The sequence below is a fragment of the Pseudomonas sp. SK3(2021) genome (assembly GCF_016772375.1).
In the GTDB taxonomy this organism is placed as follows: domain Bacteria; phylum Pseudomonadota; class Gammaproteobacteria; order Pseudomonadales; family Pseudomonadaceae; genus Aquipseudomonas; species Aquipseudomonas chlororaphis_I.
Genome location: NZ_CP061943.1, coordinates 365,001 through 595,686, shown reverse-complemented (window position 1 = coordinate 595,686; position 230,686 = coordinate 365,001). Strand labels below are relative to the sequence as shown.

Annotated in this window: 183 protein-coding genes, 1 tRNA gene, 3 rRNA genes and 2 pseudogenes (2 of these 189 only partly in view); 88 read left to right on the top strand and 101 right to left on the bottom strand. The window is 63.2% G+C overall.

Features of this window, described 5'->3' with window-relative positions; translation table 11 throughout:
* A protein-coding gene (locus tag IF690_RS02650) for a TonB-dependent receptor (RefSeq protein ID WP_202698738.1) crosses the window boundary here: on the top strand, positions 1-1,816 show its 3' portion. Its footprint begins 278 nt before the window's first position; only the last 1,816 of its 2,094 coding nucleotides appear in the window; the start codon falls outside the window, past its left edge; its stop codon occupies positions 1,814-1,816.
* A gap of 478 nt (positions 1,817-2,294) precedes the next feature.
* Here the strand turns inward: IF690_RS02650 and IF690_RS02645 are convergent, their stop codons facing one another.
* The 4 genes from IF690_RS02645 to IF690_RS02630 all read right to left on the bottom strand — a co-directional run bounded on the left by IF690_RS02645 (position 2,295) and on the right by IF690_RS02630 (position 7,962).
* Positions 2,295-2,495, bottom strand: a complete 201-nt coding sequence (locus tag IF690_RS02645; protein ID WP_023970043.1) for a hypothetical protein — start codon at positions 2,493-2,495, stop codon at positions 2,295-2,297.
* Between the two features lie 246 nt (positions 2,496-2,741).
* Complete coding sequence (gene aguA / locus IF690_RS02640) at positions 2,742-3,848, bottom strand: agmatine deiminase (RefSeq protein ID WP_202698737.1); 1,107 nt, start codon at positions 3,846-3,848, stop codon at positions 2,742-2,744.
* 4 nt (positions 3,849-3,852) lie between these two features.
* The gene (gene aguB, locus IF690_RS02635) at positions 3,853-4,731 is read right to left on the bottom strand and encodes an N-carbamoylputrescine amidase (RefSeq protein WP_202698736.1); all 879 of its coding nucleotides are present in this window, start codon (positions 4,729-4,731) and stop codon (positions 3,853-3,855) included.
* Between the two features lie 318 nt (positions 4,732-5,049).
* Entirely contained in the window at positions 5,050-7,962 is a 2,913-nt protein-coding gene (locus IF690_RS02630; protein ID WP_202698735.1) for an aminotransferase, read from the bottom strand.
* Positions 7,963-8,185: 223 nt separating this feature from the next.
* Here IF690_RS02630 and rfbB point away from each other — a divergent pair, with 223 nt between their 5' ends.
* Genes rfbB through IF690_RS02595 form a run of 7 tightly spaced genes read left to right on the top strand, consistent with a single transcriptional unit; the run spans position 8,186 to position 15,308 of the window.
* Entirely contained in the window at positions 8,186-9,268 is a 1,083-nt protein-coding gene (rfbB, locus tag IF690_RS02625; protein ID WP_202698734.1) for a dTDP-glucose 4,6-dehydratase, read from the top strand.
* Positions 9,265-10,140, top strand: coding sequence for a glucose-1-phosphate thymidylyltransferase RfbA (gene rfbA / locus IF690_RS02620; protein WP_202698733.1), 876 nt, complete (start codon positions 9,265-9,267; stop codon positions 10,138-10,140). Before rfbB ends, rfbA begins: the two co-directional genes overlap by 4 nt.
* On the top strand, positions 10,137-10,682 hold the full coding sequence (rfbC, locus tag IF690_RS02615; RefSeq protein ID WP_202698732.1) for a dTDP-4-dehydrorhamnose 3,5-epimerase: 546 nt from the start codon (positions 10,137-10,139) through the stop codon (positions 10,680-10,682). Before rfbA ends, rfbC begins: the two co-directional genes overlap by 4 nt.
* The gene (rfbD, locus tag IF690_RS02610) at positions 10,679-11,560 is read left to right on the top strand and encodes a dTDP-4-dehydrorhamnose reductase (protein WP_202698731.1); all 882 of its coding nucleotides are present in this window, start codon (positions 10,679-10,681) and stop codon (positions 11,558-11,560) included. The genes rfbC and rfbD overlap by 4 nt, the downstream gene beginning before the upstream one ends.
* Positions 11,561-11,596: 36 nt before the next feature.
* The gene (locus IF690_RS02605; RefSeq protein ID WP_202698730.1) at positions 11,597-13,405 is read left to right on the top strand and encodes a sensor histidine kinase; all 1,809 of its coding nucleotides are present in this window, start codon (positions 11,597-11,599) and stop codon (positions 13,403-13,405) included.
* Positions 13,402-14,802: a sigma-54-dependent transcriptional regulator gene (locus IF690_RS02600; protein ID WP_202698729.1), complete on the top strand. Its 1,401-nt coding sequence runs from the start codon at positions 13,402-13,404 to the stop codon at positions 14,800-14,802. Before IF690_RS02605 ends, IF690_RS02600 begins: the two co-directional genes overlap by 4 nt.
* A gap of 50 nt (positions 14,803-14,852) precedes the next feature.
* The gene (locus IF690_RS02595; RefSeq protein WP_202698728.1) at positions 14,853-15,308 is read left to right on the top strand and encodes a YiiD C-terminal domain-containing protein; all 456 of its coding nucleotides are present in this window, start codon (positions 14,853-14,855) and stop codon (positions 15,306-15,308) included.
* 153 nt (positions 15,309-15,461) lie between these two features.
* Here the strand turns inward: IF690_RS02595 and cysQ are convergent, their stop codons facing one another.
* Both cysQ and nudE read right to left on the bottom strand, forming a co-directional pair.
* On the bottom strand, positions 15,462-16,289 hold the full coding sequence (cysQ, locus tag IF690_RS02590; RefSeq protein ID WP_202698727.1) for a 3'(2'),5'-bisphosphate nucleotidase CysQ: 828 nt from the start codon (positions 16,287-16,289) through the stop codon (positions 15,462-15,464).
* A gap of 11 nt (positions 16,290-16,300) precedes the next feature.
* Complete coding sequence (gene nudE, locus IF690_RS02585) at positions 16,301-16,867, bottom strand: ADP compounds hydrolase NudE (protein ID WP_202698726.1); 567 nt, start codon at positions 16,865-16,867, stop codon at positions 16,301-16,303.
* 89 nt (positions 16,868-16,956) lie between these two features.
* Between nudE and yrfG the strand changes: the two genes are divergently transcribed.
* Complete coding sequence (gene yrfG, locus IF690_RS02580) at positions 16,957-17,619, top strand: GMP/IMP nucleotidase (RefSeq protein WP_202698725.1); 663 nt, start codon at positions 16,957-16,959, stop codon at positions 17,617-17,619.
* A 119-nt stretch (positions 17,620-17,738) separates the two neighbouring features.
* Here the strand turns inward: yrfG and lysM are convergent, their stop codons facing one another.
* The gene (gene lysM, locus IF690_RS02575; protein ID WP_202698724.1) at positions 17,739-18,179 is read right to left on the bottom strand and encodes a peptidoglycan-binding protein LysM; all 441 of its coding nucleotides are present in this window, start codon (positions 18,177-18,179) and stop codon (positions 17,739-17,741) included.
* Positions 18,180-18,317: 138 nt separating this feature from the next.
* Between lysM and IF690_RS02570 the strand changes: the two genes are divergently transcribed.
* From IF690_RS02570 to IF690_RS02555, 4 genes are all read left to right on the top strand, one after another.
* Complete coding sequence (locus tag IF690_RS02570; protein WP_202698723.1) at positions 18,318-19,205, top strand: LysR family transcriptional regulator; 888 nt, start codon at positions 18,318-18,320, stop codon at positions 19,203-19,205.
* Between the two features lie 94 nt (positions 19,206-19,299).
* Positions 19,300-20,139 (top strand): formate dehydrogenase accessory sulfurtransferase FdhD, encoded by an 840-nt coding sequence (gene fdhD / locus IF690_RS02565; RefSeq protein ID WP_202698722.1) that lies wholly within the window; start codon positions 19,300-19,302, stop codon positions 20,137-20,139.
* Positions 20,136-22,484 carry an FdhF/YdeP family oxidoreductase gene (locus IF690_RS02560; RefSeq protein WP_202698721.1) on the top strand — a complete coding sequence of 783 codons (2,349 nt, stop codon included), beginning with the start codon at positions 20,136-20,138 and terminating at the stop codon, positions 22,482-22,484. Before fdhD ends, IF690_RS02560 begins: the two co-directional genes overlap by 4 nt.
* A gap of 207 nt (positions 22,485-22,691) precedes the next feature.
* Positions 22,692-23,168, top strand: a complete 477-nt coding sequence (locus tag IF690_RS02555) for a glycine zipper domain-containing protein (RefSeq protein ID WP_202698720.1) — start codon at positions 22,692-22,694, stop codon at positions 23,166-23,168.
* A 126-nt stretch (positions 23,169-23,294) separates the two neighbouring features.
* Here IF690_RS02555 and IF690_RS02550 read toward each other — a convergent pair whose 3' ends face one another.
* From IF690_RS02550 to hslO, 10 genes are all read right to left on the bottom strand, one after another.
* Positions 23,295-23,726 carry an acyl-CoA thioesterase gene (locus tag IF690_RS02550; protein ID WP_202701280.1) on the bottom strand — a complete coding sequence of 144 codons (432 nt, stop codon included), beginning with the start codon at positions 23,724-23,726 and terminating at the stop codon, positions 23,295-23,297.
* Positions 23,727-23,792: 66 nt separating this feature from the next.
* On the bottom strand, positions 23,793-25,025 hold the full coding sequence (locus IF690_RS02545; RefSeq protein ID WP_202698719.1) for a 3-hydroxyacyl-CoA dehydrogenase: 1,233 nt from the start codon (positions 25,023-25,025) through the stop codon (positions 23,793-23,795).
* Between the two features lie 253 nt (positions 25,026-25,278).
* On the bottom strand, positions 25,279-27,213 hold the full coding sequence (locus IF690_RS02540) for a RecQ family ATP-dependent DNA helicase (RefSeq protein WP_202698718.1): 1,935 nt from the start codon (positions 27,211-27,213) through the stop codon (positions 25,279-25,281).
* Positions 27,214-27,401: 188 nt separating this feature from the next.
* Positions 27,402-28,526 carry a polysaccharide deacetylase family protein gene (locus tag IF690_RS02535; protein ID WP_202698717.1) on the bottom strand — a complete coding sequence of 375 codons (1,125 nt, stop codon included), beginning with the start codon at positions 28,524-28,526 and terminating at the stop codon, positions 27,402-27,404.
* 69 nt (positions 28,527-28,595) lie between these two features.
* Positions 28,596-29,771: a tetratricopeptide repeat protein gene (locus IF690_RS02530; RefSeq protein WP_009046468.1), complete on the bottom strand. Its 1,176-nt coding sequence runs from the start codon at positions 29,769-29,771 to the stop codon at positions 28,596-28,598.
* Between the two features lie 165 nt (positions 29,772-29,936).
* A complete protein-coding gene (locus tag IF690_RS02525) occupies positions 29,937-30,113 on the bottom strand; it encodes a bacteriocin immunity protein (protein ID WP_353844195.1) in 177 nt (58 codons plus the stop codon).
* Between the two features lie 120 nt (positions 30,114-30,233).
* Positions 30,234-30,464 carry a DUF7683 domain-containing protein gene (locus IF690_RS02520; RefSeq protein WP_202698716.1) on the bottom strand — a complete coding sequence of 77 codons (231 nt, stop codon included), beginning with the start codon at positions 30,462-30,464 and terminating at the stop codon, positions 30,234-30,236.
* Complete coding sequence (locus IF690_RS02515) at positions 30,461-31,663, bottom strand: colicin E3/pyocin S6 family cytotoxin (RefSeq protein ID WP_202698715.1); 1,203 nt, start codon at positions 31,661-31,663, stop codon at positions 30,461-30,463. Before IF690_RS02515 ends, IF690_RS02520 begins: the two co-directional genes overlap by 4 nt.
* 300 nt (positions 31,664-31,963) lie before the next feature.
* On the bottom strand, positions 31,964-33,505 hold the full coding sequence (locus IF690_RS02510; protein ID WP_023970021.1) for a phosphoenolpyruvate carboxykinase: 1,542 nt from the start codon (positions 33,503-33,505) through the stop codon (positions 31,964-31,966).
* Between the two features lie 179 nt (positions 33,506-33,684).
* A complete protein-coding gene (gene hslO, locus IF690_RS02505) occupies positions 33,685-34,587 on the bottom strand; it encodes an Hsp33 family molecular chaperone HslO (RefSeq protein ID WP_007931739.1) in 903 nt (300 codons plus the stop codon).
* Between the two features lie 101 nt (positions 34,588-34,688).
* On the opposite strand from hslO, the gene IF690_RS02500 reads away from it, so the two are divergent.
* Positions 34,689-35,489, top strand: a complete 801-nt coding sequence (locus IF690_RS02500) for a phosphatase PAP2 family protein (protein ID WP_202698714.1) — start codon at positions 34,689-34,691, stop codon at positions 35,487-35,489.
* Positions 35,490-35,661: 172 nt separating this feature from the next.
* Here IF690_RS02500 and IF690_RS02495 read toward each other — a convergent pair whose 3' ends face one another.
* A complete protein-coding gene (locus tag IF690_RS02495) occupies positions 35,662-36,060 on the bottom strand; it encodes an RNA-binding S4 domain-containing protein (RefSeq protein WP_023970018.1) in 399 nt (132 codons plus the stop codon).
* 219 nt (positions 36,061-36,279) lie between these two features.
* Here IF690_RS02495 and rimB point away from each other — a divergent pair, with 219 nt between their 5' ends.
* Complete coding sequence (gene rimB / locus IF690_RS02490; protein ID WP_007931742.1) at positions 36,280-36,762, top strand: retropepsin-like aspartic endopeptidase RimB; 483 nt, start codon at positions 36,280-36,282, stop codon at positions 36,760-36,762.
* A complete protein-coding gene (gene rimK, locus IF690_RS02485) occupies positions 36,759-37,664 on the top strand; it encodes a 30S ribosomal protein S6--L-glutamate ligase (protein WP_007931744.1) in 906 nt (301 codons plus the stop codon). Before rimB ends, rimK begins: the two co-directional genes overlap by 4 nt.
* 113 nt (positions 37,665-37,777) lie before the next feature.
* Here rimK and IF690_RS02480 read toward each other — a convergent pair whose 3' ends face one another.
* Positions 37,778-39,091: an ATP-binding protein gene (locus tag IF690_RS02480; RefSeq protein WP_202698713.1), complete on the bottom strand. Its 1,314-nt coding sequence runs from the start codon at positions 39,089-39,091 to the stop codon at positions 37,778-37,780.
* Between the two features lie 107 nt (positions 39,092-39,198).
* Positions 39,199-39,939: an osmolarity response regulator transcription factor OmpR gene (ompR, locus tag IF690_RS02475; RefSeq protein ID WP_007925257.1), complete on the bottom strand. Its 741-nt coding sequence runs from the start codon at positions 39,937-39,939 to the stop codon at positions 39,199-39,201.
* A 361-nt stretch (positions 39,940-40,300) separates the two neighbouring features.
* Between ompR and IF690_RS02470 the strand changes: the two genes are divergently transcribed.
* From IF690_RS02470 to IF690_RS02430, 9 genes are all read left to right on the top strand, one after another.
* On the top strand, positions 40,301-42,625 hold the full coding sequence (locus IF690_RS02470; RefSeq protein WP_202698712.1) for a Tex family protein: 2,325 nt from the start codon (positions 40,301-40,303) through the stop codon (positions 42,623-42,625).
* On the top strand, positions 42,625-43,008 hold the full coding sequence (locus IF690_RS02465) for a PaaI family thioesterase (protein ID WP_202698711.1): 384 nt from the start codon (positions 42,625-42,627) through the stop codon (positions 43,006-43,008). The genes IF690_RS02470 and IF690_RS02465 overlap by 1 nt, the downstream gene beginning before the upstream one ends.
* A gap of 215 nt (positions 43,009-43,223) precedes the next feature.
* Complete coding sequence (gene gshA / locus IF690_RS02460) at positions 43,224-44,807, top strand: glutamate--cysteine ligase (protein WP_202698710.1); 1,584 nt, start codon at positions 43,224-43,226, stop codon at positions 44,805-44,807.
* A gap of 220 nt (positions 44,808-45,027) precedes the next feature.
* The gene (gene tauA, locus IF690_RS02455) at positions 45,028-46,005 is read left to right on the top strand and encodes a taurine ABC transporter substrate-binding protein (protein WP_202698709.1); all 978 of its coding nucleotides are present in this window, start codon (positions 45,028-45,030) and stop codon (positions 46,003-46,005) included.
* Positions 46,006-46,113: 108 nt separating this feature from the next.
* Complete coding sequence (tauB, locus tag IF690_RS02450; RefSeq protein ID WP_202698708.1) at positions 46,114-46,908, top strand: taurine ABC transporter ATP-binding subunit; 795 nt, start codon at positions 46,114-46,116, stop codon at positions 46,906-46,908.
* Positions 46,905-47,744: a taurine ABC transporter permease TauC gene (tauC, locus tag IF690_RS02445; protein WP_202698707.1), complete on the top strand. Its 840-nt coding sequence runs from the start codon at positions 46,905-46,907 to the stop codon at positions 47,742-47,744. Before tauB ends, tauC begins: the two co-directional genes overlap by 4 nt.
* A 237-nt stretch (positions 47,745-47,981) precedes the next feature.
* The gene (tauD, locus tag IF690_RS02440; protein ID WP_202698706.1) at positions 47,982-48,821 is read left to right on the top strand and encodes a taurine dioxygenase; all 840 of its coding nucleotides are present in this window, start codon (positions 47,982-47,984) and stop codon (positions 48,819-48,821) included.
* Between the two features lie 139 nt (positions 48,822-48,960).
* Entirely contained in the window at positions 48,961-49,206 is a 246-nt protein-coding gene (locus tag IF690_RS02435; protein ID WP_028683845.1) for a FitA-like ribbon-helix-helix domain-containing protein, read from the top strand.
* Entirely contained in the window at positions 49,203-49,631 is a 429-nt protein-coding gene (locus tag IF690_RS02430) for a type II toxin-antitoxin system VapC family toxin (RefSeq protein WP_202698705.1), read from the top strand. Before IF690_RS02435 ends, IF690_RS02430 begins: the two co-directional genes overlap by 4 nt.
* A gap of 129 nt (positions 49,632-49,760) precedes the next feature.
* Here IF690_RS02430 and mgrA read toward each other — a convergent pair whose 3' ends face one another.
* The 4 genes from mgrA to IF690_RS02410 all read right to left on the bottom strand — a co-directional run bounded on the left by mgrA (position 49,761) and on the right by IF690_RS02410 (position 53,011).
* Positions 49,761-50,798: an L-glyceraldehyde 3-phosphate reductase gene (gene mgrA / locus IF690_RS02425; RefSeq protein WP_202698704.1), complete on the bottom strand. Its 1,038-nt coding sequence runs from the start codon at positions 50,796-50,798 to the stop codon at positions 49,761-49,763.
* Between the two features lie 584 nt (positions 50,799-51,382).
* Positions 51,383-51,784 (bottom strand): type II toxin-antitoxin system HicB family antitoxin, encoded by a 402-nt coding sequence (locus tag IF690_RS02420; protein ID WP_202701279.1) that lies wholly within the window; start codon positions 51,782-51,784, stop codon positions 51,383-51,385.
* Between the two features lie 29 nt (positions 51,785-51,813).
* A complete protein-coding gene (locus IF690_RS02415; RefSeq protein WP_009041685.1) occupies positions 51,814-51,996 on the bottom strand; it encodes a type II toxin-antitoxin system HicA family toxin in 183 nt (60 codons plus the stop codon).
* Positions 51,997-52,120: 124 nt separating this feature from the next.
* Positions 52,121-53,011, bottom strand: a complete 891-nt coding sequence (locus tag IF690_RS02410) for a LysR family transcriptional regulator (RefSeq protein WP_202698703.1) — start codon at positions 53,009-53,011, stop codon at positions 52,121-52,123.
* Between the two features lie 140 nt (positions 53,012-53,151).
* On the opposite strand from IF690_RS02410, the gene IF690_RS02405 reads away from it, so the two are divergent.
* The 3 genes from IF690_RS02405 to IF690_RS02395 are packed head-to-tail and all read left to right on the top strand — an operon-like array spanning position 53,152 to position 54,722.
* Positions 53,152-53,892, top strand: coding sequence for an SDR family oxidoreductase (locus IF690_RS02405; protein ID WP_202698702.1), 741 nt, complete (start codon positions 53,152-53,154; stop codon positions 53,890-53,892).
* A gap of 40 nt (positions 53,893-53,932) precedes the next feature.
* The gene (locus IF690_RS02400; protein WP_202698701.1) at positions 53,933-54,412 is read left to right on the top strand and encodes a DoxX family protein; all 480 of its coding nucleotides are present in this window, start codon (positions 53,933-53,935) and stop codon (positions 54,410-54,412) included.
* Positions 54,413-54,464: 52 nt separating this feature from the next.
* Positions 54,465-54,722 (top strand): hypothetical protein, encoded by a 258-nt coding sequence (locus tag IF690_RS02395; protein ID WP_151263404.1) that lies wholly within the window; start codon positions 54,465-54,467, stop codon positions 54,720-54,722.
* Between the two features lie 121 nt (positions 54,723-54,843).
* Here IF690_RS02395 and betT read toward each other — a convergent pair whose 3' ends face one another.
* Positions 54,844-56,808 carry a choline transporter BetT gene (gene betT / locus IF690_RS02390; protein WP_202701277.1) on the bottom strand — a complete coding sequence of 655 codons (1,965 nt, stop codon included), beginning with the start codon at positions 56,806-56,808 and terminating at the stop codon, positions 54,844-54,846.
* A 393-nt stretch (positions 56,809-57,201) separates the two neighbouring features.
* The gene (gene epsC / locus IF690_RS02385; protein WP_202698700.1) at positions 57,202-58,128 is read right to left on the bottom strand and encodes a serine O-acetyltransferase EpsC; all 927 of its coding nucleotides are present in this window, start codon (positions 58,126-58,128) and stop codon (positions 57,202-57,204) included.
* Between the two features lie 191 nt (positions 58,129-58,319).
* Between epsC and IF690_RS02380 the strand changes: the two genes are divergently transcribed.
* The 11 genes from IF690_RS02380 to IF690_RS02330 all read left to right on the top strand — a co-directional run bounded on the left by IF690_RS02380 (position 58,320) and on the right by IF690_RS02330 (position 70,708).
* A complete protein-coding gene (locus IF690_RS02380; protein WP_202698699.1) occupies positions 58,320-59,315 on the top strand; it encodes a D-cysteine desulfhydrase in 996 nt (331 codons plus the stop codon).
* Positions 59,316-59,669: 354 nt separating this feature from the next.
* Positions 59,670-60,467 (top strand): cystine ABC transporter substrate-binding protein, encoded by a 798-nt coding sequence (gene tcyJ, locus IF690_RS02375; protein WP_202698698.1) that lies wholly within the window; start codon positions 59,670-59,672, stop codon positions 60,465-60,467.
* A 50-nt stretch (positions 60,468-60,517) separates the two neighbouring features.
* Entirely contained in the window at positions 60,518-61,183 is a 666-nt protein-coding gene (gene tcyL / locus IF690_RS02370) for a cystine ABC transporter permease (RefSeq protein ID WP_202701263.1), read from the top strand.
* 4 nt (positions 61,184-61,187) lie between these two features.
* Positions 61,188-61,949 (top strand): L-cystine ABC transporter ATP-binding protein TcyN, encoded by a 762-nt coding sequence (tcyN, locus tag IF690_RS02365; protein ID WP_124335930.1) that lies wholly within the window; start codon positions 61,188-61,190, stop codon positions 61,947-61,949.
* A gap of 1,427 nt (positions 61,950-63,376) precedes the next feature.
* On the top strand, positions 63,377-64,618 hold the full coding sequence (locus tag IF690_RS02360) for an SfnB family sulfur acquisition oxidoreductase (RefSeq protein ID WP_202698697.1): 1,242 nt from the start codon (positions 63,377-63,379) through the stop codon (positions 64,616-64,618).
* 24 nt (positions 64,619-64,642) lie between these two features.
* The gene (locus tag IF690_RS02355; protein ID WP_202698696.1) at positions 64,643-65,848 is read left to right on the top strand and encodes an SfnB family sulfur acquisition oxidoreductase; all 1,206 of its coding nucleotides are present in this window, start codon (positions 64,643-64,645) and stop codon (positions 65,846-65,848) included.
* Positions 65,848-67,230, top strand: a complete 1,383-nt coding sequence (locus IF690_RS02350) for an LLM class flavin-dependent oxidoreductase (protein WP_202698695.1) — start codon at positions 65,848-65,850, stop codon at positions 67,228-67,230. Before IF690_RS02355 ends, IF690_RS02350 begins: the two co-directional genes overlap by 1 nt.
* Before the next feature lie 84 nt (positions 67,231-67,314).
* Positions 67,315-68,124 carry a MetQ/NlpA family ABC transporter substrate-binding protein gene (locus tag IF690_RS02345; RefSeq protein ID WP_202698694.1) on the top strand — a complete coding sequence of 270 codons (810 nt, stop codon included), beginning with the start codon at positions 67,315-67,317 and terminating at the stop codon, positions 68,122-68,124.
* A gap of 1 nt (position 68,125) precedes the next feature.
* Positions 68,126-69,274: a methionine ABC transporter ATP-binding protein gene (locus IF690_RS02340; RefSeq protein ID WP_202698693.1), complete on the top strand. Its 1,149-nt coding sequence runs from the start codon at positions 68,126-68,128 to the stop codon at positions 69,272-69,274.
* Positions 69,264-69,908: a methionine ABC transporter permease gene (locus tag IF690_RS02335; RefSeq protein ID WP_202698692.1), complete on the top strand. Its 645-nt coding sequence runs from the start codon at positions 69,264-69,266 to the stop codon at positions 69,906-69,908. The genes IF690_RS02340 and IF690_RS02335 overlap by 11 nt, the downstream gene beginning before the upstream one ends.
* A 173-nt stretch (positions 69,909-70,081) precedes the next feature.
* Positions 70,082-70,708, top strand: a complete 627-nt coding sequence (locus IF690_RS02330; RefSeq protein ID WP_202698691.1) for a class I SAM-dependent methyltransferase — start codon at positions 70,082-70,084, stop codon at positions 70,706-70,708.
* Positions 70,709-70,821: 113 nt separating this feature from the next.
* On the opposite strand, the gene IF690_RS02325 is transcribed toward IF690_RS02330, so the two are convergent.
* From IF690_RS02325 to IF690_RS02315, 3 genes are read right to left on the bottom strand one after another with little or no spacing between them, the layout of a single operon-like run.
* Entirely contained in the window at positions 70,822-73,887 is a 3,066-nt protein-coding gene (locus IF690_RS02325) for an efflux RND transporter permease subunit (RefSeq protein WP_202698690.1), read from the bottom strand.
* Complete coding sequence (locus IF690_RS02320) at positions 73,884-74,954, bottom strand: efflux RND transporter periplasmic adaptor subunit (protein ID WP_202698689.1); 1,071 nt, start codon at positions 74,952-74,954, stop codon at positions 73,884-73,886. The genes IF690_RS02325 and IF690_RS02320 overlap by 4 nt, the downstream gene beginning before the upstream one ends.
* Positions 74,951-76,045, bottom strand: coding sequence for an efflux RND transporter periplasmic adaptor subunit (locus tag IF690_RS02315; protein ID WP_202698688.1), 1,095 nt, complete (start codon positions 76,043-76,045; stop codon positions 74,951-74,953). The genes IF690_RS02320 and IF690_RS02315 overlap by 4 nt, the downstream gene beginning before the upstream one ends.
* A gap of 259 nt (positions 76,046-76,304) precedes the next feature.
* Between IF690_RS02315 and IF690_RS02310 the strand changes: the two genes are divergently transcribed.
* Positions 76,305-77,501 (top strand): AAA family ATPase, encoded by a 1,197-nt coding sequence (locus IF690_RS02310; RefSeq protein ID WP_202698687.1) that lies wholly within the window; start codon positions 76,305-76,307, stop codon positions 77,499-77,501.
* A gap of 199 nt (positions 77,502-77,700) precedes the next feature.
* Here IF690_RS02310 and IF690_RS02305 read toward each other — a convergent pair whose 3' ends face one another.
* The 12 genes from IF690_RS02305 to IF690_RS02250 form a co-directional block, all read right to left on the bottom strand.
* Positions 77,701-78,582 (bottom strand): transporter substrate-binding domain-containing protein, encoded by an 882-nt coding sequence (locus tag IF690_RS02305; RefSeq protein ID WP_202698686.1) that lies wholly within the window; start codon positions 78,580-78,582, stop codon positions 77,701-77,703.
* On the bottom strand, positions 78,579-79,361 hold the full coding sequence (locus IF690_RS02300) for an amino acid ABC transporter ATP-binding protein (RefSeq protein ID WP_202698685.1): 783 nt from the start codon (positions 79,359-79,361) through the stop codon (positions 78,579-78,581). Before IF690_RS02300 ends, IF690_RS02305 begins: the two co-directional genes overlap by 4 nt.
* The gene (locus IF690_RS02295) at positions 79,358-80,017 is read right to left on the bottom strand and encodes an amino acid ABC transporter permease (RefSeq protein ID WP_202698684.1); all 660 of its coding nucleotides are present in this window, start codon (positions 80,015-80,017) and stop codon (positions 79,358-79,360) included. Before IF690_RS02295 ends, IF690_RS02300 begins: the two co-directional genes overlap by 4 nt.
* The gene (locus IF690_RS02290) at positions 79,998-80,663 is read right to left on the bottom strand and encodes an amino acid ABC transporter permease (protein WP_202698683.1); all 666 of its coding nucleotides are present in this window, start codon (positions 80,661-80,663) and stop codon (positions 79,998-80,000) included. The genes IF690_RS02295 and IF690_RS02290 overlap by 20 nt, the downstream gene beginning before the upstream one ends.
* Positions 80,664-81,259: 596 nt before the next feature.
* Entirely contained in the window at positions 81,260-82,042 is a 783-nt protein-coding gene (locus IF690_RS02285; RefSeq protein ID WP_202698682.1) for a MetQ/NlpA family ABC transporter substrate-binding protein, read from the bottom strand.
* Between the two features lie 310 nt (positions 82,043-82,352).
* On the bottom strand, positions 82,353-83,285 hold the full coding sequence (locus tag IF690_RS02280; RefSeq protein WP_202698681.1) for a sigma 54-interacting transcriptional regulator: 933 nt from the start codon (positions 83,283-83,285) through the stop codon (positions 82,353-82,355).
* 56 nt (positions 83,286-83,341) lie between these two features.
* Positions 83,342-83,923 carry an alpha/beta hydrolase gene (locus IF690_RS02275; RefSeq protein WP_025808481.1) on the bottom strand — a complete coding sequence of 194 codons (582 nt, stop codon included), beginning with the start codon at positions 83,921-83,923 and terminating at the stop codon, positions 83,342-83,344.
* 328 nt (positions 83,924-84,251) lie between these two features.
* Entirely contained in the window at positions 84,252-84,653 is a 402-nt protein-coding gene (locus IF690_RS02270) for an ExbD/TolR family protein (protein WP_202698680.1), read from the bottom strand.
* A gap of 1 nt (position 84,654) precedes the next feature.
* Positions 84,655-85,380, bottom strand: a complete 726-nt coding sequence (locus IF690_RS02265) for a MotA/TolQ/ExbB proton channel family protein (RefSeq protein ID WP_202698679.1) — start codon at positions 85,378-85,380, stop codon at positions 84,655-84,657.
* 64 nt (positions 85,381-85,444) lie between these two features.
* Positions 85,445-86,254 (bottom strand): energy transducer TonB, encoded by an 810-nt coding sequence (locus tag IF690_RS02260; protein WP_202698678.1) that lies wholly within the window; start codon positions 86,252-86,254, stop codon positions 85,445-85,447.
* 462 nt (positions 86,255-86,716) lie between these two features.
* The gene (locus IF690_RS02255; RefSeq protein ID WP_023969973.1) at positions 86,717-87,040 is read right to left on the bottom strand and encodes a hypothetical protein; all 324 of its coding nucleotides are present in this window, start codon (positions 87,038-87,040) and stop codon (positions 86,717-86,719) included.
* Positions 87,041-87,248: 208 nt separating this feature from the next.
* A complete protein-coding gene (locus IF690_RS02250) occupies positions 87,249-88,106 on the bottom strand; it encodes a LysR family transcriptional regulator (RefSeq protein WP_202698677.1) in 858 nt (285 codons plus the stop codon).
* A 109-nt stretch (positions 88,107-88,215) separates the two neighbouring features.
* Here IF690_RS02250 and IF690_RS02245 point away from each other — a divergent pair, with 109 nt between their 5' ends.
* The 15 genes from IF690_RS02245 to IF690_RS02175 all read left to right on the top strand — a co-directional run bounded on the left by IF690_RS02245 (position 88,216) and on the right by IF690_RS02175 (position 104,233).
* On the top strand, positions 88,216-88,875 hold the full coding sequence (locus IF690_RS02245) for an ankyrin repeat domain-containing protein (protein WP_202698676.1): 660 nt from the start codon (positions 88,216-88,218) through the stop codon (positions 88,873-88,875).
* Positions 88,876-88,896: 21 nt separating this feature from the next.
* The gene (locus IF690_RS02240) at positions 88,897-89,358 is read left to right on the top strand and encodes a nucleoside deaminase (protein WP_202698675.1); all 462 of its coding nucleotides are present in this window, start codon (positions 88,897-88,899) and stop codon (positions 89,356-89,358) included.
* Positions 89,345-90,574: a CynX/NimT family MFS transporter gene (locus tag IF690_RS02235; RefSeq protein ID WP_202698674.1), complete on the top strand. Its 1,230-nt coding sequence runs from the start codon at positions 89,345-89,347 to the stop codon at positions 90,572-90,574. The genes IF690_RS02240 and IF690_RS02235 overlap by 14 nt, the downstream gene beginning before the upstream one ends.
* Before the next feature lie 312 nt (positions 90,575-90,886).
* Complete coding sequence (locus IF690_RS02230) at positions 90,887-91,405, top strand: Hcp family type VI secretion system effector (RefSeq protein ID WP_007925756.1); 519 nt, start codon at positions 90,887-90,889, stop codon at positions 91,403-91,405.
* Between the two features lie 134 nt (positions 91,406-91,539).
* Positions 91,540-93,582 (top strand): type VI secretion system Vgr family protein, encoded by a 2,043-nt coding sequence (locus tag IF690_RS02225; RefSeq protein ID WP_202698673.1) that lies wholly within the window; start codon positions 91,540-91,542, stop codon positions 93,580-93,582.
* A complete protein-coding gene (locus tag IF690_RS02220; RefSeq protein WP_202698672.1) occupies positions 93,572-94,315 on the top strand; it encodes a DUF4123 domain-containing protein in 744 nt (247 codons plus the stop codon). Before IF690_RS02225 ends, IF690_RS02220 begins: the two co-directional genes overlap by 11 nt.
* Entirely contained in the window at positions 94,312-99,267 is a 4,956-nt protein-coding gene (locus IF690_RS02215; protein ID WP_202698671.1) for an RHS repeat-associated core domain-containing protein, read from the top strand. The genes IF690_RS02220 and IF690_RS02215 overlap by 4 nt, the downstream gene beginning before the upstream one ends.
* A 1-nt stretch (position 99,268) precedes the next feature.
* Complete coding sequence (locus IF690_RS02210) at positions 99,269-99,685, top strand: hypothetical protein (RefSeq protein WP_202698670.1); 417 nt, start codon at positions 99,269-99,271, stop codon at positions 99,683-99,685.
* A 111-nt stretch (positions 99,686-99,796) separates the two neighbouring features.
* Positions 99,797-100,213 (top strand): hypothetical protein, encoded by a 417-nt coding sequence (locus tag IF690_RS02205; protein WP_202698669.1) that lies wholly within the window; start codon positions 99,797-99,799, stop codon positions 100,211-100,213.
* 470 nt (positions 100,214-100,683) lie between these two features.
* Positions 100,684-100,959 carry a hypothetical protein gene (locus IF690_RS02200; protein ID WP_202698668.1) on the top strand — a complete coding sequence of 92 codons (276 nt, stop codon included), beginning with the start codon at positions 100,684-100,686 and terminating at the stop codon, positions 100,957-100,959.
* Positions 100,960-101,167: 208 nt separating this feature from the next.
* On the top strand, positions 101,168-101,590 hold the full coding sequence (locus tag IF690_RS02195; protein WP_124298241.1) for a hypothetical protein: 423 nt from the start codon (positions 101,168-101,170) through the stop codon (positions 101,588-101,590).
* A 346-nt stretch (positions 101,591-101,936) separates the two neighbouring features.
* A complete protein-coding gene (locus tag IF690_RS02190; RefSeq protein WP_202698667.1) occupies positions 101,937-102,212 on the top strand; it encodes a hypothetical protein in 276 nt (91 codons plus the stop codon).
* 141 nt (positions 102,213-102,353) lie between these two features.
* Positions 102,354-102,776, top strand: coding sequence for a hypothetical protein (locus IF690_RS02185; RefSeq protein ID WP_202698666.1), 423 nt, complete (start codon positions 102,354-102,356; stop codon positions 102,774-102,776).
* An 83-nt stretch (positions 102,777-102,859) separates the two neighbouring features.
* Positions 102,860-103,213, top strand: a complete 354-nt coding sequence (locus IF690_RS02180; protein WP_202698665.1) for a hypothetical protein — start codon at positions 102,860-102,862, stop codon at positions 103,211-103,213.
* Between the two features lie 351 nt (positions 103,214-103,564).
* Complete coding sequence (locus tag IF690_RS02175) at positions 103,565-104,233, top strand: hypothetical protein (RefSeq protein ID WP_202698664.1); 669 nt, start codon at positions 103,565-103,567, stop codon at positions 104,231-104,233.
* Positions 104,234-104,343: 110 nt separating this feature from the next.
* On the opposite strand, the gene IF690_RS02170 is transcribed toward IF690_RS02175, so the two are convergent.
* On the bottom strand, positions 104,344-106,707 hold the full coding sequence (locus tag IF690_RS02170; RefSeq protein ID WP_202698663.1) for a TonB-dependent receptor: 2,364 nt from the start codon (positions 106,705-106,707) through the stop codon (positions 104,344-104,346).
* Between the two features lie 154 nt (positions 106,708-106,861).
* Between IF690_RS02170 and IF690_RS02165 the strand changes: the two genes are divergently transcribed.
* On the top strand, positions 106,862-107,806 hold the full coding sequence (locus IF690_RS02165; protein ID WP_202698662.1) for a LysR family transcriptional regulator: 945 nt from the start codon (positions 106,862-106,864) through the stop codon (positions 107,804-107,806).
* A gap of 223 nt (positions 107,807-108,029) precedes the next feature.
* A pseudogene (locus IF690_RS02160) lies at positions 108,030-109,647 on the top strand (alkaline phosphatase family protein).
* 267 nt (positions 109,648-109,914) lie between these two features.
* Here IF690_RS02160 and IF690_RS02155 read toward each other — a convergent pair.
* Entirely contained in the window at positions 109,915-110,820 is a 906-nt protein-coding gene (locus IF690_RS02155) for a TauD/TfdA dioxygenase family protein (RefSeq protein WP_202698661.1), read from the bottom strand.
* Positions 110,821-111,003: 183 nt separating this feature from the next.
* On the opposite strand from IF690_RS02155, the gene IF690_RS02150 reads away from it, so the two are divergent.
* Positions 111,004-111,924, top strand: a complete 921-nt coding sequence (locus tag IF690_RS02150) for a LysR family transcriptional regulator (protein WP_202698660.1) — start codon at positions 111,004-111,006, stop codon at positions 111,922-111,924.
* Between the two features lie 416 nt (positions 111,925-112,340).
* On the opposite strand, the gene IF690_RS02145 is transcribed toward IF690_RS02150, so the two are convergent.
* Positions 112,341-113,363 (bottom strand): ABC transporter substrate-binding protein, encoded by a 1,023-nt coding sequence (locus IF690_RS02145; RefSeq protein WP_202698659.1) that lies wholly within the window; start codon positions 113,361-113,363, stop codon positions 112,341-112,343.
* Positions 113,364-113,768: 405 nt separating this feature from the next.
* Between IF690_RS02145 and IF690_RS02140 the strand changes: the two genes are divergently transcribed.
* The 3 genes from IF690_RS02140 to IF690_RS02130 are packed head-to-tail and all read left to right on the top strand — an operon-like array spanning position 113,769 to position 117,813.
* Positions 113,769-115,364, top strand: a complete 1,596-nt coding sequence (locus IF690_RS02140) for an ABC transporter permease (RefSeq protein ID WP_202698658.1) — start codon at positions 113,769-113,771, stop codon at positions 115,362-115,364.
* On the top strand, positions 115,361-116,188 hold the full coding sequence (locus IF690_RS02135; RefSeq protein ID WP_202698657.1) for an ABC transporter ATP-binding protein: 828 nt from the start codon (positions 115,361-115,363) through the stop codon (positions 116,186-116,188). Before IF690_RS02140 ends, IF690_RS02135 begins: the two co-directional genes overlap by 4 nt.
* Before the next feature lie 14 nt (positions 116,189-116,202).
* Positions 116,203-117,813: an arylsulfatase gene (locus IF690_RS02130; protein ID WP_202698656.1), complete on the top strand. Its 1,611-nt coding sequence runs from the start codon at positions 116,203-116,205 to the stop codon at positions 117,811-117,813.
* A 104-nt stretch (positions 117,814-117,917) separates the two neighbouring features.
* Here IF690_RS02130 and IF690_RS02125 read toward each other — a convergent pair whose 3' ends face one another.
* A complete protein-coding gene (locus IF690_RS02125; RefSeq protein ID WP_202698655.1) occupies positions 117,918-118,982 on the bottom strand; it encodes a fatty acid desaturase in 1,065 nt (354 codons plus the stop codon).
* Positions 118,983-119,082: 100 nt separating this feature from the next.
* On the opposite strand from IF690_RS02125, the gene IF690_RS02120 reads away from it, so the two are divergent.
* Positions 119,083-120,087, top strand: coding sequence for an AraC family transcriptional regulator (locus tag IF690_RS02120; RefSeq protein WP_202698654.1), 1,005 nt, complete (start codon positions 119,083-119,085; stop codon positions 120,085-120,087).
* Between the two features lie 109 nt (positions 120,088-120,196).
* On the opposite strand, the gene IF690_RS02115 is transcribed toward IF690_RS02120, so the two are convergent.
* The gene (locus tag IF690_RS02115) at positions 120,197-120,883 is read right to left on the bottom strand and encodes a Crp/Fnr family transcriptional regulator (protein WP_202698653.1); all 687 of its coding nucleotides are present in this window, start codon (positions 120,881-120,883) and stop codon (positions 120,197-120,199) included.
* A gap of 103 nt (positions 120,884-120,986) precedes the next feature.
* Between IF690_RS02115 and IF690_RS02110 the strand changes: the two genes are divergently transcribed.
* The gene (locus IF690_RS02110) at positions 120,987-121,511 is read left to right on the top strand and encodes an Mpo1 family 2-hydroxy fatty acid dioxygenase (RefSeq protein WP_202698652.1); all 525 of its coding nucleotides are present in this window, start codon (positions 120,987-120,989) and stop codon (positions 121,509-121,511) included.
* 112 nt (positions 121,512-121,623) lie between these two features.
* Here IF690_RS02110 and IF690_RS02105 read toward each other — a convergent pair whose 3' ends face one another.
* The 6 genes from IF690_RS02105 to dibA all read right to left on the bottom strand — a co-directional run bounded on the left by IF690_RS02105 (position 121,624) and on the right by dibA (position 128,043).
* Entirely contained in the window at positions 121,624-122,613 is a 990-nt protein-coding gene (locus tag IF690_RS02105) for a sulfate/molybdate ABC transporter ATP-binding protein (RefSeq protein WP_202698651.1), read from the bottom strand.
* A gap of 3 nt (positions 122,614-122,616) precedes the next feature.
* Positions 122,617-123,489: a sulfate ABC transporter permease subunit CysW gene (cysW, locus tag IF690_RS02100; RefSeq protein ID WP_023969946.1), complete on the bottom strand. Its 873-nt coding sequence runs from the start codon at positions 123,487-123,489 to the stop codon at positions 122,617-122,619.
* 12 nt (positions 123,490-123,501) lie between these two features.
* Complete coding sequence (cysT, locus tag IF690_RS02095; protein WP_202698650.1) at positions 123,502-124,320, bottom strand: sulfate ABC transporter permease subunit CysT; 819 nt, start codon at positions 124,318-124,320, stop codon at positions 123,502-123,504.
* 141 nt (positions 124,321-124,461) lie between these two features.
* Positions 124,462-125,472, bottom strand: a complete 1,011-nt coding sequence (locus tag IF690_RS02090) for a sulfate ABC transporter substrate-binding protein (RefSeq protein WP_202698649.1) — start codon at positions 125,470-125,472, stop codon at positions 124,462-124,464.
* A 153-nt stretch (positions 125,473-125,625) separates the two neighbouring features.
* Positions 125,626-125,808 (bottom strand): sulfur starvation response protein OscA, encoded by a 183-nt coding sequence (gene oscA, locus IF690_RS02085; RefSeq protein ID WP_009041629.1) that lies wholly within the window; start codon positions 125,806-125,808, stop codon positions 125,626-125,628.
* Positions 125,809-126,123: 315 nt separating this feature from the next.
* On the bottom strand, positions 126,124-128,043 hold the full coding sequence (gene dibA / locus IF690_RS02080) for a phosphodiesterase DibA (protein WP_202698648.1): 1,920 nt from the start codon (positions 128,041-128,043) through the stop codon (positions 126,124-126,126).
* A gap of 145 nt (positions 128,044-128,188) precedes the next feature.
* On the opposite strand from dibA, the gene desA reads away from it, so the two are divergent.
* Both desA and IF690_RS02070 read left to right on the top strand, forming a co-directional pair.
* On the top strand, positions 128,189-129,373 hold the full coding sequence (gene desA / locus IF690_RS02075; RefSeq protein ID WP_009046387.1) for a delta-9 fatty acid desaturase DesA: 1,185 nt from the start codon (positions 128,189-128,191) through the stop codon (positions 129,371-129,373).
* Between the two features lie 249 nt (positions 129,374-129,622).
* Positions 129,623-130,615, top strand: coding sequence for a GGDEF domain-containing protein (locus IF690_RS02070; protein ID WP_202698647.1), 993 nt, complete (start codon positions 129,623-129,625; stop codon positions 130,613-130,615).
* Positions 130,616-130,801: 186 nt separating this feature from the next.
* Here IF690_RS02070 and IF690_RS02065 read toward each other — a convergent pair whose 3' ends face one another.
* The 12 genes from IF690_RS02065 to IF690_RS02010 all read right to left on the bottom strand — a co-directional run bounded on the left by IF690_RS02065 (position 130,802) and on the right by IF690_RS02010 (position 141,047).
* The gene (locus IF690_RS02065; protein WP_202698646.1) at positions 130,802-132,016 is read right to left on the bottom strand and encodes a response regulator; all 1,215 of its coding nucleotides are present in this window, start codon (positions 132,014-132,016) and stop codon (positions 130,802-130,804) included.
* Positions 132,017-132,155: 139 nt separating this feature from the next.
* The gene (gabT, locus tag IF690_RS02060; protein WP_202698645.1) at positions 132,156-133,433 is read right to left on the bottom strand and encodes a 4-aminobutyrate--2-oxoglutarate transaminase; all 1,278 of its coding nucleotides are present in this window, start codon (positions 133,431-133,433) and stop codon (positions 132,156-132,158) included.
* Positions 133,434-133,619: 186 nt separating this feature from the next.
* Complete coding sequence (gabD, locus tag IF690_RS02055; protein ID WP_007930336.1) at positions 133,620-135,062, bottom strand: NADP-dependent succinate-semialdehyde dehydrogenase; 1,443 nt, start codon at positions 135,060-135,062, stop codon at positions 133,620-133,622.
* Between the two features lie 311 nt (positions 135,063-135,373).
* Positions 135,374-136,300, bottom strand: a complete 927-nt coding sequence (locus IF690_RS02050; RefSeq protein WP_202698644.1) for an IS110 family RNA-guided transposase — start codon at positions 136,298-136,300, stop codon at positions 135,374-135,376.
* Between the two features lie 368 nt (positions 136,301-136,668).
* Positions 136,669-136,980: a RebB family R body protein gene (locus IF690_RS02045; protein ID WP_009046382.1), complete on the bottom strand. Its 312-nt coding sequence runs from the start codon at positions 136,978-136,980 to the stop codon at positions 136,669-136,671.
* A gap of 52 nt (positions 136,981-137,032) precedes the next feature.
* Positions 137,033-137,347, bottom strand: a complete 315-nt coding sequence (locus tag IF690_RS02040) for a RebB family R body protein (RefSeq protein WP_009046381.1) — start codon at positions 137,345-137,347, stop codon at positions 137,033-137,035.
* 84 nt (positions 137,348-137,431) lie between these two features.
* Positions 137,432-137,896, bottom strand: coding sequence for a hypothetical protein (locus IF690_RS02035; RefSeq protein WP_202698643.1), 465 nt, complete (start codon positions 137,894-137,896; stop codon positions 137,432-137,434).
* 34 nt (positions 137,897-137,930) lie between these two features.
* Positions 137,931-138,569, bottom strand: coding sequence for a C40 family peptidase (locus tag IF690_RS02030; RefSeq protein ID WP_023969935.1), 639 nt, complete (start codon positions 138,567-138,569; stop codon positions 137,931-137,933).
* Between the two features lie 101 nt (positions 138,570-138,670).
* Positions 138,671-139,348: a hypothetical protein gene (locus IF690_RS02025; protein ID WP_202698642.1), complete on the bottom strand. Its 678-nt coding sequence runs from the start codon at positions 139,346-139,348 to the stop codon at positions 138,671-138,673.
* 18 nt (positions 139,349-139,366) lie between these two features.
* A complete protein-coding gene (locus tag IF690_RS02020; RefSeq protein WP_023969933.1) occupies positions 139,367-139,594 on the bottom strand; it encodes a RebB family R body protein in 228 nt (75 codons plus the stop codon).
* A gap of 119 nt (positions 139,595-139,713) precedes the next feature.
* The gene (locus tag IF690_RS02015) at positions 139,714-140,244 is read right to left on the bottom strand and encodes an RNA polymerase sigma factor (protein ID WP_252189526.1); all 531 of its coding nucleotides are present in this window, start codon (positions 140,242-140,244) and stop codon (positions 139,714-139,716) included.
* Positions 140,245-140,333: 89 nt separating this feature from the next.
* Complete coding sequence (locus IF690_RS02010) at positions 140,334-141,047, bottom strand: Crp/Fnr family transcriptional regulator (RefSeq protein WP_202698640.1); 714 nt, start codon at positions 141,045-141,047, stop codon at positions 140,334-140,336.
* Between the two features lie 234 nt (positions 141,048-141,281).
* Between IF690_RS02010 and IF690_RS02005 the strand changes: the two genes are divergently transcribed.
* Positions 141,282-141,358 (top strand) — tRNA-Arg (locus IF690_RS02005).
* Between the two features lie 89 nt (positions 141,359-141,447).
* Here IF690_RS02005 and IF690_RS02000 read toward each other — a convergent pair.
* The 5 genes from IF690_RS02000 to IF690_RS01980 all read right to left on the bottom strand — a co-directional run bounded on the left by IF690_RS02000 (position 141,448) and on the right by IF690_RS01980 (position 145,443).
* On the bottom strand, positions 141,448-141,621 hold the full coding sequence (locus IF690_RS02000; protein ID WP_202698639.1) for a hypothetical protein: 174 nt from the start codon (positions 141,619-141,621) through the stop codon (positions 141,448-141,450).
* Between the two features lie 82 nt (positions 141,622-141,703).
* Positions 141,704-142,423: a hypothetical protein gene (locus IF690_RS01995; protein ID WP_202698638.1), complete on the bottom strand. Its 720-nt coding sequence runs from the start codon at positions 142,421-142,423 to the stop codon at positions 141,704-141,706.
* Positions 142,420-143,001, bottom strand: coding sequence for an RNA polymerase sigma factor (locus IF690_RS01990; RefSeq protein ID WP_202701260.1), 582 nt, complete (start codon positions 142,999-143,001; stop codon positions 142,420-142,422). Before IF690_RS01990 ends, IF690_RS01995 begins: the two co-directional genes overlap by 4 nt.
* A gap of 37 nt (positions 143,002-143,038) precedes the next feature.
* The gene (locus IF690_RS01985) at positions 143,039-144,793 is read right to left on the bottom strand and encodes a vWA domain-containing protein (protein WP_202698637.1); all 1,755 of its coding nucleotides are present in this window, start codon (positions 144,791-144,793) and stop codon (positions 143,039-143,041) included.
* A gap of 89 nt (positions 144,794-144,882) precedes the next feature.
* Positions 144,883-145,443, bottom strand: coding sequence for a YbhB/YbcL family Raf kinase inhibitor-like protein (locus IF690_RS01980; protein WP_202698636.1), 561 nt, complete (start codon positions 145,441-145,443; stop codon positions 144,883-144,885).
* A 576-nt stretch (positions 145,444-146,019) separates the two neighbouring features.
* Here IF690_RS01980 and IF690_RS01975 point away from each other — a divergent pair.
* Positions 146,020-146,292, top strand: coding sequence for a hypothetical protein (locus tag IF690_RS01975; protein WP_202698635.1), 273 nt, complete (start codon positions 146,020-146,022; stop codon positions 146,290-146,292).
* Positions 146,293-146,828: 536 nt separating this feature from the next.
* Here the strand turns inward: IF690_RS01975 and IF690_RS01970 are convergent.
* On the bottom strand, positions 146,829-147,338 hold the full coding sequence (locus tag IF690_RS01970) for a hypothetical protein (protein ID WP_202698634.1): 510 nt from the start codon (positions 147,336-147,338) through the stop codon (positions 146,829-146,831).
* A 45-nt stretch (positions 147,339-147,383) separates the two neighbouring features.
* On the opposite strand from IF690_RS01970, the gene IF690_RS01965 reads away from it, so the two are divergent.
* Together IF690_RS01965 and IF690_RS01960 are read left to right on the top strand one after the other, a co-directional pair.
* Positions 147,384-147,719 carry a hypothetical protein gene (locus tag IF690_RS01965; RefSeq protein ID WP_202698633.1) on the top strand — a complete coding sequence of 112 codons (336 nt, stop codon included), beginning with the start codon at positions 147,384-147,386 and terminating at the stop codon, positions 147,717-147,719.
* A gap of 97 nt (positions 147,720-147,816) precedes the next feature.
* Complete coding sequence (locus tag IF690_RS01960; RefSeq protein WP_202698632.1) at positions 147,817-148,038, top strand: SymE family type I addiction module toxin; 222 nt, start codon at positions 147,817-147,819, stop codon at positions 148,036-148,038.
* 58 nt (positions 148,039-148,096) lie between these two features.
* Here the strand turns inward: IF690_RS01960 and IF690_RS01955 are convergent, their stop codons facing one another.
* From IF690_RS01955 to IF690_RS01905, 11 genes are all read right to left on the bottom strand, one after another.
* Positions 148,097-148,576 (bottom strand): pentapeptide repeat-containing protein, encoded by a 480-nt coding sequence (locus IF690_RS01955; protein ID WP_202698631.1) that lies wholly within the window; start codon positions 148,574-148,576, stop codon positions 148,097-148,099.
* The gene (locus tag IF690_RS01950; RefSeq protein ID WP_202698630.1) at positions 148,573-158,343 is read right to left on the bottom strand and encodes a two-partner secretion domain-containing protein; all 9,771 of its coding nucleotides are present in this window, start codon (positions 158,341-158,343) and stop codon (positions 148,573-148,575) included. Before IF690_RS01950 ends, IF690_RS01955 begins: the two co-directional genes overlap by 4 nt.
* A 25-nt stretch (positions 158,344-158,368) precedes the next feature.
* The gene (locus IF690_RS01945) at positions 158,369-160,066 is read right to left on the bottom strand and encodes a ShlB/FhaC/HecB family hemolysin secretion/activation protein (RefSeq protein ID WP_202701259.1); all 1,698 of its coding nucleotides are present in this window, start codon (positions 160,064-160,066) and stop codon (positions 158,369-158,371) included.
* Positions 160,067-160,433: 367 nt separating this feature from the next.
* Positions 160,434-160,910, bottom strand: a complete 477-nt coding sequence (pgaD, locus tag IF690_RS01940) for a poly-beta-1,6-N-acetyl-D-glucosamine biosynthesis protein PgaD (protein WP_202698629.1) — start codon at positions 160,908-160,910, stop codon at positions 160,434-160,436.
* Positions 160,910-162,259: a poly-beta-1,6-N-acetyl-D-glucosamine synthase gene (gene pgaC / locus IF690_RS01935; protein ID WP_101281626.1), complete on the bottom strand. Its 1,350-nt coding sequence runs from the start codon at positions 162,257-162,259 to the stop codon at positions 160,910-160,912. Before pgaC ends, pgaD begins: the two co-directional genes overlap by 1 nt.
* Before the next feature lie 3 nt (positions 162,260-162,262).
* Positions 162,263-164,260 carry a poly-beta-1,6-N-acetyl-D-glucosamine N-deacetylase PgaB gene (pgaB, locus tag IF690_RS01930; protein ID WP_202698628.1) on the bottom strand — a complete coding sequence of 666 codons (1,998 nt, stop codon included), beginning with the start codon at positions 164,258-164,260 and terminating at the stop codon, positions 162,263-162,265.
* A 12-nt stretch (positions 164,261-164,272) separates the two neighbouring features.
* Complete coding sequence (pgaA, locus tag IF690_RS01925; protein WP_202698627.1) at positions 164,273-166,750, bottom strand: poly-beta-1,6 N-acetyl-D-glucosamine export porin PgaA; 2,478 nt, start codon at positions 166,748-166,750, stop codon at positions 164,273-164,275.
* A gap of 312 nt (positions 166,751-167,062) precedes the next feature.
* Positions 167,063-168,571: a YdgA family protein gene (locus IF690_RS01920; RefSeq protein ID WP_202698626.1), complete on the bottom strand. Its 1,509-nt coding sequence runs from the start codon at positions 168,569-168,571 to the stop codon at positions 167,063-167,065.
* 198 nt (positions 168,572-168,769) lie between these two features.
* Entirely contained in the window at positions 168,770-169,411 is a 642-nt protein-coding gene (locus tag IF690_RS01915) for an NADH:ubiquinone oxidoreductase subunit N (protein ID WP_202698625.1), read from the bottom strand.
* A 92-nt stretch (positions 169,412-169,503) separates the two neighbouring features.
* A complete protein-coding gene (locus IF690_RS01910) occupies positions 169,504-169,731 on the bottom strand; it encodes a hypothetical protein (RefSeq protein ID WP_202701778.1) in 228 nt (75 codons plus the stop codon).
* An 82-nt stretch (positions 169,732-169,813) separates the two neighbouring features.
* Positions 169,814-170,242, bottom strand: coding sequence for a MarR family winged helix-turn-helix transcriptional regulator (locus IF690_RS01905; protein ID WP_202698624.1), 429 nt, complete (start codon positions 170,240-170,242; stop codon positions 169,814-169,816).
* Positions 170,243-170,432: 190 nt separating this feature from the next.
* Between IF690_RS01905 and IF690_RS01900 the strand changes: the two genes are divergently transcribed.
* Both IF690_RS01900 and IF690_RS01895 read left to right on the top strand, forming a co-directional pair.
* Positions 170,433-170,711, top strand: a complete 279-nt coding sequence (locus IF690_RS01900; RefSeq protein ID WP_202698623.1) for an antitoxin of toxin-antitoxin stability system — start codon at positions 170,433-170,435, stop codon at positions 170,709-170,711.
* Positions 170,708-170,992, top strand: coding sequence for a type II toxin-antitoxin system RelE/ParE family toxin (locus tag IF690_RS01895; protein WP_202698622.1), 285 nt, complete (start codon positions 170,708-170,710; stop codon positions 170,990-170,992). The genes IF690_RS01900 and IF690_RS01895 overlap by 4 nt, the downstream gene beginning before the upstream one ends.
* 4 nt (positions 170,993-170,996) lie before the next feature.
* Here IF690_RS01895 and IF690_RS01890 read toward each other — a convergent pair whose 3' ends face one another.
* Together IF690_RS01890 and IF690_RS01885 are read right to left on the bottom strand one after the other, a co-directional pair.
* A complete protein-coding gene (locus tag IF690_RS01890) occupies positions 170,997-171,242 on the bottom strand; it encodes a DUF2789 domain-containing protein (protein ID WP_202698621.1) in 246 nt (81 codons plus the stop codon).
* A gap of 135 nt (positions 171,243-171,377) precedes the next feature.
* Positions 171,378-171,839 (bottom strand): aminoacyl-tRNA deacylase, encoded by a 462-nt coding sequence (locus IF690_RS01885; RefSeq protein ID WP_202698620.1) that lies wholly within the window; start codon positions 171,837-171,839, stop codon positions 171,378-171,380.
* Between the two features lie 223 nt (positions 171,840-172,062).
* Here IF690_RS01885 and IF690_RS01880 point away from each other — a divergent pair, with 223 nt between their 5' ends.
* From IF690_RS01880 to IF690_RS01860, 5 genes are all read left to right on the top strand, one after another.
* Positions 172,063-173,451, top strand: a complete 1,389-nt coding sequence (locus IF690_RS01880; RefSeq protein ID WP_202698619.1) for an NfeD family protein — start codon at positions 172,063-172,065, stop codon at positions 173,449-173,451.
* Between the two features lies 1 nt (position 173,452).
* Positions 173,453-174,232 (top strand): slipin family protein, encoded by a 780-nt coding sequence (locus IF690_RS01875; protein WP_202698618.1) that lies wholly within the window; start codon positions 173,453-173,455, stop codon positions 174,230-174,232.
* Positions 174,233-174,422: 190 nt separating this feature from the next.
* Positions 174,423-176,594 (top strand): PA5441 family protein, encoded by a 2,172-nt coding sequence (locus tag IF690_RS01870; RefSeq protein ID WP_202698617.1) that lies wholly within the window; start codon positions 174,423-174,425, stop codon positions 176,592-176,594.
* 2 nt (positions 176,595-176,596) lie between these two features.
* Positions 176,597-177,343, top strand: coding sequence for a DUF3142 domain-containing protein (locus IF690_RS01865; protein ID WP_202698616.1), 747 nt, complete (start codon positions 176,597-176,599; stop codon positions 177,341-177,343).
* A 236-nt stretch (positions 177,344-177,579) separates the two neighbouring features.
* Positions 177,580-178,269, top strand: coding sequence for an NYN domain-containing protein (locus IF690_RS01860; protein ID WP_202698615.1), 690 nt, complete (start codon positions 177,580-177,582; stop codon positions 178,267-178,269).
* A 6-nt stretch (positions 178,270-178,275) separates the two neighbouring features.
* Here the strand turns inward: IF690_RS01860 and IF690_RS01855 are convergent, their stop codons facing one another.
* The 11 genes from IF690_RS01855 to IF690_RS01805 all read right to left on the bottom strand — a co-directional run bounded on the left by IF690_RS01855 (position 178,276) and on the right by IF690_RS01805 (position 193,921).
* Positions 178,276-179,724 carry an efflux transporter outer membrane subunit gene (locus tag IF690_RS01855; protein WP_202698614.1) on the bottom strand — a complete coding sequence of 483 codons (1,449 nt, stop codon included), beginning with the start codon at positions 179,722-179,724 and terminating at the stop codon, positions 178,276-178,278.
* Complete coding sequence (locus tag IF690_RS01850) at positions 179,721-180,779, bottom strand: HlyD family secretion protein (RefSeq protein ID WP_202698613.1); 1,059 nt, start codon at positions 180,777-180,779, stop codon at positions 179,721-179,723. Before IF690_RS01850 ends, IF690_RS01855 begins: the two co-directional genes overlap by 4 nt.
* 25 nt (positions 180,780-180,804) lie before the next feature.
* Positions 180,805-182,349 carry an MFS transporter gene (locus tag IF690_RS01845; RefSeq protein WP_202698612.1) on the bottom strand — a complete coding sequence of 515 codons (1,545 nt, stop codon included), beginning with the start codon at positions 182,347-182,349 and terminating at the stop codon, positions 180,805-180,807.
* Between the two features lie 233 nt (positions 182,350-182,582).
* The gene (locus tag IF690_RS01840; RefSeq protein ID WP_202698611.1) at positions 182,583-183,500 is read right to left on the bottom strand and encodes a LysR family transcriptional regulator; all 918 of its coding nucleotides are present in this window, start codon (positions 183,498-183,500) and stop codon (positions 182,583-182,585) included.
* A 1,480-nt stretch (positions 183,501-184,980) separates the two neighbouring features.
* A complete protein-coding gene (locus IF690_RS01835; RefSeq protein ID WP_202698610.1) occupies positions 184,981-185,847 on the bottom strand; it encodes an ABC transporter permease in 867 nt (288 codons plus the stop codon).
* Positions 185,848-185,880: 33 nt separating this feature from the next.
* On the bottom strand, positions 185,881-186,741 hold the full coding sequence (locus IF690_RS01830; protein ID WP_202698609.1) for an ABC transporter ATP-binding protein: 861 nt from the start codon (positions 186,739-186,741) through the stop codon (positions 185,881-185,883).
* Positions 186,742-186,746: 5 nt separating this feature from the next.
* Positions 186,747-187,784: an ABC transporter substrate-binding protein gene (locus tag IF690_RS01825; protein WP_202698608.1), complete on the bottom strand. Its 1,038-nt coding sequence runs from the start codon at positions 187,782-187,784 to the stop codon at positions 186,747-186,749.
* A gap of 27 nt (positions 187,785-187,811) precedes the next feature.
* Entirely contained in the window at positions 187,812-188,702 is an 891-nt protein-coding gene (locus tag IF690_RS01820; RefSeq protein WP_202698607.1) for a TauD/TfdA dioxygenase family protein, read from the bottom strand.
* A gap of 322 nt (positions 188,703-189,024) precedes the next feature.
* Positions 189,025-190,392: an HlyD family type I secretion periplasmic adaptor subunit gene (locus tag IF690_RS01815; protein WP_202698606.1), complete on the bottom strand. Its 1,368-nt coding sequence runs from the start codon at positions 190,390-190,392 to the stop codon at positions 189,025-189,027.
* The gene (locus IF690_RS01810) at positions 190,382-192,538 is read right to left on the bottom strand and encodes a type I secretion system permease/ATPase (RefSeq protein ID WP_025808572.1); all 2,157 of its coding nucleotides are present in this window, start codon (positions 192,536-192,538) and stop codon (positions 190,382-190,384) included. Before IF690_RS01810 ends, IF690_RS01815 begins: the two co-directional genes overlap by 11 nt.
* Before the next feature lie 33 nt (positions 192,539-192,571).
* Positions 192,572-193,921, bottom strand: a complete 1,350-nt coding sequence (locus IF690_RS01805) for a TolC family outer membrane protein (protein WP_202698605.1) — start codon at positions 193,919-193,921, stop codon at positions 192,572-192,574.
* A 357-nt stretch (positions 193,922-194,278) separates the two neighbouring features.
* On the opposite strand from IF690_RS01805, the gene IF690_RS01800 reads away from it, so the two are divergent.
* Complete coding sequence (locus IF690_RS01800) at positions 194,279-210,529, top strand: LapA family giant adhesin (RefSeq protein WP_202698604.1); 16,251 nt, start codon at positions 194,279-194,281, stop codon at positions 210,527-210,529.
* A 147-nt stretch (positions 210,530-210,676) separates the two neighbouring features.
* A complete protein-coding gene (locus tag IF690_RS01795) occupies positions 210,677-211,015 on the top strand; it encodes a tryptophan synthase subunit beta (protein WP_202698603.1) in 339 nt (112 codons plus the stop codon).
* A gap of 40 nt (positions 211,016-211,055) precedes the next feature.
* On the opposite strand, the gene lapD is transcribed toward IF690_RS01795, so the two are convergent.
* A complete protein-coding gene (lapD, locus tag IF690_RS01790) occupies positions 211,056-213,002 on the bottom strand; it encodes a cyclic di-GMP receptor LapD (protein ID WP_202698602.1) in 1,947 nt (648 codons plus the stop codon).
* Between the two features lie 14 nt (positions 213,003-213,016).
* The gene (gene lapG, locus IF690_RS01785) at positions 213,017-213,706 is read right to left on the bottom strand and encodes a cysteine protease LapG (RefSeq protein WP_202698601.1); all 690 of its coding nucleotides are present in this window, start codon (positions 213,704-213,706) and stop codon (positions 213,017-213,019) included.
* A 279-nt stretch (positions 213,707-213,985) separates the two neighbouring features.
* Here lapG and IF690_RS01780 point away from each other — a divergent pair, with 279 nt between their 5' ends.
* From IF690_RS01780 to IF690_RS01755, 6 genes are all read left to right on the top strand, one after another.
* Complete coding sequence (locus tag IF690_RS01780) at positions 213,986-214,678, top strand: GntR family transcriptional regulator (RefSeq protein ID WP_202698600.1); 693 nt, start codon at positions 213,986-213,988, stop codon at positions 214,676-214,678.
* A 72-nt stretch (positions 214,679-214,750) separates the two neighbouring features.
* Positions 214,751-215,506, top strand: coding sequence for a thioesterase II family protein (locus tag IF690_RS01775; RefSeq protein ID WP_202698599.1), 756 nt, complete (start codon positions 214,751-214,753; stop codon positions 215,504-215,506).
* 688 nt (positions 215,507-216,194) lie between these two features.
* Positions 216,195-216,971, top strand: coding sequence for a DUF3050 domain-containing protein (locus tag IF690_RS01770; protein WP_202698598.1), 777 nt, complete (start codon positions 216,195-216,197; stop codon positions 216,969-216,971).
* The gene (locus tag IF690_RS01765; RefSeq protein ID WP_202698597.1) at positions 216,968-217,897 is read left to right on the top strand and encodes a diiron oxygenase; all 930 of its coding nucleotides are present in this window, start codon (positions 216,968-216,970) and stop codon (positions 217,895-217,897) included. The genes IF690_RS01770 and IF690_RS01765 overlap by 4 nt, the downstream gene beginning before the upstream one ends.
* A gap of 15 nt (positions 217,898-217,912) precedes the next feature.
* Complete coding sequence (locus tag IF690_RS01760; protein WP_202698596.1) at positions 217,913-221,347, top strand: non-ribosomal peptide synthetase; 3,435 nt, start codon at positions 217,913-217,915, stop codon at positions 221,345-221,347.
* A gap of 23 nt (positions 221,348-221,370) precedes the next feature.
* A complete protein-coding gene (locus IF690_RS01755; RefSeq protein ID WP_023967546.1) occupies positions 221,371-221,835 on the top strand; it encodes an SRPBCC family protein in 465 nt (154 codons plus the stop codon).
* Between the two features lie 154 nt (positions 221,836-221,989).
* Here the strand turns inward: IF690_RS01755 and IF690_RS29220 are convergent, their stop codons facing one another.
* Both IF690_RS29220 and IF690_RS29215 read right to left on the bottom strand, forming a co-directional pair.
* On the bottom strand, positions 221,990-222,775 hold the full coding sequence (locus tag IF690_RS29220; protein ID WP_370686837.1) for a methyl-accepting chemotaxis protein: 786 nt from the start codon (positions 222,773-222,775) through the stop codon (positions 221,990-221,992).
* Between the two features lie 69 nt (positions 222,776-222,844).
* Positions 222,845-223,870 (bottom strand): annotated as a pseudogene (locus tag IF690_RS29215) (HAMP domain-containing protein); the annotation flags it as partial.
* A 313-nt stretch (positions 223,871-224,183) separates the two neighbouring features.
* Between IF690_RS29215 and IF690_RS01745 the strand changes: the two are divergent.
* The 4 genes from IF690_RS01745 to IF690_RS01730 all read left to right on the top strand — a co-directional run bounded on the left by IF690_RS01745 (position 224,184) and on the right by IF690_RS01730 (position 229,541).
* A complete protein-coding gene (locus IF690_RS01745; RefSeq protein ID WP_202698594.1) occupies positions 224,184-224,684 on the top strand; it encodes a sigma-70 family RNA polymerase sigma factor in 501 nt (166 codons plus the stop codon).
* Positions 224,681-225,700, top strand: a complete 1,020-nt coding sequence (locus IF690_RS01740) for a FecR domain-containing protein (protein WP_202698593.1) — start codon at positions 224,681-224,683, stop codon at positions 225,698-225,700. The genes IF690_RS01745 and IF690_RS01740 overlap by 4 nt, the downstream gene beginning before the upstream one ends.
* A 102-nt stretch (positions 225,701-225,802) precedes the next feature.
* Positions 225,803-228,298, top strand: a complete 2,496-nt coding sequence (locus tag IF690_RS01735; protein WP_202698592.1) for a TonB-dependent siderophore receptor — start codon at positions 225,803-225,805, stop codon at positions 228,296-228,298.
* Between the two features lie 64 nt (positions 228,299-228,362).
* Positions 228,363-229,541: a PepSY-associated TM helix domain-containing protein gene (locus IF690_RS01730; RefSeq protein WP_202698591.1), complete on the top strand. Its 1,179-nt coding sequence runs from the start codon at positions 228,363-228,365 to the stop codon at positions 229,539-229,541.
* A 188-nt stretch (positions 229,542-229,729) separates the two neighbouring features.
* Here the strand turns inward: IF690_RS01730 and rrf (IF690_RS01725) are convergent.
* The 3 genes from rrf (IF690_RS01725) to IF690_RS01715 form a co-directional block, all read right to left on the bottom strand.
* Positions 229,730-229,845: ribosomal RNA gene (gene rrf, locus IF690_RS01725) — 5S ribosomal RNA — on the bottom strand.
* A 110-nt stretch (positions 229,846-229,955) separates the two neighbouring features.
* Positions 229,956-230,071 (bottom strand): 5S ribosomal RNA (gene rrf, locus IF690_RS01720).
* Between the two features lie 148 nt (positions 230,072-230,219).
* Positions 230,220-230,686, bottom strand: a 23S ribosomal RNA gene (locus IF690_RS01715) (it continues 2,425 nt past the right edge of the window).

The window sequence follows — 230,686 nt, the reverse complement described above, 5'->3', positions numbered from 1 at the left end:
CAGCGGCGCCGATACCCGCTTCGACAGCCTGCGCATTCGCGGTTTCGACGCCAGTAACGACTTCTACCTCGACGGCGTCCGTGACGACAGCCAGTACGTGCGCGACCTGCACAACATCGAGCGCATCGAGGTGCTCAAGGGCCCGGCGGCAGTGCTCTACGGTCGTGGCAGTCAGGGCGGGATCGTCAACCGGGTGAGCAAGCTGCCGCAGTTCGGCCGCCACTCCAGCGTCGAAGTCAGAGGCGGCAGCGAAGACCTGCGCAGCCTGTATGCCGACCTCAGCGCCGACCCCAGCGAGAACATCAGCCTGCGCCTGAACATGGGTAACCAGGACAACAACAGCTTTCGCGATGGCGTCAGTGGCAGTCGCCAGCTGTTCGCACCGTCCATGAGCTGGCAGTTGACGCCAGACCTGAACTGGCTGGTGCAGTACGAATACAGCCGCTACAACCGCACGCCGGACCGCGGCATCCCGGGGATCGACGGGCGCCCGGCGGACGTGAGCCGCGACACCACCTACGGCGACAAGCGCGACTACATCGACGACAAGTCCCAGTCCCTGCGCTCCAGGCTCAGCTACGAGCTGAACGACAACTGGCAACTGCGCCATACCCTGAGCCTGTTCAAGCTCGACAGCGATTTCGACAACACCTACCAGACCGGCTACGACAGCCGCACCCAGCGGGTGAACCGCCAGCGCTGGCAGCAGGACCTGAACACCCGCAACCTCTACAACAACCTCGAAGTCGAAGGCACCTTCGATACCTTCGGCCTCGAGCACCGGGTGCTGACGGGTGTCGAGCTGGGCAGCCAGCGACGCGACCCGAAGCTCTACACCGCGGCGGCGGTCAAGGCCGGTGGCCAGGCCGTGCCGTCCCTGGACCCGTTCAACCCGGATAAAAACCTGCGCCATACCGGGAAAATGGTGGCGTCCAGCTACAACCACAGCGAGGTGGAAAGCCGCGCCGTCTATGTCCAGGACCAGCTGCGCCTGAACGATCAGTGGCAAATCCTCGCCGGCCTGCGCTACGACAATTTCAATGTCGAGACCCACAACAAGATCCTCGATCGCAAGGACGACCGCGACAGCCACAGCACCAGCCCGCGCCTGGGCGTGGTCTGGACCCCGCTGGAGAACCACTCCATCTACGCCTCCTGGAGCAAGAGCTTCTCCCCCGTCGGCGGCGGCCTGATCGGCATCACCCCGAACGCCAACGGCAACACCAACGACCTGAGCCCCGAACGCACCCGGCAAAAGGAAATCGGGGTCAAGAGCGATTGGCTCGACGACCGTTTCAGCACCACCCTGGCGGTCTATGAGCTGGAGCTCTACAACCGCCGCAGCCGCAGCGTGGAAGACCCGAACGTGATCCTGCTGACCGGCCTGCAGCGCTCACGCGGCGTGGAACTGACCGCGGCCGGCAAGATCGTCGGCAACTGGTCGATACGCGGTGGCATCGGCCTGCAGGACGCGACTGTGGTCAAGAGCAATAACGGTAACGAAGGTAACCGGGTGAACAACGTGGCCAAGCGCAACGGCAGCCTGTTCGTGACCTGGAAACCGGAAATGGGCTGGTACGCCGAGACCGGCCTGACCCTGGTGGGTGACCGTTATGCCGACAACGCCAATACCGTGGTGCTTCCGGGCTACGGCCGCTGGGACGCCCTGGCCGGCTTCCGGCAGAAGGACTGGGACCTGCGGGCCGCACTGAACAACATCAGCGACCGCACTTACTACTCCTCGGCCACCAGCGCCGGGCAGATCCAGTTCGGCGACCCGCGCAGCCTGGTGGTGACCGGTACCTACAGCTTCTAAAACGCAGCCATGGATACGGCCAGCCATCGCCTGAGCGCGATGGCGGCCTGGCGTCCGCTGCGCGGCCGATCGCAGCCTGCGGCAGCGGCTACAAAAACCCTCGACCTGATGCCCTGCGCGCACTCTGTAGCCGCTGGCGCAGCCTGCGATCGACGGCGCAGCCGGCGCAAAACCTGAGCATGCCATCGACCTGACAGACCGCGTTGGCAGATCCACATCCGCTGCGCGGCCGATCGCAACCTTCGGCAGCGGCTACAAAAGCTCTCGACCTATGCCCTGCGCGCACTCTGTAGCCGCTGGCGCAGCCTGCGATCGACGGCGCAGCCGGCGCAAAACCTGAGCATGCCATCGACCTGACAGACCGCGTTGGTAGATCCACGTCCGCTGCGCGGCCGATCGCAACCTTCGGCTGCGGCTACATTCGCGCAAAAAAAAAGCGCTGCCATCCGGGCAGCGCTTTTACCAATCCGTTGTTTGCTTATCCTTCCAACACATCCCACAACGCTTCGAGTTCCGCCTCGCTGAATAAACCAGCAGGGTAACGATCGAGGATCATCCGGCGCGAGTCGGTTTCCCGGACCTGTCGCGTTCCATTGGACTTCAACCATTGCGCCAGAACCTGAAGCGATTCGCTACTCATTGCCAAGGGATGTGAAGTCCGCTCGCTGACCCTATTCATCTCCAGCGCTCTCTCCCGGTTTGTGAGCGGCTAACTTATCCAAGGTTTATGACAGAACATCGGAGTTCCACCGGCCTCAGAGTGACCTCGCGAGAGATACAAGAGCTATGCCAAGGTCCCGCGATTGCTGGCTTTCGAATACAAAAAAACCCGCAGTCCATAAGGGCTGCGGGCTTGCCGGGCGACACCGGATTGGATCCATGCAACAGCCCGTCAATCAGGCGTTGCAGGCTGTTACAACACCACTCAAACCTTGTGTGGCGCCGGTTGCTGTTGAGTAAGGCAATGGATATTCCCGCCCCCCAGTAACAACTCGCGACCTGGCACCATCACCACTTCATGTTGCGGGAACAGGTTCTGCAGGATTTCCTTGGCCTGGGCATCCAGGGGGTCGTCGAAACTCGGGGCGATGATGCCGCCGTTGACGATCAGGAAGTTCACATAGGAACCGGCCAGGCGCACCGACGGATTACGCTCCTGGGTGCCGTCCACCGGGTCGACGCCCGCGCACTCTTCTTCGGTCGCATACAGCGGCCCCGGAATCGGCATCTTGTGCACCGTGAACGGGCGCCCCTTGGCATCGGTGCTGTCTTGCAGCACGTTCAGCGCCGCCCGGCAGCGCGGGTAGTTCGGGTCCTGCGGGTCGTCGGTCCAGGCCAGCAGCACTTCGCCTGGGCGCACGTAGCAGCAGAAGTTATCCACATGGCCGTCGGTTTCGTCGTTGTACAGGCCATCCGGCAGCCAGATGACCTTATCCACCGCCAGGTTGGCGCTGAGCACCGCTTCGATCTCGGCACGGTTCAGGTGCGGGTTGCGATTGCGGTTGAGCAGGCACTCTTCGGTGGTGATCACCGTGCCTTCGCCGTCGACGTGAATCGAGCCGCCTTCGAGCACGAAGCCCTCGGTGCGGTAACGCGGGCTGCGCTCGATCTCGAGGATCTTGCCGCCCACCTGCGAGTCGCGGTTCCACGGCGAATACAGGCCGCCGTCGAAACCGCCCCAGGCGTTGAAGTCCCAGTTCACGCCACGGACTTCACCCTTGTCGTTGATGACGAAGGTCGGGCCGGTATCCCGGACCCAGGCATCGTCGCTGGACATCTCCACCAGGCGGATATTCGGCACGTCCAGGCGCGCCCGGGCGTTTTCATATTGGCCCGCGGACACCGCCACGGTCACCGGTTCGAAACGGGCGATGGCCTTGGCCACCGCTACGTGCGCGGCTTGCGCCGGCTTGCCGCCCAGGCGCCAGTTGTCCGGGCGCTCGGGCCAGATCATCCAGGTCTGGGTCTGCGTCGCCCACTCGGCTGGCATGTAGAAGCCGTCGGCGCGAGGGGTGCTGTGCAAAGTGGTCATGGGTTCAGGACTCCAGGGAACCGTCGAGGGTTTTGATCGCGCTGTACAGGTTCGGCCGACGGTCGCGGAACGAACCCCAGGCGCTGCGAATGTGTTCCAGCTCGTCGAGGTCGAAACTGTGGACAAGAATACCTTCTTCAGTCTCGTTCAGTTCTTCAACCTTCTCGCCGAACGGGTTGGCGATGAACGACGAGCCATAGAAGGTGATGTCGTAGCCGTCCTGCTCTTCGTTGCCGATGCGGTTGCTGGCGATCAGCGGCATCAGGTTGGCGCCGGCGTGGCCTTGTTGCACGCGCTGCCAGTGGTCGCGGGACGAGATGCTCTTGTCGTGGGGCTCGCTGCCGATGGCGGTCGGGTAGAACAGGATCTCTGCGCCTTGCAGCGCCATGCTGCGGGCGCACTCGGGGAACCACTGGTCCCAGCAGATGCCCACGCCGATTTTCGCGTAACGGGTGTCCCACACCTTGAAGCCGGTGTCGCCCGGATTGAAGTAGTACTTTTCGTGGTAGCCCGGGCCGTCCGGGATGTGGCTTTTACGATAAATCCCGAGGTTGCTGCCGTCGGCGTCGATGATCGCGATGCTGTTGAAACGCGCACGCCCGGCCAGCTCGAAGAAGCTGATCGGCAGCACCACCTGCAACTCACGGGCGACCTTCTGGAAGTGGGCGATGGCCGCGTTGCCTTCCACCGGGGTGGCCAGCTGCAGGTAGTCCGGGTTCGGCTTCTGGCAGAAGTACGGGGTCTCGAACAGCTCCTGGATCAGGATGATCTGCGCGCCTTTGGCGGCGGCCTCGCGGACCAGTTTTTCCGCGGTCTCGATATTGGCTTCGAGGTCCCAGGAACAGGCCATCTGGGTTGCGGCGACGGTAACGATACGGCTCATGAATCATCTCCTGGGCAGCAGCAAGGGACCGATGGTGGCATCGGCCGATGACAGAAAGGGGCAAGGCCGGACGCGACATGGCCGAGCCTTGGTTGGGAGGAGTTTATAACCGATAAAAATCCGACTTAAAAGCCATAAAAATATAAATTTTAAAATAAACACATATTAATACCGATTTTTATCGATATTTATTGAACCATTTTCGGGATTGAGACGGTCTGTTCTGGCGCTATCGCGAGTAAGCTCGCTCCTGCAGGGACGCCGCCAACCTGTAGGAGCGAGCTTGCTCGCGATCCGGTTACGCCCGGATCAAGGGCTTCAGAGCCCCTCGTCCAGCACCTTGGCCAACATGTCGACAAAGAAGTCGACGCTCTGGCGCGTGGTGACCATCGGCGGCTTGATCTTGAGGATGTTCAGGTAGTCGCCGGTGGGCTGCATGAAGATCCCCAGCTCGCGCAGGCGATCGCACAGCAGGGCGGTCTCCTCCGTGGCCGGCTCCAGGGTCTGGCGATTGCGGATCAGCTCCAGCCCCAGGTAGAACCCCGAGCCATGCACCGCACCCACCAGCGGATAACGCTCGATCAAGGCTTCGAGGCGCTGCTTGAAGTGGTCGCCGACCCGCTGGGCGTTTTCCCAGAGTTTTTCTTCCTGCATCACGTCCAGCACTGCCATGCCGATCCGGCAACTCACCGGGCTGCCGCCGGCCGAGGAGAAGAAATAACCCTCGGCCTCCAGCGCTTCGGCGATCTCCCGGCGGGTGATCACCGCCCCCAGCGGCTGGCCGTTGCCCATGCCTTTGGCCATGGTGATGATGTCCGGCACCACGCCCTGCTCTTCGAAGCCCCAGAAGAACTTGCCCATGCGTCCGTAACCGACCTGCACCTCGTCGGCGATGCACACCCCGCCCCGGGCCCGGACCAGGGCGTAGACCTGCTTCAGGTACCCCGGCGGCAGGGCGATGCCGCCGGCGTTGCCATACACCGGCTCGCAGATGAAACCGGCCAGCTGGCGATTCTGCTCCGCCAGCTTGGCCAGGTTGTGTTCGACACTGCGCACGTAATCCGGGGTGCTGTTCTGGCCGCGGAACTCGCCGCGATAGGTATTGGGCGCGGTCACCGGATGCACCCAGTCCGGGCGGCTGCTCAGGGCCTGGGGGTTATCGGCGATCGAGGTGGACACCGCGTCCGCGCCCACCGTCCAGCCGTGGTAGGCCTCCAGCACACTGAGCATGTCGCGCCCGCCGCTGTAGGCCCAGGCCAGGCGGATCGCCAGGTCGTTGGCCTCGCTGCCGCTGTTGACCAGGAACACCCGGTCCATGGAATCCGGCGCCAGCGCCAGCAGGCGTTCGGAGAATTCGGCAATCGCCGCGTAGTGGAAGCGCGAGTTGGTGTTGAGCAGCGACCACTGGCGCGCGGCCTCGGCGGCCATGCGTGGATGACCGTGACCCAGCACCGCGACGTTGTTGAGCATGTCCAGGTAGGAACGGCCCTGCATGTCGATCAGGTGGTTGCGCCAACCACGCTCGATGCGTGGCGGGTCGACGTAATAGTGCTTCTGCGAGCGGGCGAAACTGGCATCGCGCCGCGCCAGCAAGGCTTGCGGGTCGAGCTCCGGTTCGGCGTCGCAGGCCAGGCCCAGCAGCGCCGCCGGCGACGGGCACAGCGCCTGCCATGCCGCGGCTCGCGATGGAGTACAGAACAGCGGCGGATCAAGCTGCGCGCCACGGCACAGCTGGACCTTGAGCCCGCCGTCCACCGCCCCCAGCACCTGGCCTTTGACCAGGGCCGCGCCGGCATGCACCGAGGGTGTGACGCCCCATAGCCGTACACTCAATTGCGGGCCGTCGAGGCGCAACACTCCGTCGGCGGCGCGGTGCAGCACGCCGGCAAAAGGTGCTTCGACCGCCGTGCCCGACGGCACCTGCAACTGCACGTGCAAGGGGAAGGTATCCGGCTCGACGGCACTGTCCGCACAGGTCCGGGACAGGCGGTACTGCCCGTAGCGACTGGCCGCCAGCCCATGGGCCGCGGCGGCCTGCTGCAACAGCCGGGTATCGATCTGCGGCTGCTCCCAGTTGCCGGCCTCGAAGTGCGGGCTGAGCACGCCCAGGTCGATCAGGGCGAACTCGCGCCCCACCAGGCCCGGCAACAAGGGCGCGAAACCTTCGCTGGCAATGGCCGGCAGCGACTGGCCGACCACCCCGAGGATCGCTGCTTCCATCAACTCGAACGGCACCGAGGTGGCGACGCGGAAGATCTCCCATTCGTGGTTCAGGTTGTCGCGGCTGTACTGGTTGTTCGGGTCGATGCTCACCTGCTGTTCGCCACTGAGTACCAGTACCGCGGCGCGGGCCACAATCAGCGGCCACAGCGCCAGCAGCTCGGCCTGCTGCAGAGGGTTGACCGCGTGGTAGGCGCGGACCGCCGGCAGGATGCAGAACGGATCGCCCTCGGCATGGTGCAGCAACGCCGCGCAGGTCACCGACAGGTCGGTGACGCGCCAGGTACGGACCAGGTCGCCGAAATCGATCACCCCCTGCACCTGCCAGTGACGCTGGGCGTCACGCTGCCAGACCACGTTGTCGTCGGTGATGTCCAGGTGGATCGCCTGCACCGGCAACTGCTCGGCCAGATGCTGCACACGGCGCTCGGCCTGCTCGGCCACTTCGGCGATCAGGCTGCGCTGCTGCTCGTCGGCGATCACCGGCAACAGGTGATGGATCAGGCTATGGGCGTGACGCGCGTCCCATTGCAGGGTGCGCGTAAGTCCTGGGTGCTGGAAATCCGCCAGGGCCAGGTCCATCTGCCCGCACAAGCGACCGAAACCGGCCGTCAGCTCGGGGCCCAGGTGCTTGAGGTGGGTCAGCGGCTGGCCTTCGATGTAGTCGAGCAGCCGCACATGCACCGCCTGGCCATCGACTTCCAGGGACAGCAGGTCGGCGCCATTCTTCGCCGGGATCACCCGGGGTACGTGCAGTTCGGGGTGGGTGCCAAGGTGCTTGAGCGCCGCGTGCTGGGCCTGCAGTTCCAGGGCGGCGTAGTCGCCACGGCAGATCTTCAGGACAAAACGCCCCTGGGGGCTGTCGAGCCGGTAGTTGAGATCCTGCTGGCTGCCCAACGATTGCAGCGTGCCGCCAAGGCCGTAGTGCACTTCGAGCAGGTCCAGCGCCTGCTGTGGGGCGACCTGCGGACCGGGCAGGCTGGCGCGGTGAATCAACGTGGCGAGCAACATGGAACGACCCCTGGAATTATTGTCAGATGCGTATATCGCCACTGCGCCAGGCGTTACGCAACCCCCAGGCCCGGGCAGCCGACAAGGACGTCACTGCCCCAGGGAAGGTAAACAGGATGCCAATACCCGGGCCAGACGTCGGCGCCCCTTGCAGCGGCCGCTGGCTGCCGACAAGCTATGCTCCATTCGCGACTCCACGTCTTAGGGAAGAAGGCCTACCCATATGCGCATTCTCGTTACCGGCGGTGCCGGTTTTATTGGATCGGCGCTGATTCGCCACCTGATCCGCAACACCGAACACGAAGTGCTCAACCTCGACAAGCTGACCTACGCCGGCAACCTGGAGTCGCTGTCGAGTATCGCCAGCGACACCCGCTACGAATTCGTCCAGGCCGATATCGTCGACCAGGCCACCGTCAGCACTCTGCTCGAGCGCTTCCAGCCCCAGGCGATCATGCACCTGGCCGCCGAGTCCCATGTCGACCGTTCCATCGACGGCCCGTCGGAGTTCATCCAGACCAACATCGTCGGCACCTACAGCCTGCTGGAAGCCACGCGCGCCTACTGGCAAAACCTGCCGGCGGCAGAGAAAAGCGCCTTCCGCTTCCATCACATTTCCACCGACGAGGTGTACGGCGACCTGCACGGCGTCGACGACCTGTTCACCGAAACCACGCCCTACGCCCCCAGCTCGCCCTACTCCGCCAGCAAGGCCGCGTCCGACCACCTGGTCCGCGCCTGGCAGCGCACCTACGGCCTGCCAGTTCTGGTCACCAACTGTTCGAACAACTACGGGCCGTTCCACTTCCCGGAAAAACTCATCCCGCTGATGATCCTCAACGCCCTGGCCGGGAAGCCACTGCCGGTGTACGGCAACGGCCTGCAAGTGCGCGACTGGCTGTTCGTCGAAGACCACGCCCGCGCCCTGCTCAAGGTCGTGACCGAAGGCGTGGTCGGCGAGACCTACAACATCGGCGGCCACAACGAACAGACAAACATCGACGTGGTGCGCGGCATCTGCCAACTGCTGGAAGAACTGGCGCCACGCAAGCCCGAAGGCGTGCAGCACTACGCCGACCTGATCACCTTCGTCCAGGACCGCCCCGGCCACGACCTGCGCTACGCCATCGACGCCAGCAAGATCGAACGCGAACTGGGCTGGGTGCCGCAAGAAACCTTCGCCAGCGGCCTGCGCAAGACCGTGCAGTGGTACCTGGACAACCAGGAATGGTGCCAGCACGTGCAGGACGGCAGCTATCAAGGGCAACGGCTGGGTTTCACTGACTTCAAGGATCTGATCGCATGATGAAAGGTATCGTTCTGGCGGGTGGCTCAGGCACCCGCCTGCACCCGATCACCCTGGGTGTGTCCAAGCAATTGCTGCCGGTCTACGACAAACCGATGATCTATTACCCGATCTCGGTCCTGATGCTGGCCGGCATCAAGGACATCCTGCTGATTTCCACGCCCCAGGACCTGCCGCAGTACCGCAACCTGCTGGGTGACGGCAGCCAGTTCGGGGTGCGTTTCAGCTACGCCGAACAACCGTCGCCGGACGGCCTGGCACAAGCATTCCTGATCGGCGAGGAATTCATTGGCGACGATCCCGTGTGCCTGATCCTCGGCGACAACATCTTCCACGGTCAGCATTTCACCGAAAAGCTGCAGAACGCCGCGTCGAAACCCTCCGGAGCGACGGTCTTCGGCTACTGGGTCAAGGACCCGCAGCGCTTTGGCGTGATCGACTTCGACGAACAGGGCAATGCCCTTTCGATCGAAGAGAAACCCCTGCACCCCAAGTCCAGCTATGCCGTGACCGGGCTATATTTCTACGACAACTCGGTGGTCAGCATCGCCAAGGCGGTCAAACCTTCGGCACGCGGCGAACTGGAAATCACCGACGTCAACAATGCCTACCTGCAACGCGGCGACCTCAGCGTCGAACGTTTCGGCCGTGGCTTCGCCTGGCTCGACACCGGCACCCACGACAGCCTGCTGGAAGCCTCGCAGTATGTGCAGACCATCGAGCACCGCCAGGGCCTGAAAGTCGCCTGCCTCGAGGAAATCGCCTACAACCAGGGCTGGATTGATCGCGATCATCTGCTCGAACACGCCAAATACTTCGGCAAGACCGGTTACGGCCAATACCTCTACAGCCTGGCGGGAGAAACCCAGTGAAGGTCCTGGCCACCGAACTGCCCGGCGTGCTGATCATCGAGCCCAAGGTCTTTGGCGACGAGCGTGGTTTTTTCTATGAGAGCTTCAATGCCAAGGCGTTCGAAGCCACAACCGGCGTGCGCACCCAGTTCGTCCAGGACAACCATTCGCGCTCGCAAAAAGGCGTGCTGCGCGGCCTGCACTACCAGATCGAAAACACCCAGGGAAAGCTGGTGCGGGTCGTCGCCGGCGAAGTGCTCGATGTGGCGGTGGACATCCGCCGCAGCTCGCCACACTTCGGCAAATGGGTCGGGGTGCGGCTGTCCGCGGACAACCATCGCCAGCTGTGGGTACCGGAAGGCTTCGCCCACGGTTTCGTGGTGCTGAGCGAGTATGCCGAGTTCCTCTACAAGACCACCGACTACTACACCCCGGCATCCGAACGCTGCATTCGCTGGGACGATCCGACCCTGGCCATCGACTGGCAGCTCACAGGCCCGGCGCAGCTCTCGGTCAAGGATCAGGCCGGCAAGTTGCTCAGCGAAGCAGAGCTGTTCCCATGAGCGGCCGGTTGAAGATCCTGATCAGCGGCCAGCACGGCCAGGTCTCCCAGGCCCTGCAACAGCGCTTGGGCAACCAGCACGAATTGATCGTGCCCGGGCGCGGCCTGCTCGACCTGACAAACCCGGACGCGATTCGCCAGCAGGTGCGCAACCTGCGTCCGCAACTGATCATCAACGCGGCCGCCCATACCGCCGTCGATCAGGCCCAGAACGAGCCGGAGCTGGCCTTTGCGATCAATGCCAGCGCTCCCGGTGTGTTCGCCGAGGAAGCGCGGGAACTGGGAATCCCGCTGATTCACTACTCCACCGATTACGTCTTCGACGGCAACAAGCAGGCCCCCTACACCGAAGACGATGAACCCAACCCACTGAGCGTCTACGGCCAGAGCAAACTGGCCGGCGAACGGGCCATCAGCGCAGTCGGTGGCGAACACCTGATCCTGCGCACCAGTTGGGTGTATTCGAACACCGGCAAGAACTTCCTGCTGACCATGCAACGCCTGCTGCAGGAAAAACCGCACTTGCGCGTGGTGGCCGACCAGATCGGTGCCCCCACCTGGGCCAGCACCATCGCCGCCAGCACCGCCGCCCTGATCGAGCGCTGGCAGGCCGGCCAGCCAGGAAAATGGGGGATCTACCACCTGACCGCTGGCGGTGAAACCTCCTGGTTCGGCTTCGCCCAGGCCATCGGCGAACACCTGCTGGCCCAGGGCAAGGCCTGTGCGACCCTGGAGGCAATCCCCTCCAGCGCCTATCCGACACCCGCGCCGCGCCCCCTGAACTCCCGCCTCGACTGCGGCCGCCTGGCGCGCGAGTGGGGCGTGGTCCAGCCGGAGTGGCGCAGCGCATTGCACGAGTGTCTTGCCGGGCAGGGCTAGGCATAATGCGCTTGTATCCACAGGCGCATCGTCCCCATGACCCCACCCCTTCCCCGACGCCCCCGCTGGCGTAGCCTGGCGTTGCTGGCCCTGTGCCTGGCGCCGCTGCTGTGGCCGCTGGAGCACCTGGCCGAGCGTTATTACCGCAGCGAACTGGCGGGACAGAACCGCCAGACCCTCGACCTCTACGTCGCCAACCTGCTGGGCACCCTGCATCGCTACGAAGTGCTGCCGCAGATTCTTGGCGAGCTGCCGGCGTTGCGCGCGGTCCTCGGAGCGCCGGACGACGGCGTGACCCAGGGCAACGCCAACCGCCTGTTGAAAAACATCAGCGCCCAGACCGGGGCCGAAGTGATGTACCTGATGGACACCTCCGGCAACACCCTGGCGGCGTCCAACTGGGACAAGCACGACAGTTTTGTCGGTCGTAACTTTTCCTTCCGCCCGTATTTCAGCGAGGCCATGGCCGGGCGCCTGGGGCGTTTCTTCGGCCTGGGCACCACCTCGGCCAAGCGTGGTTATTTCTTCGCCGCCGCCGTGCGCAAGGGCGAGAAAATCATCGGCGTGCTGGTGGTCAAGGTCGACCTGGACCATACCGAAAGCCTCTGGGGCAAGACCCCCGAGCAACTGGTGGTGACCGACCACAATGGCGTGGTGATTCTCACCTCCCGAGCGGAATGGCGCTTCCGTTCGACCCGCCCACTGAGCGAAGAAGAAAGCAAGGCCATAGTCGCCATCCAGCCCTACCCGACCCGCGATCCGCGGCCGCTGAACCTCGACTCCAGCGCCTGGCTGACCCAGACCCGACAGATCGACGAAACCGGCTGGAGCGTGAGCATCCTCGCCCCACGCACCCTGATCGACCGCCCGGTACGTACCGTGGTGGCGGTGGGCGGCGCCACGCTGCTGGTGCTGATGCTGCTGCTCGGGCTGATGATGCAGCGCCGTCGCCACTACCTGGAACGCATCGCCTTCGAAGCCAAGACCCGGCGCGAGCTGGAAATGCGCGTGGCCGAACGTACCAGCGACCTGGAAGGCCTGAACCGCCGCCTCAGGCAGGAAGTGCTGGAGCGCGAACACGCCCAGCAGGAACTGGTGCGCGCCCAGGACGACCTGGTGCAGGCCGGCAAGCTCTCGGCCCTGGGCACCATGTCGGCGAGCATCAGCCATGAACTCAACCAGCCGCTGGCGGCGATCCGCAGCTACGCGGAAAACGCCGAGGTGCTGCTGGACCATCAGCGCACCGAGGACGCCCGCGGCAACCTCAAGCTGATCAGCGAATTGACCGGGCGCATGGCCTCGATCATCGCCCACCTGCGCGCCTTTGCCCGCCGCGACCGCCACGCGCCGGAAAGCGTTGCCCTGCAACCAGCGCTGGACGATGCCCTGGCGTTGCTGGCCAAGCGCCGACGGGCGATGGAGGTGGAGCTGATCCGCGACCTGCCAGCGGCCACCCTGTGGGTCGAGGCCGGGGAGACGCGCCTGCGCCAGGTGCTCGGCAACCTGCTGGCCAACGCCCTGGATGCGCTGACCGAAAAAGGCCCGCCGCGCAAACTCTGGCTGAGTGCCGAATCCACCGCCACGGGCGTCAATCTGTACATTCGCGACAACGGTCCGGGCTTTTGCATGGAGGCCCTGGGCCGCGCCGGCGAGCCCTTCTACACCACCAAGACCCGCACCCAGGGCCTTGGCCTGGGCCTGGCGATCTGCGACACCCTGATGCGCGCCTTTGGCGGTGAACTGTCGTTCTCCAACCATCGCGAAGGCGGCGCCCTGATTACCCTGCGGCTGCGCGCCGGCGCGCCGGGAGTGAGCCTGCAACCGTCCGAGGACCGCAGCGTATGAGTACACCGATCACCAGCGATGTGCAGGTAGTGTTGATCGACGACGATCCGCACCTGCGCCAGGCCCTGAGCCAGACCCTGGACCTGGCGGGGTTGAAGATCCTGCCGCTGGGCGAAGCCCAGGGCCTGGCCGCGCGGCTGGAGCGCGACTGGCCGGGGGTGGTGGTCAGCGACATCCGCATGCCCGGCATGGACGGCCTCGAGCTGCTCAGCGAACTGCATGGCCAGGACCCTGAGCTGCCGGTGCTGCTGATCACCGGCCACGGCGATGTACCGCTGGCGGTGCAGGCGATGCGCGCCGGGGCCTATGACTTCCTGGAGAAACCCTTCGCCAGCGATGCCCTGCTCGACAGCGTGCGCCGGGCCCTGGCGCTGCGCCGCCTGGTCCTGGACAACCGCAGCCTGCGCCTGGCCCTGAGCGACCGCCAGGAGCTCAGCGCGCGGCTGGTCGGGCTGTCCGCGCCGATGCTGCGCCTGCGCGAGCAGATCGGTGCCCTGGCGGCGACCAAGGCCGACGTGCTGATCCTCGGCGAAACCGGAGCCGGCAAGGAAGTGGTGGCGCGAGCGCTGCACGACCTGTCGAGCCGACGCAACGGTCCGTTCGTGGCGATCAACGCCGGCGCCCTGGCCGAATCGGTGGTCGAAAGCGAACTGTTCGGCCACGAGCCAGGGGCCTTTACCGGCGCGCAGAAACGCCGCATCGGCAAGTTCGAATTCGCCAACGGCGGTACGCTGTTCCTCGATGAAATCGAAAGCATGAGCCTGGATGTACAGGTCAAGCTGCTGCGCATGCTGCAGGAACGGGTGGTGGAGCGCCTGGGCGGCAATCAACTGATCCCGCTGGACATCCGCATCATCGCCGCGACCAAGGAAGACCTGCGCCAGGCGGCCGACCAGGGACGCTTTCGCGCCGACCTCTACTACCGCCTGAATGTCGCGCCGCTGCGTATTCCACCGTTGCGCGAACGCGGCGAGGATGCCCTGCTGCTGTTCCAGCATTTCGCCGACGAGGCCAGCGCCCGCCACGGCCTGCCACCCCACGAACTGCAACCGGGGCAGCGCGCCCTGCTGCTGCGCCACAACTGGCCGGGCAATGTGCGCGAACTGCAGAACGCCGCCGAACGCTTCGCCCTCGGCCTGGAGCTGGCCCTGGACAACAGCGCGCCGGATGGCGCCCCGCAACCGGCACCGACGCTGGTCGAGGGCGGCCTGAGCGAACAGGTGGAACACTTCGAAAAGAGCCTGATCGCCGCCGAACTGGCCCGCTCCCACAACTCCCTGCGCAGTCTCGCCGAAGCCCTGGGTATTCCACGCAAGACCCTGCATGACAAACTGCGCAAACACGGCCTGAGCTTCGGCGACAGCGGCGCCAGTTCTGGTGGCGACGATATCGATTGAGCGATGCCGACTAACCTTGTTAAAGCACCCTTTTACAACCGAGGCCCTGCATGAACCGCGACAGTCGTCACCTGGAATCCATCCTCCATCATGACATTCCCCTGACGCGGGACATGGGCCTGAAAGTGCTCGACTGGCACGCACATGAACTGCGCCTGCAGCTGCCGCTGGAAGCCAACGTCAACCACAAGAGCACCATGTTCGGCGGCAGCCTGTATTGCGGCGCGGTACTGGCCGGCTGGGGCTGGCTGCACCTGCGGCTGAAAGAAGCGGGGATCGACGACGGGCACATCGTGATTCAGGAAGGGCAAATCAACTACCCGCTGCCGGTGACCGGCGACGCCACGGCCATCTGCGCCGCGCCGAGCGAAGAGGTCTGGCACAGGTTCATCAGCATGTATGAGCGCTACGGTCGCGCGCGGCTGATCCTGCACACCCGGGTAGTGAATGCCGGCAGCGATGAAGATGCGGTGCGCTTTACCGGGCAATACGTGTTGCACCGGTGAACCTGTAGCCGCTGGCGCAGCCTGCGATTGGGCTAGGCGGCACTCCGACGAAGCAGCCGTGGATCGACTGACGATATTCTGTCTGACACACCGCGCGGACCGGTTTACGACTGCTGCGCAGCCGATCGCAGGCTGCGCCAGCGGCTACAAAGATCAGCCTCGCGCCAACTCCAGCAAGCGCCCGCGCCAGGCGGCCTTGGCCGGCAGCGCCAGGAAGAAGCCATTGAGCAGCGACTCCCGCGCCGGGTAGCAGAACGGCGCGCCGCTCAGATCCAGCACCTCGCCTCCGGCCCCCTCCAGCACGCCTTGGGCCGCCGCGGTGTCCCACTGCGACGTCGGTGCCAGTCGCGGGTAACAATCCGCCGCGCCTTCGGCCAGCAGGCAGAACTTCAATGAGCTGCCGATGTTCGCCAGTTGCAACTCGCCCAGGGCCGCGCTCAGCCCGGCCAACAGACGTTCCTGCTCAGGGCTGCTATGTCGACGGCTGGCGACCACGGTGAAGGCTTCGCCCGCCGCCAGGCGGTCACGCACGCGGATCGCCACCGGCGCCTCGCCCTTGTCGGCACGCCAGGCCCCGAGACCGGCGCCGCCGAAATAGCAGCGACCGCTGGTCGGCATCGACACCACGCCAAACACCACCCGCCCCTCTTCGATCAGGGCGATATTGACGGTGAACTCTTCACTGCCGGAGATGAATTCCTTGGTGCCATCCAGCGGATCCACCAGCCACCAGCGCTGCCAGCCGGCGCGCACGTCCCGAGGGATATCGGCGTCTTCTTCGGAGAGCACCGGGATGCTCGGGTCCAGCGCGACCAGGCCTTGTACGATCAGGTGGTGGGCCGCCAGGTCGGCCGCGGTCACCGGCGACTCGTCGGCCTTGCTGGTGACGGCGACGTCGGCGCGCCAGAACGGCAGGATCGCCTCGCCGGCCTTCAAGGCCAGGTCGATCACCGGCGCCAGCAATGGGTGGGGAAAATTCATCGATTGTTCGCTCATGCTTGAAAGGCGCCACGCTGGGTCAGCAGGTCGCGGGCCAGGTACAGCGCAGCCAGGGCGCGCCCCTCGGTAAATTGTGGGTTCTGCGCCAGGCTCGACAGCTCGCGCAGGTTGATCTTGTCCACGCGCATCGGCTCGGGCTCGTCGCCCTCCAGCCGTTCTTCGTAGAGGTCGGTGGCCAGCACCACCTGGATCTTCTGGCTCATGTAGCCAGGGGACAACGACAGCTCGGTCAGGTGTTCCAGCTGCCGCGCGCCAAAACCGGCCTCCTCCTTGAGCTCACGCTCGGCCGCCGCCAGCACATCCTCGCCGGGCTCGACCAGGCCCTTGGGCAGCGACAACTCGTAGGCGTCGGTGCCGCCGCAATATTCCTCGACCAGCACCGCGTGATCGGCATCGAGCATCGCCACGATCATCACCGCACCGTAGCCCGCGCCCTTGCCCACCAGGCGCTCGTAGGTGCGCTCCACACCGTTGGAAAAGCGCAGTTGCACCGCTTCGACGCAAAACAGACGGCTGGTGGCGACGATCTCGCGAGCGAGTACGGTGGGTTTCTGGCGCATAAAGGGCTCCTTGGCGTGAACGCGCTACTATAACGCGGCTTTCCCGATTGTTTGTGTCGGATATCTTTCTACCGTTCGAGACGTTTTCCATGCCCTTACTGCCCTGGCGCGACATCGATACCGTTCTGCTGGATATGGACGGGACCTTGCTGGACCTGCACTACGACAACCACTTCTGGATGGAGCACCTGCCCCAGCGCTATGCCGAGCTGCATGGCGTCAGCCGCGCCATGGCGGAAATGGAACTGCAGCCGCTGTTCGAGCGCAACGCCGGGCAATTGCAGTGGTATTGCCTGGACTTCTGGAGCGCCGAACTGAAATTGCCGGTGCGCGAACTGAAGCTGGAGACCGCCCACCTGATCGCCCTGCGCCCGGACGCCGACACCTTTCTCGCAGCGATCAAGCAGGCCGGCAAACGCGTGGTGCTGATCACCAATGCGCACCGCGATTCGTTGTCATTGAAGTTGGAAAAAGTCGAGCTGGCGCCCTATTTCGAACGTTTGATCAGTTCCCACGATTACGGCTTCGCCAAGGAGAACCCGCAGTTCTGGGACGCGCTGCACGCGGATATCGGCTTCGATCCGGCGCGCAGCCTGTTTATCGACGACACCCTGCCGATCCTGCGCAGCGCGCGGGATTTCGGTGTGGCCCATCTGTTGGCGGTGAGTGAACCGGATAGCCGCAAGGGGCCGAAAGACACGGCGGAGTTTGCCGCGCTGGAGGATTATCGAGCATTGATCGAGGGGCTGTAGAGCAATCCTGTAGCCGTTGCCGCAGGCTGCGATAAGGTCCGAAGGACCTTCAGCGATCGACATCGCCACGACTGTTTCACAGTCGATCGCAGCCTGCGGCAGCGGCTACAGGCCGAGCATTACTCGGGAATGCGCAATACCTGGCCCGGATAGATCTTGTCCGGGTGCGACAGCAACGGCTTGTTGGCCTCGAAGATCTTGTTGTACTTGTTGGCGTCGCCATACACGGCCTTGGAAATGGCGCTGAGGGTGTCGCCTTTTTTCACGGTGACAAAACGCGCGGCGGCGGCCACAGGACCGGTGACGGTGATCTGGTCGTCGACGCTACCAACGCCGGCAATGTTGCCCACCGCCAGCAGAATCTTTTCCTTCTCTTCCTGACTGGCCACTTCGCCGGTCACGATGACCTTGTCGCCTTCCACGGTAGCCTGGACGTTGGGGTTACCCAGGCCGACCTTGGCGATGTGCTCTTTCAACTGTTCGCTCGCATTGGCGTTACCCGGCGTCAACAGATCAATAAGCTTTTCGCCCGCTTCTTTCACAAAGCTAAAAATACTCATGGTGCACACTCCTTGGGTTTAATAGGTCCAGACGCGAAAGACTAGACCAGCCTTCAGAGGCGAGGTTCAAAATCGACCAATGACTCTGTGCATGGCAAGCACGCTAGAATCGCCTCCCCCCGCGCCCAGGAAGCGAAGATGGACATCAAACAGCTGAAATTCCTCATCGCTCTCGACGAAACCCGCCACTTCGGCCAGGCCGCCGCGCGCTGCCACATCACCCAGCCGACCCTGTCCATGCGCCTGCGCAACCTCGAGGAAGAACTCGAGCTGCCACTGGTCAACCGCGGCCAGCGTTTCGAGGGCTTCACCGCCCCCGGGGAACGGGTGCTGGCCTGGGCCCGCAGCGTGCTGGCCGCCTATGACGGGCTGCAGGCGGAGGCCGCCGCCTGTCGCGGCAATCTGGTCGGTACCCTGCGCCTGGGGGTGGTACCGCTGTCGAGTTTCGACCCGCTGCCGCTGATGCAGCGCCTGCACCAGGCGCACCCGAATGTGCGCTTCGAGTTGTCGGCGCTGAGTTCCGAGCAGATCCTCGAACAACTGGCGAGCAATCGCCTGGATATCGGCGTTTCCTACCTGGAGCGCCTGGACAGCGAACGCTTCGAATCCCTGGCCCTCGGCGAAACCCGCATGGGCCTGCTCTACGACCTACGCTTCTTCAGCTTCGGCGAGCAGCCCCTGAGTTGGGAGGCTGTGATCGAACTACCGCTGGGCATGCTGACCAGCGGCATGCATTTTCGCCAGTCCATCGACCATAACTTCCACAGTCGCGGCCTCACCCCACAACCGCTGCTGCAGACCGATGCCGTGCATCAACTGTTGCAAGCCGTACATGGCGGCCTGTGCTGCGCGATCATGCCGCTGGACGGCGGCCTGGAAACCCTCACCGAACACTTGCGCCTGCAGCCCATAGAAGACGCCAACACCCTGGCGCACCTGGGCCTGATCATGCGCCGCAGTGCACCGCGCTCGGCCCTGGCCGAGGCGTGCTTCGCCCTGCAGCAGAAATCACCGAGCGAGTCTTGATCGACGGCATCTATCGGCACATCAGTACTAGCAATTAGACGCGACACTTTGACGCGCTTAGTCTTAGGGCTGGATATTCCGCCGGTGATGCCCCATGAAACCCCAGCGCCCGGCTTGCGCGACGCCCACTGCGAAAACGCCCGCGCCCGCCGCCAGTCAGAACTACCGCTACAGCAACCTCGACCACACGGAATCGGCCAGCACCGCGCTCGCCGAGGAAGTCGCGCTGGCGATCGCCTATAACGGCATCAGCCAGGCCGTGATGCTGGTCACCCCCAGCGACCTGGAAGACTTCATCGTCGGCTTCAGCCTCGGCAGCGGCATCATCGGCGACGCGTCGGACATCTACGACCTGCAACTGAGCGGCAGCGGTTCGGCCCAGTACGCCCAGGTACAGATCTCCAGCCGTGCCTTCTGGAACCTCAAGCAACAACGCCGGCAACTGGCCGGTACCAGCGGTTGCGGCCTGTGCGGCGTGGAAGCCGTGGAGCAGGCCCTGCCGGACCTCAAGGTGCTGCCCGGCGCCCCGCTGCCGCCAGCCCAATGGCTCGATGGCCTGCGCCAGCGCATCAGCGCCTTCCAGCCCCTGGGCCAGCACTCCGGCGCGGTGCATGCGGCGGTGTTCATGAACGCCCAGGGCGAGTTGCTGCTGGGCCGTGAAGATATCGGCCGGCACAACGCGCTGGACAAGCTGATCGGTGCGTTGATCCGCCAGAACATCGCTACTGCCGGCGGCGTGGCCATCGTCACCAGCCGCTGCAGCCTGGAACTGATCCAGAAAGTCCTGCGGGCTGGCATCCAGACCCTGGTCAGCCTGTCGGCGCCCACCGGCCTGGCCCTGCAATGGGCACGCCGACACAACCTCAACCTCATCCACCTGCCGCAGAAAAGTGCGCCGCGGGTCTACAGCCCTGCAATGGAAAATCAAGCGTGAGCACCCATCATCAAGCCGACCAGACACCTACCCCGCGCTACAAACCCTACAAGGGCCCGGCCGGCGGCTGGGGCGCACTCATCAGCGTCGCCCAGGCCTGGCTGACCAGCGACAACGCCCTGAAAAATATCCGCATGATGCTCAAGACCAACCAGAACGGCGGCTTCGATTGCCCGGGCTGTGCCTGGGGCGATTCGCCGGAAAGCGGCATGGTCAAGTTCTGCGAGAACGGCGCCAAGGCGGTGAACTGGGAAGCCACCAAACGCCGCGTGGATGGCAAGTTCTTCGCCAAGCACAGCGTCAGCTCGCTGCTGGAGCAGAGCGACTACTGGCTCGAATACCAGGGCCGCTTGACCGAGCCCCTGAGCTACGACGCCGAGACCGATCGCTATCAGCCCATCAGTTGGGACGCGGCTTTCGCGCTGATCGGCAAGCACCTGCGGGCACTGCCCAGCCCGGACATGGCCGAGTTCTATACCTCGGGCCGCGCCAGCAACGAAGCCGCGTACCTGTACCAGTTGTTCGTGCGCGCCTACGGCACCAACAATTTCCCCGACTGCTCGAACATGTGCCACGAGGCCAGCGGCGTGGCCCTGGCGCAAAGCGTCGGCGTCGGCAAAGGCACCGTGACCTTCGACGACTTCGAGCATGCCGATGCGATTTTCGTCTGGGGCCAGAACCCCGGCACCAACCACCCACGGATGCTCGAGCCGCTGCGCGAAGCGGTGAAACGCGGTGCCCAGGTGGTCTGCGTCAACCCGCTGAAAGAGCGCGGCCTGGAGCGTTTCCAACATCCGCAGCACCCGATCGAAATGCTCACCAACGGCAACAAGCCGACCAATACCGCTTACTTCCGCCCGGCCCTGGGCGGCGACATGGCGGTGGTACGCGGCATGGCCAAGTTCCTCCTGCAATGGGAACGCGACGCCCAGAAGACTGGCGCGCCAGCGGTGTTCGATCACGATTTCCTCAACGAACACACCGCCGCCGTGCTGGATTACCTGAGCGTCATCGACGACACCCCATGGGACGACATCGTCGAGCAGTCCGGCCTGACCCTGGTGGAGATCGAGCGCGCGGCGCGCATGTACGCCAAGGGCAAGAACGTGATCATGTGCTGGGCCATGGGCATCACCCAGCATCGCCACTCGGTGCCGACCATCCAGGAAATCGCCAACCTGATGCTGCTGCGCGGCAATATCGGCCGGCCGGGCGCCGGCCTGTGCCCGGTGCGCGGCCACAGCAACGTGCAGGGCGACCGCACCATGGGCATCAATGAACAGCCGCCGGTGGCCTTCCTCGACGCCCTGGAGCGACGCTTCCAGTTCAAGGTGCCACGCGAGAACGGCCATAACGTGGTCGAGGCGATCCACGCCATGCTCGAAGGCCGTTCGAAAGTCTTCATCGGCCTGGGCGGCAACTTCGCCCAGGCCACCCCGGACAGTCCGCGGACCTTCCAGGCCCTGCGCAACTGCGACCTGACCGTACAGATCAGCACCAAGCTCAACCGCAGCCACCTGGCCCACGGTAAGGACGCACTGATCCTGCCGTGCCTGGGCCGCACCGACATCGACCTGCAGAGCGAAGGCGCGCAAGCGGTGACCGTGGAAGACTCCTTCAGCATGGTCCACGCCTCCAACGGCCAGTTGCAGCCACTGTCGCCGCAGATGCGTTCGGAGCCGTCGATCCTCGCCGGTATCGCCGCCGCTACCCTGGGCAACCATCCGGTGGACTGGAACTGGCTGGTGGCCGACTACAGCCGTATCCGCGACCTGATCGCCGACACCATTCCCGGCTTCAAGGACTTCAACGAGCGGGTGAAAAACCCTGGCGGCTTCTACCTCGGCAACTCGGCCGGCGCGCGGCGCTGGAACACCCCGTCGGGCCGCGCCAATTTCCGCCCGAACCTGCTGCCCAAGGATCTGCTGCATGAGCGCACCCGCGCCACCGGGCAGCTGCCGGACCTGATCATGCAGTCGATGCGCTCCCACGATCAGTACAACACCACCATCTATGGCCTGGACGACCGCTATCGTGGCGTGAAGGGCCAGCGCGATGTGCTGTTCGTCAACGAAGCCGACATCATCCGCCTGGGCTTCAAGCCAGGGCAGAAAGCCGACATCGTTTCGTTGTGGGATGACGGCCGCGAACGTCGGGTCAAGGGTTTCACCCTGCTGGCCTTCGATATTCCGGCTGGGCAGGCCGCGGCCTATTACCCGGAAGTGAACCCGCTGGTGCCGCTGGAAAGCATCGGGGACGGCAGTTGCACCCCGACCTCGAAGTTCGTCGCGATCCGCCTGGAAGCGGCCAGCGACAGCGGCTTGATCATGGCCCGGTCGGCCTGATCGACTGAATCGCAGGTACAAAAAAGGCCGCTTTCATCCAAAAGCGGCCTTTTCCAAGTAGCTACAGACCCGCAGAAACGGGATAAGTTCCCTACTAAAAACAATAAGTTACGAGATTGTGTACAACTCGTGCTATTCGTCGGATTTCGATTGTAAGCGCCTCAACACAGCCTCAGGATCGCGCCGTCATCCCTTTGAGGCTCCTCTATGAAGTTCTCCTCGATTCTCTTGTTGTCCCTTGGCCTGGTCAGCGGCATCGCCTCTGCCGGCGGCACCACAGAAGCAGGTGTGGGCGGCGCATTGGGCGGGGTTCTAGGCTCGGTCGTCGGTCAGTCGATTGGTGGTAGCACCGGTTCGACCATCGGTGCGGCCCTGGGCGGCGCGGGCGGCAGTGCCGTGGGTGCCGACAGACGCAGCCGTGGCGAAGCCGCTATCGGTGGCGCGCTGGGCGCAGCCGGCGGTAACGTGGTCGGTCGCAGCATGGGGGGCACCACGGGCAGCCTGATCGGCGCAGCCGCAGGCGGTGGCGTCGGCGGCGCGCTGGGTAACCACATGGGCAACTCCAGCGATCGTGACGATCGCCGCTACCGCGACTACGACGACCGTCGCTACTACCGCGACGGCCACCCAGGCCGTGGCCATGCCTACGGGCATCGCAAGCACAAACGTCACTGGCGCGACTAAGACCTGAAACGGTCGCAACCCGCTGACACAAAGACCGCAGCCTGACGGCAGCTCCTGCCAGACAGGGTTCATCACCCCCGGGATGAACCCCAAGGAGCCGCCTGAAGCTGCGGTCTTTTTTGCGCCTCACATCAGCAAGCGCTCCAGCGCTCCACGCAGCCCGGCGGGAATCCCGACCGGCTGGTTCGACGCCCGATCGACGAACACATGCACGAAGCGCCCCGCCGCGCAGGCATCGCTTTCCCCCGCCTTGAACACCGCTAGCTCGTACTGCACCGAACTGTTGCCCAGCTTGCCGACACGCAGAGCGATCTCGATGCGCTCGGGAAAAGCGATCGAGGCAAAGTAATCACAGGCCGAACTCACCACGAAACCCACCACCTCACCGCCATGGATATCCAGGCCACCCTCTTCGATCAGGTAAGCGTTCACTGCCGTGTCGAAGAAGCTGTAGTAGGTGACGTTATTCACATGACCGTACACATCGTTGTCGTGCCAGCGCGTGATGATTGGCTGGAAGTGGCGGTAGTCGGTACGTTGCGGCATGCGGTCGGTCATTGGCTGGATCTCGGAGGCAGGTGTCTGAAAGGCGACCATGGCATGGTCGATCAGGCGACGCCTATTTCAACCGATGGCCCGGTGATCGGCAAACCCTTTACCGGCCCGCGCCAGCTCGCCAATCAACCGCGCCGGCATCCAGTGCGCGCCCAGTTCCGCTTGCAGCCGTCGTAACCCTTGTTGAATGGACACCAGCCCCTGCCGGTCCGCCCAGCTCATCGGCCCGCCCTTGTCCGCCGGGAAGCCATAACCGTTGAGGTACACCAGGTCGATGTCGTGCGCCGAGCCGGCGATGCCTTCCTCGAGGATCTTCGCGCCTTCGTTGACCAGCGCCAGCAGGCAGCGTTCGAGGATTTCCTCGGGGCCGACATCGCGACGACGGTAGCCCAGGCCTTCGCTGACCTCCTGAACCAGGGCATCGACCTGCACATCGTGCTCGGCCTGGCGACTGCCGGGCTCGTAGTGGTAATAGCCGTTGCCGCTCTTCTGGCCGAACCGGCCAGCCTCGCACAGGCGATTATCCACCTGTACTTCGTGCGCCTCCTGGCCCTTGCCGGCCAGCTGCCGGGCGCGCCACTCCAGGTCGATGCCAACCACGTCGTACATGCGGAACGGGCCCATGGCAAAACCAAAGCCCTGCAATGCGGCATCTACCTGATAAGGGAAAGCGCCTTCCAGCAGCATCTTGCGCGCCTCCAGCACATAGGTGCGCAACATGCGGTTGCCGATGAATCCAGGGCAGTTGCCGGACACCACACTGACCTTGCCCATGCGCTCGCCCAGCGCCAACGCGGCCTCGAGCACCACGGGCGCAGTCGCGGCGCCCCGCACGATTTCCAGCAGTTTCATGATGTGCGCCGGGCTGAAGAAGTGCAGGCCCAGCACCTGCCGTGGCCGCCGGGTGACTGCGGCGATGGCATCGATATCCAGCGCCGAAGTATTACTGGCGAGGATCGCCCGCGGCTGGAGCAGGCCATCGAGTTCGCGGAAGATCTTCTGCTTCAGCTCAAGGTTTTCGTAGACCGCCTCGATCACCAGATCCACCTCGCGGATCGCCGGATAATCCGCCGCCGCGCTTACCCGGGCCCGGCGCGCATCGGCCTCTGCCTGATCGATCCGACCCTGACGCACATTGTGTGCATAAGTCTCGGCCACCGCTGTCAGCGCCTGTTCGAGCATCTGCGGATTGTTATCCACCCATTGCACCGCAACCCCGGCATTGGCCAGGCACATCACAATCCCGCGGCCCATGGTCCCGGCACCGATTACCGCGGCGCGCTGAATGTCGATCTGGCTCATAGTGGCTCCCTTGTTGGTGGCTCGAAGACGCAAACCACCATAATCAGGCCCAGGGTATTTTTGAAATTTATTCCTGTGATGAGTAGCATTCAGCGGATGGATCGGGCAGGTATTCTGTAGCCGCTGGCGCAGCCTGCGATCGAGCGCGAAGCGGTCGCAAACCCTGAATGCTCATTCCTCCAGACATACCGAAATGCCTGGATTTGCGGCTGCTACCGATCGCAGGCTGCGCCTGGGGCTATATGGACAAGTATCAATCCTGAAGGTGATGTTCGGCCCAATCGCGTACTTCGGCGTAGGGGTAATCCTCAAGTACCGCAAAACCCTGGATCGACCGCGCCTTGAGCTTGGTGAACAGCGGCACGCTGATCCCGCACAGGAAACGCGTCAGCCGTTCCGCCCCTGGAACCGTGCCGCTGTGCTGTTGGTGCCTGTGGATAAATTCACCGCACAGCGCTTCGAAGTTTTTATCCACAAGCGCGGGCAAGGCTGGCGGCTCCGGCAAGCGGGCCACCCGACCATGACACACCGAGCAATGCCCGCACCGCTGCGGTGCCTGGTCATCGCCGAAATACTGCGCCAGGCGATAGCCCAGGCACTGCTCGGTGGCGAACAGCGCGAGCATCGCGTGGATCCGCGCGATCTCGCTGCTTTCGTGCTGCTTGAAACAGGCGTGCAACTGCTGGCTCAAGGTCGCGGCATCGAAGCCCGTCTCCAGCAGGTTGTAGACCTCGGTCATCTGCTTGCTTTCCAGCTCGACCCAACCCTTTTCCTGGAAGTAATCCAGGGCCTTCACCACCCGGTTACGCTCGGCCTGATGTTGCTGATACAACGCGTCGAAATTCACCGTGGCCCAGGTCCGGGCACGGCTGGAGGTCTCGATGATCGCCGCCACGAACTCTCGGCGCTCACCCTCGAAACGCGCCAGCAGCACTTGCGGCTCCTCGAGGAACTTGAAGCGGTATTCGGCGAAGTAGGCGTAACGCGGCGCGATCAGGCCACGCAATTCCAGTTGTACCAGCAAGGTCTTGAGCGGCAGCTGGCGGATATTGCTCTGGTCCGCCAGCGGCCCCAGCAGGAACTCCCACTGCCCGTCGGGCGCCGCGCCCTGCAACTCGTCCAGCACACAACGAATGCCTTCCAGCTCCGGCGTGTCGCCGTAGACGAAGTTCTCCAGCACGTTGAGGCTGTCGCGGTTGGCCAGCACCAGGCAGTCCGAAGGTTGGCCATCACGCCCGGCGCGGCCGATTTCCTGGCTGTAGTTCTCGATGGATTTGGGCAGGTCGAAATGCACCACATTGCGAATGTCGCTCTTGTCGATGCCCATGCCGAAAGCGATGGTGGCAACGATACAGTTGGACTGGCCAATCATGAACTGGCGCTGGATGGCCTCGCGCTGCTCATGGGGCAGGCCGGCGTGATAGGCCTGGGCCTGGATGCCGTTGCGACTCAGATGCTCGGCGATGTGCTCGGCGGTTTTCTGCAAGGTGACATAGACAATGCTCGGCTGCCCGGGACGCTCGCTCAGCCACTGCACCAGGCGCCGGCGCTTGTCCTGGCCACGCACCGGCTCCACCAGCAGGTTGAGGTTGGGCCGGTAGAAACCGGTGGTCACCACATCCTGCCCGGCGATGGCGAATTTCGCCTGCATGTCGGCGATCACCTTGGGCGTGGCGGTAGCGGTCAGCAGCAGTGCCTGGGGAATGTCGAACTGGCGCTGGTAGTCCGGCAGCTTGAGGTAGTCGGGACGAAAGTTATGGCCCCATTCGGAGATGCAGTGCGCCTCGTCCACCACCAGCAGGGAGATCCGCACCTGCTGCAGGAAGTTGCGAAAGCGCTCGTTCTTCAGGCGCTCCACCGAGATCATCAGGATCTTCAGCTCACCGGAGCGCGCCCGCGCCATGACCTCGTTGGCGTCGTCGCGGCTCTGCGCCGAATCGATGCTCGCCGCAGCGATGCCGTGGCGCTGGAGGAAGGCCAGCTGATCCTGCATCAGCGCCAGCAGCGGCGAGACCACCAGGGTCAGGTGCGGCAGCAGCAAGGCCGGTAGCTGGTAGCACAGGGACTTGCCGGAGCCCGTGGGAAAGATCGCCGCCGCCGAGCGCCCGGCCAGGACCGCGCTGACCGCCGCCTCCTGGCCGGGACGAAACTGTGGATAACCGAAGACCTGTTCGAGGGTGTCGTGCATGAGCTGTCACTCCTTTGACCGCTGACGTGCCTTGCAGACTGGCACAGGGTCGGGAAAAGGTCGGGGAAGAAAGGATACGGGATGATACAGGGAGGCGGAGAATGCTGTCCGGCTGGGGTCATGCGGAGTTTTTCAGGGTGTATCGCGAACCACCAAGCAGCCGATGGCTCGCGATAAAAGTCGCGCTCTTAGCGCATCGCGCGGCAATCCACCCACTTCACGCCATTGCTCTTGTTCGCGGCGATCAGCACCGGTACCGCCAGGGGCGCCTTGTTGTGAATGTCGTGGAACAAAATGATCCCCCGGCGCCACAGCAGCATCAGGGTCTGCACCCGCTGGCTCGCCGCGCTGGCGCTGAGGCTCTTGCTCCAGTCCTGGGAGTCGATACCCCAGAGCATCACCTTGATGCCCTGGGCCTTGAAGAACGCCGCACTGTCACTCGAACGCTGGCCATAAGGCGGGCGGAACAGCGCTTGGTAGTCATCCGGCAACGTGCCGCGTACCAGGGTCGCGGAGCGGGTGATGGACTGCTGCCATTCGCTCCAGGCGCTGTGGGACTTGTGTTCCCAGCCATGCAGGGCAACGCACTGGCCGCTGTACAACTCACGCATTTGTGCCGGCGACGACTTGCGCAGACGCGCCTGGAACGGCTCGCCCAGCACGAAGAACAGGCTATGCAGGTCGTTGGCCCGCAGCACGCTGGCCAGCGTATCAGTGTGGCCGCCCGCGGCCGTCGGGCCGTCGTCGAAGGTCAGCAGAAACTGCCGGTCCGCCAACTCGTCGCCCATCAGCTCGGCGCTGTCGAAACGTTCGATCTCACTGCTGATCTTCGGGAACAAGGCCGCCAGGCGCAGCTGTTCGTTCAGGTACTGCTCATGAAACTGGCGGCTCGCCTGGGCCCACGCGTCATAGGCCGGGCTGACCGTCCCGGTGAAGCCCTGGGCCAGTTGCCGCAAATCATCCAGGTTACGCACCAGCGGGCAGAAGGCCGCGCCTTCACAGTCCTGGCTGGCGCTGTGGTAACTGCCGAGCAGGCGTATCCAGAAACGCTCGCGCACTTGCTCGACCGAATGATGGTCCAGCGCCTTGACGCCCAGGCGCTGCTTGAGGCTGACATCGTCCAGCGCCTCGCTGGCCAGCAGGGCCTTGCCGAACATCAGGATTTCCGCGCGCGAGGCGGTATCGAAGCCCGCTGGCGTGGCCAGCGAACCCGGCCAGGTGCCACGGTCGATGGTGGCGAACACCATCGGGCCGGCAGCCTGGGCAACGGCCGTCCACAGGGACAACATCAACGCAACAACCAGAACCCGCATAACAACCTCCATGAATGCATAACGCGCCGTGGGACGGCGCGTTATGGGGGTCAGATCAATACCCGTGAATCAGCGGTTTTGCACACGCTCGATGGCTTTGTCGTACACCGGGTTGGCCTTCTGCTGCTTGGCCAACTGATAGTGACGCAGGGCATCGGCGAACTGGCCAGCCGCTTCGTAGATCCGTGCGATGTTGTAGTAGGAGCTGGCGCGCACGGTGGCCGCCGAGCTGCCGCTGGCCAGGGCGATGGCCTTGCGGTTGGCCCAGATCGATTCAGCGGTGTTGCCGGCTTTCTGATAGGCCAGGCCGAGGTTGCTGTAGGCCTGACCGTAGCCGTTGTTCAGCTCGATGGCCTGACGGTAGAAGTCGATGGCTTGCTGCAGGTTCCCGGCGTGGTAAGCCTCTTCGCCCTTGCGGTTCAGGGTTTTCGCATCGGCTTGTGCGCTGCTGCTGACGGCAACGGCGGCAACTTCCACTTTGTCGTCGAGCAACGGCGACACTTCGTTCAACACATCCTGCGCGTCGACGGTCACGCCGCTAAGGGTGTTGATGTCCTGGAAGTCGCCATTGCCGGTCATGCGGAACACGGTCCACAGGTTACCGCTGCGGTCCTGCGGCACATAGTAGGTGCGCACCAGCGACTGGCCCATGTACACGAACACCTTGGCCTGGCTGGCGGCGAGCTGACGGGATTCAGGGCGGGTCTGGTTGCTGTAGTCATGCACCGCGTACACATAGCTTTCGCCGTAGTGTTTCTTTTCCAGCGTGATGGTTTCCGGGCCGTAGCCGTCGATATCGTCGACGTCCAGGTGGGCATCCTCACCTTGCTGGTTGCGGAAGTAGATGTTGTTGCCCGGGAAGATCATGTGCGAATCGAGATCGCTGGGGGTCGCGCCCCAGGTCAGCACCACGCGCAGGCCATCGAGATTCTGCATCACCGGGCTGATGGCGTAGGTCATGCCGCTGCACGGGCACTTGACCACCAGGTTGGAATAGCCGGGTTTCTTGATGATCAGCAGGTTGCTGGGGTCATCGGCAAAGTCGGTGGTCAGGGTCACCTGGCCTTGTGCATTGGTACGACCGACCACGCTCTGTGCACCATTGCGCTGCACCAGCACTTCGGCGTCGGCGATCTTCTGGTCCTTGACCACCGCGCTCAGCACCTCGACCGGCAGTTGCTGCGCCGTTACCGAAAACGCCAATGCCCACAACGAAAAAATCGAAGTCACGCGAAACAAGCGCATACCTAATTCCCTTTAAGTGTATGAAGTCGGCACCCAAGGGTACCCGGCAGATTTCGCGCGCACCATACACAGTTTTTTGGGGGTTTGCTTGTTAATCCATCAGGAAATGCTGGTGTCTACGGGAATCCCTGAAACTTGCCGGGGAGCGGGGGATGGCAAATCCTTTCACACCGATTTGAAACCGGGCAAACCATTAGCCGCCCGCCACGCCTTCACTAGCCGTGTGATGCCTTCGGACAAGTCATCGGCACCATTCTCTGGGTAAAAAATCAGATCGGAGCCTGCTGGGTATTCGCTTACCTTTTGGAAATGGCGCATCCACTTCTTTTTCAGTGTCTTCATCTCCAATGATGCGGTCGAGCAAGTCTATGAACTCATGCTCCGTGTAATCAGAAAAAATAACTTTTCATATTTTTTATCGTTCCTGCAAACGAGACTGAGCCGCACAAAACCCGGAAGGACTTAGCCATTAGCCGTCAGTTGGAAATCATATGCAGAGAGATCAAATTTCCTCTCAGTGATCTTTTCAAACTCAGTCAACTGCACTGCAGTCAGGTCATAGCCTTCCCAACCTTGAGGGTCCACTGCCCAGCCCATGATCTCTTTCACACGCTCGTCACAATCGGCCGGCAGCTCTACGTCAAAAACCAACAGCTCGGTTTTTTTGTCAAAAGCCTCAACGAGAAACTTCATGGTTCTATGCTCCTTGCTCTGTCAGCTGCTTTAGTTTGTTCACCAGTAAGCGGATCAAACTCGCCAAGATGGCGGCCGCGTTTGTCATACATTTCAACTGCGCCATGTTGAGAGTCCCATTCTAAAATTAGTCCTTTTGCCGTTTTCCATCGTTTACGTCGCCCACCACCTCCTTGGACAGAGGTTTTCCGCTTTGCCCTAATCGCATCAGGAAAGCCAGGCAAGGCACTCGGTGCAAGAACATGCCCTGACACCGGTGTACTCAGCACAATGTACAGCGGCTGAACTCCAGACCCCGGCGGAAACACCAGAATAAAATCCCGATACTCCGGCGGATAAATCGGACTCACGATGATCCGCTCCGCCGCCTCAGTCGGCGGAAAAATCCAGATCGGAGGTGTCTGTGGCGCCGCTTCCAGCGGTGGTGTCCCTATGGTGCTCGAAGGGTCCGCCGCCGGGGTCCAGGTGATGGTGATGCCACCCCCCAGGTCGGCCACTTGCTGCTCGCCACGGGCCTCGAACTGAGCCACCGGAATCATTTCCCACTCGCGGCGCCCCTGGGTGTTGAAGCCGTAGCCCTTGAGGCTGCCATCGGCCTGCTGCTCAACTCGCAGGCGTAGCCGGGTGCGAGCTTGCTTGAGATTACGTAGCTGCTCTTCGCTGTACAACGCGCCATCACCCAGGCTCGATGGAGCGAGCAAAGCCAGTAACCCCAGCAACGCACCGGCCGCTACGCCTGAAGAGATAAGCCCCAGGCCACTGCCGGTGGTACCAGCCGCCGCTGAGACACCACCCAGGGTCAAGGCACCGAGATTCGCCGGCAGCGCACCGCTGATACGCTTGAGGGGCACATGCCCACCCGCCTCGATCTCGCGACCACCGAGCAGCGTCAGCACACCGTAATTCGCCACCGCATCAGTCGGTATAAAGCCTGTCGGGGTGACGTAATCGATGACTGCGTTCGGCAGCTTGCAAGACTTGGTGAACACGCAACCGACGGGCGCTGGTTGCGATTCAACCCGTGTAGTCGGCAACCGCTCTTCATAGGCCTGCTGACGAGCGAGCATCTGTTCATAAAGCCGCTGCGCCTCATCACGTTCCGCCAATTCGCTCGCGGTCATATCGCGCAGGCGGCGATAACCGCCGCCGTCAGCGTCGTAGTGCTGCCATGCCTGGGGCACATCCTTGTTGCGGGCCATAGTCCTTTGCTCGGTCGCCAGGGAAACCCCGGCCTTCAACCGGGGCTCTCACGTTACCCAGCGCGAGGAGGTCCTGGCTGTCAGGCAAATCCGAGTTGGTCGAGCGACTTTTCTTTTTCGTTCAAGCCCGGCGATTGCCCCTAAACGGCCTACGACAGGACACAAGGATTTACCTTACAAATCGCGGTGAATCTGGCTTATTGAGCCGCTCGGACCAGCAGCCTAGAGTTTGAACGGGCTGAATGACACCCACAAAAAAGCCGCCCCGAAGGGCGGCTTCTTGAACCACTAACCCGACGCTTACAACTTCGGACCGGCAGCCTTGATCGCGTCGCTCACGTCGAACTTCTTGAAGTTCTCGATGAACAGGCCGGCCAGGGCCTTGGCGGCTTCGTCGTAGGCGGCTTTGTCAGCCCAGGTGTTGCGTGGGTTGAGCAGGCCGGTTTCGACGCCTGGAACGGCCAGTGGCACGTCCAGGTTGATGGTGTCCAGGTGCTCGGTCTCGGCACCGACCAGAGCACCGCTCTGGATAGCTGCGATCACGCCACGGGTGGTCGGGATGTTGAAGCGCTTGCCAACGCCGTAGCCGCCGCCGGTCCAGCCGGTGTTGACCAGGTAGACCTTGGAGCCGAAGCCGCGGATGCGCTTGATCAGCAGCTCTGCGTATTCGCCGGCCGGACGCGGGAAGAACGGTGCGCCGAAGCAGGTGGAGAAGGTCGACTTGATGCCGGCGCCCGAACCCATTTCGGTCGAGCCCACCAGGGCGGTGTAGCCGGACAGGAAGTGGTAGGCGGCTTGTTCTTCGCTGAGGATCGAGACGGGCGGCAGTACGCCGGTCAGGTCGCAGGTCAGGAAGATCACGGCGTTCGGCTCGCCACCGAGGTTTTTCGCGGAACGCTTCTCGACGTGCTCCAGCGGGTAGGCGGCGCGGCTGTTCTGGGTCAGGCTGCCGTCGGCGTAGTCGGCCTTCTTGGCGTCGTCCAGCACAACGTTTTCCAGCACGGCGCCGTGCTTGATGGCTTTCCAGATGACCGGCTCGTTCTTCTCGGACAGGTCGATGCACTTGGCATAGCAACCGCCTTCGATGTTGAACACCACGCCCTCGCCCCAGGCGTGCTCGTCGTCACCGATCAGGTAACGGCTTTCATCGGCGGACAGGGTGGTCTTGCCGGTACCGGACAGACCGAAGAACAGGGTCACGTCGCCCGCTTCGCCGATGTTGGCGGCGCAGTGCATCGGCAGCACGTCGGCCGCCGGCAGCAGGAAGTTCTGCACCGAGAACATGGCTTTTTTCATTTCACCGGCGTAGCGCATGCCGGCGATCAGCACTTTCTTCTGAGCGAAGTTGAGGATCACGCAACCGTCGGAGTTGGTGCCGTCACGCTCTGGAACGCATTCGAAGTTGGCAACGTTGAGCACCTGCCACTCATCACGACCAGCCGGATTGTACTGGGCCGGGTTGATGAACAGGCAACGACCGAACAGGTTCTGCCAGGCAGTCTGGGTGGTCATCTTCACGGCCAGGTAGTGCTCGTCGGAAGCACCTACATGCACATGGGAAACAAAATGCTCTTGCGCGTTGTTGAACGCCTCGACGCGAGCCCACAGGGCATCGAACTTGTCGGCCGGAAACTTGCGGTTGATCGGGCCCCAGGCGATAGCGTCCTGGGTGCTCGGCTCTTCAACGATGAAACGATCGACTGGCGAACGGCCGGTACGGTGACCGGTACGAACAACTAGCGCGCCGGTATCGGCAAGCTCGCCTTCACCGCGCTTCAGGGCTTCTTTGACCAGATCATCAACACTCAGATCGGTGTACACGGCGTTATTGGCTTGCGTCATGAGGTTCCCCGTCGGCCAGTGGCCGAGTGCTCCAAACGTTTTGTAGTAGAAAGTCGTGCACTACTACCGCGAAAAAAGTGCGCCGGATTATGCCAGAAAAGCCCAAAAAGAGTAGGGCCCTCCCGTCAGAACGGCGTTAATCCGGCGCTTGCCAGGTGATTTACCTGTGCTGAACCGTTTTAGTGACGAGTATCTGACGGCGACTCGACACCCGCTCCAGCGAACAATTGGCTGATATCGGCCGCATCGAACAGGTAGCGCTCGTTGCAGAACTGGCAATCGATCTCGATGCTGCCACCGTGTTCGACCACCAGTTTCTGCGCATCTTCCAGGCCCAGACTGACCAGCGCATTGCCCGAGCGCTCCCGCGAGCAGCTGCAACGGAAGCGCAGCGGTTGCACATCGAACAGGCGCACGGCTTCTTCATGGTAGAGGCGATGGAGCACGGTTTCGTTGTCCAGGCTCAGCAGTTCATCGGCGGTCAGGGTGCTGCCCAGCGCGGTGATGTGCTGCCAGCTGGCGGCGCGCTCTTCTTCATCCTTGAGGCGGTCGGCCGGCAACTGCTGCAGCAGCAGGCCGCGGGCGCGACGACCGTCGGCGTGCAGCCAGAAACGGGTGCCGACCTGCTGGGACATGACGAAATAGTTGGTGAAGCATTCCGACAGGGTCGCGCCGTCCAGGTCGACGATGCCCTGGTAGCGCTGGCCGTGGGTCGGGTCGACGGTCAGGGCCAGCACGCCATTGGGCATCAGGTCGGCCAGGGTCGCGTCCGGGGCGATCTGCTCCGCGTCATAGCGGGCCAGACCACGGATCTCGCGCTCGCTGGAGCACTCGATCATCAGCAATGGCACCGGGCCCTCGGAACGGGCCTGGAGGATCAGCAAGCCATCGAACTTCAGCGTGCCGACCAGCAGCGCGGCCGCCGCCATCAGCTCGCCGAGCAGTTGCGCAACCGGCTCCGGGTATGCGTGTTTGGCGAGGACTTCGGCATAGCTGCGCTCCAACGCCACCAGCTCGCCGCGGGCGTCGCTGTCATCGAAGATGAAGCGTTGGGTGAAGTCGGTATCCGGCAAATGAGTCATAGGTTTGGGTATCTGAAGTGATGACAAAATGGTTACAAGATATGAAAATTGCGTTTTTTGCACTGTTACGGTGCGCGATTTTCTGCCATTGGAGGCATTTTATGAACAATCCGAGTTTGTTCCAAGCAAGGTGGAACCTCGGCAAGCTGGTGTTGTGCAATTTGCTCCCCCTGGCACTGCTGGGTTTCTGGTTATGGCCAAGCGGGCACATGCTTTGCGTGATGTTCGACGAATGGCTGTTCCGCCTGCTGAATGCTCCCCTTGCGAGCAATTCCACCTGGCTGCATATCTGGGCCGTGGCCAGCCTCAGGCCTTTCGACGCGATAGTCGGGCTGATCCTGCTGACCCTGTTGATTCGCGGTGACTGGGTGTTCAAGGCCGTGGACCTGCGCCGGGCCTTTTTCGGCTTCCTGTCGATCCTGGTCTTGATGCTGGTTATCCGCTTGTTGTTCTCCAGGCTCGCCGACGCCATGGGCTGGCAGCACGACAGCCCGTCGATGATGCTCCAGGATGCCGTGCACATGAGCGACTACTTCCCGCACTGGGAAAAAACCTGGGAGCTCAAGGATCGTTCCAGCCAGAGCTTCCCCGGCGACCACGCCTCGGTGCTGTTGATCTGGGCGCTGTTCATGAGCGTGTTCAGCCGCGGCACCGGCCAGCTCCTGGTGATCTGGGGCCTGACCCTGCTGTTCATGATGCCGCGCCTGGTGGCCGGCGCGCACTGGGGCCAGGACGACTATATCGGCGGCGTGCTGCTGGCGGTCTGGGCGCTCGGCTGGGGCTACTACACCCCGTACGCGGCCAAGGCCTCGAACTTCCTGCTGCGGGTAACCGACCCGCTGTTCAACCTGCTGGGCAAATTGCCGTTGCTGTCGCGCCTGAGTGTGGTGCGGGCTGCCTGAATCTGGCCCGCTCCCTATAGGAGCCAGCTTAAAGTGGTGAGGGGCAACAGTCGCAGCTGATCGCGAGCAAGCTCGCTCCTTCAGGTTCAGGTTCAGGTTCAGGTTCAGGTTCAGGTTCAGGTTCAGGTTCAGGTTCAGGTTCAGGTTCAGGTTCAGGAATAGTGTGGGTTGCTTATTCGTGGCTGTGGAACTTGAACAGGTCGCGCCGCTGTTTCTTGGTCGGCTTGCCGTCGGTGCTCACCCCCAGGGCTCCGGCCTTGCGCAGGGCCGCGGCATTTTCCCGCTTGGCGATGCTGGCTTCGGTTTCCGTATAGAGAGCCTGCGCCTCCGGCGCCCCACGGCGCACGATCGACAGGGCCCGGACCACCACGGTGCGTTCGTCGAAACCGGTGCGTATCTCATACTCGTCGCCGATCCTCGGCTCCTTGCCCGGTTTGCAGCGCTCGCCACGGTGATGCACCTTGCCGCTTTCGATGGCGGCCTTGGCCAGGGCGCGAGTCTTGTAGAAGCGCGCCGCCCACAGCCATTTATCCAGACGGACCTTGTCGTCGTCTTCGGCTTTTTGTGCCATGGCATTTCCTCATTCTGAAATATTTTCGAACTGTACTACCGTTTCTCTCGTGCCATGAATTGCGATGGCTCGGTTTAGAATGCGAGGCTCTGCAGCAGCCCGTCCGGGAGCTGTGGAGCCGGGCCTGGATATCTGTCGCCTTTTACCCATTAATCTGCGTGAATACCGCGAATTCGGCCGCTTGACGGTACGAGCGGGTTCCTCAGCGGTTGAGCACATTTGAAAACATTTGACCATTTGACCGTCGTGGGTCTGCGCGAGTGGGTGGCGCTTCCGGATTTGGGAGTCGCCGGCCTGCGCGCCAAGATCGATACCGGCGCCAGCACCTCCAGCCTGCATGCCACCGAGATCGAGCCGTTCGAGCGCGACGGTGAGCAGTGGGTGCGCTTCAACGCGCACCTGGGCAGCGTGGTGCAGTTGCGTCACCGGCGTTGCGAAGCGCCGCTGGTGGCGATGAAAACCATCAAGAGTTCCAACGGCCAGGCGCAGGTGCGCTACGTGATAAGCACCACCCTGGCGCTCGGCGATCGGGTCTGGCGGGTGGAGTTCACCCTCGCCTGCCGCAAGGCCATGCGCTATCGCCTGTTGCTCGGTTCCAAAGCCCTGATCGATGGCCAGTTGGTGGTCAATCCGGGGATCAAATACGTTCAAGACAAACCGGTGTTCCCGGTGTCCACTACCTCTGCCACAGGTGTTGCATGAAGATCGCTGTGCTGTCGCGTAACCCGCGTCTGTATTCCACTCGTCGCCTGGTCGAAGCCGGCACCGAGCGTGGCCATGAAATGGTGGTGGTCGACACCCTGCGCGCCTATATGAACATTGCCAGTCACAAACCGCAGATCCACTACCGCGGCAAGCCGCTGGAGGGTTTCGATGCGGTGATTCCACGGATCGGCGCCTCGGTGACCTTCTACGGCTGCGCGGTGCTGCGCCAGTTTGAAATGATGGGTGTGTTCCCGCTCAACGAGTCGGTGGCCATCGCCCGCTCGCGGGACAAGCTGCGCTCGTTGCAACTGCTGTCCCGGCGCGGTATCGGCCTGCCGGTGACCGGCTTCGCCCACTCGCCGGACGACATTCCCGACCTGATCGAGATGGTCAACGGCGCGCCCCTGGTGATCAAGGTGCTGGAAGGTACCCAGGGCATAGGCGTGGTGCTGTGCGAAACCGCCACGGCGGCCGAGTCGGTAATCGAGGCCTTCATGGGCCTGAAGCAGAACATCATGGTCCAGGAGTACATCAAGGAAGCCGGCGGCGCCGACATCCGCTGCTTCGTGGTCGGCGACAAGGTGATTGCCGCAATGAAACGCCAGGCCAAGCCCGGCGAATTCCGCTCCAACCTGCACCGTGGCGGCAGCGCCAGCCTGATCAAGATCACCCCGGAAGAACGCATGACCGCCCTGCGCGCGGCCAAGGTCATGGGCCTGAGCGTGGCGGGCGTGGATATCCTGCGCTCGAACCATGGGCCGCTGGTGATGGAGGTGAATTCCTCGCCGGGCCTGGAAGGCATCGAGACCACCACGGGCAAGAACGTGGCGGGGATCATCATCGAGCACATCGAGAAGAACGGTGGCCCGAACATGACCCGGACCAAGGGAAAAGGCTGAAATCAGCGCTTTGCGCTGATCGCGAGCAAGCTCGCTCCTACAAAGGACAACCTCGATCCCTGTAGGAGCGACTTGCTCGCGATGGCGTCCTGAACGACGCCATACCATCCCCCCTAAACCGCATCCCTGGGCAACAACAACCCCAACGGCAAGCGCACCCGCGCTTCCAGGCCGCCATCGGCGCGGTTGCGCAATTCGACGTTGCCGCCGTGCATCGAGGCGATTCGCTTGACGATGGCCAGGCCCAGGCCGGTGCCCTTGCCGCCCCGGGCACGGTCGCCACGGGTGAAGGGGTTGAAGATCGCTTCCAGCTCCGATGGGTCGATACCCGCGCCACGGTCCATCACGCTCAGCACCACATAAGGCGCGCTGGTGTCACCCGACACATAGGCCGCCACTTCGACTTCCGTCCCCGCGTGGTTCAGCGCGTTGCCGATCAGATTGTTCAGCAGACGCTTCATCGATACCCGGCGCAACGGGAACGGCGGGATAGGCTCCAGGCGCAGGCGCACCTTTTCATCGTTCTGGTTGTAGGGCGCCACCACTTCACGCACCAGGTCGCCGAGATCGACCTCCTCCACCGACTCGTCTCGACCGTCGCGGATAAAGGCCAGGAACTGATCGAGAATCGCGTCCATGTCTTCGATGTCGCGGACCATGTCGTCGGTCAGGTCGTTGTGGCTGCCCATCAATTCCAGCGACAGGCGCAGGCGAGTCAACGGCGTGCGCAGGTCATGGGACACCCCCGCCAGCATCAGCTCGCGTTCGCGCCCGGCCTGCTCCACATCCTCGGCCATCTGGTTGAAGGCGCGATACACCTCGGTCATCTCGCTCGGCGTATCGCTGATCGGCAGCCGCACGCTGCGCCCCTGCCCCAGTTGCCGGGCGGCATAGACCAGGCGCTTGAGCGGCTGGTTGAGCTGGCTGACGAAGATCCACGCCGAAGCCGTGGACAACAGGCCGATCGCCAGGAACCAGCCGAGCACGCTCCAGATCTTCTGCCCCCGCAACGGATGCGGATACAGCGGCACTTTCAGCCAGCCGTCGCCCAGGCTCGGCGCGCGCACCCAGAGCGCCGGCGGGGCATGCATGCGCAGGCGCACTTCAGTGTCGGCGCCCAGTTCGGCCTGCATCTGCCGCTGATAGATCTCGCTGTAGGGCCAATGCTGCTCGCCCGCCGGCACACCGCTGCCGACCACCTTGATCAGCCCGGCGGCCTCGGCGATCTGGTCGCGGTTGGATTCGTCGGCGGCCCAATAGGCGCGCAGGGTCAGGGCCACGCCGTGGCTGTACTGGCGGTCCACCAGCACGTCCTCGTTCATCAGCAGATAAACCAGGGTCAGCGCCTTGGAGAACAGCACCACGATCAGCACCAGCCAGAGGGTGCGGGAGAAGAAGCTTTGCGGGAACCACAGCGGGGTTTTCATAAACAGCCATTACACGCTTTGCAGGAGCGAGTCGCGCTCGCAGAGTTGCGGAATGCGAGCGCCCGGGTCGTTTGCCGGCCCGGGCGCTCGCTCCTACAAATCATCGGTCACTTGGTGGTGGTGCCATCCGGCACGAACACATAACCCACGCCCCAGACCGTCTGGATATAACGTGGCTTGGACGGATCGGGTTCGATCATCCGGCGCAGGCGGGAGATCTGCACGTCGATGGAACGCTCCAGGGCATCCCACTCGCGGCCACGGGCCAGGTTCATCAGCTTGTCGCGGGTCAGCGGCTGGCGAGCATTCATCACCAGGGCCTTGAGCACCGCGAATTCACCGGTGGTGAGCATGTGCACTTCGGCGCCGCGCTTGAGTTCGCGGGTGGCCAGGGACAGCTCGTAGTCGCCGAAGGTGACGTTCTCGTCTTCGCTGCCCGGCGCGCCCGGCACCGGAGCCGACTGGCGACGCAGCACGGCCTTGACCCGCGCCATCAGTTCGTCGGGGTTGAACGGCTTGGCCAGGTAGTCGTCGGCGCCCAGCTCCAGGCCCTTGATGCGGCTCAGTTCGTCGCCCTTGGCGGTGAGCATGATGATCGGGATCTGGTTGTTCGCACTGCGCAGGCGGCGGCACGCGGTCAGGCCGTCTTCGCCAGGCAGCATCAGGTCGAGGACGACCAGGTTGAAGACTTCGCGACCCAGCAGGCGGTCCATCTGCTCGGTGTTGGGAACCGCGCGGGCACGGTAGCCCTTGCTGACGAAGAAGCGCTCCAGCAGGCTGCTCAGCCCCGGGTCGTCGTCAACGATAAGAATTTTTTCGCCTTCGGCAGTTTGTGCAGTGCTGCTCATCAGATGCTCCTTTTATCTCGGTGCGCATTATGGCGTAGCTGCCGTTATACGCACCGTGTGCATTGTTAGCAGATTTTTCCTCGACCGCCAGAAAACCCGCCGTCGGCCGCCACTGGGCCGATACCCCGGAAGACTGGAACGCTGGTTATAATGCGCCGCCTTTTGTGTCAGGCAACGTCTGATCGTTATCGCCCGTGGCCACTTTTTATTTTTCCCGGCCAGGCAGTAATTGTTCGATTTCACGGGTCAACAGGCAGCCTTTTGATCCAGGCAGCGGCGCACGCCAGGCCGCTCAACCAGACTCGCCGAGGCCAATTTTCCGTGCCGGCGAGCCTGCTTTCACAATTTGTCAGGTGGTTTTATGGACAGCATCAACAGCCGCATTGCCGAGGAACTCGGTGTACGCCCACAACAGGTCGAAGCGGCCGTCGCTCTACTGGATGAAGGCTCCACCGTGCCCTTCATCGCCCGCTACCGTAAGGAAGTGACCGGCAGCCTCGATGACACCCAGCTGCGGCACCTGGAAGAGCGCCTGCGCTACCTGCGAGAACTCGACGAACGGCGCATCAGCATCCTCGCCAGCATCGAGGAGCAAGGCAAACTGACCCCGGAACTGGCCCGCGACATCAAGCTCGCCGACACCAAGACCCGCCTCGAAGACCTCTACCTGCCGTACAAGCAAAAGCGCCGCACCAAGGGCCAGATCGCCCTGGAAGCCGGCCTCGGCGAACTGGCGGACGGCCTGTTCAACGACCCGAACCTGACCCCGGAAAGCGAAGCCGCACGCTTCGTCGACGCGGAAAAAGGCGTGGCCGATGTGAAGGCCGCCCTCGAAGGCGCCAAGTACATTCTCATGGAGCGCTTCGCCGAAGACGCCAACCTGCTGGAAAAACTGCGCACGTATCTGAAGCAGGAAGCCACCCTCAGTGCCCGCGTGATCGCCGGCAAGGAAGAGGAAGGCGCCAAGTTCCGCGATTACTTCGAACACGACGAACCGCTGAAGAGCATGCCGTCGCACCGCGCCCTGGCGATTTTCCGTGGCCGCAACGAAGGCATCCTCAGCTCCGCGCTGAAAGTCGGCGACGAACTGCCGGGCACCCTGCACCCGTGCGAAGGCATGATCGGCCAGCACGTCGGCATCCAGAACCAGAACCGCCCGGCGGACAAATGGCTCGGCGAAGTGGTGCGCTGGACCTGGAAGGTCAAGCTCTACACCCACCTGGAAACCGACCTGCTGGGCGAGCTGCGCGACAACGCGGAAACCGAGGCGATCAACGTCTTCGCCCACAACCTGCACGACCTGCTGCTGGCCGCTCCGGCCGGCCCGCGCGCGACCCTGGGTCTCGACCCGGGCCTGCGTACCGGCTGCAAGGTCGCGGTGGTGGATGCCACCGGCAAGCTGCTGGACCATGCCACCGTTTACCCGCACGTGCCGCACAACAAGTGGGACCAGACCATCGCCGTGCTGGCCGCGCTGTGCGCCAAACACTCGGTGGACCTGATCGCCATCGGCAACGGCACCGCCAGCCGTGAAACCGACAAGCTGGCCGCCGAGCTGATCAAGAAATACCCGGCCATGCGCATGACCAAGGTCATGGTCTCCGAGGCCGGCGCTTCGGTGTACTCGGCGTCGGAACTGGCGGCCAAGGAATTCCCCGACCTCGACGTGTCGATCCGTGGCGCGGTGTCCATCGCCCGCCGCCTGCAGGACCCGCTGGCCGAGCTGGTGAAGATCGATCCGAAATCCATCGGCGTCGGCCAGTACCAGCACGACGTGTCGCAGCTGAAGCTGGCGCGTGGCCTGGATGCGGTGGTCGAGGACTGCGTGAACGCCGTCGGCGTGGACGTCAACACTGCCTCGGTGGCCCTGCTGGCGCGGATCTCCGGCCTCAACACCACCCTGGCGCAGAACATCGTCAGCCACCGCGATGAAAACGGTGCGTTCAAGACCCGCGCCGCGCTGAAGAAGGTCGCCCGCCTGGGTGAAAAGACCTTCGAGCAGGCCGCCGGCTTCCTGCGCGTGATGAACGGCGACAACCCGCTGGACGCGTCCGCGGTGCACCCGGAAGCCTACCCGCTGGTGCAGCGCATCGCCGCCGAGACCGACCGCGACATCCGCTCGCTGATCGGCGACAGCGGTTTCCTCAAGCGCCTGGATCCGAAAAAGTTCACCGACGAAACCTTCGGCCTGCCGACCGTCACCGACATCCTCCAGGAACTGGACAAGCCCGGCCGCGACCCGCGTCCCGAGTTCAAGACCGCCGAGTTCCAGGAAGGCGTCGAAGACCTCAAGGACCTGCAGCTGGGGATGATCCTCGAAGGCGTGGTGACCAACGTCACCAACTTCGGCGCCTTCGTCGACATCGGCGTGCACCAGGACGGCCTGGTGCACATCTCGGCGCTGTCGGAGAAGTTCATCAAGGACCCGCGTGAAGCGGTGAAGGCCGGCGACGTGGTCAAGGTCAAGGTCATGGAAGTCGACATCCCGCGCAAACGCGTCGGCCTGTCGATGCGCATGAGCGATACCCCGGGCGAGAAAATCGACGGCGCTCGTGGTTCGCGCCCAGGCTCGGCGCCACGCTCGTCGGGCAACAGCGCCCCGCGCAAGGAAACCGTGGCCGCGGTCCCGACCAACAACGCCATGGCTTCGCTGTTCGCCAACGCCAAGCAATTGAAGAAACGCTGATGGAGATCCCGGCCGGCTTGACCGAAAGCGCGTTCAGCCAACTGCTCGGCTGCCGCCTGCAGCGCCTGGAAGTCGGTGAAGCCGACGTTGCCCTGACGCTGACGCCGCAGCTGCGCAATCGTGGCCAGAAGCTGCACGGCGGGGCGATCTTCAGCCTGGTCGACATTGCCATGGGGCTGGCTTGTTCCAGCGCCCATGGCTTCGACCAGCAGAGCGCGACCATCGAGTGCAAGATCAACTACATCCGTGCCGTCGCCGAGGGCGAGGTCATCTGCCACGCCCGGGTAATCCACCCGGGCCGCCGCACCCTGGTGGTCGAGGCCGATGTGATGCAAGGCGACAAACTAGTCGCTAAAGCACAAGGCACGTTCGCTGTCCTATAGCTCCCTGTCATCGATTTGGGTTAATTTCGGCGCTGCACACACGGCGCCGGAGTTTTTTTGCGCCTGCAAGAGCCAGATCAGGGATGAAGCGACGGCGTTGCAAAGCGGGCCAGCAAGGCTCAACGACCAGGCGAAAACGCCAGTTTCAACTTCACCCTTGTAGACCGTCCTGCCCACCCCCATATTGGGGCGACTGACGCGTGAAGGAATCCAACTTGAGCGAACTTCTCAACCGCCGCCTGGCTCTGCTCGGCGAGCGCGCTAACCTCTCCCTGCTCGAGCAGTGCCTGCACGGTATCGAGCGCGAATGCCTGCGCGTGACCGGCGAAGCGCGCCTGGCACAGACCCCGCACCCGGAAGAACTGGGTTCCGCGCTGACCAACGAACAGATCACCACCGATTACTCCGAGTCGCTGCTGGAGTTCATCACTCCGGCCCTGGCCGATCCGGCCGACACCCTGGCCAGCCTCGACAAGATTCATCGTTTCGCCTACAGCAAGCTCGGCAACGAGTACCTGTGGAGTCCATCGATGCCGTGCCCGTTGCCGGCCGAGGAAGACATCCCGATCGCCTATTACGGCACCTCCAACATCGGCCGGCTCAAGTATGTGTACCGCAAGGGCCTGGCCCTGCGTTACGGCAAGACCATGCAGTGCATCGCCGGGATCCACTACAACTTCTCCCTGCCGGAGCAGCTCTGGCCGCTGCTCAAGCAGGCCGAGGGCTTCGTCGGCAGCGACCGCGACTATCAGTCGTCGGCGTACATCGCGCTGATCCGCAATTTCCGCCGCTACAGCTGGCTGCTGATGTACCTGTTCGGTGCCTCGCCAGCGCTGGACGCGGGCTTCTTGCGCGGGCGCGCGCACCAGCTGGAACAGCTGGACGCCGAGACCCTGTACCTGCCGTACGCCACCAGCCTGCGCATGAGCGACCTGGGCTACCAGAGCAACGCCCAGGCCGGCCTGACCCCTTGCTACAACGACCTGAACAGCTACACCGACAGCCTGCGCAAGGCCGTCGCCACGCCGTACGCGCCTTATGTGGAGATCGGCACCCACCAGGACGGTGAGTGGGTCCAGCTCAACACCAACATCCTGCAGATCGAAAACGAGTACTACTCCAATATCCGCCCGAAACGCGTGACCTACACCGGCGAGCGGCCGATCCAGGCGCTGATGGCCCGCGGCATCCAGTACGTCGAAGTGCGCTGCCTGGACATCAACCCGTTCCTGCCGATGGGCATCGACGTGCAGGAAGCCCGTTTCCTCGACGCCTTCCTGCTGTATTGCGCGCTCAACGAAAGCCCGCTGCTGGAGAACAACGAGTGCGGCAACGCCACCTCGAACTTCCTCAAGGTGGTCAAGGAAGGACGTCGCCCGGGCCTGCACCTGCTGCGCCGGGGAGAGCTGGTGGACCTCAAGGAGTGGGCCGGCGAACTGCTGGAAAAGATCGCGCCGCTGGCCGCCCTGCTCGACCGCAGCCACGGCAGCGACGCCCACGGCAAGGCGCTGGACGCCCAACTGGCCAAGGTCAAGGATTCGTCCCTGACGCCTTCGGCCCAGGTCCTGGCCGCCATGCAGGAGCACAAGGAAAGCTTCAGCCAGTTCTCCCTGCGCCAGAGCCTGGCCCACGCCGAGTTCTTCCGCAGCGAGCCCCTGAGCAAGGAAGACCAGGCACGTTTCGAAGAAGCCGCCCGCAGCTCCCTGCGGCAACAGGCCGAGCTGGAACAGAACGAAGTCGGCGATTTCGACGTGTTTGTCGGCTCGTATCAGGCGAGCATTCTGGCAATCAGTAACTGACACACCGCGCCGCCTGTATCGCGAGCACGCTCGCTCCTACACATGTCCTGTAGGAGCGAGCGTGCTCGCGATGGAGCGCAAAGCGCTCCCCTTCAAGAAAGCGCTCTCTTTAGAAGATTCCTCTTTTAAGCTAATTCTAAAAAGTTATTTATTTTTAGATTCTTAGATCATTTAGTCTCCTTTCTCGTCCACACTTGGTCGCCTGTCGAGGAGCTTCATGATGAAACTGCACTTTCCCCTCCGCCTACTGGCGGCCGTGTCCCTGGCCACCGCGAGCTTCTTCGCCCAGGCAGCCGACGTCACCGTCGCCTACCAGACCACTGTCGATCCGGCGAAAGTCGCCCAGGCCGACGGCACCTACGAAAAAGTCACCCAGGCCAAGATCGACTGGCGCAAGTTCGACAACGGCGCCGACATCATCGCCGCCATCGCTTCGGGTGACGTGCAGATCGGCTACCTCGGTTCCAGCCCCCTGACCGCCGCGATCACCCGCAAGGTGCCGGTGGAAACCTTCCTTATCGCCACCCAGATCGGCGCCGCCGAGGCCCTGGTGGCCCGCGACGGATCCGGGATCAAGACGCCCCAGGACCTGGTCGGCAAGAAAGTCGCCGTGCCCTTCGTTTCCACCGGCCACTACAGCCTGCTGGCCGCGCTCAAGCACTGGAAAATCGACCCGGCGAAAGTACAGATTCTCAACCTGGCGCCACCGGCGATCATCGCCGCCTGGAAACGCGGCGATATCGATGCCACCTACGTCTGGGACCCGGCGCTGGGCGTGGCCAAGGAAAACGGCAAGGTGCTGATCACCTCCGGCGAACTGGCCCAGTTCGGCGCGCCGACCTTCGATGCCTGGATCGTGCGCAAGGATTTCGCCGAGAAGCACCCGCAAATCGTCACCGCCTTCGCCAAGGTGACCCTCGACGCCTACGCCGATTACCGCAAGGACCCAAAAGCCTGGCTGGCTGAGCAGAGCAACGTCGACAAGCTGGTGAAACTCTCCGGCGCCAAGGCCAGCGACATTCCGCTGCTGTTGCAGGGCAACGTCTATCCACTGGCGGCCGACCAGGTCACCAGCCTTGGCGCGCCGACCACCAAGGCCATCACCGATACCGCGGTGTTCCTCAAGGAGCAGGGCAAGGTCGAGGCGGTACTGCCGGACTACGCGCCGTACGTCAGCGCCAAGTACATCCCCAACTGAAGGTTCGCCGCAGCGGTCGCCAGGCCCGGGCCCGGCGTTGCTCGTAGCACGTCTTGCACCTGCAAAAGCTGCATCTAAAAGGCTGCATCTGATAAGGAGAGCGCCGTCATGGCCTTGCTACAACTGGAGCGCATCAGCGCACAGTACCCCGGTGCCGCCGAACCGGTGCTGGCGGATATTTCCCTGACACTCGGCCCCCAGCAACTGCTGGTCGCCCTCGGCCCTTCCGGCAGTGGCAAGACTTCACTGTTGAACCTGATCGCCGGTTTCGTCGAACCCAGCACCGGGCGCATCACCCTGGACGGCATACCGGTCGCCGGCCCCAGCGCCGAACGTGGCGTGGTGTTCCAGGACGATGCCCTGCTGCCCTGGCAGGACGTACTGGCCAACGTCGGCTTCGGCCTCGAGCTGGCCGGCATCGCCCGCGACCAACGCGAAGCCCGCGCCCGGGAAATGCTCGCCCTGGTGGACCTGGCCGGTTTCGACAAGCGGCGCATCTGGCAGCTCTCCGGCGGGCAACGCCAGCGCGTGGGCCTGGCCCGCGCCCTGGCCGCTGACCCACGGGTGCTGCTGATGGACGAGCCCTTTGGCGCCCTCGATGCCTTCACCCGCGAGCAGATGCAGGAGCTGTTGCTGCAAGTCTGGCAACGCACCGCCAAGCCGGTGTTCCTGATTACCCACGATATCGAGGAAGCGGTGTTCCTCGCCACCGACCTGATCCTGCTGGCGCCCAGCCCGGGACAGATCGTCGAGCGCCTGAGCCTGGACTTCGGCCAGCGTTATGCGGCTGGCGAATCGGCCCGGGCCATCAAGTCCGACCCACGTTTCATCGAAACCCGCGAACATGTGCTGGCCCGGGTGTTCTCCCAACGCAGTGCCGTCTTGCGGCAGGAGCGCGCATGAACAGCTACGACCTTCCGGCCACCACGACCAAAACCGTTACCGCGCACACCGAGGTGCCCCTGCGCCGTGGCCTGGGCACCCGCTGGATCAGTGTGCTGACCCTGGTAGTGCTGCTCGTCCTGTGGTGGGCGGTGACGGCCAGCGGCCTGATCGAACCGCTGTTCCTGCCGCCCCCTTGCGCCGTACTGCAAAAGGGCTGGCTGCTGGTGACCAGCGGCTATATGGACTCCACCCTGTGGCAGCACCTGGGCGCGAGTCTCGGGCGCATCGGCCTGGCCCTGGGCTTTGCCGTGCTGACCGCGATCCCGGTGGGCATCGCCATCGGCCACAACCGCATCGCCCGTGGCGTGCTGGACCCGCTGATCGAGTTCTACCGGCCGATTCCGCCCCTGGCCTACCTGCCGTTGATCGTCATCTGGTGCGGCATCGGCGAGCTGTCCAAGGTGCTGCTGATCTACCTGGCAATCTTCGCCCCGATCGCCATCGCCACCGCCACCGGCGTGCGCACCGTGGACCCGACCCGGCTGCGCGCCGCGCAGTCCCTGGGCGCGACCCGGGCCCAGCTGATTCGCCACGTGATCCTGCCCAGCGCCCTGCCGGACATCCTCACCGGCGTGCGCATCGGCCTCGGGGTGGGCTGGTCGACCCTGGTCGCCGCCGAACTGATCGCCGCCACCAGCGGCCTGGGGTTCATGGTGCAGTCCGCCGCGCAGTTCCTGGTCACCGATGTGGTGGTGCTGGGGATCCTGGTCATCGCCCTGATCGCCTTCGCCATGGAAATGGGCCTGCGCGCCCTGCAGCGCAAGCTGGTGCCCTGGCATGGCCAGGCCCATTGACCCCCCCGGTAACCCCGTAGCCACTGCCGAGCTTTGGCGAGGCTGCGATCGCCTGCGCAGCAGGCGCAACCCGCCTGACGCGTTGTATCTGGAGTACCGCGGCGCCAGGTTTTACGAGCGCTTTGCGCTTGATCGCAGCCTCGCCAAAGCTCGGCAGCGGCTACAGAGGTAGCGGGCAAGATTTCTTACAAACAGAACTGACCACGCCGGCAATTCGGCGCTCCACTCGAGAACGACATGAGCCTGACCATCACCCCTTTAAGCTCCGCCCTGGGCGCCCGGATCAGTGGCGTCGACATCAGCCAGCCACTGGCCAGCGAACAGCGCGATGCCATCGAGCAGGCACTGCTGCAGCATCAGGTGCTGTTCTTCCGCGACCAGCCGATCGACCCGCAGCAACAGGCGCGCTTCGCGGCGAACTTTGGCGACCTGCACATCCATCCGATCTACCCCAACGTGCCGGAACAGCCGGAAGTGCTGATCCTCGACACCGCGGAAACCGACGTGCGCGACAACGCCATCTGGCACACCGACGTGACTTTCCTGCCGACCCCGGCCCTGGGCGCGGTGCTCAGCGCCAAGCTGCTGCCGGCATACGGCGGCGACACCCTATGGGCCAGCGGCATCGCGGCCTATGAGGCGCTCTCGGAGCCGATGAAGAACCTGCTGCAGGGCCTGACCGCGACTCACGAGTTCATCAAGTCCTTCCCCCTGGAGCGCTTCGGCAATACCCCGGAGGACCTGGCACGCTGGGAAGAAGCCAAGCGGAAAAACCCGCCGCTGTCGCACCCGGTGATCCGCACCCACCCGGTCAGCGGACGCAAGTCGCTGTTCGTCAACGAAGGTTTCACGACCAGGATCAACGAGCTGTCGGCTAGCGAAAGCGAAGTCATCCTGAAACTGCTGTTCGCCCACGCCACCCGCCCGGAATTCACCATCCGCTGGCGCTGGCAGACCCACGACGTGGCCTTCTGGGACAACCGCGTGACCCAGCACTACGCCGTCGACGACTACCGCCCGCAACGCCGCGTGATGCACCGCGCAACGATTCTTGGGGATGTGCCGTTTTTTCGATAAACCATGATCATCAGCAAGCTCACGGCTTCAGTGGTGCTTGCCAGTGATCGAGACGAACCCAAACGACCAGCGGTTGCCCTCCTCCAATGACTCGCCGTTATGCTATCAATGATTTCATTGATTTCATTCGGAGGAGCCCATGGCCAGCCTTACGATCCGTAATCTGGACGACCACATCAAAGAACGCCTGCGCATCGAGGCCGCTCACAATGGTCATTCCATGGAAGAAGAAGCCCGATTGATTCTGCGCCGCGCCCTGAGCAGGACAGCCGACAGCCAGGGCCTGGGTAGCCGTATCCGGGCACGCTTTGCCGAGGCCGGTGGAGTGGAACTGGAACTTCCCGAGCGCATCGAGCCCCCGCGCGTAGCGGACCTGAACGAATGATCGTGCTCGATACCAATGTGCTGTCGGAGCTGATGCGTCCTCAGCCGGACGCCTCGGTGTTGTCGTGGGTCGAAGCGCAACCCGTCGAGGACCTCTACATCAGCGCCATGACCATGGCCGAGATTCTCCACGGTATCGCGCGCCTGCCCCACGGCAAGCGCAAACAGACGCTGCATGCATCGGCGCTGGCCATGTTCGAGGAAGACTTCATCGATCGGATCGTGCCCTTCGGAACCCAGGCGGCTCTTTACTACGCGCATCTGGTCTCGCATCGCGAAAGATCAGGCCAGCCGATCAACCTGGTGGACGCGCAGATTGCCGCGATATGCCGGGTCCACGACGCCGCGATCGCCACTCGTAACACCAAGGATTTCACCGACACCGGGCTGATCGTTATCAACCCCTGGCTGCCGCTCGAGGTCTGAACCGCCGCAGGCCTGTAGGAGCGAAGCTTGCTCGCGATAGCGGTATGCCTGACACCACTCACCGCCTCGATCGCCGGCAAGCCTGTCTCCTACAGAAGCCGCGACAGCCTCACAACATGACGGCTGGCTCTATTCGGCGGTTGAAGGCTTCTCCCACAGATTGATCCCGCCTTCCCGGGCGAAACGATCGATCTCCGCCAGTTCTTCCGCGCTGAAGCCCAGGTTCTGCAATGCACCGACATTCTCGACGATCTGCTCCGGCCGGCTGGCGCCGATCAGGGCCGAGGTCACCCGTGGGTCGCGCAGGGTCCAGGCCAGGGCCAGTTGCGCCAGGCTCTGGCCGCGACGCTTGGCGATTTCGTTGAGGGCGCGCACATGGGCGAGGTTGGCTTCGGACAGGTGCGCGGCTTGCAGCGAATCACCGCCCGGACGGTTGACCCGCGCGTCTTCCGGAATGCCATTGAGGTACTTGTCGGTCAGCAGGCCCTGGGCCAACGGCGTGAAGGCGATCACCCCGGCGCCGAGTTCGTCGGTGGTGTCCAGCAGGTCTTTTTCCACCCAGCGGTTGAGCAGGTTGTAGGCCGGCTGGTGGATCAGCAGCGGCACTTTCCACTCCTTGAGCAGGGCTGCGATCTCGCGGGTTTTCACCCCGGAATAGGACGAGATGCCGATGTACAGCGCCTTGCCCTGCTGCACCGCGGTGGCCAGGGCGCTGGCGGTTTCCTCCAGCGGGGTGTCCGGGTCGAAGCGGTGGGAATAAAAGATATCCACATAGTCGAGGCCCAGGCGCTGCAGGCTCTGGTCGAGACTGGCCAGCACGTACTTGCGCGAGCCGCCGCCCTGGCCATAGGGACCGGGCCACATGTCCCAGCCGGCCTTGCTGGAGATGATCAGCTCGTCGCGATACGGCTTGAAATCTTCACGCAGCAAGCGACCGAAGTTGATCTCGGCGCTGCCATAGGGCGGGCCATAGTTGTTGGCCAGGTCGAAGTGGTTGATGCCCAGGTCGAAGGCGGTGCGCAGCAGCGAACGCTGGGTGTCGATCGGCGTGCTGTCGCCGAAGTTGTGCCACAGGCCCAGGGACAGCGCCGGCAGCACCAGGCCGCTGCGTCCGACGCGGCGGTAGGGGATGGAGTCGTAGCGGTTTTCGGCAGCAAGGTAAGTCATCGAACCCTCTCTATTGATCCTGAACACCCAGGTTTAAGCCCATGCACATTGGTGCAGGGCAGGCGCCCTCGCAACATCTGAATCAGCGCAGCGCCTGGAAGTTGCCCAGCATACGCCCAGGCGAGATCGCGGCCACTTCAGATCGGTGAATGACTGAAACGATCCGACGCCTGCTGGCGGACATCCGGACACGGCATTGGAAATGCCTGCTGCCGAAGTGGAATGACCAGAAAAAACCGAAGGAAAATATGACGATTAGAATATTTTATTACGTACCACGTAGCACAGTACGAAATCGTCGCTCGGAGGCAGTCTCAATCGAAATAATTTCCCGGTTAATGGCAACGCTGACTGAGAGCAGGAATAGGGGGGAAAACACTGGAAACACAGGGCCCTGTCGGTGCCGGCGCTGCCTGAAAATCCAGGAATACGGCATCGAACAAGGCGCTGCATCAGTTGTTTATAGACGGTAAAACACCACCCTGCCGGGCCGAGCCGAAGGTTCCCAAGCCTGGGTGGTACAGGAAAATTGCCGAGGGGCAGAGGCCAGGCATGCCCCATGAGAACCATGGGGACGAGCGATGCTAGGCGGAGAGTTCGCGCAATGCCGCTGCCGCGAGAAAACCCGAGCGCGAACGGTAGCGCTGGTCGCGCTTCACCGTCTGGTCGATGCGCTCCAACAGTTGCTCCGGCAGCGTCGCATTGAAACGCACTGCCTTGCCGAAGTAAGGCGTGATATCGAACTCGATCACGCCCCACACGCCACCGGCGTAATCGGGATTGTCGATATGCACGTCGATCTCATGCACCTGGGGCAGCGGCTCACCGTCGGCGACCAGCCCCTCGTAATGCAGCGACAGGGCCTCTTTCACGTTCTCGAAGGCTTGCGCAGCGGTATGACCGGCGGAAAAACAGCCCGGCACATCGGGGACGATCACTCCATAGCCGGAGTCGGCATCCTTGTGCAGCACGACCGGGAATTTCATCTCGTTGACCTCTTCGTTCAAGGCCGGCCTCATTTCAGGCCCGCCTGCTTCAAGATGCTGTGGATCGTGCCCCTGGGCAGATCCGCATCCGGGTGAGGGATAGTGACCCGCCCCGGCTTGTGCAGATGCTTGTACTGATGATGACTGCCTTTGACCGCGATCAGATACCACCCGTCCTCCTCGATCATCCTGATCAGTTCCCGACTGCGCATTGCCGTGCCCTTTCGATACGTCCCGAAAAACCACCGTACACAGTCAAAGGCGGACAATACACACTATACACATCCAGACAATCAATACAGAAAGCGGCGATGACCGGCGTCGCCCTGGCACTGCTCAGACCGCCCTGGCGAAAACCTCCGCCAGCCAGTCGACGAACACCCGCACCCGTGGCGACATCTGGCGGTTGTGCGGGTACAGCACGGAAACCGGCATGGGTGGCGGCGGCGTGTCGGTGAGGATTTCCTGCACCAGCCCCTGGGAAATCTGCTGCGCCATGCGGTAGCGCGGGCACTGGATGATGCCCAGCCCGGCCACGGCCGAGGCGGCGTAGATCTCGGCGCCGAACACCGACAGCGCGCCGTCGATGGCGACTTCCCGCAGTTCGCCATCGACCATGAATTCGAAGGGGAACAGCTTGGCGGTGGTGCGCGAGACATAGTTCACCGCACGGTGCCGCGACAGCTCGTCGAGGCTCTTCGGCTCGCCGTATTGGCGCAGGTACGCCGGGCTGGCACAGGTGATCTGCCGCAGGCTGGCCACGCGCCGACCGATCAGCGACGAGTCCCCCAAAGTGCCGGCGCGCAGCACGCAGTCCACGCCTTCGGCGATCAGGTCGACAAAACGATCGGCCTCGCTGATGGACAGCTCGATCTCCGGGTAGCGCGCCATGAATTCGGGCAAGACCGGAATCACGAAGTACTTGGCCAGGGTGCCATGCAGGTCGACCCGCAAGCGCCCTTTCGGCGCCACCGTGCGAAACGCCAGTTCGGCCTCTTCCAGCTCCGCCAGCAGCTGTACGCAGCGCAGGTAATAGGCCTCGCCGTCGAGGGTCGGGCGCACGCGGCGGGTGCTGCGCTCCAGCAGGCGGGTGCCGAGCCAGGCTTCGAACTGATTGAGGGTATGGGTCAGGGTGGCGCGCGGCAGGTTCAGGTCATCGGCGGCCAGGGTGAAGCTGCTGCGCTCGTAGATCCGCACGAACACTTTCATCGCTTTGACTTGATCCACGACTGGCTCCCGGAGGGCGGCTGATTGTTGGCGATTATTGAACAGTCAAGCCAACTCTGCTGCATTTATCACCCTGGGTAAGCATGTGAATCTGCCTCCACACCCTAGCAAATCACTCGTTACCCAGAAGGACATTCACTATGCCTACCCAGACTTCGAAAGTTGCCATCGTGACCGGCGCTTCCCGCGGCATCGGCGCGGTCATTGCCAAGCAACTGGCCAGCGAAGGTTTCGCCGTCGCCATCAACTACGCCAGCAGCGCCACCGAAGCCTCGGCCCTGGTGGTGGAACTGCGCCAGGCCGGCCACCGAGCCATAGCGGTCAAGGCCGACGTGGCCAACGCCGATGACGTGCGCCGCTTGTTCGACGAGACCGAAACCCAACTGGGCAAGGTCGACGTGCTGATCAACAACGCCGGCATCCTCAAGGTCCTGCCACTGGCGCAACACAGCGACGAGCTGTTCGAGCAGACCTTCGCCATCAATACCCGCGGCACCTTCAACACCCTGCGCGAGGCCGCCACCCGCCTGAACGCCGGCGGCCGCATCGTCAACTTCTCGAGCAGCACCGTCGGCCTCAACCTGCCGGGCTACGCGGTGTACATCGCCAGCAAGGCCGCGGTGGAGTCCTTGACCCAGGTGTTCGCCAAGGAACTGCGCGGTCGCAACATCACCGTCAACGCCGTCGCTCCCGGCCCGGTGGCCACCGAACTGTTCCTGCACGGCAAGAGCGAAGAGCAGATCCAGAACTTCGCCAAGATGCCGCCCCTGGAGCGCCTCGGCCAGCCGCAAGACATCGCCAACGTCATCGCCTTCCTGGTCAGCCCGGCGGCCGCCTGGGTCAACGGGCAGATCCTGCGCGCCAACGGCGGCCTCGTCTGAGTCGCCTGATTTCCAATGGCCTGCCCGCGGAGCCCCCCCCATGCGCCCGACCACCGATTCGCACGCTACCCTGCTGATCCCGGCCCTCGCCCCGCTGTACCGCATCGGCGCCCCCCTGGCCTATGCCCTGCTGCGGGTCTGCTATGGCGTGATCATGATCAGCCACGGCCTGCCCAAGTTGCTGGGCCAGGCCCACGGCTCGATGGCCGACCCGATGGCGGCCTCGATCAATCTGATCCAGAACGTCCTGCATTTACCGGCGCCGGCGTTGATCGCACTGTTCGTCGCACTCCTGGAAAGCGTCGGTGGGTTGCTCCTGGCCCTCGGCCTGGGGACGCGCCTGCTCGCCGCCATGATGGGCGTACAGATGCTGACCATCGCCGGCCTGCTCGGCCCCACCTGGCCGTGGATCGACCGGGGCATGGAATACCCGGTGTTGCTGGCGTGCTTGTCGTTCTACATCCTGTTTCACGGAGCAGGACGTCACTCCCTCGACCACACTCTAGGTCGGGAGCATTGAATCGCCATCGCCCTTCAGGCCAACCCCGAATCCCGCCCGCGAGGACTTCATCATGCACACCGCGATCATCACCTCCTTCGGCCTGGTCCTCCTGGCGCTGATGCTGTTCATCGGCGAAAAAATCGGCCTCGGCCGCCAGACCCTGGCCTACAGTTTCGTCGTGCTCTGGCTGGCGCTGACGGTGATCAACGGTGCGGTGGGGATGGTCCACGCCGGCCAGTCCCTGAGCACGGAGCTGGCGGTCGGCAGTGTGGTATTCGGCGTGCCGGTAGCGGCACTGGTGCTGTTCACGGTATTGAGCCAGGCCTGAAGGCCCTGATCGCGAGCAAGCCTCGCTCCTACAGAAGAAGATTGTGCGTGCTTCTGTAGGAGCAGGGGGGACGCCCAGTCCTTGCCCGCGATGGCGGTGGCACGAACGCCACCGCCCGCGATCAACGCACCAGGTGCAGGAACTGCATGTGCCGTTCGTACTGGTCGAGGATGTCGTTGATGATCTGCTCCTTGGTGTAGCCCATCAGGTCGTAGTCCTGGCTACCCTCGGCCAGGTGCACCTCGGCTCGGTAGTAACGCCGGTTGCGCATCTCCTTGGGCCCCATGCCGCCACGGGCGAAGGACGGGGTGAAGTAGCCGCGCATCTGCACCTGATAGACAAACGGATGCTGGTCGCCATGGCCGATTTCCAGGCTGACGTTGTCATTGGCCGGGTCCGGCTGGGTGATCACGTTCAGGCCTTTCTCGACGAACACCGCGGTCACTTCTTCGATGGCCGGGCGCACCGTCTGGTCGAGGAAGCGATACACCTCGTCGCGCGACGGGAAATGCACCGCCTGGCTCAGGCGCTGGCGCCAGCCGCCCTTGCCGCGACGCGAGGTCGACGACACCGGCGCCAGCGAATGCAACTGGGCGATCTGCTTCTGCGATTCGAGGTAGAAGGCCTTGTGCAGCCCCCACATCATCAGCAGCAGGATCATCGAGAACGGCAGCGAGGTCAGCACCACCGCCGACTTCAGCGAGTCGATGCTGCCGGCGAACAGCAGCGCGCTGGTGACCAGCGCGGTCATCGCGCCCCAGAACACCCGCAGCCATTTCGGCCCGTCTTCGTCGGCATTGCCGCCCTTGGCCGACAGGGTCGAGAGCACCACGGTGCCGGAGTCGGCCGAGGTGACGAAGAACACGAAGCTGATGAACACCGTCACGGCGATGACGGTCTTGCTCCAGGGGTAGGTTTCCAACAGCAGGTAGAGGGTCATCGAGGGGTTCTCGATGGCCGACAGGCCCAGCGCGCTCATACCGTGGTTGAGCACCTGGTCGATGGCGCTGTTACCGAAGATCGACATCCAGGCCAGGGTGAAGCCCAGGGGAATCAGCAGCACGCCGAACACGAATTCACGGATGGTCCGGCCACGGGAAATCCGTGCGATGAACAGGCCCACGAACGGCGACCATGCGATCCACCAGGCCCAGTAGAAGACCGTCCAGCCGCCCAGCCAGTCGCTCGGCTCGTCATAGGCGTAGAGGTCGAAACTCTTCATCGGCAAGGCGCCGAGGTAATCGCCGAGGTTCTGGATCAGGGTGTTGAGCAGGTGCTGGGTGGGGCCGGCGAACAACACGAACAGCAGCAGCGCACAGGCCAGCAGCATGTTGATGTCGGACATCACCCGCACGCCCTTGTCGACGCCGGACACCGCGACGATGATCGCCGCGCCCATCATCAGGGTGATCAGGCCCACCTGGACCCACTGGGTGTGGGCGATGCCGAACAGGTAGTCCAGGCCGGAGTTGAGGTGCAGCACGCCAAAGCCCATGTCGGCGCCCAGGCCGAACACCGTGGCGATGATGCCGAAGCCATCCACCGCGTAGCCGATGGGGCCGTTGATGCGTTTGCCGATCAGCGGGTACAGCGCCGAACGCAGGGCCAGCGGCAGGTTATGCCGGTAGGCGAAATACGCCAGGGCCATGCCGACGAAGGCGAACACGCCCCAGCCGTGCAGGCCCCAGTGCAGGAAGAGGATCTGCATGGCCTGGCGCGCCGCGTCCGCGGTCCCGGCCTCGCCCTGGGGCGGTTGCAGCATATGGGTCAAAGGTTCCGAGACGCAGAAGAAAAACAGCGTGATGCTGATCCCCGCGGCGAACAGCATGCCGGCCCAGGACAGGTAACTGAATTCGGGTTCGTCGTGGTCGGCACCGAGCTTGATCTTGCCGTAGCCGGACAAGGCGGTGACCACCACGAAGACCAGGTACAGGGTCATGGCCAGCAGGTAGTACCAGCCGACCGTATTGGCCGCCCAGTTTTGCGCGGCCAGCAACCAGGCGCCGGCCTGTTCCGGCAGGGCGATGACCACCAGGCCGAAGGCCAGGATAAAGCTCGCGGCGAAGTAGAACACCGGCGGATTCATGCGGATCAGGCCGCTGGCGGGAATGGACGATGCACTCATGAAACGTGCACCTCGAGGGGGTGAAACGCGGCTGAAAAGATCGGACTCAGCAAAGGTAAGCCTCCTGTTGTGAGCGGGCAGCGAGCTGCCGGTTTAACTTGAACAAGCGTTCAAGTTAAACACGGATAGGCGCGCAAGGACTAATCGCCGGGCTCGGCGGTCGCCTGATTTCGCAGGTTCGAGGCAAGGTCTGATGTGTTGCGGAGGGAATCGTTCAGCGCTGAATAAGCCGATCTCTGTAGCCGCTGCCGAAGGCTGCGCCAAGGCCCGCAGGGCCTTCAAAGACCTCAAGAGCGGCGCCCCTCTCGGGGCGATCGTACCTGCGGCAGCGGCTACATGATGCAAGGGCCTCGCTTATTTCTGCGATCCATCGTCATGTTGCAGGTTGGCCTGGGTCAGGTTGCACCCGGGCGGCACGCTGCGGGTCAGCCAGACGTTACCGCCGATGGTCGAGCCCTTGCCGATGGTGATGCGCCCAAGGATGGTCGCGCCGGCGTAGATCACCACGTCGTCCTCGACGATCGGGTGGCGCGGGTGGCCCTTCTGCAACTGGCCGTCCTCGTCCGCCGGGAAGCGCTTGGCGCCCAGGGTCACCGCCTGGTAGATGCGCACGCGCTCGCCAATGATCGCGGTTTCGCCGATCACCACACCGGTGCCGTGGTCGATGAAGAAACTGCGGCCGATCTGCGCCCCCGGGTGAATGTCGATGCCGGTGGCCGAGTGGGCGATTTCCGAACTGATCCGCGCCAGCAGCGGCAGGCCGGCGCGATACAGATGATGGGCCAGGCGATGGTGGATCACCGCCAGGATGCCCGGGTAGCACAGCAGTACTTCATCGACGCTGCGCGCCGCCGGGTCGCCGTGGTAGGCGGCCAGCACGTCGGTATCGAGCAGTACCCGCAGGCCCGGCAGGGCCAGGGCGAAGTCCTGGATGATGCGAATGGCCCGGGCGTTGACGTCGCCGTCCGACTCGCCGCTCTGGCGCGCGGCATAACGCAGTTCCAGGCGAGCCTGGGCGAGCAACGCATTGAGGGCCGCGTCCAGGGTATGGCCGACGTAGAAATCTTCGCTTTCCTCGCGCAGGTCCACCGGGCCCAGGCGCATCGGGAACAGGGCGCCGCACAGCGCCTCGAGAATCTCGGCCATGGCCGCGCGCGACGGCAGTTCTCGACCGCCCTGCTCACCGCTGACCCGCCCGTTGCGGGTACGCCACTGGTCGCGGGCATCACGCAGTTGACTGACTATGGTCTGCAATTGCCAATGGCTGGAACGCTCGCTCACGATAGGACTCCTCACTCAGGCGACCGGACTGTCTGGTCGCGTAAACGACGCCACTTTACGGTATGCGCCCCAGGCCAAATTAAGAACTAATTGTGCTGGCCTCAGTACCTTTTGGCATAAGCGATTGACGGTTGCCCCGACAAATGTCGCTGCCTATAGTCCCTGACACCTCTGACAACCCGTGCGGCCTCATGATCAAACAACAGCTCGACCGTTTTAACCGTCTCGACCTGCTGGGCGGCGCCACCGCCCTGGAAAAACTCGAACGCCTGTCCACCTGGCTGGGCCGCGATGTCTACGTCAAGCGCGACGACACCACGCCGCTGGCCATGGGCGGCAACAAGCTGCGCAAACTCGAATACCTGGCCGCCGATGCGCTGGCCCAGGGCGCGGACACCCTGATTACCGCGGGCGCCATCCAGTCCAACCACGTGCGCCAGACCGCGGCGCTGGCCGCCAGGCTCGGCCTGGGCTGCGTCGCCCTGCTGGAAAACCCCATCGGTACCGACGACAGCAATTACCTGGGCAACGGCAACCGCCTGCTGCTCGACCTGTTCGACGCCAAGGTCGAACGGGTGGACAACCTGGACAACGCCGACGAGCAATTGCAGGCCCTGGCCGAGCGCCTGCGCAGCAGCGGCAAGCAGCCGTACCTGGTGCCGATCGGCGGCTCCAACGCCCTGGGCGCGCTGGGTTACGTGCGCGCCGGCCTGGAACTGGCGGAGCAGATCAACAACACCGGGCTCGACTTCGCCGCCGTGGTCCTGGCCTCGGGCAGCGCCGGTACCCACAGCGGCCTGGCCCTGGCCTTGAGCGAAGCGCTGCCACAGCTGCCGGTGATCGGCGTCACCGTGTCGCGCACCGACGAAGCACAGCGGCCGAAGGTCCAGGGCCTGGCCGAACGCACCGCCGAATTACTCGGGGTGGCGCTGCCGGACAGTTTCAAGGTGGAGTTGTGGGACGAATATTTCGCCCCGCGTTATGGCGAACCGAACGCCGGCACCCTGGCCGCGGTAAAACTGCTGGCGAGCCAGGAAGGCCTGCTGCTGGACCCGGTCTACACCGGCAAGGCCATGGCCGGCCTGCTCGACGGCATCGGCCGCCAGCGCTTCGACGACGGTCCGATCATCTTCCTGCACACCGGTGGCGCGCCGGCGCTGTTCGCCTATGCCGGCTCGTTTGCATAAACCACGGATGACCTGTAGCCGCTGCCACAGGCTGCAATCGGCTGCGTAGCAGGCGCAAATCGGCAAACGCGTTTCTTCCGATATGCCGCATGTGCAGGTTTTACGACGGCTTCGCCGCCGATCGCAGCCTGCGGCAGTGGCTACAGGGGTCGAGAACGTATATCTACAAAAAGAATAACAATGTGAATTTATATTATTTTTACATCTATAAGCAGCCACTTATAGTCGCGCCGCAGGCGAATTTGCCGCGAGACGCATACGCTGCATTTAGTGCAGGATAAGGCGCTCGTTCCCGCTCACCGATTGACCTGCATTTCCCAACGGCATCTTCATAAGAAAACACAGGGGCTTGTCATGATTTTTTCCGCACTACGTCGAAATATCCTCGTTGGCTCGCTGGGTCTGGCACTGGGTGCCGGGTTGCTGGGGCAAGCGGTTGCCGGTGAGCAACTGCAGAAGATCAAGGACGCCGGCACCATCAACGTCGGCCTGGAAGGCACTTACCCACCGTTCAGCTACGTCGACGAAAGCGGCAAGCTGGCCGGCTTCGAAGTAGAGTTCTCCGAAGCCCTGGCGCAGAAGCTGGGTGTGAAAGTCAAACTGCAGCCGACCAAATGGGACGGCATCCTCGCCGCCCTGGAGTCCAAGCGCCTGGACGCGGTGATCAACCAGGTGACCATCTCGGACGAGCGCAAGAAGAAATACGACTTCTCCACCCCCTACACCGTTTCCGGCATCCAGGCCCTGACCCAGAAGAAGAACGAAGGCAAGTTCAAGACCGCCGCCGACCTGGCCGGGCACAAGGTCGGTGTCGGCCTGGGCACCAACTACGAACAATGGCTCAAGGACAACGTGCCCAAAGCCATCATCAAGACCTACGACGATGATCCGACCAAGTACCAGGACCTGCGTGTAGGCCGTATCGACGCGATCCTGGTGGACCGCCTGGCCGCCTTCGAGCTGATCAAGAAAACCAACGACACCCTGGTCATTTCCGGCGAACCCTTCTCCCGCCAGGAAGCCGGCGTGGCCCTGCGCAAAGGCGAACCCGAACTGCTGGCCGCGGTGAACAAGGCCATCGAGGAACTACGCGCCGACGGCACGCTGAAGAAGCTCTCGGAAAAATACTTCAACGCTGACGTCACTCAATAATGGAAGCAGGTTTTCAGTTCGAACTGTATTTCCCGCAGTTGAGCCAGCAAATCGCCGAAACCACGCAGCTGTTGCTGAACTCCGCGCCCTTCCTGCTCAAGGGCGCGTATTTCACGGTCATCCTCAGCCTCGGCGGTATGTTCTTCGGATTGGCGCTGGGGTTCGCCCTGGCGCTGATGCGCCTGTCGCGCTTCAAGCTGCTGAGCTGGATCGCCCGCGTCTATGTGTCGTTCTTTCGCGGCACGCCGTTGCTGGTGCAACTGTTCGTGATCTATTACGGCCTGCCGCAGCTGGGTATCGAGCTTGACCCGCTGCCGGCGGCGCTGATCGGCTTCTCGTTGAACATGGCGGCCTATGCCTGCGAGATCCTGCGCGCGGCCATCGGCTCCATCGAGCGCGGGCAGTGGGAAGCGGCGGCCAGCATCGGCATGACCCGGGCCCAGACCCTGCGCCGGGCGATCCTGCCGCAAGCCATGCGCACGGCCCTGCCGCCCCTGGGCAACAGCTTTATCTCGCTGGTCAAGGACACCGCCCTGGCCGCCACCATCCAGGTCCCGGAACTGTTCCGCCAGGCACAGCTGATCACCGCCCGGACCTTCGAAGTCTTCACCATGTATCTTGCCGCCGCGCTGATCTACTGGGTTCTGGCCAGCGTGCTGGCGCACCTGCAGAACCGACTGGAAGCGCGGGTCAATCGGCACGACCAGGAGTCCTGAACCCATGATTGTGGTTGAAAAACTGACGAAGCAGTTCAAGGGTCAGACCGTCCTCAATGGCATCGACCTGACGGTGGCGGAAGGCGAAGTGGTCGCCATCATCGGCCCCAGCGGCTCGGGCAAGACCACCTTTTTGCGCTGCCTGAACTTTCTCGAAGAACCTACCAGCGGCCGGATCAAGGTCGGCAACATCGAAATCGATGGCAGCCGGCCGCTGACCCAGCAGCAGGGCCTGGTGCGGCAACTGCGCCAGCAGGTGGGCTTCGTGTTCCAGAGCTTCAACCTGTTCCCCCATCGCACCGCGCTGGAAAACGTCATCGAAGGCCCGCTGGTGGTGAAGAAGACGCCCCGCGAACAGGCGCTGGCCCTGGGCCGCGGGCTGCTGGCCAAGGTCGGCCTGGCGGGCAAGGAAGACGCCTACCCGCGGCGCCTCTCCGGCGGCCAGCAACAGCGCGTGGCGATTGCCCGGGCACTGGCGATGGAGCCGGAAGTGATCCTGTTCGACGAACCGACCTCGGCCCTCGACCCGGAACTGGTGGGCGAAGTGCTGGCGACCATCCGCGGCCTGGCCGAGGAGAAGCGCACCATGGTCATCGTCACCCACGAAATGGGCTTCGCCCGCGACGTGGCCAACCGGGTGATCTTCTTCGACAAGGGCGTGATCGTCGAACAGGGCGAAGCCAAGGCGCTGTTCGCCAACCCCAAGGAAGAACGCACCCGGCAATTCCTCAGCAAATTCCTCACCTCGGGCCATCCCCAGGCCTGATCCCCACCGGCAAACCGCACGCCCCCTGCCACGACGGCTGCGCCAGCGGCTACAGGCACCGCGTAAACCCTGTAGCCGCTGCCGAGCAACGCGAGGCTGCGCTGGCCTGCAAACCCACCACCGCCTTCCGCCCGGCAACCGCATGCAGCGGTTTTGCAACGGCTGCGCCGTCGATCGCAGGCTGCGCCAGCGGCTACAGGCACCACGTAAACCCTGTAGCCGCTGCCGAGCAACGCGAGGCTGCGCTGGCCTGCAAGCCCACCACCGCCTTCCGCCCGGCAACCGCATGCAGCGGTTTTGCAACGGCTGCGCCGTCGATCGCAGGCTGCGCCAGCGGCTACAGGCACCGTGTAAACCCTGTAGCCGCTGCCGAGCGGCGCGAGGCTGCGCTGGCCTGCAAGCCCACCACCGCCTTCCGCCCGGCAACCGCATGCAGCGGTTTTGCAACGGCTGCGCCGTCGATCGCAGGCTGCGCCAGCGGCTACAGGCACCGCGTAAACCCTGTAGCCGCTGCCGAGCAACGCGAGGCTGCGCTGGCCTGCAAACCCACCACCGCCTTCCGCCCGGCAACCGCATGCAGCGGTTTTGCAACGGCTGCGCCGTCGATCGCAGGCTGCGCCAGCGGCTACAGGCACCACGTAAACCCTGTAGCCGCTGCCGAGCAACGCGAGGCTGCGCTGGCCTGCAAGCCCACCACCGCCTTCCGCCCGGCAACCGCATGCAGCGGTTTTGCGACGGCTGCGCCGTCGATCGCAGGCTGCGCCAGCGGCTACAGGCACCGCGTAAACCCTGTAGCCGCTGCCGAGCAACACGAGGCTGCGCTGGCCTGCAAGCCCACCACCGCCTTCCGCCCGGCAACCGCATGCAGCGGTTTTGCAACGGCTGCGCCGTCGATCGCAGGCTGCGCCAGCGGCTACAGGCACCGTGTAAACCCTGTAGCCGCTGCCGAGCAACGCGAGGCTACGCTGGCCTGCAAGCCCACCACCGCCTTCCGCCCGGCAATCGCATGCAGCGGTTTTGCAACGGCTGCGCCGTCGATCGCAGGCTGCGCCAGCGGCTACAGGCACCGCGTAAACCCTGTAGCCGCTGCCGAGCAACGCGAGGCTGCGATAAGGCCCGCAGGGCCTTCCAGCGCCTTCCCAGGCATGCCAAAACCCGCGCCAACGACTCCAAACCTATTCACCGTTACTCCTCACCGGCCCCTACCTGCCGTATACGTAAACCCCTTCTATGCATATTCCTAAAAGTTAGTTTATTTAATTTTTATACGCGCATAGGGTATATGCACCGGACCACCGGACATTCTTGAACCCGATTTCGCCGCCCACGGCGCGGCACTTCCAAAGATGTGAGGTAGGTATGGTCCGGAACACAATCACCCCAGTGCAGATCGCCAGGGCATTGCGTGCAGCCAAGGAGTGGCACTGATGTCCAATCTGGCCGATGCAAATGTCCAGAGCGATCTGGATGTCGCCCCCCTGTTGTTGCCCGCACGGGTTCTGCTGAACGACGCAGAAGCCCTTCAAGCCGCCCATGAACTGGCCGCCGTCGCCCGCCAGCAAGCGGCCAAGCGCGACCAGCAGCGCAAGCTGCCATGGGCGGAAATCGAACACTTCACCCGCAGTGGCCTGGGCAGTATTGCCATCCCCCGTGAATACGGCGGCCCGCAGGTTTCCTTCGTCACCCTGGCGGAAGTCTTCGCGATCATTTCCACGGCCGACCCGGCCCTGGGACAGATCCCGCAGAACCAGTTCGGCATTCTCAACCTGATCCTCGGCTGCGCCACCGAACGGCAGAAAAAGCAGCTGTTCCAGAGCGTGCTGGAAGGCTGGCGCATCGGTAACGCCGGCCCGGAACGCGGGACCAAAAACACCCTGGAACTCAAGGCGCGGATCACCGCCGACGGCGACGGTTACCGGCTCAATGGCCAGAAGTTCTATTCCACCGGCGCCCTGTTCGCCCACTGGGTAGCGGTCAAGGCGCTGAACGACGACGGCAAGCAGGTCCTGGCCTTCGTCCGGCGCGGCACGCCGGGGCTGCGCATCGTCGACGACTGGTCGGGCTTCGGCCAGCGCACCACCGCCAGCGGCACCATTTTGCTCAACAACGTGCGGGTCGATGCCGACCTGGTGGTGGACAACTGGCGGATCAACGAATCGCCGAATATCCAGGGCGCCGTCTCGCAGCTGATCCAGGCAGCGATCGACGCCGGCATCGCCCGCGCAGCCATCGACGACGCTATCGACTTCGTGCGGGAACGCTCGCGGCCGTGGGTCGACGCCAACGTCGAACGGGCCAGCGACGACCTCTATGTAATCGCCGACATCGGCAAGCTGAAAATCGAACTGCACGCCGCGCAAGCCCTGCTGCGCAAGGCCGGCCAGGTGCTGGACCAGGTCAATGCCGCGCCGATCAGCGCCGAGTCCGCCGCCCGCGCCTCGATCGCCGTGGCCGAAGCCAAGGTGCTGACCACCGAGATTTCCCTGCTGGCCAGCGAAAAGCTCTTCGAGCTGGCCGGCAGCCGCGCCACCCTCGCCGAATTCAACCTCGACCGGCACTGGCGCAACGCCCGGGTCCACACCCTGCACGATCCGGTGCGCTGGAAATACCACGCGGTCGGCACCTATCACCTGAACGGCGCTCTGCCGGCTCGCCATTCCTGGATTTAAGCGACCAGATCTCTGGAGAAATACATGACTCTTTCTCAACACGTCGCGGTCATAACCAGCGATGAGCAAGCCCTGATCGTCGCCAGCGACCTGGCCGAAGATTTCAAGCGCGACAGCGCCCTGCGCGACCGCGAACGCCGCCTGCCCCACCCCGAACTCGAAGCCTTTTCCCGCTCCGGCCTGTGGGGCATCAGCGTGCCCAGGGAATACGGCGGCGCCGGCGTGTCCAACGGCACCCTGGCCAAAGTCATCGCCCTGATCGCCCAGGCCGACGGCTCCCTGGGGCAGATCCCGCAGAACCATTTCTACGCCCTCGAAGTGCTGCGGGTGAACGGCAGCGAGGCGCAGAAACAACGCCTGTACGCCGAGGTCCTGGCCGGCCAGCGCTTCGGCAATGCCCTGGCCGAACTGGGCACCAGGACAGCCCACGACCGCACCACTCGCCTGACCCGCGATGTGCAGCCAGGACGCGACGGCCATCGCATCAACGGCCGCAAGTTCTACGCCACCGGCGCCCTCTACGCCCAGCGCATCCCCACTTCGGTGGTGGATGAAAATGGTGTGCAGCAATTGGCCTTCGTCCCGGCGGACAGCCAGGGCCTGAACGTGATCGACGACTGGAGCGGTTTCGGCCAGCGCACCACCGGCAGCGGCTCGGTGGTGTTCGAGGAGGTGTTCGTCGCCGCCGAGGACGTGGTTCCCTTTCAAAGCGCCTTCGAGCGCCCGACCACCGTCGGCCCGCTGGCGCAGATTCTCCACGCCGCCATCGACACCGGTATCGCCCGCGCCGCCTATGAAGACGCCCTGCATTTCGTGCGCACCAAGACCCGGCCGTGGATCGATTCCGGCAACGACAAGGCCAGCGAAGACCCGCTGACCCTCAAGAGCTTCGGCCACCTGAGCATTCGCCTGCACGCCACCGAGGCGCTGCTGGAGCGCGCAGGCGTGTTCCTCGACGCCGCCCAGGCCGAGCCCAACGCCGAGACCGTGGCCGCCGCCTCCATCGCGGTCGCCGAGGCCCGCGCCATCAGCACCGAAATCTCCCTGGCCGCCGGCAGCACCCTGTTCGAACTGGCCGGCAGCCAGGCGACCCTGGCCGAACATGGCCTCGACCGTCACTGGCGCAACGCCCGGGTGCACACCCTGCACGACCCGGTGCGCTGGAAGTACCACGCGGTGGGCAACTACTACCTCAACCAGACGAACCCGCCACTGCGGGGGACCATCTGATGAGCGCGAAGAAAAAGATCCTGCTCAATGCCTTCAACATGAACTGCATCGGGCACATCAACCATGGCCTGTGGACCCACCCGCGGGACACCTCGACCCAGTACAAGACCCTCGAATACTGGACCGAACTGGCGCAGCTGCTGGAGCGCGGGCTGTTCGACGGGCTGTTCATCGCCGACATCGTCGGGGTCTACGACGTCTACCAGAACTCGCTGGACGTGACGCTCAAGGAGTCGATCCAGTTGCCGGTCAACGACCCGCTGCTGCTGGTCTCGGCCATGGCCGCGGTGACCCGCAACCTCGGTTTCGGCCTCACCGCCAACCTCACCTACGAGCCGCCGTATCTGTTCGCCCGGCGCATGTCCACGCTGGACCACCTGAGCCGTGGCCGGGTCGGCTGGAACATCGTCACCGGCTACCTCGACAGCGCCGCCAAGGCCATGGGCCTGAGCGAACAGGCCGAGCACGACCGGCGCTACGACCAGGCCGACGAGTACCTGCAAGTGCTCTACAAGCTCTGGGAAGGCAGCTGGGAAAACGACGCGGTGATCAACGACCGCGAACAGCGGATCTACGCCCGGCCGGAGAAGGTGCACAAGGTCGAGCACAAGGGCGAGTTCTATCAGGTCGAGGGCTATCACCTGTGCGAGCCGTCGCCGCAGCGCACGCCGGTGCTGTTCCAGGCCGGCAGTTCGGATCGCGGCCTGCTGTTCGCCGGACGCCACGCCGAGTGCGTGTTCATCAGCGGGCAGAACAAGCCCTCGACCAAGGCCCAGGTGGACAAGGTCCGCGCCAGCGCCGTCGCGGCCGGGCGCAATCCCGAGGACATCAAGGTGTTCATGGGGCTCAACGTGATAGTCGCCGAGACCGAGGAACTGGCCTGGAAGAAGCACGCCGAGTACCGCCGCCATGCCAGCGCGGAGGCCGGGCTGGCGCATTTCTCGGCGTCCACCGCCATCGACTTTTCCCGGTACGAGATCGACGAACCGATCCAGTACGTGAAGAGCAACGCCATCCAGTCGGCCACCCGGAACCTGCAGAACAACGACTGGACCCGGCGCAAGCTGCTCGACCAGCACGCCCTGGGCGGGCGCTACATCACCCTGGTCGGCTCGCCGCAGCAGGTGGCCGACGACCTCGAATCCTGGATCGCCGAAACCGGCCTCGACGGCTTCAACCTGACCCGCATCGTCACCCCGGAAAGTTATGTCGACTTCATCGACCTGGTGATCCCCGAGCTGCAACGCCGCGGCTCGTACAAGACCGCCTATGGCGATGGCACCCTGCGCGAAAAGCTGTTCCGGCAGGACGCACGGTTACCCGAGCAACACGCCGGAGCGGGCTATCGCCCTATCGCGAGCAAGCTCGCTCCTACAGGTTGAGCGCCTTCCCTGTAGGAGCGAGCTTGCTCGCGATGAGGCCCGTCCGGACACCACACCTCTCATGCACTGACTGGAACCAAGACCATGAACAGCAAACGCCTCAGCCACCCAGTCAAAGCACTGGCCCTCGCCCTCGGACTGTTCGCCAGCGCGGTATTCGCCGCCGACGCGCCGCTGAAAGTCGGCACCACCGCCGCCTTCGCCATTCCCCTGGAGGCCGCCGTCGACGAGGCGGGCAAACAGGGCCTGAAAGTCGAACTGGTGGAATTCAGCGACTGGATCGCGCCGAACGTCAGCCTGGCCGCCGGCGATATCGACGTGAACTACTTCCAGCACATCCCGTTCCTGGAAAACGCCAAGGCCGCCGCCGGGTTCGACCTGGTGCCGTTCGCCCCGGGGATCATCAACAACGTCGGCCTCTACTCGAAGAAATACAAGAGCTTCGACGAGCTGCCCGAAGGCGCCACGGTGGCCATCGCCAACGACCCGATCAACAGCGGTCGCGGCTTGCAGCTGCTGGCCAAGGCCGGCCTGATCAGCCTCAAGCCGGGCGTCGGCTACAAGGCCACCGAGGACGACATCGTCGCCAACCCGAAGCGGCTGAAGATCCTCCAGGTCGAGGCCGTGCAACTGGTACGCGCCTATGACGACGCCGACCTGGTGCAGGGCTACCCGGCCTATATCCGCCTGGCCAAGACCTTCGACGCCGGTTCGGCGCTGCTGTTCGACGGCCTCGACCACAAGGAATACGTGATCCAGTTCGTGATCCAGCCCAAGAGCAAGAGCGACCCGCGGCTGATCAAGTTCGTCGACATCTACCAGCATTCGCCGGCTGTGCGCGCCGCCCTGGACAAAGCCCACGGCAAGCTCTACCAAGCCGGCTGGGAAGGTTGAGATGAGCATCGCCTATCTCCCGCACAAGACGGCCACGCAGCCGCCCGAACAGCCGCACAGCGCCCGGCAGACCGAGTTGCATCCGGAGCTGAATCACGCCCATGTGCGCTTCATCGGCCTGACCAAGACCTACCAGGGCCAACAAGGCCCGGTGCAGGCCCTGCACGCTATCGACCTGGCGATCCAGCGCGGCGAAGTGTTCGGCATCATCGGCCGCAGCGGCGCCGGCAAGTCGTCGCTGATCCGCACCATCAATCGCCTGGAACAGCCGTCGGGCGGCCGGGTGCTGATCGATCAGGTGGACATCGGCGAGTTCGACGAAGACCGCCTGGTGGAGCTGCGCCGGCGCATCGGCATGATCTTCCAGCACTTCAACCTGATGTCGGCCAAGACCGTGTGGCAGAACGTCGAGCTGCCGCTGAAGGTGGCCGGCGTGCCCAAGGAACAGCGCGCGCGCAAGGTCCGCGAACTGCTGGAACTGGTGGGCCTGGAGAACAAGCACAAGGCCTACCCGGCGCAGCTCTCGGGCGGGCAGAAACAGCGGGTGGGCATCGCCCGGGCGCTGGTCCACGACCCGGCGATCCTGCTGTGCGACGAGGCCACCTCGGCGCTGGACCCGGAGACCACCCAGTCGATCCTCGGCCTGCTCAAACAGATCAACCAGCGCCTGGGCCTGACCATCGTCCTGATCACCCACGAGATGGCGGTGATCCGCGCAATCTGCGACCGCGTGGTGGTGCTCGAGCACGGGCATATCGTCGAGCAGGGGCCGGTCTGGGAAGTATTCGGCAACCCCCGGCACGAGGTCAGCAAGACCCTGCTGGCGCCCTTGCAGCACGGCTTGCCGCAAGAGCTGCAAAACCGCCTGCAAGCCCAGCCGAAATCTTCGGACGCGGCGCTGGTATTGCGCGTGCAGTTCACCGGCAAAACCCACGACGAGCCGGACCTGGCCGCACTGTTCAGCACCCTGGGCGGGCGCGTGCGGCTGCTGCACGGCGGCGTGGAACGGATCCAGGGGCATGCCCTGGGGCAACTGCTGCTGGCAGTCAGCGGCTCGTCCCTGGGCGCCGAGGAACAGCGCCTGCGCGCGCAGCACTTTTTGCACAAGCAATGGACACAACAGGTAGAGGTGCTGGGTTATGTGGTTTGATCGTTTGCTCCAGGGCGTTCTCGATACCTTGCTGATGGTCGGCGTGTCGTCGCTGATCGCCTTGCTGGCGGGGATTGTGCTGGCAGTGATCCTGGTCACCAGCGGCAAGGGCGGGATCTACGAGGCCCCCAGGCTGAACAGCGTGCTGGGAGCCTTCGTCAACCTGTTCCGCTCGATCCCGTTCCTGATCCTGATGGTGGCGCTGATCCCCTTCACCCGGCTGATCGTCGGCACCACCTACGGCGTCTGGGCAGCCGTGGTGCCACTGACCATCGCCGCCACGCCGTTCTTCGCGCGAATCGCCGAGGTCAGCCTGCGCGAGGTCGACCACGGCCTGATCGAAGCCGCCCAGGCCATGGGCTGCCGGCGCTGGCACATCGTCTGGCACGTGCTGTTGCCGGAGGCGCTGCCGGGCATCGTCGGCGGTTTCACCATCACCCTGGTGACCATGATCAATTCCTCGGCCATGGCCGGGGCCATCGGCGCCGGCGGCCTGGGGGACATCGCCTATCGCTACGGCTACCAGCGTTTCGACAGCCAGATCATGCTCACGGTGATCGTGCTGCTGGTGATCCTCGTCGCGGCGATCCAGCTCGGTGGCGACCGCCTGGCGCGGGCGCTCAACAAGCGTTGAGACCGGCGCAGCCCATTCGGATGTCATCGCGAGCAAGCTCGCTCCTACAGGTTGATCGGGTCGCCTTTTGTAGGAGCGAGCTTGCTCGCGAATAGCTTTCAAGGCCCACACCAAACCCGGGCCAATGCCCTTGGGGTATATTCGACACACCACCCCAACCAGTGCAGCCCGCCATGAAACTCGCCCCCACCGACCTCGACCAGATCACCTCCACCACCCTGGGTCACTACAACCAGGTGGCCGAAGATTTCCGCGAAGGCACCCGCGACCACGATGTCAGCCAGAACATCGACGCCCTGCTGCGGCATATCCAGGGCAAGGCGCCCTTCACCCTGCTGGACTTCGGCTGCGGCCCCGGGCGCGACCTGCAGACCTTCACCCGCCTCGGTCATATCGCCATCGGCCTCGACGGCTCCGAGCGTTTTGCCCAGATGGCCCGCGACGACAGCGGCTGCGAGGTCTGGCAGCAGGATTTCCTCAAGCTCGACCTGCCCGCCGAACGCTTCGACGGCATCTTCGCCAACGCCGTACTGTTTCATATCCCCTCACAGGAACTGCCACGGGTGCTGCGCCAACTCCACGCCACGCTGAAACCCGGCGGCGTGCTGTTCAGCTCCAACCCCCGCGGCGACAACCAGGAAGGCTGGAACGGCGCGCGTTATGGCGCCTACCACGACCTCGCGGCCTGGCAGCACTTGCTGACGGCGGCGGGGTTTGTCGAGCTGGAGCATTACTACCGTCCCGCCGGTTTGCCGCGGGAACAGCAGCCGTGGCTGGCCAGCGTGTGGCGCAAGGTTTGAGCTTGCGTCGTTGATCAGCCTTTTTCGCGAGCACGCCCGCTCCTACAAGGGGCTGTGTAAAACCTGCATGAGCGAGCTTGCTCGCGATGGCGTTTGCCGGACGGACCGCGATCTCAGGCCGTGGTTTTCTTCGGTTCCTTGATCTTGTACCAGGCCACATACAGCGCCGGCAGGAACAGCAGCGTCAGTAGGGTGGCGACGATGATGCCGCCGATCATGGCGTAGGCCATCGGCCCCCAGAACACTTCCCGGGCGATGGGGATCATGCCCAGGCTGGCCGCCGCGGCGGTCAGCAGGATCGGCCGGCGACGGTGCTCGGTGGCCTGCACCACCGCATCCCAGGATGAATGACCGGCGCGCTCGAACTCGTCGATCTGGGTCACCAGGATCACCGAGTTGCGGATGATGATGCCGATCAGCGCGAGAATCCCGAGGATCGCCACAAAGCCCATGGGCGTGCCCGTCGGCACCAGCGCCAGGACCACGCCGATCAGCCCCAGGGGCGCGACGCTGGCCACCAGGAACAGCTTCTGCACGCTGTGCAGCTGGATCATCAGGAAGGTCGCCATGAGGAACAGCATCAACGGCACCACCTTGGCGATCGGCCCCTGGGCCTTGCCGCTCTCCTCCACCGTACCGCCGGTGGCCACCGAATAACCGGCCGGCAGGCTGGCGGCGAACTGGTCGATATCCGGCTTGAGCAGCCTGACCAGGTCGGTCGGCTGGATCTCATCACGCACCGAGGCCTTGATGGTGATGGTCGGCTTGCGGTCGCGTCGCCAGACCAGCGGCTGCTCCAGGTCGTAACCCACGGTGGCGAAGGCCAGCAGCGGAATCGAGGTGCCGTTGGGGTTGACGATCTGCAGGTTCTGCAGGGTTTCCGGGGAGCCACGCTCGCTGTCGTCGGCCCGGCCGACCACATTGATCAGGTAGATGTCGTCATGCACCTGGGTCACGGTGGAGCCGCTGACGATGCTGTTCATCAGCTGCGCCACATCCTCCGAAGACAACCCCAGCTGGCGGGCCTTGTCCTGGGCGATGTCGATGCGCAGCACTTTGCCCGGCTCGTTCCAGTCGTAGATGATCTCGCCGATGTGCGAGTTCTTGTCCAGTTCGGTGGCCAGCTCGATGGCGTGCTTGCGCACCTGGTCGATGTCCTTGCCGCTGACCCGGTACTGGATCGGCCGCCCCACCGGCGGGCCCATTTCCAGGGCCTGGACGTAGCTGCCGATGCCGACGAAGTCGTCGCGCAGGCGTTTTTTCAGGCGCTCGGTCAACGCCGTGCGCGACTCCAGGCCCTTGCTGACGATCACCAGCTGCGCGTAATAGGGGTTCTGCAGTTGCTGGTCCAGCGGCAGGTAGAAACGGATCGCGCCTTCGCCGATGTAGGTGCTCCAGCGCAGGACGTCCGGGTCGTCCTTGAGGCTCGCCTCCAGGCGATCCACCGCCCTGCGGGTCTCGGCGATCGAGGCGTTCTGCGGCAGGTTGAGGTCGACGAGAATCTCCGGCCGGTCCGAGGACGGGAAGAACTGGTTCTGCACGAAGCGCATGCCGACCACCGACAGCACGAACACCAGGACGGTAATGCCGATGGCCCACCAGCGGTTGCGCATGGCCCACAGCAGGCCGCCGTTGAAGACGCGGCCGATGCGCCCCGGTTCCTCGGAATGGGGCTTCACGTTGGTGCTGAGGATATGCACGCCGATCACCGGGGCGAACAGCACGGCGACTATCCACGACACCAGCATGGCCACGGCGATCACCGCGAACAGGGTGAAGGTGTACTCGCCGGCGGAGCTGGCGTTGAGGCCGATGGGCACGAAGCCGGCGACCGTCACCAGGGTCCCGGTGAGCATCGGGAACGCGGTGGAGGTGTAGGCGAAGGTCGCCGCCTGCTCCTTGGTCTCGCCCATCTCCAGGCGCGTGACCATCATCTCCACGGTGATCATCGCGTCATCCACCAACAGGCCCAGGGCGATGATCAATGCACCGAGGGAAATCCGCTGCATGGTGATGCCGCTGTATTCCATGAAGACGAAGACCATCGCCAGCACCAGCGGGATCGAGCACGCCACCACCAGCCCGGCGCGCATGCCCAGGCTGACGAAACTCACCACCAGCACGATCACCACCGCCTCGAACAGCGCGCTGGTAAAGCCGCCGACGGCTTTTTCCACCACTTCGGCCTGGTCCGACACCGTGTGCACGCCTACGCCCACCGGCAGCTCGGCGGTGAGCTGCTCCATCCTGGCGTGCAGGGCCTTGCCGAAGTCCTGGATGTTGCCGCCCTTCTTCATGGCGATCGCCAGGCCGATGGCCGGCTGGCCGTTGTAGCGAAACTGCGGCGTCGAAGGGTCGACGTAGCCGCGGCTGATCTCGGCGATATCCGCCAGGCGATAGAAGCGCTCGTTGAGCCGCAGGTTGACCGTGGCCAGGTCTTTCTCGGAAGCGAACTGCCCCGAGGTGCGCACGGAAATCCGCTCCGGCCCGGCCTCGATCACCCCGGCCGGGGTCACCGCATTCTGCGCTTGCAGGCTCTGCAGGACCTGGCGCTGGTCGATGCCCAGCGCCGCCAGCTTGCGTGTGGAGAAGTTCAGGTAGATGACTTCGTCCTGCTCGCCGACCATCTCCACCTTGCCCAGGTTCGGCACTTCACGGACCTCGGCGCGCACCTGCTCCACGTAGTCGCGCAGCTGGCGCATGCTCAGGCCGTCGGCGGTAAAGGCGTAGACCGAGCCGAACACATCACCGAACTCGTCGTTGAACCCCGGCCCTTGCAGGCCCTGGGGGAAGTCGCCGCGAATGTCATTGATCTTCTTGCGCACCTGGTACCAGATCTCGGGAATGTCCTTGCCGCTGGTGGTGTCGCGCAGGTAGACGAACACCGTCGATTCGCCGGGGCGGGTGTAGCTTTTCACGTAGTCGAGGGAGTCCAGCTCTTCGAGTTTTTTCTCGATGCGGTCGGTGACCTGCTTGAGGGTTTCCTCCTGGGTCGCGCCCGGCCAGCGGGTCTGGATGACCATGGTCTTGATGGTGAAGGACGGGTCTTCCTCGCGCCCCAGGTTCATGTAGGAGAACACGCCCATCAACAGGGCGACGAACATCAGGTACCAGACGAACGACTGATGCTCGATGGCCCACTCGGATAAATTGAAGCTTCCTTTGGTGGCCGACGTCATCGTGGGCTGTCCTCGTCGATTTTGACTTTCTGCCCCGGTTTGAGGCTGTTCACACCGGCGCTCACCACCCGCTCGCCGATCTTGATCCCGCTGCCGATCAACGCCGAATCATGGTCGCGGCTGAGCACCGTGACCTCCCGCGGCGCCACGGTCCGTGCCTGCGGGTCGACGATCCAGACCCGAGTCTGGCCGTCCACCTCCTGCAGGGCCGACAGCGGCACCTCGGTGCGCGGGACGATGGCGGAGCTGAGGGTCACGCTGATGGCCGTGCCGAGACGGAAGGCTTCGGGGGTTTCGGTCAGGGTCAGGCGCGAGCGCCGGGTGCGGGTGGCGCTCTGCGCCTGGGGTTCGATTTCACGCACGATGGCGGTGGTGTTGATGCTCGGGTCGAGCTGCAAGGCGACCTTGAACACCACGTCGGCCGGCAACTGGTCCACCAGGGATGCCGGCAGGTCGATCACCGCTTCCTTGATGTCCGGACGGGCCAGGGTCACCACCTGCTGGCCGGCGCTGACCACCTGGCCGGCCTCGGCGCTCCAGGCGGTGACCACGCCGCCGTGATCGGTGCGCAGCTCGCTGTAGGCGAGCTGGTCGCGGGCCTGGCGGACCGCGGCCCTGGCCTGTTCCAGGGAAGCACGGGTGGTCTTCAGGTCGGTCTGGGCGATGTCCAGTTGCGCCTGGGCGCCGACGCCGCGATCAAACAATTGCTGCTGACGCCGGGCGTTGGCCTGGGCATTGATCCATTGCGCCTCGACCCGGGCCAGGTCGCCCTGGGCGGAACGCAACTGGTTCTGCTGATCGGTGGGGTCGAGGGTGGCAAGCAAGGCGCCCTTGCCGACCTCGGCACCGACATCGACATTACGGTTGGCGATGCGCCCCGGCACCCGGAAGCCGAGGTTGGTTTCATAGCGGGCCTGGATGCTGCCGGCGAACCGCCCCAGGCTTTCCTCGGACTCGGCACGCACCTCGAACGACAGCACCGGGCGCACCGGCTCGGGCGCCGGTTCTTCCTTGGAACAGGCGCCCAGCGTCAGGCCGACGCACAACAGCAGGGACAGGCGCTTCATGGCTGGGCTCCGTGGGTGTCGGTCTCGGGAACGATCTCGACGAGCATCCCCGGGTGCAGCAACTGGCCACCGGCGATCACCACTTTTTCGCCGCCCTTGAGGCCGTCGCTGATGATCACCTTGCCGGTCTGGTAGCGCCCCACCGTGACGGTGTGCAGGGTGGTCTTGCCATCCTCGTCCACCCGCCATACGGCCGGTTCGTTGAGGTTCTTGGTCAGCGCCGCCCAGGGCAGCTCGACACTGGTCTGGCCGGCCGTGTGGACGCTGGCGCCGACCACCGAGCCCAGGTCCATGCCCGCCGGCAGGCCGTCGAGGGCCACCTTGACCTGCACCGTGCCGCTCTGCGCCGACACCACCGGGGTGACTTCACGCACCTTGCCGGTGGTCTTGATGCTCGGGTTGTCCAGCAGGCTGACGTTGATCACGCCATCCTCTGGCGGGGCCACCAGCAACGCCTCGTAGACGTTGAACACGGCGTCGCGCTCGCCGTCGCGGGCCAGGCTGTAAATCGGCACCGTGGCCTGCACCACCTGGCCGACCTCGGCCTGGCGCGCGGTAATCACCCCCGGCGCGTCGGCGACCAGCGCGGTGTAGCTCAGTTGCTCGCGGGCGTTGGCCAACTGCGCCTGGGCCGCGCTCAGGGCGCTCTGGCTACTGCGCAGCGCCGCCTGGGCGGCATCGTATTCGCTCTGGCTGGTGTAGCCCTTGGGCAGGAGCTTCTGCTGGCGGACGAAGGCCGCGCTGGCCTGCGTGACCCGCGCCTGCTCGGCGAACACCGAGGCGGCGGCGGAATCGACATGGGTCTGCAGGTCTTTCGGGTCGAGCCGGGCCAGTACCTGCCTGGCCGTGACCCGGTCGCCGACATCCACCAGGCGCTGGATGATCTTGCCGCCGACGCGGAACGACAACTCGGTCTGCACCCGCGCCTGCACATCGCCGGTCAGGGTCACTTGCGCGGCGAAATCACGGGTCTGCACCTGCTGCACGCGCACCCGCGGCCGCTCCTTTTCGGTCGGTTTCTCCGCACCACAACCACTCAGTAGCGCCGCCAGCATCAAACCCACTATCCACTTCGATTCGAGACCAGCCATGCAGGCTCCTTCACGCGATGCAATCGTACAGGTGACGATACGACTGTGAGCTTAGAACAGGGTTCAACCGCTGCACGCGGGCTGCGGAACAAATGCGTAACGGCTGATCGGCTGAGCAACGAGGGCGTCGTGACGTGCGGGATTTCAGGTTCTGCGAACCTGATCGCGAGCAAGCTCGCTCCTACAAGGACGGTCCGCGGGGGCGATGGTTCAGGGAAAAATCAGGCACACTGCGCCTTCATGCACAAGGAGCCCCGGGATGCTCAAGACCCTGGCAGTGGCCAACTACCGCTCGATCAACAAACTGGTGATTCCGCTGGCGCGGCTGAACCTGATCACCGGTCCCAACGGCAGCGGCAAATCCAACCTGTACAAGGCCCTGCGCCTGCTGGCGGAAACCGCCCGGGGCGGGGTGGTCAATGCGCTGGCCAGCGAAGGCGGCCTGGAGTCGACCTTCTGGGCCGGGCCGGAACAGATCAGCCGGCGCATGAGCCGTGGCGAGGTGGCGATCCAGGGCGGGCCACGGAAAACCGTGAAGCGTTTGCAGCTGGGCTTTACCGGCGAGGATTTCGGTTATTCGATCGGCCTGGGGCTGCCGGACTCCAGCGGTCATTTCATGCTGCCCGGGCATAGCATGCCGATTCCGTCGCGCTTCACCCTCGACCCGCGGATCAAGCGCGAGAGCATCTGGAGCGGGCCGGTGTATCGCCCGGCCAGTGTGCTGGTGGATCGCCAGGGACCGATGGTGCGGGCCCGCCAGGGGCGGCAGTGGGAAGTGCTGGCGCAGCACACCTCCAGCGGCGACAGCCTGTTCGACCAGGTCGGCAACCTGCGTTCGTCGCCCGAAGTCCTGCATTTGCGCGAGCAGATTCGTGGCTGGCGTTTCTACGATCACTTCCGTACCGACAGCCAGGCCCCCGCGCGCCGGCCGCAGCTGGGCACTCGCACGCCGGTGCTGCACCACGACGGCCGCGACCTGGCGGCGGCGTTGCAAACCATCATCGAGGTGGGCGATCAGCAGGCGTTGCGCGAGACCATCAGCGACGCCTTTCCCGGGTCGCGGCTGGAGATCGATGCGGTGCCGGGCGGGCTGTTCGGCGTGCAGTTTCATCAGGACGGTTTGCTGCGGCCGCTGTCGGCGGCGGAGCTGTCGGACGGCACCCTGCGCTACCTGCTGCTGGTCGCCGCCCTGCTGACGCCACGGCCACCGACGCTGATGGTGCTCAACGAACCGGAAACCAGCCTGCACCCGGACCTGCTGCCGGCCTTGGCGCGCCTGATCATCCGGGCTTCGCGGCAGTGCCAGGTGTGGGTGGTGTCCCATGCCAGCCGGCTGATCGCCGCCCTGCAGCAGGACCCTGAGTGCAATTCCATCGTGCTGGAGAAGAATTTCGGCCAGACCGAAATCGTCGGCCAGGGCATGCTCGACGAGCCGGCATGGCATTGGCCGGATTGAGCGGCCTCAGAAGCATCGCGGGCAAGCCTCGCTCCCACAGGGTGCGGGCGATGCTTGCCGGCATGGTCGAATGCAATCCCTGTAGCCGCTGCCGCAGGCTGCGATAGGGCCGCAGGCCCTCCAGCGTCAGGAGGGTCGCCGCGACCGTTCCGGTCGATCGCAGCCTACGGCAGCGGCTACAGGGATCAGGCGGCGACTGTCACCCCTGCCACTTGCCGCCTTCGACAATCACGCTTTGCGGCTGGGTGTCGTCGCTCAGTTCCTTGCGCACGTACTGGTCGTAGAGCTTGAGCAGGTACTTGTCCTCGCCCAGCCTGGCCAGTTCGGCGTTGACCCAGTCGCGCAGTTCGATATTGCCCTTCTTCACCGCCGGGGCGATCGGTGCCTGTTCCCCCAGGGTCTGCGGCAGTACGCGGTAGCCCGGGTTCTGCTTGGACCAGCTGAACAGGATCAGGTTGTCCTGGGCATAGGCATCGCCGCGACCGCTGGCCAGGGCCTGCAGGGACTCGGTGTTTTTCTCGAACTTCAGCAGTTTCCAGTCCGGGTGGTTCTTGGTCAGCCAGATATCGGCGGTGGTGCCGGTGGTGACGATGGTGGTGCGGCTCGCCAGGTCATCCAGGTTCTTCACTTCGCTGCCATTCGGCACCAGGGCCTGCACCGCGACCTTGAGGTTGGGGTTGGTGAACTCCACCGCTTCCTTGCGCTCCGGGGTGACGGTCATGTTGGCCAGGATCAGGTCGACCTTGTCGCTCTGCAGGAACGGAATGCGGCTGGCCGGCTCCACCGCGACGAACTCCACCTTGTTCTCGTCGCCCAGCAGGTCCTTGGCGAATTGCCGCCCGATATCGGTATCGAAGCCCACGTAGCGACCGGTCTCGTCGACGAAACCGAACGGCGGCTTGTCGGTGAATACGCCGACGATCAGCTTGTCGCGGGCCTTGATCTTGTCCAGGTAACCGGCTGCCGGGGCAGCGCTGGCGCCGACCGCGGGCTTGGGTGTCTCGGTGGTTTTATCGCAGCCGGCCAGCAGCGCGAGGCCGAACAGCGGGAGTAGCAGTAGCGAAGACTTGGCAGTTTTCATAAGAGCTCCAGTTCCTTTGCAGGGATCTTTTTGGGCAGTGCTTCAACGAAGGAGAATTTCTCCAGGAACTGCTGCGCTCGTGCGGTCCGCGGGTTCGTAAAGAAGGTCTCGGGAGGGTGTTGTTCGAGGATGCGCCCGGCATCCATGAACACGATGCGGTCGGCCACCGCGCGGGCGAAGGCCATTTCGTGGGTGACGATCAGCAGGGTCATGCCGTCCCGGGCCAGGCCCTGGATCACTTGCAGCACTTCCTTGACCATTTCCGGGTCCAGCGCCGCGGTGACCTCGTCGAACAGCATCACCTGCGGGTTCATGCACAACGAACGGACGATGGCGATGCGTTGCTGCTGGCCGCCGGAGAGCTGGCGCGGGAAGGCATCGCGTTTGTCCAGAAGGCCCACTCGTTCGAGCAGCGCCTCGGCCTGGGCGCGGGCTTCGCGACGGTCGCGCTTCTGCACCTTGAGCGGGCCGAGCAGGATGTTGTCGAGCACGCTCATGTGCGGGAACAGGTGGTAACTCTGGAACACCATGCCGATGTCCTGGCGCACCTGGCGCCAGTCGGTGGCCTTGTCCAGCAGCTCGCGGCCGGCGAACCTCAGGTGGCCGCCGTGGGCCTTTTCCAGGCCGTTGAGGCAGCGCAGCAAGGTGGACTTGCCGCAGCCGCTGGGGCCGAGAATCACCACCACCTCGCCCTGGGCGACCTTGAGGTCGATGTCCTTGAGCACCTGCTGTTCGCCGAAGAACTTGTTGAAACCCTGGAACTCGATCAGTGCGCTCATGCTTGCGTCCAGCGCCGCTCCAGCACGCGCGAGGCGGCCGACAACGGGTAGCAGATAAAGAAGAAAAACAGGAACAGGGCACCGTAGATCAGCACCGATTCGTAGGTGCGCTCGATGATCTGCTGGCCGACCTTGATCACGTCCACCACGCCGATCAGCACCGCCAGCGAGCTGGTCTTGATGATCCGCGTGTAGACGTTGATGGTCGGCGGCGTCATGCGTTTCAGCGCCTGCGGCAGCAGCACATGGCCGTACAGCTGCGGGCCGGACAGGCCGATCGACAGCCCCGCCTCGCGCTGGCCACGGGGCAGCGAATGCAGGGCGCCACGCACCACCTCGCCGACTTCGCTGGCGCCCCACAGCGACAGCACCAGCACTGCGCAGGTGAAGCTGGGAATGCTGATGCCGAAGAAGATCGGGAAGCCGAAGAACAACAGGTACAGCCAGACCAGCACCGGGATCGCCCGGAACAGCTCCAGGTAGAGGCGCAGCACGGCGTTCAACCATTTGTGGTCGAGGGTCCGCAGCACGCCGTAGAGCACGCCGCCGAGGGTGCCGAAGGCGATGCTCAGCAGGGAGATCGACAGGGTCTGCGCGGCGCCCTTGCCCAGTTGCGGCAAAGACGCCCAGAGCAGTTCAAGACCCGAACTGGCCATGCTGCAACCTCCTTTCCAGACGGCTGAGCAACAGCGACAGCGGCAAGAACAGCAGCACGCAGATCAGCGTGAGCACGGCGAGCATTTCATAAGTCTTGTAGTAGAGGGCGATGTAGCTCTTGGTGGTGTAGAGAATCTCCGGCACCGCCACCGCCGAGACCACGGTGGTTTCCTTGAGCAGGAAGATGAAATTGGCGAACAGCGACGGCAGGCTGAGGATCCCGGCTTGCGGCAGGATCACATGGCGCAGCAGCTGCCAGTGCGACAGGCCGATGGAGCGGCCCGACTCCAACTGGGCCGTCGGCACCGCTTCGACGCCGGCGCGCAGCACCTCGGTGAGGTAGGCACCGCCGAGAAAGGTCAGGGTGACGATCGCCGCGGCGAACCCGGAAATCTTCAATCCCAGCGCCGGCAGGGCGAAGTAGACGAAGAACAGCTGGATCAGCAGCGGGGTGTTGCGCGCCAGCTCCACGTACAGCCCGATCAGGCGCTGCAGGTAAGGGGTGCGGAACACCAGGATCGTGGCGTTGATCAGGGCCACCAGCAGGGAGGTGGCGATGGCGATCAGGCCGACCTGCAAGGTCACGCCCACGGCCTTGAGGAAGGCCGGCAGCGTACTGAGGATAAAGGCGTAGTCGAGGGTCATGGCAATCCTGGACGCCGCTGGGGTACAGCGGCGGTGGTGCAGTCCATTGGGTGGTGGGTAAACCACCCGGCAGGCATCGACTTTAAAGCTATAAAAACAATAATTTAAATACCGTTAAAGCATATTGATATCACCCAAAAAACTAACCTGTGGGGTTTGCCATGCGCGCCTGGGCCGGCTACTTTTCTGACGCCGTCAGAGATTTTTCTGATCCCAAGGAATGGACAACCGGCACCCGACTCCAACGGGCCGACACCTACAAGGACGATAAGAACAATGACCGACCTCGATACCCCGCAACCTCTCGATCCGCAGGACATCGTCAAATGGCTGAAGGCCCTGTGCCGGGCCATGAAGCCTTCCTGAATATACGACCCTGCCGATACACCGCGGCGCCTGGATCGCGAGCAAGCTTCGCTCCTACAAAAGCGCCAAAACCCCGTACGACACAAAACCTGTAGGAGCGAGCTTGCTCGCGATAGCGGCCTCGCTGACACAGCGCATCGCCCATAACGCAGGCAATAAAAAACGCCGATGCTGTAACAGCCATCGGCGCTTAAACCTTGAAGGGGTTTGTACGACTTAAGCGTAGTCCATCAGAAGGCCGGCAATACCGCGCCGCTATATTTCTTCGCGATGAATTCTTTCACTTGCGGGCTGGTCAGGGCCTTAGCCAGTTTCTGGATGGCGGCGCTGTCCTTGTTGTCCGGACGGGACACCAGGAAGTTCACGTACGGCGAATCGGCACCCTCGATCACCAGCGCATCCTTGGCCGGGTTCAGGCCAGCTTCCAGGGCGTAGTTGGTGTTGATCATGTCCAGGTCGACCTGGTCCAGCACGCGCGGCAGCAGGGCCGATTCCAGTTCCTTGAACTTGAAGTTGTGCGGGTTCTTGGCGATGTCTTTCGGGGTCGCCAGGGCGTTTTTCGGGTCCTTGAGCTCGATCAGGCCGGCCTTCTGCAGCAGGATCAGGGCACGGCCGCTGTTGCTGCCTTCGTTCGGAATGGCGATGGTCGCGCCGTCTTTCAGTTCGGCCAGGGTTTTGACTTTCTTCGAGTAACCGCCGAAAGGTTCGACGTGCACGCCGATCACGGTCACCAGGTTGGTGCCTTTGCCTTCGTTGAAGCTCTTCAGGTACGGCAGGGTCTGGAAGTAGTTGGCGTCCAGACGCTTCTGGTCGACCTGCACGTTCGGCTGCACGTAATCGGTGAAGACTTTGATTTCCAGGTCCACGCCTTCCTTGGCCAGGGTCGGCTTGATCAGCTCGAGGATCTCGGCGTGCGGCACTGGCGTGGCCGCCACTACCAGTTTCTCGCCAGCCTGGGCCAGACCGGCAGCCAGGGCAGCCGCCAGTGCGGTGAACAACAGAACCTTTTTCATGCAGTGTCCTTATGAGTCGTGAGTGACGACGGCTTTTGTAATGAAGGTGCCAGCGAAGTGCTATCTCTGGCGTGGAGCGGACAATACCGGGATTTTTTATGCCTTAACAATATCTTTTATTCACGTTGATATTCCATTTTGCTCATACAGGAGCGGACCGCTCTAGCCCGCACCCGGGGCACTCCACAAGCCCCTGTAGCCGCTGCCGCAGGCTGCGAACGACCGGAACGGTCGCGGCGATTTGGTTGACGCAGGAGGGCCTTCGGCCCTATCGCAGCCTGCGGCAGCGGCTACAGGGGCGGGAGCGTGATCAGATCACACCATGTTGCTTAAGAAGGTGCTTCAGCGCCTGCAACTCGGCGGCGGAACCGTCCGCGATCAAGCCCTTCAATTGTTGATCCACCCGTTCCAGCCGCGACAGCTGTGGCGGCAGGTTCAGGTGCTCCGGCAGGATCTCCTCGCCACTGCTGACCAGCAGGGCAAAGTGGATGACGTTCTCCAGCTCGCGGGTGTTGCCCGGCCAGCTGTACTGCTCCAGCACCTGCTGGGCGGCTTCGCTGATCAGCGGCACCGGCAGGTCCAGGCGCTGGCTGTAGATACCGAGGAAATACTCGGCCAACGACAGGATGTCGCCGACCCGCTCGCGCAGCGCCGGCAGCTCCAGGTGGCCCTCGCCCAGGTAGTGATACAGCCGCTCATGGAACTTGCCCGCCGCCACCGCCTGGGCCAGGTCGATGCTGGTAGCCGCCACCAGGCGCACATCCACCGGGCTCGGCTGATGGGCGCCGACCCGGGTCACCTCATGGTTTTCCAGGGCCGCGAGCAGTTTGATCTGGATCGGCAGCGGCAAGTCGCCGATCTCGTCCAGGTACAGGGTGCCGCCATTGGCCGAACCGAACCAGCCGGCGCGGCTGCTGGCCGAACCGCTGAAAGTACCGGCAGCGTAGCCGAACAGTTCGGCGTCGGCGTAGGCCTTGCTGATGGCGCCGCAGTTGACCGACACGAACAGGCCGCTGCGGTCGCTGGCGCGGTGGATATGCCGGGCCAGCAGCTCCTTGCCGCTGCCGGTTTCGCCGCGGATCAACACCGAGATCGCCCGTGGCGCCAGCTGTTCCAGCTCCTGGCGCAACTGCCGCGAACGGGGATCGACGAACACCAGCGCCTTGGCGCGGATACTCAGCGGGCTTTTTTCAGCATCGGGAAAGGTCAACAGCGGCTGACCGAAAGACTCATGCAGGCTCATGGCAGACTCCCGCCCAAATCCGCTGGCAGGCGGGGGCGTTTAACAAAAAGAAAAAATCAGGCGCGGCGCAGGGAATGCTGTTCCATGCGGTTTTGCAGGCGGTAGAGATAAGCGAAACCCTGCTCCCAGCGCTGGTGACCGGACTTGACGTTGATATGCCCGGCACCGGACAGGATCCCCGCCTCCGCGCCCCAGTGGCGGGCCAGTTCCAGGGCACGCGGCGCACTGATGGCGCTGTCGTTGTCGGAGCTGACCACCTGGCTCGGGAACGGCAACAGGTCGCTGGGGATCGGCGCGAAATTGCGCAGCGCCGGCGCGCAGGCCGGACGCTCGACATCCGCCGGCGCCACCAGCAACGCCCCACGCACCTGGCGCAAGGCACTGACCGGCGCATGGGCGGCCCAGTGCGCGACGGTGATGCAGCCCAGGCTGTGGGCAATCAGGATCACTGGGGTGCTGTCGGCGGCAATCGCCTCGGCCAGCGCCGCGACCCAGTCTTCGCGCCGGGGCGTCAGCCAGTCGGCCTGCTCCACCCGCGCACTGTTCGGCAGGCTGTTCTGCCAGTGGCTTTGCCAATGATCTTCTGGCGATCCTTGCCAGCCCGGCACAATCAGGTAGCGAATTGATTCGTTGCGCATGGGGGAGCTCTCCTGCGTGTCTGTTCCCGATCGAGTATAGGGACGAGAGTTATATCCGTTAAGGAATAAGAAGCTATTTATTAAGGCCCATAAAGAATATAAAGGAGAACCTGTACCCAGGCTGTACGAACGCTGGCGTTCAGGCCGGCAAACCGCAGTGCCTGCATCGCGAGCGATGCTCGCTCCTACAGTTTCGTGGCTTTTGTAGGAGCGAGCTGGCTCGCGATGGTGTCCGTCCAGGCAACCGCGCGGGGCCAAAGCGCAGGCAAAAAAAAGGCCGCACCCTGCCAAGGAGACGGCCTGAAAAGTCGTGGCTTACAACACTGGGTCAGCGGGCGGTGATCACCGACAGCCTGGTGATACCGGCACGCTCGATGGAGGCCATGGCACGGGCCACTTCGCCGTAGTTGACGCCGTCGTCCGCCTGCAACTGCACGCGCACTTGCGGGTCCTTGGCCTTGGCCGCCTGAAGATGGGTTTCCAAAAGATCCGGCTGGATCTCGTCCTTGTTGATAAAGAGTTTGCCGGCGCCGTCGATGCTCACCACCAGCGGGTCCTTCTGCTCCACCGGCGCCACGGCCTCGGTCTTGGGCAGGTTGATCGGAATCGCATTGGTCAGCAGCGGCGCGGTGACGATGAACACCACCAGCAGTACCAGCATCACGTCCACCAACGGCGTGACATTGATCTCGCTCAGTACCTCATCGCTGTCCTGGGTCGAGAAGGCCATGTCAGGACGCCTCCTTCACTTTCTGTACGCCACCCTGGGCCACGGCCTTGTGCGCGGTCGGGTGGATCAGCACGCGGAACGAACTCTTCTGCGCCAGGCTGTAGAAGTCATGGGCGAAGTCATCGAGGTCGGCGGCGGTCAGCTTCAGGCGCCGCAGGAAATAGTTGTAAACCAGCACCGCCGGCACCGCGACGGCGATCCCCACGCCGGTGGCGACCAGCGCCGCACCAATCGGCCCGGCCACGGTTTCCAGGCTCGCCGAGCCCGCCGCGCTGATACCTTTCAGGGCTTCCATGATCCCCCACACGGTGCCGAACAGGCCGATGAAGGGCGAGGTGCTGCCGATACTGGCGACCACCGCCAGGCCGGTTTCCAGCGAACGCCGCTCACGGACGATCTGCTGGCGCAGGGCGCGCTCCAGGCGGTCCTGATGATTGATCGCCTGGCTCAGGTCCGCTGCGTGCGCGGTGTCGCCGACCTGGATCGCCGCGTAGCCGGCCTGGGCCACGCGAGCGGCGGCGCCGGGCTGGGTTTCGCTGAGTTCGGCCGCCGAGTCGAGGCTGGAGGCGGCCCAGAACTGTTTATGGAACTTGCGATCCTGGGCCTTGAGGCGGGCGAACTGCGCGCCCTTGAGCAGGGCCAGGCCCCAGGTGGCCACGGAAAAGACCGCCAGCAGCCAGATCACCGCGCTTTCGATGGATTCGAGTGGAGATGCCAATAACGTCATGTTCTTTTCCCTCTGTATGACCCTTGTAAGAGCGAGCGTGCTCGCGATAGCGCCTGGCGCAGGCTCAATGAATCTTGAAATCGATGGGTACGCTGACCCAGCCGTCCTGGGCGACATCACCCTGCTTGGCCGGCACGAAACTCCAGCGCTTGACTGCCGATAACGCCGCGTCATCGAGCGGCTGGCGACCGCTGCTTTTCTGGATCTGGATCTCGCCGGGCTTGCCGCTGGCCAGTACATGCACCCGCAGCAACACCGTGCCTTCCCAACCGCGACGCAGGGCCAGCGACGGGTATTCCGGCGCCGGGTTCTTCAGGTACGCGGCATTCGCCGAAGCCGCGGTCACGGGCACCGGGGCCGGTGGCGCGGGCGGTGCCGGAGTGGCGACAGGCGCGGCCGGTTGTGGCGGCGCGGGCTGTTGCTGGACCGGTTTGGGCTCAGGCTTGGGGAGCGGTTTCGGCTTGGGTTGCGGCTTGGGAATCGGCTTGGGCGGTGGCGGCTTGACCGCCAGTTCGTCCTCCACCGGCGGCGGTGGCTCCACCACCGGCTGTACCGGTTGCGGTGGCGGCGACTCGACCAGCGGCGGCGCCGGCCGGGAAAACTCGATGGTCATCGGCGGAATTTCCGGTGGCACGATCGGCAATACCGGGGTCGGCTTCTGGCTGATCCAGTAGATCACCGCACCGTGCAACAGCAGGGCAATCACCCCGAGCGCAATCGCCTCGCGCCGCCGCAGCCCGGCCTTGGGTGCCTTCTGCAAGCGCAACTGGCCCAGCGGCAAGCGATGCGGCCGGCCGAGGTCGACCAAATCGCCGCTCGGCGCCTGGCGCCACAGCACCTCATGTGCCCTGGCGGCGGTCTGGACATTGCCCATTGATTAACTCCCTGCAGTCTTTTGCGAATAACCCGACCCGCACCTGCGAACTCCCTCGGAGCAGCGTCGAGGGCTGAATGATTGGCGCCAGACACTTATCTCCGAAAGTAATTTTTAAAGTTATAAATAGATCAAAAGTGAATATTGAAACCTGAGTTTTCGCGCAAAACCGCGCCAATCAAGGGCTGCAGCGGTACGCCTCGGAAGGCATGCTTTTCAGGTATTAGAAATATTCGCCAAAGGCATTAAAAACATCCTTAAAGACTTGGCGAACACACCGCCGTGATCCGCGAAACAGGATCAGGAAAGATCAGAAAGAGGAAAAAGCGCTAACGGCGGGCGAAACTAGGCAGAAAGGTCAAAAGTCCAAAAAATTATTTAAAGCAATAGAAGTTCAAGAATATAAAACGGCTCGATCGTTAAAATCGAGCCGTTATCCATACAACGAATTTCCCTGGGATATTACTGCTTGAGGAATTCGCCACTCAGGCCGACCACATCACCGCTGAAGTTGGTACGCCCGCCCGAAGCCCGCAGCCGCGCGTAATTGTGATCTGGCGAGAACAGTGCCCAAGCCTGATAGCCATAGCCGTCGTTATAGGCGGAAAAACTGATGATGGTGGGCTGGCCGGTGCTGTTCTGGAAATGGTAGTGACCGGTGACGCTGTACTTCACACCCGCCTGGGTGAGCTCGCCGCTGAAGGAGCCGTTGGAGTCGTTACCGTCGGTCACGACCAGCCGGGCGTCGGCGTTGGAGTTTACGTAAGTTCCATTAATGCTCGACATGATGCGGTTTCCTTATGTCGTTGAAGTATCGTCCAATGAACGTGAGTTTCTCCTGAAGACTCACAACAAGCAGCATGGTCGGCAATTAAAAGTCTGTCCACGGCGAACAGCACTTCTTATTCGACGAAATTGCTATATCCCTCATCCGTTGATGACATAACTGATTTCTCAACTAACAGCCGTTATACCCAATGGCAATTACCCGTACTCAAACCTTCAGTGCCTGGCTCTCGCACAGCGCCAGCAACTGGTTCTCCAGGGCCTTGCCAGCGCGGCTCAACCCGCTGCGGCCATACAGCGCCAGGCGCACGCCCTGGATGTCCGGCAAGCCGCTGGCGCCATCGAGCACGCGGTGCCCGGCGGCCACCACTCGCACCGGCAGCAGGCTGATGCCCAACCCCGCCGCCACCGCCGAGCAGACGCTGGCCAGGCTGGCGCTGGAGTAGCCGATGCGCCAGCGCCAGCCGCCGACTTCGAGGTGATGGAGCATTTCATGGCGATACAGCCCGCCCACCGGGAAGGCCACCAGCGGCAACGGATCGCGGCCAAAGGCCGGGGTGGTGCGGCTGTCGACCCAGCACAGGGGTTCCGGCCACGACGCCAGGCAGTCGTCGCTGGCGCCCATCTGCTTGACCAGCAACAGGTCGAATTCGCCGCGTCGATAGAGTCGGGTCAACTCCGGGCCCAACCCGCTGGTGACCTCCAGGCGCACGCCGGGATGCTCCTGGCCAAAGCGCGACAACAATGGCATCAGCCGCTCGGCGGCGAAGTCTTCCGGCACCCCGAGGCGCAGCACGCCTTCGCTCTGCTGGTGCAGCAAGACATCGCTGGCCTCTTCGTTGAGGGCCAGGATGCGCCGCGCATAGCCCAGCAGACGCTCGCCCTCGGCGGTGGCCACCACCCGGCGCTGGTCGCGGTCGAGCAACTGGCAGTCCAGGCTCTCCTCCAGCCGACGCACCTGCTGGCTGACAGTGGACTGGGTGAGGTGCAGGCGCTCGGCGGCGCGGGTGAAGTTGGCGCAGTCGACGACGGCGACAAAGCTGCGCAGCAGCACAGGATCGAACATGGCAGCACCATTCTCAATGCCACTGATTGGCATGGTTATATTTAATTTCAGAATACATCAGGGCCTGACCATACTCGGCGTTCATTTACCGCACAGGGAGCCTGATGCCATGCGTTACCTGTCTTGCAAACACGCTGTCCTGGCAGTCTGTCTGTTCGTGGTGGGGGTGGTGATGGCAAAGGATAACGAGCTGCTCGAGGCGGTCCGCGACGGGCAGTTGCCCAAGGTCCAGGCGCTGCTCCGACAAGGCGTGGACGTCAACGTGCGCGGCCTGGACGGCAGCAGCCCGTTGCTGCTCGCCACCGCCGCCAACCAGGTCGAGATCGCCCGGGCGCTGATCGAGGCCGGCGCCGACGTCAACCAGAAGAACCTGATCCACGACAGCCCTTACCTGCTGGCCGGCGCCAGCGGGCGTAATGCCATCCTGCAACTGACCCTGGCCCACGGCGCCGACCTGAAAAGCACCAACCGCTACGGCGGTACTGCGCTGATCCCGGCCTGCGAGCGTGGGCATGTCGACACCGTGCGCCTGCTGATCGCGGCCGGCGTCGACCTCGACCACGTCAATCGCCTGGGCTGGACCTGCCTGATGGAAGCCATAGTGCTGGCCGATGGCGGCCCGGCGCACCAGCAGATAGTCGCCCAGTTGATCGCCGCCGGCGCCGACCTGAACCTGCCGGACAACGCTGGCCTGAGCCCTCTGCAACAGGCGGAAAAACGCGGCCAGACCGCCATCGCCAAACTGCTGCGGGACGCCGGCGCGTCCTGATGTGTGCCTCAAGGAGCTCCCATGAAAGACGATCAGGATTACCTGCAACGCGCCGTCGAACTGGCCCGGCAGAATGTCGCGGCCGGCGGCCGGCCGTTTGGCGCGGTGCTGGTGCGCGACGGCCAGGTGCTGGCCGAGGCGGTCAACCAGCTCCACCTGAGCCAGGACCCCACCGCCCACGCCGAACTGTTGGCCATCCGGGTCGCCAGCCAGCGGCTCGGGCCACGCCTGGACGGCTGCGTGATCTATGCCAGCGGCCAGCCCTGCCCCATGTGTTTGAGCGCCATGTACCTGTGCGGTGTGGCGCGCGCGGTGTTCGCCGCGGACAACGCCAGCGCCGCGCCCTTCGGCCTGTCCACGGCGGCGATCTACGAGCAACTGGCCCAGCCGTTGGCGGCGCAGCGCTTGCCGGTGCAGCACCTGCCGCAAGTGGCGATGAACGAGATCTACCGCGACTGGCAGGCGCGCCATGCCGCTCGCTGAGTCGCGCCTGCGCCGCCTCGGCGGCTGGGCCCTGTTGATCGCCCTGGGGCTCAACCTGCGGCCGATCATCAGCTCCATCAGCCCGCTGCTGATGGAGATTCGTGGCGCCACCGGCATGGGCTTCCAGAGCAGTGCCTGGCTCACCAGCCTGCCGGTGGTCTGCATGGGCCTGGTGGCCTTGCTCGGGGTGCGCCTGGAGTCCCGCCTGGGAGAACGGCGCGGCGTCGCCCTCGGCCTGTTGATGATCCTCTGCGCCTGCCTGGCGCGGTTGCTCTGCGACCAGGCCGGCGCCCTGCTCGCCACGGCCCTGCTCGGCGGTGCCGGCGTGGCCTTGATCCAGGCGCTGGTGCCGGCGCTGATCAAACGCCAATTCCAGCAACGGGTAGCCCTGGCCATGGGCATTTATTCGGCTTCGCTGATGGGCGGCGGCGGCCTCGCGGCGCTGCTCAGCCCGCATGTCGCCACACACTTCGCCCATTGGCAGGCCGGGCTCGGCGTGTGGTTGCTGCCGGCGCTGGCGGCCCTGCTGCTGTGGTGGCTGCTGCCGTTCGCCAGGCCGGGCCAGCACCCCGAAACGCCCTCCAGCAGTCTGTGGCGCAACCGTCGGGCCTGGTTGCTGGCGCTGTACTTCGGCCTGGTCAACTGCGGCTACATGAGCATGGTCGCCTGGCTGCCGGCCTATTACCTGCAACTGGGCTGGAGCGCGACCCAGAGCGGCTCGCTGCTGGCGTTCATGACCCTCTTCCAGGTCATTGCCGCGCTGTCGATGCCCGCCCTGGCGCAGCGCCAGAGCGACCGCCGGCCACTGCTCGCCATCAGCCTGAGCGCCCAGGCCCTGGGCTTCGGCGGCCTGGTGTTGTGGCCGCTACAGGCCCCGCAGCTGTGGGTGGCGCTGATCGGCTTCGGCCTCGGCGCCTGTTTTGCCCTGAGCCTGATCCTCACCCTCGACCACCGTCGCGACCCACGGCAAGCCGGGCAACTGGCGGCCTTCGTGCAAGGGGTGGGATTCCTGATCAACGCCGTGTCGCCGTGGATGACCGGCTGGCTGCGGGAGCTCACCGGCAGCTTCATCAGCGCCTGGTGGGTACTGATCCTGACCGTGCTGGCCATGCTGGTGCTGACCCGGGTATTCAGCCCCTCCAGCTACCGGGAGTCGCCGTCGACAAGCCTGGCGCCACAACCGATACCCACGGGAAGCGTCTCGACCGCGCCCTGACAAGGCCTATGGCCATCATGCGCAACTTCTTGCGCACCCGACTGTGGATAACTCTGTGAATAGATACTCGGAAGCCTGATAGACCGTGACTCATAGCCGAGTGCGCAACTTCTTGCACAGCACTGCGCAAGAAGTTGCGCACTTTCAGCGGCTTTCGCCCGGGAAATACTTTCACCGATGTTCAAAATCACCTGAAGCCTTTGATCCATAAGGCGCTTCCCGCTCCTGGCACGCTCCTTGATATCTACCTCGGCACCCAACCGGGCGATCCGTCCCACCGGGCACCTTTATTTTTTAGCAAGGAGAGCATCCATGGCAACACCAGCGTATATGTCCATCACCGGCACCAAACAAGGCCTGATCACCGCCGGTGCCTTCACCGCTGACTCCGTTGGCAACACCTACCAGGAAGGCCACGAAGACCAGGTCATGGTTCAGGGCTTCCAGCACGAAGTGATCATCCCGCGTGACCCGCAGTCCGGCCAGCCAACCGGCCAGCGCGTGCACAAACCTGTGGTCATCACCAAAGTATTCGACAAGGCTTCGCCACTGCTGCTGGCGGCCCTGACCTCCGGTGAGCGCCTGACCAAGATCGAAATCCAGTGGTACCGCACCTCCGCTGCCGGCACCCAGGAGCACTACTACACCACCACCCTGGAAGACGCGATCATCGTCGACATCAAAGACTACATGCACAACTGCCAGGACCCATCGAACTCGCACTTCACCCACCTGGAAGACGTGCACTTCACCTACCGCAAAATCACCTGGACCCACGAAGTCTCCGGTACTTCCGGTTCCGACGACTGGCGTTCCCCGGTCGCGGGCTAAGTCCGGCCGACCGTTACACCCACATCGGCCAGCTCTGCTGGTCGATGTTGTTTACGCCATAAGGGATTTCTTGCGTTCGTCGGCGCCCGGCCCCGGGCTCGACCCACGCGGCAGTACTGCACGAGGAACAAGGGATGTTCGCGCCGGCCAATCAGACTCACTTCAGCCTGACCATCGAGGGGCTTTCGAACGACCTCCAGGTCCTGTCCTTCACCGGACGGGAAGCCATCAGCCAGCCCTTTGCCTTCGAGGTCGAGCTGGTCAGCGCCCAGGCCGCCCTGGACCTGGAAAGCCTGCTGCACAAGCCGGCCTTCCTGCAGCTGGCAGCGAACGGCACCGGCATCCATGGGCAGATCTACCGCGTCGCCCAGGGCGATTCCGGCAAGCGCCTGACCCGCTACTCGGTGACCGTGCGCCCGCACCTGGCCTACCTCGCGCACCGCATCAACCAACGCATCTTCCAGAACCTCACGGTGCCGAAAATCATCGGCCAGGTCCTCGAAGAACACGGCATCCAAAGTAACGCCTACCAATTCCAGCTGGGTTCGATCTATCCCGAGCGCAACTACTGCGTGCAGTACGACGAATCGGACCTGCATTTCATCCAGCGCCTGTGCGAGGAAGAAGGGATCCACTACCACTTCCAGCACAGCGCCGACAGCCACACCATCGTCTTCGGCGACGACCAGACGGTGTTCCCGAAACTGGCGCCGGTGGCCTATCAGCAAGACTCCGGCATGGTCGCCAGCGACCCGGTGATCAAGCGCTTCGACCTGCGCCTGGAAGCCCGCACCAGCCGCACCACGCGCCGCGACTATGACTTCGAGAAACCGCGCCTGACCCTGGAGAGCGACGCCAAGAGCGAGTTCAAGCCGGACCTCGAGGACTACGACTACCCCGGCCGCTTCGTCGATCGCGAACGCGGCAAGCACCTGGCCAAGCGCGCCCTGGAACGCCATCGCAGCGACTACCAGTTGGCCGAAGGCAAGAGCGACCAGCCGCTGCTGGTCAGCGGGCATTTCCTGGCCCTGACCGCACACCCCAAGGCCAAATGGAACGACCTCTGGCTGCTCACCGAGATCGTCCACGAAGGCAAGCAGCCGCAGGTGCTGGAAGAGTCGGTGACCAGCGACACCACCGCCCTGAAGGACGACTTCCACCAGGGCTACCGCAACCGCTTCCAGGCCACGCCCTGGGACGTGCCCAACCGCCCGCCGCTGCTGCATCCGAAGCCGCGCATCCTCGGCAGCCAGAGCGCGGTGGTCACCGGGCCCAAGGGCGAAGAGATCCACTGCGACCCGTACGGCCGGGTCAAGGTGCAGTTCCACTGGGACCGCGAAGGCCAGTCGGACGACAAGACCAGCTGCTGGCTGCGCGTGTCCTCGGCCTGGGCCGGCGCCCAGTACGGCGGCATCGCCATCCCGCGGATCGGCATGGAAGTGCTGGTGACCTTCCTCGAGGGCGACCCCGACCAGCCCTTGATCAGCGGCTGCCTGTACCACAAGGAAAACGTCGTCCCCTACGAGTTGCCGGCGAACAAGACCCGCAGCACCTTCAAGACCCTCAGCTCCCCCGGTGGTGGCGGCTATAACGAGCTGCGCATCGAGGACAAGAAGGGCCAGGAACAGATCTTCCTGCACGCCCAGCGCGACTGGGACGAGAACGTCGAGCACGACCAGAAGATCCGCGTCGGCAACGAACGCCACGACACGGTCGAGGCCAACAGCTACAGCGAGTTCAAGGCCGAGGAACACCACACCGTGCACGCCGACCGCAAGGTCGAAGCCCGCGCCAGCGACCACCTCACCGTCGGCGCCAACCAGCACATCAAGATCGGCACCGGGCAGTTCATCGAAGCCGGCCAGGAGATCCACCTCAATGCCGGGGTGAAAGTGGTGCTCGAAGCCGGCAGCGAACTGACCCTCAAGGGCGGCGGCAGCTTCGTCAAACTCGACGCCGGTGGCGTGACCATCAGCGGCCCGCAGGTCAAGGTCAACTCCGGCGGCGGCCCGGGCAGCGGCTCCGGCGCCGCGCCGCTGATGCCCGGCGTGTTGAAGCAGGCCGACGCCGACAAGGCCGGCGCCCTGCTGACCCCGGCGCAAATCAACACCCTCAAACGCAACGCGCCTTTCTGCGAAGAGTGCGAAAAGTGCAAGGACGGTGCCTGTGCCATCTAATCGCCTGACACCCCAAGCCTGGCTCGCCCAGCAGCCACTGCACGCCGACGAACGCCTGTACCTGATGATCAGCAACGCCAGCGACGCCGGCCCGCTCAAGGATTTCTACCAGACCCAGGGCGCCAGCGGCCTGACCCCGATCTGGAACGGCACCCCCTACGCCGACTGGCAGCCGGTGATGCCCTACCTCGCCGAACTCAAGCCTAACGCCCCCTTCCTCGACTGGATCGCCAGCACCGACGCCGACGACTGGGGTTGGCTGGCCGTCTCCAGTTGCGAACCGGACGTGGTATTCGAACACCTGCGCAGCCTGACCCAGGTGAAGATGCCAGATGGGGCAGAAGTGTTTTTCAGGTTTTGGGATGGGCGGCATATCTATCCGATTCTGGAAGGGTTGGGCGAAGACGCCCCGCAAGTCCTGCCCATATTCGACCGCTACCTGATCAATGGCCGGGCATTGAGTACTGGCCAAGGCGTAGTCAAGCCACCCAAACCATTCCCCTGGTGGGAAGTGCCGGAAGTGCTGATCAAGAAGCTCGCCGAGGACGACCCGAGCACAGTGATTGACAACATGATGCAGTGGCTGCTGGAAGACCACGCCGAGCTGTATTTCTCGTTCCCCGAATCCAACCTGCGGCAGAAGGTCACGCGTTTCGTAAAACGCACCCCGCTCACGGAAGAAAACTACACCGGGCTATTGAAAGCCCACTTGGAAAATGAGGTGGTTGCATGAGCATTTTGTTGGGTGAATTCGCCATCAACCTGACGGCTAAACAACCGGATGCTCAAGCCATCATCCGCGATTTCAAGAAATGCCTGGCCGACTACCGTGCCCACGCCGAAGCCTGGTACGGCGGCGTGCTGGACGCCGAACAGCAGTTCCAGGTCGGCGACGAAGTAGCCACCCAGGACAAGGACAGCAAAAGCAGCGCCGACCTTTACGCGAACTGCCCGGCCAACGGCAAGCTCAAGCTGGTGCACAGTTTTGAATCTGCGCGTTTTGTGCCGATCGGTAATACGCCGGTACGCCTGGTGCCGGTGGTCGACGGCATGCTGTACGGCAAGAACGAAGCCGGTGCTGCCATCAACGTCACCATCGGCCCCAGCGGCATCAAGGAAGTCACGGGGCTCAAGCCCAACCAGCAATACAAGATCACCTTCTTCCCCAACCCGACCCGGGCGCAGATCGACTCGCTGTTCAACTCCTATCAGGGCGTGATCGGCGACTTGAGCGGCTGGCTACAAACCGAATGGAGCACCGACTTCCTGCCGCTGTGGCAGGCCCATAGCAGTGCGTCCATAGGCGGTCGGGCGATGCAACAACTGGAGGCGGCGTGGAAAGGTTTCCTCAAGGCAATCATGGGTTTGTGGGGCGATATCAAAAGCCTCTACAACCTGGTGGCCCATCCTCGGGAAAACTACCAGAAGCTGAAGAAGTTCTTCACCGAGGAGGAAATCAAAAAGATCTACAACGCCTCGAAAGACGCCATCCACACCGCTTTGCTGATTGCCAGCGACGAGCCACTGATGTGGATCTACGTGGCAGCGATTGTCGCCTGGGTGAAGATGCTGCCACCGCAAACCTGCATGGAAGTGTTGGCCGAACTGACCACTGAAGTGCTGCTGAACATCCTGATCGGTATTGTGCTCACCGGCGGTATTGGTCTGGCCGTGCGGGTCGGCACCAAGGCACTCAAGGCTACGCAAAACAGCGGCAAAGTGCTGAAGCTGATCGAAGACTTCACTTCCCTGCTGATGAAAACCAGCAAGAAGAACGCAGCCGGTCACACTGAAACGGCCAGGCCTTTGCTGCTCAATGGCAACGCGGCGTTGAACCCCGGTCGCAAGGCCAGCGTAGAGATCGCCCCGCCCAAACCCGCAGCAACGGCTACAGCCCCCAAGCAGAAGCCGAAAGTCTCGGGCGGCACCGTGGAAACCGATGCGCAGATCCAGGCGCGCGGCAAGAAACAAGCCACCACCCGGGCCGAGCAGAAAGAGCCTGTCAGTGACGCCCCCAAGCAGTCTACAAACCCGGCGGATAAACCAGCGCAGTGCACAAAAAACACTCGCTGCGAAGGCGACCCCATCTCGATGGTCACTGGTGAGGAACTGCTGACCCTCACCGACGGAGAACTCGATGGCCTGCTGCCCCTGGAATGGACGCGTCTGTATCGCACCAGCGCGGTGGAAATCGACAATCGCCTGGGCTTCGGCTGGAGCCACTCGCTGTCCCATCGTTTGCAAATCAACGATGAAGACGTGCTGTGGACCGATAATGAAAACCGCCAGACCCACTTCCCGATGCCGACCGAACAGCGTCCGGCCATTACCAATAGCCTGGCCGAGGCCGCGATTTTCCTGGGCGATGCTCCGGGCGAACTGATCCTGACTCAGGCCGGGCAAGGCGCGCGCTTCTATCACTTCCGTGCCGGGCGCCTGACCACCATCAGCGATGCCTATGGCAACCAGCTGCACGTCAGCTACGACCTGGTCGACCGCATCCAGCGCATTGATAATGGCGCAGGTCGCTCCCTGTTTTTGCGTTACGACGACCGCCATATCGCTGCAGTCGACTATCAGCAGCAGCGTCCCGACTACAACGAACAGGGTGAACGCCAGGATCCCTGGCTGACGGTCCAGACCCTGGTCAGCTATCAGTACAACGCACGCAATCAGTTGATCAGTGCCACCAATGCCGTGGGTGAAATAGAACGCTATCGCTATGACGAGCAGCATGTCATTCAGGAACGCCAACTGGCCGGTGGTGCGAGCTTCCGCTGGGAGTGGGAACACGAAGGCAAGGCAGCTCGTTGTATCCGCCAGTGGTCCAACCTATCGCAGATCGATGCGCGCTATTTGTGGGACGACGAAGGTACGGTCACCGTTATCAACGCCGATGGCAGCGAACAGGTCTACGTGCACGACGAGAATGCGCGGCTGATCAGCCAGACCACCCCTGACGGTGCAGAAACGCAAAAAGCCTACGATGAAAAAGGCCGCCTGATCGCCGAAAAAGACCCTCTCGGGGCCATTACCGCATACGAGTACAGCGAGGCCGGGCGCCTGATCGCCGTGATTCCTCCAGAGGACGAGTCCACCTATTACAACTACTTCGACGGTCATCTCATCGAAGTTCGACGCGGCAATGCGCAGTGGAAATACGAACGTAACGACCAGGGCGACATCACCCAACAAACCGACCCCCACGGTAACAAAACCCACTACCGCTACGACCGCCAGGGCCGCCTGCTGGAAATCAGCCACCCCGACGGCAGCCGTCATCAACTGGGCTGGAACGGCCTCGGCCAGCTACTGGAAGAACGCCTGCCCGACGGCGGCCAGCGTAAATACCGTTACGACGCTCTCGGCCGACAGATCACCCGCCAGGACGAGAGCGGCGCCATCACCCAGTACCGGTGGGACGCCGCCAACCGCCTGGCGCAGATCACCCTGCCCGGTGGTGCGACCCGGGCCTTCAGCTACAACGCCTACGGCAAAGTCACCGCCGAACGCGACGAGTTGGGCCGCATCACCCGCTACGAATACGCCGACAACCTGCACCTGGTCAGCCGCCGCATCAACCCGGACGGCAGCCAGTTGCGTTATCGCTACGACAACGCGCGCCTGCTGCTCACTGACATCGAGAACGAGCGTGGCGAGCAGTACCACCTGGATTACTACCCCAACGGCCTGATCCAGCAGGAAACCGGCTTCGACGGACGCCGCACCGCCTACGCCTACGACCTCAACGGCAACCTGCTGAAGAAAACCGAATTCGGCGACGACGGCAGCGAATTGGTCACCGAGTACCAGCGCGATGCCGCTGGCCGCCTGCTGGTGAAAACCCTGGCCGATGGCGAAGAGATTCACTACCGCTACGACGCCCTCGGGCGCCTGGTGAGTGTCGACGACGGCCACTGGCCGCTGGCTTACGAATATGACCTGCAAGACCGCCTGATCACCGAACACCAGGGCTGGGGCACCCTGCGCTACGAATACGACAAGCTCGGCCAGCTCAGCCATTGTCGCCTGCCCGATGGCAGCAAGCTCGACTACCGCCACGCACCGGGCGGGCAACTGAGCAGCATCGACCTCAACGGTTCGCGCCTGACCAGCCACCAGTTCAATGCCGGCCGCGAACAGAAACGCCAGCAGGGCCTGCTGCTCAGCCAGTACCAGTACGACGAGCAAGGCCGCCTGCAGGCCCACAGCGTCAGCCAGCAACAGCACGGCCAGCACCGCAACCTCTACCGCCGCGCCTATGCCTACGACGCCAACGGCAACCTCGCCGGCATCGACGACAGCCGCAAGGGCAACCTGCGTTATCACTACGACCCGCTGGATCGGTTGATCAACGTACGGGGTGCAACACCAGAGAGCTTCGCCCACGACCCAGCCGGTAACCTGCTCGGTCAAGGCGACCAGCCCGCGGCCAACCTGGCCAACGTCAAAGGTAACCGCCTGCTGATGCAAGGCGACCGTCACTACGACTACGACGCCTTCGGCAACCTCAGCCGCGAACGCCGCGGCGCAGGCCAGAAGCTGGTCACCGAATATCAGTACGACTGCCAGCACCGGCTGATTGGCGTCAGCTTGCCGGGTGGCAGCACCGCCACCTACCAGTACGACGCCTTCGGCCGCCGCATCGCCAAGACCGTCGATGGCCGCACCACCGAGTTCCTATGGCAAGGCGAACAACTGATCGCCGAGAGCGCTGAAAATCGCTACCGCACTTATATCTATGAACCCGGCACCTTCCGTCCGCTGGCCATGCTTGATGGCGAAGGCCCGACCCAGGCCACGCCGTTCTACTACCAGCTCGACCACTTGGGTACGCCGCAGGAGCTGACCGCCTATAGCGGCGAGATCATGTGGTCGGCGAAGTACCGCGCTTACGGCAATCTGGCCGCGCTGGACGTTTCCGAAATCGACAATCCGCTGCGCTTCCAGGGGCAGTATTTCGATACGGAAACCGGACTGCACTACAACCGCCATCGCTACTACAATCCAAGCTCTGGACGGTTCTTGACGCCGGACCCGATCAAGTTGGCGGGTGGGCTGAACAACTACCAGTACGTGCCTAACCCTACGGGGTGGGTGGATCCGTTGGGACTGAGCTGCCTAGGACAGGGCGGTGGTAAATCAGGAGGCCCGGAAAATCCTGCAGCTAAGGCGGCAGCGAATGAAGGGGCTCCAAAAGCTCCTGCTCCTCAAATGACAGCGGAACAGCGGCGAGCAAGAATTGAGGAACTGTCTGAGGCAAATGCGAAGCGACGGGTTCAGGAGTTTGAAACCAAGTACGACATGCACACTATCGGAAAGCATGGGCCAGATATCCCTGATGCCGTAATGAAGCAAAGAGCAATTGATGGAACCGATCCCATTACTGGCAGAAGAGGCAGAAGAAATTCAAGCTCTCAGTTCAATAGCTGGAAACTGCAAATGCATGCGATCAACGAAGCCACTACCCGAGTGAAACGTGGTTTGCCTGCTCATACAGGAGTTGATGCAAATGATAACCCTATAGTCAGAATTGAACAGCCGGGCTCTGGCAAAGGTTATAAACCAAACAGACGAGATGAGCAGAATCCAATCCGGGTCGACCCGATGAATGGTGCTGAAATAAAGTTTGACCCGGACGATCCGAGCCGGCCTTATACCGCATTCCCAACAAAGGAGAGATAAGTTGCTAAAACATCCTTTTCTAAATATCCCTTACAACCCACAACTATCCGTTCTCCTCAGAGGGATAGAGATTTATGATCGCGAACATACTCTTGGCGAGGAGTTACAAGAATACAATCCAAACGACATCGAAGATAGAGAAAAAATCATAAACCTCTATATACTTCCGGCATTGAACTACCTATCTTATAGACACAAATTTACTCTATTAGAAAAACTAAAAACCGAACTGAAAAACGAAAATACAGATTTTAGCGCTCTATTTGAGAGTGACTACGACGACCCTAAAACCATTGCATGGGATGAAGCGGACATAATAAATGCACGCGGTTTCTTTGAAAGAATCCTTTCAAATGCAGAAATAATATGGCATGAAGAACTAAAAAAAGCAGCATCGGAAGACCAGTCCGAATGGTGATTAGAATATAAGAGCAAACAAATCAAGCTAACACACCATTAAAATCAATCAAAAAATCGAAATTCTCGACGATACATTCTTCCTTAAAAAACCATAATACATATTTAAAACATGCTAAAAGATGAAAAATCCGACACTCCCTATACTCCCACACCATCCTATTTCCTAGGAGGATTTGATATCTATGATAGAGAAGAAACACTAGGTGTCGAGCTTGAAAAATACAATCCGGAAGACCCAAATGAACGCATAAAACTTATCGAGCGCTACTGCCTAGATAGATATAAACATTTATCACACAGGCATAAATTTCTTCTTTTAAAATCATTAGAGTCTGCGCTACTGGATAGAAACTACGACTTTGGGCAATTACTTGAAGACACTCCAGAAGAGCACTCTTCACTGCCATATGGCTGGGATGAGATGCAGAACCCAAGAGGTTTTTTTGAAGAAATATTCAGACTAGCAAGTTTACACTGGAAGGAAGATCTTGCTAAGGCAAGCCTTGAAAACCCATTAGAATGGTAATCAAAAGTAAAAAAGCCACTGCTTATCCGCTTGCAACTATCAGACCTAAAATTAGGGATAACTCATTCAATCGTGCACTCCAGACAAAGTGCATGACACTATTAGGTAATTAGTAAGCCGTATCACGCCATTTCTCCTGAAGCATTCCTACAACAGTCAAAGAATTTTCCTACAGCCAACATCGACTTCCATTAACTTGTGCCAAGGCATCCGTCTAGATAGCATCTTTAAGTCGCTGCGAAATCAGCGGTCGGATGTGGAAGTCCGTTCTATAGCTAAAGGCGCTAAAGCGTCCAAAAACACATGTAGGCATTTTCTTGCTCCTACATTATTGTGTTGCGGCCGCTGTGCGCGGGGCACCTTCGGGTGCGCCGGGTTCCTTTAGCCCCGGTCTTCCACACCCGCGTACAGCTGCCACCCTCATGTGGAAGTGAGAAGGCAGTTCATCGAATTGCTAAAGGAGCTTCACCATGAATCGATATATGCCCATCACCGGCATCGACAACAATTTTCCCTCGCTACTGATTGATACTCAGGCAGCTGTGGACGTGCTGCATGACACTGCCGCATACCGCATTCGATGCGTCACCCAACTACTTGAAACAATTTCTCTAACCGAAAACTTCAACAGCGACCCGCTACTGCTACAAGATTTGTCGCGAGTGATCGTCATCCCACTCCGCGACGGCTGCGACCTGATGGATGTCATTGGTCGCAGATTGCGGGATCAAGTTCTAAACGTTTAAGCCTGTTCTTTAAAAATCAATAATGTCCTGTCAGCGCAGCGTGACGACCTGCGCTGGCTTCTGACGCTGGCCAGCGTAAGTACCGCTACGACGCTCTCGGCCGCCTAAGGAGGGGGGTTAATCATGACAGCACTCTGTACGATCGCTGTAGTGAACAAGAGGTTCTTCTGAAAGGCCCTCGCGAGGGCTATATCGAGGTGTTCAAACCATGAAGTTACTCGCCCTGCTAAAAGACAACTTTACTTTCTCAGAAGATTTAAATATTTCCACTGAAGAAATTAGCAATAAAATCAATGAAGATTTTTCTTATAAAAATGATTACACAATCAAGAAAACAAGTCAGATATACAGCGATGAAGTATGCATACAAAAAAATATAGCCGACAGTTCAGGCATGCAAATGCCAGGATTCAAAGAGCTTATAAACGAACTTAAGAAAAAACCACCCACTGCAACTATTTCTATGCGATTCATTGATAGTAGCAGCTGGTCCGGCAGAGTTTTTTTTGATGAAAAAAATAAATTTGTCGGCCTAATACTAGGCAAAAAGCAAAATAAAAACTGGATAACTCCCCCAGACTGGGATGGAACTGAGGAAATGCTAAGAAAGTATAATACTGAAAACAAGTGACCTAGCATTAAAGCAGCCATTGGTCAGGATATCCCCTTACATCCTTTGCAGAATTCCCCTACAACCAGCATCGATTTACACAACTTGTATGGGACACACCCACAAGATAGGATCTTCAAGTCGTTGCAAAATCAGCGACAAGGGTGTGGAAGCCCTTTGAGATCCAAGTGAAAGAACCTCCGTTAAGCATGTTTTTACATGCTGTTAAATTATGGCGGTTGTATGCGGGGCACTTTCGAGTGCGCCGGGTTCCTGGATCCTCGGTCTTCCACACCCGTGTACAACTGCCACCCCTCATGTGGAAGTGATGCAGGCAGTTTCTGAAACTGACCCAGGAAGATCATCTATGTCTCGCTACATGCCCATCACAGGAATCGACAACAACTTTCCTTCGCTACTGATCGACACACAAGCCCCCGTCGATGTGCTGCATGACACCGCCGCATACCGCATCCGATGCGTAACCCGGCTACTCGAAACAATTTCTCTAACTGAAAACTTCAACAGCGACCCACTACTGCTACAAGACTTGTCGCGAGTAATCGCCATCCCACTCCGCGACGGCTGCGACCTGATGGATGTCATCGGCCGCAGATTGCAGGATCAAGTCCTGAACGCCTAAACCAACCGGGCGACGTAGTCGTCGCCCACTTTTTAGCAATCGCATCAAACAGAAAAACACTGCATTTTAAAAATCAGCAACGTCCTATAGCCTTACGATGCCGCCGGCCAAAAACTAACTCCCTCAAGCGGAAAAACCATCATGTTAACCGTCCCATTCACTGATTTACCTTATCAACCTACGATTGCATCTCTCTTGGCTGGCATAGATACAGAATACAAAAATGAAAACTATAAAATTGCGCTATTAAAACTTGACCCAAACAACCATAGCGATAGAAAAACAATAATCACCGATTACATATTACATCATCAAAACCACCTTACATACCGACACAAATTAGTTTTAATCGAAGAACTGAAAAAAACAATCACAGAAAAGGAGTACGACTTCAACTCTCTATTTGAGTACAACTATGACACCGAGGAATATTCCTCCTCACCATGGCCCGCAAACGAGATCATCACACCTCGGAGTTTTTTTGAGGATATTCTTAATACTGCACAGATTGTCTGGAATGACGACCTCGTAAAAGCTGCACTAGAAGATAGATCTACATGGTGAAAAGTTTCGCACTAACCTTCAACATATTAGTTCACCATAAGCACATGTCCCTCACAACGTTTTTATGCAAGGTAAAGAACTGGATGAAAAAAACCTACAGAGAATTTGCAAACATTGGATTAGCACCAATCAACTCCCTAGAAAATACGGTTGCTGTCCTTGGAGACATTCTCAATATAAATTTCATTAAAGACAATGAAGGAATATATGAAGAATACCCAGCTTTTCTAGCTAGCACGCAAACTCTCAGGTATGTCATTTTAGGGGTTCCATCTCCTGAAGAGGATTTGCGCGACACACCCTCCAATGAGTTCAACCTAATAGTTAGCTCCATAGACGCTGACCCAGACCTTCCAGAAGTTGATATGTCAGAACAGCTAATAAAAACACTAATAAAACATGAAGCCGTAAAATGCTGGAAGCTCAACCAAACCTAAAGTCTTTCTTGTAAAACTTCAAAAATACGTATCAAGCGCGGAATAAGGAACCAAGAAGGCAGGCCTTACAATGAAAATTAACTCCAAAGGAGCCTGATCAGCACTAGAGAATCGACTACCGAAAAGCTTCGCTGCCAGCCCCCCATCAAAGCGCTCTCCCAGCGACAAAAAACCGCAACCACCTCCCCCGCCAAACCCGTCATGCTCCCTCCCCCTGCGATCACACCCGGCGGGCACATTAACCTGCCGTAAACCCGGCAACCCGTACCCTCACCCCCACTGCCCATTTGTTTATTTCCCCATTCATCCGTTTAATCCCTATCCACCCCCCGCAACACAACGAAGACCCTCATGACTCGATACCTGCTTTACCCCCTCCTCCTGTTGTCTACCCTGATGACCGGCTGCGCGACGCAGCTCGGGGTGGCGCTCAATGGCACGCCGGATCCGGACTATGCCTTCGACCGGCAGGCGCCGGTGTTGGTGACGGTTACCCAGGGCAATGACGAGCATGCGCTCAATGCCCGGTATTACCTGCGCGACATGGTCAGTGCGATGAAGGACCAGGGGTTCCGCGAGGTGTTCACCGAGGCGACGCTGCCGAAGAAACATGCGCCGATCAAGATGACGGTGACCCTGGATATCGAGAGCAAGCAGGTGACGTATCGCTATACCGCCACCGAGTACGGGCAGGTGCCGACCAGCACTTCCACGGTGTGCAAGGATGGCAAGAAAAAGGACAAGCTGGTCTGCACCAGTACGCCCAATACCAGTTATGGCCCGGTGGGTACTTCGGAGCGCACCGGTTATGCCAGGCTGACCACCTTTACCGTGACCGCCCGGGACGAGGCCAGCAAGCGGGCAGTGTATCTGCTGCGGGCGTCGTCGCAGAACGACGATTGCCAGGACGGCAAGGTCGAGGCCTTTGTGGTTGAGCAGGGTTTGCAGAACCTGGATTTCCGCGACCGGGTGCAGCGCAGTTACAAGGTGACCATGCCTGACAGCTATAGCTGCAAGTAAAGCGTCTTTTGCAGGAGCGGCCGGTTGATGCTCGATTGCTCGCGATGCGGTGTGTCAGAACAGATGCTATCGCGAGCAAGCTCGCTCCTACAGGGGGAGTGGGCAGTCGGTCAGAAATCGTAGCGGCCGGTTACGCCCAGGGTCCGCGGGGTGCCGAGCAAGCCTTCGTAGCCGCCATTCCCGCCGGTCCACAGCGTGGTGTAGTAGGTCTTGTCGAAGGCGTTTTTCAGCCATAGCGATACGTCCCACTGCCCTTGCTCGTAGTTGCCGCGCAGGCCGGTGGAGAGGTTGACCACCGCATAGCTGGGGATCTGGCCGTAGTCGGAATCCTCGACGGTGCCGACCGCCTTGGAGCGGAAGGCGTAGCTGCCAGTGACGTAGGGTTCCAGGCCGTTGTCCAGGTTCCACTTGTATTCGCCGTTGGCGTTGCCGATCCATTTCGAGGCGCCGACCACCTGGTGGCCGCTGAGGTCGCAGGAGGCCGGGGCACCCGGGCGCAGGCTGACTTCGGGCGGGCATGGCGCGTCCTTGTAGGACAGGTAGCGCACGTCGTTGTAGGAGCCGTTGAAGTTCAGGGTCAGGCCACGGAGGGGGATCAGCGTGCTTTCGAATTCCACGCCCCGTGAACGCACCGAGCCGGCGTTGGTCAGGTACTGCACGCGGTTGTTGGCGTCGTAGGCGTTGGTCTGGTAGCCGTTGACCTGGGTCCAGAACAGGTTGGCGTTGAGTTGCAGGCGCTTGTCCCACAGGGTGCTCTTGAACCCCAGTTCGGCGTTGTTGGCGCGTTCGGTGCCGATCAGCAGCGAGTCGGCGCCGGCGGTGGGCGCCGAGCCGACCGCGAGGTTGACCCCGCCGGATTTCTCGCCGTGGGACAGGGTGGCGTAGCCCAGCAGATCATCGGTGAAGCGGTAGCTGAGGTTGAGCAGGCCCGAGGGGCTGGTGCTGTACTGGTTGAGGTCGCCGGAGTCGTAGGCCCCGGCCCGCCCGCGCCGCGCGGTGGCCGCGGCACCGCTCACCGCGGCGCCCCCCACCGGTGCATTGCGGGTCACCCAGGCGCTTTTTTCTTCATAGGTGCCGCGCAGGCCGGCGGTGAAGTCCAGGCGCTCGGTGAGGTGCCAGGTGCCTTGGCCGAACAGCGCGAAGCTGTCGGTGCGGATATGCCCGTTGCCGATGCTGGTGACGTTGTTCAGCGCGCCGCTCGGCGTGCCGTTCCAGATATCCGCCTCGGGTCCGTAATAGGCGAAGGTTTTGTTATCGAGGTCGGAGCCGAAGTAGTAGGCACCGAGCACGTAGTCGAAGAAACCGCCGGTCGGTGACGCCAGGCGGAACTCCTGGGACCACTGTTTATCCTCCACCGAGACCCCGGCGTTATAGCTGGCCGGCACATTGAGGCCGTCGTCGTTGCGCGGGGTGAAGTCCCACCAGCGGTAAGCGCTGACCGAGGTCAGGGTGAAGTCGTTGGGCAGGGTCCAGTTGGCCTCCAGCGAGGTGCCGCCCTGGAACACCGTGACGCGCTGGTCGTTGTCCAGGTTGACCTTGCGGTGCGTGCCGTCGACCAGGGTGGCCCCGGCCGCATTGGCCCGCGCCTGATACTGGTTGACGCCGTTGATGGTCGGCCCGGTGCTGTACAGCACCCGGGTGCCGGCGCTGGAATCCTCTTCGTTGTAGTCGCCGATCCAGCGCAGGTTGAAGCTGTCGTTGGGCATGAACAGCAGCTGGCCACGGAAGCCCTGGCGCGAGCCGCCATTCAGGTCATGGCCGTCGTGTTCGTTCTTGATATCGCCGTCGCTGCGGGTGCGATAGGCCGAAAAGCGCCCGGCCAGTTCGTCGTTCAGCGGGCCGGAAATGCTGCCCTTGGTCTGGAAGTAGCCGTCCTCGCCCACCGAGGTCTCGATGCTGCGCTCGGGGGTGAAGCTCGGCGCGCGGGTGCTGATGTTGATCACCCCGGCGGTGGTGTTCTTGCCGAACAGCGTGCCCTGGGGACCGCGCAGCACTTCCAGCTGCTCGATGTCCATCAGGTCGAACACCGCCATGCCCGGCCGCCCCAGGTAGACGTTGTCGATGTACAGCCCGACGCTGCCCTCCAGGCCGTCGCTGGCCGGGTTGTTGCCCAGCCCGCGGATCGACACGCTGGACTGGCGCGCGTGCATGTAGGCGACGTTGACGCTCGGCACCAGCTGCTGCAGATCCTGGATGCGATAGACCCGCTGGCTCTCCAAAGCCTGGCCACCGATCACGCTCATCGGCGTCGGTACGTCCTGGGCGCTCTCTTCGCGACGGCGCGCGGTCACGGTCACGGTTTCCAGCTGGCCGCTGGCGGCGGGCCGGGCAGCATTGGCCGGGGCCTCGGCGGGCGTTTCGGCATCAAAGGCATAGCCGTGTGACCAGCCGGCGCTACCGGCCAGCAGCAGGGCCAGCGGCAGGCGCTTGAGCCGTCGGGGCGAAGTGGGGGACACAAGGTGCAACGGGCTCATGGGCGGCTCCTGGGCAAAAAACAGACTGATCCGTATATTCTTTTAAGTTATTTATTTATGTTTTTAATAAGATTTACGGAATAAGAGATTGCCTTTATAAAGAGTCGACCTAATGCATAGCCAATGCATTTCCCCGATATTTTCAATGTGAAAAATGCATATCGATCTGCGCCAGCTCCGTCACTTCATCGCCCTCGCCGAGCAGCGCAGCTTTGTCGCGGCCGCGGCGGCGGTAAACCTGTCGCAATCGGCCTTCAGCCGCAGCATCCAGGCCCTGGAGCACAGCGTCGGCTGCCAGTTGGTGGATCGCGGGCGCAAGGACCTGGCACCGACCAAACAGGGGCTGGTGCTGCTCGAACATGCGCGGCGGCTGGTCAGCGGCGCGCAGCAACTGGCCAACGAGATCAGCCAGTTCAACGGCCTGGAGGCCGGCGAGCTGCGCTTCGGCTGCGGGCCGGCACCGGCGGCGGGCTTGATCCCGCGAGCCATCGGCAGCTTTATCGGGCGTTACCCCAAGGCGCGGGTGCAATTCCAGGTGGATGACTGGCAAACCCTGGGCAAACGCCTGCTCAGCGAAGAGTTCGAATTTTTCGTCGCCGACACCCGGCAGTTCGAGGCCAACCCGGATTACCTGACCCAGCGCCTGCGCCCGCGCAAATGGCATTTCTGCTGCCGCGCCGGGCATCCACTGGCCGAGCAGGAAAGCGTCAGCGCCGCCGAGCTGATGAGTTACCCGCTGGCCGCGACCATCCGCCCGCCGAACCTGCGCAAGGTGGTGGTCGATCTCAGCGGCCGGCCGGATTTCGTCCCGAATGTGGAATGCGAGAACAGCTACAGCCTGCTCGGCGTGGTGCTGCGCTCGGATGCCATCGGCATCGTCGGCGCCTACAGCGATGCGCTGCACAACGCCCGGGGCGAGCTGGTGTGCCTGAAGATCCAAGGCCTGGCCGAGGACCTGGAGGAGCTCTACACCCGCTACGGCATCGTCAGCCGCGCCGGCTACCGGTTGTCACCGCTGGCCGAGGCGATGATCGAAGAGATCAAGCGCACCGACGCGCTGGATGAGGATCTGTGTTCCCTGGAGAATTTCGCGGTCTGAAACACCAAACCTGTAGCCGCTGCCGCAGGCTGCGATAAGGCCGCAGGCCTTCAGCGATATTGAAATCGCCGCGCCCCTTCGGTGCGATCGCAGCCTTCGGCAGCGGCTACAGGGGGCGCCTTCGCCCCATGCAGGTCGTGCATGAAAACCATGCGCCAAATGCGCTTGTGGTAACGCCCGGCGACAGCGAAAACCCTCACCTGTCTTTCGATCGGTGAAGCCCATGTCCACCCCCGTCCACCCCGTGCGTAACGTGCTGTACATCATGTGCGACCAGCTGCGTCGCGATTACCTGTCGTGCTACGGCCACCCCCATCTGCACACGCCGAACATCGACCGCCTGGCCGCCGCCGGCGTGCGCTTCAGCCGCGCCTACACCCAGGGCACCATTTGCGGGCCGTCGCGGATGTCGGCCTACACCGGGCGTTATGTCAGCAGCCACCAGGTGGCGTGGAACGCCGTGCCGCTGCCCCTGGAAGAGCTGACCCTCGGCGACTACCTGAGCCCCCACGGCATCCGCACCGCGCTGGTGGGCAAGACCCACGCCACGCCCAACCTCGATGCCCTGCAACGCCTGGCGATCGACCCCGAGAGCCGGCAGGCCGGAAGCCCTCAACGAGGTCGGTTTCGAACCCTACGCGCGCCACGACGGGATTTTCCCCGACAGCCCGTTGTTCGACGATAAACGCGAGTCGGCGCCCTACACCCATTACCTGCGCGAACAGGGCTACCAGGGGCGCAACCCCTGGCACGACTGGGCCAACGCCGCCGAAGGTGAACAGGGTGAAATCCTCAGCGGCTGGCACATGCGCAATGCCCACCTGCCGGCCCGCGTCCCCGAGCAGCATTCGGAAACCGTCTACACCACCGACCGCGCCCTCGACTTCATCCAAGAGCAGGGCGAGCAGCCCTGGTGCCTGCACCTGTCCTATATCAAGCCGCACTGGCCCTATATTGCGCCGGCGCCCTACCACGCGCTGTACAGCGCCGAGCAGGTTATCGCCCCGGTGCGCGCCGCCGCCGACGAGGCCAGCGACCACCCGGTGTATGCCGCCTTTCGCCAGCATCAGGAGAGCCAGAATTTCTCCCGCGATGAGGTGCGCCTGAAGGTGGTGCCGACCTACATGGGCCTGATCAGGCAGGTGGACGATCAGCTCGGGCGCCTGTTCGATTTCCTGCAGAGCAGCGGGCGCTGGGACGACACCCTGATCGTGTTCACCAGCGACCACGGCGATTTTCTCGGCGATCACTGGCTGGGGGAAAAGGAGTTTTTACTGGAACCGGCGGTGGGCGTGCCGCTGATCGTGCGCGACCCACGGGCGGTGGCGGATATCAGCCGCGGTACGCTGGACGAGCGCCTGGTGGAAACCATCGATGCCCTGCCGACCTTCCTCGACGCCCTGGGGCTGCCCGGCGCCGAACACCGGCTGGAAGGCCGCTCGCTGATCCCGCTGCTGCACGGCACGGCGGGCGACTGGCGCCGCTACGCCATCAGCGAATACGACTATGCGTTCCAGGCCCCGGCCCGCGAGCGCCTGGGCCAGCCCATCGACCGCTGCCGCATGACCATGGTGCGCAGCGAGCGCTGGAAATACCTGGCCTACGACGGCTTCCGCCCGCAGCTGTTCGACCTGCACAACGATCCGCAGGAACTCCACGACCTCGGCGCCGACCCGGCCTATGCCGCAGTGCGCGAAGAGCATCTGGGCTATCTGTTCGACTGGCTGCGCGGGCTGAAGCGACGGACCACCATCAGCCACGCCGAGATCGACCTGCGTGGACAACGGTTCCGCTATGGCGAGCCGGAGGCGGAAAAGGTGGTGCAGATCGGGGTGTGGTGAGCACGCCGCTGCGCGGCTGATCGCGAGCGAGCTCGCTCCTACAGGAACCGTATACAACCTGTAGGAGCGAGCTCGCTCGCGAAAAAATGCAAGAACACCGCGCATCCCCAGGCTGCGGTCGCGGCGGTCTCAGGGCCCTCGGAGGTCCTGCGGACCTTTCGCAGCCTCGCGGGCTCGGCAGCGGCTACAGGTTGCCGCAAACCCCTGTAGCCGCTGCCGCAGGTTCGGGCCGCGTTCGGACGATCGCCCCGCAGGGACGCGGCGATTTCACAGCCCCTTGATGGTCTGGCTACGCTGCCCATGCACACCCACCGGCACGTCGCCCTTGAGGGTCACGCGGCGTACCACGCGGTCCTGGGTGCCGTAGTCGTCGACCGCGTAATGCTGGGTCGAACGGTTGTCCCAGATCGCCACGTCACCGACGGTCCAGCGCCAGCGCACGGTGTTTTCCAGGCGGGTGACATGGCTTTGCAGCAGGTTGAACAGGTGCGCCGAATCGGCCTGGGTGTAGCCCTTGATGCGTTTGACGAAGTGCCCGAGCACCAGGCTCTTCTCGCCGCTCACCGGGTGCACGCGCACCAGCGGGTGCTCGGTCTCGTAGACGGTGGAGGTGAACACCTTGCGATAGCGCTCCAGCTTCTCCACCGACACGTCCGGCTTGGCCCCGGCGTAATCGTATTCGTTGCTGTGCACCGCCCAGAGCTTGTCCGCCAGTTCGCGCAGCTCCGCCGGCAGCTCCTTGTAGGCCGTGGCGGTGTTGGCCCAGACCGTGTCGCCACCTGCGGCCGGCGCCACCACCGAGCGCAGGATCGAGGCCTTCGGGTAGGCATCGACGAAGGTCACGTCGGTGTGCCAGGAGTTGGCGCGCTGACCCTCGGCGCCGTCCAGTTCGAGCAGGTAACGGGTGCCGTCGCGCACCGGCACGGTGGGGTGCGCCACCGGCTCGCCGAGCAGGTGGGCGAAGGCTTCCTGGCTCTGGTCGTCGAGGTGGGCCTGGCCACGGAAGAAGATCACCTTGTAGTCCACCAGCGCCTGCTGGATGGCTTCGACCGTGGCGGCGTCCAGCTCGCCGGAGAGTTGCACGCCACGGATCTCGGCGCCGATGCGGCCGGCCACCGGGTGGATCTCAAGCGCCTGAACAGCGGGTTTAACGGCTAGTGCGGCATTGCTCATCGGGTCGACCCTCGTCTGACTGCTTACGGTTGAGCGGCAGCGAAACAACGCTCTATCTATATTCACTTTAGATCTAATAGATATTCACATGCTTCGTTGACGGAATAAGAGCTTGCATTTAAAACCTCATTCCTCACTCGTCGCAAATGCCTTCGGGCTATTTTTCGGATGCCGGGAAAGCATATGGATCTTCGCCAGTTGCGTTACTTCATCGCCCTCAACGAACACCGCAGCTTTGTCCGCGCGGCCGACGCCATGGGCATCACCCAGCCGGCCTTCAGCCGCAGTATCCAGGGCCTGGAGCAGGAGTTCGGCTGCGTGCTGGTGGACCGCGGCAACAAGGACCTGCGCCCCACGCCGGAAGGCCAGGTGGTGTTGCAGCACGCCCTGAGCCTGGTGCAGGGCGCGGCCCTTTTGAGCAGCGAAGTGACGCAGATGACCAAGCTCGATGCCGGCGAACTGCGCTTCGGTTGCGGCCCGGCGCCGGCAGTGAAACTGGTGCCCGACGCGGTGGCGCAATTCACCGGCATCCACCCCAAGGTGCGCGTCTGCCTGGAGGTGGATAACTGGGAAAAACTCAGCCGCAGCCTGAGCCGCGAAGAGATCGAATTCTTTATCGCCGACATCCGCCATTTCGAGGCCGACCCGAACTTCCAGACCCAACCCCTGACGCCCAAGCGCGGGGTGTTTTTCTGCCGCCCGGGGCACCCGCTGCTGGCCAAGGAAAGCCTGTCGACCAACGACATGTTCGACTACCCGCTGGCCACCACTTTGATCCCCCCGGGGATCCGCAAGCTGCTGGCCAACCTCAGCGGGCGCATCGACTTTTCCCCGACCATCCAGACCGAGCACTTCCCGGCGCTGGTGAAGATCGTGCGCCAGTCCGATGCGATTGGCGTGGGCACCGAAGAGGCGTTCGTCGAGGACATCGAACAGGGTTCCCTGGCGCTGCTGCACTGGCGCAACCTGCCGCAGAACATCGAGAGCATGAACGCCCGCTGCGGCATCGTCAGCCGCACCGGCTTCCGCCTGTCGCCGGCGGCCCGCAAGATGATCGAAGTGCTGGTGGCGGTGGATCGGCAGCAGGTCAGCCTCGCGGTGTAAGCCCGTAAAAACCCACCCAATTATTGGGCCGCCCACAAACCCTGTAGCCGCTGCCGAGCCTGCGAGGCTGCGACCGGCACCGCAGGGGCCGCAAAATCAGACACCGCATACTGCCCGGTAAACCGCGTGGGCAGGTTTGGCGAGGACTGCGTCGGAATGCCGCCCACCTCGATCGCAGCCTCGCGCTGCTCGACAGCGGCTACAGAAGCAGGGCATGCCATTCGAAATGCTTGGGCCGCCCCGAACCCTGTAGCCGCTGCCGAGCCTGTGAGGCTGCGATCGACCCGGGCCGCGTTCGGAGAACGGTCGCGGCGATCTCATGGTCGCAACGGGTCCGGCAGAGGATCGGGAATCAAGGTCCGGCGGACCTTATCGCAGCCTCGCAGGCTCGGCAGCGGCTACAGATCAACGCCGCGTTACAACCCCGCCGCCACCAGTTGCGGCGCCACCCATTCGCTGACCTTGAACGGCTTGCGGATCAGCCGCTGCTGCGCGGCCAGGTCCACCGAATCCTGCAGTCTGCCGAGGAACACCGGGTCCAGGGTCGAGGGGAAGATTTCGCTGAAGCGCTGATCCTCGAGGTCCTGCTGCAGCACCACCGGCGGGTAGCTGGCCAGCCCCGACACCAGCTCGATATAGGCCTGCTTGTTGCTGTCCTGGGTCAGCCACTGCACGGCCTGCTGCTGGGCCTTGAGCAGCTTCTCCACCACCTCGGGATGGGCGTCGACGAACGTGCCGCTGCCCACCAGCACCCCCTGCACGCTACCCGCGCCGCCCAGGTCCTTGGTGTTCAGCGGCACCTCGGCCAGGCCCTTGGCCTGCAGGGCGTTCAGGCCTGAGCTGCCCCACGAAGCATCGATCTGCCGGGCCGCCAGCGCCGCGACCGCCGCGCTGAAGTCGAGGTTGATCACTTTCAGGTCCTTCTCGCTCAAGCCCTGGCTGGCCAGCGCCGCATCGAACGACAGCTGGGTGGCCGTGCCACGGAACACCGCGACCCGCTTGCCCTTGAGGTCCTGCAAGGTCTTGATCCCCGACCCCGGCACCACTCCCAGGTACTGCTTGACCCCACGGGCCGTGGCGCTGAGCAGGCGGGTATCCAGGCCGTTGGACTTGCCGATGATCGCCGCCAGGTCCCCCAGGTAAGCCAGGTCCACCTGGCCGTTGGCGAACGCCTCGTTGATCACCGGGCCGGCGCCCTTGAAGAAATTCCACTGGATGCTGATGCCCTGGTCGGCGAAGGCTTTTTCGAGGATCTGCTGCTGGCGCAACACATCCACAATCCCGCCACCGCTGTGCTGGGTGCCGGCGCTGAGGTCCGGTACGGCGATGCGGATCTGCTTGAGCTCATCGGCCTGGGCCAGCAGCGGCAGGCAGCCCAGAAGTCCCGCCAGGGCCGGCGCGGCGAACAGACTGAAGATGCGTTTGAAGGGAAGGTTCATAAGGTGTGGCTCCTGGCTGCGACGGGCATTGAGGAGCAGAAGGTAGGCCCAAGGCGGTCCAAGCTTTAAATACTATAAGTTCACATTTTAATAACCTGTTCGAATAAACCAGCCAGGACGCGGCTCTGCGCGGCGTATGCATGGACAGCATCGGAAATATTCTCCAAATGCATTGGATGCAGCGTGCCTGGAGGCCTTAAATGGCCTCTCTTATCCCCAAATAGCATCGATATAACTTTTTATATAACCAAAAACAAAACTGTAGGAGCGAGCTTGCTCGCGATAGGCCGCAGGCCGGTTTTGGCCCCGATACCGCTATCGCGAGCAAGAACTGGGCGTCCCCCCTCGCTCCTACAGGAAGAAGACGGTTGAAATCAGCAAGAAACCCGACAACGGAGATCGCCCATGGCCCGTGTTTCCCTTCTCAGTTGGCCGTTGGCCGCGCCCTCCGCCAGGCCGCTGTCCTGGCCGCGCATCCACCGGCGGCTGTTGCCCTGGCTGCTGCCCCTGAGCCTGTTCGCCCTGTGGTGGCTGGCCAGTCGCAATGCCTGGATGAGCGAGCAGATCCTGCCGGCGCCCAAGCTGGTCTGGAGCAGCGCGCTTGAGCTGGCCGGTGGCGAGCTGTGGAGCCATCTGGCGATCAGCCTGCAACGGCTGGCCTGGGGCCTGCTGGCGGGCATCGGCGCCGGCGCCGTGCTGGGCGCCGCACTGGGTTCCAGCCGGCGCCTGGAGCGCCTGGTATTCCCGACCTTCGCCGCCCTGGCCCAAGTCCCGACCCTGGCCTGGATCCCGCTGTTCATGGTGTTTTTCGGCATCGGCGAATGGCTCAAGCTAGTGGTCCTGGTCAAGGCCATCGTAGTGCCGGTGACCCTGCATACCCTGGTCGGCGTGCGCGACGCCCAGCCCAGGTTGCGCGAAGCCGCCGCGGTGCTGCGCCTGCCGCCGCACCTGCTGATCCGCCGGCTGGTGTTGCCCGCTGCGTTGCCGGCCTTCATGGCCGGCGTGCGCCTGGCCCTGGCCGCCGGCTGGACCTCGCTGCTGGCGGTGGAACTGCTGGCCTCCAGCGAAGGCATCGGCTACCTGATGGTCTGGGCGCGCCAGCTGTTCATGCTGGATATCGTCTTCGTCTGCATCGGGGTGATCGGGGTGATTGGCGTGGCCATGGACCGCGGCATCGGCCGGCTGGACAAGGCCCTGGTGCACTGGCCGCACCCGGCCATCGCGCAGATCCGCCGGGGCCCGCACTACCAGGGCTGGCAACGCCTGCAACCCTGGCTGCTACCGCTGTTCCTGCTGGCGCTGTGGCAAGTGGCGAACCAGCTGGAATGGGTCGATGCCAATATTCTGGTGAGCCCGCTGGCGGTGCTGCAAACCACCTGGAACGGCCTGCTCGACGGCAGCCTGTCCGGTGGCCTGGGCCTGAGCCTGCGGCGCACCCTCGGCGGCCTGCTGCTGGGTGGCGGCCTGGGGTTTGCCCTGGGCCTGCTGCTGGGCCTGTCGCCCCTGAGCGAACGCATTCTGGGGCCTACCCTGGCGGCGCTGCGGCAGATCGCCATTTTTGCCTGGGTGCCGTTGCTCACCGCCTGGTTCGGCCTCGGTGAACTGGCGAAATGGGTGTTCGTCGCGCTGGCGGCGTTCTTCCCGCTGTTTGTCGCCACCCAGCGCAGCGTCGCCAACCTGTCGCCGCAACTGACCGAGGCGGCGCAAGTGCTGCGCCTGAACCTCGGGCAACGCCTGCGCCGCCTGGTGCTGCCGGGCGCCGCGCCGGGGATCTTCGCCGGGCTGCGCCTGAGCCTGATCTACGCCTGGCTGGGGACCATCGGCGCGGAATATTTCATGCCGTCCAACGGCGGCATCGGCAGCCAGATGATCGGCGCCCAGCAGCTGCTGCTCATGGACCTGATCATGGCCGGCATGCTCCTGGTAGGCCTCACCGGCGCCCTGCTCAACCTCATCGGCCAACAACTCGAAACCCGCGCCACACGCTGGAGACACGCATGAACGCAGTCGTACCTTCCCCCATCGTCAGCTTCAACCAGGTGGGCAAGACCTTCGAGGTCGCCGGCGGCGAACTGGAGGCGATCCGCGAATTCAACCTGGAGATCGCCGAGGGCGAATTCGTCGCCATCGTCGGCTCCAGCGGCTGCGGCAAATCCACCCTGCTGCGCCTGCTGATCGGCCTGGACACGCAGTTTCGCGGCGAGATCCGCGTCGACGGCAAGGTCGTCGACGGCATCGGTGGCGAACGCGGAATCGTGTTCCAGGAGCACCGCCTGTTCCCCTGGCTGACGGTCGAGGAAAACATCGGCCTGGGCCTGGTCAACGAAGCCCTGAGCGCCAGCGAACGGCAAACCCGCATCGCCGATTTCATCGAGCTGGTGGGCCTCACCGACTTCACCCGCGCCTACCCGCATCAACTGTCCGGCGGCATGGCGCAACGGGTGGCCATCGCCCGCGGCCTGGTGGCCAGCCCACGCATCCTGCTGCTGGACGAACCCTTCGGCGCCCTCGACGCACTGACCCGCCAGCAGATGCAGGACGAGCTGCTGGCGATCCGCGAGCGGGCCAGGATCACCACGGTGCTGGTCACCCATGACGTCGAGGAAGCGATCTTCCTCGCCGACCGCGTGGTGGTGATGGAGCCGCGCCCCGGCCGGATCAAGCGGGTGGTGGACATCGCCCTGCCCCATCCGCGCCAGCGCAGCAGTTTCGACTTCCACCAGCTGCGCGAAGAACTGCTCCACGAACTGACCAGCGACGATCGCTACCAGGTGCCTTTGCCCGCCCGGATCCGTGACCTGCCACTGGCCTTTATTGCTTGCTGATGAGGAGTGAATAGATGCCGCAACGTCCCAACTTCCTGGTGATCCTCGCCGACGACCTGGGCTTTTCCGATCTCGGTGCGTTCGGCGGCGAAATCGCCACGCCGAACCTCGATGCCCTGGCTTTCAATGGCCTGCGCCTGACCGACTTCCACACCGCGCCGACCTGCTCGCCGACCCGCTCCATGCTGCTCACCGGCACCGACCACCATATCGCCGGCATCGGCACCATGGCCGAGGCCCTGACCCCGGAACTGATCGGCAAGCCGGGCTACGAGGGCCACCTCAACGACCGCGTGGTGACCCTGCCCGAGCTGCTGCGCGACGCCGGCTACCAGACCCTGATGAGCGGCAAATGGCACCTGGGCCTGACCGCCGAACGGGCGCCCCACGCCCGTGGTTTCGAGCGTTCGTTTTCGCTGCTGCCCGGCGCCGCCAACCACTACGGTTTCGAGCCGACCTACGACGAAAACACCCCGGGCCTGCTCAAGTCCACCCCGGCGCTGTACATCGAGGACGACCGCTTCATCGACGAGTTGCCCAAGGACTTCTATTCCTCCGACGCCTTCGGCGACAAGCTGCTGCAGTACCTCAAGGAGCGCGACCAGACCCGGCCGTTCTTCGCCTACCTGCCGTTTTCCGCGCCGCACTGGCCGCTGCAGGCCCCCGAGGAAGTGGTCGCCAAGTACCGTGGCCGTTATGACGCCGGCCCCGAAGTGCTGCGCCTGGAGCGCCTGGAAAAGCTCAAGCAACTGGGACTGATCGAGGCCGATGTGGAGCCGCACCCGCTGCTGGGCCTGAGCGCCGAATGGGCGGCCCTGAGCGAGCAGCAACGGCAGGTTTCCGCGCGAGCCATGGAGGTCTATGCGGCGATGGTCGAGCGCATGGACTGGAACATCGGCCGGGTAGTGGACTACCTGCGCAAGCAGGGCCAGCTGGACAACACCTTTATCCTGTTCATGTCCGACAACGGCGCCGAAGGCGCGCTGCTGGAGGCCTTCCCCAAGTTCGGCCCGCAGCTTTTGACCTACCTCAACCAGCACTACGACAACAGCCTGGACAACATCGGCCGCGCCAACTCCTACGTCTGGTACGGCCCGGCCTGGGCACAGGTCGCCACCGCACCGTCACGCCTGTTCAAGGCCTTCACCAGCGAAGGCGGCATTCGCGTGCCGGCGCTGGTGCATTACCCGCAGCTGTCGCTCAAGGGCCGGATCAGCCATGGCTTCGGCACGGTGATGGACATCACCCCGACCCTTCTCGACCTGGCCGGGGTACGCCATCCGGGCAAGCGCTGGCGCGGCAAGGAGGTGGCGCCATTGCGGGGCAAGTCGTGGCTGGGCTTCCTGTCCGGCGAGACCGCGCAGGTGCACGACGAACACACAGTCACCGGCTGGGAACTGTTCGGCCGCCGGGCGATTCGCCAGGGCCACTGGAAAGCGCTGTACATCCCCGGCCCCGTGGGCCCGGCGACCTGGCAGCTGTACGACCTGGGCCAGGACCCGGGAGAAATCCACGACCTGGCGCAGAGCCATCCGGACAAGCTCGCCGCCCTGATCGACCATTGGCAGCAATACGTGGACGAAACCGGAGTGATCCTCAGCGCCTCGCCGTTCCAGCCGGATTGAGGTTGCCCGATCAATCGTTATCGCGAGCAAGCTCGCTCCTACAAAGGCTGGTGCAATCCTGGTAGGAGCGAGCTTGCTCGCGATTGGCCCTCAAGAGCACCACCTCACACCCTGACACCCTCCACCACCTCCTGCTCCTTGCGAGTAAAGCGATTGGCCCGGCCAAAGGTGCCGAAGTCGTTGAAACGCACGCCCATCTCGGCCATCACCTTATGCGCCACCGGCGCGGTCAGCTGGCGGATGTAGAAAGGTTCCTTGACCACGAAATGGTGGATCCCGTGGGTGCTGCCGAAGTTGCAGCAGAACGCCTGCAACGGCCACAGCCACCAGGGGTTGAGCACCTGGGTCTGCTGGATCACGTTGCCCGCTTCGATGTCACCGTAGTAGTGCATGTTCGAGCTGACGAAGTGCAGGCAAAAGGTGCGCAGCACATTGGGGCCGATGATCACCACCACGGCGATATCGATCACCTGCATCACCGCCAGGGTGCCGGCCGACCAGTCGATGGGCGCACCCAGCAGCGTGGCGACGCCATTGGCGGCGTGAAAGCCGAGAAACACATACCAGGCCCCCCAATGCAGCAACGCCAACGGTGCATACACCTTCAGGGTGCGCTTGAGGATGTTGAGCTTGTGCGCCCAGGTCCTGGCGCGCAGGGTGCGGATCAACGACGACATGAGATTGTCGCCGACCATCAGCAGGCGGGCGAAACCCCAGGGCTCGCCGTTGGTGATGGCGCGCTCCTCCATGTCGGCCTCGGTGCCGGACACCTTGTGGTGATTGAGGTGCAAATGGCGGCGGATCCAGGGATTGATGGTGCTCGGCCGCGCCAGCCAGACCAGCGCCAGCATCAGGTTGTGGGGGATGCGCTGCTTGCGGAAATACATGCTGTGGATCAGGTCGTGTTCCAGCTCGTGGGTCAAGGAGGCGAAAAATGCGTTGAGCAGCAGACAGGCCCACCAGGCCAGGTAGCCACCGATGTAGAGCGCCGCCGTGCCGATCATCCCGGCCAGGGCCAAGGCCAGGATGCCGGCGCCCAACGCGTCCTGATGCTTGAGCAGCGGATAGCGCTCGCGCAACTCGACGCCCCTGGCCAGCACCACCTCACGAATATGCGCCGATCGTTGCTGGGCATTCAGCCGGTCGGGGCTTGCAGAAGTACCGTGCATGCTTCCATCCTCTGGTTATTGATGTTCGCATCCTGCCCTGTGCCCGCGCGCCGGGCGCTAGCCGCGGACGCCAACCTGTTGACCGGACGCGCCAACCGCCATGACCGAACCCACTACCCTCGCCAGCTGGACCCGCGCCTTGCGCAAACAGCTCGATGCCCTGGGCCTCGACAGCACCGCCTTGTGCCATCAGGCCGGCCTCGACCCACAACTGATGGACGACCCCAACGCGCGCTACCCGCTGTCGGGCACCACCCGCCTGTGGCAGCTGGCGGTACAGGCCAGCGGCGACCCGGCCATCGGCCTGCGGGTCTCGCGCTTCGTCAGCCCGACCACCTTCCACGCCCTGGGTTATGCGCTGGTGGCCAGCGGCAGCCTGCGGGAAGTGTTCGAGCGCATCGTGCGTTATCACCAGGTGGTCAGCGACGCCCTGGAGCTGGAGCTGACCCGCACCGAGGACCGCTATCGCTTTCGCCTGAAAGTCCCCGAGGGCAACCCGGAGCCGGCGTTCGAGGCCATCGACGCCTTTGTCGCGATCTACGTGCGCACCTGCCGCAACCGCCTGGGCCGCGACTACGCGCCGCTGGCGGTGTACCTGCGGCGCCCCGAGCCGGCGGATCCCAAGCAATGGCACACGGTGTTTCGCGCGCCGGTGTTTTTCGGCGCCGACGAGGATCGCCTGGAGTTCGGCCCGCACGACTTCGACAGCCACCTGGACGACGCCAACCCGGAACTGGCCGAACACAACGAGGCGGTGCTCAAGCGCACCCTGATGCAACTGCAACCCTTGACCTGGGAACGCAAGGTGCGCGGGGTCATCGAGTCCCAGCTGCCGGAAGGCGAACCCTCGGCCGAACGGGTCGCCCAGGCCCTGCACCTGAGCCTGCGCAGCCTGCAACGCCACCTGGCGGACGAAGGCTGTCGCTTCGACACCCTGCTCAACGAGTGCCGGGAGAACCTGGCCCTGCTGCACCTGCGCGACCCGCAGTGTTCCCTGAGCGAGATCAGTTACCTGCTGGGGTTCGCCGACGCCAGCAGCTTCAGCCGCGCGTTCAAGCGCTGGACCGGGATGACGCCGGGGCAGTTTCGCGATGGGTTGCGTTAACTGGGAGACTGGCGGTGCTAGTGCCGGCCTCATCGCGAGCAAGCTCGCTCCTACATGAACAACGCAGGCCCCTGTAGGAGCGAGCTTGCTCGCGATAGCGATCTGACGGTCAAACCCCGGCCAATATCCGCAACCGGTCTTCGTCGAGGATCTCGATCTCGCCGTACCCCAGCTTGAGGATGCCTTGCCCCTGCAAGTCCTTGAGGATCTGGTTGGTGGTCTGGCGCGACAGCGACAGCAGCAGCGCCAACTGCTCCTGGGGCAGGTGCAGGACCCGGCGCGGGGTGTCGGTCTCGCCGTAGCCGCGGGCGATCATCCACAGGCGGTTGGCCACCCGCGCCGAGGCCGGCATCAGGCTCAGCTGTTCAAGGTTGATGAAGGTCAGGCGCAGCTTGTGGCTCATCAACAGCGCCAGCTGCCGCCAGTATTGCGGGTGCTCGTCCAGCAGCTCGAGCAGCGTCGCCTGGGGCACATTGAGCAAGCTGCACGGGCCCACGGCATAGGCGTCATGGGTGCGCGGCTGGCCGTCGAACAGGCTGATCTCGCCGAACCAGTGCGGCGCCTCCACCAGGCTCAGCAGTGCCTCCTTGCCTTCCTCGCTGACCGCGCCGACGCGCACCGTGCCTTCCAGCACCGCGTACAGGCCGCAGGGCGGATCGCCGCGCTGGAACAGGCGCTGGCCCGGCGCCAGCGAGCGCAAACGGGCATTGGCCAGCAGACTATCCTGTAATTGAACGGGCAAGCGGCTGAACCACTGGCCGCTCATCAGGCGCTCACGCCAGACTTGCATCTTCATCGATAGCGTTATCCACACGGGGCAGCGAGCCGATTGTCGCCTAGCCGACAGAGCCGGCAACCGGCGCAGGGCATGATTCGATCACCCTACAGAAGGAACAACAATGAAAAGCCTCGTCGACCATCTCAGTCAATACGCCGCCTACCACCGTGATCCGCGCAACATCGCCAGCCACTTTATCGGCATTCCCCTGATTGTGCTGGCCGTCGCGGTCCTGCTGTCGCGCCCCGCCTGGCCGGTCGCCGGGTTGTGGCTGTCGCCGGCGCTGTTGCTGGCGCTGGCGTCATGCGGGTTCTACCTGCGCCTGGAACTGCGCCTGGGGTTGCTGATGACGCTGCTGATGGGGCTGTCGGTGTGGGCCGGCCATGCACTGGCGCAGCACAGCACCCTGGTCTGGCTGGCCAGCGGCGTGGGCATGTTCGTGATCGGCTGGGTGATCCAGTTCGTCGGCCATTACTACGAAGGGCGCAAGCCGGCCTTTGTCGACGACCTCTCGGGGCTGATCGTCGGGCCGTTGTTCGTGGTGGCGGAGCTGGCGTTCCTGCTGGGGCTGCGCCAGGCGCTCAAGCATGAGATCGAGGCGCGGGCGGGAGGGGTGCGGGTCAATCCGAAGCGTGCCGCTGTTTGAGATCGCTATCGCGAGCAAGACGGATCGCCGCCCGCTCCTACAGGTTCGTGTCGTTCACGGCATTTACGAACGACGCCGATCTGTAGGAGCTTGCTCGCGATGCTTTTGCCTTTTAGATAGTGGCGACCTTCTGCCAGACCTTGGGCTTGAAGAACAGCGTCTCGCCCTTGGCCAGCCCGACCAGGCTGTCATGGTCCTTCACCACTTCGGCCTCGATCAGTTCGCTCTGCCCTTCGACCTTCAAGGTCACCCGGGTGGTGGCGCCCAGCGGACGGATATCACGCACTTCAGCGGCATGGTGATCGGCCAGTTCGGAGCGCGACAACGACACTTCGTGCGGACGGAACAGCACATGGTGGTCCTCGCCCAGGTGCAGGCGGTTGGAGTCGCCGAGGAAGTGGTAGACGAAGTCGCTGGCCGGGTTCTCGTACACCTCGCCCGGCGAGCCGATCTGCTCGATCACGCCCTTGTTCATCACCACGATACGGTCGGCCACTTCCATGGCCTCTTCCTGGTCGTGGGTGACGAATACCGAGGTCAGGTTGATGTCTTCGTGCAGGCGCGCCAGCCAGCGCCGCAGCTCCTTGCGCACCTTGGCATCCAGGGCGCCGAAGGGCTCGTCCAGCAGCAGCACCTTGGGCTCCACCGCCAGGGCGCGGGCCAGGGCGATCCGCTGGCGCTGGCCGCCGGACAGTTGCTCCGGGTAACGGTCGGCGAGCCAGTCCAGCTGCACCATGTTCAACAGCTCATGGACCTTCTCGGCGATCCTGCTTTCGCTCGGGCGCTGGTTTTTCGGCTTCATGCGCAGGCCGAAGGCGACGTTGTCGAACACGCTCATATGGCGGAACAGCGCGTAGTGCTGGAACACGAAACCGACGTTGCGATCGCGCACGTCGTGGCCGGAGACGTCCTCGCCGTGGAACACGATATTGCCGGCGTCCGGGGTTTCCAGGCCGGCGATAATCCGCAGCAGGGTGGTCTTGCCACAGCCGGACGGGCCCAGCAGCGCCACCAGCTCGCCGCTCTGGATGTCCAGGTTGATGCTGTTCAGGGCCTTGAAGGCATTGAAGTTCTTGCTGACGTTACGGACTTCGATCGACATGATTCATTCCTCCGCGGCGCTGGCGCGCAGGCGGTTGATACGGTTTTCGCTCCACTGCTTGAGCAGCAGGATGAAGAGCGCCAGGATCAGCAACAGGCTCGCGACGGCGAACGCGGCGACGTGGTTGTATTCGTTGTAGAGGATCTCGACGTGCAGCGGCAGGGTGTTGGTCACCCCGCGAATGTGCCCGGAAACCACCGACACCGCGCCGAACTCGCCCATGGCCCGCGCGGTGCAGAGCACCACGCCGTAGATCAGGCCCCACTTGATGTTCGGCACGGTCACATGCCAGAACATCTGCCAGCCGTTGGCCCCCAGCAGCCTGGCGGCTTCCTCTTCCTGGGTACCCTGCTCCTGCATCAGCGGGATCAGTTCGCGGGCGACGAAGGGCACGGTGACGAAGATGGTCGCCAGGACGATGCCCGGCAGGGCGAACACGATCTGGATATCGTGATCCGAAAGCCACGGCCCGAACAGGCCCTGGGCGCCGAACATCAGCACATAGACCAGGCCGGCGATCACCGGCGACACCGAGAACGGCAGGTCGATCAGGGTCACCAGGATGCTCTTGCCGCGGAAGGTGTATTTGCTCACGCACCAGGCGGCGCTGACACCGAACACCAGGTTCAGCGGCACCGAGATCAGCACGGCGATCACCGTCAGCTTCAGGGCCGACAGCGCGTCCGGCTCGAAGATCGCGGCGAAGAACGCGCCGAGGCCGAGCTTGAGCCCCTGGGACACCACGATGAACAGCGGCAGCAGCAGGAACAGGGCGAAGATCAGCCAGCCAAGGCCGATCAGGATGCGTCGCGAGGTGGCGCTGCCACGACGGTCGGCGTTGGCCGAAGAGGCTGCGGAAATAGACGATTGGGACATGTGCGCGCCTCCTTATGGGGTTTCGATGCGCCGCTGCAGCAGGTTGATCAGCAGCAACAGGACAAAGGAAACCACCAGCATCAACACGCCGATGGAGGTCGCGCCGGTGTAATCGTACTGGTCGAGCTTGACCATGATCAGCAGCGGCAGGATTTCGGTTTTCATCGGCATGTTGCCGGCGATGAAGATCACCGAGCCGTACTCGCCGACGCCCCGGGCAAAGGCCAGGGCAAAACCGGTCAGCCAGGCCGGCAGCAGCGCCGGCACCAGGATGTGGCGGAACACCTGCCAGGGCCTGGCACCGAGGCAGGCGGCGGCTTCTTCGACTTCCCGGGGGATGTCGGCCAGCACCGGCTGTACGGTGCGCACCACGAACGGCAGGGTGACGAAAGTCAGCGCCAGGGTGATGCCCAGGGGGGTGTAGGCGATCTTGAACCCCAGGTCGCTGGCGAACTGGCCGACCAGGCCGGTCGGTGCGTACAGCGCGGTCAGCGCGATACCGGCCACGGCGGTGGGCAGGGCGAACGGCAGGTCGATCATCGCATCGATGATCTTGCGCCCGGGAAAGCTGTAGCGCACCAGCACCCAGGCCAGCAGCGTGCCGATCACGCCATTGATGATCGCCGCGTACAGCGCCGTGCCGAAGCTCAGCTTGAGCGCGGCGATGACCCGCGGTGCCGAGATAATGGCCCAGAACTGATCCCAGGTGAGTTGGGCGGCATGCACGAACATCGCCGCCAGGGGTATGAGCACAATCAGGCTGAGGTACACCAAGGTGTAGCCCAGCGTCAGCCCGAAGCCGGGTATGACGGGGGAGATACGACGCGACATAAAAGTCCTTGGTTAGCGGGTAGATACCATTGCAGGAGCGAGCTTGCTGGCGAAGAACTCAAGGGCACCGCGCTCATTCGGCATGTACGCGTTATCGTTGACGATCTTCGCGAGCAAGCTCGCTCCTACAGGTAGTGTTGCTTACTGCGCCTGGTAGATCTGGTCGAACACCCCGCCATCATTGAAGAATTTCGGTTGGGCAGTTTTCCAGCCGCCGAAGTCCTTGTCGATGGTCACCAGGTCCAGTTCCGGGAACTGCTGAGCGTATTTGGCCGCGACCTCCTTGTCCCGCGGACGATAGAAGTTTTTCGCCGCGATTTCCTGGCCGGCCGGGCTGTACAAGTGCTTGAGGTAGGCCTCGGCGATCTCGGTGTTGCCCTTTTTCTCGGCGTTCTTGTCCACCACCGCCACTGGCGGCTCGGCGAGGATCGACAGCGAAGGCACCACGATGTCGAACTTGTCGGCGCCGCCGTCTTCCTTCAGCGCCAGGAAGGCTTCGTTTTCCCAGGCCAGCAGCACATCGCCCTGACCGTTGTTGACGAAGGTGATGGTCGAGCCGCGGGCGCCGGTATCCAGCACCGGGACGTGCTTGAACAGCTCCTTCACGTATTCCTGGGCCTTGGCTTCGCTGCCGCCGGCTTTCAAGCCATAGGCCCAGGCGGCGAGGAAGTTCCAGCGGGCGCCGCCGGAGGTTTTCGGGTTCGGGGTGATCACCGACACGTCTTTCTTGATCAGGTCGCCCCAGTCCTTGATGCCCTTGGGGTTGCCCTTGCGCACCAGGAACACGATGGTCGAGGTGTAGGGCGTGCTCGCATCCGGCAGGCGCTTTTGCCAGTCGGCCGGCAGGCTCTTGCCGAGCTTGGCGATTTCATCGATGTCGCCGGCCAGCGCCAGGGTCACCACGTCGGCGCGCAGGCCGTCGATCACCGCGCGGCCCTGCTTGCCCGAGCCACCGTGGGATTGCTGGATCTTGACCTTGTCGCCCGGGTGTTGCTTGTTCCAGAAGCTTACGAATTCGCTGTTGTAGTCCTGGTACAGCTCGCGGGTCGGGTCGTACGACACGTTGAGCAACTCGTAATCCTTGGCAACGGCGGAACCGGCAAAAACGGCGCTGGCGAGGGCGGCCAGGGCATAACGGCGAATCGACGACATGATGGAGCTCCCGAATTTTTAATGTGCTGGCATTTTCTTATGGCGAATCAGGCCCGCATTCGTGGGCGAACGCTGGGGTTGAGGTTGGGGGTCATGGATGACGCCCTCCGGTGGTCCGGTCGGGCCTCTCGCGGCGAGAGGTCGTGCGGAAATTCAGCTTGGTTTATTGCCAGGGTTTTGCAGGCGGAATTTTTCCTTGCGTTCGATCTGCACGACCTGGGCGTTGTGCACGGTGATTTCCACCGCGCCGAAACGCAGGTCGCGCAACGCGCTTTGAATCTCGCGCAAGATGGTTTGTTCGTCCTGGCCGTCAACGCTACGAAGAGATGCGCTCATGGTGTTGCTCCTGAATGAGATGTGCCTGGCAGTGGCGGCACTGCTTGCGGCGTGAGGGCAATAGTAGATAGGCGCAGATATTCTTAAAAATACTATTTAAGAATTTTTATATAACCAGAAAACATTATCTGAATTGACGCGGGGTTGCGTCTCTTCAGGCGGCAGAAAACCCTGTAGCCGCTGCCGCAGGCTGCGATAGGACCGCAGGTCCTCCTACGTCCTCACGCGCGCCACGGCCGTCCTCCGAACGCGGCCCGGGCCGATCGCAGCCTGCGGCAGCGGCTACAGTGGGTGGAATCGATGCGAGCCCGGCAATCAGTGGATCTGCGGCGCCCGGCCCCATTCCAGTTGCGCCGCCGGCACCGGGCGGCCGAACCAGTAGCCCTGGCCCAGGTCGCAACCCTGGTCGAGCAGGAAGTGCGCCTGTTCCGCCTGCTCGATGCCCTCGGCGTGCACCTGCATGCCCATGCTCTGGGCCAGGGCGACGATCACCCGGGAGATCGCCGCGTCGTCTTCGTCCCACGGCAGGCCGGCGACAAAACCCTGGTCGATCTTCAGCTTCTGCACCGGCAGGCGCTTGAGCCGCAGCAGCGAGGAATAACCGGTGCCGAAGTCGTCGATGGCCAGGCGCAGCCCCAGTTCGCGCAGGCGATGCATCTGCTCCAGGGCGACTTCCGGGTCTTCCATCACCGCGCTTTCGGTGACCTCCAGCTCCAGGTAGGCCGGGTCGAGGCCGGTGTCGTGCAGCACCTGGGCCACCTGCTGGTACAGCTCGCGGCGGGCGAACAGGCGGCTGGAGACGTTCACCGCGACGAAGGACAACGCCATGCCGGCCGCCTGCCATTGGCACATCTGCCGACAGGCCTGCTGCATGACCCAGGCATCGATCTCGGCGATCAGCCCGGTGCGCTCGGCAATCGGAATGAACTCGCCAGGCGGCACCAGGCCGCGTTGCGGATGCTCCCAGCGCACCAGCGCCTCGACCCCGACCAGGCGGCTGCTGGCGAGGTCGTGCACCGGCTGGTAGAACACCCGCAGCTCCTGCTGCTCCAGGGCGCGGCGCAATTCGAAGGCAATCTCCACCCGTTGCTGGGCGTGTGCCGTCAGCTCCTCGGTGTACAGCGCGTAACTGTCGCGCCCGGCGCTCTTGGCCTTGAACAGCGCCGTGTCGGCATTACGCAACAGTTGCTCGGCGCTCAGGGCATCGCTGGGAAACAGGCTGATGCCGATGCTGGCATTGATGAACAGCTGGTTCTCGTCCATCAGGAAAGGCTGCTTCACCCCGTCGATGATGCGCTGCGCCAGCACCGCGGCCTGCCCCGGCTGTGCGCAGCTCTCGACCAGCACGGCGAACTCGTCGCCGCCCAGCCGCGCCAGGGTGATGCCCGGGCCGAACATGCCTTGCAGGCGCTGGGCCACGGCCTTGAGCAGGCGGTCGCCGACATTGTGCCCGAGGCTGTCGTTGATCATCTTGAAGTGATCCAGGTCGACCATCAGCAGCGCGCAGCCGCGCTTGTGGATCTGCGCCGACGCCAGGGCCTGCTCGGCGCGGTCGGTGAACAGCAGGCGATTGGGCAGGTCGGTCAGCGGGTCGTGGTGCGCCAGGTGGGCCAGTTCGTGCTCGGAATCCTTGATCGCGCTGATGTCGGAGAACACCGCGACATAATGGCTGAGCTGGCCGTCGTCATCGCGGATGGCGCGGATGGTCTGCCACTGCGGGTAGATCTCGCCGCATTTGCGCCGGTTCCAGATCTCGCCGCTCCACTCGCCCGTGGCATTCAGCGAATCGAACATGGCCTGGTAGAAATCCGCCGTGTGGTGCCCGGACTTGAACAGGCTCGGCTGGCGGCCCAGCACCTCGTCGCGCTGATAGCCGGTGATCTCGATGAACGCCCGATTCACATGGACGATCTGGCCCCGGCGATCGCTGACCAGCACCCCTTCGCGGGTGCAATCGAACACCGCGGCCGCCTGGCGCAGACGCTCGCGGTCCTCGCGCCGGTGATGCCGCCAGGAGTCGGCGCCCAGCAAACGCAACAGACGGCCCCGCGCGATGAAGATCAGGACTGCGCTGACCAGGGCCCAGAGATACCCGTTGATCAGTTGCCAGCGCGCCAGATCGTTCGACTCATCGAAGAAACTGCTCAATAAATGACCACTGAACTGCAACCACAATACAGACAGCAAGAGATAGAGCAGGGCTGCGCGCAAAGCGTCGCGAGAAGAAACCGACATAAGGTCGTCAATGTCCTTACGGAAAGCTAGGGATTATAGAGGAAGAAACATCTCGCCACTCTTATCTGAAAGGGCGACTGGTTTTCTCTGTGGGCTTGGTGATAATGCGACTGCTGTTTTTTCTTTATCGAGGGCCCTACAGCCTATGTGGTACGAAGGTTTTCTTGGCTTGTCGGCCTGGCAACTGGTGGCAGTCACCCTGTTAATGACTCACGTGACCATCGTTGCGGTCACGGTTTACCTGCATCGCTATTCAGCCCACCGCTCCCTGGAGCTCAACGCCGGCCTGAAACATTTCTTCCGCTTCTGGCTGTGGCTGACCACGGCGCAGAACACCCGCGAGTGGACGGCCATCCACCGCAAGCACCACGCCAAGTGCGAAACCGCGGACGACCCCCACAGCCCGGTGATCAAGGGCCTGTCCACGGTGCTGCGCAAAGGCGCCGAGCTGTACCGCGAAGAGGCGAAAAACCCGGAAACCCTGCGCATCTATGGCAAGAACTGCCCGGACGACTGGATCGAGCGCAACCTCTACTCGCGCTACAAGCTGGGCGGCGTGGCGCTGATGGCGGTGATCGACCTGCTGCTGTTCGGCACCATCGGCATCACCATCTGGGCGATCCAGATGATGTGGATCCCGTTCTGGGCCGCCGGGGTGATCAACGGCCTGGGCCACGCGGTCGGCTATCGCAACTTCGAATGCCGCGACGCGGCCACCAACCTGGTGCCCTGGGGCATCCTGGTCGGCGGCGAAGAGCTGCACAACAACCATCACACCTACCCCAACTCGGCCAAGCTGTCGGTGAAGAAGTGGGAGTTCGACCTGGGCTGGGCCTGGATCAAGGTGTTCAGCTTCCTGCGCCTGGCCAAGGTGCAGCGGGTCGCGCCGATCGCCCACCGGGTCGAAGGCAAGGGCCACCTGGACATGGACACGGCGATGGCGATCCTCAACAACCGTTTCCAGATCATGGCCCAGTACCGCAAGCTGGTGATCGCGCCGCTGGTCAAGCAGGAGCTGGACAAGGTCGATCACTCGGTGCGCCATCAGTTCCACCGCGCCAAGCGCCTGCTGTCGCGGGAAACCAGCCTGCTGGAAGAGCGCCACCATGCGCGCATCCAGAACATGCTGGAACACAGCCAGGCCCTGAAAGTGATCTACGAAAAACGCCTGGCGCTGCAACAGATCTGGGCCAAGACCAGCTCCAACGGCCACGACATGCTGGCGGCGATCAAGGACTGGGTCCACGAAGCCGAGGCCAGCGGGATCCAATCGCTGCGCGACTTCGCCAGCCAGCTGAAAACCTACTCGCTGCGCCCCGCCACCGCCTGACACTGGCCCGTTCACCCGCCACGGCAAGCGCATCTGCCGTGGCGAGTGGGCTTCGCTACTCGCCCCCGCCCCATGAGTTCCAGCCCGTCATCCGCGCCACCGTGACCGCCCAGCGGGTGCCGGCTCCCAGACCTCGGGAAACGGGAACTTCGTCGCCGATCCCCTATCTCAAGCAACACTTCGCCATCCAGGCGGGCTTTCTGTGGCCGCTTCGTTTCCCGAGCGGCATGCGCTTTGAGATCGGTGCCGATGGTCAACAAGAACCCACATCTCCCATCCGCTTTTCCCCAATGGCCCGAGGCCGCGCAAACCCTGATGGCGCTGATGCACGCCCAGGGCGAGGTCGCCCGGCTGACGGAACGCGAACAACTGTTCAGCTCGTTGCTGGTCAGCGTCAATGCCGTGCTCTGGGCCTTCGACTGGGAAGCCCGCCAGGTGCTGTATGTCAGCCCGGCATATGAACGCATCTTCGGGCGCTCCGCCGGCCTGCTGCTGGCCGACGCCAACGAATGGCGCGACAGCGTCTACCCCGACGACCTCGAATATGCCGAGCGGACCCTGGCCCAGGTGCTGGAAAAAGGCGCGGTGGAAGACCGCGAGTACCGCATCATCGATGCCCGGGGCCAGGTCCGCTGGCTCAGCGACAAGTGCTTCATCAATCGCAATGCCGCCCCCGGGGACCGGGTGATCATCGTCGGCCTCGCCGAGGACATCACCGAGAAAAAGCAGCTGGAAACCGAGCTGCAACGCCTGGCCACCACCGACGTACTGACCCAGAGCAGCAACCGCCGGCACTTCTTCGAATGCGCCAACCGCGAATTCAAACAGGCGCGCCAGCAAGGCACGCCACTGGCCTTCCTGTTGCTGGATATCGATGATTTCAAGGTGGTCAACGACACCTACGGCCACCCCGAGGGCGACAACGTCCTGCAACGCATCGCCGAGACCGGCCGCGCCACCCTGCGCAGGGGCGATCTGTTCGGGCGTATCGGCGGCGAGGAGTTCGCCGCCCTCTTCCCCGGCTGCGCCCCGGACATGGCGCGCCAGGTTGCCGAACGCCTGCAACGGGAAATCCAGCGCCTGACCTTCAGCCATGGCGAGGAGCCGTTCAGCATCACCGTCAGCCAGGGCCTGACCAGCCTCACCGCCGACGACGAACACCTCGACAGCCTCTTCGCCCGCGCCGACGCGGCGATGTACGAGGCCAAGCGCCAGGGCAAGAATCGGATCGTTTCGGGGTAGACGACCTCACGGGAACTCCGTAGCCGCTGCCGAGCGTCAGCGAGGCTGCGATCGAGGACGAAGTCCTCGCAAAACCTGAGTACGCGTTTTGTCAGGAAGAACTTTACGGCTGCTTCGCAGCCGATCGCAGCCTCGCGGGGCTCGGCAGCGGCTACAGATGTGCTGCGTCAGCCGCTGGTCGAGGCATCAGCTTTTGCGCAGGCGGGTCAGCTCCGGCAAGCCGATCTTGAGCAAGCGCGCGGTCTTGCTGTCGGCCAGCGCCTCGAGGCCCTCCGATGGCTGCAGGCGCGCGAGCTGGGCGGAGAGGTTCATCACCAGGGCCTCGCGGGAATAAACCCCGCCACCGAGCTGGTAGGCCGAGGCAATCAGCTCGCGCAGCTCCAGCGGCAGGCGCCAGCGGGTGCGCAAGGCCGAACCGTAGGCCGCGCCGAACTGTTCCAGGGCATCGCCGATCTCTTCCATGTCATCCAGCGCGCCACCGGCCTGTTTCCACTCTTGCAGGCAACGCAGCAGCGCCAGGTCACCCAGGCGATGCAGCATGCCGGCGCAATAGCAGCGCTCCTGGTCCAGGTCCAGCAGGCGGGCCAGGGTCCGGCCGTATTCCGCGGTGTGCAGCGACAGCTCCCAGTAACGCTCGGCGTAATCGCCCAGGGCCGGGTCGCTCAGGCGAGCGCTGCGCTTGAGCGCCAGGCCGAGAATCAGGTTCATGCTCTGCCCGGTACCCAGTCGGTGCAGGGCCTGGGCCAGGGTCTGCACGGCATTGCCATGGTGCTGGGCGGCGCTGTTGGCCGCGGCGATCAGCACCGCGGTGATCTGCGGGTCGGTACGCACCTCTTCTTCCAGCAGCTTGAGGTCGAGGCCGTTGGGGTTGAGGCTGCGCTTCACCGCCAACTGCACATCGGCGAGCAACGGCGCGCCGTCGGCCAGCTCGCGACGGCGCTCGAGAAAGGTCCACAGGGTCATGCCCGGCGCCAGGGTCGGAACCTCGCACGACACTTCCTGGCCAGCATCCAGCAGCAGGTCCTGCAGGCGCTGGGTCAGGCCCTCCATGTTCAGCGGCTTGGTCAGGTAGGCCGTCGGCGCCAGCGGCAGGGCTTCGCGCACGCTGGCACTGTCGTTGCGAGTGCTCATGAGGATAAAAGGCAGCACCGGGTTGCGCTTGCGCTGGCGCACGCTGCGCAGCAGGCCGAGGCCATCGACGCCGGGCAACTCCCAGTCGGCGATCACCAGGTCATAGGGGTTTTCGGCCAGCAATTGCAGGGCTTCCTGACCGTCGGCGCACACATCCAGCCGCGCGTCGCAACGCACACTCAACAACACCTGCTTGAGCAAATCGCGAGACCAAGGGTCCGCCTCGGCAATCAACACTCGCGGTACAGCGGGTAAATCCACAGCAGTCATGCAGCACGCTCCCAGGGCAATCCCTTGCACCTTAGTCAATGCCGAGGCTTCCATACAACGCAAATGCACTGCGCAGCCTCGATCGGCACAAAAAAACCCGCCGAAGCGGGTCTTTTTGTCGATCGGGTCACAGGCGGGATCAGAGCTCGGAGAAGCACTCTTCGATGATCGCCAGGCCCTTGTCCAGCTGCTCGTCCGGCGCGGTCAGCGGAACCAGCACGCGCAGCACGTTGCCGTAGGTGCCGCAGGACAGCAGGATCAGGCCCTTGTCGCGCGCCTTGGCGACAACCTGTGCCACGGCGGCAGCGTTCGGCTTGTGGCTGTCGCCGTTCTCGAACAGCTCGACCGCGATCATCGCCCCCAGGGCACGCACGTCGCCGATCACCGGGTACTTGGCCTGGATGGCCTTGAGGCCGGTCACCAGACGCTCGCCGACCGCCTTGCAACGGTCCAGCAGGTGCTCTTCCTCGAACACTTCCATCACGGCCAGGGCCGCGGCGCAAGCGATCGGGCTACCGGCGTAGGTGCCACCCAGGCCGCCTGGCGCGATGGCGTCCATGTATTCGGCCTTGCCGCAGACACCCGCCAGCGGGAAGCCGCCGGCGATGGACTTGGCGAAGGTGGTCAGGTCGGCGGCAACGCCCATCTGCTCCATGGCGAAGAAGGTGCCGGTACGGCCAGCGCCGGTCTGCACTTCGTCGGCGATCAGCAGGATGCCGTGCTGGTCGCACAGGGCACGCAGACGCTTCATGAACTCTTTAGGCGCGACGTAGAAACCGCCTTCGCCCTGCACCGGCTCGATGATGATCGCGGCGATGTCACGAGGCTCGGCATCGTTCTTGAAGATGCGCTCGATGCTGGCGATCGAATCGTCGATGCTCACACCGTGCAGCTCGTTCGGGTACAGCGCGCGGAAGATGCCGCCGGGCATCAGGCCCATGCCGGCCGAGTAAGGCACGACCTTGCCGGTCAGCCCCAGGGTCATCATGGTGCGGCCGTGGTAGGCGCCGGTGAAGGCGATCACGCCGGCGCGGCCAGTGGCGGCACGGGCGATCTTGATGGAGTTTTCCACGGCTTCGGAGCCGGTGGTCACCAGCAGGGTTTTCTTGGCGAAATCACCCGGCACCTTGGCGTTGATTTTTTCGCACAGTTCCACGTAAGGCTCGTAGGCCAGCACCTGGAAGCAGGTGTGGGTCAGCTTGTTCAGCTGCGCAGTCACGGCGGCGATGACTTTCGGGTGCAGGTGACCGGTGTTGAGCACGGCGATACCGCCGGCGAAGTCGATGAACTCGCGACCTTCAACGTCGGTTACCGTGGCATTCTTCGCGGAGTCGGCGAAGATCGGGTGAATCTGGCCAACACCGCGCGGTACGGCGGCTTCACGGCGTTTCATCAGGGATGCGTTGGTCTTGCTCATAGTGTCCTCATTCGCCGCTCATCGGTCGGCGTGGTTCAAGGATGACGTGGCGGGGAGGCAACCGCGGCAGCATGCGATGATCGACTGCCCCGGCTATCCCGGCCACTACTCAAATAGCGTTTGCAGCACGCCAGGGGACAGCGCTCTCGTGCCCCTGGCGTTTAAAACCATGCCTTGGCGCGAGTATCAGATGCCCAGGCAGAGGTATTTGATTTCCAGGTAATCCTCGATGCCGTACTTGGAGCCTTCACGGCCCAGGCCCGAAGCCTTGATGCCGCCGAACGGCGCGACTTCGTTGGAGATCAACCCGGTGTTGACGCCGACCATGCCGTACTCCAGGGCTTCGGCCACACGGAACACACGGCCCAGGTCGCGAGCGTAGAAGTACGAGGCCAGGCCGAACTCGGTGTCGTTGGACATCGCGATCACTTCGGCTTCGTCCTTGAAACGGAACAGCGGCGCCAGCGGGCCGAAGGTTTCTTCCTTGGCCACGGCCGCGTCTTTCGACACGTTGACCAGGATGGTCGGCTCGAAGAAGTTGCCTTCCATCGGCTTGCCGCCGGCCAGCAGGGTCGCGCCTTTGCCCAGGGCGTCGGCGATGTGTTCCTGGACCTTGGCCACGGCTTTTTCGTCGATCAAAGGACCGGTGGTGGTGCCGTCTTCCAGGCCGTTGCCGATCTTCAGCTTGGCCACCGCGGCCTTGAGCTTCTCGGCGAAGGCGTCGTAGACCGAATCCTGGATGTACAGGCGGTTGGCGCAGACGCAGGTCTGGCCGTTGTTGCGGTACTTGGAGATGATCGCGCCTTCGACGGCCTTATCCAGGTCCGCGTCGTCGAACACGATAAATGGCGCGTTGCCGCCCAGCTCCAGGGAGACTTTCTTGATGTCCTTGGCGCATTCGGCCATCAGTTGGCGACCGATCTCGGTCGAGCCGGTGAAGGACAGCTTGCGCACGATCGGGTTGCTGGTCAGCTCGCCGCCGATGTCGCCGGCGCTGCCGGTCACCACGCTCAGCACGCCTTTGGGGATGCCGGCGCGGTGCGCCAGCTCGACCAGGGCCAGGGCGGAGAACGGGGTCTGCGAGGCCGGCTTGATCACCATGGTGCAGCCAGCGGCCAGGGCCGGGCCGGCTTTACGGGTGATCATCGCCGCCGGGAAGTTCCACGGAGTGATGGCCGCGGTCACGCCGATCGGCTGCTTGATCACGATCAGGCGCTTGTCCGGCTGGTGGCCGGGAATCACGTCGCCGTAGATGCGCTTGGCTTCTTCGGCGAACCATTCGATGAAGGAGGCGGCGTAGGCGATTTCACCCTTGGCCTCGGCCAGTGGCTTGCCCTGCTCCAGGGTCATCAGGCGACCGAGGTCGTCCTGGTTTTCGATCAGCAGCTCATACCAGCGACGCAGCTTGGTCGCCCGCTCCTTGGCGGTCAGCGCGCGCCAGGCCGGCAGGGCCTTGTCGGCGGCTTCGATGGCGCGACGGGTTTCGGCGGCGCCCATCTTCGGCACGGTGCCGAGGATTTCGCCCGTGGCCGGGTTGTTCACTTTGATGGTCTGGCCGTTATCCGCGTCGACCCAAGCCCCATCGATGAAGGCTTGCTGGCGGAACAACTGGGCGTCTTTAAGCTGCATGTCGGTTTCCTTAACAGCACCGCGCGGGGCGGAGCGAATTGTGATTGTTGAAAGGCGCCTTGACAGGCTGCCGTCAGGAAAAACTGTTACCGGGCTCAAGCACAGAAATAGCGCCTGTCAGAATAGACGGGCGGATCGGCTCTCAGACAAGAGCGTTTGAAATCTCAAACGAATCCTAGGGTCAACCGGGGGACAGGGCAATAGGCTGTTCGAAAAAAAGAACGAAAACGCCGCTTTGGCAGAATCTTTCGGATCAACGACACCGCCCCGGCGGTTGGGGGCAGACGCCCTCCCTGTAGCAACTGTGTTTCTCACGTGACTTGCGCAGAAGCCTGGAAGGCTTCGCGCATTCGCGCGTTCAGAATTGTGATGAGCTTGCGCATGGCAGCGACCAGCGCCAGCTTCTTTGGTTTGCCCCGACCAACCAGCCCCTCGTAAAACGTTTTGAGCACCGGGTCATAGCGAACCGCACTCAAAGCCGCCATGTAGATCATCGCTCGCGGATTGGCCCGACCACCCCAGGTAATCCGTCGCCCATGGGACCTGCCGCTATCTTTGGCAAGTGGCGCTACACCGTAGAGCTTGGCAATCGCCTTGCGATTCAAATGGCCTAGCTCAGGCATGTCACAAACAAGAGTCGAGAGAACAACAGGGCCAACACCTTTGATCGCCGAGGCCACCTGGGCCTGTACCGACCCCTTGAGCTGCTCGCTAATGTGCATGTCCAGCTCGTCTCGGTCGGCTTCCAGGCGCTGGATATTGCGTTCAAGCATTAAACGCATGGCCGGTTGCTCAGTCAGACGTCGCCGCTGCTTTTCTGCCGCCAGCATTTGCACCACTTGCTGGCGGCGGCGATGACAAGCGTGCAGAAACTGAGTTTCTTCGTTTGGGGGCTGATAGCGATTGAGCTTGAGGACGCTTGCCATATGGGCAAGGACGCAAGCATCCAGGCGGTCGGTTTTCGCCAACTGGCCTGTTGAACGAGCAAAGTCCCGAGCCTGTCGAGGATTGACTCTGACCATGGGCAAGCCAGCGGCATAGAGCGCCTTCAACGCTTGCAGCTCATAGCCACCGGTTGCTTCCAGGACCACTTGCTGAGGAGCGAATGGCGTTAGCCAAGCAATCACCTGCTGCCATCCTGCCGAATCATTGGAGGTGTGTAGTTGTGGTCCATGTTTGTCCACCTTCACATCCAAAGTGTCCTTGCTCACATCGATACCGGCGCCTATGCAACCCATGATGATCTCCTCTAGTCTTGAGACGTCGAGAGTTCTCCTCGGCAGCCCAGCCTTATCTTCGAGTGTCGGCTCGAGCAACTGTACGGGCGTAGTTGAGGAGAGATCGGCATGGAGACCTTGCTACAGCACGATCGTTTGAATCTAGGAGCTAGCGATCGTCCATGCCGACTCTCGACACCCAATCTGGCAGATCTAGAACAGATAAGGAGCGAGCTTGCTCGCGATGGCGGCCTGACGGTCGACATGGGTGTCGAATGGGCGTCCTTTATCGCGAGCAAGCTCGCTCCTGCAAGAGGGTTGGGCTGGCGTTGCCCAAACGCAAAAAACCCCGCAGCCGGAAGGCTGCGGGGTTTTCTCAGGGCCAGGTCTTAAGTGAACGACTTGAGCACTGTCAGCAGGCTGGTGAGGTTGTCGCCCACACCGCCCTGGGCCACTTTTTCGGTGGCCGAGGCGCCGGCGGTGGTGTCGACACTGTAGATCTGCATCACGCCCTGGTTGGTGGCCGCCTGGGCCAGGGTGTTTTGCTGTTGCTGGGCCGAGACCGAGTTCTGGAACAGGATCGCTACGGATTGCCCCATTGACTGGTAGATGGTGCCCATCGACATGGCCGGCGCTTCGGCAACGACCTTGACGTTGGTCTGGGTGACGGCATCGGTGATTTGCGGACTGACTGTACTCATAGGTGAAACTCCTTATTTCAAGAAAGGACAACTTCCGTTAACGCTCGCCCGATCAAGGGTTGAACGACTTGAGGATCGTCAGCAGGCTGGTCAGGTTATCGGCCACGCCGCCCTGGGCGACTTTTTCGGTGGCTGCCGCGCCGGCGGTGGTGTCGACGCTGTAGATCTGCATCACGCCCTGGTTGGTGGCCGCCTGGGCCAGGGTGTTTTGCTGCTGCTGCGCAGAAACGGAGTTCTGGAACAGGATCGCCGTGGCCTGGGCCATGGACTGGTAGATGGTGCTCATGGCCATCGCTGGCGCTTCAGCCACCACTTTGACGTTGGTCTGGGTGACCGCGTCGGTAATTTGCTCGTTGACTAATGGCATGGTTCAACTTCCTTTGTTAGTACACGGCGGGTTCCGTGTTAATCAATGAACGTGGCAAAACACAGGCTGTGAACACGCAAACGCTCAATGCTCCGCCGGGGCGCCGGCTGGCTGGCCGAGATGGGAAATCACTGCCTCGACCTGCTCGACCAGCCCCTGCATCCGCGCCTGGACGGCCGCATTGACCGCCTGCTGGATCAGCTCGGTCTGCTCGGGCGTCAGCACCTGCGCGGGCTTGGCGGCCGCCTCGACGGCAGCCGCCTGTTGCTTGGCCGCCAGCCACTGGCGAATCACCGCTTCGCGCTGCTGGGCGCTCTGCTGCAGCGCGCCTTCATTGGCCTTGGCCTGCGCCATCAACTCGCTGGTGCGCTGTTTCTCGGTGTCGATCAGGTGCTGGGTCTGGGTGAGCACCTGGTCGATGACCCCCGTCTGCGGCTGACTGCGCATCCAGGCTTCGAGAATCTGCTTTTCACCCGCGGACAGGCTCAGGTTGAGCGCGTCGGCCAATTGGTAGAGACCCGCGAGCGAGTCCTGGTTTTCCTGGGGCATCTGGATGTCCTCCTTCAGGCACGGGGCCGCGCCGCTAAAGCCGCACCTCGATGCCGTCCTGCCAGAAACCGGCGAAGTAGAACTTGCCGTCGCTGTCGCAGGACGAGGCCAGGTCCCAGGGGGTCATGGCGGTGGGCCGGGTATCGAAGACCGCGGGCGGCGGTGGCAGCAGGTTGGCGTTGTTGTAGAGGTTGCCGACCTCGTAGCTGTTGGCGACGAATTGCGAACAGAACGAGACGTTGCCGATCGCCACCGACTCGTTGATCCGCGCCTGCAGCTCGGGGGTGAACGGGGTGCGCTTGAACACCGACAAGGCCGCGTTCCACACGCTGTAGCGGCCACTGATCTGGGTGCTGCCGACGTCGCCGTTGAATTGCTCGGCGGCCACCACGGCGGCCCGGGCGAGATCATCGTCAGCGCAGGAATAGACCATCGCCGAGCGCTTGACCGCCTCGCTCGACAGGTCGGTCATCTGGATGCCGCTGCCGACGCTTTCGATCACACAGGTATCGCTGATCGCGATGGCCGCGTGCACCACGGGCACATTCGGCGAACCGTCGCCGAACATCTTGGCCTTGATCCACTGCCCCGCGCGAATGAACGCGCGGGGAATGCTGGTGGACAGCTTGTCGTCCACTTGGGCTACCGAAAAAACAATATCTCCAGGCTGCATGATGTCGCTCCTCATTGAAGAAAAGTGCTTGTTGAACGTGCTGCTGCACAGTCCCGGAGGGGTTCCGGGACTCGATGCCCATGACGCCAGGGCGGCGTGAATCAGGACGGCGGCGCGGAGCGATTGGCCAGGGTGCTGCTGTACTTGGCGATGCTCTCGTCGATCTTGTCGATGGCCACGCCCGCCGCTGTCGCTTCCAGGGCTCCGGCGGCCGCGGCGACAGCGGCGGCGGCCCCCACCAGCAGATCGGTGGCCAGGGCGCCCAGGGCATCCTCGGCGGCTTTTTCGGGATGGTTCTCGACGATGTTTTTCGTCATCTGCTCGAGCAACACCGCCTGGGCCGCCAGCGCCAGCTTGCTGACCCCGTCGAAGTAACCCGCCGCCGATTGCGCGACCAGGCCGGCGGCCTGGCTGATCATCATGTCCGGGGCAATGGCGATCTGCGCCGGGGCATAGCTGAAGGTCTGCGCGTTGGTGAACTGCACCGCCTCGACGATCTGGCTGTTCAGCGCATCGGTGCTGCCGGTCGGCGGCGCCGCGACCTGGGCCAGCAGGTGCTCGTTCATGCGGTCCATCACCGTGCGCGGCGGCTTGGCGGGAGCGCTCGGTGGCGGGGTGTCGCCCGCAGCGGTGGGATCGGCAACCTGGGGGCCAGCAGCCGCAGGGCCAGCGGCTTCGGGGTTGGTCGGCTTGGAATCGGCTGCCTCGGGGTCGGTCGCCGGCGTGGCGTCAGTCTCCGGCTCGGCAGCGGCGGCAGGTTTTTTCTTGAACCAGAACATGAGGTGTCTCCCCAGGCGTCAGGCCTTCTCGCCGATCTGCATGATCAGCGACACAGCCTTGGAGATCACCGCGTTGGAGATCTGATTCAACGCCTGCTGGCTGTTGACCGCGTTCTGCAGGGACAACCCCGCCGAATGGCTGGCCACCTGGTACAGCGAGGCAATGGCCTGGGCCGGCGCCTCGGCCACCACCTTGACGTTGGTTTGGGTTACCGCGTCGGTAATCTGGCTGTTGACCTCTGGCATACATCTCTCCTTGATGGAAGACGCCAGCGCAGGCGCGCTGGCGGTGAACTCGTCGACGGTTTCAGGTGCTCATGAAACAAGAACGCCCGCCACCCGCGGCTGTGAAGGCAAAAGTGTTGTCAGCGCAGCGCCTCGCGCAGCAACTGCACGCGCTTGCGCACCAGGGGTTGGGCGATGCCCAGTTCGGCGGCGATCTGCGGGTACGGCAGTTCCTCGACAAAACGCATTTCAAACAACCGTCGCTGGGGCAAGGGCAACCGCTCCACGCGACGGCCCAACTGCGCCAGTCGCTCGAACTGCTCGACGTACTCGAGTACCGACAGGCAAGGCGTGGCGAGAAGGGCCTGGTGATCGTGCCCAAGGTCGACCGAATGATCGAACAGTTGCCCTTCGCGCTTGCTGCGCCGCAGGCTGTCGAGAAAGACGTGGTCCAGCACCAGAAACAGAAAACCCTGCGGCTCTCGTATGCGTTCCGGGGAACGCCTGAAGAACAGCAGGGCTTTCACGGCCGTATTGGACAGCCATTCCTGGGCCAATGCCAAGTTGCCCCTGGCTCGCCGGTTGGCCCGGCGCATCAGCTCGGGGTACACCGCTCGCCAGCTTGCCTCGAACAACTGATCGACCGCCGCCACTTCACGAAAAGATCCCATCGCCAGCACTCCCTGTGCACTCCTTGATGAGCCGACAGTCTCTGATCGCGCAGCAGGCATTCGCTGTTACCTGGGGAACAGTTGGGCAATTAATTCAGCGAGTAGGCCTTGCGCCGCAGATGCTCGACATCGTTGATCACCAGCCGTCCGCTCTGGCAGCTGATCACCCCCGAACGCCGCCACAGCTGCAACTGGACATTCAGCTTCGGCCGGCTGGTGTTGAGCATCGAGGCCAGGATGCCCTGGTTGCGCGGCACCGATGCACAGGTCACCGGGGCCAGCTCGAAGTCATCGATATTGGCCAGCAGGAACCGCGCCAACCGCGACTCCAGGCGATGCAGGCAAACCAGTTCGAGCAACTCCAGGACCTTCATCAGGCGCGTCATCAGCAACATCAGGACCCGCTGCCAGAACAGCGGCTCGTCGTACAGCACCCGGAAATGCCGCCGCCCCAACAGCAGCACCCGGGTCGGGCCGCAGGCGAACGCCGAGGTTTCCCGGGCGTGGCCCTCGATCAGCGCCGACTCGCCCACCACCTGGCCGACGCTGGCGCTGCCGACAATCTGCTCGCGCCCGTCCGGGCCATGAATCACCGAATACACCTGCCCCTCGGCGACCAGCGCGATGAAGTCCAGGGGCTCGCTCTTGAGGTAGAGCACCTCCCGGTCACTCAATGTGCGCTCCACCGCATGGGTGGCCACATAACAAATCAATGTGTCCGGCAGCCCCCTGAACAGATCGGAGCGTGCCAGCAGAGTCTGACGCAACGAAAAATCGAGCATTACCGCGCCTTTTGAATGCATGCGTTCGCCTTGACTGGTAGGAAATCGCTGCGCGGGCACGCAGCGGTTGGAGCGCTTGATGCCATAGAGCAAAGCAAACAAAGGGACGTCCGATGGGAGGACTTGTGAAGAGGGCGAAGGGGGCTTTCGGGTATCGCAAAGGACAAGATAAACAACGAGGCGACGACCAATCATCACGCGAAAAAAAACCGCATGGACGCCCCAGGCCGACATGGGTATGATGTCGCCCGCACTGCACTCGTAGCTCAGCTGGATAGAGTACTGCCCTCCGAAGGCAGGGGTCGTGGGTTCGAATCCCGCCGAGTGCGCCAGCTAGAAACGCAAAAGCCCCAGGTCAGATGACCTGGGGCTTTTTCGTTTGTGGCGTTTGGGTTGCTTGCCTGGATGCTGCAGCGTTTTTTCACTCAGGCAGGTCATTCGCCTCGGCAGAATCACCCTCTACCTCCCCGCCCGGCACCTCCTCGTCCTCCGTCAATAAAAAGTCCTTGCGACTCTCCTTGATGGCCTGGCGGATCTCCGCGCCCTTGGTCGGGCAATTCAGCAGTGCGGCAATACGGTCGATGCGTGGCGCCATGGCCAGCCTCTCACTTTCAGGAAACTGGCTCGATAGTGCGCGCTTTCACCGTGCCAGGCCATGACTTGCGCGCGTTTTGCCCTCAGGGTTGCTGCAAAACCCGCAGGCGGGCGTCGATGTCCTCATGGGGGAAGCGTTGTTTCAGCGCGCCGATGTATTGGTCGGCGATCTTGTCCTGACCGGTCTTGCGCAGCCGCAACACCTCGCGCAGGGCGTCGTCGAGGATCGACTCCGGCGCCTCGCGCTCGCCCTGCTCCTTGCCCGGGAACGACGCCAGGCGCCCCAGGGATTCATAAGGCTCGGCGGCGAAGACTTCGGTGGCCCGGGTCAGCGGCAAGCCTGCCGCGGGGGCGGCGGGAGCAGGGGCCGACAAGGCGCCGGCGGCAGGCGGCGTGGCGGCCAGTTCGAAGCGGTCCGATGCATCCATGCTTGATTCCGCGAGGGCCGAGTCCGCGGAGGCCGTCGTGGATTCGGCCTGGCGGCGCGCCAGCTGGGGGGCCGCGGCCTTGGCCATGGGCGCCGGGGCGAGCAGCTGGCGGGGCGCAGGCTCTGGCGTGCGCTGCAACACGCCCAGCAACAGGGTCACGCCAAACAGACCGGCAAACGCCACTTGCCAGCGCGGCTGGCGGCACAGATCGAACCAGCGTTGCCACAGGGAAGGCCGGGGCGACGGGGCTTCGCGACGGGCCGTGGCCATGATCAGGGCGTCGAGGCTGGCCGGCGGTTCGCCGTGGCTGTGCTGGCGAATATGCTCGAGCATGCGCTCTTCTTCGGTGGGCGGAAGCTGTCGGGCGTCAGTCATGTCAGTACCTCCTCGGCCAGGAGCCGACGCAGTTTTTTCAGCGCATAACGGAAACGGCTTTTCACCGTTTCCAGCGGTGTATCGGTAAGGCTGGCGATCTGCGGCAATTCCAGTTCGCCATGGGCACGCAGGAGGAATACCTCGCGCTGGTCGGCGGGCAGATCCTGCAAGGCGGCGTCGATGCGTTGCCGTTCACGGCTCAGGCTCAGGTGCTGTTCCGGGCCGCTGGCGTCATCGGCCAGGTCATGCAGTTGCTCGTCATAGCTGTCGTGCAACGGGTTGCGCAGGCCGTGCTTGCGCCAGTGGTCGATCAGGCGGTTGCGGGCGATCTGGTACAGCCAGGTGCGAAAGCTGGCCCGGCCCTGTGGCGCGCTGGTGGTGCGGATCAGGCTGAGCCAGGTGTCCTGATAGACCTCGTCGGCCAGTTCGGCCTTGTCGCACAGGCTCAGCAGAAACCGGTACAGCCCCTGGCGATGGCGCTGGTAGAGCACCTCGAAGGCGGCGCTGTCACCCGCGCGATAATGCGCCAGCAGCGTTTCGTCGCTGCTGGCGGGTCCTGACCGGTTCACCGCAGGCATGGTCGTGCCGGACTCCTTCTGCTGGTGGGTCATGACGTTATTCACGGCGGCTCAAGGCCTCCCCGGAACGGCCCGGCTGATCCTCCGGAGCGGCCTGAGTCTGCAGGCTTTGCGCCAGTTCCACCAGCTGCACGAACTCGCCGCGCAGGCCGAAACGGTCGTCGCCCTTGGCGCCGCGGGCCAGGGCCAGGGTGTCCTTGAGGCCGAAGTCGCCGGTATAACGACCGTCCTTGAGCTGCTGGGCGAACGCCGCCACGGCTGCGGCAAATCTTAGATCATCGCTGGCCTGGGCGAGTTTACCCTGCTGCCGCGAGGCCAGGATCGGCCGCTCGATCAGCCGGCTGCCGCCGCCCTGTGGCGCCTGGTAGCGCACCCGCAGCATGGCCAGCTCGTCGTCCTTGATGTTCGATTCCGACGACGCCTGGGCCTGGCCATAGCGCAGCGGCTCCAGCCAGCCCTGCTCGCCCTTGGGCACGATTTCATACAGCGCGGTGACCGTATGCCCGGCGCCGATCTCGCCGGCATCGACCTTGTCGTTGCTGAAGTCCTCGCGTTTCAGCGCGCGGTTCTCATAGCCCAGCAGGCGGTACTCGCTGACCTGGGCCGGGTTGAATTCCACCTGCAGCTTCACGTCCCTGGCCACCACCGCCAGGGTCGAGCCGAGCTGGTCCACCAGGACCTTGCGCGCCTCGCGCAGGTTGTCGATGTAGGCGTAGTTGCCATCGCCGGCGTCGGCCAGTTGCTCCATCAGGTGCTCGTTGTAGTTGTCCACGCCAAAGCCGAGGGTGGTCAGGGACACTCCGCTTTTACGCTGCTCGACGGCCATCTGCTTGAGGCGGTCGAAGTCGCTGATGCCGACGTTGAAGTCACCGTCGGTGGCCAACAGGATGCGGTTGATGCCGTTCTTGATGAAGCCCTGCCGGGCCATCTGATATGCCAGCTGGATGCCCGAGGCGCCGGCGGTGGAACCGCCCGCTGTCAGTTGCTCGATGGCGTTGCGGATCTTCGCCTTGTCGCGTCCGGAAGTGGGCTCCAGCACCACCCGCGATTCACCGGCATACACCACCAGCGACACCCGGTCCTGCTCGCGCAACTGGTCGACCAGCAGCTTGAGGGTGCTTTGCACCAGCGGCAGGCCTTCGCGGCGATCCATGGAGCCGGACACGTCCACCAGGAACACCAGGTTGGCCGGCGCCAGCTCGGCAACCGCGCGATCCGAGGCCTTGATGCCGATGCGCAGCAAGCGGGTGTGGGGGTTCCAGGGCGACGGCGCGATCTCGGTGGTCACGCCAAACGGCGAGCCATCGCCGGGCAGGGCGTAATCGTAGGGGAAGTAATTGACCAGTTCCTCCAGGCGCACCGCGCCATGCGGCGGCAGGCTACCCTGGTTGAGCAGGCGCCGGACGTTGGCGTAGCCGCCGGTATCGACGTCGACGCTGAAGGTCGAGACCGGGGCCTGCGCCACGCTCTGGATCGGATTGTCCGGCAGGTTCTGGTACTGCTCTCGCGGCTCGGCGCGATAGCCACTGGGCAACGATTCGCGCGTCATCATCGAGGCGTGCATCGGCGCCGGGGCGAGCGCCTTGGCGTTGTTATATCCGGCCAGGATCACATCGGCGCGCTGGGTCTCGCTCGGCGAGGGCACGGCGGCCTGGGGTGCGACCGTTTCCTCGACGGGCAAGGCGCCGCCCCGGGTATCCGGCGCGGACGGGCCGCAACCGGCCATGGCCAACAGCAACCCGGCGGCGCAACCCTGAACAACGGGGCGAAGGTAGTACGGAGGAAGGGACATGGGGGCTGACCTCGGGAGAAATTGATCCATTCCCCCCTTCAGACGAAGCCCCTGGGCGATTCGGGTTAAGCCCCCGAAAAAAATTTCCCTTAGCGCAGGTAGCGCCGCACCACGCTGCTGTTACGCAGCACATGGCCATTGATCTTTTCCAGCAACTGGGCGCGGGTCAGGCCGGCCGGCAAGGCATCGGGCGCCAGCTCCAGCGCGTAGATCTGAATGATGTAGTGGTGCGCGCTGTCGCCCACCGGTGGGCAAGGACCGACGTAGGTGGTGGTGCCTTTGCTGTTGGTGCCGCCCAGCCCTTCCAGGGTGCCCTTGGCCCCCGCGCCCGCGGCGATCTGCCGGGTCGTGGGCTTGATCCCGTAATGCACCCAGTGGTCGATACCCTGGCCTTTGGCGCCGTCCGGGTCGTGCATCACGATGGCGTAGCTGCGGGTGCCTTCGGGGCCGGCGGTCCAGGCCAGGGCCGGCGACAGGTTATGCCCGCCGCAGCCCTTGGCGTCGCTGGCGCTGGCCGGGGTGAACAGGCGGTTGTCCGAGACACCGGGCACGTTCAGGGTGAAACGCTCCTGGGCCTGGGCCGACCCCGCCAGACAAAAAACAACAGCTGCCGCGGCCAACCAGGGAGTGCGGGAAGCAAAACGGGACATAACGAGGGCACCTTCTGCGGATAGGGTCGTGGCCTGAAGACTATAACCTGACGCCTGGCGGATAAATGCAGGCGCGGTATCGGAGGTGATTGAGCTTGAGGCGGGGGGTGGTTGTAAATGGGGAGAAGGGAATTTTGCTGGGCGGGGATTTGAATGATTGGGCAATACACAGATGTCCAACTGGCTGCTGGGATAACAGGCCCGGCTTTTTCCCTTGAAACGGACGCACCGACTACAGGCATCACCGGGCAAGGGCTAGGAGTACGGTTTTTTACAGAATCAGAAAAACCTCACAACGAATACAGAGCGCCCCTCATTTCCAGACCTGACAACCTCGGTCTACAGTCGACCAGTCCCTCGATGGGGATCAGGTTTGGCGACCTGGTGAATGGTGTGCAGAAGATTTCTGATTACAGAAGCTTTTGCGCATGCAAAGCTGCTTTACGGCAGTTGTGCGCGGGAGGCCTTCGGGCCTGTCGGTTTTCCATTCCCGGCTCGCCAACCCGCGTACAGCTGCCACCTTTCGTTTGGCGACGTTTGAGTGATAGCTCTTTTCAACTGAATGGAGTTACACCTATGAACCGCTACATGCCCATTACCGGCCACGACTGCAATATCCCCTATCTGCTAATCGACACTCAGGTACCTGTCGATGTACTTCACGATGCGGCGGCTTATCGCATTCGTGCGGTGACTCAGTTGTTGGAAAACTTTGTGGAACCTGTAAATCCCGGAAGCCACCCTGTGGTTCTTCAGGAGTTGACGTTGGTCTGCACTATTCTGCTGCGCGACGGTTGCGATCTACTAGATGTAACTGGACGAAAATTACAGGAACAGCTTTTAGCGTAAGCAATAGCGGGCGACCTTAAAGTCGCCCGCTTTATCTTTCATTCTTAAACATATTCAACTGCCAACTTACCAAGAGCACTCCAATCAAATTACCGCAAAACGACGACAATTTGACAGAAACAAACTTAACTTAATAAATTAATTAAACTATCGCAGGAAAACATATTTACTCATCGCCTTTTTAAAAATTTACTTTGCATCCTGACATAAGTCATACTTACATCATTAATTTTTTGGATTTCGCCAAGCTTCAATGCGGTATTAGCAGTTCTTTTTTTAACTACTGAAACTCAAAAGGGACATGGCGCAGTTGCTCTTCCAGGTTCCACCCGCCTGGTTTTGCTCTAGGATCGTCCCATTCTGCACCAGCAGCAATCCACTCTGCTCTATACTTACGAGCACCATTGGGTGTTGAATCTTGGTATCCGTGCTCGACACCACAACACAGGCAGAACTCGAAAAGTGGGCTGAGCCCATCATCCCCCCACGGAGCCTCATCTGTTTTGTAGCCACAAACACGACAATACAGCTGATTATTATTGGGCATTAAAGTAATCCAAATTTGTTGGGTATCCATGCTGAGTTGGTTCGGGCCTAAACATAGTCCTTGGTGAACCATCCGCAGCACGAATACCGAAGGTATCATTTGCAGGATTGAAGAAAACAGTGTCCCCATTAGGCCGAACTTTCGTCAGCGTTCCGACTGGTGGGTTATTCAAGAAACTCTTCGTACCCTCAACATACTGTTTCGCGTTCTGAAACTGCGGAAACTCGGCTTTATGCTTATCCCAATGTCCATAAGCGTTTTCCACGGCATTTTTTGATTTTGTCGAAGACCAAAATGGACCCTGTGTCGTTTTCCCGGCACCAAAGAGTATAGCCGCCCATTGGGCAGTGCTACCCACCGTTTGAGGGTCCACATTGAAACCCAACCCAGCAGCAAAATCACTCGCCGATTGTGCAGCCCCAGAGGCTATCCCTCCAGCCACAATCCGTAGTTGAGCAGTTGCGTTAAACAGCTGCACAGCACCCAGCACACGCTTCATGGCCTCAGAAATATCGCTGGCTGCCCGTGCCTGCGAAATGAGTTCATGCGTTTGATTAAAGTCTGCAACAAAACTCTGATAGGCCGCGTAGCACCCAGCTGGATCCGCTTCACAGTAAGCGTTAAGGCGTTTATCGTTAGCGTTATTCAGGTCAGCAAATTTGTCTCGAACCTGATCGCAAGTATTCGCAGTTGCGCAGCCGCGAGCTTCCTCGATGAGAGACTCGACCTCATTGTGTTCCAGATAGTTATAAACCGTCCCCTGCTGCGCAACCCAGCCCGCAACCTCTTGATCTTTGCTGCCACCACCAACTCCCGCCCCAATCAGCTACGAAGTCATCGCCAATACGCGATCATGCGCCTCGCCTGGGAACATCTCTGAATCGCCCCGGGTTTTGTAGTCACTCAAAAGACGCGGACTCAAGGTGCGCCAACACCTTGAGCCCGCTAACCACAAGCAGCTAAACAGGAGCTGAATCATGGCTAAGGCCGATCATAGGGCAACCCTGCCCAAAACTGAACGTTTCGCCACCATCGCCGCTGACTTCTACCCGCCGTTGGATGATGCCGAATATCCCCGACATCGTCGCGTTCCTTGGCTTCGACTGCGTGGGCATTGGTTGCAACAGGCGGGGTTTGCGGTCAATCAGAAGATTAGAATCCAGGTCAGTAAGAATAGATTGGTGATTACAGCGGAGTGATCAAACAATAACTAAATGCCCTCAAAATCTACCGAGGGATTTTAGTTTAAGGGAAAAATCAAACTTTAACCGCACCGTGTTTTTCAGGATCAAAGTCTTTAGGCCAGACCGTTCTATCATTATATAAAGCATCAGAAAATACGGCCTCATCGATTCTTCTAACATCAAGATTCGTATCACATAAATTGGCCCCTATAAAACTAGCACCATAAATATCTGCATTTTTCAAATTAGACATAGAAATATCAGCCTCAGAGAAATCAGCACCAATTGCCAGCACGCTTGACAGGTCTGCTTCTTTTATCTGTGCGCCAATTAGTGTTGCATTCATAAGAGCAACACCACTCATTACTACCCTATTCATCAGAGAATGGTCAAAAGAGGAATTTCTCAAGTTTGAGCCTGTAAAATCTGCTCCTGAAATATCTAGGCTGTCAAAAATTGCACGATGAAGCTCTAACCCCTTAAGATTCGAGTTAACAAGACTACCCATAGATAAGCTCAATGCCTCACCAGTATCAAAGTAAATAGTTATCATCTATTCCCCCAATCTACCGGATCAATTTTCACATCTAATACAGGTCTAGTTTGACCAGCTTTGCTAGGTGGTAAGGTTCCGGGAGCTACTTCTGGTTTTCGCCCTAATATTTTTGCTGCGATATAACGATGGTTCCCATCAACGATTATATTTCCATCCATCTTAATTGGCGGAGCTACATCCCCTTTAAGAAGGCGATCAACATATCTTTGAACCGCAGGTAGAGAAACAAATTTTTGACCACTAATAGCAGGATCACCTTGTAATGCTTTTTGAATAATCTCAGGCGTTACTTCTGAACCTTTCGAAACTAAAGGTTTTCCTAATGCCCCACCAGTTCCTTTTGCAGCCTGCAGATACTTTATCGCCTTTTCAAGCTGTATCAACCCCGCCGGCTCAGTCGCACCCGGCAGCTTGGGTTTAGCCTCCCAACGACTATTCGCCGCTCCGCCTCCCCCCAGCAACGCCAATCGATCCATGGAAGGCCCCCAGTCCGCGATCTGCTTGGCTAGGTGTTCCGCCGCAGCCACTGACCGGCTTACCAGCTCCGCTTTATAGCTTTCACAGACCTGGGTCTGACATGGGATCGCCATCAGTTCATCCAAGCCAGCAATGACACCGGGTAGCTTGTCTTTTGCTAGAAGCGAACTGCTGATTTGCATCGCGTACTGGGTGTTGTAAAGGCTCTCTTCGTTATATTTTTCATTCTTCCATCTGGATTCCTGGCAGGAAGTATTCGTACCGCAATCCTGCATATCCTTGGCAAAAGCCTTGACATCGGAATGCTCCAGATAGTTATAAACCGTCCCCTGCTGCGCAACCCAGCCCGCAACCTCTTGATCTTTGCTGCTACCACCAACTCCCGCTGCGACAGTCATCCCAATCAGCTGCGAAGTCATCGCCAATACGCGATCGTGCGCCTCGCCTGGGAACATCTCTGCGCCAAAGCTCTGGATCAGCGCCTTGTTCGCACCCGCGGCAATTGCCCCCGAGGTGAAATCGCCTCCCGCTGCCTCTGCAATCAAACCACCGACGATGGCATGCACCGCGACTTTCGTGGAAAGTCCTGTACCACTTAGGTGAGTACCAACCTGCTCATAAATGGCTCCAGACACCAGACTGGCAGTCAGATCGATGGCAGCCTGCCCCACATTTTTAATGAAGCTTCCACCATTCGTAGCCGTTTTCAGAGCAGAGTTGACGGCAATTTGCCTCCCAAGATCAGAGGCTGTGAAGCCGCCACTAACACCTGCAAGTTGCGATACAGCGCCACTGATACCTGCAATCGCATAGCCCTTCAGACTTTCGCCAGACGTAACATCCTTGGCGATATCCCCCAGGTTTCCTTTGTTATTGATCGTGCTTGTCGCGCCTTTCACGGCGACAGCGGAAACCACGGAATTCGCAGCGATCCCTGTAGTTGTTGTGGAGGCAGCCCCCACAAGGCTGGCACCTGCACCCCAGGTAAAGTAGGTAACGATAATGGCGATGACCAACGCCGCCCCACCACCCAAGCCCGAGTGGCTGTACTTGAAGCTGTCATGGACCTCCTGCACCTTGCGCCAGTCCACATCACCACGCTGCTCAGCCTCTTTCAACCAAGCCAGTTGCGGGTCTGCCTGAACCATTGCATCGATGGTCTGACTGACCGACTTCTGGTCGATTTGCTTGATATCGATGTTCAAGCCATCTACGGCCTGGATGGCCAACTTCCCTTGAGCGACGATTTCGGTCTGCCGCAGGGTCTCGTCGGTCGTGCCTTTGCCTTTGGCGCTGGTCCACACCAGGCTATTACTGCTCTTCTCGTGGCTCTCCTGATGCAGGTCCTTAACCGCTTCAAAGGTGATCTCGCCACCGCTGATCAGGGCCAGGTCCTTGCCACTTTCCAGCTTGGCCGCCTGGTACTTCTGATCCCCACCACTTTGGAGGGTCAGATCACCCCCAGTCTTGATTTCACTGCCAATGTTTTTCACATCGGTAACTTCATCGCGCTGGGTTTTCTTGCTGCCCCAACTGCCTTTTTTCTTCATGTCGTACAGCGAGTAATCGCTGTCTTGCGCGGCCAGCAGTTCGAGTTTTTCTCCGGCAACCAAATAGGCTTCATCCCCAGCTGTAACCTTGCTGGCAATCAGAGCCATGTCCTTGCCCGCACTGAGGGTGACATCGCCGCCTGCCGTTACGCTGGTGGCCACCTGGCTGACATGGTCCTCCTGGCTCGTGACCTTCTTGGTCTTGTTGTAGGAATGCTGCTCGTCCGCGGCCGAGGCCAGGGTCAGGTTTTGTGTGGCCGCGATGGCGATATCGCGCTTGGCGTCGATCTGGCTGGCAACCGCACTGATATCGCGACCGGCGCGGATCGTCAGGTCGCGGCCGGCTTCGAGGCTGGAACCGTGCTGGGTGATGGTCTGATTGCGCTGGGCGCCGCGCTCGCCGCTGACGACCTGCTCGGCGGAGGTAATGTTGACGTCCCGACCGGCCTGGATCCTGGTGTCGGCACCGCTTTTCAGCACGCCGCCGAGGTTGTTGACGTCGCGCCCGGCAGTAAGGCTCAGGTTGTTGGCGGCCTCGATGCGCGCGGCGCTGTCGATGAAGGCGGTCCGCTCGCTGCGATAACCACTGCTGCTGGCGTGGGCAGTAACCGTGCGTTCGTTGAGCAGGTCACCGTTGACGGTGGTCAGGCTGACATCGCGACCGGCGATGATGCCGCCAGCCTGGTTGGTCAGGTTATTGCCAGCCAGCAGTTCGAGGCGATTGCCCGCCTCCACCAGGCCGCTGTTGACCAGGTTCTGACCGACCTGGGCCGACAGGTTGGCGGTGGCGCGCAGGGTGCCGACGTTGTGCAGGTCCTGGCCGGCGATCAGGTTGAGGTCGTTGCCGGCGATCAGCGCGCCATTGGGCGCCAGGCGGTTGTTGGACTGGGCCAGGTACAGCACCGGTACCAGCACCTGCTCGCCGTTCACTTCGGCGGTTTCCATCCAGACGATGTCGTGGGTCAGGGCCGCGACCTGCTCCGCGGTCAGGCTCACGCCGACCGCCAGGTTGAGCTGTTGCTTGCTCTTGAGGGCGTTGTCCATCAGGTACTTGAACAACGCCTCGTCGGAGGTCTGGCCATCGAGGAAACGCTGCCCGGTACGGGCCACCACGGCCTGCTGGATCAGCCGTTGTTCATAGAGGCCATCACCCAGGCGTTTCCAGCTCTCATCCGGGTTGTAGCCCAGGTTGGACAGCAGGTAGTCCGAGCTCATGAACTGCTTGAGGTTGGTGAGGGCCGGGTTGGTTTCGATCAGGTATTTGTTCGGGTTGGAACGTCCGGCGCTGGACGGCAGGCCCTGCACGCGATCGATGCGTTGCCCACCGGCGACGGTGATCGGGCCCACGACCGCAGCGGCCGTATTGCCTGACTGGATATCCTGCCCCTGGTTGCCTGGCAGGCCCTGTTGACGCTGCGCGGCGCTGATGGCGGCCGCCCCCAGGGCCCAGCTTTGTGGCCCACTGTTGATCGCTGTGCTGCTGGCTTCACCACTCAGGCGGAACAGCCCATTCTGCCCGGTAGGCAAGCTGAAGCCCGGCAGGCTCAGCGGGTTGACCTGTTGTTGGGCCAGATCCGGAGGCAACTGCGAGTTGAGGGAGATTCGAGTCGAGTAGTTGCTGCTTGATCCGCTGGCACCCGATGCCGCAGTGTCGGTTTTCGCACCGCTGCCAATGTAGGTGTAACCAGGGCGGACCACGCTGTTATCGATGTTGTTCTGCGCCTGGATATTGACCGCGCCGCCAGCCTGAATCACCGCGGTGTAGCTTTGGTCGCTGCCCGCGATTTTTTGCGTCTTGCCAAATTCCGGCATCTCGAATTCGGTCATGCCGATAAAGCGGCTGATAGCAGCCTGCAGGCCACCCACATCATTGGGGGTGTAGCCCGGGCTTTCGAACCAGTACTTGTCGGTGACAGCCCTGGCCGCGTCGTACCAACCTCCGGCGTTTCTGGTGCGCTCTGAACGGAATACCCGCGTGGTTTCGGTTTCCCCGGTTTCGATCCCACTGTTGGTCAGGTTGTTGACCGTGGCCACCAGGTTGCCCGCCGTGGCGATGGTGCTGCTCTGGTTCAGCAGGTCGCCACCCTTGATGTTCAGGTTGCCGCCCGAGGTGATGCTCGACGCCGCACTGGCCTCGGTGACCTCGAACTTGTCCCGCTGGACAAGCTCCCAGACGTGGTTGCGCTTACCGCTGCAGTCGCCGGCGTTGACCCCTTCGATACAGGCGATTTCACCAATCCTGGCGGTATAAATGCCCAGATTATTGGTGGTGAGGATGGCACGAATATTCTGGATCGTGCTCGCCGCCAAACTCAGATTGCCGTCGCTCTGAATATTCGCCGAGCGGTTGAGAATGCTGCTGGCCAGCCCGCCCTGACCGTCACGGTCAATGCTCAGGTTGCCCAGGCTGTAGAGGTCGGCGTAGCTGTTGTTCAGCGAGTCCAGCCGCAGGCTCATATCGCCGCCGCTGAAGATCAGCGCGTGATCATTGAGCAGTGCCCCGGTGGTCAGGGTGAGCTGCTGCGCACTGCCCAGGGTGCCGTAGTTGTTGATGCCCGCTGCGCTCAGGTTGAGATCGGCGGCCGAGGTCAGGCGCCCCGAGTTGTCGAGCAAGCCAGTGACCTTCACTGTGGTGTCGCCACCGCCTGCCAGGCTGGCGCTGCTGCTGAGACCGAGCTGCCCGAGTGTGAGGTTCATGGCTCCTTTGCTGCTGGCTCGACCGCTGCTGTTCAGGTTGCCTGCCAGGGTCAGGTCAAAACTGCCGTCACTGGCGATCAAGCCCGCGGTGGTCCAGTTGACGCCACTGCCGGTGAAGCTGTCAGAGGCCAGCAGTTGACCGTCGGCGGTCTGAGTCAGGCTGTTGACCTTGACCGTCAGGCGTCCGGCCTGGATCACACTGCTGTTGCTCCAGCTGTCCTGGTCGACCGTCAGGCTGCCGCGGGTGATCAGGCTACCGCTGGCGTTATTGAGGTTGGCCATGGCGATGCCGAAGGTACCGGAACCGACATGCAGCACGGTACCGCCGGTGTTCAACAAGCTGCCGGCCTGGAACAGCAGATCCTGGTTGGCGGTTTCCAGGGTGCCGTTGCGGTTATCGAACAGGCCGCCGATCTGGAACCTGGTCGTGCCGGCACTGCCCAGGGCGCGTAGCTGACCCTTCTGGTTGTCCACGCTGGCGGCGTGCACTTTCAGGGTGCTGTCGCTTTCGATAATGCCTTGCTGGTTGTTCAGCGCGCCGCTGAGGTTGAGATCGATCAGGCCCGCGGCCACCTGGCCACGCACCTCGCCGCGGTTGTCGAAGTTGTTGCCCGTGACCTTGACCGCGCCCTTGCCATACAGGCCACCGTCGCGGTTGTCGAAGTCGCCGGTGGTGACCACGGCATCACCGGTTTGCGCGGAAATACGCCCGCCGTTGTTATCAATCCTGCCGGTGGTGAGGTTCAAGCGCTGGGCCTGGACGATGCCGCCCTGGCGGTTGTTGTTCAGGTCGTAGCCGTTGCGCAGCACGCCCACGGTACGGGCCTCGAGGGCACCCTGGATACTGGCCAGGATGCCACCGCGGTTATCGATCGTGTTGGCCTTGAGGCTGACATCGCCGGTCTGGGCAATGACCTTACCGCTCTGGTTGTCGATATCCCCTGCAACGTCGAGGGCCAGACCGGTCTGACTCTGGATCGCGCCCTTGGCGTTATCGAGGCTGGCAGCCTTAAGGGAAAGGTCGGCATTCTGGCTGTAGATCAGGCCATCGCCGCTGTTCTGCACCGCATCCGTGGCAGTCAGCGATAGCGTTTGGGACGCTGCTACCGTGCCGCGATTGCGGTTATCCAGGGTGCCGGTCAACAGGGTGAGTAAACCCTGGCTGGCCAGTTGACCGCCCTGGTTGTCGATCCGGCTGGAGCGTTTGACCAGTAGCGCGCCGCCGCTGGCAAGCTTGCCGTTGGCATTGGTCAGGGCACCGAGCAGATCAAGGGTGACTGCGCCATTGCCAATCAGCGAACCACCACTGTTATCGAGGGTGCTGACGGCGACATCGATGGGCTGCTGGGCCTGGATAGTGCCGCCGCTGTTGTTCAGGGTCCGCGCCTGCAAACCAAGGGCTGCGCCGCTGTCGATCAGGCCACCCTGGGCGTTGTTGAGCAGGCCGCTGACGATCAGCGTCTGCCCACCGCCGCTGGACACAATGCCCTGGGCGCTGTTGTCGAGTCCGGCAGCTTTGACAGTCAGCAGCTTTTTGCTGACCAGGGCGCCAGAGCCACTGTTGAGCAGTTGATTGCTCAGCTTGATATCAAGGTCGCCGTCACGGCTGGAAAGGGTGCCGCTCGTGCGGTTGTCCAGATCGCTGCCTTTGACGCTCAGGCCTTGCCAGCCCGACATCAAGCCACCCTGGTTGATCAGGCTGTTGGCATTGAGGGTCAGCAGCTGGTTGCTGATGAGCTTGCCGCGGCTGTTATCCAGGGTACGGCCGGTCAGGTCCAGGCCCCGCGTGCTGGAGATTTCACCGCCCTGGTTACTCAGGTCACGCAGGTGTTTGATGGTCAGCGGGCCGGCCGTGGTGATCAGCCCGGCGTTGTTGTTCAGGTCGCCGGTGGCCTGCCCCAGGTCGATGGCAATGGCACTGCCCAGCAGCGACCCTTGCTGGTTGTTCAAGCCCGCGCTGTTGAGGGTCAGGGCGTTGGTGGCGTTGATCAGCCCGTCGTTCTGATTGTTAAGCTGGCCCGCAACATTCAGCAGCAGGTCACTGCGGCTGGTCAGGGTGCCGCCGCTGTTGTCCAGGCTGGCGGCACGGCCATCGACGGACTGGGCGGCAATCAGGCCCTTGAGGTTGTTCAGGGCCTGCTCGATGCGCAGGGTCAGGGCCTGGTTGCTCAGCAGCTTGCCGTTGCTGTTGTCCAGACTGGTGGCGGCCAGGGTAAAGGCTTGGGCGCTGGAGATTTCCCCACCCTGGTTGTTCACACCGTTGAGGTTGTTCAGCATCAGCAACGGCGCGTTGATCAGGCCGCCCTGGTTGTTCAACTGGCCATGGTTCAGGTCCAGGTCCACCGAGGTTTCACTGAAGAGTTTGCCGCCTTGCTGATCCAGGCCGCTGACCTTGGCGGTCAACGCTTTGCTACTGGTGATGCTTCCTGCATCCTGGTTGGTCAGTTGCCCGGCGCTGATCGCCAGGGTGTCCCGGGTGCTGACCGTACCGGCGTGACTATTGTCGAACGCACCAGTGGTGATCTTCAGGGCCGCCAGGCTGCTGAGGGTGCCTTTCTGACGGTTGTCCAGGCTGGCGCTGCGAACGGCCAGGGTGCCGTCGGTAGCCAGCCGGCCGCCCTGGTTATTCAGCGCCTGCTGCGTCGTAACGGTCAGAGGCCCCGCACTGGACAGGCTACCCAGGCGATTGTCGAGATTCGCCGCCTGCACGCTCAGCACGCCCTCACTGCTGATCAAACCTTGACGGTTGTCAGCGTCGCCACTGAGCTTGATATCGACGCCCTGTTGGCTGAGCAGGCTGCCGCCGGTGTTGTCCAGACGTTGGCCCTGCAAACTCAAACCGCTCTGGGCGCTGAGCTGGCCCTGATTGCGGTTGAGCAGTTGATCCACCGTCAACGCCAGAGTGGTGCCCGCCGTCACCCGGCCGCCATCGCTGTTGTCCAACTGCCGACCGCTCAGGCTGACCGCGCCTTTGCTCGAGACTTCGCCACCGCGGTTATCGACACTGCCGACCTTGAGCTCGACGCCTTGCGTCGCGCCGACCAAGCCATTCTGGCGGTTATCCAGGCTAGTGCCGTCGAGCTTGAGCGAGCCTTCGGCGACCAGCGAACCGTTTTGATTGTTGCTGTCGGCAAGGTGCGCAGTAAGGTCTTTTTTACTGGATATCTGCCCGCCGCTGTTATCCAGGCGAGCGGCGCTCAGTTGGGTATTACCGTCCCCGATCAGGATGCCGGCCTGGTTCTGAAAAGCCCCGGCCACCGTCACCTTCGCTTCGCCACGGCTGCTGAGCAGGCCTTCGCGGTTATCCAGCGTCATGCTGCGCAGGTCCAACGTACCGGCCGCAATCACGCCCTTGGCGTTAACCAGAGCCTGGTCGACCTGCACGGTCATTGCCTGGTTACTGGCAACACGCCCCGCGGCACTGTTGTCCAGCGCACCGGCCTTGAGGTTGAGTGCCTCCTGGCTGGTGAGCTGACCATTCTGGTTGTTGATGGTGCCGCTGGCAGTCAGGCTCAGGCCTTTTCCGGCCGAGACCAGGCCCGCCACGTTATCCAGGCTGGCGACATTCAGGGCCATGGCGCCCAGGCTGGAGAACTCGCCACTGCGGTTGTTCAGTTGGCCGATAGTCGCACTCAGCGGGCTACTGCTGGTCACCAGGCCGCCTTGGGTATTGAGCAACTGGTTGGCGTTGAGGTTCAGGCTGCCGGTGCTCAGCACCCGCCCCTGGTTCTGGTTATCCAGCGTGCCGGTGCTGATGGTCGCCGCTTGCTTGGCACTCAGGGTGCCGCCCTGATTGTTCAGCGTCTGAGCTGCGTTGACGGTCAGGTTGCGACTGGCAATCAGGCTGGTGCCGCTGTTGTTGAGGATCTGCGTTGTGATGTTGAGATCACCGCCGCCGTTACGGCTGTTATCGGCGTTGACCCCAGCCTCGACGATGTCGTGGTTGGTCAACCGACCACCGCTGGAGAGGCTGATACGGTCGCGGGCGGCCAGGGTTTTCTGGCTGTTGAGGTCGCCCCGGCTGTTGATGTCCAGGGATGTGCCGGCGTACGCCGGTCCTTGCACGTCCACACTGGCCGCCTTGACGTCGATGGCCCCTGTCGCGGCGGCCTTCGCCATGCTCAATCGCCCGTTGGCATCGATCTGGATATCACCGCCGCTGGCGGCCAGATTACCGGCCAGCTTCACCCCGACACCGGCCTCGGTGCCCACCAGTTTGATCGCCCCGGCGTACATGCCGCCCAGGGCGCTGGAGTCGATGGCCAGTTGCGGGGCGTCTGCCGGGTTAGCGGCGCGGGCGGTGGCTTTCAGGGTGCCGGCATCGACATCGTTGGCACCGGCGATCACCGCAAGGTGCTTGGCATTGATCTGGGCGTTGATCTGGGCGCTGCGGGTGATGATTTCGAAGCTGCCAATATTGCTGGCATCGATCCCGGTCCCCTCGATCACCACCTGGCCTTGATCGACCTGATAGCGGCTGAGCTGGCCGTTTTCAATAATAGGTTTACCGGTGGTCAGCGTGGCTCGTGGGGTGTTGATAAAGCCGCAACCGTTGCAACTGATGCCGTAGGGGTTGGCCACGATGACTCGGGCCGACTGGCCGGCCACCTCGGTGTAACCGCGCAGTTGGCTGGGACTACCGCCGTTGACTTCGTTGAGAATGGTTTGCGCCGCAGCGCCCTTGAGGTTCGGGTTACCGAGGATGATGCCACCCAGTTGGGTGCTTTGCGTGCGGTCAGTGGCGTTGTTGAGGATCAGCCCCTGCTGGCCGACGTTGTAGTCGTGGAACTGGTTGTGCGACAGGCCGCTGCCATTGGGCGTGGCGATATTGACGATGGGCACGCCGTTGCCCGCCTGCCCCAGGCTGGTGCCCGGCGCGCTGACCACGATGCCTTCCGCCTGGGCCCACAGCGGTTGCCAGAACATGGCGTTGGCCAGGATGAACGCCAGGCCGCGCTTGGGCATGCCCCAGAACGTGTCTCGGGGTTTCAGCGTAGCCGAAGGCTGGCGAGCCAGAAGAGCGAGGTGGCGAGCGTACATGTCGAAGGTCTCGGAAAAACGCTGGTCAGAGGAAGAAGTCCAGGCGGAAATAGATCGGTGCTTCGCGCTCGGCGATCACGTTCGGGCGTTCCAGGGAATGGGCAAAGGTCACGCTGGTGGCCAGGTGCTGACCACGGGCGAACAGCTCCAGGGAGTTGCTCGACAGGCGTCCGTGCTGCTCGCCGTTGTAGCGGTCGCCACGGATCACGCCCTGGTCGTAGCCTAGGCTGCTGCCGTACTCGGCGAACACCGGACGCAGCCAGCCGAGGGTCACCGGGCGGCTCCAGCGCAGGTCGTTGCGCCAGTAGCCGCCGCTGTCGCCGGACAGCGACTGGTCCTTGTAGCCGCGGATCGACGACTGCCCGCCCAGGCTGGTGCGCTGCGGGCTGAACAGCACGTCTTCGCTGCGCTGGCCGGTCATCAGGCTGCTGAAGCTGAACGACTCGCCCCACAGCTTGAACGGCTGCAGGTAACTGAGGGTGGCGGTGTATTTGCGGTAGCGCGCATTCGGCTCGCCGGGCCCGGGGTGGCCATTGCCCTGGGCGTCGAAGGCACCGATGCCGTTCTGCAGGCCGAGATCGAGGTTGACGAAGGCCCCGCCGATACGCCGGCCGTGGTTGATGCCGAACTGGGCTTCGCTGAGGCGATTGCTGCTCGGGGCCAGCTTGCTGTCTTCGATGAAGTTGTTGGTGCGCAGGTAGGCCAGGCCGGCATTCAGCGAGGTCTTGCTCACCGCATCGCGCAGGATCACCCGCTCGGCGCGCAGCTGGTGGTTCTGGCTGTCGCCGCTCTGCTTGAAGTTGAAACCGTTGGCCTGGGCCTGGGAGCGGTACTCGCTCTGGCTGTAGCTGTAACTGAAGTTCCACCAGCCCCAGGGAACGTTGTAGTAGAGCATCGCGTTTTTCGAGGTTTTCTGGTGGTCGCTGATCGCATCATGCCCCCCATGCAGGATCAGTTGATCCGCCAGCCCCAGCGGGCTGTCCCACTCAAAACCGGTGTCCCACTGCTGCTCGCCCGTGCTTTTCTGCCCGTCGTTATTACGCGACAGGCTAGCGCGCCAGGGCTTTTGTGGAGTGTTCTTGACCAGAACCTCGCTGCCTCCGAGTTCTTGGCCCGGAGCCAGTTCCATCTGTGCCTGATTGGAGGGCAAGCGATTGAGCTGATCGATCGCCTGCTCGATCTCCCGCAAGTTGACCAATCCGCCAACCTTGCCGGGAAAGGCCATGGCCAGCTCGCGCTCGGATAGTTGGCTGTCAACGGCACCCTTCAAGCCTTCGAGCCGGCCCTCGACCACCAGCACCTTCAAGTGGCCGCCGGACAGGTCCTGCTGCGGCAGGTAGGCGCGGCTGGTCACCAGGCCCTTCTCCAGGTAGTAGTCGGTGATGACCTTGAGCAGCTCGTTGAGCTGGCTGACGCCCAGGCATTGACCGATATAGGGCTTGAGCAGGCGCGCCTGCTCGCTGGCGGACAGGCTGTCGGCGCCCTTGAGTTCGATGTCCTGGATCGGGAAACAGCGGGTGTCGGCAGGTGCCGTCGGCGCCGTGGGGGCAGCCTCTTTACCGGGCAGGTCCTTGAGCTCTTCCAGGCGCCGGCGCTGCTCTTCGAGCAGGCGGTCCTGGCGTTCGCGGATCAGGTCGGTGTCACCAGGGCTGGGGGCGGCATACAGCGGACTGAATACACTGAGTAGCAACAACCCTGCAAGCAGGGACAAACCTGAACGCATCCAGATAATGAGCCGAGACATCTTCGATCCTTCGAGAACATGAGACACAGCCGGAAATGAGTACCGCTCGGGCCTACAGGTCAACGCCTGCGGCGCAAGAGAGCATCATCCAGATAGTCCCGGCCCTGGAGTTGGAAAGGATGTTATGGATCGTTCTTGGGAAAGTCTGTGGGAAATTTCCCAAGACTCTGGGGTTAATTCTGCTTGTATAAGGGTTTTCGGGTAGTTCCTTGCAAGGGGGCAGAAGAGAGTCATCGCCATGCCAGCGCGAATAAAGAAACCATCAAAACATCCCAGGCAATGACGCACTCGAGCACTTGACCGAGCACATCGTTACTTGCCCAACACTTAGGCCTGCCACCTTCAATCAACGCTCCACGGCATCCGCCAGCAACGGCGCATGCGACGCACGTTCGGCGTTGAGGCGCATGAAGCCGGTGGTGACCAGGCTGATGCCGCCCTCCTCGTCGTTGTGCACCGTCATGGTCCCGGGCTGGCGCATGCGCGCAAAGTTGGCGGCGCTGAGCTTGAAGCTTTCGCTCAGGCGTCGGTCGTCCACCGCCGGCGACGGCAGGCGGCGCCGCGCAAAACTTTTGCTCTTGCGCTGCTGGTAACGCGCCCAGAGGATCAGCACGGCGGCGTTGAGCAGGGCCACCCACAGGTAGATCTGCAAGGTGCCGAGCGCCTCGAGCACGCCGACTTCGATACGCGGGCCGTCGTGGGTATCGATCAGCGGCCACAGGCCGCGTACCAGCAGGTACACCAGGCCGATCCAGGCCAGCACGGTGAACGCCGCATCGACGAGCACCAGCAATGGGCGTTGACGGGTTCTGATGATGTTCATCAGCGAGCCTCCTCTTCATCATCTATGGGCTTGATGCCACGGTCGGGGCTGACCCAGCGCGCACGCTTCTGGTGTTGGCTGAACAGCACCTTGGGGAAACTGACAAGCGTGGTGAACAGGCTGACGAGCCAGAACACCAGGGGGTACCAGACCACCCAGAACATGGTCTTGCCCAAACCCTTTTCATAACGGCGGTCGATCAGGATGCTGACCGCGAACTGCAGCAGGCAGACCATCGCCAGCACCAGCCCGGTGAAGGCCGGCGGCATCAGGCGGTCGACGGCGATGGCTTCGGGCATGACGATGAACTTGCCGACGCCCCAGAAGATCACCGACAGCAGGAAGGTGAAGGCCCAGCCGGTGGACAGGCAGTATTCGAACAGCAGCGGCCAGAGGTAGCGGTGGCGCCATTGCCAGATCCCGCGGATGTTCTTGAACAGCACCTCGGCGCCACCCTGGGCCCAGCGCAGGCGCTGCTTCCACAGGCCTTGCAGGGTTTCCGGCATGAGGATCCAGCACAGCGCCCGGGGCTCGTAGAAGATGCTCCAGTGATCGAGTTGCAGCTTCCAGCTGATGTCGATGTCTTCGGTGATCATGTCCGGGCTCCAGTAGCCGACCCGGTGCAGGGCCGAGCGGCGGAAGGCGACAATCACCCCGGAGACCGTGAAGATCCGCCCGAACACCCGCTGGGTACGCTTGATCAGGCCGATGATCGAAGAGAACTCGCCCACCTGGACCCGGCCCACCAGGGTCGAGCGGGTGCGAATCCGCGGGTTGCCGGTCACCGCGCCCAGGCGCGCATTCTCCAGCAGCGGCGCCACCAGGTAGGCCGCGGTGTTCGGCGCCAGCAGCGCGTCGCCGTCGATGCACACCAGGTATTCGCTGCGCGCCGCCACGGCGCCCATGCGCAGGGCCACGGCCTTGCCCTGGTTTTGCGCCAGGTGCACCACCCGCAACCGTGGGTCTTCCAGCGCCAGGGCATCCAGCACTTGCGCGGTGTTGTCCTTGGAGCCGTCGTTGATCGCGATGACTTCGATGTTCGGGTAGTGCTGGGCCAGCGCCGCGTGGATGGTGTCCGCCGCGTTGTCGCCCTCGTTGTAGCAAGGGATCAGGATGCTGATCAGCGGCTCGCCCGCCAGCGCCGGCGGCAAGGTGTCGTCCTTCCAGGGCCAGTGGCGTTCCCAGTGCAGCCAGAAGTACAGGCCGCCGGCGATCCACAGGCCGGACATGAACAGCGGGTAGAAGAACACGAAGTCCATCAGGAACTGGCCGGTCACCAGGAAGATCAGGCCCAGCGGCACACCGAGGACAATCGCCAGGACGAGCAGGGCTAGCAGTCGATCCAACATGATTCAAGGATTCCACTTGGTGGAGAGCGCGGGACGGATGGTCTTCAGGTCCGGCGAGTTCTCGAGAAAGTTATCCGGGTAGTAGCCGAAACTGGTCGCGCCCTGGCGCTTGAGCCGGCCCATCCAGTCGGCCATCTGCGCGGCGTCGATATCGCTCGCCGGTTTTTGCGCCCAGTCCCGGGCCTGCAATTCGAAGACGGTACGGTTGAGCGCGCCGGGGCGTGCCTTGACCGTGGCCACCAGTTGTTCCAGCCAGGCGCCGGAAGCCTTGCGCTGCTGGCCCTCCATCAACGGCATGGCCATCGGCGCGGTCCAGTCGTAGTTGGCGAGGAAGTCGTCGAGGTTCTGGGCGAACCAGGCTTCGCTCGGCGGGTTGAGCATCGGCTCGGCGAACAGGTTGCGCGCGGTCAGCACCTGCGGACCGCGGATCGCCTTGACCTTGGCGGTCAGCTCATGGGTGAAGTCGATCAGGTAGCGGCTCTTGAAGCGGGTCCAGCGCTGCAGGGTCGCCGGATCGGCGCGCAAGGCGGCGATCGAACCGGGCAGGCCATTGGCGGCGTAGGTGCGCAGCGCTGCGGGGCTGGCGTCTTCGAAGTCCGACAGCACCGCGTCGTCGTGGTAGAGGATGCCGTCCACCGAGGTCAGGCGCGCCACGTCTTGGTAGATCTCACCGATGATGCGCCGCACCTTCGGGTCGAATGGCGACAGGCGTCGGTACTGGTCGGGGTCGACCGCGACCTGGCCGGTTTCCGGGTCCCAGCGGGTCACGCGCGGCAGGCTCGGGTCGAGGGCGAAACTCAGCACCGGCATCCAGGCGAAGACCTTGACGTTGGCCCGGGTGCGCAGTTGCCAGGCGACCCGGTCGAAGATATCGGCGCGCACCGGCAGGTGACGGTTGGCGAAGTACAGCGAGTGCACCAGGCCATCGCCCTTGGGGTCGGCGAAGGCTTGCAGGAACACGGTGTTGACGCCCAGGTCGGCCATGCGCTGGACCAGCTGGCCAAGGTTGGCTTCCTGCTGCTGCGGGTCCGGGTCGTAGACGTTGTCCAGGTCGACATGGGCCACGCGCATCGGGTTGCTGGCTTCGACGCCGACGATGCTGTTGGAGAAGTGCATGCCGTCCGGGTCCGACGACACCAGGAACCGTGGGCTGCTCATCAGGTTGTCGAGGGTGTCGAGGCCGTCTTCGAGGGTCAGGGCCATGTCGTAGCCCTGCTCGCCCACCACCCGCAGCGCGGTGCCGTCGGCGGCGCCATAGGGCCAGACCCAGACGCGCGGGCTGTAGCCGGTGGCGGCGCGGATTTTTTTCGAGATGGCCGCCACGTCGCTGCGCAGGCGCGCCTCGAATTCGGCCTCGCTTTCATAGCGCCCGCTGCTGGCATCGTAGCGCCGGGTGGCGGCGGCCGGTTGCAGGTTGCCCTGGGGGTTGGCCAGCACGCCTTTGTGGTTGGCGTCGGTGTGGGCGGCGATTTCCACCAGTCCGGAACGCGAGATCTCGCGGACCTGCTCCCAGGTCAGGAAGTCCGAGCGCTTGCGCGGGGTGCCGGCAAAATCCACCGGCTGGTTCAGCGGGGTATCGACCCACGCCCCCACCGGCGCCAGCAGGGCATGCCAGTTATAGCTGCGCAGCACCGGCAGCACGCGGGTGTAGAAGCTCGCATAACCGTCGTCGAAGCTCAGCAGCACGGCCTTGGCCGGCAACTCGGGGCCGCCTTTGCGCGCCGCCATGATCTGGTCCACGGTGACCGGCTGGTAGCCGTTCTCGCGCAGCCAGGCCAGCTGTTCGATCAAGCGTTCGGTGCGCACGGCCACCACCGCCTGGTCGGGGTCGCGGTCTTCGACGTCATGGTAGGCAATGCCCAGCACATGGTTTTTCGGCCACGGGGTTTCGCTGGCAGGCACAGGGCGTTGCGCCGGCGCCAGGAAATCCGCGGCGGGCTGGGCGCAGGCGCTGAGAATCAGGGCTCCCAGCAGGAGGATGCAACGGGTCATCGGAGGCATCTTCGGACTCTTCTAGAAGCGATAGGTAAGGTCGAGGAGCAGGCGCAGGTCGGTTTCCCGGTCGCCGTCGTAAGGCCGGTTGAGCACGCTCAGGGCGGCGCCGGCTTCGAACACGTCGTTCCAGGTCACGCGCTGGCCATAGCTGAGCAAGCCAATCGCCCCGGTGGAGTAATCGCGCTGGCTGTAGGTACCGGCGCCCACCTGGAACTGCTGGCTCCAGGAGGTTTCGTAGCGGTGATAGAGCACGTGGTTGACGTTCACCGTCGGCAGCACGGTGAAGTCCGACTTGGGGTTGAAGTAGGGCGTGTCGTCCTTGGTGTTGCGGCTGGCGCCGACTTCCAGGCCGAGGTCGACCTGCACATGCGGCGTGGCATAGACGCCCTCGCGGCCGGTGAGCAAGGCTTCGAAACGGTTGTTGCCGTCGCTGAAGTGCGAGGGGCTCAGGGCCAGCCGCCATTCACGGCTCTCGTTGGCGCGCCAGCGCAGGAACGCGCTGCCGCCATTGGCGTAGATGTTGCTGTTGAGCGCCCGCAGCGGGGTATTGGCCGAGAGGTATTCCAGGCTGCCACCGTATTGCCAGTGATCGTCGATGTCGCGGGCCAGGGACAGCCGCGCGCCCTGCTTGTCGTCGAAGCCGTAGGAGTGGTTGGAGACTTCCGCTTCCAGGGTCATGTCGCGGGTCCGGCGTTCCACGCCGATCCGCTGCCAGCGGTGATGCCCGGTGCCTTCCTGGAAGTCGCCGGTGGCATAGCCGAGGCCGCCGAACAGCCGCCAGTCTTCATCGATCGGCGGGCTGTAGAGCACCGTCTCGATGCCGAAGTCCTTGCTGCCGGAAACCGCGCCGGCGCCGCTGTTGCCACCACCGTAGCTCTTGCCGCCATAGGTCTCGACCCGCAGCTCGGCCATGTCGTGCACTTGGCGCTGGCGGGCCAGGCGCTGCACCTGACGGTTGTCGGGATAACGCCGCACCACGTCGTCGGTCAGGGCATCGAGCTGACGCCATTCCTGCAGGTCCTGGGCGGTGTGGCCCTGGGCGACCTCGAGGCCGACATCGCGCGGCGCCATGCTCTCGGTTTCCTTGAGCAGGCCCTCGGCGCGACGCGGCCAGTCCCGGGCCTGGTACAGGTTGGCCTGGGCCACGCGCAGGCCGATATTGCCCGGCGCCTGGTCCACCAGGCTGGCCAGACGCTGCTCGCTGCCTGGCAGGTCGGCGCTGTAGGTACCGGACTGCGCGGCGAGTTGCTGGGCGTCCATCCATTCATCGTTGGGGTTGCCCACCGGCAGGCCCTTGAGCTCGACCCGTGGTTTCTGGTTCCTGGCCAGGTCGTCGGCGACCTGTTGCGCCTCCCGCGGGCGGTCGCTTTCCAGCAAGGCGTAGTACAACGCGGTGCTGTCTTCGACGCGGTCGCTGACATCGGCATCCGGCGCCGCCAGCACTTGGCGATACAGGTCGCTGGCGATCTCCGGCTGGCGCTGGTCCAGGTAGGAGGCCGCCACCCAGCGCAGGGCGTAGGTGGGGATGGCCACGTCTTCGGCGGTGAGCTTGTGGTATTGGTCGATCACCTGGGCGGTGCGCGCCCGGGCCTTGAGCGCGCCCATGCGGTCGATGCGCCAGCGGGTCACGTCGTCCTTGGCCGCCGGGTCCGGGGTCCAGGTGGCGAGCAGTTGGTCGTAATCGGCCAGGGCACGGTCGGCGATGACATAACGCTCTTTCTCGCTGCGGGTGGCCAGCTCGGCCAGGCGTACGCGCTCGGCGGCCAGGTCGCCTTGCAGGCGACGCTCTATCACCGGATCGATCAGCCCCGGGCGCTGGCGGGCCAGGCGCAAGGCCGGCTCCGGCAGGCGTGCCCGCTGCAAGGCGAACAGGTATTCGCGGGCGACTTCCGGCCGGGTGCCGGCGCGGATGAACGCCTGGTCGAACTCGAACAGCGCGTCGTACGGCGAACCGGCGCGGGTCAGGGCGTAGCCCAGGGCCAGGCGGCGGGTGGCATCGTCAGGCTTGGCCGCCACCAGCTCGCGGGCGCGGCGCACGGCTTCCTCGGGTTTGCCGGCGTCGGCCTGGGTCAGGGCCAGGCCCAGTTGCAGATCGGGATTGCGCGGGTCGCGCTCGAGGGCCAGGCGGTACACCTGGATCGCCGAGTCCCAGCGCTGCAGATTGCGGTAGGCACGGGCGGTGGCGGTCAGCGCCTGGATCGGCAGCACCCGGCCTCGGGCCTGGGTTTCATAGACATTCACCACCTCGGCGTCGAGGCCGGCCCAGCTGGCGATTTGCAGGTGGTCGCTGACCAGCCCGGTGCTCAGGCGCTCGGCCGGCACCTGGCGCAAATGGCTCAGGGCTGGCGCATAGCTGCCGGCGCGGGCATCGAGAATCAGGCGGTCGTACGCCGGGTCGGCGAGGGCCAGGGCCGGCCACAGCAATTGGCTGCATAACGCCAGGCGAAACAGCGGTCGCAAGCCATAAAGGCGAACAGGGTGGACAATGGACGGCATTTCTTCAGCATCCTTACATGGCTAGCCGGGGTCTTGTGTCCCCCCGCCTGATACGTGCCAGGAAGCCGAATCAGATGACTCGGCCAGATTGGGGCGGAGTCTTCCACGCAAGGCCGATGCAGATGCGCAAATGCAATATTTCTTCAGATTCGTTTCTGCCAGAATCCGCGAACGACGTGGCCTGCAGCCCTGTTCAAGGAGGCTCTGGGCGGGGATTCTCCAGCCGGATGCAGGCAAAAAAACGCCCGGCGGATCCGTACTGCGGAGGCCGGGCGTTTCTGGCTGGAAACCCCGCGAAGGGGGTCTCGAGGCTTACTGGACGGTGACCGGTCCCAGTTTGCTCATGACAAAACCGACGAACTGCTCAGGTGTCATTTTCTGGCCGTTGAAGTCCACTTCATTGTTGGCGTAGCGCACCTTGGAAACGATGTCGTTGCCTTCCAGCTTGGCCAACTGGGTGCCCAGCGCCATGCCGCTGACCATGTCGGCGGCCATGCTGCCCTGGTCGGCGATCGCCTTGGCGTCGGTCACTCCCTCCAGTTGCGCCTGCAACGCCGCCACGTCGGCGATCATCGGCTTGGACAGCAGCAGGTTCAGGTTCAGCTGGGTGAGCAGTTGCTTGCTCAGTTCGGCCGGTGGCAGATCCATGGATTGCGGCTTGTTCAGGTCCACCACCAGGCTCAGGCGGCTTTCGCCGTTGGTGGTCTTGAACGAGAGGTTTTCCAGGGCGATGTGCGGCTGGGCGGCCAGCAACTTGTCGAGGTCAGCCTTGACCTGGGCCTGCTCGGCCTCGCTCAGGTTCAGCTCGGGCGCTGGTTCCCCGGCGGCTTCGGCCGCGGCCACGGCATCTTCGTAGGGTTGCAGCTTGTTCTGGTAGACCTGCATCAGCGACATGCCGGAGGCGATGTCGAGGTTCTTCATGCTCCAGGTCATTTGCGCCGAACCGACGGCTTTGCCGTTGAGGGCCACTTCGCCGATCTTGTAGTCGGCACGGCCGGCCAGGTGGGCGCCCTTCTCGTCGGTGGCGCTCTTGATCTCTGAGTCCTTGAAGCTGAGCACCGACTGTTTCTCGCCGAACGTGGCCTTGGTGCTGGTCAGTTCCAGGGTGTTGTCGCCGACGTAGAAGCCATAGTTGCTCTTGGTCAGGTTGCTGGCCAGGGTCAGGCCGTTGAGTTCGACCTGCACCGGGGTCTGGTCTTCGGCGACGCTGTTGAGCTTGAGGCTGTCCATGTAGCCTTCGGCCTTGACCTTCTGCGCTTCGGCGCTGGTCGAGAGGTCCAGCTTCAGGCCGGAGAACTTGAGGGTCGACTTGTCGTCCAGGGCCGTGTCCAGCGGCAGCAACTCCAGGTTGCCGGTGGCGGAACGGTCGTAACCCAGGTTGACCACGCCCTTGAGCGGGGAAACATCCTTGGTGGCGGCGAACCATTTCTCGGTCAGGGCGTTCTTTTCCAGCGCGTAGTGACTGGTGGCCATGACCGGCAGCCATTTCAGCGTCATCAGGCGCGAGAACGGCAGCGGGCCGTGTTCGATGCGATCGACGAACACCAGTTCGACGCCCTCGGCGCTGTCGCCGAACATCTCGCCCTGGCCCTTGAGGCGGTAGCGCGCGGTGCTGCTGAACAGATTGCGCTCCAGCGATACCAGCTCCAGGCTGGCGGTACCGTTGGAACCGACCATGGCTGCCTGGAGTTCCTTGTTGGCATCAGCGATAGAGGTTTGCAGCACCCCTTCCAGCTTGGTCCCGGTATACCAGGCGCCGCCGGCGCTGATAGCGCCCACTGCGACGACGATTCCTAACAGTACGCCTGCTGATTTATTCATTATTTGACCCGATCGATCCGTTGTTGAATGTGTGGTCGTCTTCCCTGAACCCGGCACGGGTTGTGGCTCGACTGTGCGTAAAACTGCCGAAGATTAGCACCGGCCAGGCCGGGCGGCCCAACCTTTCCATGTGAAAAGTGGTGAATATGCGGGGCGGTTCCTGTAGCCGCTGACGCAGCCTCGCGGGCTCGGCAGCGGCTACGCATGTTCGGAGTATTCGACTTCCAACGCGTCGAGCTGATGATCGAAGCTTTTCAGGCGGGCGGTCCAGGTGTAGACCAGCACTTCGAAATCGCGGTTGATCACCGCGCCGCCCGGCGTTTCCGAACGCGGGTCGCAGAAGTCCAGTTGATAACGTTCGCGGGCCATGGCGGCGGCGACATCGGACAGTTCGCGGGCATTGTTCAACCAGTGGCGACCGTCGGCGGCCTGTTTATCCAGTAATACGCACTGTTTTTTCAGGGCTTCGAGGCTTTTTTCCAGGGGGGTGCCGGTCAACTCGCCCATGACTTCCTGGAAGGTCCGCCCCGGCTGCCAGTAACTGCCCCAGAAGTAACGGTCGAACACCGTTTCGACCCGGCGCAGGGCGACTTTGGTGTCCCAGATCGCCACCAGGGTCTTGCCCTGCTCCAGCTGTTTTTTCTTGAGTTTCTGGGTCTGGAACGACGTCCAGGCAACGAAGACGATGGCGCTCACCGCAATCAGCGCGCTGGTGCTGTCGAGAAAGATCATTGCCTTGTCGATCTGGTGCGCCAGCATGACACCGTAGAAATAAGTCGCAGAAAGCAGCACCAGTGCAACGATGGCGCACCAGAAGCCGAGAGCATAAGGGTTTTTCATTATTGGAATCCCCATGACCATCACGTGCCTGACCGCTGGCCGAGCACTGGACGCAAGGTGCTCACCCAACTGATCAAAGCATAGCAACGGCCTCAGGGTTTGCCGGGGTTCGAGGCTTGCGTTCGTCCGCTTTCCCAGCCACCGCCCAGGGCCAGGAACAGGTCGATCTGACTCATCGCCACCTGGGTGTCGGCCGCCGCCAGCCGGGCCCGTACGTCGGTATAGGTGTTGAAGGTGGCGACCATGGACGCACGCAAGGCGCTGACTTCTTCGGGCTGCACATTGCGAGTGAGAAAGCACTGGCTGTAGCCGGCCCGCATCAGCGCAACACTGTTGGCGGTGCGCAGGTGCGCATGCCGTAGAACCAGTCGCGCGCGGGAGGAATGCCGGTAAAGAATCCGCTCAAGAAGGCACCGCCGGCGGCTGGACAGCCGACTCGAAGGCGCGGATCACCCGCAATGCGGCCTCAAGGTCCGCTGGTGTGATGCCTTCCAGCACCTCGCGACGCAGGCGCACCAGCTCGGCTTCCACCGATTGCACCAGCTCGCGGCCGGTGCCGGTCAGGCTCAGGCATTTGGCCCGGCGATCGTGGGGATCTTCAGTGCGTATGGCGTAACCGGCGCTGCACAGCTGGTCCAGCAGGCGCACCAGGGACGGGCTTTCCATCCCCGCCGCCTGCGCCACCGTCACCTGGCGCACGCCCTCGCCCAGACGCCCGATCATCAGCAGGGGCACGGCGCAGGCTTCGGAGATCCCATAGTTGACCAGCGTGCTCTGGCAGATCCGCCGCCAATGCCGGGCGGCGACCACCAGGCCACTGCTGATATTCATCTGGAGTGATTCGAGAGAGTCGGGCAAAGGAAAGTTCGCATATTGTTAGCTTGCTAACTATCAATGCTGCATGGGGTTCAGTCAAGTTTTGAAACAATTGAGCGACCGATCGTCGTCATGGGGAAACCGAGGCCGGCTTGGATACTGAAGATGTATATACTTGGTATGTACGTTTCACAGGAACTGTCCCATGCCCAAACACGCCGTTTTCACGATGAAACTCGAAGCCGACTTGCGCGATCAGTTTATGGCCGAGGCCGAGGCGAGCCACCGCCCCGCATCGCAGATCGTCCGGGAAATGATGCGTCAATTCGTGCAGGAACAACGGGAAGCCCGAGAGTACGAGGCCTTTCTGCAACGGAAGGTCAACACCGCACGCGCATCCATGACAGCTGGGGAAGGCATGGCCAACGATGATCTGGAAGCCACCTTCGCAGCCCGCAGGGCACAGGTAGCGCCCCGGCAATGAAGGTAATCTGGACGCCGCAAGCCGCACAGGATCGTGCAGACATATGGGATTACCTGCATGATCTGAATCCGCAGGCGGCGCTGGACATGGACATACGCTTCAGCCAATCGGCTATGCAACTGGTGCAACATCCTCAAACCGGGCGCCCCGGATTGATCGCTGGCACCCGCGAACTAATCCCTCATCAAAGCTACCGCCTGGTCTACCAACTCCATCAGGATGCGGTGTGGATCCTGGCACTGGTGCACACCTCGCGCCAGTGGCCTCCGACCGGAGCCTGAGACCTCAAACTCCCCGCCCCTTCCTCAACAACACATCCAGCTGATCCACCACTTCCGCCCAGTCGGCGTCGTCGAGGATCTCGTTGCGTAGGAAATCCGCCTGGCTGGGGGTCCAGAAGAAGGCATCCGCCAGGTGCAACTCTGGCTTGAGCGGCGAATGGGTGGCGATGAAACGGTCGATGCCCACGGGGTCGTCGGGCAGGCCGAGCTGCTTGAACAGGGCGGGCAGGCTGTGGGATGGGGATTCCATGGAGACTCCTGACTGGGTTGGCTGTTGAGCGACTGCTGCACAGTTGATCGCGAGCAAGCTCGCTCCTACAGAAAAACGATCCTCTTTGTAGAAGCGAGCCTGCTCGCGAAAGGTTCGTACATACGCCGACCGAGGCTAGTAACTGACCTCGCACACCTCGGCATGAGGCACCATTTTCAGGTACTCGTCCATGCTCAGATGCACCAGGTTGTTGTGGTTCCCGGCTTCCAGGTAGATGTCTTTCTGCCGGGTCAGCAGCGGATCGATCACCACGTCCAGCCCATAGGATTCGCCCAGGGCCGGTACCGCGCCGCGTTCGCAATCGTTAAACAGATACGCCAGGGTGCTTTCCCGGGTGATCTGCCATTCGTTGCTGCCGCGCACCTTGCTCAGATCCAGGTGACGGCTGGCCGGCAGCACGGCCATCAGGTAGTGGCCGTGACTATCGTCGAGGATCACCGATTTGGCCACGCGCTCGGCGGGAACTCCCGCCACCCGAGCGGTCTCCAGGCTGCTCGACGAATGTGGATGAGCCACCACGTCAAAATCGCAATGCGCCTGTTCCAGGCTGCGTTGCACGGTTTTTGCCATACGCATGATGCACCTCGGTGTCCTGGACGGCTTTGCAGGACTATGGGTTAACGACTGTCACTCCCTTCACAAAGTCTAGGCCGCGCCGCCCTCGCCCACTGACGAACTTCCGAACGGCACGCAAGGGTCAGGCTGCTCAGAATTCGCTCAATCCCACGCTCTACTAGACTCAAGGGCAAAGCCAGCGAACGGCTGGCAACCGAGGCACATGACTCTCCAGGAGGGTCGGATGAACGGGCGTGGGTGGCGGGCAACATTGAAAGGGCTGCTGCTGGGTGTGCTGATCGGCCTGCCGAGCGGGCACGCCCAGGCCGCCGTGAAGCCAGTGGTGGTGCTCACCGTCAGCGATGTGATCAGCCCCGCCAGCGCCGACTACGTGGTGCGCGGCCTGGACAAGGCCGCCGACGAAAACGCCCAACTGGTGGTGCTGGGCATCGACACCCCGGGCGGCCTCGACACCTCGATGCGCTCGATCATCAAGGCGATCCTCGCCAGCCCGGTGCCGGTGGCCAGTTACGTCGCCCCCGGTGGCGCCCGCGCCGCCAGCGCCGGCACCTACATCCTGTATGCCAGCCATATCGCCGCCATGGCCCCGGGCACCAACCTTGGCGCCGCCACCCCGGTGCGGGTCGGCATGCCGGGGCAACCCGACCCGGGCGCCAACCCGCCCGCCGCGCCACGCTCGGACAAAAACCCGGAACCGGAACCCGACACCCTCAGCCACAAGCAGATCAACGACGCCGCGGCCTATATCCGTGGCCTGGCGCAATTGCGCGGGCGCAACGTCGAATGGGCGGAACAGGCCGTGCGCGAGGCCGTCAGCCTGCCGGCCCAGGAAGCACTGAAGCTGAAGGTGGTCGACTATGTCGCGGATGACCTGAACGGCCTGCTCAGGCAACTCGACGGCAAGCTCCTCATCGCCGCCGGCCAGGCGGTGCAGCTGCATACCCTGGGGGCGGCGGTGATCCATCACGACCCGGACTGGCGCACGCAGCTGCTGTCGGTCATCACCCACCCCAGCGTGGCGCTGATCCTGATGATGATCGGCATCTACGGGCTGTTCTTCGAGTTCGTCAACCCGGGCACCGCGGTGCCCGGCGTGCTCGGCGGCATCTGCCTGCTGCTCGGTCTGTATGCCTTGCAACTGCTGCCGGTGAACTACGCCGGCGTGGCCCTGATCCTGCTGGGCATCGCCTTCATGGTCGCCGAAGCCTTTCTACCGACCTTCGGCGTCATCGGCTTCGGCGGCATCGTCTCCTTTGTGGTCGGCGCGGTGATCCTGATGGACACCGATGTCCCGGGCTATGGCATTCCCCTGCCGCTCATCATCGGCCTGGCGGTGATCAGTGCCCTGCTCCTGGCGACGTTGACGAGCATGGCGGTGCGCGCGCGACAGCGCCAGCAGGTGGCTGGCGACGCTGGGTTGGTGGGCAGCATAACGGCGATCACCGCGGTGCAAGCGGGCAACCCTTACAACGGCTGGGTGCTGTTGCAGGGCGAACACTGGCAGGTCCTGAGCGCGACACCCCTGCAAACCGGGCAGTGGGTACGGGTGGTAGCGCGCAAGGGGCTGCTTCTGGAAGTGACGACGGCCGAGGCCGCGCCGCGAGGAGGATGAAATGGGTCTGGAATTGGGTTTTGGCGCGCTGCTGGCGCTGCTGTTGGCGCTGGCGGTCTCGACGTTTCGCATCCTGCGCGAATACGAGCGCGGGGTGGTGTTCCAGCTTGGGCGCTTCTGGCGGGTCAAGGGGCCGGGGCTGGTCCTGCTGATTCCGGTCGTCCAGCAGATGGTCCGCGTCGACCTGCGCACCGTGGTGCTCGACGTGCCGCCCCAGGATGTGATCACCCGCGACAACGTCTCGGTCAAGGTCAACGCCGTGCTGTACTTCCGCGTGCTGGACTCGCAGAAGGCAATCATCCAGGTCGAGGATTTCCTCATGGCCACCAGCCAACTGGCCCAGACCACCCTGCGCGCGGTGCTGGGCAAGCACGAGCTGGACGAGCTGCTGGCCGAGCGCGAACGCCTGAACGCCGATATCCAGCAGGTGCTCGACGCCCAGACCGACGCCTGGGGCATCAAGGTGGCGAATGTCGAGATCAAGCACGTCGACCTCAACGAATCGATGATCCGCGCCATCGCCAAACAAGCCGAAGCCGAGCGGGAACGCCGGGCCAAGGTGATCCACGCCGAGGGGGAATTGCAGGCCTCGGAAAAGCTCATGCAAGCCGCCGAAATGCTCGGCCGCCAGCCCGGCGCCATGCAACTGCGCTACATGCAGACCCTGGGCGCGATTGCCGGCGATAAAAGCTCGACCATTGTTTTCCCGCTGCCCATCGAGTTTCTCAAGGGCATGGCGGAGTTGTCGCCGAAAAGTGCAGGGCCCGGGCACACCCTATAGAGCTGCGCCAACACCGGCCCTGCGCCCGCGTCGACATCGGCCCAGACACCTGGCCACGCGAGGGTAGCCGGTCAAAAAGGCCGCAACGGCAAGCGGCCTCCGACGACACGCAGGCAAGCGCGCAGGTTCGCGCTATCATCACCGACGCCCGCATTTTCACGTTCATGGCTCTTGGAATTAAGGACAATTCATGCGTATCGGTCTCTTGTCGTCTTTGACACTGGCGCTCGGCGCCCTCCTCTGCAATCAGGCCCAGGCCAGCTCCGACGATTCCTGTTACCCGCACTGGACCCTGCTCAAAAAAAACCTCGAAAGCTGCAGCAGCCTGCCGTTTCTCAACCCGGGCAACGACAGCCGGGTGAACCTGCGCCTGTTGCTGGCCGACAGCGGCGCCTTGCCCCTGGCGCCGAAAGCGCTGGACGCCGACGACCTGGCCGAAGGCTATGGGCCGGTGCCGTTTTCGGTGTCTCGCCTGGACCCCGCGCCCAGCCCCGAAGCGGCGGATGCCAAGGCAGCCAGCACCGACACTGACCTCAACGGCCGCCTGGAAGCCTTGCAGGTGGTGCGCGAAAGCCCGCAAGCGGCCGGCGATGCGCTGCTGTCCGGCGAAGGCAGCCGCTGCCGCAGCAACTCGGACGCCAGCGCCCAGGTGTTCGTCGACCAACTGATCGCCGCCGACCTGCCGGCCAGCGAGCGCCAGGCGCTGGCGCAAAGCCGGGTCAAGCTGCTCGCTGCCTGCAGCTGGGACGGCCCGCAACTGGCCAGCTTGCTGCCGACCAATCTGCAGACACCGCTGGGCAAGGGTTTCGCCACTTATCTACAGGCCGCCGGCGACTTCTACAGCGGTCGCTTCAGCGAGGCCAGCGCGGCCTTCGCCAGCCTCAAGGACAGCCCGAATGCCTGGCTGAAAGAAACCGCGCTGTACATGAACGCCCGCACGGCCCTCAACAGCGCCCAGCAAAACGCCTTCGACGAATACGGCATGCCCGCGCTCGAGCATGTGGATAAGTCCATGCTGCACCAGGCCGAAGCCGGCTTCGACAGCTACCTGCAAACTTATCCACAGGGCGCCTACGCCGCCTCGGCCAGGGGCTTGCTGCGTCGGGTGCACTGGCTGGACAGCAATCCGGACAAGCTGGCCGCCGACTACGCCTGGCAGATGACCCAGGCCAAGGACGAGCAGCGCAACCTGTCGCTGAACGATCTGGTGGAAGAAGTCGACACCAAGCTGCTGATGGTCAACCGCAACCCGGTCAGCACCCCGCTGTTGCTGGCAGTCAACGACCTGATGTGGATGCGCGAGCAAACCGAAGGCCGACTGACCCGCGAGGCCTTGCAGCAACAGAAGGCGGTCTTCGCCGCACAACCGGCGCTGCACGACTACCTGCTGGCGGCCTTCGCCCTGTATGTGGACAACAACCCGGACGCCGCGCTGCAACGCCTGCCCAGCGAGCTGCCCGCCAACCTCGACTACCTCGCCTTCAGCCAGCAGACCCTGCGCGGCCTGGCCCTGGAAGCGCAGAACGACGGCCCGGGCGCCCAGGCCCTGTGGCTGCAACTGCTGCCCCTGGCCAGGCAACCGCTGCAACGGGAACAGCTGGAGCTGGCCCTGGCCATGAACTACGAACGCAACCAGCAACTGGCCAAGGTGTTCGCCGCCGACTCGCCGATCAAAAGCCCGCAGGTGCGTTTCACCCTGCTGCGCAACGTGGCCGATGCCGCGTTGCTGCGCCAGCAGATCAGCCAGGCCGCCGACCCGGTGGAACGCAATACCGCGCAGTTCGTGCTGCTCTACAAGGACCTGCTGCGCAGCCAGTACGCGGCCTTCGCCAGCGACCTCAAGCAACTGCCGGCCAGCGTCCCTGAAGACAAGCTCGGCTACAGCCTGGGTTACGTCTACAGCGACGGCCAGTCGCTCAAGCTGTTCCAGTGGCGCGGCGACAAGGCCGAGTCCGGCTACGCCTGCCCGAGCATCGTGGAAACCGCGGCGGCACTGGAGAAGGATGCAAAAAGCCCGCAAGGCCTGAACTGCTTCGGTGAGTTCATCCTGCGCAACGGCCTGGACGGCATGCCGCTGGACAGCCAGCCCGACAAACAGTCCCTGGGCGGTACGGAATCGGCCTTCAAGGGCGAGCTCTTCTCCCGCCTCGACGGCTACAAACAGGTGATCGCCAACACCAAGGCGCCGCGCGACGACCGCGCCTACGCCCTGTACCGCGCCATCAACTGCTACGCGCCCTCGGGCTACAACAGCTGTGGCGGCAAGGACGTCGAACCGGCGGTGCGCAAGGCCTGGTTCCGCCAGCTCAAAGGCACCTTCGCCGACACCCAGTGGGGCAAGTCGCTGCAGTATTACTGGTAAGCATGAGCGGTTTCTGGAAATGCCTGCTGCCGGCCTGGCTGTTGCTGGCCGGCAGTACCCAGGCGGCGGTCGACGCCCGCGACCACCAGGCCTTCTGGCTGTGGAGCGGCGTCGCCCCGCAGCCGGTGCTGAACCAGGCCAGGACCCTGTACATCCTGCAAGGACAGATCAGCCGCTCGCGTCGCGACCCGAGCGGCAAGGTGCATTTCATCGCCCAGGGCATGGCCATTCCACGGCTGCGCCAGGGCGAGGTCTGGGTGGTCTACCGCGCCCACACCCTGCACTGGCCGGAGCCGGTCTACCGCCAACTGCTGGGCCAGGTGCAACGCTGGCAGCAGGCCGGCAACCCGGTGGTCGGCATCCAGATCGATTTCGACGCCCGCACCCGCTACCTCGACGAATACACCAGCTTCCTGCGCGACCTGCGCCAGCGCCTGCCCGCGCAGTACCGCCTGAGCATCACCGGCCTGATGGACTGGAGCAGCAACGCCAACCCCGAGGCCATCGCCGGGCTCAAGGGCGTCGTCGATGAAGTGGTGGTGCAGACCTACCAGGGCCGCCACAGCATTCCCAACTACGCCGCCTACCTGCCCCGCCTCGACCGCATGGGCCTGCCATTCAAGGTGGGCCTGATCCAGGGCGGCGAATGGCAGGAACCGGACTACCTGAAAGACAGCCCGTGGTTCAGGGGGTATGTGGTGTTCTTGCAGAATCCATCGCAGGGCAGCAGCCAGCGCAATACGCCCTAACAGATCCGTGCCCGCCGCGCCCTTGACGCTCTGGGTCCGCACAGGCAAAACAGCTGGCACAGGTTCGGAACCTGTTGCAAGTCGATACCTTAAGTCGGAGGACGGTTGACGAAGTCGACCACTCGAACTTAGGATCGACCCCACAACTCAGCCCCGTACGCAGCGATTAAGTTCGCTGGCCGTTGGGGTGAAAAAACCGGCCCAGGCCGGTTTTTTCGTTTCCAGGGATTGGAATTGTGCGCACCGCCTTCTTCGTTGACGGCTACAACCTGTTCTACGGGTTGTTGGCCGGTACGCCGTACAAGTGGCTGGATCTGCCGCAGTTGCTCGCGCATATCGCCCACGTCGAGAACCCGGCCAGCGAGCTGGTTTCGGTGGACTACTTCACCTCCTCGGTAAAACCCGAACTCGCCACCCGTGGCCGGCTTTCCAAGGAGGCCCAGGACACCTATGTGCGCGCCCTGAAGGCCGCCAATGTCACCGTGCATTTCGGGCGACACCAGCTCGAACCCGCCAGGGCGCCACGCTTCATCGACAAAAAGACCGGCGCTTCGCGGCAGGACAAGGTCGATATCTGGAAACTCGAAGAAAAAGAAACCGACGTGCATATTGCGATCAGCATGTATCGCCTGGCAGCCAGGCAGGCCTGCGCCACGAACAGCGCGCCCATAGAACAACTGGTGCTGGTCTCTGGCGATACCGACATGACCCCGGCGCTGAAAGCCATACGCGCGGATTTCCCACAGCTGACCCTGGGCGTGATCCTGCCTCACCGACCTGAATTCAAACGTCCCGCGCCGGGCTCGTTGAAAGCCTGTGCGCACTGGATGCGGCGGGTCGTCACGGTCGATGAGTTACAGCGGCACCAGTTCCCGGAGCGTGTACCGACGCACAAGGCGCCGGCCATCAAGCCAGGGTACTGGTGAGGCGGCTCAAGGCTGTGCAGCCGCCAACGGATACACCGACTCCCAGCCGCCGCCCAGGGCCTTGTACAGGCCGACCATGGCCAGGGCAACGCCGGTCGAGCTTTCCACCAGTTGTTCCTGGGTAGCCAGCAGGGCGCCCTGGACGGTGAGGACGTTGACGAAGTCCACCACGCCTTCGACGTATTGCTGTTGCGCGGTGCGCAGGGCGATCTGGTTCTGCCGTACCGCTTCGGCGAGGCTGTCGCGGCGCAGCTGGCTGCTGTTGTAGCGGGTCAGCTGGTCGTCGATTTCATGCCAGGCGCGCAGCACGGTCTGTTGGTAGGCGACAGCCGCTTCCTGCTGCTGGGCTTCGCGCAGATGCAGCATGCCGCGCAGGCGGCCGCCATCGAACAGCGGCAGGCTGAACTGCGGGCCGATGCCGAACTGGCGCGAGCCCCAGGAGCCGAAGTCCGACAGCTGCATGGCCTGGGAGCCGACGTTGCCCGACAGGGTGATGCGCGGATAAAAGTCGCCCTTGGCCACGCCGGTGCTGGCGGTGGCGGCATGCAGGCGGGCTTCGGCCTGGCGGATGTCCGGGCGGCGTTCGGCCAGTTGCGACGGCAGGCCGATGGCGACCTGGCTCGGGGTTTGCGGCACCGGCCCGTCCGCCGCCAGTTCGGCGTGCAGGGCCTGGGGCGGCTCGCCCATCAGCAGGCTCAGGGCGTTGATCAACTGCGCCTGGCGCTGCTGCAAGGCCGGCAGCTGCGACTCGATGGTCGCCACCTGCGCGGCGGCTTCGGCCACGTCCAGGTCGGTGGCCACGCCGTCGGCCAGGCGCAGTTGCGAGAGTTTGAGGCTGTGGCGGGCGACGTCGAGGTTCTGCTCAGTCACCGCGCGGGTGCTCTGCACGCCGCGCAGCTGGATGTAGTCCTGGGCGGTCTCGGCCAGCACCGACAACAGCACCCCGCGCCGATCGTTTTCCGCGACTTCCAGGGTCGCGTCGGCGGCCTCGGTTTCGCGCCGCACGCGGCCCCAGAAGTCCAACTCCCAGGACGCCGAGAAGCCGGCGTCCCACAGGTTGAAGGCGGACTTGCCTGCATGACCCGAGGGGTCGTTCAGGCCTTCGCCGCTGTTGCGTTTGCGCGCGTAGCCGCCGCTGGCGCTGCTGGTCGGATAACGCTCGGCGGTGATCACCTGGCGCGCCGCGCGGCTCTGTTGCAGGCGGCTGGTGGCCAGTTGCAGATCGAGGTTGTCGGTCAGCACGCGCCGGCTCAGGGCCGACAGCTGCGGATCCTTGAAGACATCCCACCAGCGTTCGTCCAGGGGGCTGCTCACCACCTGGCTCGGCGCGACCTTTTGCGGGCTGGCCCAGGCCTCGAGCCGCGGCCCTTCGGGGCGCTGGAAATCCGGGCCGACAGTGCAGGCGGCCAGGGACAACAGGCTCAGGGCGAATACCGGCTGGAGCAGACGACTCATCGCTTCGCCACCTCACGCACGGAGCTGGCCTTGCCCTGGGTATCGACGCTCGCTTCCACCGACATCCCGACCCGCAGGCGCTCGGCCATGGGCTGGCCGGGTTCCAGCAGGATCTTCACCGGAATCCGCTGTACCACCTTGGTGAAGTTGCCGGTGGCGTTGTCCGGCTTGACCGCGGCGAAGGTCACCCCGGTGGCCGGCGCCAGGCTCTCGACCCGGCCGCGCAGGGTTTCGCCGTCCAGGCTGTCGACCCGCACTGCGACCGGCTGCCCGGGGTGCATGCGGGCCAGCTGGGTTTCCTGGAAGTTGGCCACCACATAGGCCTGTTCCAGCGGCACCACGGCGAGGATCTTGCTGCCCGGTGTGACATAGGCGCCGACCCGCACCGCGCGCTCGCCGACCATGCCGTCCACCGGCGCGACGATGCGCGTGTAGGACAGCTCGTAGCTGGCCATTTCCAAGGCCGCCTGGGCGCGCTTCAGCCCGCCCTCGGCGGCATCGCGCTGGGCGGTGAGGATCTCCACTTGCTTGCGTTCCGCCGCCAGCGCCGCGGTGGTGGTGGCCAGCCGCGCGCTGGCCTGGTCGATGCGGGTCCTGGCCTGCTGGGCATTCTGCACCGTACCGGCGCCAACCCCGGCCAGGTGGCTGTAGCGGTTCAGTTCATGTTCGGCGAAGGCCATTTCCGCCCGTGCGGCCACCACCGAGGCCTGGGCCTGGGCGATCACCGAGCTTTGCCGGTCGAGGGTGGCGCGGGCGTTCTGCAACTGCGCCTTGGCCACCAGGGTTTCGGCGTCCGCCGCCTGGGCCGCGGCGCGCAGGTCGCGATCGTCGATCAGCGCCAGCAACTGGCCGGCCTTGACCCGCTGGTTGTCCTCCACCAGCACTTCCTTGATGAAACCCGCCACGCGCGGGGCCACCAGGGTGTAGTCGGCGCTCACGAAGGCGTCGTTGGTGGTCTGCTCGGTGGCCTTGCCGGTGACCAGATACACCAGCACGCCCAGGACCGCGACCGCCGCCACGCTGACGGCGATTTTGTGTTTGCTGTGGATCGTCATAAAAACCTTCTGTCTCAGTGAACGTTCAAGTCGGCGCGCGTGGCGGATAGATCCGCGTCGGCAGCCAGAAAATCAGCAGGATCAGCGCCGCCGCCACGCCAGCCATTACGTAGTAGAGGTCGGCGGAGGTCAGCACCACGGCCTGGCGGTGCAGGCGCTGGGCGAGGTTGCTGGCGTCGATGGCGCTCAGCGGCGAGTTGCCGAGGCTGTCCACCAGCATGGTCGAGTGAAAGTGCAGGCGGTGGGTGGTCAGGGCATCCAGCACGCCGGTGGCGATCACCGCCGCCAGGCCCTTCACGGTGTTGAACCAGGCGGAAGCGAACGGCCCCTCGATCGGCTGGATACTGCCGGTGGAGAGCATCAGCAACGGCAGCACCGCCATCGGCTGGCCGAAAATCTGCAGCAGTTGCAGCACGTAGAAATCGTCGCGGATCCACGCCGAGGTCAGTTGCCTGCCGCCCAGGCACGACAGCACCAGCATCGTCAGGCCGATGCCCAGCACCCAGCGGCAATCGACCCAGCGCAGGTTGCACAGGGCCGCCACCAGCGGCAGCGCGATCAGTTGCGGCAAGGCCATCACCAGCATCACCGGGGCGGTCTGCAACGGCCGGTAGCCCTGGACCTGGGCCAGGAAACCGGACGGAATGATGATCACCGCGGTCAGCACCACCAGCACCCCGGCCAGGGTCAGCAGGGCGAACGACAGGTTGCGGATGCCGAGCATCTGCAACTTGAAGAACGGGATCGGCTGCGACCATTCGTTGATCAGGAACAGCACCAGCAACAACCCACCCCCGCCCAGCAGCAGGCAGATCAGCGGCGAGCCGAACCAGTCCAGGCGGTTGCCCTGCAGGATGCCGATCACCAGCATGCAGATCGCTGGAAACCCCAGCAGCAGGCCACGCCAGTTGAACGCCTTGAGGCGCTCCAGGCGCAGCGGGTCCTGGGGCAGGCCGTAGGCCACCGCGAGCATCGCCAACAAGCAGGGCGCCACCACCTGCCAGAACGCCCATTGCCAGCCGACGTATTCGGTCCACAGGGCGGCCAGCGGCGTGCCCAGGCTCGGGCCGAAGGTGGCGGTCAGGGCATAGCCGGCCAGGCCGTAGAGCTTGACGTTGGCCGGCAGGAACCGCAGGGCCACGGTCATCAGCATCGGCGGCAACGCACCACCGGCCAGGCCCTGCAGGGTGCGCAGCAGCAACAGGCTCTGGTAGTTCGGGGCGAACGGACAGAGCACGCCCAGCACGGTGAACAGGGCGATGGCGCAGAGGGTGAAGCGGCGCAACGAAAAGGTCACCGAACACCAGGGCGCGAAGGCCATGGCCGCCACCGAGGTGGCGGTGTAACTGGCGACCAGCCAGGTGCCTTCGTCGTAGCCGATGGCCAGGGCGCCACGGATATCGGCCAGGGCGATCTTGGTCACCATCTCGTTGAGGCCCGACACCAGGACCGCCAGCAATACGCCGAGCAAGCCGATGATGATTCGCGGGCCGAAGACCGCGGGGCTGACAGCTGCCGGTTGGCTGGCCGCTTCAACGGGCGCCGGCACAGCCACGGCGAGGGAACTCATGAAGGGAACGACTCCGATGGAAATACCGAAGCAGTTTAAAAAGCCCGACGGTTGACGAAAACTGACTTATCGACAGTTTATAAGTGCACCACACGCAACGGTTGGATGACATGTAGCCGCTGCCGAACCCGCGAGGCTGCGATCGGTGGCGCAGCCGTCGCAAAACCAGGCGGGCTGATCCAACAGGCCAAATTGCGGGCAAGTCGGATCGCCGCTCGCTACAGAAGATGACGTCAGGGCTGGGCGGCGCGCCAGGTTTCGTTGCAGGAGGCGCGCAGGGTCTCGCGGAACCATTTGTGCGCCGGGTCCTTGTCGTAGCGCGGGTGCCAGGCCTGGGTCAGCACCAGGGTCGGCAGCGGAATCGGCAAGGCGAAGGAACGCAGGTGCAGGCCCAGGCGCGACACGCTGAGCAGGGTTTCCTTGGGCACCGGCAGGATCAGGTCGGAATCCGGCAGCATGAACATCGCGGCATGGAAGCTCGGCGCGATCAGCGGCACCCGGCGCTCCAGGCCCAGGTCGCCGAGCGCCACATCGATCGGCCCGCGGGCGATGCCGCGCCGGGACATGCTGATGTGCGGGAAGGTGGCAAAACGCTCGGCGGTGATCTCCTCGTCGAGCAACGGGTGATGCTCGCGCACCAGGCCGATGAAGGTGGTGGAGAACAGGTTCTGCACCTTCACTTCCGGGGTCAGCGGCCGGGTGTTGCTGATACGCAGGTCGATCCGCCCTTCGCGCAGGGCCTCGTCGTCGCCATCGCCTTCGGGGACGAAACGCAGTTCGCAATGGGGCGCCTGGCGTTCCAGGGTGTCGATCAGGCGGCCGCCATAGACGCCGACGAAGAAGTCGTTGGCGCGCACGTTGAAGCGCCGGCGCAGGGTGCTGAGGTCGACCTGGTCGCCGGAGCGGAACACCAGCGCCGCCTGCTCCACCAGGTCGCGTACCTGGCCGCGCAACTCCAGGGCCTTGGGCGTGGGTACCAGGCCACGGCCGGCGCGCACCAGGATCGGGTCGCCCAGCGCCTCGCGGATCCGCGTGAGGGTCCGGCTCATGGCCGCCGGGCTGAGGTTCATGCGCCGTGCCGCGCCGACTACGCTGCCCTCGTCGAGCAGGGCGTCGAGGGCGACCAGAAGGTTCATGTCCGGGAGTTGCATGCTGAGCACTCGTGGCTGATCGGGGATGAGTCAGGCGCAATGCTAGCAGGGTCATTTCAGTCAGGGACACCACTCTCTGTAGCCGCTGCCGCAGGCTGCGATCGAGGACGAAGTCCTCGCCAGATCGGCGCATGCGGTGTGCCAGGCAGAATGAGCCGTCAGGTTTTGCGGCCCCTGCGGTGCCGATCGCAGCCTCGCAAGCTCGGCAGCGGCTACGGAATCGTGGGGGGCCGTTCAACCATGGATACCGCTCTGTGTAGCCGCTGCCGCAGGCTGCGATCGAGGACGAAGTCCTCGCCAGACCGGCGCACGCAGTGTGCCAGACAAAATGTGCTGTCAGGTTTTGCGCCGGCTGCGCCGTCGATCGCAGCCTCGCGGGCTCGGCAGCGGCTACGGGATCGTGGAGGGCCGTTCAACCATGGACACCGCTCTGTGTAGCCGCTGCCGCAGGCTGCGATCGAGGACGAAGTCCTCGCCAGACCGGCGCACGCGGTGGGCCAGGCAGAATGAGCCGTCAGGTTTCGCGGCCCCTGCGGGGCCGATCGCAGCCTCGCAAGCTCGGCAGCGGCTACGGGATCGTGGGGGGCCGTTCAACCATGGATACCGCTCTGTGTAGCCGCTGCCGCAGGCTGCGATCGAGGACGAAGTCCTCGCCAGACCTGCGCATGCGGTGTGCCAGGCAGAATGAGCCGTCAGGTTTTGCGGCCCCTGCGGGGCCGATCGCAGCCTCGCGGGCTCGGCAGCGGCTACGGGATCGTGGGGGGCCGTTCAACCATGGATACCGCTCTGTGTAGCCGCTGCCGCAGGCTGCGATCGAGGACGAAGTCCTCGCCAGATCGGCGCATGCGGTGTGCCAGGCAGAATGCGCCGTCAGGTTTTGCGGCCCCTGCGGTGCCGATCGCAGCCTCGCAAGCTCGGCAGCGGCTACGGGATCGTGGGGGGCCGTTCAACCATGGATACCGCTCTGTGTAGCCGCTGCCGCAGGCTGCGATCGAGGACGAAGTCCTCGTCAGACCGGCGCATGCGGTGTGCCAGGCAGAATGCGCCGTCAGGTTTTGCGGCCCCTGCGGGGCCGATCGCAGCCTCGCGGGCTCGGCAGCGGCTACGGGATCGTGGAGGGCCGTTCAACCATGGATACCGCTCTGTGTAGCCGCTGCCGCAGGCTGCGATCGAGGACGAAGTCCTCGCCAGGCCTGCGCATGCGGTGTGCCAGGCAGAATGAGCCGTCAGGTTTTGCGGCCCCTGCGGGGCCGATCGCAGCCTCGCGGGCTCGGCAGCGGCTACGGGATCGTGGGGGCCGTTCAACCATGGACACCGCTCTGTGTAGCCGCTGCCGCAGGCTGCGATCGAGGACGAAGTCCTCGCCAGGCCTGCGCATGCGGTGTGCCAGGCAGAAGGTGCTGTCAGGTTTTGCGGCCCCTGCGGGGCCGGTCGCAGCCTCGCGGGCTCGGCAGCGGCTACAGATTGATCGGTAGCAGGCTCAGCGTTGCATGCCCCAGCGTTTCACGGTGAGCCGCTCCAGGGTGTCGAACACCAGGTTCTCCACCAGCAGGCCGATCAGGATCACCACCGCCAGACCGGCGAAGACCTTGTCGGTGTACAGCTCGTTGCGGTTCTGGAAGATGTACCAGCCCAGGCCGCCCTTGCCGCTGGTGGCGCCGAACACCAGTTCGGCGGCGATCAGGGTGCGCCAGGCGAAGGCCCAGCCGATTTTCAGGCCGGCGAGGATCGACGGCAGCGCCGCCGGGATCAGGATGAACAGCACGAAACGCATGCCCTTGAGCCCGTAGTTGCGCCCGGCCATGCGCAGGGTTTCGGACACCCCGAGAAACCCGGCGTAGGTGTTCAGGGCCAGGGCCCAGAGCACCGAGTGCACCAGCACGAAGATCAGGCTGTTCTCCCCCAGGCCGAACCACAGCAGGGCCAGCGGCAGCAGGGCGATGGCCGGCAACGGGTTGAACATCGAGGTCAGGCTGCTCAGCAGGTCGCGGCCCACCTGAGTCGACACCGCCAGGGTGGTCAGGGCAAAGGCCAGGACGATGCCGATCAGGTAACCCTTGAGCAGCACGACCAGAGAGATACCGACCTTGCCCAGCAACTCACCGCTGAGCAGGCCGTCGTACAGCGCGCTGGCGGTCTGCAAAAAGCCCGGCAGCAGCAGGTCGTTGTTCTGGTAGCGGGCCACGCCCTCCCAAAGCAGCGCCAGCACGATCAGGATCAGGCTCTTGCGCAGCCAGCCTTGCTGCCACAGGCGCTGGCCGAGTGGCAATTCACGCTCCAGCGGCACCGCCAGCAAGGGTTCGAGGGCAACTTCGTATTCCTGGCGGACAGGTGATGAATGGCTCATCGGATGCTCCTAATGCAAGGTCGGCCCACAGGCTCAATAAGCGATACGGATATCGCTGAAATCCAGCTCGCGTTCGGTTTCCGGCGACTGGCCTTCGTCGAACAGCAGCCGGTGGATACGTCGCGCCGTCTGCTGGAACGCCACGCCGCCGAGGCTTTGCAGGTCGTACTGATGGCTGTGGATTTCCGCCCGCACCCGCCCCGGATGGGGCGACAGCAGCAGGATGCGATTGCCCACCACCAGCGCCTCCTCGATGGAGTGGGTGACGAACAGCAGGGTGAAACGCACCTCTTCCCAGAGCAGCAGCAACTCCTCCTGCATCTTGCGTCGGGTCAGGGCGTCGAGGGCGGCGAAGGGTTCGTCCATCAGCAGGATCTTCGGCTGCATCGCCAGGGCCCGGGCGATCGCCACCCGCGCCTTCATGCCGCCGGACAGGGTGTGCGGGTAGGCGTCGGCGAACGCCGCCAGGCCGACCTTCTCCAGGTAGTGCAGCGCGCGCTCCTCGGCCTCGCGGCGGTTGAGGGTGTTCGACGCCAGCAACGGGAACATCACGTTCTGTTTGACGGTTTTCCACGGCGGTAGCTGGTCGAACTCCTGGAACACCACGATCCGGTCCGGCCCCGGCTGGCTGACCCGCTGTCCTTGCAGGCGAATCTGGCCCTCGCAGGGCTGGATGAAGCCGGCGACCGCCTTGAGCAGGGTCGACTTGCCGCAGCCCGAGGGCCCGAGCAGGACGAAGCGGTCGGCGGGATCGATTGCGAAACTGACCTGGTGGGTGGCCCGCACCACGCGCTGCGGGGGGCGGTATTCCAGGCTGACCTGGTCGACCGCCAGCAGCGCCTGCGCCGCCGCGGTCGGGTTGCTGGCCGTGTGGCCTTGCAAGGGGGCGTTCATGGCGGTCAGCTCCCTTGCAGCGGCGTGGTGTCCTGGAAGAAGTAGTCCTTCCACGATTGCGGCTTGTTCTTGATCGCGCCCACGCGGTAGAGGAACTCAGCCAGCGGGTAGGTGTTTTTCGGGGTGACGGTGAACTCGAACTGCGGGTTGTCGATGATTTTCAGCAAGGCCTCGCGGTCGATCTTGGCCTTGGTCACGCGGATGTAGGTATCCGCGGCCGCGCCCTTGTCCTTCTGGGCGAAGTCGGCGGCCTCGGCCAGCGCCTCGACGAAGGCCTTGTAGGTTTTCGGGTTCTCGGTGCGAAATTTCTCGGTGGCGAACAGCACGGTCGGCGAGTTCGGGCCCAGCAGGTCGTAGGTGTTGAGCACCACGTGCACATTCGGGTTGGCCAGCGCCTGGTCCTGGAACGGCGGGTTGGAGAAGTGCCCGGTCAGCTCGGTGCCGCCGGCGATCAGCGCCGCCGTGGCGTCCGGGTGCGGAACGGCGATGGTGTACTTGTCCAGGCGATTGAATTCCTTGTCGCCCCATTGCTTGGCCGCCGCGTACTGCAGGAAGCGCGACTGCACGGAAACCCCCACCGCCGGCACCGCGATACGGTCCTTCTCGGTGAAGTCGGCGATGGTCTTGACCTTGGGATTGTTGCTCACCAGGTAGTAAGGGAAGTTGCCCAGCGACGCCACCGCCTTGACGTTCTGCTTGCCGTGGGTGCGGTCCCAGATGGTCAGCAGCGGGCCGACGCCGGCCCCGGCGATGTCGATGGAGCCGGAGAGCAAGGCGTCGTTGACCGCCGCGCCGCCGGACAGCTGGGTCCAGTCGACCTTGATGTCGATGCCCTCTTGCTTGCCGTGCTTCTCGATCAGGTTCTGGTCGCGCACCACGTTGAGCAGCAGATAGACGATGCCGAACTGTTCGGCGATGCGGATCTCGCCTTCGGCATGGGCCGCCGTCGGCGCGACCAGGCTAGCGGCCAGCAGGCTGAAGCCCAGGCCGATGGCGGCCGCCAGCTTGCCCAGGCGCGGGAGGCGTTGAGTGGGTTGGGACATGGTGTTTCTCCTGCCGTGGGTGGCCGATCAGTAAGGGGCGTCGCCCTGGATGGTGGTGCGGTACAGCTTGCGGCGCAGGTGGCTGGGGCAGCCGGCGGCCAGGTGGATCAGCGAGCGGTTGTCCCAGAACACCAGGTCATGGGGCTGCCATTGGTGGCGGTAGATGTTTTCCGGCAGCACGCTGTGGGCGTAGAGCTCGGCGAGCAGCTGGCGGCTCTCGTCTTCCGGCAGGCCGACGATGCGGGTGGTGAAGCCTTCGCTGACGAACAGCGCCTTGCGGCCGTTTTCCGGGTGAGTACGAACGACCGGGTGCACCACCTCCTGGACCTGGGCCAGTTGCTCCGGGGTCAGGGTCGGGCGCCAGTTGCCCTCGAACCTGGCCTCGCTGTAGCGCGCGGTATAGGAATGCGCGGCGCAGCGGCCCGCGACCGCCTTGCGCAGCGCTTCGGGCAGGCTGTCCCAGGCTTTGTGCATGTCGGCGAACAGCGTGTCGCCGCCCTCGGACGGCAGCTCCTGGGCATGCAGCATCGAGCCCAGGCTCGGCAGTTCCTTGTAGGAGAGATCGGAGTGCCAGAACTTGCCGGCGTCCCCCAGGCCGATGGACTGGCCGTTCTCGATGATGTTGGAAACGATGAGGATTTCCGGGTGCCCGGCCAGCAGGAACTGCTTGAGCACATGGATCTGCAGCACGCCGAAACGGCGGCTGAAGGCGATCTGTTGTTCGGGGGTGATGCGCTGGTCGCGGAACACCACGACGTGATGATCCAGGTGCGCGCGGTGAATACGCGCGAAATCCTGAGCGTTGACCGGCTTGGCCAGGTCCAGGCCGACGATCTCGGCACCGACGGCGCCGCTGAACGGGCGGATAGTAAAAGCTTGTGCGGCGATGGGCGCGGCACTTGGGGACAGTACGGACATAAATCACTCCCACGCAGAGCACGCCCGGTGGCGCGCGCGTCGATCAGAAACTCACGGAGGTCCCGTGTGGGTTCATTTCGTGCGGCGCGCCGATTGGTCGGCAGGTACGCAGGGAGTCGACTTTATAGATATAAGAATTTAATTTTAAATACCGTTAGCGAATAACGATATGGCGATTAAGCGGAGGAACCGAACGTCCGACGCGATCTCCTTTGTAGCCGCTGCCGCCAGGCTGCGATAAGGCCCGAAGGGCCTTCAGCGATGTTGAAATCGTCACGTCCCTTCGGGACGATCGCAGCCTGCGGCAGCGGCTACAAAGAACTCAACGCTCGTGCAGCGCCTCGGCGCGGGCGCGGATGATCGGCTTGAGCAGGTAGCTGAGCACGCTTTTCTTGCCGGTGATGATGTCCACCGAGGCGACCATGCCGGGGATGATCAGCAACGGCTTCTCATCGGTGCCCAGGTGGCTGCGGTCGGTGCGCAGCTTGATCACGTAGTAGGTGGTCTTCTTGTCTTCGTCGGTGATGGTGTCGGCGCCGATCTGTTCCAGCTTGGCCTTCAGGCCGCCGTAGATGGTGTAGTCATAGGCGGTGAACTTGACCACGGCTTCCTGCCCCGGGTGCAGGAAGGCGATGTCCTGCGGGCGGATCTTCGCCTCCACCAGCAGGGTGTCGTCCAGTGGCACGATCTCCACCATGTCGCTGCCTGGCTGGATCACGCCGCCGATGGTGTTGACCATCAGTTGCTTGACGATCCCACGCACCGGCGAGGTGACCAGGGTCCGGCTGACCCGGTCTTCCAGGGCCTTGCCGGTGGCGCTGGCCTTGTTCAGTTCGGTGCGCGCCTCGTTGAGCTGGGTCAGGGCTTCGCTACGGAATTTGCCACGGGTTTCGTCGATCTTGCGCTGGACTTCCTTGATCGCCGATTCGGCGCGGGGGATCGCCAGCGTGGTGGCGTCCAGTTGCCCGCGGGTCTCGACTTCGGCGCGCTTGAGCCGCAGCACTTCCACCGGCGACACCGCGCCCTGGGCCACCAGCGGCTCGGACATGGCGATTTCCTGGCGTTGCAGGCCCAGTTGCTGGCGGTACTGCGCCTGCTTGGAGGTGAATTCGCGCAGCTCCTGCTGCTTCTGGATCAGTTGTTCCTGCAGACCGCCGACTTCATCGTGCAGCTGCTGGCGGCGGCTTTCGTACAGGGATTTCTCGCTGGCGGCCTGGCCAGGCGCGGCCTCCAAGGCATCGGCGGGGAAACTCAGCGGACGGTCGTCGATCTCCGCGCTCAGGCGCTCGACCCGCAGCAGCATCGACAACCGGTCGGCCTCGGTCTCGCCGACGTTGGACTTGAAGCGCGTGTCGTCCAGGCGGATCAGCGGCGCGCCGGCCTCGACGATCTGCCCTTCCTTGACGAACAGTTCGGAGACGATACCGCCTTCCAGGTTCTGGATTTTCTGCACCTTGGACGACGGGATCGCCTTGCCCTCGCCCTTGGTCACTTCGTCGATCACCGCGAAGTTGGCCCACAGCAGCAGGAACAGGAAGAAACCGATGATGCCCCAGATGGTCAGGCGGATAACCCGCGGCGCATCCTCGATCAGCGCCTTGTTGACCTCGGGCAGGGGTTGGTCATGCAGCGATTCGGTGCCTTTGAAGTAGCGCAGGATCGAATCTTTCAAGTCGGACTTAAGCAACACTGATCTGCCCCTTCTTCAACGCTTCCATCACGACCGCTTTCGGTCCATCGGCGAGGATCTGCCCGCGGTCGATCACCAGCAGGCGATCCACCAGCGACAGCAGCGAGGCACGGTGGGTGACCAGCACCACGGTCTTGGCTTCCACCACGGCTTGCAGGCGTTGCTTCAAGCGTTCTTCACCGGTGTTGTCCATGGCGCTGGTGGGTTCGTCGAGCAGCAGGATGGGTGGGTTGAGCAGCAGGGCCCGGGCCAGGGCGACGTTCTGCCGCTGGCCGCCGGAGAGGTTCTGCCCACGCTCGCCGACCTGCAGCTCATAGCCCTGCGGATGCAGGCGGGCGAACTCGTGGACGCCGGCCAGTTCGGCGGCCTGCAGCACCAGTTCGTCTTCGACGTAACGGGCGCCGGAAGTCAGGTTGTCGCGCAGGGTGCCGGCCAGCAGCTGGATGTCCTGGGCCACGTAACCGATGTTGTGGCGCAATTCGCTGACGTCGATCTGCCGGATGTCCACGCCGTCCACCAGCAAGGCGCCGGAGTCCGGGGTATACAGGCCCACCAGCAGCTTGGCCAGGGAGCTCTTGCCCGAGCCACTGCGGCCGATGATGCCGATCTTCTCGCCCGGCTTGACCACCAGGTTGATGTTCTTCAGCGCCGGGTTCTGCTGCCCCGGGTAGGTGAAATTCAGCTGCCGGCACTCGATGGCGCCCTGCAGCACATTGCGGCTCAAGGGGCGCTCGTCGAAGTTGCGCTCCTGGGGCAACTCCATCATCTGGTCGACCGAGGTCATGGTCACCCGCGCCTGCTGGTAGCGGGTCAGCAGGCCGGACAACGAAGCCAGCGGGCTGAGGGCGCGGCCGCTGAGCATGTAACAGGCGATCAGCCCACCCATGCTGAGGTTGCCGTCGATGATCTGGTACACGCCGAAGACGATCATGATCACCCCGGCCAGTTGCTGGATCAGCAGGGTGATGTTCATCGCCAGGCTGGAGAGCATCTTCACCCGCAGCTCGAGGCGGCCCAGGGTGCCGATGGTCTGCTCCCACTGGTACTGGCGTTCGCTTTCGGCGTTGTTGACCTTCACCGCATCCAGCCCGGCCAGGGTCTCGATCAGGCTCGACTGGCGCTCGGCGCCCAGGGCCATGGTTTTTTCCATGGTGGCGATCAGCGGTTTCTGCAAGGCATAGCCGATGCCCAGGGCGATCGGGAAGGCCAGCACCGGAATCCACACCAGGTGCCCGCCAAGAATGGCGATCACCAGGAAGATCAGCAGGGTGAACGGCAGGTCGATCAGGCTGGTGAGGGTCAGCGAGGCGAGGAAGTCGCGCAGGCTCTGGAACTCGTGGATGTTCTGGGCAAAGCTGCCGACCCGCGCCGGCCGGTACTTCATGGCCATGCCGACGATGCGCTCGAACAGCGTGGCCGAGATGATCAGGTCGGTCTTCTTGCCGGCCAGGTCCAGGCACAGGCTGCGCAGGCTCTTGAGGATCAGGTCGAACAGGTAGGCGCCGGTGATGCCGATGGCCAGCACCCACAGGGTGGCGGCGGCCTGGTTCGGGACCACGCGGTCGTAGACGTTCATCACGAACAGCGGCGCGGCCATGGCGATGACGTTGATCAGCAGACTGGCGGCGATGGCGTCGGCGTACAGCCAGCGCGAACGCTTCAAGGTGTCGCGGAACCAGGAGCGTGCGCGGGGAATCAGCGAGCCATGGTTGACGTCGAATTTGTGTTGCGGCTGGGCGAAGAACACTTGCCCGCTGTAATCGTCGGCCAGCATCTGGCGACTGACGCTGACCTCGCCGCCATCGCTCTCACTGAGCAGCAGGCGGGCCCGGTCTTCGCCCTGCCAGCCGAGCAGGACGGCGCTGCGGCCGTCCTTGAGCAACAGCATGGCTGGCATGGCGATGGCAGGAATCTGCTCCAGCTTGCGCCGCAGCAAGCGCCCCTGCAGGCCGGCGCGAGCGGCGGCGCGCGGCAGCAGCTCGGCGCTCAGGCGCTGGGACGGCAACGGCAGGCCGGTGGTCAACATCGCCGCGCTGGCCGGCTTCTGGTGCAGGGAGCACAGGGTCAGCAGGGCATCCAGCAGCGGGTCGTCATGCATGCCGCGTGGATCATGGCTAAGTTGCACTCGACTGACTTCTGATTCCACGCTCGGCACTCTTTACTGTTGGATGAAATGTACTCAATTCATCCCAGGCAGTTGGACCTTGGGCTTCACATCGTTCTGCACGACGGAAGCCATGGGGGCGACCACTCCCTGGCTCTTGAGCAATTCGCCCATGGTCGCCTTGATTCGATATTGAGTAAATAACTGAATGTTCTTGATTTCCGCCAAACGGCGCGAGGCGGTGAACAGTTCATTCTCGCTATCGAGCAAGTCGAGCAAAGTGCGCTCGCCCAAACTGAATTGCTTCTGATACGCCTCACGCACGCTGGCGCTGCGATCGACATATTGCTGGGCGATCGGCACTTGCGCATTGGCGTTGTTCAAGGCGTTCCACGCCAAGCCTAGCTCCTCATTCAGAACTCGCAGGGCGTTGTTACGAATATCCAGCGCCTGGTTGGACTGATAGGCCTTGGATTCCAGGTCAGCCTTGTTGCTGCCGCCGGCGAACAGGTTGAAGCGCATGCGCAGCATGGCCTGCCATTCGTTGTTGTGGCCGTCGATGCCGTCCAGGTTGTTGTCGGCGGTACGCCCAAGCTCGGCATCGAAGCGCGGGTAGAAGGTCGACTTGGCGGCTTCGTACTGCTTCTCGGCGGCGACGATGTCGGACTCGGCCGAACGCAGGATCGGGCTGTTTTCCAGCATCTGGCGCCGGGCTTCGTCGAGGGTGGCCGGCAGCAGGGCCATGAAGCCGACCGGGCGCTCCAGCTGGTCCGGCATCTGGCCGACGGCGCTGAGGTAGTTGGTCTGGGCATCGGCCAGGTTGGTCTGTTCGGTGATCAGGTTGTTGCGCGCCTGGGCCATGCGCGCTTCCGCCTGGTCGAGGTCGGCGCGGCTGCCGACGCCGCGCTGGGTGCGCAGCTGGATCTGATCGTAGATGCGCTCGTGATTGCGCATGTTGTCTTCGGCCAGGCGCACGAACTCACGACGGGTCAGCACATCCAGGTACACCTGGGCCACGGTCAGCGCGGTGCGCTCGGAAGTGCCCAGCAACGAGTACGCCCGGGAATTGACGGTGGCTTGTTGACGCCCTACCTCACTGGAGGTGGCAAAACCGTCAAAAACCATTTGCTGGAGACGTAAACTTGACTCGCTGCGGTTCAGCGTTTCCCAGTGATTGCTCGATCCTGCACGGGTGGTCGGGCTGTCAGTGCCCTCACGGCCGTAGCCGCCCAGCAAATCGACCCGCGGCAAATAGCCGCCCTTGGCCGCTTTGAGCTGGTAATCGGCCGCCAGGCGGCTATTCACCGCGGCCTGGATTTCCGGGTGCACATCCAGGGCTTTCTGCATGGCTTCAGGCAGGGTTTGTGCTTGGACAAAACTGGCGGCGAGTACGAAGGGTAAGGCTTTGAACAACTGCGGACGCATAGAGGGGGTTCCCAGGACTTCTTGTCCCAAATCACAGCAAAACGAGGTGCTGCATCGGATGATGGCAACCGGAATGACCGTATATCGGAAAGTTCAAACCATGAACTGGGTCACACACTTTTAGACAGGTCGCCGCATGAATATCAATGTGACATTACCTTGACGATTGTTTAGGATGGCACACAGAAGGTCAATAGTTTGGCATATGGTTAATAGCAAAAAAATATAGCCAATTTATTGACAAGCATTCGCGTCAAAATCACGTGTTTCTACACTCTGAAGAACGTCCAGACTGCGTCGGCATATGCCCGTCAGGAACATGGAAGTCTACTGAACGGTACCCCCGGAGAATCCTCAATGAGCAGTGTTGTTGCTACCGTCAAAAGCATTGTTGGCCAAGTTTTCGTCGTATCCCCCGAAGGGGTTCGCCGCGTACTCGTTGAGGGTGATCGCCTGTACGTAGGCGACCAGGTCGATACCGGCCTGGCGGGCGCCGTCAGCCTGGAACTGGCCGATGGCCGGACCCTGGACCTGGGCCGTGAGACGCAATGGAGCGGCAGCGCTCCGGACTCCAGCACCGACCTGGCCGAGGCCGCCGAACAAGCCGCACCGTCAATCGCTGAACTGCAGCAGGCAATCGTCGCCGGCGCGGACCCGACCACCGACCTGGAAGCCACCGCGGCCGGCCCGACCGCCGCGGGTACCGGCGCTGCCGGCGGCGGCCACAGCTTCGTGATGCTCGACGCCACGGCAGGCCGGGTCGACCCGACTATCGGCTTCCCGACCGCGGGCCTCGGTGCGACGGGCGCTGCAGCGCAAGACACCACCGGTGCGCTGACCACCAATGACAGCAGCACGACCACCGAGATCCTGCGCGACTCGACCCTGACCCTGAGCGCAACCCCGACCATTACCGAAGCCGGCGGCGTGCTGGTGTACACCGCCACGCTGACCCAGGCGCCGCTGACCGGCCTGACCATCACCCTGACCAACGGCTCGGTGATCGTGATTCCGGCCGGGCAACTGACCGGTACCGTCAACGTCCCGCTGGCCCCGAACGACACCGTCTACAACGACCCGAAACAGATCAGCGTGGGTGTCACCGGCACCATCGGCGGCGGGGGCTTGGTGGTGACCGTCGACCCGACGCCAGCCGTCACCCAGGTCACGGACACCGTGGACACCACCACCGTGACCCTGACCGCAGGTTCCAGCGTGACCGAGGGTGGCCAGATCACCTACACCGCGACCCTGACCAACCCGGCGCAGACGCCGGTCACCGTGACCCTGTCCAATGGCTCGACCATCACCATCGACGCTGGGCAGACCGTCGGCACCGTGGTGGTCGACACCCCGCCGAACGATGTCTACAACAACGGCAGCACGGTCAGCACCAGCATTACCGGCACCACCGGCGGCAACTTCGAGAACCTGGTTCCGAACCCGACACCGGCGGTGACCACCATCACCGACTCGCCGGACACCACCGGCCTGACCCTGACCGCCAACGGCACCGTCGTCGAAGGTGGCCAGATCACCTACACCGCGACCCTGACCAACCCGGCCCAGACGCCGGTCACCGTGACCCTGTCCAATGGCTCGACCATCACCATCGACGCCGGCAAGACCACTGGCACCGTGGTGGTCGATACCCCAGCCAACGACGTCTACAACAACGGCAGCACAGTCAGCACCAGCATTACCGGCACCACCGGCGGCAACTTCGAAAACCTGGTGCCAAGCACCACGCCAGCGGTGACCACTATCACCGACTCGCCGGACGCTACCGGCCTGACCCTGTCGGCCACCGGCACCGTCGTCGAAGGTGGCCAGATCACCTACACCGCGACCCTGACCAACCCGGCCCAGACCCCGGTTACCGTGACCCTGTCCAACGGTTCGACCATCACCATCGACGCCGGCAAGACCACAGGCACCGTCGTGGTCGATACCCCGGCCAACGACGTCTACAACAACGGCAGCACGGTCAGCACCAGCATTACCGGCGCCACCGGCGGCAACTTCGAGAACCTGGTACCGAGCACCACACCGGCACAGACCACCGTGACCGACTCGGTGGACAACACCGGCCTGAGCCTGACCGCTACCGGCACCGTCGTGGAAGGCGGCCAGATCACCTACACCGCGACCCTGACCAACCCGGCCCAGACCCCGGTTACCGTGACCCTGTCGAACGGTTCGACCATCGTGATCGAGGCCGGCAAAACCGTCGGCACCGTGGTGGTCGATACCCCGGCCAATGACGTCTACAACAACGGCAGCACGGTCAGTACCAGCATTACTGGCGCCAGCGGCGGCAACTTCGAACAACTGACGCCCGACACCACGCCGGCGCAGACCACCATCACCGACTCCGTGGACGACACCGGCCTGAGCCTGTCGGCCAGCGGCTCGGTCGCCGAAGGTGGCTCGATCGTCTACACCGCCACCCTGACCAACCCGGCCGGCACGCCTGTCACCGTGACCCTGAGCAACGGCGCGGTGATCACCATCGCCGCCGGCGCCACCACCGGCTCCGTGACCGTCGCAGCCCCGGCTGACGACGTCTACAAGGACGCCGGCAAGGTCGAAGCGACCATCCAGGACGCTACCGGTGGCAATTTCGAAAACCTGGTGCCAAGCACCACACCGGCGGTGACGGACATTACCGACACTATCGATACCTCGACTGTTTCGCTGACGGCGACTCCGTCTGTGGCTGAAGGCGGCACCGTGGTGTACACCGCGTCGGTCACTGCTCCAGTGACTGGCTCGCCGGTAGTCGTGACTCTGTCCAATGGCCAGACCATCACCATCCCGATCGGCGAGTCCTCCGGCACCGTCAATATCACGGCACCTAACGATGCCCTCGCGGGCGGCAACTCCCTGAGCGCGACCATCACCGGTGCAACGGGCGGTAATTACGAGAAGCTGGACATCGACGGCAAGCCTGCCGAGACCTCGGTGACCGATACGCCGGACACCACCAACCTGACCCTCAGCGCGACCGACACCGTCGCGGAAGGCGGCTCGATCGTTTACACCGCGACACTGACTAACGCCGCGGGCACGCCGGTTACCGTGACTCTGAGCAACGGTGCCGTAATCACCATCGCGGCTGGCGCTACCACGGGCTCCGTGACTGTCGCCGCTCCTGCGGACGACGTCTACAAAGACGCCGGCAAGGTTGAAGTCACCATCAAGGATGCTGCGGGTGGTAACTTCGAGAACCTGGTGCCAAGCACTACTCCGGCTGTGACTGACGTCACTGACACCATCGACACCTCGACCGTCAGCCTGACCGCTACGCCTAGCGTCGCGGAGGGTGGTGTTGTCGTTTACACCGCGTCGGTCACTGCACCGGTTACTGGTTCGCCTGTAGTCGTGACCCTGTCCAACGGCCAGACCATCACCATTCCGGTCGGTGAGTCTTCCGGCACCGTGAACTTCACCGCGCCAAACGATGCGCTGGCGGGCGGCAGCTCCCTGAGCACCACCATCACCGGCGCCACCGGCGGTAATTACGAGAAGCTGGATGTTGATAGCAAACCGGCTGATACCTCGGTCACCGATACGCCGGACACTACCACCCTCAGCCTGACAGCGACCGACACTGTCGCCGAGGGTGGCTCGATCGTTTACACCGCCACCCTGACCAATGCCGCGGGCACTCCGGTGACCGTGACCTTGTCGAACGGCGCAGTGATCACCATTGCTGCCGGCGCCACCACGGGCTCCGTGACCGTCGCAGCGCCTGCTGACGATGTGTACAAGGACGCTGGCAAGGTCGAGGCGACCATCCAGAACGCTACCGGTGGCAACTTCGAGAACCTGGTTCCGAGCACCACCCCAGCCGTGACCGACGTCACCGATACTATCGACACCTCGACTGTTTCGCTGACCGCCACTCCATCTGTGGCCGAAGGCGGCGTGGTGGTCTACACCGCCTCCGTGACCGCTCCAGTGACTGGCTCGCCTGTAGTCGTGACCCTGTCCAATGGACAGACCATCACCATCCCGGTGGGCGAGTCTTCCGGCACTGTGAATTTCACTGCGCCGAACGATGCCTTGGCAGGCGGTAGCTCTCTGAGCACCACCATCACCGGTGCGACTGGCGGCAATTACGAAAAACTCGAGGTCGACAGCAAGCCTGCCGAGACCTCGGTTACTGACACTCCGGACACCACCACTCTCAGCCTGACTGCGACCGACACCGTCGCTGAAGGCGGTTCGATCGTTTATACGGCCACCTTGACCAACGCCGCGGGCACGCCGGTTACCGTGACTCTGTCGAACGGCGCGGTGATCACCATTACGGCGGGTGCCACCACAGGCTCCGTGACCGTGGCAGCTCCAGCTGACGATGTGTACAAGGACGCTGGCAAAGTCGAAGTCAGTATCAAAGAGACCGCTGGCGGTAATTTCGAGAACCTGGTGCCGAGCACCACACCAGCCGTTACCGACGTGACTGACACCATCGACACCTCGACCGTCAGCCTGACCGCTACTCCTAGCGTCGCTGAGGGTGGTGTTGTCGTTTACACCGCGTCGGTCACTGCACCGGTTACTGGTTCGCCTGTAGTCGTGACCCTGTCCAACGGCCAGACCATCACCATTCCGGTGGGCGAGTCTTCCGCTACCGTGAATTTCACTGCGCCAAACGATGCGCTGGCTGGCGGTAGCTCCCTGAGCACCACCATCACCGGCGCGAGTGGCGGCAACTACGAAAAACTCGACGTTGACAGCAAACCAGCTGAAACCTCGGTTACCGATACGCCAGACACCACCACTCTGAGCCTCAGCGCGACTGACACTGTGGCTGAAGGTGGATCGATCGTTTACACCGCAACACTGACCAATGCTGCTGGTACGCCAGTGACCGTGACCCTGTCGAACGGTGCGGTGATCACCATTGCTGCCGGAGCCACCACCGGTTCTATCACCGTCGCTGCTCCAGCTGATGACGTGTACAAGGATGCCGGCAAGGTTGAGGTGAGCATCAAGGATGCCACCGGCGGCAACTTCGAGAACCTGGTGCCAAGCACTACCCCGGCCGTGACTGATGTCACCGATACCATCGATACCTCGACCGTCAGCCTGACCGCTACACCTAGCGTTGCTGAGGGTGGTGTTGTGGTTTACACCGCATCGGTCACCGCTCCAGTCACCGGCTCGCCGGTCGTGGTCACCCTGTCGAATGGGCAGACCATCACCATTCCGGTCGGTGAGTCTTCCGGCACTGTGAACTTCACCGCGCCAAACGATGCGCTGGCTGGCGGTAGCTCCCTGAGCACCACCATCACCGGCGCGACTGGCGGCAACTACGAAAAACTCGACGTTGACAGCAAACCAGCTGACACCTCGGTGACCGATACCCCGGACACCACCAACCTGACCCTCAGCGCGACAGATACCGTGGCCGAAGGCGGCTCGATCGTTTATACCGCCACCCTGACCAATGCCGCTGGCACTCCGGTGACCGTGACTCTGAGCAACGGTGCCGTAATCACCATCGCGGCTGGCGCTACCACGGGCTCCGTGACTGTCGCCGCTCCTGCGGACGACGTCTACAAAGACGCCGGCAAGGTTGAAGTCAGCATCAAGGATGCTGCGGGTGGTAACTTCGAGAATCTGGTGCCAAGCACTACTCCGGCTGTGACTGACGTCACTGACACCATCGACACCTCGACCGTCAGCCTGACCGCTATGCCTAGCGTCGCTGAGGGTGGTGTTGTCGTTTACACCGCGTCGGTCACTGCACCGGTTACTGGTTCGCCTGTAGTCGTGACCCTGTCGAATGGCCAGACCATCACCATTCCGGTCGGTGAGTCTTCCGGCACTGTGAACTTCACCGCACCAAACGACGCGCTGGCGGGCGGTAGCTCCCTGAGCACCACCATCACCGGTGCGACTGGCGGCAACTACGAGACGCTGGATGTTGATAGCAAACCGGCTGATACCTCGGTCACCGATACGCCGGACACTACCACTCTCAGCCTGACAGCGACCGACACTGTCGCCGAGGGTGGCTCGATCGTTTACACCGCCACCCTGACCAATGCCGCAGGCACTCCGGTGACCGTGACCTTGTCGAACGGTGCAGTGATCACCATTGCTGCCGGCGCCACCACTGGTTCTATCACCGTCGCAGCCCCTGCGGATGACGTGTACAAAGACGCCGGCAAGGTTGAGGTGAGTATCAAGGACGCCACTGGCGGCAACTTCGAGAACCTGGTGCCAAACACCACACCAGCCGTTACTGACGTGACTGACACCATCGATACGTCGACCGTCAGCCTGACCGCAACCGCGACCGTCGCCGAAGGCGAAACCGTGGTCTACACCGCATCCGTGACTGCTCCAGTGACGGGCTCGCCGGTGGTTGTAACGCTGTCGAACGGCCAGACCATCACTATCCCGGTAGGTGAAAGCAGTGGGTCGGTGAACTTCGTTGCTCCGAACAGCCCGCTGGCAGGCGGCAGCTCCCTGAGCACCACCATCACCGGCGCAACGGGCGGTAACTACGAGAAGCTGGACGTTGATAGCAAACCGGCTGATACCTCGGTCACCGATACGCCGGACACCACCACTCTCAGCCTGACAGCGACCGACATTGTCGCCGAGGGTGGCTCGATCGTTTATACGGCCACCTTGACCAACGCCGCGGGCACTCCGGTGACCGTAACCCTGAGCAATGGCGCGGTGATCACCATCGCCGCCGGCGCCACTACCGGTTCCGTGACTGTCGCGGCGCCTGCCGATGATGTGTACAAGGACGCTGGCAAGGTCGAAGCGACTATCCAGGACGCCACCGGCGGCAACTTCGAAAACCTGGTACCAAGCACTACCCCAGCTGTGACTGATGTCACTGACACCATCGATACCTCGACCGTCAGCCTGACCGCTACACCTAGCGTTGCTGAGGGTGGTGTTGTGGTTTACACCGCGTCGGTCACTGCGCCGGTCACTGGCTCGCCAGTCGTGGTAACTCTGTCCAACGGCCAGACCATCACCATTCCGGTGGGCGAATCGTCCGGCACCGTGAACTTCACCGTGCCAAACGATGCGCTGGCGGGCGGCAGCTCCCTGAGCACCACCATCACCGGCGCCACCGGCGGCAACTACGAGAAGCTGGATGTTGATAGCAAGCCAGCGGACACCTCGGTCACCGATACACCGGACACCACCACCCTCAGCCTGACTGCGACCGACACCGTCGCCGAGGGTGGGTCCATTGTTTATACCGCCACTCTGACCAATGCCGCTGGCACTCCGGTAACCGTGACCTTGTCGAACGGCGCGGTGATCACCATCGCAGCCGGTGCAACCACAGGTTCCGTCACCGTCGCTGCTCCAGCTGATGATGTGTACAAGGATGCCGGCAAAGTCGAAGTCAGCATCAAAGACACCGTAGGTGGGAACTTCGAGAACCTGGTACCGAGCACCACGCCAGCCGTCACCGACGTGACCGACACCATCGACACCAGCACCGTTTCCTTGACCGCTACTCCTAGCGTCGCTGAAGGTGGCGTGGTGGTGTATACCGCATCGGTCACCGCTCCAGTCACTGGCTCGCCGGTCGTGGTCACCCTGTCCAACGGCCAGACCATCACCATTCCGGTGGGTGAGTCTTCCGGTACTGTGAATTTCACCGCGCCGAACGATGCATTGGCGGGTGGCAGCTCTCTGAGTACCACCATTACTGGCGCTACCGGTGGCAACTACGAAAAACTCGATGTCGACAGCGAGCCTGCCGACACCTCAGTGACCGATACCCCGGACACCACCACACTGAGCCTGACAGCGACCGACATTGTCGCCGAAGGTGGTTCGATCGTTTACACCGCCACCTTGACCAATGCCGCCGGCACGCCGGTAACCGTGACCTTGAGCAACGGTGCGGTAATCACCATCGCAGCCGGTGCAACCACAGGTTCCGTCACTGTCGCTGCTCCAGCTGATGACGTGTACAAAGATGCCGGTAAAGTCGAAGTCAGCATCAAGGATGCTGCAGGCGGCAACTTCGAGAACCTGGTGCCAAGCACTACCCCGGCCGTGACTGATGTCACCGATACCATCGATACCTCGACCGTCAGCCTGACCGCTACGCCTAGCGTCGCCGAGGGTGGCACCGTGGTTTACACCGCATCGGTGACCGCTCCAGTGACCGGTTCGCCGGTCGTGGTGACCCTGTCCAATGGCCAGACCATCACTATCCCGGTCGGCTCCAGCAGCGGTACGGTGAATTTCGTGGCGCCTAACGACGCCCTGGCGGGTGGTAGCTCCTTGAGCACCAGCATCAAGGAAGCCACCGGCGGCAACTACGAAAAACTCGATGTCGACAGTAAGCCTGCCGACACCTCGGTGACCGATACGCCAGACACCACCACTCTGAGCCTGACAGCAACTGATACCGTCGCCGAAGGTGGTTCGATCGTTTATACGGCCACCTTGACCAACGCCGCGGGCACTCCGGTGACCGTAACCCTGAGCAATGGCGCGGTGATCACCATCGCCGCCGGCGCCACTACCGGTTCCGTGACTGTCGCGGCGCCTGCCGATGATGTGTACAAGGATGCCGGCAAGGTCGAAGCGACCATCAAGGACGCTACCGGCGGCAACTTTGAAAACCTGGTGCCAAGCACCACGCCGGCGGTTACTGACGTCACTGACACCATCGACACTTCGACTGTCAGTCTGACGGCAACTCCGTCCGTGGCCGAAGGCGGCACCGTGGTGTACACCGCATCGGTCACCGCTCCAGTCACCGGCTCGCCAGTCGTGGTAACTCTGTCCAACGGCCAGACCATCACCATTCCGGTGGGCGAATCGTCCGGCACCGTGAACTTCACCGCGCCAAACGATGCGCTGGCGGGCGGCAGCTCCCTGAGCACCACCATCACCGGCGCCACCGGCGGTAATTACGAGAAGCTCGATGTCGACAGCAAGCCTGCCGACACCTCGGTGACCGATACCCCGGACACCACCAACCTGACCCTCAGCGCGACCGATACTGTGGCTGAAGGTGGTTCGATTGTTTACACCGCGACCCTGACCAACGCCGCCGGTACTCCGGTGACCGTGACCCTGAGCAACGGTGCGGTCATCACCATCGCTGCCGGTGCCACCACAGGTTCCGTCACCGTCGCGGCGCCAGCTGATGATGTGTACAAAGATGCCGGCAAGGTCGAAGCAACCATCAAGGACGCCACAGGTGGCAACTTCGAGAATCTCGTTCCGAGCACTACTCCAGCCGTTACTGACGTCACTGACACCATCGATACTTCGACTGTCAGCCTGACCGCGACGCCTAGTGTTGCTGAAGGGGGCGTTGTCGTTTACACCGCGTCCGTGACTGCGCCAGTGACTGGCTCGCCAGTCGTGGTCACCCTGTCGAATGGCCAGACCATCACCATCCCAGTCGGCGCCAGCAGCGGTACCGTGAACTTCGTTGCGCCTAACGACGCCCTGGCGGGCGGTAGCTCCCTGAGTACTACCATCAAGGAAGCTACCGGCGGTAATTACGAGAAGCTGGACGTTGATAGCAAACCGGCTGAAACCTCGGTTACCGACACCCCGGACACTACTACTCTGAGCCTGACGGCGACCGACACCGTTGCCGAAGGCGGCTCGATCGTTTACACCGCCACCCTGACCAATGCGGCCGGCACGCCTGTAACCGTGACTCTGTCGAACGGTGCAGTGATTACCATCGCAGCTGGCGCTACCACTGGCTCTGTCACCGTCGCGGCGCCAGCTGATGATGTGTACAAAGATGCCGGCAAGGTCGAAGCAACCATCAAGGACGCCACAGGTGGCAACTTCGAGAATCTCGTTCCGAGCACTACTCCAGCCGTTACTGACGTCACTGACACCATCGATACTTCGACTGTCAGCCTGACCGCGACGCCTAGTGTTGCTGAAGGGGGCGTTGTCGTTTACACCGCGTCCGTGACTGCGCCAGTGACTGGCTCGCCAGTCGTGGTAACTCTGTCCAACGGCCAGACCATCACCATTCCGGTGGGCGAGTCGTCGGGCACCGTGAACTTCACCGCACCAAACGACGCGCTGGCGGGCGGTAGCTCCCTGAGCACTACCATCACCGGTGCAACGGGCGGCAACTACGAGAAACTCGACATTGACAGCAAGCCTGCCGACACCTCGGTTACTGACACTCCGGACACCACCACCCTCAGCCTGACAGCGACCGACACCGTCGCCGAGGGTGGTTCGATCGTTTACACCGCGACCCTCACCAACGCCGCCGGTACTCCGGTGACCGTGACTCTGAGCAATGGCGCGATCATCACCATCGCAGCTGGTGCGACCACAGGCTCCGTCACTGTCGCGGCGCCAGCTGATGATGTGTACAAGGACGCTGGCAAGGTCGAAGCGACTATCCAGGACGCCACCGGCGGCAACTTCGAAAACCTGGTACCAAGCACTACCCCAGCTGTGACTGATGTCACTGACACCATCGATACCTCGACCGTCAGCCTGACCGCTACACCTAGCGTTGCTGAGGGTGGTGTTGTGGTTTACACCGCGTCGGTCACTGCGCCGGTCACTGGCTCGCCGGTCGTGGTCACCCTGTCCAACGGCCAGACCATCACCATTCCGGTGGGTGAGTCTTCCGGTACTGTGAATTTCACCGCGCCGAACGATGCATTGGCGGGTGGCAGCTCTCTGAGTACCACCATTACTGGCGCTACCGGTGGCAACTACGAAAAACTCGATGTCGACAGCGAGCCTGCCGACACCTCAGTGACCGATACCCCGGACACCACCACACTGAGCCTGACAGCGACCGACATTGTCGCCGAAGGTGGTTCGATCGTTTACACCGCCACCTTGACCAATGCCGCCGGCACGCCGGTAACCGTGACCTTGAGCAACGGTGCGGTAATCACCATCGCAGCCGGTGCAACCACAGGTTCCGTCACTGTCGCTGCTCCAGCTGATGACGTGTACAAAGATGCCGGTAAAGTCGAAGTCAGCATCAAGGATGCTGCAGGCGGTAACTTCGAAAACCTGGTACCAAGCACTACCCCAGCCGTGACTGATGTCACTGACACCATCGATACCTCGACCGTCAGCCTGACCGCGACTCCATCCGTGGCAGAAGGCGGCATTGTCGTTTACACCGCGTCCGTGACCGCTCCAGTGACCGGTTCGCCGGTCGTTGTCACTCTGTCTAATGGCCAGACCATCACCATCCCGGTCGGCGCCAGCAGCGGCACTGTGAACTTCGTAGCCCCTAACGATGCCTTGGCCGGCGGCAGCTCCCTGAGCACCACCATCACCGGTGCGACTGGCGGCAACTACGAAAAACTCGACGTTGACAGCAAACCAGCTGAAACCTCGGTGACCGATACGCCAGACACCACCAACCTGACGCTCAGCGCGACAGATACCGTGGCCGAAGGCGGCTCGATCGTTTACACCGCGACCCTGACCAACGCCGCCGGCACTCCGGTGACCGTAACCCTGAGCAATGGCGCAGTGATCACCATCGCAGCCGGCGCCACCACGGGCTCCGTGACCGTGGCCGCACCAGCCGACGACGTCTACAAAGACGCCGGCACTGTGCAAGCCACGATCCAGAACGCTACCGGTGGCAATTTCGAAAACCTGGTGCCGAACACTGCACCGGCCGTGACCAACGTCACCGACACCATCGACACTTCGACCGTCAGCCTCACCGCGACCTCGAATGTGGCCGAAGGCGGTACCGTGGTGTACACCGCGTCGGTCACCGCTCCGGTCACTGGCTCACCAGTCGTGGTCACCCTGTCCAACGGCCAGACCATCACTATTCCAGTCGGTGCCAGCAGCGGCACTGTGAACTTCGTAGCCCCTAACGATGCCTTGGCCGGCGGCAGCTCCCTGAGCACCACCATCACCAACGCCACCGGTGGCAACTACGAAAAACTGGTGGTCGACAGCAAGCCGGCCAACACCACGGTCACCGATACGCCGGACACCACGTCCCTGACCCTCAGCGCCACCGACACCGTGGCCGAGGGCGGTTCGATCGTCTACACCGCGACCCTGACCAACGCTGCCGGCACGCCAGTGACCGTGACCTTGAGCAACGGCGCAGTGATCACCATCGCCGCCGGCGCCACCACGGGCACCGTGACCGTGGCCGCACCAGCCGACGACGTCTACAAAGACGCCGGCACTGTGCAAGCCACGATCCAGACCGCCACCGGTGGCAATTTCGAAAACCTGGTGCCGAGCACCACGCCAGCGGTCACTAACGTCACCGATACCATCGACACCTCGACCGTCAGCCTGAAAGCGACGCCGTCGGCGGTCGAAGGCGGCGCCGTGACCTACACCGCCACCGTGACCTCGCCGGTCACCGGCAGCCCGGTCGTGGTGACCCTGGCCAATGGCGAGAAGATCACCATCGCGGTCGGCCAGACCACCGGCTCGGTGAGTATCACCGCGCCTAACGATGTGCTGGTTGGCCATACGCCGTTGAGCAACTCGATCAGCACCGTCAGCGGTGGCAACTTCGAGAACCTGGTGGCCGACAAGACGCCGGTCAGCACCACCGTGACCGACACCCCGGACACCACCAACCTGACCCTCAGCGCCACCAACACCGTGGCCGAAGGCGGCTCGATCGTCTACACCGCGACCCTGACCAACGCTGCCGGCACGGCCATGACCGTGACCCTGAGCAACGGCGCGGTGATCACCATCGCCGCCGGCGCCACCACCGGCAGCGTGACCGTGGCCGCACCGAGCGACGATGTGTACATCGACGCCGGCAACGTCAGCGCCAGCATCGCCAGCACCACCGGCGGCAACTTCGAGAACCTGGTGCCCAGCACCACGCCGGCCGTGACCAGCGTCACCGACACCATCAACACGACCACTGTGAGCATCAACGGCAGCACCTCGGTCACCGAAGGCCAGGCCGCGACCTACACCGTCAGCCTGACCAGCCCGGCGCAAACCGAGGTCACCTTGAAGATCAGCTACAGCGGCACCGCCGCCGACGGCTCGGACTTCACCGGCGTGTACACCGTGAAGATCCCGGCCGGCGCCAGCAGCGCCAGCTTCAACGTCGCCACCCTCGACGACAAGATCACCGAGGGCACGGAAAACTTCGTGGTCAAGATCGACTCGGCCACTGGCGGCAACTTCGAGAACCTGGTGGTCAGCGGTACCAATGGCAGCGTCACCACCTCGATCATCGACAACGATGCGCCACCGGTCCTCGACCTGGATGCCAACAACTCCAGCGGCGCCACCGGGGCCGACTACAAGGTGACCTTCACTGAAGGCACCAGCGGCCCAGGCGTGTCCATTGGCGATACCGACCTGTCGATCACCGACCCGGACAGCACGATGCTGACCGGCGCCACCATCGTGCTGACCAACCGTCAGCCGGGCGACTCGCTGAACCTGGGCAACAGCGTCAACGGCATCACCATCAATGCCAACAGCCAGGCGGGCACCATCACCCTGACCCTGTCCGGCAATGCGACGCTGGCCGACTACATGCAGCAGATCAAGAACATCACCTTCACCAACAACAGTGAGGACCCGAGCACCACGCCGCGGACCATCACCGTGACGGTGACCGATGGCAGCAACTACTCCAACGTCGCCACCACCACAGTCAACGTGGTGGCGGTGAACGACGCGCCAGTAGCCACCGGCGGCGCCGTGACCGGCACCGAGGACACCGCCCTGACCCTGACCTGGGCCACCTTTGGCGTCAGCGACGTCGACAGCCCCGCGGCCAGCCTCGGGGTGAAAATCACCCAACTGCCGGGCGACGGCAAACTGCAGTACCTCGATGGCTCGACCTGGAAGGACGTGGCCACCAACCAGACCTTCAGCAAGGCCGATATCGACGCCGGCAAGCTGCGCTTCACCCCGGATGCCAACGAGTCGGGCGTCGATGGCTACAGCGGCAGCGGCGTGGGCAACCAGCAGGCCGACTACGCGCAGATCAAGTTCCAGCCAACCGACGGCCAGGCCCTGGGCAACACCGGCACCGTGAAGATCGACATCACCCCGGTGGCCGATGCGCCGACCCTGGGCGTGGCGAGCAACAGCGTGAACTCCGTCGGCCTGCTCAAGGAGTCCTGGACCAGCCTCAACGGCCTGGGCAACAACGGCAACGGCATCACCGGCGACGCGCTCAAGGCGGTCTTCGACAGGTCCGGCAACCCGACCAGCAGCTCGGTGGTGACCAACGCCCAGTCCGACGGCAATGTCGCGGCTGGCAGTGGCTCGAAAATGTCAGGCCTGATTTACCTGGAAGCAGGCAAGACCTACAGTTTCAGTGGAGTCGCGGATGACAGCCTGCTGATCATTATCGGTGGCAAGAACGTGGCCACCGCGACTTGGGGGAATGCATCGGGCCAGATAACCGGCTCATTTACCCCTACCACCAGCGGTTACTACACCCTGGACATCTACACCGCGAATGTCAGCAACGTAGGCAGCTATGACGTCAACCTGTCGGTCAATGGCAGCACACCGGTCGACCTGAGCAACGCCAACATCCCGATGTACCCGAGCGAAACCGCGCTGAACAATGCCGGCGTCACCCTTTCCGAGCTGCACGGCAGCAACGGCGAGGGTTACTACGACGGCTACAAGCTCAACGAAGGCGCCGAGGGTGGCAGCGTCAAGCTGGCGAAGATCACCACCGCCCTGACCGATACCGACGGCTCGGAAAGCCTGAGCGTGAAGATCGGCGGCATTCCGGCAGGTTCGGTGCTCAGCGATGGCGCCGGGCATACCTTCACCGCCAGCGCCAGCGTCGGCGAAGTCAACGTCACCGGCTGGAACCTGAGCACGCTGACGATCACCCCGCCGTCGCACTACAACGGCTCGTTCAACCTGACCGTGACCTCGACCTCCACCGAGTCCCTGGGCGGCTCGGCCAGCAGCACCGCGCAGATCCCGGTCACGGTGTACCCGGCGACCTACAGCGCCAGCGTCGCCACGGCGGGCGATGACAACTTCGTCGGCACCGAGGGCAACGACATCATGGTCGCCGACGTCGCCGGCCTGAACGTGGTGCAAGGCAAGAACTACAACATCGCGTTCATGGTCGACAGCTCGGGCAGCATGAGCGAGTCCTCGCTCACCGCCGCCAAGAACTCGCTGACCACGGTGTTCAACGCCCTGAAGAACAGCCTGGGCAGCAGTACCTCGGGCACTGTGAACATCTTCCTGGTGGACTTCGATACCCAGGTCAACAAGCAGGTCTCGGTGAACCTCAACGATCCGAACGCCCTGACCCAGCTCAAGGCGGTCCTGGACTCCATGGCGTCCGGCGGCGGCACCAACTACGAGGACGTGTTCAAGACCACGGCCAACTTCTTCCAGAGCAGCGTGGCCACCAGCAATACCAACGCCACCAACCTGACGTACTTCATCACCGACGGCAAACCGACGTACTACCAGTCCGGCGAGCAGACCAACCGGACGCTGTACTCGGGTGGGGCGAAGCTCGACGACGTCGTCAACACATCCAACTACAAGCTAGGGGACACCTTCTCCAAGCAACTGGACAGCACCCATGTACTGCAAATCAGCAGTGATGGCACCGTCACGCTGCAAACCTATAACAGCTGGTGGAATACTTGGTCTACCTCCAACCTGGGCACCCTGCACGCCCAAGGCGATGGCACCTATGAGCTGTCCAGCCGGGCCGGCTTGGGCGGTGACACTGACAGCGCCACCATCAACAATTCCAACAGTGGTTTCGCCCTGCTGAACAATCTATCGCAGGTAGAGGCGATCGGCCTGAACAACGCTGTCAGCCTCAACGACCTGAAGCCCTACGACAGCGATGGCAAGCCACAGACCAACATCGACCCGTCGGACCTGGCCAACGCCATCCTCGGCCACACCGAGGCGACGCTGCCGGGGGCCGACACCGCCAGCGGCGGCAATGGCAACGACATCCTGTTCGGCGACCTGGTGAGCTTCAACGGCATCGCCGGCGAGGGCTACCAGGCCATGCAGGCCTTCGTGGCGCAGAAGACCGGCGTGGCCGCCAGCAGCGTCACCACCAGCAACGTGCACCAGTACATCACCGAGCATTACACCGAGTTCGATGTCTCTGGCGCCCATGACGGCAATGACACGCTGCTGGGTGGCGCCGGCAATGACATCATCTTCGGCCAGGGCGGCAACGACCTGCTCGACGGTGGCAAGGGCAACGACATCCTGCTGGGCGGTACCGGCAACGACACGCTGATCGGTGGCGCGGGCAATGACATCCTGATCGGCGGCTCGGGTGCCGACACCTTCGTCTGGAAGGCCGGCGACACCGGCAACGATGTGATCAAGGACTTCAAGGCCAGCGAAGGCGACCGTATCGACCTGCGGGATCTGTTGCAGGGCGAGACCGGCAGCACCATCGACAACTTCCTGAAGATCACCACGGTGGACGGCACCTCGACCCTGCAGGTCAGTTCCGAAGGCAAGCTCAACGCGGCGGGCGGCATCGCCAACGCGGACGTGACGATCAAGCTGGAGGGCAACAACTGGTCCAACACCAACATCAGTTCGCTGATCGCCGGTAGCGACCCGACCATCAAGATCGATCACAACAACAGCTGATCCACGGTCGACCGGCCACCCGTCCTGGGTGGCCGGTTCTTCCCACCGTGACGATTCTGCCGCCACGTCGCATACTCACGACCAAAGCACACCCTTGGCCTATGCTGCTGACAGCATGATGCCGGACCATATCTAGAGGGATTCCCCATGTTCTACGTGCAACGCGATGCACAGGGCCAACTGGTTCGCGTGGAGCCCGCACCTTACGCCGAGGCCACGGAAACACTGCCGGCCGACCACAACGAGATCCAGCAGTGGTTCGCCAACGAGGTGGTGGAAGTCAGCCTGAAACAACTCAAGCAGAGCGACCTGGAAATGATCCGGGTGCTCGACGACTTGATTCAGGTGTTGACCAGCAAGGGGGTGATCCGTGTTACCGACCTGCCACCGGCGGCCCAGGCCAAGCTGATGGACCGGACCCAGGCGCGTGAGGCGCTGGGTGGCCTGAGCCACCTGATCAACGACGACGAAACCGGCCTGATCTGATCCGTCGCCGGCTGCTGGCCGGCGATCTTCGTGCAGCGTCTCAGCGCCAGGGCGCGGGCTCGCCGAGCAGGCGGCCCTGGACGCCGTACAGGCCCATCTCGCGAATCACCTGCAACTCCCCTTCGGTTTCCACGCGCTCGGCAATCAGCGGCAGGTCGATGCTGTGGGCAGCGCGCTGGATGGCTTCGATAAACAGGCGCTTGTCGCTTTCCTGGTCGATATCGCGGATGTAGCTGCCATCGATCTTCAGGTAGGCCAGGCCCAGGCGCGCCAGGTTGCCGATCATGCTGAAGCGCCCGCCGAAGCGCTGCAGGCTCAGGGAGAAGCCCAGCTCACGTAGGCGCCGGGTCAGTTGTTCCAGCAGCGCCTGTTCAGGCAACTGCTCTTCGCCGATCTCCAGGGTCAGGCGCGGCCCCAGGCTGGAGTGCTGGCGCAGGATCTCGAACACCTTGTTCAGGGCCTGCGGATCGGCCAGGGTCGCGGCCGACAGGTTCAACGCCAACGCGCCCTGATGCCCGGTCATCTGCTTGAGCACCTGTTCGAGCATCAGCAGGTCCAGGCGCGAGGTCCAGCCAAAGCGCTCCAGCCACGGCAGGAAGCGCCCGGCGGCAATGGTCTGGCCCTGCTCGTCGAGCAAGCGCGACAGCACCTTGTAGTGCAGCACCCGCGCGGTATCGCGGGTCGCGACTACCGGCTGGAAGTACAGCTCGAACCGCTGCTGGCTCAAGGCGCCGTCCAACAGGCTGTGCCAGGCGTGATGGTCGTCGCCGACACTGGCCGCCGCGCCATGCTCCAGGCAGGCCCAACTCGTATCGCCCTGGGCTTCGGCCTCGGCCAGGGCCTGGTCGCCCAGGCTCAGCACCGCCTGCGGCGAGTCGCCATGAACGAAGGGCGCCAAGCCGATGGAGGCCACGGACGCCACGTCGGTGGCGCCAGTGGCATGCAGGCTGGCCAAGGCATTCTCCAGGTTCTGCGCCAGTTGCAAGGCCTCTTCGCGCACCAGCCCCGGCGCCAGCACGGCAAATTCGCCACCGCGGATGCGGGTCACCAGGTTGTGGGTTTCCGGGTACCGCGCGCACTCACGCTGCAATTGTTCGCCCACCGCCTGCAGCAGTTGGTCGGTGCGCTGCCCGCCCAGGCGCTGGTTCAGGCCGGCCAGGTCCTTGACCCGCAGCAACAGCAGGTAGCCGGAACTGGCCTGCTCCGGGTTGCTTACCCGTGCGTTGAGCTGCATCTCGAAGTAACGGCGGTTGGCCAGGCCGGTCAGGTTGTCCTGATAGGACTCGACCCGCAGCTTTTCACTGCGCTCGGCCTGTTCCTGGAACAACGCCTTGAGCTTCTCGACCATCTGGTTCATCGCCTGCACCACGCGGCGCAGTTCCGGCGTACGCGGCAACTCGGGCAGGCTGAGGAACTCACGGCGGGCAATGGCGTGGGATTGCTGCACCATGTAGTCCAGCGGCTTGAGCTGGCGCCGCAGCAGCAGGGCCCCCAGCACCGCGCTCACGGCACCGCACAGCAGCAGCCAGCCGAGGCTGCCCAGGGCGCTTTGCCAGAGCTTGGCGACGGCGAACATCGGGTGGCTGACCACCTCGACCCGCGCCGCCTGTTGCCAGCCGCGGCTGACCAGGGCGTCGCCGCCGGCCGGCTCCAGGCCGATCAGCTTGACGAACCAGTCCGGCACGTTGCTGACCTCGGGCGTGCCGCTGCGCTCGACCATGACCTCTTCGGTGACCTGGTTGATCACGCGGATGCTCGAGTAGTAGCCGCTGTCGAAAATCGAGCTGACCAGCAGCTCGACCATCGCCGGGTCATCGATGTTCGGGGTCAGGGACAAGGCCAGTGCCGTGGCCGCGTCCTGGGCATGGGAGCGCAGCTGGTTGACGTACTGGGTGCGCGAACTTTCCAGGCTGACCATGAAGCTGCCGCTGAAGGCGACCACCAGGAACAGACAGATTGCGATCAACAGTTGTTTGAACAAAGACATCTGAGCTCGTGCTCCTAGTGAGTCGTCTCGACCGGAAAACCTTCGGCCTGCATTTTCTTCAACACGTCCTGCCACCGGGACAGACGCTTGGTGTCACCGACTTTCTTGCTGCCCTTGCCGGGCAGCCACAGGCCCTCGGCATTGAAGGAGTACACCGGCAGCAGGTCGGTACGCTGGCTGGCCGGCTGGATGGCGTCGATCAGGCTGTCGAGGACCAACGGCATGGCCTCCGGGCTTGAATAGTAGGTCAACACCATGTGCGCGCGGTTCTGGCGCAAGGCCTTGACGTAGGTGATGCGCAGCTTGTCACTGGAAACGCCGAGGTGACGCAGGCTGAAATACTTGGCGATCGCATAGTCCTCGCAATCGCCGGCGCCCTTCCACAGGGCCTCGACCGGGGTTTCCCAATAATCCACCTGGCGCCACAGGTCGATGTCTTCCACGTAGCGCATGTTCTTGTTGAAGAACAGGTTGACCACCTTGAGCTGTTCCATCTCGCTGGCCTGGTTCTGGGTCGTCAGCAGCTGCTGCCAGGCATCGATGCGTTTCTGCCCTTCGCCCAGCGGCCCGTACAGCGCCGTGGCGCGACGGCTGATCTGGGAAAAGTCCCAATCGGCCTGCAGGCCGCCCAGCAGCAGGCCGGCCAGCAGCAGCGCCGAAAACAGCCAGCGCAGGGTCCGAGAAAGAGCTAAACGTGCCGCCAATGCGAAGAGTCCATGGGAGCTGTCGTGGGTCGAAGGATGGTGCAGGTTGGTCCGCCAAAAGACAATGGCACCTTACAATCACAGCCCCCCCCTGGAGACGCTAAGCTGAAAGCAGGCACCTGTGCGTTTATCGGCCAGGGCTTGAGCGGCAGGAGGGCTGCCCCGAGAATCAGCGCCGGCAAAATCCATGACAGGGCTCAGGCGGCTGGTTTGACAAGCTGCTGGGCGCTATCTAGCGTCAATTGGATCCAATCCCATAAAAAACAGGATAGCGTTAACGTGACAGAAAAACCGAGGCCCTTGAGCAAGATCGCAGTCAGCGGACCGATCCCCGCCCACCTCGCGCGCTCGGTGATAGAGGAAACCCTGCGCGCGGCGATTCTCGACGGCCGCCTGCCCAGCGGCACGGCGCTGCGCCAGCAGGATCTGGCCGACCTCTTCGGTGTCAGCCGCATGCCGGTGCGCGAGGCCTTGCGCCAGCTCGAAGCGCAATCGCTGTTGCACGTGGTGCCGCACAAAGGCGCGGTGGTCGCCGAACTGATCGGCTATGACGCGGTGGAAACCTACGGCCTGCGTCTGTTGCTGGAGCTGGAGGCGTTGCGCCTGTCGATCCCGCTGCTCGACGCCGAGGACATCGCCCAGGCCCGCAGCTACATCGCGCAGCTGGAAAGCGAGACCGACCACGCCGAAATCGGCCGGCTCAATCGCCTGTTCCACATGTCGCTGTACCACCGGGCGCCGAACCAGAAACTGCTGCGCCTGATCGAGCTCGAATTGAACGAGGAAGAACGCTTCCTGCGGTTCCACCTGTCCTCCATGGGCCTGGGCAAGCTGACCCAGGACGACCACAACGCCATGACCGACGCCGCCGAGGCCAAGGACGTCGAGCGGGCGGTGGAGGTGCTGCGGGGCCATCTGGAAAAGGCCGCGAAGACCATTCGCGACTACCTCGAACGGCCCGCCGAGAGCTGACAGCGGTAACGGCGGCATGACGCGGCCACCCTGCAACACTCAATGACCGGCACACCGGCTTAAGGAAAAGCAGTGCACGCGCGCAATGACAAATGGCTGATGGTGCTCAACTCCGGCGAGCCGGCGAAAACCCGGCTCATCTGCTTTCCGCAGACCGGCGCGGACCCGGAACAGCTGCGCAACTGGTCCACGGGGCTGGCCGGACACATCGAGCTGGTGCTGGTGCGGCTGCCCGGCCACGGCAGTCGCCAGGCCGAAACCCCGCTCGACGACTGGCCGCGGTTGCTGGCCGATACCTTCTGCGCACTACGCCCACTGTTGGCCAAGCCCCACGCCCTGTTCGGCCATGGCCTGGGCGGGATGCTGGCCTACGAAGCCGCCAAGTACGCCCAGGCGCACTACCCCGGCCAGACCCGCCACCTGTTCATTTCCGCCTGCCGCAGCCCCGACTACCCATCGCCCCGGCCGTTGCTGCACGTGCTGCCCGCGGCGCCCTTCCAGGAAGCCATGCTGTCGCTGGGCGCCACGCCGACCGAAATCCTCCGCGACCAGGCCAGCCGGAACCAGTACGAGACGCTGCTCCGCGCCGACCTGAAGCTGTTCGAATCCTGGCGCGATCTGTCGAGCGGCAACCTCGACATTCCCCTCACCGCCTTCTATGGCAGCGAGGACCCGCTGGCCCCCGCCAGCAACATGGCCAACTGGCGAGAGTTCACCCGCCGTGAGTTCGAGCTGATCGAGGTGGCCGGCAATCACTTCTTCATCAAGTCCCAGCGCCAGCGCCTGCTGCAGATCATCAACATCCACCTGGGCCTGCTCGGCGAATAATCCGTCGTCTTCCTCCTCCGCTCCTGCCCTCACAGGCCCACCGGCGATGGCTCAGCCGTCGATTTGGGCCCACTCTTGCTGTCGCCGACTGAAAAAGGGACGTGAGCGGCGCGCAAGCTTGTCCGCACACGTCGATCTGCAAACCCACGCAAGGAGCCCAGCGACTGGAGGGCATGCCCGGGATCGGCTCCCGCATGCCTTCTCCCAGATATTCAACGACTTCAATTCAGCGCTTCGAAGTTTGCTTCGAGTGAGGCATTCACTCAGCGTTAAAAATTCTGACTCATATAAGTCGGAAGGGGCAACTTCATCCCAACAAAACTTGAAAAAGAAGTTTTGCAGCAACTTGTCGCGCAATAAAAATACAAGTTTGAAAAGTATTACAAAAACAACTTGCCCGACACTTTCCCCTGTATTAGCTTTTTCTCCGTCGGCGTTGAAAAACATCGACCACCGGTTCACGAACACCTGGCAAGTCTCGGCTTTCATGGCCATCCAAAGCCCATGAAAACACGGTAACGGTTCTTTAACGAATAGACCGGCCAGCCCTCGACAACTTTCAAATTTATCAACTCAGGCTTGAGGCCCCTGCTCGCCCGCAACAAATAATCACTTATTAAAACGTCTATACGAGCCGCAACTAATCGGCCAATCAAACACACTTGAACATCTCAGACAGGCAGCCTAAATGAACGCCAGCAAAGAACTTCTCGACGCCCGGAAAGCCACCCTCAGCGCCCATCCCATTTTTGCCGAAATCAACACACTTGCCGTTCTTCAACGCTTTATGCAGGCCCATGTTTTCGCCGTGTGGGACTTCATGTCGCTGACCAAGCGCCTGCAACAGGAACTGACCTGCGTACGCCTGCCCTGGCTACCACCCCAGGACCCCCGCGCCGCGCGCCTGATCAACGAGATCGTGCTTGGCGAAGAGTCCGACGATCGTCCGGGGCAAGGTCATTACAGCCATTTCGAGCTGTACCTGGACGCCATGCGCGAGGTCGGCGCCACCACCCGGGTGGTGGAGCGCTTCGTCGCGTTGCAGCGCGAAGGCGTGAGTTGCGACACCGCCCTGCAAAGCGTCGACGCCGACCCGGCCGCCAGCGCCTTTGTCCGCCAGACCGTGCACACCGCCGTGCAGGCGCCGGTCCATTGCGTGGCGGCGGCTTTTCTCCACGGCCGGGAAAGCGTCATCCCGCGGATGTTCCAGCGCATCCTCGACGACTGGGGCATCGGCATCGAGCAGGCGCCGACCTTTCGCTACTACCTGCAACGCCATATCGAAGTCGACTCCGACGACCACGGCCCAGCCGCGGAACAGCTGCTGCTGCGGCTGGTGGCTGGCGACCCGCAACGCCAGCAGGAGGTGTACGCCGCGGCCATCGCCGCGGTGGACAGCCGCATCGCCCTGTGGGACGGGCTGCGCCTGAGCATGGCGGAACCGGCCATCGGGGTGAGCGCATGAACGCCCTCGACTACCAATCCTTCGCCGACACCTGGGAAGAACGCGCGACCATCCGTACCCGCCCGCGGCGCATGCTCGAGGAGGACGACAAGCTGATCTACCCCCAGAGCCGCCAGCCGCTGGTGCACAGCCAGGTTTTCCTCGAGCACTGCGCGCACCTGCGCGATTTCGTGCTGGTGCAAAGCCTCTACAAGTTCATCAACGACGTGGTGATCTTCGAGACCGAGCTGGTGGACAAGACCGCCCGCAATATCGCCAAGAACCGCTTCGCCATCGCCTTTCCCTTCGCTTGTCGCTACGACGCCATGACCGTGGTGGTGGACGAGGACTACCACGCGCTGGTGGCGATGGACTTCATGCAGCAGACCGTCGCCATGAGCGGCATCGAGCCCATCGAGCTGCCCCGGGAGATCGAACTCAGCCGGGCCATCCCCGCCGCCCTGGAGCGGGCGCCCGAGCACCTGCGCGACGCGGTGGAACTGATCTGCGTGGCCATCGCCGAAAACACCGTGACCAACGATGTCGCCGCCTTCGCCAAGGACGACACGGTCAAGCCGTCGATCAAGGGCCTGATGGCCGACCACCTGCAAGACGAAGGCCGGCACTCGGGCTTCTGGTCGCGGCTGGTGCGCATCTATTGGCACCGCGCCAGCGATGCCGACCGGGCGGAGATCGCCCGGGTGCTGCCGGTGTTCATCGCCCAGTACCTGACCAATGACATTCAGAAAGACTTCGACTTGCGACTGATCGAGCAACTGCCCGTCGCCGCCCCGATCAAGCAGGCGCTGCGCGAGGAAGCAGCCGCCCTGGCCTACCCGATCAACCGCCATCACCCCCTGATCGCCAACATCCTGCGCTTCTTGCGCAGCAGTTCGATGCTGGATTCGACCTGCGTCCAGGACGCACTGGCCGACTACCTGCCCTAACGGAGGGACCCGAGCATGAGACGCCTAGACATTGTGTTGACGGGCCGCAGCCAGGCCCTGAACGAACTGGCCATGGAGCTGGAGCGCCATGGCCATCTGGTGCGGCGGCTGGACTCGCCGCAAGCGATCGCCAACGCCAAGGGGCTGCATCCCCATCTGCTGATCGACGACGGCAGCCTGAGTGATTCACCCATCCTCGCAGTGGACACCGCGCGCCTGGAGTTGCGCACCGCCCTGATCGCCCAAGCGGTTTGCGGGCTGCCACAGGTGCGCCTGTTCCACCGCCACGGTGCCCGGCTGATCGAACAGGCGACCCTGCCGCCGGAAGCCAGCGGCAATGGCCAGGCCCTGCGTAGCAGTGCCATCGCCAGGCTGGTGGCCAGCACCGCGCGACTGGTCAGCGGCTTTTCCCGCGGCGCGGCGTTTTTCCACCAGCTCGCCACCCTGGATGAACCCAGCGAACCGCTGCTGGGCCTGGAGCGCCTGGACTCGCTGGCCTTCGAGCATCGGCACAACCAACAGCCGGCACCGGCCTTGCTGCGGGAGATGCAGGTGCCGATCGCCCAGCGCATCGACCAGAGCCTGCTGGCCTTCGCCCAGCGCCCGGCCTTGAACATCCAGGGCATCGACTACAGCTACCAGACCCTGCATCGCCTGAGCCGCAACCTGCAGCGGCAGATGCTCCGACACCTGCCCGCCAGCCCAGGCCAACCGCCGGTGATCGGCCTGTGCCTGCCCAAGTCGGCAGCGCTCTATGCCGCCATTCTCGCGACCCTGGGTTGTGGCGCGGTGTACCTGCCGCTGGACCCGGAGCATCCGGCGCAACGGCGGCGCTACATTCTCGATAACGCCGGCGCGATCCTGCTGCTGCACGACGGTCGCGAAGACCTGGGCGACCTCGACCTGGCGCAACTCGATGTGCGCACCCTGCTGCCCGACGACGCCGAGGACACCCTTGCGCTGCTGCGCCAGGCACCGCCGCCAGAGGCGCCCTGCGTGGCGATCTACACCTCGGGCACCACCGGCCAGCCCAAGGGCGTGTTGCTCAGCCAGGGCAATCTCAGCCACTTCTGCGCCTGGTACATCGGCCATGTCGAGCTGGAGCAAAACAGCCGGGTGCTGCAGTTCTCCACCATCAACTTCGATGCGTCGCTGCTGGATATCCTGCCCACCTTCCTCTGTGGCGCACTGCTGGTGGTCCCCGACCAGGACCAGCGGCGCGACCCGCAGCAACTGTTGGCCCTGCTCCAGCGCCAGCGGGTCAGCCATGCCTTCCTGCCGCCAGCGCTATTGAGCATCCTGCCCCTGGAGCAGCCGCTGGGCCTGCAGCATCTGGTGACCGGCGGCGACGTCTGCGAACCCTTCGTCATCCAGCGCCTGGCCGACCAGTGCGCGTTGCACAACATCTACGGCCCGACGGAAACCACGGTGCTGGCCACCACCCGCCGCCTGCGGGCCGGCGACAATCCGCGCAACCTCGGCCTGCCCATCGCCAACAGCCAGGTGCTGATCCTCGACGAACAGCTGCAACCCGTGCCCGAGCGCACCCCCGGCGAGCTGTACCTGGCCGGCCCAGGGGTCGGCCTCGGCTACCTGAACAACCCGGCGCTGAGCGCCGACCGCTACCTGACCCTGGACCTGCCGGACGGGCGTCGACTGCCGGTCTATCGCACCGGGGACATCGGCCAGTGGACCGACAGCGGCATCGAGATCTGCGGGCGGCAGGACAACCAGGTGAAGATCCGCGGGTTCCGGGTCGAGCCGGAAGAGATCGAACACTGCCTGCGCGACAGCCAGCTGTTTCGCCAGGTGGCGGTGGTGATCGACGAACAGCGGCGCATCCTCGCCTACCTGGCCCAGCCGAACGCTGCTGGCGATGCGCTGCAAGCCCTGCGCGAACAGGTGCGCCAACGGTTGCCGGACTACATGCGGCCCAGCGCCTACATCGAACTGCCGAGCATGCCCTATACCGCCAACGGCAAGGTCGATCGCCGCGCCCTGCTGGCCCTGCCGCGTACCCCAGGCGGCAACCGCCAGCGACGCCTGCCGCAAAACGCCAACGAACAGCGCCTGCTGCAACTCTGGGCCGAACTGCTGGAGCTGCCGGCCGAGGACATCGGCACCGACGACAGCTTCTTCAACCTTGGCGGCCACTCGATCCTGCTGTCGCGCCTGCTGCTGGCGATTCGCGAACAGTTCGGCCGCAGCCTGTCGATCAACCGCTTTATCGAAGCGCCGACCCTGAGCAACCTGGCGACCCTGGTCGACGGCGCCGCCCACGACGACCCGGACTCATCCCTCGACCAGGTGTTCGCCGATGCCAACGCCGAACTCGACCTGCAAGTGCTGCCGGCCAGCCAACTGGGCGACGTGCACAAGGTGCTGGTCACCGGCGCCAACAGCTTTCTCGGCGTGCACATAGTCGAAGCGCTGCTGGAATGGGGCGCCAGCGAGGTGGCGTGCCTGGTGCGGGAAACCCCCACGCAACCGGCCGCCGAACGTTTCGCCCAGGCCCTGCGCGACAACCGCCTGGAGCATCTGAACCTGAGCCGGGTGCGGGTGCATGCCGCCGACATCGGCCAGCCACGGCTGGGGCTGACGGCGCAGGTGTACGAACGCATCGACCGCGAGTACGGCGCGCTGGTGCACAACGCCGCCAACGTCAACCACGTGCTGGATTACCCGGCGCTGGCGCGCGACAACGTCGAGCCGCTGTTCGAGTGCCTGCGCCTGTGCGAAGGGCGCAGCAAGAAGGTCTTCAACTTCGTCTCGACCCTGTCCGCCTCCAGCAGCGTCGACGCCCAGGGCCGGGTACTCGAACAGCCGCCCGCGGCCACCCCGCCGATCTACATCCGCAACGGCTACAACCTGTCCAAGTGGGTCGGCGAGCGGATCCTGCAACGGGCTCGCGAACAGGGGGCGTGGGTCAATCTCTATCGCCCGGGCAACATCAGTTTCAACAGCCAGACCGGGGTCTGCCAGCCCCACCGGAACCGCCTGATGCTGATGCTCAAGGGCTCGCTGCAACTGGGCCAGGTGCCGCAGTTGGCGATGAACTTCGACCTGATGCCGGTGGACTTCCTCGCCCGCTTCATCGCCTTCCACGCCAGCCGTTATCAGCCGGCCCACGCGGTGTTCAACCTGCACAACCCGCAGCCCCTGAGCTGGGAGGCCTATGTCGCCTCGTTCCGCGAGGCCGGGCGCGAGTTCCGCATGGTCAGCGTCGCCGACTGGCAGCGCCAGCTGGGCCGGGTCGACCGCGACAACGCGCTGTTCGGCGTCCTCGGCTTCTACCTCAACGGCTTCGAAGAGGACATCGGCGACATCTCGTTGATCGGCCACGCCAACGCCGAGGCCGGGGTCCGGCGCATGGGCGCCGACTACCCGCCCAAGGACCCGGCGCTGCTGCGCAAAGGCTGCCAGTACCTGAAAGACATCCGCTTTATCTGAACCCACCCACGCTGGAGAACAGCATGAAAAACCTGCAACCCGATACCCTGATCAAGAACCCGAACGCCTGTGAGGTCCTGTCCACGGTAGACATCGGTGCCGACGCCCGAAGCGTCTGGAGCATCGTCGGCAACTTCGCCGGCTTCCCGGCTTTCATCCCCGCCCTGTCGCATATCGAGATGACCGGCGAGGGCGTGCGCTCGGTGCGCAAGAAGTTCTTCCACGACGGCAATATCGTCATCGAACAACTCAACTCCCGGGACGACCAGGCGCTGTATATGACCTGGAGCCTGATCTACGACACCCTGGGCATCGGCAACCTGTGGGCGGCCATGAGCGTCGAGGCCTTGCCCGGCGAACGGGCGCGCGCCACCTGGCGCATCGTCGCCGACCCGGCCGAAGGCGGTGCCGAGGTCGCGGCCTTCCAGGGGTTCCTGCAGGGGTTTGCCGATGAGGCGCTGGGGAATGTGCGCAGGATGTTCGAGTAAGGCGCCGAAACGCCTGCGCAGGCGCGGGCGCTATCGCGAGCAAGCTCGCTCCTACAGGGGGATCGTGGTTCCCTGCAGGAGCGAGCTTGCTCGCGAAAAACCAAGCGCGATGCGGTCAGGTAGACCGCATCGCGTTTTTTGTGTCGCTCACCGATCAGATCTTGAAGCTGTCCACCAGTTGCTTCAGGCGGTTGGCCTGCAGCGACAGGGCGTCGCAATCCTTCAGGGTTTCGTTGAGGTTGGCCACGCCCTGCTGGTTCAGCAGGTTGATCTGGCTGATGTCGACGTTGAGGGTTTCCACCACGGCGGTCTGCTCTTCGGTGGCAGCGGCCACCGACTGGTTCATGCCGTCGATCTCGGTGATGCGCTGGGTCACGCTGACCAGCCGCGCGCCGGCCTGGTTGGCCACCTCGACACTCTCTTCGCTGGACGCCTGGCTGGCGTTCATGGTCGATACCGCTTCGCGGGAGCCGATCTGCAGCGAGGTGATCATCTTGTGGATCTCCTCGGCCGACTCCTGGGTGCGATGGGCCAGGTTGCGGACCTCGTCGGCCACCACCGCGAAACCACGACCGGCTTCACCGGCGCGCGCCGCCTCGATGGCTGCGTTGAGCGCCAGCAGGTTGGTCTGCTGGGAGATGCCTTTGATCACATCGAGGATGTGGCCGATGTTGTCGGTGCTGGCGTTCAGGGTCTCGATCTGGGTGCAGGACAGGCTGATCTTCTGCGACAGCTCGGTCATGGCCAGGATGGTTTGCTCCACCACTTGGCGGCCATCGTCGGCCTGCTCGCTGGCGCCGCTGGCGTGCTGCGAGGCATCGGCGGCGTTGCGGGCGATTTCCTGGGTGGCGGCGCCCAGCTGGTTGATCGCCGCGGCCACGCTGTTGGTGCGCGCGCTTTGCTCGTCGGAGCCGATGATCGAGGCGTTGGACGACGCCATCACGCGCTGGGACAAATCGTGCACCTGGCGGGTGGCCGAGGACACTTCGCAAATCGACGCGTGAATACGTTCCACGAACTGGTTGAACGAGCCGCCCAGTACGCCGAATTCGTCCTTGCTCTCCACCACCAGGCGACGGGTCAGGTCGCCCTCGCCCTGGGCGATGTCCTGCATCGCGCGGCCCATGGTGGTCAGCGGACGCATCAGCACCTGGATCAACAGGCTCAGCAGCACGGCAATCGCGGCCACCGCGATGAACATCGCCAGCAGCGCCGAGGTGCGGAACTTGCTCAGCGGGGCGAAAGCCTTGTCACGGTCGATGGACAGGCCGATGTACCACTCGGCATTCGGCAGGCCGGTCACCGGGGTGAACGACAGGATGCGTTCCTGGCCGTTGAGCAGCACTTCCTGGGTACCCTTCTGGATACGCACGTTGGCGCCCGGGTAGACATCCTTGAGGTTCTTCATCACCTGGTCCTTGTCCGGGCTGACGATCACCTGCCCGTCCGCGCTGACCAGGAAGGCATGGCCCAGGCCGCCGAAGTCCACCGAGTTGATGATCTTCACCAGGGTTTCCAGGCTCAGGTCGCCCCCCACCACGCCCAGCAACTGGCCGTCCTTTTTCACCGGCATGGCGATGGTCACCACCAGCCCGCCGACCGCCGCCATGTAGGGTGGGGTCAGCATGGTCTTGTCGGCCGCCACGGCCTGCTTGTACCAGGGACGCTGGCGCGGGTCGTAGCCGTCGGGCATCTTCGCGTCAGGCCGCTGGGTGAACACGCCGTTGACCTGGCCCACGTAGGTGAACTGGAAGTTCGTGGTGAGCGCCGGCTGGTCCACCAGCCCCGGGAAGTCGGCGTTGGCGCCCTGGTGGGCGACGTTCTGCGAGAGGTTCTCGAGCACCAGGATGCGTCCGCTCATCCAGTTCTGGACGCTGCTGGAAGTGAGGTCACCCGCCTGCTGGATGGACGATTCGAGGTTCTGGCGGATGGTGTTTCGCTGCAGATAGTCGTTGTACAAAGTGAACAACGCGAATGCCAGAACCACCACACCGGAGGCGGCCAAAAGGATTTTATGGCTGAACTTGAGATTCATGTCATGGGACTTCTTATGCCGAAAGTGGGGATGCGTACGGGATGCAACTTTCCATGTAACAACGCAGGCGGTGTTCTACGACCGCTCTACTTTGGTGCACGCATGGGTCTCACTGTCTGTCGGCACGAGCCGGATAAATCTTAGCGATTTGTCAGAAATGTACCTGTTATCTGCAAAAAACCTGCTGAATGGCAGGCTAGAGCGGTCGTGTCGGACTTTTCCATAGGCGTTCGCCCTGCGGCTGTTGCAAAATCCGAAACCCTTGATGACAATGCGACTAATTATCATTTGTGACACCCGGGCAGTCGCATCCATGTCATCACCTGAGTTCGCGGTACAGGCGCTTTACAGCCATCACCATGGCTGGCTCAACACATGGTTGCGCAGCCGGCTGGGCAACGCCGCCGATGCCGCCGACCTGGCGCAGGACACATTCGTGCGCCTGTTGCAACGCACCGAACGCCTCGAACTCAAGGCCCCGCGTGCCTTCCTGCGGACCATCGCCCGCGGCCTGGTGATCGACCACTGGCGCCGCGAGGAAATCGAACGCGCCTACCTGGAAACCATCGCCCATCTGCCAGCAGCCGAAGCCCCCAGCGAGGAAGCCCGCGTCTTGGTGCTGGAGCTGCTGGAAAGCATCGCACGCATGCTCGAAGGCCTGAAGCCGAAGGTGCGCAAGGCGTTCCTGCTGGCCCAGTGCGAAGGCCTGACCCACAAGCAGATCGCCGAACAGATGGGGCTGTCCCTGCGCTCGGTGGAGCGTTATGTGGCCGACGCGCTGTTCCACTGCTACCTGCTGCGCTATGAGGCATGAGCGCTGTGGATAACCCCTCGATCAATCTGCGCCGGCCCGTGGACCCCAGGCACCTGGTAGTCAAGCAGGCCATCAACTGGATGCTGCGCCTGCGCAACAACACCGGTAACCCCCGGTTGCTGCAGCAATGCGATACCTGGCGCGCGGCCCATCACGAGCACGAACTGGCCTGGCAACGGGTGCAATCGTTGCAGCAGGAACTGCACGGCAACTTGCGGGCCGTGCCCGATGCCCGGGTGGCCTTCGATACCCTGGAAAACAGCGCCCAGCGCCTCGGCCGGCGCCAGGCCCTGAAGCTGCTCGGCGGCGTCATGCTGGTGGGCTGCGCCACGTGGCTGGGCAAGGAGCAACTGGCCTGGCAGCAATGGAACGCCGACTTCGCCACCGCCACCGGCGAACGCCGCGGTTTCCAACTGCCCGACGGCTCACGCCTGGAGCTCAACACCGACAGCGCCGCCGACATGGACTTCAATGCCCAGCAGCGCCTGGTCCGGCTCAGCCGTGGGGAAATCATGCTGACCTGCGGGCCGGATCAGCAGGCGACCCCCTCCAGGCCGCTGCTGGTACGCACTCGCCACGGCCTGTTCGAAGGGTTCGACGCCACTTTCGTGGTGCGCCTGGAAGGCGGCTGCACGCGCCTGAGCGTCACCGCCGGCAGCGTCGCCATTCACTCGCCGCACACCGCCGATGGCGCCTCGGCCCGGGTACAGGCCGGGCAAAGCTATCGGGTCAGTACCTCCCAGGCGCTGCCGGCGCCGCCGCTGGACATGGACGTGGGCGCCTGGGCCGATGGCCTGATCGTCACCCGCAACATGCGGCTGGTGGACTTCATCCACGAGGTCGGGCGCTATCGCCACGGTTACCTGGGCTGTGCCGACGAGATCGGCGACCTGCGCCTGTCCGGCGTGTTCCGCCTGGAAGACACCGACAAACTGCTGGCGATCCTCCCGCAAACCCTGCCCGTGCGCCTGCGTTATCGCACCCGCTGGTGGGTCACCCTGGAGCGCCTGGCCTGAGGCGCTGCAACTCGTTGAAGTTTTTTTGGCGGCTTTTTCCCGTGAGTCCGGCTTAGACAGTAAGCACTTCCATCTGCCTTCAGTGACTCAACGGAACCTTCCATGACTGTGCACTTCCACCACTTCTCTTCTGCACGGCCCGCCCTCGGCCTGCGCCATGCCGTGCGCGTGGCCCTGCTTTCCTCGGCGCTGGGCGTCGCCGCCTTGCCTTGCCTGGCCCAGGCGGCCGAGACGGGCGCGGCCAGCCTCAGCCACAGCTACAACATTCCTGGCGGCGCTCTGAGCGACGTACTCAACCGCTTCGCCCGCGAGGCCGGCATCACCCTGTCGATGACCCCGGCGCAGCTCCAGGGCCGTCAGTCCGCCGGCCTGAAGGGCGAGTACTCCACCGACCAGGCCCTGGGCCAGTTGCTCAACGGCTCCGGCCTGGAAGCGCTGAGCCAGGACGGCAGCAGCTATGTGCTGCGGGCCTTGCCCGAGAGCAGCGCTCTGGCGCTACCGACCACCGATATCAAGGGTTTCGCCCTGGGCAATGCCTTGGGCAGCATGGAAGGCTACAACGCCACCCATAGCCAGATCGCCACCAAGACCAGTACCGCGCTGCTGGAAACCTCGCAAAGCGTGTCGGTGGTGACCCGTGAACAAATGGACGACCAGGGTTCGCAAACCGTCTCCCAGACCCTGCGGTACACCCCCGGCGTGCTGACCAACCCCTACGGCGCGACCCACAGGTACGACTACGTGGCCATGCGCGGCTTCAACGATGGCTCGGTGGACAACATCTACCTCGACGGCCTCAAGTCCATGGGCGACAGCGGCACCTACAGCACCCTGCAGGTCGATCCGTACTTCCTGGAGCGAGTGGATATCCTCAAGGGGCCCTCGTCGGTGCTGTATGGCCGCAGCTCCCCGGGCGGCCTGGTGGCGCTGACCAGCAAGAAACCGCTGTTCGAGCCCTACCATCAGATCCAGGCCACGGTCGGCACCCAGGGCCAGCGCGGCATGGGCTTCGACTTCAGCGGCCCGCTGGACGACGACAAGCGCATCGCCTATCGCCTGACCGGGCTGGCGGACCGCTCCGACACCCAGTTCGACCACAACAAGGAAAAACGCTACGCCCTGGCACCGACCCTGAGCATCGACTTCACCGATGACACCTCGCTGACCCTGCAGGCGTACCTGCAACACGATCCGGATGGCGGCTACCACAGCGGCATGCCGGCCGACGGCGCGCTGCACCAGCGCAATGGCCAGCGGATTTCCGAGCATTTCTTCGAAGGCGAACCGGGCATCGATCGCTATGAGCGCGACCAGCAGTCGTTCGGTTATCAGTTCGAACATCGCTTCAACGATGTCTTCACCGCGCGGCAGAACTTCCGCTACCTCGACTCCAAGGTGAAGCTGGACCAGATCTATGGCTACGGCTGGACCACACCGACCAGCAACGAGCTGAACCGCTACTACACCGGCGCTGACGAGAAGCTGCATGCGTTCATCGTCGACAACATGCTGCAGGCCGAATTGCTCACCGGCGCGACCAAGCACACGGTGCTGATGGGCGCGGATTACCAGCGGCGCAAGACAGTGGTGGACTGGACCAGCGGCTCGGTGGCGCCGATCAATGCGTTCGATCCGGTCTATGGCAACTCGGCCATCACTTACTACGACCCGCTCAGCTATCTGCGTCGCCTCGAGCAAACCGGCCTCTACCTGCAAGACCTGATCGAGATGGACAAGTGGCGCTTCTCCCTGGGCCTGCGCCAGGACTGGGTGGAGACCTCGGACGAGAACCGCCTCGCCGAAGCCTCGCGCCTGGTGGGCACCGAGATCAATGACAAGCGCACCAAGCTGACGGGACGCGCCGGGGCGCTGTACCGGTTCGATAACGGGCTGGCGCCTTACATCAGCTACTCCGAGTCCTTCAATCCCAATTCCTACGCGGACAGTACCGGCAACCCGCTGGCGCCTACCGATGGCCCCCAATGGGAACTGGGCCTGAAGTACCAGCCACCGGGCACGGATGACCTGTACACCGCGTCCCTGTTCCGCATCGACCAGGAAAACCTGGCCACCAAGCTACCCCAGGAAAACTTCTATCGCGCGGTCGGCGCCGTACGCTCCCAGGGCCTGGAACTGGAAGCGCACATGCAGTTGAACGATAACCTCAAGGTGCTCGGCAGCTACACCTTCACCGATATCGAGTACTCGAAGTCGATGATCAGCACCTTGAGCACCGCCACCGACATCATCGAGAACAAGGGCAACTCGCCGACCCAGGCGCCGCGGCACATGGCTTCGCTGTGGGCTGACTACAAGTTCGACAGCAGCTCGCTCGACGGCCTGCGCCTGGGTGGCGGTGTGCGATACGTGGGCTACAGCTGGGCGGATGCGGAGAACACCATGAAGGTACCGTCCTACACGTTGTTCGATGCCTCCATCGGCTATGACCTGGGCAAGGTCGGACTGAAGGGTGTGGATGTCCGGCTCAACGCGAACAACCTGACCAACGAATCCTACATCGCCTCCTGTGCCAGCCTGAGCTTCTGCTACATGGGCGAGGAGCGGAACGTCGCCGCCACGGTCAGCTATCAGTTCTGATCATTTGTCGATGCCCCCGAAGCCAGCGCACGCGCTGGCTTTGTCGTCTCTACGGGAAAATTCCATGCGCGCAATTCTGGTTCTACTGCACCGTTATATTGGCCTGGCCACCGCAGTGTTTCTGCTGCTGGCGGGGCTGACCGGCAGCCTGCTGGCCTTCAATCACGAGCTGGACGAGTGGCTCAACCCGGGGTTCTACGAGGCCCCTGCCGAGGGTCAGGCACTGCCGCCTGGAACCCTGGTCGACCAGGTGCAGACGCAGCACCCGCGCCTGCAGGTCTGGTACATGGAGTACCCCAACGAGCCCGGGCATAGCGCGCTGCTCGCCGCAGTGCCGCGTAACGATCCGGCCACAGGCAAACCGTTCGACGAACCCAACCAGGTGTTCTATCTGGACCCGGTCAGTGGCGAGCAGACCGGCAAGCGGTTCTGGGGTGCCTGCTGTTTTCAGCGGGAGAATCTCATCCCCTTCATTCTCGAGTTCCATTACAACCTGACGCTGCCAGGTAACTGGGGGCTGGTATTGATGGGGTTGGTGGCGATCTTCTGGGTCATCGACTGCTTCATTGCCTTGTTCCTCACCCTGCCCCGTGGCCGGCCGTTCTGGAAGAAGTGGTCGACCGCCTGGAAGATCAAGGGCGGGCACGCCTATCGTCTCAACATGGATCTGCATCGGGCGGGCGGGTTATGGCTGTGGTTATTGCTGCTGCCGATCGCCATCAGCAGCGTGGCGATGAACCTGCCGAGCCAGGTGTTCAAGCCGGTGGTGTCCCTGTTCTCGCCGATCGAACCGAGCGTCTATGAGGCTCGTGGGCGTATGCCCAGCGATCAGTTGGGAGTCACCCGACTCACCTATCAACAGGCTTATGAACGCGCCCAGGAAGAAGGCAAACGGCTGGGCCTGACGGCGGCGATCGGCGAGCTGTATTACAGCTTCGAATACAACTTCTATGGCGCCGGTTTCGGCCAGCACGATACCGAGGCCCATGGTAAGTCGTGGCTGTTCTTTCACGGAACCGATGGGCGCCTGCTGGGGCAGGAGATCGCTGGGCAAGGCACCTTGGGCGAACGGTTCTATCGGCTGCAACTGCCGATCCATGGTGGCCGGATCATTGGCTTTACCGGGCAGGTGCTGATTGCGGTGTTGGGGTTGGTGATTGCGATGTTGTCCGTCACCGGGATCTATATCTGGTGGCGTAAATGGCTGGCCCGTAGAAGCAGCAAGCTGCGTCAGAAGTACTGAGGTGAGGGAGAGAGTGGAGGTGCTTCGCTCTGTTCTGATGTTGTGGAGCAGAGGTTGGGGGCAGGCAGGGGATTCAGGTCCCCTGCTGGGTGACCTGGAGGCCTGGGTCATATGTAAGCCCAGAGGCTTTCAGACGTACAAAAACAAAACCCCTGTCTGCGTCAGCAGACAGGGGTTTCGGAATTCAATCTTGACGATGACCTACTCTCACATGGGGAAACCCCACACTACCATCGGCGATGCATCGTTTCACTTCTGAGTTCGGGATGGGATCAGGTGGTTCCAATGCTCTATGGTCGTCAAGAAATTCTGTGGCCAGACCGTTGGCTCAAGGGCCGAACGTGCCAGCAAAATCGGGAACTTCTACAAAAACAAAACCCCAACTGCTCTCGCAATTGGGGTTTTGAAATTTAATCTTGACGATGACCTACTCTCACATGGGGAAACCCCACACTACCATCGGCGATGCATCGTTTCACTTCTGAGTTCGGGATGGGATCAGGTGGTTCCAATGCTCTATGGTCGTCAAGAAATTCGGTGTGCCAACTCGTCTTTCGACGCTTCGGCAAATTGGGTATGTAATAGCTTTATGGTGCTGTTGTGAGTCGTGCAAACTTTCGGTTCGTTTCGTCTTCACACACCGCAATCCGCTGTTTAAGCAAATTGCTTGGGTGTTATATGGTCAAGCCTCACGGGCAATTAGTATTGGTTAGCTCAACGCCTCACAGCGCTTACACACCCAACCTATCAACGTCGTAGTCTTCGACGGCCCTTTAGGGAACTCAAGGTTCCAGTGAGATCTCATCTTGAGGCAAGTTTCCCGCTTAGATGCTTTCAGCGGTTATCTTTTCCGAACATAGCTACCCGGCAATGCCACTGGCGTGACAACCGGAACACCAGAGGTTCGTCCACTCCGGTCCTCTCGTACTAGGAGCAGCCCCTCTCAAATCTCAAACGTCCACGGCAGATAGGGACCGAACTGTCTCACGACGTTCTAAACCCAGCTCGCGTACCACTTTAAATGGCGAACAGCCATACCCTTGGGACCGGCTTCAGCCCCAGGATGTGATGAGCCGACATCGAGGTGCCAAACACCGCCGTCGATATGAACTCTTGGGCGGTATCAGCCTGTTATCCCCGGAGTA

What these genes read in the sequence shown, in the direction of transcription:
- IF690_RS02115 (WP_202698653.1), bottom strand. Translation starts at nt 120,883, where the DNA reads ATGAAGATGCAAGTCTGGCGTGAGCGCCTGATGAGCGGCCAGTGGTTC.
- IF690_RS01730 (WP_202698591.1), top strand. Translation starts at nt 228,363, where the DNA reads ATGCGCGCAATTCTGGTTCTACTGCACCGTTATATTGGCCTGGCCACC.
- IF690_RS01920 (WP_202698626.1), bottom strand. Translation starts at nt 168,571, where the DNA reads ATGAATAAATCAGCAGGCGTACTGTTAGGAATCGTCGTCGCAGTGGGC.
- IF690_RS01995 (WP_202698638.1), bottom strand. Translation starts at nt 142,423, where the DNA reads ATGACTGACGCCCGACAGCTTCCGCCCACCGAAGAAGAGCGCATGCTC.
- IF690_RS02015 (WP_252189526.1), bottom strand. Translation starts at nt 140,244, where the DNA reads ATGGGATCTTTTCGTGAAGTGGCGGCGGTCGATCAGTTGTTCGAGGCA.
- IF690_RS02330 (WP_202698691.1), top strand. Translation starts at nt 70,082, where the DNA reads ATGAAACTCGCCCCCACCGACCTCGACCAGATCACCTCCACCACCCTG.
- IF690_RS02110 (WP_202698652.1), top strand. Translation starts at nt 120,987, where the DNA reads ATGAAAAGCCTCGTCGACCATCTCAGTCAATACGCCGCCTACCACCGT.
- IF690_RS02540 (WP_202698718.1), bottom strand. Translation starts at nt 27,213, where the DNA reads ATGCACGACACCCTCGAACAGGTCTTCGGTTATCCACAGTTTCGTCCC.
- tcyN (WP_124335930.1), top strand. Translation starts at nt 61,188, where the DNA reads ATGATTGTGGTTGAAAAACTGACGAAGCAGTTCAAGGGTCAGACCGTC.
- IF690_RS02070 (WP_202698647.1), top strand. Translation starts at nt 129,623, where the DNA reads ATGGTCAACAAGAACCCACATCTCCCATCCGCTTTTCCCCAATGGCCC.
- IF690_RS02465 (WP_202698711.1), top strand. Translation starts at nt 42,625, where the DNA reads ATGGAGATCCCGGCCGGCTTGACCGAAAGCGCGTTCAGCCAACTGCTC.
- IF690_RS02600 (WP_202698729.1), top strand. Translation starts at nt 13,402, where the DNA reads ATGAGTACACCGATCACCAGCGATGTGCAGGTAGTGTTGATCGACGAC.
- IF690_RS02535 (WP_202698717.1), bottom strand. Translation starts at nt 28,526, where the DNA reads ATGCGGGTTCTGGTTGTTGCGTTGATGTTGTCCCTGTGGACGGCCGTT.
- IF690_RS01855 (WP_202698614.1), bottom strand. Translation starts at nt 179,724, where the DNA reads ATGAGTCGTCTGCTCCAGCCGGTATTCGCCCTGAGCCTGTTGTCCCTG.
- IF690_RS02065 (WP_202698646.1), bottom strand. Translation starts at nt 132,016, where the DNA reads ATGACTGCTGTGGATTTACCCGCTGTACCGCGAGTGTTGATTGCCGAG.
- cysQ (WP_202698727.1), bottom strand. Translation starts at nt 16,289, where the DNA reads ATGAATTTTCCCCACCCATTGCTGGCGCCGGTGATCGACCTGGCCTTG.
- IF690_RS01830 (WP_202698609.1), bottom strand. Translation starts at nt 186,741, where the DNA reads ATGAACGCCCCCTTGCAAGGCCACACGGCCAGCAACCCGACCGCGGCG.
- pgaA (WP_202698627.1), bottom strand. Translation starts at nt 166,750, where the DNA reads ATGCCGTCCATTGTCCACCCTGTTCGCCTTTATGGCTTGCGACCGCTG.
- pgaC (WP_101281626.1), bottom strand. Translation starts at nt 162,259, where the DNA reads ATGTTGGATCGACTGCTAGCCCTGCTCGTCCTGGCGATTGTCCTCGGT.
- IF690_RS01945 (WP_202701259.1), bottom strand. Translation starts at nt 160,066, where the DNA reads ATGCGTTCAGGTTTGTCCCTGCTTGCAGGGTTGTTGCTACTCAGTGTA.
- IF690_RS02270 (WP_202698680.1), bottom strand. Translation starts at nt 84,653, where the DNA reads ATGGCCTTCTCGACCCAGGACAGCGATGAGGTACTGAGCGAGATCAAT.
- IF690_RS02530 (WP_009046468.1), bottom strand. Translation starts at nt 29,771, where the DNA reads ATGCGCTTGTTTCGCGTGACTTCGATTTTTTCGTTGTGGGCATTGGCG.
- IF690_RS01795 (WP_202698603.1), top strand. Translation starts at nt 210,677, where the DNA reads ATGTTCTACGTGCAACGCGATGCACAGGGCCAACTGGTTCGCGTGGAG.
- IF690_RS02235 (WP_202698674.1), top strand. Translation starts at nt 89,345, where the DNA reads ATGCCGCTCGCTGAGTCGCGCCTGCGCCGCCTCGGCGGCTGGGCCCTG.
- IF690_RS02215 (WP_202698671.1), top strand. Translation starts at nt 94,312, where the DNA reads ATGAGCATTTTGTTGGGTGAATTCGCCATCAACCTGACGGCTAAACAA.
- IF690_RS02310 (WP_202698687.1), top strand. Translation starts at nt 76,305, where the DNA reads ATGCTCAAGACCCTGGCAGTGGCCAACTACCGCTCGATCAACAAACTG.
- IF690_RS02000 (WP_202698639.1), bottom strand. Translation starts at nt 141,621, where the DNA reads ATGGCGCCACGCATCGACCGTATTGCCGCACTGCTGAATTGCCCGACC.
- IF690_RS02035 (WP_202698643.1), bottom strand. Translation starts at nt 137,896, where the DNA reads ATGCCCCAGGAAAACCAGGACTCGCTCGCGGGTCTCTACCAATTGGCC.
- IF690_RS02360 (WP_202698697.1), top strand. Translation starts at nt 63,377, where the DNA reads ATGTCCAATCTGGCCGATGCAAATGTCCAGAGCGATCTGGATGTCGCC.
- IF690_RS02325 (WP_202698690.1), bottom strand. Translation starts at nt 73,887, where the DNA reads ATGACGTCGGCCACCAAAGGAAGCTTCAATTTATCCGAGTGGGCCATC.
- IF690_RS02200 (WP_202698668.1), top strand. Translation starts at nt 100,684, where the DNA reads ATGAATCGATATATGCCCATCACCGGCATCGACAACAATTTTCCCTCG.
- IF690_RS02255 (WP_023969973.1), bottom strand. Translation starts at nt 87,040, where the DNA reads ATGTCGAGCATTAATGGAACTTACGTAAACTCCAACGCCGACGCCCGG.
- cysW (WP_023969946.1), bottom strand. Translation starts at nt 123,489, where the DNA reads ATGTCCCAATCGTCTATTTCCGCAGCCTCTTCGGCCAACGCCGACCGT.
- IF690_RS01985 (WP_202698637.1), bottom strand. Translation starts at nt 144,793, where the DNA reads ATGTCCCTTCCTCCGTACTACCTTCGCCCCGTTGTTCAGGGTTGCGCC.
- cysT (WP_202698650.1), bottom strand. Translation starts at nt 124,320, where the DNA reads ATGTCGCGTCGTATCTCCCCCGTCATACCCGGCTTCGGGCTGACGCTG.
- IF690_RS01875 (WP_202698618.1), top strand. Translation starts at nt 173,453, where the DNA reads ATGGGTCTGGAATTGGGTTTTGGCGCGCTGCTGGCGCTGCTGTTGGCG.
- IF690_RS02225 (WP_202698673.1), top strand. Translation starts at nt 91,540, where the DNA reads ATGTTCGCGCCGGCCAATCAGACTCACTTCAGCCTGACCATCGAGGGG.
- IF690_RS02250 (WP_202698677.1), bottom strand. Translation starts at nt 88,106, where the DNA reads ATGTTCGATCCTGTGCTGCTGCGCAGCTTTGTCGCCGTCGTCGACTGC.
- mgrA (WP_202698704.1), bottom strand. Translation starts at nt 50,798, where the DNA reads ATGACTTACCTTGCTGCCGAAAACCGCTACGACTCCATCCCCTACCGC.
- IF690_RS01960 (WP_202698632.1), top strand. Translation starts at nt 147,817, where the DNA reads ATGGCTAAGGCCGATCATAGGGCAACCCTGCCCAAAACTGAACGTTTC.
- IF690_RS02500 (WP_202698714.1), top strand. Translation starts at nt 34,689, where the DNA reads ATGAACAATCCGAGTTTGTTCCAAGCAAGGTGGAACCTCGGCAAGCTG.
- lapD (WP_202698602.1), bottom strand. Translation starts at nt 213,002, where the DNA reads ATGTCTTTGTTCAAACAACTGTTGATCGCAATCTGTCTGTTCCTGGTG.
- yrfG (WP_202698725.1), top strand. Translation starts at nt 16,957, where the DNA reads ATGCCCTTACTGCCCTGGCGCGACATCGATACCGTTCTGCTGGATATG.
- gabD (WP_007930336.1), bottom strand. Translation starts at nt 135,062, where the DNA reads ATGCAGCTTAAAGACGCCCAGTTGTTCCGCCAGCAAGCCTTCATCGAT.
- rimK (WP_007931744.1), top strand. Translation starts at nt 36,759, where the DNA reads ATGAAGATCGCTGTGCTGTCGCGTAACCCGCGTCTGTATTCCACTCGT.
- IF690_RS02195 (WP_124298241.1), top strand. Translation starts at nt 101,168, where the DNA reads ATGAAGTTACTCGCCCTGCTAAAAGACAACTTTACTTTCTCAGAAGAT.
- IF690_RS02025 (WP_202698642.1), bottom strand. Translation starts at nt 139,348, where the DNA reads ATGTTCTGGTTCAAGAAAAAACCTGCCGCCGCTGCCGAGCCGGAGACT.
- IF690_RS02265 (WP_202698679.1), bottom strand. Translation starts at nt 85,380, where the DNA reads ATGACGTTATTGGCATCTCCACTCGAATCCATCGAAAGCGCGGTGATC.
- IF690_RS02130 (WP_202698656.1), top strand. Translation starts at nt 116,203, where the DNA reads ATGCCGCAACGTCCCAACTTCCTGGTGATCCTCGCCGACGACCTGGGC.
- IF690_RS02340 (WP_202698693.1), top strand. Translation starts at nt 68,126, where the DNA reads ATGAGCATCGCCTATCTCCCGCACAAGACGGCCACGCAGCCGCCCGAA.
- IF690_RS02240 (WP_202698675.1), top strand. Translation starts at nt 88,897, where the DNA reads ATGAAAGACGATCAGGATTACCTGCAACGCGCCGTCGAACTGGCCCGG.
- tcyJ (WP_202698698.1), top strand. Translation starts at nt 59,670, where the DNA reads ATGATTTTTTCCGCACTACGTCGAAATATCCTCGTTGGCTCGCTGGGT.
- IF690_RS02105 (WP_202698651.1), bottom strand. Translation starts at nt 122,613, where the DNA reads ATGTCGATCGAAGTCCGTAACGTCAGCAAGAACTTCAATGCCTTCAAG.
- IF690_RS02175 (WP_202698664.1), top strand. Translation starts at nt 103,565, where the DNA reads ATGACTCGATACCTGCTTTACCCCCTCCTCCTGTTGTCTACCCTGATG.
- IF690_RS02230 (WP_007925756.1), top strand. Translation starts at nt 90,887, where the DNA reads ATGGCAACACCAGCGTATATGTCCATCACCGGCACCAAACAAGGCCTG.
- IF690_RS01955 (WP_202698631.1), bottom strand. Translation starts at nt 148,576, where the DNA reads ATGATAACTATTTACTTTGATACTGGTGAGGCATTGAGCTTATCTATG.
- IF690_RS02420 (WP_202701279.1), bottom strand. Translation starts at nt 51,784, where the DNA reads ATGAAATTCCCGGTCGTGCTGCACAAGGATGCCGACTCCGGCTATGGA.
- IF690_RS01845 (WP_202698612.1), bottom strand. Translation starts at nt 182,349, where the DNA reads ATGAGTTCCCTCGCCGTGGCTGTGCCGGCGCCCGTTGAAGCGGCCAGC.
- IF690_RS02400 (WP_202698701.1), top strand. Translation starts at nt 53,933, where the DNA reads ATGCGCCCGACCACCGATTCGCACGCTACCCTGCTGATCCCGGCCCTC.
- IF690_RS02430 (WP_202698705.1), top strand. Translation starts at nt 49,203, where the DNA reads ATGATCGTGCTCGATACCAATGTGCTGTCGGAGCTGATGCGTCCTCAG.
- lysM (WP_202698724.1), bottom strand. Translation starts at nt 18,179, where the DNA reads ATGAGTATTTTTAGCTTTGTGAAAGAAGCGGGCGAAAAGCTTATTGAT.
- IF690_RS29220 (WP_370686837.1), bottom strand. Translation starts at nt 222,775, where the DNA reads ATGGCGTCGTCCAACGCCTCGATCATCGGCTCCGACGAGCAAAGCGCG.
- IF690_RS02290 (WP_202698683.1), bottom strand. Translation starts at nt 80,663, where the DNA reads ATGACCCTCGACTACGCCTTTATCCTCAGTACGCTGCCGGCCTTCCTC.
- IF690_RS01865 (WP_202698616.1), top strand. Translation starts at nt 176,597, where the DNA reads ATGAGCGGTTTCTGGAAATGCCTGCTGCCGGCCTGGCTGTTGCTGGCC.
- IF690_RS01765 (WP_202698597.1), top strand. Translation starts at nt 216,968, where the DNA reads ATGAACGCCCTCGACTACCAATCCTTCGCCGACACCTGGGAAGAACGC.
- IF690_RS01735 (WP_202698592.1), top strand. Translation starts at nt 225,803, where the DNA reads ATGACTGTGCACTTCCACCACTTCTCTTCTGCACGGCCCGCCCTCGGC.
- aguA (WP_202698737.1), bottom strand. Translation starts at nt 3,848, where the DNA reads ATGACCACTTTGCACAGCACCCCTCGCGCCGACGGCTTCTACATGCCA.
- IF690_RS02320 (WP_202698689.1), bottom strand. Translation starts at nt 74,954, where the DNA reads ATGAAGCGCCTGTCCCTGCTGTTGTGCGTCGGCCTGACGCTGGGCGCC.
- IF690_RS02495 (WP_023970018.1), bottom strand. Translation starts at nt 36,060, where the DNA reads ATGGCACAAAAAGCCGAAGACGACGACAAGGTCCGTCTGGATAAATGG.
- IF690_RS02605 (WP_202698730.1), top strand. Translation starts at nt 11,597, where the DNA reads ATGACCCCACCCCTTCCCCGACGCCCCCGCTGGCGTAGCCTGGCGTTG.
- IF690_RS02090 (WP_202698649.1), bottom strand. Translation starts at nt 125,472, where the DNA reads ATGTCGTCGATTCGCCGTTATGCCCTGGCCGCCCTCGCCAGCGCCGTT.
- tauD (WP_202698706.1), top strand. Translation starts at nt 47,982, where the DNA reads ATGAGCCTGACCATCACCCCTTTAAGCTCCGCCCTGGGCGCCCGGATC.
- IF690_RS01835 (WP_202698610.1), bottom strand. Translation starts at nt 185,847, where the DNA reads ATGAGCCATTCATCACCTGTCCGCCAGGAATACGAAGTTGCCCTCGAA.
- IF690_RS02245 (WP_202698676.1), top strand. Translation starts at nt 88,216, where the DNA reads ATGCGTTACCTGTCTTGCAAACACGCTGTCCTGGCAGTCTGTCTGTTC.
- IF690_RS02645 (WP_023970043.1), bottom strand. Translation starts at nt 2,495, where the DNA reads ATGAATAGGGTCAGCGAGCGGACTTCACATCCCTTGGCAATGAGTAGC.
- IF690_RS02300 (WP_202698685.1), bottom strand. Translation starts at nt 79,361, where the DNA reads ATGAGCGCACTGATCGAGTTCCAGGGTTTCAACAAGTTCTTCGGCGAA.
- rfbD (WP_202698731.1), top strand. Translation starts at nt 10,679, where the DNA reads ATGAGCGGCCGGTTGAAGATCCTGATCAGCGGCCAGCACGGCCAGGTC.
- IF690_RS01760 (WP_202698596.1), top strand. Translation starts at nt 217,913, where the DNA reads ATGAGACGCCTAGACATTGTGTTGACGGGCCGCAGCCAGGCCCTGAAC.
- IF690_RS02165 (WP_202698662.1), top strand. Translation starts at nt 106,862, where the DNA reads ATGCATATCGATCTGCGCCAGCTCCGTCACTTCATCGCCCTCGCCGAG.
- gabT (WP_202698645.1), bottom strand. Translation starts at nt 133,433, where the DNA reads ATGAGCAAGACCAACGCATCCCTGATGAAACGCCGTGAAGCCGCCGTA.
- tauC (WP_202698707.1), top strand. Translation starts at nt 46,905, where the DNA reads ATGAACAGCTACGACCTTCCGGCCACCACGACCAAAACCGTTACCGCG.
- IF690_RS02545 (WP_202698719.1), bottom strand. Translation starts at nt 25,025, where the DNA reads ATGAGCCAGATCGACATTCAGCGCGCCGCGGTAATCGGTGCCGGGACC.
- IF690_RS01975 (WP_202698635.1), top strand. Translation starts at nt 146,020, where the DNA reads ATGAACCGCTACATGCCCATTACCGGCCACGACTGCAATATCCCCTAT.
- IF690_RS02155 (WP_202698661.1), bottom strand. Translation starts at nt 110,820, where the DNA reads ATGAGCAATGCCGCACTAGCCGTTAAACCCGCTGTTCAGGCGCTTGAG.
- IF690_RS02120 (WP_202698654.1), top strand. Translation starts at nt 119,083, where the DNA reads ATGACCGAACCCACTACCCTCGCCAGCTGGACCCGCGCCTTGCGCAAA.
- rfbB (WP_202698734.1), top strand. Translation starts at nt 8,186, where the DNA reads ATGCGCATTCTCGTTACCGGCGGTGCCGGTTTTATTGGATCGGCGCTG.
- IF690_RS02345 (WP_202698694.1), top strand. Translation starts at nt 67,315, where the DNA reads ATGAACAGCAAACGCCTCAGCCACCCAGTCAAAGCACTGGCCCTCGCC.
- IF690_RS01820 (WP_202698607.1), bottom strand. Translation starts at nt 188,702, where the DNA reads ATGTCCGTACTGTCCCCAAGTGCCGCGCCCATCGCCGCACAAGCTTTT.
- IF690_RS02205 (WP_202698669.1), top strand. Translation starts at nt 99,797, where the DNA reads ATGCTAAAAGATGAAAAATCCGACACTCCCTATACTCCCACACCATCC.
- IF690_RS01880 (WP_202698619.1), top strand. Translation starts at nt 172,063, where the DNA reads ATGAACGGGCGTGGGTGGCGGGCAACATTGAAAGGGCTGCTGCTGGGT.
- IF690_RS02170 (WP_202698663.1), bottom strand. Translation starts at nt 106,707, where the DNA reads ATGAGCCCGTTGCACCTTGTGTCCCCCACTTCGCCCCGACGGCTCAAG.
- IF690_RS02405 (WP_202698702.1), top strand. Translation starts at nt 53,152, where the DNA reads ATGCCTACCCAGACTTCGAAAGTTGCCATCGTGACCGGCGCTTCCCGC.
- IF690_RS02520 (WP_202698716.1), bottom strand. Translation starts at nt 30,464, where the DNA reads ATGAAGTTTCTCGTTGAGGCTTTTGACAAAAAAACCGAGCTGTTGGTT.
- IF690_RS02570 (WP_202698723.1), top strand. Translation starts at nt 18,318, where the DNA reads ATGGACATCAAACAGCTGAAATTCCTCATCGCTCTCGACGAAACCCGC.
- IF690_RS02280 (WP_202698681.1), bottom strand. Translation starts at nt 83,285, where the DNA reads ATGAGCCTGCATGAGTCTTTCGGTCAGCCGCTGTTGACCTTTCCCGAT.
- ompR (WP_007925257.1), bottom strand. Translation starts at nt 39,939, where the DNA reads ATGAGCAGCACTGCACAAACTGCCGAAGGCGAAAAAATTCTTATCGTT.
- desA (WP_009046387.1), top strand. Translation starts at nt 128,189, where the DNA reads ATGTGGTACGAAGGTTTTCTTGGCTTGTCGGCCTGGCAACTGGTGGCA.
- fdhD (WP_202698722.1), top strand. Translation starts at nt 19,300, where the DNA reads ATGAAACCCCAGCGCCCGGCTTGCGCGACGCCCACTGCGAAAACGCCC.
- IF690_RS01980 (WP_202698636.1), bottom strand. Translation starts at nt 145,443, where the DNA reads ATGTCCCGTTTTGCTTCCCGCACTCCCTGGTTGGCCGCGGCAGCTGTT.
- IF690_RS01895 (WP_202698622.1), top strand. Translation starts at nt 170,708, where the DNA reads ATGAAGGTAATCTGGACGCCGCAAGCCGCACAGGATCGTGCAGACATA.
- IF690_RS02145 (WP_202698659.1), bottom strand. Translation starts at nt 113,363, where the DNA reads ATGAACCTTCCCTTCAAACGCATCTTCAGTCTGTTCGCCGCGCCGGCC.
- oscA (WP_009041629.1), bottom strand. Translation starts at nt 125,808, where the DNA reads ATGAGCGCATCTCTTCGTAGCGTTGACGGCCAGGACGAACAAACCATC.
- IF690_RS01970 (WP_202698634.1), bottom strand. Translation starts at nt 147,338, where the DNA reads ATGAAGCGTGTGCTGGGTGCTGTGCAGCTGTTTAACGCAACTGCTCAA.
- IF690_RS01900 (WP_202698623.1), top strand. Translation starts at nt 170,433, where the DNA reads ATGCCCAAACACGCCGTTTTCACGATGAAACTCGAAGCCGACTTGCGC.
- IF690_RS02185 (WP_202698666.1), top strand. Translation starts at nt 102,354, where the DNA reads ATGTTAACCGTCCCATTCACTGATTTACCTTATCAACCTACGATTGCA.
- IF690_RS02040 (WP_009046381.1), bottom strand. Translation starts at nt 137,347, where the DNA reads ATGCCATTAGTCAACGAGCAAATTACCGACGCGGTCACCCAGACCAAC.
- IF690_RS02150 (WP_202698660.1), top strand. Translation starts at nt 111,004, where the DNA reads ATGGATCTTCGCCAGTTGCGTTACTTCATCGCCCTCAACGAACACCGC.
- IF690_RS02555 (WP_202698720.1), top strand. Translation starts at nt 22,692, where the DNA reads ATGAAGTTCTCCTCGATTCTCTTGTTGTCCCTTGGCCTGGTCAGCGGC.
- IF690_RS02305 (WP_202698686.1), bottom strand. Translation starts at nt 78,582, where the DNA reads ATGAAAACTGCCAAGTCTTCGCTACTGCTACTCCCGCTGTTCGGCCTC.
- pgaD (WP_202698629.1), bottom strand. Translation starts at nt 160,910, where the DNA reads ATGAACATCATCAGAACCCGTCAACGCCCATTGCTGGTGCTCGTCGAT.
- IF690_RS02515 (WP_202698715.1), bottom strand. Translation starts at nt 31,663, where the DNA reads ATGGCCCGCAACAAGGATGTGCCCCAGGCATGGCAGCACTACGACGCT.
- IF690_RS01800 (WP_202698604.1), top strand. Translation starts at nt 194,279, where the DNA reads ATGAGCAGTGTTGTTGCTACCGTCAAAAGCATTGTTGGCCAAGTTTTC.
- IF690_RS01770 (WP_202698598.1), top strand. Translation starts at nt 216,195, where the DNA reads ATGAACGCCAGCAAAGAACTTCTCGACGCCCGGAAAGCCACCCTCAGC.
- tauA (WP_202698709.1), top strand. Translation starts at nt 45,028, where the DNA reads ATGAAACTGCACTTTCCCCTCCGCCTACTGGCGGCCGTGTCCCTGGCC.
- IF690_RS02350 (WP_202698695.1), top strand. Translation starts at nt 65,848, where the DNA reads ATGAGCGCGAAGAAAAAGATCCTGCTCAATGCCTTCAACATGAACTGC.
- IF690_RS01915 (WP_202698625.1), bottom strand. Translation starts at nt 169,411, where the DNA reads ATGAAAAACCCTTATGCTCTCGGCTTCTGGTGCGCCATCGTTGCACTG.
- IF690_RS02355 (WP_202698696.1), top strand. Translation starts at nt 64,643, where the DNA reads ATGACTCTTTCTCAACACGTCGCGGTCATAACCAGCGATGAGCAAGCC.
- IF690_RS02335 (WP_202698692.1), top strand. Translation starts at nt 69,264, where the DNA reads ATGTGGTTTGATCGTTTGCTCCAGGGCGTTCTCGATACCTTGCTGATG.
- betT (WP_202701277.1), bottom strand. Translation starts at nt 56,808, where the DNA reads ATGAATCCGCCGGTGTTCTACTTCGCCGCGAGCTTTATCCTGGCCTTC.
- dibA (WP_202698648.1), bottom strand. Translation starts at nt 128,043, where the DNA reads ATGTCGGTTTCTTCTCGCGACGCTTTGCGCGCAGCCCTGCTCTATCTC.
- IF690_RS02480 (WP_202698713.1), bottom strand. Translation starts at nt 39,091, where the DNA reads ATGAAAACCCCGCTGTGGTTCCCGCAAAGCTTCTTCTCCCGCACCCTC.
- IF690_RS01825 (WP_202698608.1), bottom strand. Translation starts at nt 187,784, where the DNA reads ATGTCCCAACCCACTCAACGCCTCCCGCGCCTGGGCAAGCTGGCGGCC.
- tauB (WP_202698708.1), top strand. Translation starts at nt 46,114, where the DNA reads ATGGCCTTGCTACAACTGGAGCGCATCAGCGCACAGTACCCCGGTGCC.
- rfbA (WP_202698733.1), top strand. Translation starts at nt 9,265, where the DNA reads ATGATGAAAGGTATCGTTCTGGCGGGTGGCTCAGGCACCCGCCTGCAC.
- IF690_RS01950 (WP_202698630.1), bottom strand. Translation starts at nt 158,343, where the DNA reads ATGTACGCTCGCCACCTCGCTCTTCTGGCTCGCCAGCCTTCGGCTACG.
- IF690_RS02435 (WP_028683845.1), top strand. Translation starts at nt 48,961, where the DNA reads ATGGCCAGCCTTACGATCCGTAATCTGGACGACCACATCAAAGAACGC.
- IF690_RS01990 (WP_202701260.1), bottom strand. Translation starts at nt 143,001, where the DNA reads ATGCCTGCGGTGAACCGGTCAGGACCCGCCAGCAGCGACGAAACGCTG.
- IF690_RS02125 (WP_202698655.1), bottom strand. Translation starts at nt 118,982, where the DNA reads ATGCACGGTACTTCTGCAAGCCCCGACCGGCTGAATGCCCAGCAACGA.
- IF690_RS01755 (WP_023967546.1), top strand. Translation starts at nt 221,371, where the DNA reads ATGAAAAACCTGCAACCCGATACCCTGATCAAGAACCCGAACGCCTGT.
- IF690_RS02525 (WP_353844195.1), bottom strand. Translation starts at nt 30,113, where the DNA reads ATGAAGACACTGAAAAAGAAGTGGATGCGCCATTTCCAAAAGGTAAGC.
- IF690_RS02595 (WP_202698728.1), top strand. Translation starts at nt 14,853, where the DNA reads ATGAACCGCGACAGTCGTCACCTGGAATCCATCCTCCATCATGACATT.
- IF690_RS02470 (WP_202698712.1), top strand. Translation starts at nt 40,301, where the DNA reads ATGGACAGCATCAACAGCCGCATTGCCGAGGAACTCGGTGTACGCCCA.
- IF690_RS02285 (WP_202698682.1), bottom strand. Translation starts at nt 82,042, where the DNA reads ATGAAAAAGGTTCTGTTGTTCACCGCACTGGCGGCTGCCCTGGCTGCC.
- IF690_RS02295 (WP_202698684.1), bottom strand. Translation starts at nt 80,017, where the DNA reads ATGGCCAGTTCGGGTCTTGAACTGCTCTGGGCGTCTTTGCCGCAACTG.
- IF690_RS02415 (WP_009041685.1), bottom strand. Translation starts at nt 51,996, where the DNA reads ATGCGCAGTCGGGAACTGATCAGGATGATCGAGGAGGACGGGTGGTAT.
- IF690_RS01910 (WP_202701778.1), bottom strand. Translation starts at nt 169,731, where the DNA reads ATGCGGGCCGGCTACAGCCAGTGCTTTCTCACTCGCAATGTGCAGCCC.
- IF690_RS02180 (WP_202698665.1), top strand. Translation starts at nt 102,860, where the DNA reads ATGAAAAAAACCTACAGAGAATTTGCAAACATTGGATTAGCACCAATC.
- IF690_RS02010 (WP_202698640.1), bottom strand. Translation starts at nt 141,047, where the DNA reads ATGCATTCAAAAGGCGCGGTAATGCTCGATTTTTCGTTGCGTCAGACT.
- IF690_RS01885 (WP_202698620.1), bottom strand. Translation starts at nt 171,839, where the DNA reads ATGCGTATGGCAAAAACCGTGCAACGCAGCCTGGAACAGGCGCATTGC.
- hslO (WP_007931739.1), bottom strand. Translation starts at nt 34,587, where the DNA reads ATGACTCATTTGCCGGATACCGACTTCACCCAACGCTTCATCTTCGAT.
- IF690_RS02135 (WP_202698657.1), top strand. Translation starts at nt 115,361, where the DNA reads ATGAACGCAGTCGTACCTTCCCCCATCGTCAGCTTCAACCAGGTGGGC.
- IF690_RS01805 (WP_202698605.1), bottom strand. Translation starts at nt 193,921, where the DNA reads ATGCGTCCGCAGTTGTTCAAAGCCTTACCCTTCGTACTCGCCGCCAGT.
- IF690_RS01890 (WP_202698621.1), bottom strand. Translation starts at nt 171,242, where the DNA reads ATGGAATCCCCATCCCACAGCCTGCCCGCCCTGTTCAAGCAGCTCGGC.
- nudE (WP_202698726.1), bottom strand. Translation starts at nt 16,867, where the DNA reads ATGCGCCAGAAACCCACCGTACTCGCTCGCGAGATCGTCGCCACCAGC.
- IF690_RS02275 (WP_025808481.1), bottom strand. Translation starts at nt 83,923, where the DNA reads ATGCGCAACGAATCAATTCGCTACCTGATTGTGCCGGGCTGGCAAGGA.
- IF690_RS02140 (WP_202698658.1), top strand. Translation starts at nt 113,769, where the DNA reads ATGGCCCGTGTTTCCCTTCTCAGTTGGCCGTTGGCCGCGCCCTCCGCC.
- IF690_RS02190 (WP_202698667.1), top strand. Translation starts at nt 101,937, where the DNA reads ATGTCTCGCTACATGCCCATCACAGGAATCGACAACAACTTTCCTTCG.
- IF690_RS02630 (WP_202698735.1), bottom strand. Translation starts at nt 7,962, where the DNA reads ATGTTGCTCGCCACGTTGATTCACCGCGCCAGCCTGCCCGGTCCGCAG.
- IF690_RS02395 (WP_151263404.1), top strand. Translation starts at nt 54,465, where the DNA reads ATGCACACCGCGATCATCACCTCCTTCGGCCTGGTCCTCCTGGCGCTG.
- IF690_RS01965 (WP_202698633.1), top strand. Translation starts at nt 147,384, where the DNA reads ATGCGTTTGATTAAAGTCTGCAACAAAACTCTGATAGGCCGCGTAGCA.
- IF690_RS02315 (WP_202698688.1), bottom strand. Translation starts at nt 76,045, where the DNA reads ATGGCTGGTCTCGAATCGAAGTGGATAGTGGGTTTGATGCTGGCGGCG.
- IF690_RS02260 (WP_202698678.1), bottom strand. Translation starts at nt 86,254, where the DNA reads ATGGGCAATGTCCAGACCGCCGCCAGGGCACATGAGGTGCTGTGGCGC.
- IF690_RS02050 (WP_202698644.1), bottom strand. Translation starts at nt 136,300, where the DNA reads ATGGGTTGCATAGGCGCCGGTATCGATGTGAGCAAGGACACTTTGGAT.
- IF690_RS01870 (WP_202698617.1), top strand. Translation starts at nt 174,423, where the DNA reads ATGCGTATCGGTCTCTTGTCGTCTTTGACACTGGCGCTCGGCGCCCTC.
- IF690_RS02380 (WP_202698699.1), top strand. Translation starts at nt 58,320, where the DNA reads ATGATCAAACAACAGCTCGACCGTTTTAACCGTCTCGACCTGCTGGGC.
- IF690_RS02510 (WP_023970021.1), bottom strand. Translation starts at nt 33,505, where the DNA reads ATGACGCAAGCCAATAACGCCGTGTACACCGATCTGAGTGTTGATGAT.
- IF690_RS01840 (WP_202698611.1), bottom strand. Translation starts at nt 183,500, where the DNA reads ATGCAACTCCCGGACATGAACCTTCTGGTCGCCCTCGACGCCCTGCTC.
- pgaB (WP_202698628.1), bottom strand. Translation starts at nt 164,260, where the DNA reads ATGCCTCCGATGACCCGTTGCATCCTCCTGCTGGGAGCCCTGATTCTC.
- IF690_RS01740 (WP_202698593.1), top strand. Translation starts at nt 224,681, where the DNA reads ATGAGCGCTGTGGATAACCCCTCGATCAATCTGCGCCGGCCCGTGGAC.
- IF690_RS01850 (WP_202698613.1), bottom strand. Translation starts at nt 180,779, where the DNA reads ATGACGATCCACAGCAAACACAAAATCGCCGTCAGCGTGGCGGCGGTC.
- IF690_RS02030 (WP_023969935.1), bottom strand. Translation starts at nt 138,569, where the DNA reads ATGCAGCCTGGAGATATTGTTTTTTCGGTAGCCCAAGTGGACGACAAG.
- IF690_RS01905 (WP_202698624.1), bottom strand. Translation starts at nt 170,242, where the DNA reads ATGAATATCAGCAGTGGCCTGGTGGTCGCCGCCCGGCATTGGCGGCGG.
- IF690_RS02045 (WP_009046382.1), bottom strand. Translation starts at nt 136,980, where the DNA reads ATGAGTACAGTCAGTCCGCAAATCACCGATGCCGTCACCCAGACCAAC.
- IF690_RS02020 (WP_023969933.1), bottom strand. Translation starts at nt 139,594, where the DNA reads ATGCCAGAGGTCAACAGCCAGATTACCGACGCGGTAACCCAAACCAAC.
- IF690_RS02550 (WP_202701280.1), bottom strand. Translation starts at nt 23,726, where the DNA reads ATGACCGACCGCATGCCGCAACGTACCGACTACCGCCACTTCCAGCCA.
- aguB (WP_202698736.1), bottom strand. Translation starts at nt 4,731, where the DNA reads ATGAGCCGTATCGTTACCGTCGCCGCAACCCAGATGGCCTGTTCCTGG.
- IF690_RS01745 (WP_202698594.1), top strand. Translation starts at nt 224,184, where the DNA reads ATGTCATCACCTGAGTTCGCGGTACAGGCGCTTTACAGCCATCACCAT.